Source organism: Janthinobacterium violaceinigrum (assembly GCF_009208555.1).
Classification (GTDB): domain Bacteria; phylum Pseudomonadota; class Gammaproteobacteria; order Burkholderiales; family Burkholderiaceae_D; genus Janthinobacterium; species Janthinobacterium violaceinigrum.
This window is the reverse complement of record NZ_WFLI01000002.1, coordinates 113,055-301,598: the sequence shown is the minus strand read 5'-3', so window position 1 is coordinate 301,598 and position 188,544 is coordinate 113,055. Positions and strand designations below refer to the sequence as shown.

Genomic DNA, 188,544 nt, shown 5'->3' with positions numbered 1-188,544 from the left:
GACATGGCCACGCAGATCGAAGCGGCACGGCAACTGATCCGCCACGCGGCGGCCAACGCGCGCTGGCGCGAAACTGCGCCACGGCTTGCTGCAGGGCCGCGCGCGAGCCGTCCAGGTGCTGGCGCAGCAGCGGTGTGCTGGCCGCGAACGCTTCCGTGTAGTCGCTGCCGATGCCGCCCATGGTGGCGTCCATGCGGCCTTCCAGGATCAGGAACTGGGTCTGCAGGCGCTGGCGCTGCGCGCCTTCGGCCGTCGCCAGCTGCAGCGCCAGGCCGCGCGTGCTGTTGATCACTTCCAGCAGTTCGGGAAAGCGCAGGATCACCAGCGACATGGTGTAGTAGCTGTCCAGGTCCGGGTCGAGGATCAGGTTGGACTGGTTGCCCACGCGCGTGAGCAGTTCGCGTCCCGCCACAAAGGCGGGCGAGGGCGCCATGCCGCCGTGTGCGGCGGGCGTGCCGCCGGCCTGGCGCAGCAGGGCGGCAAATTCCCCGCTCAATTCCGCGCTGCGCATGCCCGTGCCGAACTGGCGCTCGGCCTGTTCGATGGCGGCGGCCGACCTGGCTGACCTGGCCGCATCGGCGTGTTCGCGCGTCAGGGGCAGCAGCGCGTCGCGGATCGCGGCGATGTAGTCGTTGCCCGCCATCTCCTTGCGCGAGAAATCGATGGCGATGTATTTTTCGTTGATGAGGATGCCGGAAATGAAGATCACGGCAGAAAGATCGAGCAGATAGATCAGCGCCAGTTTGCGCCCTACCGTCAATTTTCCGATCATGCGCGAGATTCTGCCCACCATGCGTGCACCACCTTCTCGTCAGCCAAGTTTGTGTTTTCTTATGAGCAATTTCCATGCCCGAATTTACAAGCTTGCAAGGTGGATATCGGCAGTGCTTGCACCATGCGGGTGCGCGATTGGTCCCGGCGCACGCCAATAAAAAGGGCGGCCCGCAGGCCGCCCTTGTGCGCAATGCTACGACGCTCAGGCTTCGGCGACGCGCTTGGCGATGTGCGCCAGCGCTTCTTCCACCTGGTCGATCAGGATCAGGCACAGGTCGCCGTCGTTCAGGCGCGCCAGGGCCTTGTCGATGGCGACGAATTCGCCGTTGATCTCATCGATATGGCTGGTGCGCTTGGCGCCGTCCAGGCCCTGGCGCAGCAGCGCCACGACTTCGCCGTCCGCGCGGCCGCGCTGGCACTGGTCCTGGTACAGCAGCACGTCGTCGAACGCGGCGCCGAGGATTTCCGTCTGTTGGCGGATGTCTTCGTCGCGGCGGTCGCCGGCGCCGCTGATGACCACCGAACGGCGCTTGGCCGGCATGCTTTCCACGGCCTGCACCAGCGCCAGGATGGCGTCCGGATTGTGGCCGTAGTCGGCGATCAGCGTGGCGCCTTTGTAATCGAAGACGTTGAAGCGGCCCGGCGCATTGTCGGCTTCATTGGCAAAGGTTTTCAGGCCCAGCGCGATGGTTTTCCAGTCCAGGCCCACGGCCCAGGCGGCGGCCAGCGAAGCCATGACGTTGTCGACCTGGAAGCCGATGGTGCCGTTGCGCGTGATCGGCACCTGCGACAGGGCGATTTCGTGGCGTTCCGCGCCCTGCGCCGCGACCAGCTTGCCGTCTTCCACGTACACGACGCGGTTGCCCTGGGCGCGGTGCGTGGCCATCACGGGATGCGTCTTGTCGGCAGCGAAGAAGGTCACCGTGCCGCTGCAATTCTTGGCCATGCGCGCGACGGCGGGGTCGGTGGCGTTCAGCACGGCCACGCCGCTGTCGGCCACGTTCTGCACGATCACGCGTTTCAGTACCGCCAGGTCTTCCACGGTGGTGATGTAGTTCAGGCCCAGGTGGTCGCCCGCGCCGATGTTGGTCACCACGGCGACCTGGCAGCGGTCGAAGGCCAGGCCTTCGCGCAGCATGCCGCCGCGCGCCGTCTCGAACACGGCCGCGTCGACGTCGGGGTGCAGCAGCACGTTGCGCGCGCTGCGCGGGCCGCTGCAGTCGCCGCTGTCGATCTGGCGACCTTCGATGTACACGCCATCCGTATTCGTCATGCCCGTGCGCAGGCCGGAAGCCGTCAGCAGGTGGGCGATCAGGCGCACGGTGGTGGTCTTGCCGTTCGTGCCCGTGACGGCGACGACGGGAATGCGGCCATCGTCGCCTTCGGCGAACATGGCGGCGATGATGGCTTCGCCCACGGGACGGGGCTTGCCGAACGACGGCGCCAGGTGCATGCGCAGGCCCGGCGCGGCGTTCACTTCCACGATGCCGGCGTTCTGTTCTTCCAGCGGTTTCAGGATGCTGTCGGACACCACGTCCACGCCGCAGATGTCCAGGCCCACCATGTGCGCGGCAGCGACGGCGCGCGCCGCCACTTCCGGGTGCACGTCGACGGTGACGTCGGTGGCCGAGCCGCCCGTCGACAGGTTGGCGTTATTGCGCAAGATCACGCGCTGGCCCACGGGCGGCACGGATTCGGCCACGTAGCCCTGCTTGGCCAGGCTGGCCAGGGCGATGTCGTCGAAGCGGATCTTCGTCAGCGAGGTGGCGTGGCCGCTGCCGCGGCGCGGGTCCAGGTTGACCTGGTCGACCAGTTCGCGCACCGTGTGCTGGCCGTCGCCCACCACTTGCGGCGGGTCGCGGCGGGCCGCTGCCACCATCTTGTTGCCGATGACGAGCAGGCGGAAATCGTGGCCAGGCAGGTAGCGTTCGACGAGGATATCGTCGCGGAATTCCTGCGCCGCGATGAAGCCGGCCGTCAGCTGTTCGCGCGTGGTGACATTGACGGTGACGCCCTTGCCCTGGTTGCCGTCCTTCGGCTTGACGACGACGGGCAGGCCGATCTCGCAGGCGGCGGCCCAGGCGTCGTCCACATCGATGGCGACGCGGCCTTGCGGCACGGGCACGCCGGCCGAATCGAGCAGTTTCTTCGTCAGTTCCTTGTCTTGCGCGATGGCTTCGGCAATGGCGCTGGTGCCGTCCATTTCGGCGGCCTGGATCTTGCGCTGCTTGCTGCCCCAGCCGAACGTCACCAGGCTGCCTTCGGTCAGGCGGCGGAACGGGATGTTGCGGGCCACGGCGGCGTTGACGATGGCGCCCGTCGACGGACCGAGGCGCACGTCTTCATCGAGTTCCTGCAACTGGTGCAGGGCGCCGGCCAGGTCGAACGGCGCATCGTCCAGCGCGGCGCGGCACAGCTGCTGCGCCAGTTCCAGGGCCAGGCGGCCCACGGCTTCTTCCGAGTATTCGACGACGACCTGGAAGATGCCCGTTTCCAGGGTCGGCGTGGTGCGGCTGAAGGTGACGGGGCAGCCGGCTTGCGCCTGCAGGCCCAGCGCCGCCAGTTCCAGCACCTGCGCCATCGGCGCCGCGTTGTAGTTGCCCAGCGGTTGCAGCGGGCTCAGTTGCGGGAAGAGCGCGCGCAGGCGGGCTTCGAAGCCGGGCAGTTGGGCGATGTCGAGTTCCTGCGTGGTGCAGGAAACAATGGCTTCCACGGCGGTGTCGTGGCTCCAGAGGTTAGGGCCCCGCAAGGCCCGTACGCGAGATACTTCCATAATTAAACCGTAATCCTGTTGTGTTCTTGTGGGCCCGGCCGAAGCCGGGCTTTTACGTCAAATTAAACCGTAGCGAGCGGATGGGATTTGTGGCCGAGAAGCGGAGCTGTGCGGATGCACAGTGAGCATCGGAGGCCGCAAATCGCGACGCGCAGTAGGTCTGGTTTGACGTCTCTGGTTTTCAGTTCCCGATGCAGCCAGGGGCCGCGTCGAAGGTGCGCAGGCCGGCGCAAATCAGATCGACGGGCAGGTTCAGGGCCCAGGCGGCGGCCGCCACGGCCAGCACGCTGTCGACATTGCCGGCCGTGGCCGGTTTCAGCAGGTCCAGGCACAGCAGGACCGTTTCGATGCCGCCTTCGGCCAGCACGATGTGGTTGCCGCGCACGAATACGGCGCGCTGGCCTTTCGACAGCTGTTCCGCGATGGCGGCCAGGCTGCCATCCTGCGCGTACAGCGTCACGCTGCCGTCGCACAGCTCGGCCAGTTCCAGCACGTGCGCGTTGGCGGCGTTCAGCACGGCCACGCCCGTCGGCACCACTACGTCGACCTGGCTGCGCACGGCCTTGTACAGGCCCGCTTCGTCCAGCACGTCGAAATCCTTGACGCTATCGAGGCTGCCCATGTCCGTGACGACGCCGATCTGGCATTTGTCGTAGGCCAGGCCTTCGGCCAGGATCATGCGCGGATTACTCTCGAACAGGGCCGTCTGCACGGTGCGGTTGAGCAGCAGGCGCTGGCCCGCATCCCAGTTCACGCAATCGCTGCTGACGACGCGGCGCTGGTCCAGATACATGCCTTCGCTGCAGACGGCGCCCGTGTGCAGGCCCGACAAATTGAGCAGCTTGCACAGCATGCGCACGATCAGGCTGGCGCCGCGCGTGCCCGTCACGCCGATCAGCGGAATGCGGCCCGTTTCCTCGGGCGCGAACAGGTGGTCGACGATGGCCGCGCCCACGGGACGGGGCTGGCCTACGCCCGGCTTGATGTGCGCCAGCAGGCCGGGGCTGGCATTGACTTCGATGATGGCGCCGCGCTGCTCTTCCAGCGGACGGGTAATATCCTTCGTCACCAGGTCGATGCCGGCGATATCGAGGCCAACGACCCTGGCGGCCAGCAGGGCCGCATGCACGACGGATGGATGCACGTCGTCCGTGACGTCGATGGCCACGTTGCCGTTCGGCTGGATCAGCACTTTCTGGCCCGCCTGCGGCACGGACAAGGCGGTCATGCCCTGGCGCTGCAGTTCGAGCACGATCTCGCCCGATTCATGCGGCTTGACGGTGCCCAGCGGGAAGTCTTCGCCTTCGCCGCGGCGCGGGTCCGTATTGATCTGCGTGTTGACCAGTTCCAGCACGGTGGAGACGCCGTCGCCGTCGACCCACAGCGATTCGCCCTTGGCGGCCGCGATCAGCTTGTTGCCGACCACGAGCAGGCGGTGCTCGTCGCCCGTGATGAAGCTTTCCACCAGCACGGCCGAGCTGTCGCCTTTGCGCGCGGCCAGTTCGTAGGCTGCCTTGACGTCGCTTTCCGTCATCAGGTTCAGCGATACGCCGCGGCCATGGTTGCCGTCATACGGCTTGACGACGACGGGCACGCCGATGTCCTGCGCTTCTTCCCAGGCCGCTTCGGCGCTGCGCACCAGGCTGCCCTCGGGGACGCGCACGCCGCACGACTTGAGCAGGAACTTGGTCAGGTCCTTGTCGCTGGCGATGCCTTCGGCAATCGCGCTGGTGCGGTCCGTTTCGGCCGTCCAGATGCGGCGCTGCGCGGCGCCGTGGCCCAGTTGCACCAGGTTGCCGTCGTTTAGGCGCAGCGACGGGATGCGGCGCTCGGTGGCGGCATCGACGATGCTGGCCGTGCTCGGGCCCAGGCAGCGCGAATCGACCATGTCGCGCAGGGGCGCCAGGGCCGCTTCCAGGTCGTAGGCTTCATCGTTGATGGCGGCCATCAGCAGTTCGCGCGCGGCGGCCAGGGCGGCGCGGCCGACCTGTTCTTCCCGCGTGCGGAAGGCCATCTTGTAGACGCCGCGCTGGCTGGTCGAGCGCGTCTGGCCGAAGCCCGTGCGCATGCCTGCCAGGTTTTGCAGTTCCAGCACCACGTGCTCGAGGATGTGGGCCGACCACGTGCCTTCGCGCAGGCGCTCGAAAAAGCCGCCCCGTTCGCCTACGCCGCAGCGGTGCTCGATCATGCCGGGCAGCCACGCCACCAGGCGCTCATACAGGCCGGGCAGGGTGTTCGATGGGTAATCTTCCAGTTCGCCGATGTCGACCCAGGCTTCAATCACCGGGCGGTAAGTCCAGATGTTGGGGCCGCGCAAGTGGGTGACGCGGGCAAATTCGATGTTCTTCTTCTTGATCATGTAAGTGGTTTCTTGATAACAAGCCAGGCGTCTGGGCGCCAGATACTTTATGTTGGCTCTACAGAGTCTTTTCAGGCTCGTGCTTGGTTCTTTATCCCGGGTATGCGCAGTGTGCCACTTTTAGCGGTCTCTTGTCGCGTTTGCTTCTCGTATTCTGCTGGTGTTGTCATTCTAATTGTTACTAATTGTTGCCTTACTTGTTATAAAGATACCGACTCTGCTTAAAGCTGGAGCATTTGTGCAACAGCGAGCTGTTGTATACTTGCCCATGTACCGGCGCCCCGTTGCAAAAGCGCCGCGCCTGCCTGGCACTTGCTGCAACGGACGCTTATTTTTTGCGCCGTTTGGCCATCATTCCTTACCGGCAGGCATCCATTCGATACAATACAGGAAATTGCCACTGGTGCATCTACCTCGCATCGCGCAGTCCACAAACATTGATCGGGCGTCTGCCCCATCCCCCAAATCCCGCCCTGAAGGGCTTGGCCTCGAGCCGGAGTATGCTTTACGATGACAACTGAACTGAGTGTTCCTGCAACAACTATTCCCCTCACCTCGCTGCCGGAACACTGGCTGGCGGAGGTGGAGAGCAACCTTTCTCCAGGGGAGAACGTTTTAAGTAGCGTTGAGGTTGACCTCGATGCGCGATTACGTTTCACAAAAGGCATAATAGTTGTCACCGAGAAGCGTTTGCTGGCCCGTTCCCCGGGCGATACGGCCTGGAAAAGCTGGTCTTTCCGCCCTGGACTGCGCCTCACGCACCACGACCACGCGGGCGTGGGCCACCTGGAACTGTTCGACGACCACGGCCGCCTGGCCTCGTGGCGTTTTACCTTGGGCCAGAACCTGCACGCGATCCGCGTGCTCGAGCAATTCGTCGAACGCCTCGACAGCCACCTGACGGGCCAGCCCGTGCTGGAAGCGGAGCAGGAAGTGTGTCCCAGCTGCAAGGCCCCGCTGGAGCCGGAGCAGGAAGAATGCCCGATCTGCGCCAAGGTGCTGCACACGCCGCCGTCGACCTGGACCCTGTTCCGCCTGTGGCGCTTCGCCCACCCCTACCGCGGCCAGCTGGCCCTGGGCTTCCTGCTGATGCTGCTGAGCACTGCCGCGCACATGATTCCCCCGTACCTGACGGCGCCGCTGATGGACAATGTGCTGATCCCGTATCAGAACGGCAAGCATATCGACCCGTGGCTGGTGGTGTACTACATGAGCGGCTTGCTGGGGTCGGCCCTGCTGGCCTGGCTGCTGGGCTGGGGCAAGACCTATGTGCTGGCCCTCGTGTCCGAACGCATGGGCGCCGACCTGCGCTCGGCCACGTATGAACACCTGATGAAACTGTCGCTGGAATTCTTTGGCGGCAAGCGCACGGGCGACCTGATGGCGCGCATCGGCAGCGGCAGCGACCGCATCTGCGTCTTCCTTTCGCTGCATTTGCTCGATTTCGCGTCCGACGTGCTGATGATTATCATGACGGGCGTCATCCTGTGGTCGATGAATCCGTGGCTGGCCATCATGACCCTGGCGCCGCTGCCCTTCATCGCCTGGATGATCCACCTGGTGCGCGACCGTTTGCGCACGGGCTTTGAAAAGATCGACCGCGTGTGGAGCGAAGTGACCAACGTGCTGGCCGATACCATCCCCGGCATCCGCGTGGTGAAGGCGTTTGCGCAGGAAAAACGCGAAGCGGCCCGCTTCCGCGACGCCAACGCGCACAACCTGGCCGTCAACGACAAGTTGAACAAGGTCTGGTCGCTGTTTTCGCCCACCGTCTCGTTCCTGACGGAGATGGGCTTGCTGGTCATCTGGTGCTTCGGCATCTGGCAGCTGTCGCGCGGCGAAATCACCGTCGGCGTGCTGACCGCCTTCATCGCCTACAGCACGCGCTTCTATGGCCGCCTCGACTCGATGAGCCGCATCGTCTCCGTGACGCAGAAATCGGCGTCCGCCGCCAAGCGCATCTTCGACATCCTCGATCACGTGTCGAGCGTGCCGGAACCGGCGCAACCGGTCAAGCTGGACAAAATCGAAGGACGCATCGACTTGCGCGAAGTCGGCTTCCGCTACGGCAACCGGGCCGTCAACCGCGGCATCACCCTGAACATCAAGGCGGGCGAGATGATCGGCCTGGTGGGACACAGCGGTTCGGGCAAGAGCACGCTGGTCAACCTGATCTGCCGTTTCTATGACGTGTCGGAAGGCGCCATTTTGCTCGACGGCGTGGACATCCGCTCGTTTGCCGTCTCCGACTACCGCCGCAACATCGGCCTGGTGCTGCAGGAGCCGTTCCTGTTCTTCGGCACCATCGCGGAAAATATCGCCTACGGCAAGCCGAACGCGACGCGCCAGGAAATCATCGCCGCCGCGCGCGCCGCGCATGCGCATGAATTCATCCTGCGCCTGCCGCAAGGCTACGACTCGATGGTGGGCGAACGGGGCCAGGGCTTGTCCGGCGGCGAACGCCAGCGCATCTCGATCGCCCGCGCGCTGCTGATCGATCCGCGCATCCTGATCATGGATGAAGCGACATCGTCGGTGGACTCGGAAACGGAAAAAGAGATCCAGAAGGCGCTGGACAACCTGGTGCAGGGCCGCACGACGATCGCCATCGCGCACCGCCTGTCGACACTGCACCGGGCCGACCGCCTGGTGGTGCTGGACCGGGGCCAGGTCGTCGAAGTGGGCAGCCACGATGAGCTGATGGCGAAAGAGGGCGCCTATTTCCGCCTCTATGAAGCACAGGCGCGCAATAACGAACTCGCCCTGGATGACAAGGAATAAGCATGGCCAGTACAACTTTTACATTACACCGCGATACCTTCGGCAAGCTGGTGATGACGGACGCGGACGGCCAGGTCTTTGAAGGCGTGGCGCCCGTGCGCGCCTTTCCCATCCAGTCGCCCGACGAAGGCATTTCGCTGGTGCTGGGCAATGGCAAGGAAGTGGCGTGGATCGACCACGTCGACGCCTTGCCGGAGCCGGCGCGCAGCCTGCTGCAGGAAGAGCTGGAAGGGCGCGAATTCATGCCCGAAATCGCGCGCGTGAAAAGCGTTTCCAGCTTCGCCACGCCATGCACGTGGTACGTCGACACGGACCGGGGCGAGACGCAGTTCGTGCTCAAGGGCGAGGAAGACATCCGCCGCATCGGCGCCGCGTCACTCTTGATCGCCGACAACCACGGCATTCACTTCCTGATCCGCGACATGTTCAATATCGACAAGACGACGCGCAAGATACTCGACCGCTTCCTGTAGGCGTCGGACATGCCCGAAAGCCGCTGCCTGCAGCGGCTTTTTTTTCGCCTGCCGGACATGAAAAAAGCCGCATAAGAATGCGGCTTTCGAGGGCAGTGCCGGCAGCCCGTTTCAGGCTGTCGGCAATTGCGTGAGATTACATGAACTTGTAGCCTGCGCCGATGTAGAAGTAGCGGCCGCGCACGTTGTACAGCTGGGCAAAGCCCAGGGTGCCGTACTGGTTGCCCGCGCCCATGATGCTAAACGGCGGCATTCTGTCGAACAGGTTCTTGATGCCGGCCGTGAAGGTCAGGTTTTTCATCGCCACGTACTGGCCCGTCAGATCCACTTCGGTGTGCGAAGGAATGGTGCGGGTGCCAGGCTTGATTTCGTCGCGGCGCAAGTCCGAGTCGATCATGTCGCCCGTCGTGCGGACGACCAGGGAGCCGGACATATTGTCTTTTTCCAGGCTGGCCGTGAACGTGTTGCGGTACTTCGGATTCATGAACGTCTTGAGCGTGCTTTGCACCGGATCGGTTTCCGTATCCTGCGTTTCCATGCGGGTGTAGATGGTGGATGCATTGCGGATCGTGAACTTGCCGAACATGGTTTGCGGCGAAGTGTAGCGCAGGTCCGTATCGAAACCGCGCACTTCGGTGGTGGCCAGGTTCTGGTTGTTCAGCAGGATGCGGGCGTCGCCATTCTTGATTTCGACATTGCCGCGCTCGATGGCCTTCAGTTCCGACAGGGTGCCGATTTCGTTCTTCTTGTCGATCTTGAAGTAATCGATGCTGACCGTCAGCGAGTTCACTGGCGAGAACACCATGCCCAGGTTGTAGGTCTTGCCCGTTTCCGGTTTCAAGTCCTTGTTGGAGCCGGAGACCTGGTAGTAGGAGAAGTTGGTGCAGTTGCCCGCGATCGAAGGGAAGGCATCGCAGACTTGCTTGTCGTTCGTCGTGTAGGCGCCCGCATCGACGCCGCCGAACATCTGTTTCAGCGATGGCGCCAGGTAGCTGCCCGCATACGAGCCGCGGAACATCAGGTTGTTCAGCGGCTGGTAGCGCAAGGCCAGTTTCGGGCTGGTCTTGCTGCCGACATTCGAGATGTCGTCATAGCGCAGGGCCACTTGCGCTTCGACGTCTTTCAGGAATGGAATCGACAGTTCGCCGAAGATGCCCTTGGAATTGCGGTCTGCCTTGACGGCAGCCTGCTGGATGCTGCCGAAGACCACGCCATCGATCTGGTTCTGGTCGGGCTGGTCGCTCAGCGTTTCCTTGTTGTACGACACGCCGACGGCGTAAGCCATCGCGCCGCCTGCCAGGTCCATGATCGGCGCGGAAGCCTTGGCATTGAAGAAGGTCAGTTCCGACTTGCCGGCGCGCGTAGGCGTCAGGCGGATCTTGTCGACGGCTGCCTGCGAGTTGTCGGTACGGGTCGGGTCGATCGAGCCATTGGCGATTGCTTCGTTGAACAGGTCGTAGTGCGCGTAGTTCGAATCGCGGTTGGTGGCCTTGCTCACGCCCTTGCCGATGGCCACATCCCAGTCGATGCCGCGCGTCGTGCCTTCCAGGCCCGTCGAGAACTGGGTCATCGTGCCCTTGCGGTTGGTCTTGCGCGGACCCATTTGCATGAAGCGGCCGGCAACAGTCTTGCCGTTGACCTGGAAGTTGCCCGGTGCGGCCTGGGACTCGAAGTCATCCTTGCTCTCGGAATACGTAAATTCCGCAAACGCGCGGATGCTGTCGCTGATCTTCAGGCTGCCGATCAGCATGCCGCTGGTGCGGTCGGCGCCGTTGGTCGAGGTCAGCAAGGTCTTGTTGACGTCGAAACGGCAGGAGCCGGCGCTCAGATCGCCCGGTGGGCATGGCACCAGGGTGCCGCCGCCGGCGATATTGCCACTAGGATGGTAGCCGCTGCGGCCATCGGGGCCGCCAAAGCGGCGGAAGTCGGCCGAACTGGTCAGGTCGCGGTCCTTGCGGTAGATGGGATCGCGCTTGAACACGTCGACCGTGGCCAGCACGTTGAAGCCCTGGGTGTCATAGTCGCCAAAACCGTACACGAGGTTGGCGGTCTTTTCCTTGGCGTCCGAGCGCGAGCTCTGGCCGTAGCTGGTTTTCGCTTCCAGGCCCTGGTAATTCTTTTTGGTGATGAAGTTCATTACGCCGGCCACCGCATCGGCGCCGTAAATGGCCGAACCGCCGTCCTTCAGGATTTCAATGCGTTCCAGCGCGCTCAGCGGGATGGCGTTGACGTCGACTGCGGCACCCGCGCCCGAACCGTCAGCCAGCGCATTGGTCGGCAGGCGGCGGCCGTTCAACAGGATCAGCACGTTGCGTTCGCTCAAGCCGCGCATCTTGATGTTGGTGGTGCCGGAGCCCGATGGGGAGCTGGCGCTCAGTTCGCCCTGGTCGTTGATGTCGATGGAGGCCAGGTTGCGCACCAGTTCCGCGACGCTGGTAGCGCCCGTGCGCTCGATGTCTTTCTTGCTATAGATTTCCACTGGCGCGGCGGTCTCGGCATCCACGCGCTTGATGGCGGAGCCGGTCACGACCACGCGTTGCAGCTTCTCCTCGCCAGCCTTGGCTTCCTGCGCCTGGGCTGCCTGGTGCATGAAACCGGCGCCCATCATCAAGGTGCCTGCGAACATCATGCGCAAGGATTTGCTTAATTTCTTTTCAATCATTGTCTGTCCTCCAACTAGGAAACTTTAGTTTCCTTAGGGTTTTATTTAGCTATTTGAAATTATTTTCAAAATTATCATGTTTACAAATTTAATAGATTAAATTTGCAATTCATCAGACCATTTTTTGATCTTTCCTGTCAAGAACTGCCGGGGATTTGTGCCTGTGCATGGCAGCGCCCAGAATGGAAGCGGATGAATTTTATTTGCGATGAGCAGGAAAGTATTAAATTCCAATTGTTAAATAAATTAAATTTGCCAATTGGAAAAAATGTCGTTGAAAGTTTGGTGTTGGCGAGGCGCCTGTCTAGACAGCTGTTGTTTTTTTGTGACGATGCGGACGTCCGATACGGTGGCGCGAACGGCGTTGCCGGGGCGGGGCTTCGGGCAAAAAAAAGCCGCCCGGCAAGGGCGGCTGGCGTGGCGCATGAGGGGTATTACTGGAACGCCACTTCGGCAAAGCTGCGCAATTTCCGGCTGTGCAATCGGTCCACGCCCTGGCGGCGCAGCAGTTCCACGGCGCGGATGCCGATGCGCAAATGCTGGTCGACCCGTTCGCGGTAAAAGTGGTTGGCCATGCCGGGCAGCTTGATTTCGCCGTGCAGGGGCTTGTCGCTCACGCACAGCAGGGTGCCGTAGGGGACGCGGAAGCGGAAGCCGTTGGCGGCGATCGTCGCGCTTTCCATGTCCAGCGCGATGGCGCGGCTCTGGCTGAAGCGGCGTTCGGGCGTGCGCTGCGGCAGCAGCTCCCAGTTGCGGTTGTCCGTGCTGGCCACGGTCCCCGTGCGCATGATGTGTTTCAGATCATGCCCCGTCAGCTGGGTGATTTCCGCCACGGCCGTCTGCAGCGCCTGCTGGATTTCCGCCAGCGGCGGGATCGGCACCCACAGCGGCAAGTCTTCGTCGAGCACATGGTCTTCGCGCACATACGCGTGCGCCAGCACGTAGTCGCCCAGGCTTTGCGTGGTGCGCAAGCCCGCGCAGTGGCCCAGCATCAGCCAGGCGTGCGGACGCAGCACGGCGATATGGTCGGTGATGGTCTTCGCGTTGGCGGGGCCCACGCCGATATTGACCATGGTGATGCCGCTGCCGTCCGCGCGCAGCAGGTGATACGCGGGCATCTGCGGCAGGCGCGGCGGCGCGGCGCCCAGCGCATCCTCGCTTTCAACCGTCTGGCCGACCCTGCGCGTGACGACGTTGCCCGGTTCGACGAAAGCCACGTAGCCGTCGTCGTCCGATGGCGCTTGCGCGTCGGGCGCACGGTCCATCATGGCGTGGCCCAGGCGGATGAATTCGTCGATATAAAACTGATAATTGGTGAACAGGACGAAGTTCTGGAAGTGCTGCGGCGAGGTGCCGCTGTAGTGGCGCAGGCGCTGCAGCGAATAATCCACGCGTGGTCCCGTAAACAGCGACAGCGGCTGCGCTTCGCCGTGCGCCGGTTCGTGCGTGCCGTTGGCGATGCCGTCGTCCATGGCCGACAGGTCGGGCAGGTCGAACAGGTCGCGCATGGCCAGGCGGCGGCCCGCATCCATATTGCCTTCGATATGGTCATGCTCGGCGAACGAGAAATGCACGGGAATGGGCTGGGCGCTCACGCCCACTTCCAGGTGCACCTTCTGGCCGCTGTTATGGTTTTTCAGCAGCAGGGTGAACTGGTCGAGATAATAGTCGCCAAACAGGTCGGGACGCGTCAGGGTGGTCTCGAACACGCCGGGGCCGGCGACAAAGCCGTAGGCCAGCGGCGAGTCGGCGCGCGCCACGGTGTCCGTCTGGATGCGCACGAAAGGATAGCAGGCGCGCACTCTTTCGTGCATGTCTTCGCCGGCGACAAAGCGCTGCAGCGCATCGCGCAAGTGTTCGATGCTGCTGCGGTAGATGGCTTGCACTTGTTCCAGCGCCAGGCGTGGATCGTCGAAGCGGGAGGAGGCGATGAAGGGGGGCGTAAGCAAGCGGATTCTCCTTGTAGCGGTTCGTGCATACCATTGTAAGGCAGCGCCGCTTCTTCTGTCGGCTCTTGTTGCGCACGCCAGGAGGCATGCCGGGGCGCTTGACGGATTCAAATAGAATCTGTATTCTATTTGAATGGTCAGACTAGCCAAATTCAACGAAAACAACTTCATCGACAGCGCGATCGCCATCGCCGCCCAGTGCGGCGTGGCCGCCGTGTCGATGGCCGCCATCGCCGTCAAGGCGGGGGCACCCATCGGCTCCGTGTATCACCGCTTCGACTCGCGCAACGCCATCCTGGCGCGCGCCTGGCTGCGCGTGAAAAGCGACTTCCGCGAGGAAGTGGCCAGCCGCTGGCTGGGCGGCGATACCTGGGCCGGCGTGCACGGCTTGCTGGACTGGTGCCGGCGCAAGCCCGTGTACGCGCGCTTCCTGCTGCAATGCGCGGACAGTCCCGATTTCAACGGTGGCCTCAGCGAGGAGCTGGCCGCTGCCGTGGAAGAAGAGCAGGCGGCGCTCGATGCCTGCTTCGTGCGCTGCGCCGAAGCCATGCCCGCCGCCACGGAGCTGGACCTCGATCACATGCTGCTCAAATTCGTGCTGATCGACGCTCCCGTGGCCGTCGTCAAGCCTTACCTGACCCAGGAGCGGCCGATACCGGCCAGCGTCGACGCCATGCTGCGCGCCTCGCACGACGCCGTGCGCGGCTGGGCTGCCCACGCCACATCACACTAACCAAAAAGAAAACCATGCGCTATTCCACCCAGCTTGAACACGGCAAGAAAATCCCCCTGCACGACGAAGAAGGTTTCATCGGCATGCGCGCGGCCGGCCGCATCGCCGCCGACACGCTCGACTACATCACGCCCTTCGTCAAACCCGGCGTCTCGACGGCCAAGCTCGACGCCCTGTGCGAAGAATTCATGCGCGCCGCCGGCGCCATCCCCGGCACCATCGATTACCACGGCTACAAGCACGCCAGCTGCATCTCCGTCAATCACGTGGTCACGCACGGCATCCCGTCCGAGACCAAGATCCTGAAGGTGGGCGACATCCTCAACATCGACGTGACGCCGAAGTTCCAGGGCTGGTTCGGCGACACCAGCCGCACCTTCAAGGTGGGCGCCGTGTCCATCCTGGCCAACCGCCTCGTCAACACGGCGTACGACGCCATGATGGCCGGCATCCACACGGTGCGTCCGGGCGCCACCCTGGGCGACGTGGGCGCCGCCATCGAGGCGGTGGCCAAGGCGCAGGGCTTTTCCTCCGTGCGCGACTTCTGCGGCCACGGCGTGGGCCAGGTCTTCCACGACACGCCGCAGGTGCTGCACTACGGCCGCGCGGGCACGGGCATCGTGCTGGAGCCGGGCATGATTTTTACGATTGAACCGATGCTCAACGTGGGCAGCTACCAGGTCAAGGTCTTGCCGGACAAATGGACGACGGTGACGAAAGACCGTTCGCTGTCGGCGCAGTTCGAACACTCGCTGGCCGTGACGGAAACGGGCTTTGAAATCTTCACCCTGACCGGCTTGCCGGACCCGCTGGTCTAGCCATGGATGCGGCGCGCCGGCAGCAGCTCACCGATATCGTCGCCGCGAAAGCGGGCGTGGATGCGGCATGCGCGGCGCGCCACCTGGCGCTGCACGCATACGAGGTGGCGGCCGCCTTGCGCAGCATCGACGTCGAGCGCTACACGCTCACGCAGCGCCTGCTGATCAAGCACGGGCGCGACCCGGAAGACGCGCTGCAGCACGTGGCGCTGGCCGTGCTGCAGCATGAAGATATCCACAGCGACAGCGTGCTGCGCCTCGAACGCATCGCAGCCCTGGCGCCGCCCGTCGCCTGCGCTGTGACCCTGGCCGAGTGGCTGGCCTACGTGGACTGGGAAGGCTTCGACAGCGCGCTGCATGCGAATGTGGAAGCGATGGCGGCGCTGCTCGCCGGCGAACTGCAGCTGGCCGATGCCGGCGCCAACCTGCTGCAGGCGCGCGACGAAGCCGTGTTCGAGGCGCAGCGCCCCGCGCTGGCGCTGGCGGCGCTGGCGTACATCGAACGCCACATTACGCAGTTTCCCTGACGGCCGGCGCTTTGCCGGCGTCAGCCCAGGTCTTACAATAGGGGCAAGCACTGTTGCCCCATTTTGAAGACTTCCGCATGAGCGATTTTCCCGACGATATCTACACCGAGCCGTCCGCCGACGTGCACACACTGAACAACCTGGGTCCCCTGACCGGCATGGCCGGCATCTGGACGGGCACGCGGGGCCTGGACGTCAAGCCGAAAGCCGACGGCCCGCGCAAGCAGGCGTTTGTCGAGCGCATCGAACTGCAGCCGATCGATCCCGTCACCAACGGCCCGCAGCTGTTCTACGGCTTGCGCTACTACATCCACATCACCAAGCCGGATCAGGTCAAAACGTATCATGAACAGGTGGGCTACTGGCTGTGGGAGCCGGCCACGGGCGCCGTGATCCAGACCCTGGCCATCCCGCGCGGCCAGATCGCCATGGCGTCCGGCACGGCGACGGCCGACGCCACCAGTTTCGAGCTGGTGGCCAAGCGTGATTCGACGGCCTACGGCATCTGCTCGAACCCTTTCCTCGAACACGCGTTCACCACCGTCGAATACCGGATCAAGGTCGATATCCACGCCGACGGCACCTGGGGCTATGACGAGGACACGGTCATGCTGATCCGCGGCAAGGACGAACCGTTCCACCACACGGACCGCAACCTGCTGACGAAGGTGGGCGAGCCGACGCCGAATCCGATGGCGCTGCAGGCGCTGGCGGCGGTGTAGACATCAAAAAGCGGCGACTTTTGCCGCCGCTCTGCTGGAGCGCCTGAAAAATGCTCAGGGCTAGGCGCGTTGCCGCAGGCAGTACGAACGTACGGCCAGGCAACGTAACAACGCCGTGGGCTTTTTCTCAGGTGCTCCTTAAGGCTGTCCCTGCGCGACGGCCTTGATCGCGCGCTCCTCGCCCATGGCGGCGGCGATCTTCCAGCGCTGCATGGCGCTGGCGCGGTCCGGGCGCTTCAAGCCCGCGCCTTCCCAGTCCATCAGTCCGAGGTTGTAGATGTCGCCCGCGCTGCCCTTGTCGGCGGCCAGGGTGAACCATTTGCGCGCTTCCTTGTGGTTGACGGGCATCTGGTAGCCGCGCACGTTGTACAGGCCCAATAAGTGCATGGCTTGCGCATTGCCCTTGTTCGCGGCCTGTTTCAGCAGGTCCAGGCCGCGCGCCATGTTGCGCGGCTCTTGCCAGCCTTCGGCCAGCATCACGCCCTTCGCCGCCAGCGCGTAGCTGTCGCCCTTCACGAGGCCCTTGTTGACCAGGGGCTTGGCGGCCACCTGGCGCGCCTGCCGCTGCTGCGCCGTGGGCGCCGTGGCGGGGCCGTTCTGGCCTTCGCCCATCAGCAGCATCCAGCCATACAGGCCATACGCGCTGGCGTCGCCCTTGCCGACCAGGCTTTCCAGCATGGCCAGCGCCTGCACCTTGTCGCCATTTTCATACAGCTTGACGGCTTTCGGCGTGCTGGCATCCGGCGGCACGGCGGCCGGCGCATGGGGCGCCACGGGCGCTGACGCCATGGCCGCCTGCGGCGGCGCGGAAACCGGGCGCACGCGCGCGGGCAAGCCATAGCTGGCGGCCAGCACGGCCAGGCTGGCGGGGGCGAGGATCAGCACTTGCGCCAGCTGGTTGCGGCGGCCCTTGCCGGCGATCTGCATGGCGCGCAGCGCCTGCCGCTCGCCGCCCAGCGCTTCGCTGAGCACGGCCTTCACCTTGCGGTTGAACAGCCAGTAGCCGGCGCCCGTGACGAGCAGGCCGGCCACGGCGGCGGCTCCGCGTCCGGCAAAAAACCAGGTGGCGATGGCGGCGGCCAGGGCGGCCAGCGCGCTCTTCCACCAGAATTGCTTGGCCAGCCGCGTGTAGACCTGGCGCAGCGCGCCCAGCACGCAGGTGCGCACATTGTTGGCATAGTCGGCGGAGACGACATCGACGTGCGCGTGGTCCGCTTCGCCGCTGAGGACGGACTCGATCACGTCCGCATTCAGTTCCGACGCGGCCACGTCGCGCAGCGGCGTGAGCAAGCCTTGCACGTGGGCCGAGAACAGGCCGTCGTCGGCGCTGCCGGCCAGCGCGTCGCTGAGCGCCTTGAGGTCGCCGCGCAGCAGTTTTTCCACGATGTCGTCCAGGGTCAGCCAGCGCAAGTCCGTGCCATACGCCACCAGGTGATGTTTTTCTGCGTTGCACGCGGCGTCCAGGCGCACGATGCGCAGCCTGGCCGCATACAGGACGTCGACTTCCTGCGGCTCGTCTTCATTGTAAATGCTCACTTTCGCCAGGGCCAGGCTGCTGGCGATGGCGGCCAGTGAGTGCACGCTCTCCTTGTCGCGGATGCGGCGCGTGTCGTCGGGCGCCTGCTTGGGCAGGCTGACGCTGTAGCCGGGCGCCACGTGCACGTCGACCCACGCCGCCTTGCCCACCTTGCCGGAACCGTCGCAGGGGTTGCAGCGCAAGTCGCCCGCACCGCTGCAGGTGCGGCACGTGACCTGGCCGCTGGCGCGGCACGTGCCGCAATTGACGTTGCCGGAACCGTGGCAGGTGGTGCAGCTGACCTTGCCGTAGCTGCAATGGTAGCAGGAGCGGTATTCGGTGCGGTACTGCGTGCGCGTTTCGCTGTGGTAGCTGGTGTGCGAGCTGCCGTTGCTGTAGGTGGTAGTGGGCACTTGCACCGTCACGTAGTCGGTGACTTGCTCGGCCACCGTGCCGCTGCCGCTGCAATACGAGCACGACACCTTGCCGCTGCCGTAGCAGCCGTAGGCGTTGCAGCTGACGGTGCGCCCGCCGTGGCAGCTCCAGCACGTCTCCGTCGTCGCGCCGTGGCAGGTATGGCAGCCGATGCGGCCCTTCCCATGGCAGGTGCCGCAGGTGTCCAGGTGCCAGTACTTGACGGCGTGCGGCAGGTAGACGCCCGCCTCGACGCCGTTGTAGGCCTGGCCCGGTTGGCGCAAGGCATTGTCGAGCTTGCCCGCCGCGCGGCGCAGCCGCTCCTTTTCCTGCGCGTGAGCGAGCGCTCCCACTTCATGGGAACCGCAGCGGCAGTCATTGCCCGCTGGCGCGAAGTAGCCGTTGATGACGCGCTGTTCGAAGCGCGCTTCCAGCGCGTAATTGGCTTGCAGCGAAAAATCCTGCAGCACGTCTTCCTCGCCCATCGGCGTGATGTCGTGCGGCTCGAAACGCGTCTTGTCCTGCACCAGGGTGCGCAGCTTGCCCAGTACGGTGGGGATCTCTTCCTTGTCCAGGCGAATGGGTGCTGGCGCCGTCACGGCCGTCTCTGCTACCGGAGGCGCATCCTCGCTGCCTGGGGTTTCACGGGCCGTTTCAGTGCTGGCATTCATGCGCATCCTTTTGCTCTCTGGAAAGATGTTTGAATTTTAGCATCCCCATATGACAAGGCGGCTACCCCCCGGCCCCTTTTTCAGCGCAGGCCGCGGCGGAACTGGTCCGGCGTGCCGCCGCTCTGGCGGCGGAACATGGCGATGAAGGCGGAGGCCGTGCTGTAGCCCAGTTCCAGCGCAATCGCCTGCACGGTGTCTCCCCGTTCCAGCAGGGGCAGGGCGGCCAGGAAACGCTGGCGCTGGCGCCATTCGCCAAACGGCATGCCCAGCTCGCGCTGGCAGCGCCGGGCCAGGGTGCGTTCCGTTACGTGCAATTGCGCGGCCCACTCGGCCAGTGAGCGGTTACTGCCGGGGTCCGCCTGCAGGGCGGCCAGCAGCGCCGCGATGACGGGTTCGTCGCTGCCGGGCAGGTAGTTGCGGCTGCAGGGCGCCAGCTGCAGCTGGTCGACCAGCACCTGCGCCAGGCGCCGGTCGGCTTCGGTGGCGGGCGTGGTGACGCCCCGTCCGGCAAAGTCGCCGAGTATGGCTTTGAGCAGGGGACTCAGGACCAGCGCGCAGGGCCGGGCCGGCAACTGCGCGCACAGGCTGGCGTCGATGTAGGCCGAGTGAAAGGTCACGTCCTGGCGGATATAGCCGTCATGCAAGGTCTCGGGCGGTATCCACACGGCGTACTGGGGCGGCGACAGGTAGCGCTGGCCCGCCACCATGATTTCCATCACGCCCGTGGAGCAATACGTGAGCTGGCCCCACGGATGGCTCTGGTAATCGAACTGCTGGTGCGCGTGATAGTCGTCGAGGCGAAAGTACACGGGATAGGGCAGGGTGTCGGAAACGGCGGGGAAATGCTGGTTGCTGGCCATATTGTCCTGTTCTTTGCATCGTTTGTCCGATATGCATTATATCCATGGAATCGGACCGTGCGAAAATGGCGCTCACTGAATAATGGAGTACCGCATGCACACCAGGCATTATCTGTTTCCCGTGATCGCCGTCCTGATCTGGGCCATCAATACCATCGTCAGCAAGATGGCCGTGGGCGTGATCGATCCGGCCGCCATCTCGTTCTACCGCTGGCTGCTGGCCGGCGTGCTGCTGGCCCTGGTATTTGCCCGTCCCGTGTGGAAACAGCGGGACGTGGTGAAACCGTATCTGGGAAAATTGTTTGTGCTGGGCATGTTGGGCATGGTCATGTACCAGTGTCTCGCGTACATCGCCGCGCAGACGACGACGGCCACCAACATGGGCATCCTGGCATCGTTGATGCCGCTGCTGGCCGTGGGCCTGTCCGTGCTGCTGCTGGGTGAGGCGCCTACCGTGGGCGGCGTGTTTGGCGGTCTGGTGTCGCTGCTGGGACTCGGCTACTTGCTCAGCCATGGCAACCCGGCCGCGCTGATCGCCCATGGCGCGGCCGTGGGCGATGGCCTGATGCTGCTGGCCTGCCTGTCGTATGCGGGCTACGGCGTGCTGCTCAAGCGCTGGAAGATTCCCCTGAATAACTGGCACTCGCTGCTGATCCAGGTGTGGTGCGCCGTGCCCGTGCTGTTCGTGTATTACCTGAGCCAGTCCGCGCCGCCCGTCACGGGCGCCGGCTTGCCGCTGGTGCTGTTTGCGGGCATCCCCGCCTCCGTCATCGCGCCGTTCTTGTGGATGCATGGGCTGGCCAAGCTGGGACCCAGCCGCGCCACGACTCTGATGAACTTGCTGCCCGTGTTTACCGTCCTCATCGCCATGCTGTTCCTCGGTGAAACCTTGCACAGCTATGATGTGATCGGCGGCGGCGTGACCCTGCTGGGCGTGGTGATGGTGCAATATCTGAAGCGCCCCCTGCGCCGTGCCACGGCCTAGTTTTTTTGCTATGCTGATGCTTTGAACAAGGAGGCAGCATGCACGGCATCGATACCCTTGATACCCTATTAAGCGAACTCGAAGCATTCGGTAGCAGCAACGATGCGGCGCACACGGAGCGTGCCAGCCGCATGCTCAACATCACGCGCGATACGGGCGAATTGCTGGCCGTGCTCGTGCACGCGCACGGCGCGCGCCGGCTGCTGGAAATCGGCACCTCGAACGGCTACTCGACCCTGTGGCTGGCGCGCGCGGCGCGCTCGCTCGGCGGCAGCGTGGTGACGGTGGAAAAGGCGCAGGACAAGTTCGACATGGCGCATGCCAATTTTGCGCGCGCGCAATTGCAAGGCGTGATCGGGCAGCTGCTGGCGGACGCGGGCGACGTGCTGCGCGACGCGGCCGATGGCGCCTACGATTTCATCTTTCTCGATTCCGCGCGCCAGCAATACGCGCAGTGGTGGCCGCAGCTGGACCGCGTGCTGGCCGCCGGTGGCGTGCTGGTGGTTGACAACGCCAGCTCGCACTACGCGGACATGGCGGACTTCCTCGACGCCATCCGCGCCGACAGCCGCTACACGACGTGCCTGGCGACGGTGGGCAAGGGCGAATTCATCGCCGTCAAATCCGGCAACTGATTATTCGGCAACGATAGTTGCTTCCAGCACGCGCACCAGCGATTCGACGCCTTGCGCGTCGACATCGTCGAAACGGCCCGTCAAGGGGCTGTCGAGGTCGAACACGCCGATGATCTGGCCGTGCGCAAACACGGGCACCACCAGTTCCGAGCGGGAATTGACGTCGCAGGCGATGTGGCCAGGAAACGCGTGCACATCCTGCACGACGATGGACTTGCCTTCGACCACGGTGGTGCCGCACACGCCGCGGCCCTTCTTGATGCGGATGCAGGCGGGCTTGCCCTGGAACGGTCCCAGCACCAGTTCCTCACCCTTGAGGAAATAAAAGCCGGCCCAGTTGAGGCCAGGCATGGTGTTGAAGACCAGCGAGCTGAAGTTGGCCGTATTGGCGATGAAATCGCTTTCGCCCGCCAGCAAGCCCTGCAGTTGCGAGCGCAGGTCCGTATACATGGCTTGCTTGGCGGCGGGGGTATCGGTGCCGTAGGCGGCGTCGCTGATGGTAAACGTCATGGTCGTGGTGGTGGCTGAAATTGGGGAAGGCGCTATGGTAGCGCGTCTGGCCCGTCCGCGTGCGCCGTCCCCTTGCTTCATTCCTGCAGCATCTCTGCCGCCAGCCGGCGCAGCAGGGGCAGGGCCGCATGGCCGTGCTCTTCCCGCCAGGCCAGGCCGATGCCGGCCGCCAGTTCCTCTCCCTCCACCAGTTGCCGGTATGCCACGCCTGCGAGGCGCAGCGCGCGGAAGGAATCGGCCAGCAGGGCCATGCCCTTGCCGGCCGCCACGTCGCTGAGCAGCACATGGTGGTCGGGCGCCTCGCGCAAGAAAACGGGGGCAAAACCATGGCGGCGAAACACGTGCTGGCAATGGTCGAAAAAGGCGGGCTGGCGCGCCCGTTCGAACCAGTAGACGGATTCCTGGGCAATATCGGACAGGCCCAGCTTGCGCTTTTTCGCCAGGCGGTGCCCGGCCGGCAGGGCCAGCATCATGGGCTGGCGCGCCAGCGGCTGCACGGCCAGCTCGAAGGTGGCGCTGGGCAGGGCCAGCAGGGCCGCGTCCAGCTGGCCCTTGCGCACGGCAGCGACCAGGCGGGGCGAGGGCGCCGCCGTCAATTCCAGGCGCAGCGTGCCCAATTGCTTGCCCAGGGCATCGAGCAGGGGGCGGAACAGGCCCGCTTCCACCGAGCTGGTCAGGCCCAGGCGCAGGCGCGCGGGCGCGCTGTCCTGCTGCAGCGATGCTTGCGCCGTATCCAGCAAAGCGAGGATGTGCAGCGCCTGCGGCAGCAAGGTGCGGCCCGCCTGCGTCAAGGCCACGCCCTGCGTGTCGCGCTCGAACAAGCGCGTGCCCAGCCGGTCTTCCAGCAGCCTGATGGCGCGCGACAGGGGCGGCTGCGTCATGTGCAATTGCTCCGCCGCCTGGCGGAAGTTCAGGCAGCGGGCGACGGCGCAAAACAGGTGCAAGGCATGGGTATCGAGGGCTCTCATACCAGAAAGGTATCACGAAATCGCACATTCCCCCGGCGCCGGGCGCCGTGCAGACTGGCGGCATCGATATCGACACTTGAGGAGAACAGCATGCAACAACGACGCATCGGCAACAGCGGCTTGACCAGTTCGGCACTGGGCCTGGGCTGCATGGGCATGTCGGAATTCTATGGCGCCACCGACGAGGCGCAATCGCTGGCCACCCTGGAAGCGGCGCTGGCGGCGGGCGTGACCCTGTTCGACACGGCCGACGCCTACGGCTTTGGCCACAACGAGCAATTGCTGGGACGCTTTTTGCCAGGCCGGCGGGGGCAAGCGCTGGTGGCCACCAAGTGCGGCCTGGCGCGCGAGGCGGGCAGCTATGCGCGCCGCGTCGACAATACCCCCGCCACCATCCGCCAGGCGTGCGAAGCGTCGCTGGCGCGCCTGGGCGTGGACGCCATCGACCTGTTCTACCTGCACCGGCTGAACCTGGAGACGCCGCTGGAGGAATCAATGGGCGCGCTGGCGCAGCTGCTGCAAGCAGGAAAAATTCGCGCCGTGGGCCTGTGCGAAGTGAGCGCCGCCACCTTGCTGCGCGCGGCGGCGCTCTGCCCCGTGGCCGCCGTGCAGAGCGAATACTCGCTGTGGACGCGCGAGCCGGAGCAGGGCGTGCTGGCCGCCTGCCGCGCCGTGGGCGCCAGTTTCTTTGCCTACAGCCCCCTGGGACGCGGTTTTCTCACCGGCGCCGTCGCCGGCGAGGAGCGCCTGGAAACGGGCGACTTTCGCCGGTTCAATCCCCGCTTCGCGGCCGAAAACCGGGCGCACAACGGGGCCATCGTCGCGCGGGTGCGGGAGATGGCGCGCGACAAGGGCTGCACGCCGGCCCAGCTGGCGCTGGCCTGGCTGCTGGCCCAGGGCGACGACATCATCCCCATTCCCGGCACCAAGCGCATCGACTACCTGCACGACAACCTCGGTGCGCTGGCCGTGCGGCTGGACGGGGCGGAACTGGCGGCGATGAGCGCGGCCTTTCCCTTGGGCATGGCGGCGGGTGCGCGTTACACGCTGGAGGGCATGAAGGGCGTGGATGCGTGAAAAAGATGGCCGAGTGTACGCCAGCGTACCTAACTGATGCTTTTCCTGAGGGAAAATCGACGACGATCTGCTAGCATTCCGGCTGGCCCCATGCGCGCGCGAAGCGGCGCGGGGCCGGGAACGCAGCATGCATGGAAGGGTGGATGTCAAATTGCTAGATGATGATATTTTCGATATCGAATTGAAGTTATTGCTTGAAGGAATCTTGCTGAGATATCAGCACGATTTCCGCGATTACTCGGTGGCGTCGTTGCGCCGGCGCATGCGCCAGGCCATGGAACGCTTCGGCTGCGCCAGCCTGTCGCAGTTGCAGGACCGCATCTTGCACGAGCCGGCCATGTTTGCGCAGATGCTGCAATTTTTCACCGTGCAAGTGAGCGAAATGTTCCGCGATCCCGCGTATTTCCGCGCCTTGCGCGAAAAAGTCGTGCCCATCCTGCATACCTATCCCTCCATCAAGATCTGGGTGGCCGGCTGCAGCAGCGGGGAAGAGGTGTGGTCGCTGGCCATCTTGCTGGAAGAGGAAGGTTTGCTTGAACGCAGCATGATCTATGCGACCGATATCAACGTCGAGGCGCTGGCCGCTGCCGAAGCGGGCATCTATCCGATCGAGCGCATCGCCCAGTTCAGCGAAAATTACCAGCTGGCGGGCGGCAAGCGTTCGCTGTCCGACTATTACACGGCCGCCTACAAGGGCGCCATCTTTGACCGGCGTTTGCGGCGCCAGTTCGTCTTTGCCGACCACAGCCTGGCGACGGACAGCGTGTTTTCGGAGGTACACATGGTTTCCTGCCGTAATGTCATGATTTACTTCAATAAAGACTTGCAGGATCGCACCCTGGGCCTGTTCCACGAAGCGCTGGTGAACCGGGGCTTCCTGGGGCTGGGCATGAAGGAAAGCCTGCATTTCAGCCGCCATGCGGCCAGCTTCAACGAGCTGAGCCAGGCTGAACGCATCTTCCAGCGGGCCTAGGCCGATGCCGCACAGCGCACAGGCAGGCTTGCCCAGCTCGGAGGTGGCGCCGCCGCCTGCGGGCCTGCGCCTGATCGCCATCGGCGCCTCGGCCGGCGGCGTGGAAGCGCTGGGCATCGTGCTGCGCGCCTTGCCCGCCACCTGCCGCGCAGCCGTGGTGGTGGTGCTGCACCTGGCGCCGGGCCGCTCCAGCCAGTTGCCGCAGCTGTATGCGGAGCGCTGCCAGCTGCCCTTGCGCGAAGCGCAGGACAAGGAACCGCTGCAAGGCGGCACCGTCTACTTCGCTCCGCCCGATTACCACCTGCAAGTCGAACCCGATGGCTGCTTTTCCCTGTCGCAGGAAGAGCCCGTGTATTTTTCGCGCCCATCGATCGATGTCTTGCTGGAAACGGCCGCCTACGCCTACCGGCGCGCCATGCTGGCCATCATCCTGACGGGCGCCTCGGCCGACGGCGCGGCGGGCCTGGCGCGCGTGCGGCAGCTGGGCGGCAGCGCCTGGGTGCAGGAGCCAGCGGGGGCCAGTTGTGGCATCATGCCGGCCGCCGCACTCAAGCGGGCCGGCGCCGACCGCGTGCTCGATTTGCCGCAAATGGCCGCCAGCCTGGCCTTGCTCGATGATGGCGGAGACAAGTGAATGGGAGTGGAGCAGTGCGTGTAATATATGCAAAAACTGAAGCAATATTTATATCCATATCGAAACACGATGGCATCTTGCCGTTGCGATGCCTGAAGACTACTCCGTGACCGCACCTATCCATATCCTCGTCGTTGACGACATCGCGCAAAACCTGGTCGCCGCCGAAGCCGTGCTGGCACGGCCCGGCATAGTCATCCTCAAGGCAAATTCGGGCGCGCAAGCGCTGGAACTGCTGTTGACGCATGAGGTCGCACTCGCCCTGATCGACGTGCAAATGCCGCAGATGGATGGTTTCGAGCTGGCCGAACTGATACGCGGCAGCGAGCGCACACGCAGCATACCGCTGATTTTCCTCACGGCCGCGTCGCGCGAACCGAGCTACAGTTTCCGTGGCTACGAGGCGGGCGCCGTCGATTTCCTGTACAAGCCCATCGACGTGAAAGCCTTGCAAAGCAAGGTGGCGGTGCTGGTCCAGTTGTACCAGCAGAAACGCGAATTGTCGGCGCAGCTCGACGAGCTCAAGCATGCGCTGCACTTGAACGAACTGTTCACGGCCGTGCTGGGCCACGACTTGCGCACGCCCTTGTCGGTGGTGATGAACGGCGCCATGCTGTTGCCGATGATGAGCGACCACCCGAAGGTGGTGGTCACGGCGCAGCGCATCGAAAGCAGCGCCAAGCGCATGGCGCGCATGGTCGACCAGCTGCTGGACCTGGCGCGCATCCGCTCGGGCACGATGGAGTTGCGCAGCAGCACGCACGACTACCTGGCGCTGGCGCGCGCCATCGTCGAGGAATTCGAGACGGCCGGCCAGGCCCCGCTGGTCGAGGTCAGCAGCGTGGGCGAGCTGCACGGGCAGTGCGATGCAGGCTTGCTGTCGCAAGTGATCTCGAATCTCTTATCCAATGCCATCACGCATGGCGAGCCGGGCACTCCGGTGCAGCTGGCCCTCGACGGGCGCGCCGCCGACAGCATCGAGTTGCGCATCGTCAATCGCGGCGTGATTCCCGCCGCCTTGCTGCCCACCCTGTTCGAGCCGTTCCAGCAGGCGGGCGAGAAGCGCAAGACGGGACAGGGCCTGGGACTGGGCCTGTACACGGTGAATATGTTCGTCAAGGCCCATGGCGGCACGGTCGAACTCAGTTCGACGGCCACGCAGAGCACGGTGGCGACGGTGCGCATCCCGCGCCAGTGCCAGGTGTGCGTGCAAGCGGGACTGGCTCCATGAGCGCGCCAGCCTGGCCACGCGGCGGCGGCAGCATGGGCGAACTGGTGCGCCAGCACGACTGGTCCGCCACCAGCCTTGGCCCGCTGGACAGCTGGCCCGCCAATTTGCGCACCAGCGTCGACATCGTGCTCCATTCGCCGATGGCGATGGTGTTGATGTGGGGGCCGCAGCACGTCATGATTTACAACGACGACTACATCCAGATTGCCGGCGTGCGCCATCCGGCGGCACTGGGCGGCACGGTGCCGGCCATCTGGCCTGAAATCTGGGACTGGAACGCGCGCATCCTCGGGGCCGGCTTGCGCGGCGAGACGCAGGTGCACCGCGAGAGCTGCTTGCCGCTGCTGCGTGACGGAGTACCGACGGATGTCTGCTTCGACCTGTTCTATACGCCCGTGCATGGCGCCGACGGCCAGGTGGACGGCGTGCTGTGCACGGCGCTGGAATTGACGGCGCGCATGGAAGAGGGGCGCCAGCTGAAGCTGGCCACGGCGGAGCTGGGCGAACTCAACACCACCTTGCAGACGGAGAGCGAGGCCGTGCGCGCGGCCAACCGCCGCCTGGGCGAGGAACGCGCACTGCTGCGCGCCCTGTTCCAGCAGGCGCCCAGCTTCATGGCCATGCTGCGGGGGCCGCAGCATGTATTTGAGCTGGCGAACGAACACTATCTGCGCCTGGTGGGACGCCCCGAACTTGAATTGCTGGGCAAGACGGTCGAATCGGCCTTGCCCGAAGTCAAGGCGCAGGGCTTCATCGGCTTGCTGGACCAGGTCTACCGCAGCGGCGAACCTTATGAAGGGCGCCAGGTCAAAGTGGATTTGCAGACGGCCGATGGGCAGACGGGCCAGCGCCTGATCGACTTCGTCTACCAGCCCATCAAGGATGACGAGGGCGCGGTCACGGGCATCCTCGTCGAAGGCATCGACGTCACCGAGCGCATGGAAGGCGAGGAGCGCTTGCGCCTGGCCCAGCAGGCGGGCGGCATCGGCACCTTCGAATGGTTCCCCGAGACGGGCGCGATGGTCGTGTCGCCCACCTTCCGCCACCAGTGGGGCATTGCCGACGGCGAGGAAGTGACGGAACGTTTGCTGGTGAGCCTGGTCGATGCGCGCGACCAGCAAAAGGTCGGGCCCAGCAAGCTGGACCTGGCGCAAAATCCCCTGGAATATGTGGAGTACCGCGTGCGCCGCCCCGTCGATGGCGCGCTGCGCTGGATCGCGCGCCAGGGCGAGGTGGTGGCGGGCCGCGTGCCGGGCCAGCGCCGCTACGTGGGCGTGTCGTTCGACGTGACGGAACGGCGCCTGATCGAGGATGAACTGAACGCCAGCCAGGAGCGCATGGCGGCCATTTTCGGCCAGGCATCCGTGGGCTTGTCCGAGCTGGGCCTCGACGGCCGTTTCCAGCGCGTCAACGGTGCCCTGTGCCGCATGCTGGGGCGTTCCGCGGAAGAGCTGCTGAGTCTGAACATGAACGACATCATGCATCCGGCGGACGTGCCCGGCAACAACGTACTGTTCCAGCGTCTGGTGGAAACGGGAGAATCGTTCTCGCTGGAAAAGCGCTACCTGAAGCCCGACGGCTCGCAAGTGTGGGTGTCGAGCAATGTCAGCCGCCTGGTCGATGAGCAGGGACACACGCGTTCATTGATCGCCGTCAAGACGGATATCACGGACCGGCGCCGCGTGGAAAAAGCGCTGCATGAATTGAACGAAACGCTCGAGCACCGTGTCGAACAGGAAGTGAATGAACGCACCAAGGCCGAAGACGCCTTGCGCCAGGCGCAAAAGATGGAAGCCGTGGGCCAGTTGACGGGCGGCATCGCGCACGACTTCAATAATGTGTTGCAAATTATCTCCGGCAATTTGCATTTGCTGCACCACCTGACGGGCACGGATGGCCTCATGCGCCAGCGCCTGGAGACGGCGATTGCGGCCGTCGAGCGGGGCGCCAAGCTGTCGTCGCACCTGCTGGCCTTTGCGCGGCGCCAGCCATTGAAGCCCGTGGTGGCCGACCTGGCCCGCGTGGTGCGCAACATGGATGCGCTGCTGCGGCGCGCCCTGGGCGAAGCGATCGACATCACGCTGGTGGGCGGCGGCGGCCTGTGGAATACCCTGGTCGACCGCAGCCAGATCGAGAACGTCATCCTCAACCTGGCCATCAATGCGCGCGACGCCATGGATGGTGTGGGCAAGCTGACCATCGAGCTGGGCAATGTTGTGCTTGACGAACAGTATGTGCACAACCTGGTCGACGTGCCGGCCGGGCAATATGTGATGCTGTCCGTGACCGATACGGGCCGCGGCATGAGCGGCCCCGTGCTGCAGCGCGCGTTCGAGCCGTTCTTCACCACCAAGCCGGAAGGCGCGGGCACGGGCCTGGGCCTGTCGATGGCGTATGGTTTCGTCACGCAAAGCCGCGGCCATATCCGCATTTACAGTGAACCTGGCGTGGGCACGGGAGTCAAAATCTATTTGCCCCGCTCCCTGATGGCTGAAGCGGACGAGGAACTGGAATTGAGCGGCGTTGTCACGGGCGGCACGGAAACCGTGCTGGTGGTGGAAGACGACGTGGGCGTGCGCACCACCGTGGTCGACATGCTGGGCGCGCTTGGCTACACGGTGCTCAAGGCCGAAGATGGCGAAAGCGCGCTGGCCGTGCTGCACAGCGGCGCGCAGATCGACCTGCTGTTTACGGACGTGATCATGCCCGGCCCCGTCAGCAGCACGGAGATGGCGCGCCAGGCGCGCGAGCTGCAGCCCGATATCGCCGTCTTGTTTACCTCGGGCTATGCGCAAGACATCATCGTGCATGAGGGCAGGCTCGATGCGGGCGTGGAATTGCTCAGCAAGCCGTACCGGCGCGAAGAGCTGGCGCGCAAGCTGCGCCATGTGCTGGCCAACCGCCAGCAGCAATTGCGCGCGCGCCAGTTCGAGCGCTCCGGCGCGCCGCTGGCCGGCATGCAGGCGGCGGGCAGCCCGGCAGCCAGCGTGCTGGGGGGCGGCACGCCAGGGCTGGATTTGACGGGCCATGCCTTGGTACCGCAGGGGGACATGCCGACATCGATGAAAATTCTCGTGGTGGAAGACAATCTCGATTCCCAGCTGATGGTGTGCGAGCTGGTGGGCATGCTGGGCCATACGGTCAGCGGCGTGTCCGATGGCGAGGCGGCGTGGAAGTTGCTTAACGAGCAAGACTTCGATATCCTGTTTACCGATGTCAGCCTGCCCGGCATGTCCGGCATCGCGTTGGCACGCATGGTGCTGCGCGACAAGCCGGATATGCGCATCATCTTTTCCACGGGCTATGGCAAGGAATCGATGGATGAACTGGGCTTTTCCGCCAGCGTCTTGCGCAAGCCCTATGATTTGATGGAGTTGCAAGCAGCACTCGACCAACCCTGACGGGCACGCGCCAGCATGGCCAGCCCGTCTCACCCCGCAGAGGCGAACTGATGACTCCTGAACTGACCATGCTTGGCTGCACCCTCGTGCTGGCCCTGGTGCAAATCCTGCTGCCCGCGCTGTTCCGCACGCGCGAAACGGGTACGGCCTATAACGTGAGCGCGCGCGACGGCGACGGTCCGCCCGTGGGCAAGATCACGGGCCGCTTGCAGCGGGCCCAGGCGAACCTGTTTGAAACCCTGCCCCTGTTTGCTGTCGCCGTGCTGATCGCCCACGTCACGGCGCAGGAAAGTGCGCTGACCCTGTACGGCGCCGCCCTGTACCTGGCCGCGCGCGTGCTGTACCTGCCCCTGTACGCGTTTGGCGTGCCCGTCGTGCGCACGCTCGTGTGGTGCGTGTCGATTGCGGGCTTGCTGATGCTGTTCTGGGCCATCCTGTTCGCTTCCTGAAATCCTACGCTGGCTGGGGTCGCCGTCCTATGGCGGTGCGCCGGGCACGGCCGTAAAGTGGGGACAAGCTGGCGGCTGGCGCCGGCATGTCAGGGACCGGACCACGATGGCGACGAACACTTCTGCAGTGCAAGACCCGGGCAGCGCCCGCCGGCGCAAGATCCAGCGCCTGCTGCGCTCGGTATTTGGCGTGACGCGCTTGCGCGCGGGCCAGCAGGAAGTCATCGACAGCGTGCTGGCGGGGCGCGACACCCTGGCCATCATGCCCACCGGCAGCGGCAAGTCGCTGTGCTACCAGCTTCCCGCCGCCCTGTTGCCGGGCGCGACCCTGGTGGTGTCGCCGCTGATCTCGCTGATGCAGGACCAGCTGGAAAAGCTGCAGCAGCTGGGCATCACGGCCGTGCAGCTCAACAGCAGCCTGACGCGCGCCGAAGAAGACGAGGCCATCGCCCGCATCGCCGAGGGCGGCAAGCTCATCATCTTTTGCACGCCGGAACGCCTGGCCAGTCCCGCATTCCTGTCACTGCTGGGGGCCGCGCCGCCCAGCCTGGTCGTCATCGATGAAGCCCATTGCATTTCCCAGTGGGGCCACGATTTCCGTCCCGCCTTCCTGGAAATCGCCGCCGCCCTGCGCGCGCTGGGCCGTCCGCCCGTGCTGGCGCTGACGGCCACGGCTACCGAAGAGGTGATTGCCGATATCGACACGCAGCTGGAAGCGCGCAAGTTGCATATCATTAATACCGGCATCTACCGGGCCAATTTGCGCTACCGCGTGATCCAGGTGACCAACGCGGGCGAACAACAGGACGCCGTCCTGCGCCTGCTGCGCGAGACGGCCGGCGTGGGTATCGTGTATGCGGCCACCGTCAAGGCTGTCGAGGCATTGACGGCGCGCCTGCAAGCGCTGGGCGAAAGCGTCAGCTGCTATCACGGCAAGCTGGCAGCGCGCGAGCGCAAGCACAACCAGGACCTGTTCATGGGCGGCGAGCGCCGCATCATGGTCGCCACCAACGCCTTCGGCATGGGCATCGACAAGCCCGATACGCGCTTCGTGATCCATTTGCAAGTGCCCGCCAACCTGGAAGCGTACTACCAGGAATCGGGCCGGGCGGGCCGCGACGGCTTGCCCGCCGACTGCACCTTGCTGTACTTCCAGGAAGACAAGCGGGTACAGCAGTTTTTTCTCGCCAAGCATTACCCCACGGACGGGGAACTGGCGGCCATCGTTGCGGCAGCGCAGGAATTGCCCGCCACCTTCACTATCGATGCGCTGGCGTCCAGCCTGCCCGAGTATTCCTCCAGCCACCTGAAGGTTTGCCTGAAACTGTTGAAGGACGGCAAGTTGCTGCGCCAGGACCGCAAGCTGGGCTACAGCCTGAAAGCCCCGTTGGCCGCTTCGCCCACGTATGCGCAGCTGGCGCACATCTATGTCGGCAAGCAGGAGCGCGACAGGCAGGCGCTCGAACAGATGGTGGCGTATGCGCAAAGCGGCTTTTGCCGCTGGAAATTGCTGCTCGAGTACTTTGGCGATGCGGACGATTTTGAGCGTTGCTGCACCTGCGACAATTGCCAGTCGCCGCCTGCGCTGGCCGCGCCCATTTCCCTGGACGAGATACCGCAAGCGCCGGCCGTGGCGCCTGCGCCCGCCGGGCTGCCTACGCCCCAGCTGACAGTGGGCAGCCGCGTGCGCGTGCCCCGCTACCAGACGGGCACCGTGCTGTCGGTGGCGGGCGACCAGGTCACCATTGCGTTTCCGGAAAACACCACGCGCACCTTCATGGCCGAGTTTGTCGCACCGGCGTGACCCCATTGTGCGCTGTCGAACAAATGATCGCGCGTAAGAGCGCTAGAATCATTGCATTCCAACGCGGTTTCGCGCTTGTGCCAACGCAAGGAGCTGGGCATGGCAGACATGGTAGTGGTGCGCAAGGAGGGCTTGTACTGTGTGCCGGGTCAGTTCTACATCGACCCGTGGCGCCCCGTCGAGCGCGCCATCATCACGCATGCGCATGCCGACCATGCGCGCATCGGCCACCGGCATTACCTGTGCGCCGCTGACGGCGTGCCGGTGCTGCGCGCGCGCCTGGGCGCCGTGACCATCCAGGGCCTCGCATATGGCGACACCATCGCGCACCACGGCGTGCACGTCTCGCTGCATCCGACCGGCCACGTGCTCGGTTCCGCCCAGGTGCGCATGCAGCACGGCGGCCAGGTCTGGGTGGCGTCCGGCGACTACAAGCTGCAGCCCGATCCTACCTGCGCGCCGTTCGAGATCGTGCGCTGCGATACGTTCATCACGGAATCCACATTCGGCCTGCCCATCTACCGTTGGCAGGCGCCGCAGGAAATCTACGACGAGATCAACCGCTGGTGGCGCAGCAACGCGGCCGAAGGGCGCACCAGCGTGCTGTTCTGCTATGCCTTCGGCAAGGCGCAACGCATCCTGGCGGGACTCGACGCGTCCATCGGTCCCATTGTCTGCCATGGCGCGGCGCAGGCATTGACGCAGGTCTACCGCGAGTGCGGCGTGGCCTTGCCCGCCACCGTCATGGTGGGCGAGGTCACGGACAAGGCCGCCCTGAAGACGGCGCTGGTGATCGCGCCGCCGTCGGCCGCCGGCTCGCCGTGGATGAAGCGTTTCGGCGACTACAGCGATGCGTTTGCCAGCGGCTGGATGCTGCTGCGCGGCGCGCGCCGGCGGCGCGGCGTGGACCGCGGTTTCGTGCTGTCCGACCATGCCGACTGGCCGGGCCTGATGCAAGCCATCGCGGCCACGCAGGCCGAACGCATCATCGTCACGCACGGCTCGATTCCCGTGATGGTGCGCTGGCTGCAGCAAAACGGCTGGCAGGCAGGCGGCTTCGAGACGGAATATGGCGACGACGAGGCGGAAGACGGCGCCGATGCGGGCCAGGCCGCACCGCAGGAGGCAGCGCCCCATGCGTGAATTTGCCCAGTTGTACGGGGAACTCGACGAAACCACCTCCACCAGCCGCAAGCTGGCGGCGCTGCAAGCGTATTTCCAGCGGGCCGCGCCCGAGAACGCGGCCTGGGCCGTGTATTTCCTGGCCGGCGGCAAGCCGCGCCAGGCCGTGCCCACCAGATTGCTGCGCGAATATGCCACCGAACGGGCGGGCCTCGATGCCTGGCTGTTCGACGAGGCGTATCACGCCGTGGGCGACCTGGCCGAAACCATCGCCCTGATTCTGCCCGCACCCTCCCAGCGCAGCGACATCGGCCTGGCCGAATGGGTCGAGCAGCGCATCGCGCCCTTGCGCGGCGCGGCGCCCGACGCCGTCCGCGCCGCGCTGCTGGCCTACTGGGATGAGCTGGAAACGCGCGAACGGTTTTTATTGATCAAGCTGATCGGCGGCGGCTTTCGCGTGGGCGTCTCGAAATTGCTGGTGACGCGCGCGCTGGCGTCCATCGCCGCCGTCGACGGCAAGCTCATCGCCCAGCGCCTGATGGGCTGGACCGATGGCAAGGTCAGCCCCACGGGCGCGGGCTTTCTCAAGCTGATCGGCGCGCCGTCGGACGACGAACATGCGCTGCGCGGCGGCCAGCCGTATCCGTTTTTCCTCGCGCACCCCTTGCAGGCGGGACCGGAGACATTGGGCGACGTCGGCGGCTGGCTGGCCGAGTGGAAATACGACGGCATGCGGGCCCAGCTGCTGCGCCGCGACGGCGTGAACTGGCTGTGGTCGCGCGGCGAAGAATTGATCACGCAGCGCTTTCCCGAACTGGCGCAGCTGGCCTTGCCCGAGGGCACCGTGCTCGATGGGGAAATCCTCGTCTGGCAGCCGGGCGACGTGCCGGCGCCATTTGCCGATTTGCAGCAGCGCATGGGCCGCAAGACGGTATCGCCCAAGCTGCTGGCCGCATTGCCGGCCGTGCTGGTGGCCTATGACGTGCTGGAAATGGATGGCGTGGATGTCCGCCAGTTGCCCCAGCTGGAACGGCGCGCGCTGCTGGAAACCGTGGTGGCCGGCGTGAACGCGCCCGCGCTGCGTTTGTCGCCGCGCATCATGGCTGCCAGCTGGGATGCTCTGGCGGCCATCCGCAGCGAATCGCGGGCGCGCGGCGTGGAAGGCCTGATGCTCAAGGCCGTCACGGCCGCGTATGGCGTGGGCCGCACGAAGGACGGGGGCACCTGGTGGAAATGGAAGATCGACCCGTATGCCATCGACGCCGTACTGATCTATGCGCAGGCGGGCCACGGCCGGCGCGCTTCGCTGTACACGGACTACACATTTGCCGTGTGGGATGGCGAAGGGACGGGCGAGCCTGGGGAAGAGCGCAAGCTGGTGCCGTTCGCCAAGGCCTATTCGGGCTTGACGGATGCGGAAATCGCCCAGGTCGACGCGGCCATCCGCAAGACCACCATAGAAAAATTCGGCCCCGTGCGCAGCGTGCGGCCTACGATGGTGTTCGAGATCGGCTTCGAGGGCATTGCCGCGTCCAGCCGCCACAAGGCGGGCATCGCCGTGCGCTTTCCCCGCATCCTGCGCCGGCGCGAAGACAAGGCCATCGCCGACGCGGATACCCTGGCCACCCTGAAGGCCATGCTGGCGACCGCTGCATGAGCAAGCGATGAGCGCGCTGGCGCAGCGCATCGACGCATGGTTTGCCGGACGCGGCTGGAGCGTGTTTCCGTTCCAGCGCAGCGTCTGGCGCGCGGCCGCGCAGGGGCGATCCGGCTTGCTGCACGCCAGCACGGGTTCCGGCAAGACGTATGCGGTCTGGTTCGGCGCCTTGCTGCGCGCGCAACGGCTGCAGCGCAAGGACAGGAAGCAGGGCTTGCGCGTGCTGTGGATCACGCCCATGCGGGCGCTGGCGGCCGACACGGTGCGCGCGCTGCAAGCCTCGGGCGCGGACCTGGCTCCCGGATGGCGCATCGAGTCGCGCACGGGCGACACGAGCGCCGCGCAGCGGGCGCGCCAGGCAAAGGCCTGGCCCGAGGTGCTCGTCACCACGCCGGAAAGCCTGTCGCTGATGCTGAGCCAGGCGGATGCCCGGCAACGCTTCAGCTTGCTGGAAACGGTGATCGTCGACGAGTGGCATGAATTGATGGGCAGCAAGCGCGGCGTGCAGGTGCAACTGGCGCTGGCCCGCTTGCGCCGCTGGCAGGAACACCTGATGACGTGGGGCCTGTCGGCCACCCTGGGCAACCTGGTCCAGGCGCAGGACGTACTGCTGGGCGCGGAAAACGATGGCGTGCTGGTCGAAGGCAAGGTCAAAAAACGCATCCTGGTCGACAGTTTGATCCCCGCCAACCCCACGCGCTTTCCATGGGGCGGGCACCTGGGCATCCAGATGCTGCAGCCGCTGATCGCCGAGATCGAGGGCAGCGCCACCACCCTGGTGTTTACGAATACGCGTTCGCAGGCCGAGCTGTGGTACCAGCACCTGCTCGATGCGCGGCCCGACTGGGCGGGCCTGATCGCGCTGCACCACGGTTCGCTGGACCGCGAAGTGCGCGAGTGGGTCGAGCAGCATTTGAAAACGGGCGAACTGAAAGCCGTCGTGTGCACGTCCAGCCTGGACCTGGGCGTCGATTTCCTGCCCGTCGAACGGGTGCTGCAGGTGGGCAGCGCCAAGGGCATTGCGCGCCTGGTGCAGCGGGCAGGGCGCAGCGGCCACGCGCCGGGACGCATTTCGCGCGTCACGCTGGTGCCCACCAACAGCCTGGAATTGCTGGAAGCGGCCGGTGCCCGCGCCGCCCTGGCGCAGGGCCACCTGGAAGCGCGGCCCGTGCCCGACAAGCCGCTCGACGTGCTGGTGCAGCACCTGGTGACGATCGCCCTGGGCGGCGGTTTCGCGTCGCCGGAGCTGTACGGGGAAGTGCGCGGCGCCTGGTCCTACCGCCACCTGACCCTGGACGAGTGGCAATGGGCGCTCGATTTCGTCGCGCGCGGCGGGCAAAGCCTCGCCGTGTACCCGGAATACCGCAGAGTGCTGCCGGACGAGCAGGGCGTGTACCGCGTGCCGGACGCGGCCCTGGCGCGGCGCCACCGCATGAGCATCGGCACCATCGTGTCGGAAGCGGCGATCCAGGTCAAATTCCTCGGCGGCGGACGCATCGGCAGCATCGAGGAATCGTTCATCGCCCGCCTGAAACAAGGCGACCATTTCCTGTTCGGCGGGCGCATCCTGGAATTCGTGCGCGTGCACGAGATGACGGCGTACGTGCGGCGCGCCAGCGGCAGCCGCGGCGCCGTGCCGCGCTGGCAGGGCGGCAAGATGCCGCTGTCGTCGGAACTGGCGCATGCCGTGCTGGACCAGCTGCAGCTGGCGCAGGAGGGCCGGGCCAGCGGGCCCGAGATGCGGGCGCTGGCGCCGCTGCTGGCCATCCAGCAGAAATGGTCGAGCCTGCCCACGCGCTCGGCCCTGTTGCTGGAAACCTTGTCCAGCCGCGAGGGCCGGCATCTGTTCGTGTATCCGTTTGCGGGCCGCTCGGTACACCTGGGCCTGGCGTCGCTGCTCGCGTATCGCATCGCGCGCGTGCAGCCGGCCACCTTGTCGATCGCCGTCAACGATTACGGCTTTGAACTGCTGGGCGCGGACGATATCGCCTTTGCGCCGTTGCTGACGGGGGCCAGCGGCGCCGATGTGCCCCTGTTCAGCACGGACAATCTGCTCGAAGACGTGCTGGCCAGCCTGAATGCGACGGAACTGTCGCAGCGGCGCTTCCGCGAAATCGCCCGCATCGCCGGCCTCGTGTTCCAGGGATATCCGGGCCAGCCGAAAAGCGCGCGCCAGCTGCAAGCGTCGTCCTCGCTGTTTTTTGAAGTGTTCCGCAAGCACGATGCAGCCAATCTGCTGCTCACGCAGGCGCAGCGCGAAGTGCTGGAACAGGAACTGGAACTGACGCGCTTGCGCGCCACCTTGCGCGAGCTGCATGGCCGCCAGCTGGCGCTGCAGCCCCTGGCCCGCGCTTCGCCGTTTGCCTTCGGCCTCATGGTCGAGCGCTTCCGCGAACAGCTGACGACGGAAAAGCTGTCGGACCGGGTGGCGCGCCTGGTGAGCGCGCTGGAAAAGGCGGCCGCATGAACGGGCTGCGGCAAGCGCATTACGTGGTGGAACTGGCCGGCGAGACGCTATGGCTGCTGGCGCACAAGGCCGTGTACTGGCCGGCGCGCAAGATGCTGATTGTCGCGGACATCCATTTCGGCAAGGCGGCCGCGTTTCGCGCGCTGGGCGTACCCGTGCCGCGCGGCACCACCACGCAAAACCTGCTGGCGCTCGATGCCCTGCTGGCCAGTTACGCCTGCGAGGAAATCGTTTTTCTCGGCGACTTTCTGCACGCGCGTGCCGCGCATGCGGCTGCCACCGTGGCGGCCATGCTGGCCTGGCGCGCGCGCCATCCGCAGCTGCGCTTGACGGTGGTGCGCGGTAACCACGACGCGCATGCGGGCGACCCGGCCGCCGCGCTGGGCATCGCCATGGTGGAGGAACCGCACAGCGTGGGCCCGCTTTCGTTCTGCCATCACCCGGACACCGTCGCGCCCGGCTATGTGCTGGCGGGCCACGTGCATCCCGTGTTTCTTCTGCGCGCAACGGGGGGCGGCCTGCGCCTGCCGTGTTTCCTGCTGGGCAGGCAGCGCGCCATCCTGCCCTCGTTCGGCGCCTTTACGGGAGGGCATGCGGTGCGGCCAGCCGTTGGCGAGCGCGTGTACGTGACGGCGGACGCGGCGATTTTCCCCATTCCCGCTAACTGCTGAGTGTCTGGTACTGTTGGTGGAAAACTGAAAGTAACTATGCCACCGCGGGCGGGACTCATCCTACATGCGCTCTTGCCATCCTCCTATTTCTTGTGCCCCATGCGCGCACTAAGATGACGGTTCCCTTGCCATGCGAGGGGAAAGAATTGCATGGTTTGCACTGTTTTCTGATTCCATCGATCAAGGAGATCATCATGGCCACATCGAGCGACAATAAACAGCAAGGTAGTAAAACGAGCAGCGGCAGTAGCAGCGGCGGGAGCAAGCAAAGCGATACCAGCAAACGTGGCTTTGCTTCCATGGACCCCGCCCAGCAGCGCGAAATCGCCAGCGAAGGGGGACGCGCCGCCCATGAAAAGGGCACGGCCCATGAATTCACGTCGGAAGAAGCGCGCCGCGCAGGCAGCCAAAGCCACAAGAACGATGCTAACCGGCAAAGTGCCGCCAGCTCCGGCAGCTCCGGCGGCTCGCGTGACAATGCCAGCATGAACCAGGATGCCAACCGCGACAGTGGCAACAAGCAAAGCGGCGGTGCAGGTTCGGGCTCGGGATCGTCCGGCTCGCGCAACAAGTAAGCGCCCGTCGGCGGAAGCGGTCGCAGGCAGGCCTGGCCAGCGGGAATCGTGTATTTCCGCTGGCCACTTGCGGCGCTGTCGGCCGCGATAAAAATTTTGATGCATTGCAGCAGGCATGGACTATGATGAAATAGCTGCGCCGCCGCCGCGGCGCCGACGCCGCCAGGCCACGGCCCACGGCCCACGGCCCACGGCCACTACGCAATGACCTTGCAATGACCTCGCAATGACCTTGTAATCACCTTGCAATCACCTCGCAGTCAACTCGCACTCACGATCAGGGAGAAGATGATGGGAAACTCGAATACGCCGCAGCCCGGCAATAGCCAGGGCGGCACGCCGTCCTCGGCAGGCAGCAAGCAAAGCACGGCGGAGTCGGCCGAGAGCTTTGTGCTGGTCGATAGCGAGCAGGGGCTCGATATCGGCGACGACCTGTTTTCCATCGGCGAAGTGCGGCGTGCCGACCGCCTGCCGCACCACCAGTCCGGCTCCGCCGGGCAAAGCCGGCAGAGCGCTGATGACGCCCCTGATACCACGGGCAGCACGGGCGTCTGAGCTGTCGGCCTGCGCTTAGTCCCCGGACCATCCCCGCTGGGCCAGCTGCAAGACGTGTTCGCGCACGTCGGCTGGCCATTCCTGCACGCAGGCAAGAAACGCGGGTTGCTTGCCGGCGAACAGGGCGCGGCTGGCTTCCTCGAAGCCCGGCGCATCGCCGGCCAGCGCATTCATGACTTTATACGCCGCTTCGCGTGCCTGGCGCTGTTCGTCGTGCGCCTTGTTGCCCCGCTGCGCGTGCTCCACCAATTTGCGCAGGGCCACGGAGGCGCCGCCCGGCTGGGTCGCCAGCCATTCCCAGTGCCGGGGCAGCAAGGTGATTTCGCGCGCCACCACGCCCAGCTTCGGGCGGCCCGCCGTGCGCGGGGGTACGTCAGCCTGCACGGGCGCCGCTGCACGCGGCAGGCGCTGCAGCACGTCGGCCAGGCTGCCGTGCAGGTTCAGGTCGACCTGGCTGCCGCTGGCGTCGTCGAAAATCAGGATTTGCTCATCGGGATCGCGCGTCACCAGTTCTTTCAAGGTTTGTGCCACCGCGTGCAAGGGGCCGGCGGCCACCTTGCGTTTGCCCGCGAAAGCGGTGAGCTGGGCTGGTGCCTGGGGTTGCGTGTGCATGTTTGCCTCCATGGAGAATGCAGGCAATTTTACCCGGGTCAAATTAAAAGTCAATAACACCCGGGTAAAATATGTCGGTCCGGCTACAGATCGACCCTGCCATGCTCGCCCACGTCCTTCGGCGTCTCGCCCGTGATGGCGGCCTTGGCCATTTCAAAGAATTGCCGCATCTTGCTGGCGCTGCTATCCCAGTACTCGGCCGACTGGATGGTCACCTTGATCAGCGACAGCTTGGGATCGCCGGGTCCGCCCGGGAACCAGGCCTTGACGAGGGGATTCCATAATTCCTCGGCCTTGGCGCGGTCCTTCAGCAACTGTGCATGGCCGCAGACGGACACATACAGGCTGTCGCCCGTGTCGACAAAGCTGACGTTGACTTGCGGATTGTTCGCCAAATCGCGCGTATAGGCGGCCTCGTCCGAGACAAAGAACCAGATCTGCCCGGCATTGTCGACCTGCTGCTGCGTCAGGGGCCGGCTGGTGAGGGTGCGCATGTCGTCGCTGGTGGTCAACATGCCGAATTTGACGTTCTTGATCCTGGCTGCGAGGTTGGCCAGTTGTTCGCTGGAATATGATGGCATCGCTTGCTCCCTTGGTGGTTGTCCTGAACAACAGCATAGGCGAACGGGGCACACGGCTCTGTACGGCACCTTACGTAGCGGCACGCACGGCTGCTCTCTTGTCGCGCCATGTTTCAAAGCTGTTACAAAACGCCGGCCTGGCGGTGTGCCCCATGTATTGACTTAATAAATGATAATCATTATCATTTGTTTGAAACTATGGGCATGAACTTGGATTGAAGGATAGGAATGAAGCACACTGACTTGTCGCGCCATCTGGCGCGCTCCCTGCCGGGAGCGGACCATGGGTAACGCGGGCGCCGCAGACAAGGCCAAGAACAATGCCAGCCGCGCCGTCTGGCTGAAGAATTTGCACCAGTGGCACTGGATCAGCTCAGCACTTTGCCTGCTGGGCATGTTTCTGTTTGCCATCACCGGCATCACCCTGAATCACGCCAGCCAGATAGAGTCGAAGCCGTCCATTACGCGCCAGCAGGCGACCGTGCCGGCGTCCCTCGTCGCGGAACTGGCTGCCTATGCGGCCCAGCATGATGGCGCCAATGCGCCCATGCCCGCTGCCGCCGAGACCTGGCTCAAGCAGCAATGGTCGCTCAATGCGGGCGGCCGTCCCGCCGAATGGAGCGTCGACGAAGTCTACCTGCCGCTGCCCAAGGCGGGCGGCGACGCCTGGGTGCGCATCGGCCTGGAAGACGGGGCTGCCGAATACGAGCTGACGGACCGGGGCTGGGTGTCCTGGCTCAACGATGTCCACAAGGGCCGCAACACGGGCGTGGCCTGGAACTGGTTCATCGATATCTTTGCCGGTGCCTGCATCGTGTTTTGCCTGACGGGTTTATTGATTTTGAAGTTCCACGCGGCCAACCGGCCATTTACCTGGCCGATGGTTGGCCTCGGTATCTTGATACCTTGCGCGATCGCCTTGCTGTTTATTCACTGATCGTTTTTATTTTTCCTTTTTACAGGCACACCATGAAATTACGCTACTCCCTGGCGCTTGGCCTTCCCCTGATCGGCACTTCGGCGATGGCGGCCGACCTGGCCCTCAAGCTTGAAATCCCGCAACTGAACGTGGCGGAATATCACCGTCCCTACGTGGCGGCATGGCTGGAAACGGCCGATCAAAAGGTCGTCGGCAACCTGACGGTGCTGTATGACGTGAAAAAGAAGGACAAGGCAGGCGAGAAGTGGCTCAAGGACATGCGCCAGTGGTGGCGCAAGAGCGGCCGCGACCTGGCCATGCCCGTGGACGGTGTCAGCGGCGCCACGCGCGCGCCGGGCGAACATACCTTGACCTTCCCGGGCGCCAAGGCCTTGCTCGACAAGCTGCCGGCCGGCGAATACCAGGTGGTGGTGGAAGCGGCGCGCGAAGCGGGCGGACGCGAACTGGTGCGCGTACCGTTCCAGTGGCCGCTGAAATCGGCCCAGTCCGTTCCTGCCAAAGGCAAGGAAGAACTCGGCAATGTCGTCGTCCAACTCAAACCATAAAGGCGCACTCATCATGTTCAAGCAACTGAATAAACCGCTGATCGCGCTGGCCCTGGCTGGCCTGGCCATGAACGCCCATGCCCACCGGGGCTGGATGGTGCCATCGAGCACGATGGTGGAAAGCAAGGACGCCTGGGTCACGGTGGATGCCGCCGTGTCCGACGGCCTGTTCGAGATCGACCACCAGCCGCTGCGCCTGGATACGCTGCAAGTCTTTGGTCCGGACGGCGCAAAAGTCACGCCGGCCAATACGCTGACGGGCCGTCTGCGCAGCGTCTTCGACGTGAAGATGGAAAAGCCGGGCACCTACAAGGCCGCCATCGTGTCGCAAAACGTGATGGGCAGCTACACGCTCAACGGCGAGCAGAAGCGCTTCCGCGGCAACGAGGAAACCTTCAAGAAAGACGTGCCGGCCGATGCGAAAGACGTGAAAATCACCCGCACGGCAGCGCGCCTGGAAACCTTCTTCAGCAATGGCGAAACCAGCACGGAAGTGTTCAAGCCGACGGGCGTGGGCCTGGAATTCGTGCCCGTCACGCATCCGAACGACTTGCGCGCGGGCGAGAAAGCCACGTGGCGTTTCCTGATCGACGGCAAGCCGGCGGCAAACCAGGCGTTCAGCCTCGTGCCAGGCGGCGTGCGCTACCGTGGCGTGCTGGGCGAAATCCGCCAGAGCACCGATGCCAAGGGCGAGATCACGTTCACCGTGCCGGCCGCGGGCATGTATTACCTGAGCAGCACCTGGCCGGCGGCCGCGCCAGCCGTGGCCGGCCAGCCGCCCGTGATGCCGGAGCGCCGTGCCACCTACGCGGCGTCCGTGGAAGTGCTGCCGCAGTAAGCGGCGGCCTGTTCACCAGCTTGCCGATGCGCCGGGTCCTGCTGCCCCAGCATATTTCCGATGAGGTCGCGCCGCCTGGCGCCGCGATCCGGGATTTGCGCGGCTTGTCGATGGGCACCAGCTGGTCGGTGCGCCTGCTGGAGGCCGCCATGCCGGGACGCGCCGGCAGCGCCGACTTGCAGCAGGGCTTGCAGCAGCAGCTGGACCTGGTCGTGGCGCAAATGAGCCACTGGAGCGACGAGTCCGACCTGGGCCGCTTCAACCGGGCCGAAGCGGGGAGCTGGCACAGCCTGCCCGCCGCGTTTTGCGAAGTGCTGGGCTTTGCCATGCACGTGTCGCAGGCGTCCGGCGGCGCGTATGACCCGTGCGCGGGCGCCCTCGTCAACCTGTGGGGCTTCGGCCCCCGCAACCGCTACGATGAGGCCGGCTTCCTGCCGCCGAAAGACGATACCGTGGCCCTGCTGCTGTCGCAGCGGCAACGGCGCCGCCTGGAACTGGACTTGCCGGCCCGCCGCGCGCGCCAGCCGGGCGGCTTGCAGCTGGATCTGTCCGCCGTTGCCAAGGGCTATGGCGTGGACCGCCTGGCCCGCTACCTGGACAGCCAGGGCATCCATCATTATCTGGTGGAAGTGGGCGGCGAGCTGCGCGGCGCCGGCAGCAAGCCCGACGGCCAGCCGTGGTGGGTGATGCTGGAACAGGTCGATGGCGCCGCCGATAGTGCCGATAATGCCGAGAATGCACAGCATCCGCCGGAAATGCTGCTGGCGCTACACGGCCTGTCAGTGGCGACCTCGGGCGACTACCGGCGTTTCTTCAAGGACGGCACAGTTCGTTTCTCGCACACCATCGATCCGCGCAGCGGCATGCCGATTGCCAATCAACTCGCTTCCGTCACCGTCGTGCACGCCGAATGCATGGCGGCCGACGCCTGGTCGACGGCCCTGACGGTGCTGGGTTTGGATGCCGGCATGGCGCTGGCCGAAGAGCAGGGCCTGGCCGCGCGCTTCCTGCAGCGCGACGGCCATGGCTATCACGAAACGCTGAGCAGCCACATGCTGGCCATGCTCGACGAATGAATAGTTAATTCCATGATCTTTACGCACGATACGACGCGGCTGGCCTTGCTGGCCGCCCTGTCCCTCAGTTACGCGGGCGTATGCCTGGCGCCGTGGCTGCGCGCGCGCGCCAGGCGCCGTGCCGCCGCTGTGGCCAAGGCGGCGCTGGCCGACAGCCGTCCCTGGCTGGTGGCGTATGCGAGCCAGACGGGCAATGCCGAGGAACTGGCCACGCAAACGGCGCAGAGTCTGCAACTGGCCGGCATTCCCGTGCGCCTGTGCGCGCTGGCCGAATTGACGGCCGTGGATCTGCAGCAAGCGGAGCGGGCCCTGTTTTTGGTCAGCACCTATGGCGAAGGCGACGCGCCCGACAATGCGGCCGCCTTCATGGGGCGCCTGATGACGGGGGAACTGGCGCTGCCGCAATTGCACTACGCCGTGCTGGCCTTGGGCGACCGCAGCTATGGCCAGTTCTGCGGCTTCGGCCGCGCGCTGGACGCCTGGCTGGCGGCGCAGGGCGCGTCGCGCCTGTTCGAACGCATCGAGGTCGACCGCAGCGCCAGCTCCGCCATCGAACAGTGGTTCCAGCACCTGAGCCACCTGGCCGGCACCAGCGACGCGCCCGACTGGAGCGCGCCCGCTTTCGCCGACTGGCGTTTGACGCGCCGGCAGTTGCTCAATCCCGGCAGCGCCGGCGGCGCCATCTATCATGTGGAGCTGGCGCCCGTGGCAGGCAGCCTGCCGGAATGGCAGTCGGGCGACCTGGTGCAGGTGGCCGCGCCGGCCGATTCCACCCAGCCGCGCGAATATTCGATCGCCTCCATCCCGCGCGATGGCGGCGTGCACTTGCTGGTGCGCCAGCATGCGCATCCCGATGGCAGCCTGGGCCTGGCCTCGGGCTGGCTGACGGCGCAGGCGGCCGTCGGCGCCGTGGTGCAGCTGCGCCTGCGCCAGCACCGGCGTTTCCGCCTGGAAGACAATGCCCAGCGTCCCCTGATCTTGATCGGCAACGGCAGCGGCATCGCGGGCTTGCGCGGCCACCTGAAAAGCCGCGTGCTGGCGGGACAGCGGCGCAACTGGCTGATCTTTGGCGAACGCAATGCGGCCCACGATTTCCATTACCGCGAAGAGATCGAAGGCTGGCATGCCAGCGGCGACTTGCCGCGCCTGGACCTGGCGTTTTCGCGCGACCAGGCCGAGCGCACCTACGTGCAGGACCGCCTGCGCGGCAATGCCGACGAAGTCAGATTGTGGCTGGAGCAGGGCGCCGCCATCTACATCTGCGGCAGCCTGGCGGGCATGGCGGGCGGCGTCGACCAGGCCCTGCAAGACATGCTGGGCCGGCCCGCGCTCGACGCGCTGGCAGCCGAAGGACGCTACCGGCGCGACGTCTACTGACGTTTCCGGCCGCTGCCAGCGCGTTCGCGCGCGGGCAGCTATGATGGCTGTTTCATCCAAGGAGAGCCATCATGAGCGACAGTATTTACGACATTCCCTTGCGCCGCATCAATGGCGACCCTGCGAGCCTCGATGCATACCGCGGCAAGGTCGTGCTGGTGGTCAACGTGGCGTCCGCCTGCGGCCTGACGCCCCAGTACGAAGGACTGGAAAAACTCTACGCCGACAAGCAGGCCCAGGGCCTGGTGGTGGCCGGTTTTCCCGCGAATGAATTCGGCGCCCAGGAACCGGGCAGCAATGCCGAGATCGCGGACTTTTGCCGCGGCACCTTTGGCGTGCAATTTCCCATGTTTGAAAAAATCGTCGTCAAGGGCCCGGGCCAGCATCCGCTGTACCAGCGCCTGGTCGAGCAGCAGCCGCGGGCGCAGGAAAAGCCGGGCAGCGATTTCCGCGCCAAGCTGGCCGGTTACGGCATCACGCAGGAGCACCCGGACGACGTGCTGTGGAATTTCGAGAAGTTCTTGATCAGCAAGGAGGGCAAGGTGGTGGGACGCTTTGCGCCCGACACCACGGTCGACGATGCGGTCTTGCGCGAGGCCATCGAGCGCGAGTTGCAGGCCTAGTCAGAACCAGGCATAGGCAAGGGCGGCGCCTGCCGCCCACGCTTTATTCGGCGGCGTCCAGCGTCGCCGGTTCCATCTCGCCGCTCACTTCCTGCAAGCCGCGCGCCAGGCTGGAGATGCTGGGGTTGTCGATGAAGACGCAGCGCTTGCCCGTGCGCTTGCAGTAATCCTTGACGCGCCAGTAGGCGCTGTGGCTGATGCAGCCCGTCTGGCAAATCACCAGGTCGGCCGCCGCCAGGCTCGAATCGAGCAGGTTGGCATTGTCTTCCAGGCCCCCGTCGTGGTGGGCAAACTGCGCGCCCACCCGCTCGATCAGGGCGCGGTAGGTGGCGACATTGCCGCTGCGTCCACCCACGCACAGCACGCTTTGATCGACGAGGCGGATCGGCATCTTCAGCTTGCCGCCCGTCGGCACTTCCAGCTTGGCCGCCGGCGGCGGCACGGCGGCGCCCGGGCGGGGCTGCGCCTGTTTCAATTCCGCGATTTGCTGGCGCAATTCCTTTTCGCGCTCATCCATTTGCGCCAGGCGCTCGACCAGGCGCGTGCGCGATTCCAGCGCCGGGATGGCGGCCTGCAATTGCGCCAGTTCTGCGCGCAAGCCGTCGATGACACTGTCCTTGCCGATCGATTCGGCGCGCGTGCGCAGCAGCACGGCTTCCTGACGTTCCAGCTCGCCCGTTTTTTCCGTCAGCATGGCCTGGCCGCGCTGTTGCAGCTTGGCCAGTTCGTGCGTCAGGCGTACATTTTCTTCCTGCAAGGCCGTGAACTTGCCCATGTCGGCGCGCACGCAGGCGCCCGCCTGGTGCTGGATCATGTGCAAGTCTCTGCACATCTGTTCTTCCAGCTCCGCGTCGCAGCGCGGGTGCGTCAGGCCGGCCCAGAAGGCGCCCGACACGTCGCCGTTGGCGACGGCCGTGCGCCACAGTTGCGCTACCTGCTCGGTGGTCTTGGCGCCGCGAAAGCGCAGGATCACGGGAGCGTAGCGGCGTTCGAGTTCCTTTTGCAGCGCCTCGGACAGGCGGTTGCGCGCGCCGCATTCCGTCACGGCACCCACGTGCACTTCGTAGTCGTCTGCCAGCACGCGCCCGCCCGTCATCTTGCCCACCAGCTTGCGCAGGTAGCCCAATGGCAAGCCCACGCCGACCAGCGGGCAATGGCAGGTGTGCGACAGTTCCCACAGCCGCCGGCGGCGCGAAGCGAGCGCGGCCGTTTCGGCCTCGCCGCTGGAACAATTGCTGATCACGGGCAGGGACTTGTCTTTGTCACACATGGCGATATCCTGTTAGGCAGTAGGGTGTTGAAGAGAAATTATTGCGGCAGGGGCGAGGCAGGGCGCTTGGCGCTCAGCATGCGTGCCAGGCGCTCGAACAAGGTGGTCTTCGGCGGCATGGGCTGGTGCAGCGCCACCAGGGCGGCCCATTGCTGCGACAGTTGCTGGCAGGTCGCCTGCAGCACGGGGCCCAGGTCGGGCGAACCGGACAGCGCTTGCAAGTGGCGTTCGATGACGCCCGCCAGTTTCTCGCAGGGACTGCCCGCATGGTAATGCGACATCAGGTGCAGCACGGCCGACAGCAGCAATTCAGGCTGCTGGCCTTGCGGGGGAGGAAACATCGGGGAAGGTCGGTCATTCGCCATCAAACACTCCTGTGCGGTGGTTTGGCTGGCTGCGCGCACGGGGCGCGACTGGCTGGCGAGTGTGGTGACTGGCTGCCGTGCTGCTTCAGGCAGTCAGGATCAGCTTGTTCAATTGGGTAACGCGCAGGCGATAGATCTTGCCGCTGTGCTCAATCTCCACTTCGCGGCCCTGCTGCAGCAGCGCTTCGCTGGTGATGCGGCGCGCCGGCTGGGCCATGCTGACGGGAGGACGGACGTGGGCGGTAGCGGCATCCTGGATCAAGGCTGGTTTTGAGCTTTGCATGTTGGGCTTTCTTTGTCTCAGTTGAGAATGATTCGTATTTGCATTATTGTTGAATGTGGCCCGAAAAGCAAGGCTTATTTGTGCGGAATCCGCGCTTTTTTACGCGGGCACGGCACGCTCGATGAGAGGGCAGCCGCAGACGGGGCGCGCAGGGATGGGGCGGCAGCAAAAAAGACCCGGCAAGGCGTTTGCGCGCCTTGGCCGGGTCAAGCCTGTGCCAAGCTTGAAGAAATCGGAGTGGGGTTTATATGGTGGCCAGCAATTGCGCCGAGGCGGCCGTCGCGGTGGTGTCGGCCTTCAGCTTGGCGGCGGCCAGCTGCTTGGCGCGCGAGCGCGAGGGCGGCAGGCGGCGCAGGGTTTTCAGGGCGTCCGGGTCCTTGATGCCGATGGTGCGCTGGTCAACCGTGATCAGGCCGATTTCATTGAAGGCGGACAGGGTGCGGCTGACCGTTTCCAGGGTCAGGCCCAGGTAGCTGCCGATTTCATGGCGCGTCATGCGCAGGTTGAACAGCTTGCTCGAATAACCCATCTGCGCAAAGCGGTCGGCCAGCGAGACGAGGAAGCGGGCCACGCGGGCTTCGGCGCTGAGGGCGCCCAGCATGCCGATCATGGCCTGTTCGCGCACCAGTTCGCGGCTCATCACCCCGTACATGACGTTTTCCAGTTCCAGGTGGACACGGCCCAGCGCCGTCAGTTTCTTGAACGGCAGCAGGATCAGGTCGCAGTCGGACAGGGCCACCGCTTCGGACGAGTAATGGCGCGAGTGGATGCCGTCGACACCCAGCATGTCGCCCTTCATGGGAAAGCTGAGCACCTGTTCATTGCCGAATTCATCGATGAGCACGGTTTTCAGGAAGCCCGAATTGACGATGTACAGGGTATCGAACGGCTGGCCGATCGTGTGCACGCGCTGGCCCGTCTTGAACTGCACGTGCTGGAACAGTAGTTCGTCGGCGGCGATGGTGCAGGCACTGGAGATATGCAGCAGGTCGCACACCTCCTTCAGGTTCGACCAGAGCCGCCCCTGGCGCTGGCGTCCCGCTTCCATTGGAGAAGCGGGGGCCAGCGATGGTGCTGCGGGGCGGGTTTCAGGCGTTTGCGTGGACAGCATGTTCATCTCCTGGTGACAGGTAGTTCAGAGTTGAATGACGGAGTGCACAAGGCGGCGGGTGCGGCGAAGGGCCGGCGGCGCGCGTCCTGGCAGGTAATGCTCAATTCGCTGAAGACTTGCTGTGTGATGAAGTAACTTCCCAGCAACTTGATTACTGGTTTCAGTATGCCAACAAGCGTATGCAATTAATATCAGCAGTGGCTGAATATGGCAGTAGGAGCTGTGGTAGCTGAAGTAGGATTGTTCCTACGGCTGGCGCGCGGGCGCGCGCCGCCGGGATCACGTCTTGAAGGGGGAGAGCAGGCGGTGCGCTACGGCGTACTGGACCATTTCCGACAGCGAACTCATGCCCATCTTTTGCATGATGCGCGTCTTGTGCGTGCTCACCGTTTTCACGCTCAGGTGCAGGTTGTTGGCAATTTCCGTGATCGACTTGCCCGCCACCAGCAGGGAAAAGACTTCGAATTCGCGGTCCGACAGCTGTTTGTGCAACAGGCTTTCATTCGGCATCATGATGTTGAGCACGAGCTGCTCGGCCACCTCGGCGCTGATGTAGGGGCGTCCCGACGCCACCTTGTGGATGGCGCCCACCAGCTGGGTGCCCGCGCTTTCCTTGGTCAGATAGCCTTGCGCGCCCGCGCGGATGGCGCGCACCGCATATTGCTCTTCCTCGTGCATGGTGAGGATCAGGATGGCAAGCTTGGGCGCCTCGCTGCGGATTTGGCGGATCAGGTCGACGCCGCTGCGCCCCGGCATCGACAAGTCGAGCAGCAACAGGTCGAAGCCGCCCTGGCGCACGTGGTTGAGTACTTCAAAACCGTCGATGGCTTCGCCCACGATGTCGATGTCCGGCGCGCCGTCGAGGATGCGCTTCAATCCTTCCCGCATGATGGTGTGGTCGTCGGCAATCACAATACGTATCATAGGCGCGCAATCTGGAGGCGTGTAATCTGCTGTGTCCGTTACCGGACAATCAAATGTTAAGAAACGGGAAACGTTGTCATTTTAACTGAAATGGCCGCACGTTTGCCTTTTTACTGTACCTGCTGGTAACAGCGGCCCCCGTGGCCATGTGACCGTTTATTTCGGCGCGGGTTCCTTGATCAGCCTATGCACGAGCACCGGCAGTTTTGAGTGCGACAGCACCTTGTTGGTCACGCTGCCCAGCAGCAACTGCCCCCAGCCGCTGCGGCCATGCGAACCCATGAAGATCAGGTCGCATTGCTGCAATTGCGCCACTTCCACGATCTTCAGGGCCGGGCTGTCGGAGAAGGCCGTCAGGCCCGTCGCTTCCAGGCCCCGCTTGGCGGCCGCGTCGAGGATGGGCTGCCAGTGGTCGGCGCCCGCCTTGCGCATGGCGATGCGGTATTCCTCTTCGCTGGGATAGCTCGGCGGAATGATTTCAATGTAGACCGGGTACTGGTATTCGGGGGCCACGTACACGGCAAGGATGTCGGCGTGCATCTGTTCGGCAAAGGCAACGCCGGCACAGGCCGTCAAGTTGGAGACGGTGGAGCCGTCCGTGGCGATCAGAATTTTCTTATACATGGCAGGTCCTTTGACGGTGACTCAGCGCGCGCAACGCCTCTTATTGTAGACGGGGCGGCAGCATTGTATTCATGTAAAGACTTGATAATTATCAATACTACTGCACCTTCAGTATAGACAACATTGGCAGAAAGATCGTGTTTAGCTGCTGCCGGGTCCGCCTGGCACCGTTGCGCGGGCGCCCGGGGGCAGGATTTCTTGTGCGGCGCGTGGTCTTGCACGCACGCCAATGGTAGTATTTCAAAATACAACAGCAGGAACACTTATTTCCTGGTGGAAAAGCTCTTGTGGGCCTGCTTTGCACCAGGAAGCGCGTTTTGAGATTTACCAACAGGGCGGCGCCCTGCTACACTCGCACCATCGCAGCGGTATTGCCTCAAATCATCTTAATCGAGAAATTGTGGGTATCAGTCTGTAAAACGCACAGTTCAGGCGGAATTTTGACAAATTATGGAGAAGCAGGGATATGACCAACGCCGCTGATGATTTCGATGCATTATTCGATGAAGTATCTGCGCAAAGCGCGGCCGCTCCCAAGCCCGCGCCGGCCGCCGCGCCCGCAGCCGTGATCGCGGATGACGATTTTGACGCGCTGTTCGATTCGGTCTCGGCCAGCGCCGCCGTGCCGGCCGCCGCCGTGGCGCCAGCCGCTGCCGCGCCAGCCGCGCCGGAAGCAGCGCCCGCCGCCGCAGGCGAAGCGGCCGATCCCGTCGACCAGTCCGACAAGCCCATGTTCGAACGCCTGGGCGGCATCGTGCGCCTGCTGCACGATTCGCTGCGCGAACTGGGCTACGACAAGGCGCTGACGGAAGCGTCGTCGCAGATCGTCGACGCCCAGGACCGCCTGGAATATGTCGCCACCCTGACGGAACAGGCTGCCAACAAGGTCCTGAACACGCTCGACGAAGGCATGCCGGCGCAGGACGTGCTGTCGAAGAAGGCCAAGGACATGGACAGCCGCTGGACGGCGCTGTTCGATGGCAAGCTGAGCCTGGAAGAATTCAAGGCCCTGGCCGGCGATTCGCGCCAGTTCGCGCAAGCCGTTGCCGAAGCGACGGAAGCGGAAAAAGCGCGCTTGCTGGAAATCATGATGGCGCAGGACTTCCAGGACATCACGGGCCAGCTGATCAAAAAAGTGGTCAACATCACCAAGACAGTGGAGCACGAGCTTGCCCAGTTGCTGCGCGATAACGCGCCGGCCGAAGTGCGCGAGAAACTCGCACAGAAGCAGGACGCGCCGCTGATGCAGGGCCCGTCCGTGCCGTCGGTGGCGCTGGACCAGGATAATGTAGACGACCTTCTTGCGGATTTGGGATTCTAATGGACGATATGCTCAAGGATTTCGTCGTTGAGGCGATGGATCTTGCGGTTAATGTTGAAGAGCACTTATTGCGCCTCGAGCGTGATCCGGACAACAAGGAAACACTGAATGCCGTGTTTCGTTCCTTCCACACCATCAAGGGCGGCGCCGGCTTCATGGGCTTGCCCGCGCTGGTGGCGGCCTGCCATCTGACGGAAAACCTGTTCGACGCCTTGCGCACGGGCGCCGCGCCGGTAACCCCGATCGCCATCGAGGCGGCGCTGCAGGCATCCGGTTTCGTGGCCGACCAGCTGACGGAGCTGGCCAATGGCGCCGCGCCGGAAAGCTTGCCGGCTATGCCGGAAGAGCTGGAACACATCCTGACGAACGCCATCGAAGGCAAGGGCATGGATGCGCCTGCGCCTGCCGCCGCCGTGGCGGAAGTGGCCGTGGCCGTTGCCCAGGTGGTCGAAGCGCCTGCCGCCACCACTGCCGTCGCCACTGCCAGCGCCGACGGCCTGGACTGGGAAGGCATGTATAACGCTGTCGTGCCGGCCGGCAGCCAGGTCGCTGCCGCACCGGTGTCCGCCGTGGCCGCTGCCCCCGCCGCCGTGGCCGCCGTGCCTGTCGCTGCTGCCGCCAAGCCCGCTGCCAAGGCCTGGGATGGCGCGGAACGGCGTGAGGAACGCCCGGAAGTGCGCCATGCCGCGCCCGTCAAGGAAGACAGTATCCGCGTCGATGCCGTCAAGCTCGACGCGCTGCTGGAAGTGGCCGGTGAATCCGTGCAGGCCGCCAACCAGGCTGCCGTGCTGCTCGAGCGCTTGCTGCAATTCAAATTCGAAGGCCAGGCCGCCACGTTGATGGCGACCCTGGCGGAAACCCTGGAACGCGCGTCGCGCTACTCGACGGAACTGCAGCGGGCCACGCTGGCCACGCGCATGCAGCCCGTGGGCCGTTTGTTCCAGAAATTCCCGCGCCTGGTGCGCGAGCTGGCGAAAGACCTGGGCAAGGATGTCGAGCTGACCATCGAAGGCGCGGAGACGGAAGTCGACCGCGTGGTGGTCGACAGCCTGTACGATCCGCTCGTGCACATGCTGCGCAACTCGCTCGACCATGGCGTCGAATCGCCGGAAGCGCGCCTGGCTGCCGGCAAGCCCGCCAAATCGTATATTTCGCTCAAGGCATGGCAGGAAGCCAATAGCGTGATGATCGTGCTGCAGGATGACGGCAAGGGCATGGACCCGGTCTTCCTGCGCAGCAAGGCCCAGCAAAAAGGCCTGATCAGCGAAAACGCGCAGTTGAGCAACGACGAATGTTTCCAGCTGGTGTTCCTGCCGGGCTTCTCGACCAAGGAAGTGGCGTCCAGCGTTTCCGGACGCGGCGTGGGCATGGACGTGGTCAAGACGGCCGTGGAGAAAAACCGCGGCGCCATCCACATCGAGTCGGCGCTGGGCAAGGGCACCAAGTTCGCCATCCGCCTGCCGATCGAGCTGTCCATCGTGCCGACCATGCTGGTCTCCACCTCGGGTGCCGCGCTGGCGCTGCCGATGGCGGTGGTGCAGCGCGTCGTCGAATTGCCGGAAACCTTCATGGAAGTGGGCGGCGCGCCCGTGCTGAAAGACCAGGGCCGTCCATTGCCCGTACGGTCGCTGGCCGGCGCCCTGGGCTACGAGTCGTGCAGCGAGCGCGTGGGCATCGTGGTCGCCGCGCCGCAGCCGTACATCCTTGCCGTGGAAGCCGTCGATGGCACGGCCGACCTGGTGATCAAGCCAATGACGGCCATCACCGTGGAAGGCATCACGGGCACGGCCCGCTCGGCCGAAGGCGAGCTGGTGCTGGTCGTCGGCCTGTCGTTCCTGATGGATGGTTGCCGCAGCAGCGTCCGATTGGCGGCCTGAGGACGCCTGACAATATCGTTGTACTCATGAGAAAGCCCGCTAGGTGTAGCGGGCTTTTTTCATGGCGCCAGCGGCGTCAGATGTTATCCGGACGTAATGTGCCGCCTTCCAGCCAGCGCTGCACGCGCACGATTTCCTGGGCGCGCGCAGCCTCTTCCTTCGGCGGCGGCAAATAGATGTCGGGCATGATGCCGCCCAGATCCACCTGCAGCTGCGGCAAGCGGGCCGAGCGCGAGGTGGCGTATTGCAGTTGGCGCACGCCGGACGGCAGCGCGTGCAGGCGCAGGTTGGAATAGTCGAGTGCGCCATGGCTGTTACGGCCGATCAATTTCACGTGAAAACTTTGCCGCGCCGCCAGCAGGAATTCCTCGCAGGAACTGGCGCAGTCGCGGTCGATCAGCACGGCCACGCGCACGGGCCGGCGTGGCTCCGGCGTGTCCTGGCGCGCGTAGCTGACGAGGTCGGTGCCGTTCTGCGCCACATACTCGCCCGGCTTGACCGAGCGCATCTGTGTCACGGCCTGGGCCGCAAAGTCGGCGCACGCCTTGTCGCCCGGCGCCAGCAAGGCGCAGACGCTCTCTTGCCCCGCGATATTGGCCGGCGTGGACAGCCATTCGGCGCCCAGCCTGACCGTTTCGTCCGAGCTGATCCATTGCAGCAGCGGCGCATAGGTGCTGTCGCTGCCGCCGCCGTTGCGGCGCACGTCGAGGATCCAGTTGGGGCGCGCCGCCAGCGCCGCGCGGTGCGTGTCGAGCAGGGTCGCCACGGCGGCGCGGTAGCGGCCGTGAAAGCTGGGCAAGTTCAGCAGCACGGTATTCCCGGACAAGACTTGCAGCGACGGTTCCTTCGATGGCGCAGGCTGTCCCGGCGCGGCAGGCTGGGCGGGGGATGGCTTGGCCACGTCCTGCGCGCTGCCCGGTTTCACGTGCAGATGGCCTTTGCGCCACATGCCCACATAATTTTCCAGGATGGCATCGCAGGCCTTGGCGTCGGCGGCAGTGGCCGCCGCCGTGGTGGCCGTGGCCAGCGCCAGGTCGAAATACGCCTGCCCTTTTTGTTCCAGGTGGGCGCGTGCGCCCGTATCGTTTTCCAGCAGGAATGGCGGGATGGCGCGCAAATCCTGTACACACAGTTCGCCCGGCGTGGCCGCCGCCGCATGCGTGCTGGCCAGGGTGAGGGCGGCCAGCGCCCAGGAATGCAGTTTCATTCAGGTCCCCATCGGTGGTGGACGCGTGCAGGGGCGCGCGCCGCTGATTATTGTCGAAACACAATACACGAAAGATTGGGAAAAAAGTATCGGTTTCTGCCCTCGCCGTCAGTCCTTCGGCCGGCTGCGTGCGGATGGGCTTGTAATGTCGCCGGGGAGGTGATATCGGCAATTTCCAGCTCATATCCAACAAAGTGGCCAAACTTTGTATCGCCAATCCCGCGCTTTTGCCTGTTTCGGTTCTGTATTCCCCGATATATGGCATAATCCTTGTGGATCACCGTAGGACTTGGTATCACTTGATCACTTAAACAGGCTGTGGCAACGCTGCATATATCATGATGAAGACGCTTTACGACAAACTTTGGGAATCCCACGTTGTGCGGGCCGAAGATGATGGCACGACAATTCTGTACATCGACCGGCACTTGCTGCACGAAGTCACCAGCCCGCAAGCCTTCGACGGGCTAAGCGTGGCCGGCCGCCAGCCATGGCGCATTTCCGCCAACCTGGCCGTGGCCGACCATAACGTGCCCACCACCAGTCGGGTCGACGGCATTGCCGATCCCGTCTCGCGCCTGCAGGTGGAAACCCTGGACAAGAATGCCAGGAACTATGGCTTGACGTACTTCAACATGAACGACAAGCGCCAGGGTATCGTGCATGTGATCGGCCCCGAACAGGGCGCGACCCTTCCCGGCATGACGGTGGTCTGCGGCGATTCGCACACGTCCACGCACGGCGCGTTCGGCGCGCTGGCGCACGGCATCGGCACGTCCGAAGTCGAGCACGTGCTGGCCACGCAGACCCTGCTGCAAAAGAAATCCAAATCCATGCTGGTGCAGGTCGACGGCGCCTTGCCGGCCGGCGTGACGGCCAAGGATATCGTGCTGGCCATCATCGGCAAGATCGGCACGGCCGGCGGCACCGGCTACTGTATCGAGTTCGGCGGCTCGGCCATCCGCGCCCTGTCGATGGAAGGCCGCATGACGGTGTGCAACATGGCCATCGAGGCGGGCGCGCGCGCCGGCATCATCGGCGTGGACGACACCACGATCAACTACGTCAAGGGCCGTCCGTTTTCGCCGGCCGGTCCGCACTGGGAACGCGCCGTGGCCTACTGGCGCACCCTGCATTCGGACCCGGGCGCCCGTTTCGACCTGGTCGTCACCCTGAACGCGCAAGACATCGTGCCGCAAGTGACCTGGGGCACCTCGCCCGAAATGGTGATCGGCGTCGATGGCCGCGTGCCCGATCCCGACCAGGAAAAAGACAGCGTCAAGCGCGATGCGATGGAAAAGGCGCTCGTCTACATGGCTCTGAAACCGAACACGGCCATCGAAGACATCCGCATCGACAAGGTCTTCATCGGTTCCTGCACCAATTCGCGCATCGAGGACTTGCGCGCGGCCGCCGCCGTGGTGCGCGGCAAGTACCGCGCTTCCAACGTCACCCTGGCGCTGGTGGTGCCGGGCTCCGGCCTGGTGAAGGACCAGGCAGAACGCGAGGGCTTGGACCGCATCTTCAAGGATGCCGGTTTCGAATGGCGCGAGCCGGGCTGCTCCATGTGCCTGGCCATGAATGCGGACCGCCTGGAACCGGGCGAACGCTGCGCATCCACGTCGAACCGCAACTTCGAAGGCCGGCAAGGGCAGGGCGGCCGTACCCACCTGGTGTCGCCCGCGATGGCGGCGGCGGCGGGCATCGCCGGCCACTTTGTCGACGTGCGGGGATTGCGATGACGGCAGGGACTGGCGCCGCTGGTTTACACTAGCAGCTTCAGTCCCTTATTTGATTATCGAGAACTCAACATGAAAAAACTCTTCGCCCTCCTCATCGCCACCGTCATCTTGTCTGGCTGCAACACCGTCTCCGGCATCGGCCGCGATGTGCAGAAAGTCGGCCAGGTTGTCACTGGCGCCGGCGGAAAATAAACCGCGACGTGCCGGCGCCTGGCGCCGCGCGTCCTACCGAGTAGAAACAGCATGGATAAATTTACGATTTACGAAGGCCTGGTGGCGCCGCTGGACCGCGCCAACGTCGACACCGACGCGATTATCCCGAAGCAATTCCTGAAATCGATCCACCGCAGCGGCTTCGGCCCCAACCTGTTCGACGAATGGCGCTACCTCGACCATGGCGAGCCGGGCCAGGACAACAGCCGCCGCCCGCTGAATCCCGATTTCGTGCTCAACGAGCCCCGCTACCAGGGCGCCTCGATCTTGCTGACACGCAAGAATTTCGGCTGCGGCTCCTCGCGCGAACACGCGCCGTGGGCGCTCGATCAATATGGTTTCCGTGCCATCATCGCGCCGTCGTTTGCCGATATTTTCTTCAATAACTGCTACAAGAACGGCTTGCTGCCTATCGTGCTGTCGGAAAGCCAGGTCGACCACCTGATCAATGAAGTCAAGGCTTTCCCCGGCTACAAGCTGGTGGTGGACCTGGAACAGCAGTGCGTGCGCACCAGCAATGGTTCCGTGTCGTATGCGTTCGAGATCGACGCCTTCCGCAAGTATTGCCTGATGAATGGGCTCGACGATATCGGCCTGACCCTGCGCCACGCGGACGATATCCGCGCCTTCGAAGAGCGTCATTTGAACAATCAGCCTTGGCTCGCCAACGTCATCTAATCGATAAAAATATGAAAATTGCAATCTTACCCGGCGACGGCATCGGTCCTGAAATCGTCGCGCAAGCCGTCAAGGTCTTGAATGTGCTGGGCGAATCGTTCGAGCTGGAAAGCGCGCCCGTGGGCGGCGCCGGCTATGCTGCCCATGGCCACCCCTTGCCGGAAGGCACCCTGGCGCTGGCGAAAGCGGCCGATGCCGTGCTGTTCGGCGCCGTGGGCGACTACCAGTACGACAATCTGGAGCGCCAGTTCCGTCCCGAGCAGGCGATTTTGGGCCTGCGCAAGAACCTGGGCCTGTTCGCCAACCTGCGTCCGGCCATCCTGTATCCGGAACTGGCGGGCGCCTCGACCCTGAAGCCGGAAGTGGTGTCCGGCCTCGATATCCTGATCATCCGCGAATTGACGGGCGACATCTATTTCGGCCAGCCCCGCGGCGTGCGCGAGTGCCCGGACGGCCCGTTCAAGGGCCAGCGCGAAGGTTACGACACCATGCGCTATGCGGAAGGCGAAATCCGCCGCATCGCCCACGTGGCATTCCAGGCCGCGCAAAAGCGCGACAAGCGCTTGACCAGCGTGGACAAGGCAAACGTGCTGGAAACCTTCCAGTTCTGGAAAGACATCGTCATCGACGTGCACAAGGAATACCCGGACGTGGCGCTCGATCATATGTATGTCGATAACGCGGCCATGCAGCTGGTGCGGGCGCCGAAGAAATTCGACGTCATGGTGACCGGCAATATGTTCGGCGACATCTTGTCGGACGCGGCCGCCATGCTGACGGGTTCGATCGGCATGCTGCCGTCCGCTTCGCTGGACGCCAACAACAAGGGCCTGTACGAGCCGTCGCACGGTTCGGCGCCCGATATCGCAGGCAAGGGCATCGCCAATCCGCTGGCGACGATCCTGTCGGCGGCCATGATGCTGCGTTATTCGCTGAACCGCGAAGAGCAGGCAAACCGCATCGAGGGCGCCGTCAAGCAGGTGCTGGCGCAGGGCTTGCGCACGGCCGATATCCACGAAGCGGGCACGACTTTGGTCGGCACCGAGGCGATGGGTGATGCAGTTGTAAAAGCGCTGGGATAAAATAGTCTAATGACGGCAGTCGCCGTCTCATCTTGAGGAATGGTAATGAAATTAGTTGGCTTGGTAGGTTGGCGCGGTATGGTCGGTTCGGTCCTGATGCAGCGCATGCAGGAAGAGGGCGATTTCGCCCACATCGAACCGGTGTTTTTCACGACGTCGAACACGGGCGGCGCGGCGCCGGCCATGGCGAAGAATGAAACCATCCTCAAGGATGCCAGCAACATCGCCGAACTGTCCAAGTGCGACATCATCATTTCCTGCCAGGGCGGCGATTACACGAGCGCCGTCTTCCCGCAGCTGCGCGCAGCGGGCTGGAATGGCTACTGGATCGATGCGGCCTCGACCTTGCGCATGGAAAAAGATGCCGTCATCGTGCTCGACCCCGTCAACCTGCACGTCATCAAGGATGCGCTGGGCAAGGGCGTCAAGAACTACATCGGCGGCAATTGCACCGTGTCGTGCATGATGATGGGCCTGGGCGGCCTGTTCCAGCACGACCTGATCGACTGGATGACGTCGATGACGTACCAGGCGGCATCGGGCGGCGGCGCGCAGCACATGCGCGAACTGCTGACGCAATTCGGCACCATCAACGGTTCCGTCAAGGCGCTGCTGGACAACCCCGCTTCCGCCATCCTGGAAATCGACCGCCAGGTGCTGGCCACCCAGCACGGCTATTCCCCGGACGAGATCAAGCAATTCGGCGCGCCGCTGGCCGGCAACCTGATTCCGTGGATCGACAAGGACCTGGGCAATGGCCAGTCGAAGGAAGAGTGGAAGGCGGGCGCGGAAACGAACAAGATCCTGGGCCGCGGCATCGATTTCGGCACCAGGGAAATTCCCGTCGACGGCCTGTGCGTGCGCATCGGCGCCATGCGCTGCCATTCGCAAGCCTTGACCATCAAGCTGAAGAAAGACGTGCCGCTCGATGAAATCAACGACATCATCGCCAGCAACAATCAATGGGTGAAATTCGTGCCGAACACGCGCGAAGCGTCCGTGCGCGACCTGTCGCCGGCCGCCGTCACGGGCAGCCTGACGATTCCCGTCGGCCGCGTGCGCAAGATGAGCATGGGCGGCGAATACCTGTCCGCGTTCACCGTGGGCGACCAATTGCTGTGGGGCGCGGCCGAGCCGCTGCGCCGCATGCTGCGCATCCTGCTGGATGCGTAATGGCAATAATTTGCTGATTTAGATCAAGCCGGGGCTGTTTTCCCGGCTTTTTTTTCGTCCTGAGCCCGTCAAGGCTCAACCATGCGGAGCTTGCATAGCTCTGGGCATGATGATATGTTGATACCTCTGGAAAAGTAACAGTTTTCCCATGTCAACTAAGATGCCGCCAACTATGCCTGTACACACTCGTCCCCGGGTCGCCTCCCTTGCCATTAAAACACTGAGCAGCGCTGTCGCCTGTGCGGTGTTATTGTCACCGGCGGTATCCGCAGCCGAGCTGGGCAAGATCACGGTGCTGTCCGCCGCCGGCCAGCCGCTGCGCGCCGAGGTCGAATTATCGGCCGTCAAGCCAGGCGAGGCGGCCAGCCTGCTGGCCAAGCTGGCGCCGCCGGACGCCTACCGCCAGGCCAACGTGGAATTCAATCCCGCCCTGAACGCGCTGACGTTTGCCGTGGAAAACCGCAACGGCAAGTCCTTCATCCGCATCAGCTCGGCGCAGCCGGTGGCCGAACCCATGGTGGACCTGCTGCTGGAACTGAGCAGCAAGAGCGGTCGTCAGGTGCGCGAGTATGCATTCGTGCTCGACACGCCCGAAGCGCGCCAGACGCGCGGCGCGCAAGTCACGGCGCCAGTGGAGCCGGGCAAGGGCAAGCCCGCCGCCGCCGATGCCGCGCAGCCGAAAAAGCCGGCCGGCGAATACAAGGTCAGGCCGGGCGACACCCTGAGCCGCATCGCCAGCGAACTGAAACCGTCGGGCGTATCGCTCGACATGATGCTCGTCGCCCTGTACCGCGCCAATCCCGACGCCTTCAAGGGCGAGAACATGAACCGCATGCAGGCGGGGCGCATCCTGGCCGTGCCGGGCACGGAGGCCATCCGCGCCACCGATGCGGCCGAAGCGAAAGGCGTGGTGACGGCGCACGCCGTCGACTTCGAAGCCTACCGCAACAAGCTGGCGGGGCAGGTATCGCAAAGCAAGCCGGCCAAGGCGGCGCAAGCGGCGCAAAGCACGGCGGGCAAGATCGGCGCGACCAAGGTGCAGGAAAAGCCGACGGCCGTGAGCGAGTCGCAAGACAAGCTGAAGCTGTCGAAGGCGGAACCGGCGGCCAAGTCGGCCGGCAAGAGCGCCGTTGCCAGCGAAGAAGACAAGATCGCCAAGGCCAAGCAGGTCGATGAAGCGGCCGCCCGCGTCAAGGAGCTGGAAAAGAACGTCAGCGACCTGGAAAAGCTGATGGCCGTGAAGAGCAAGGCCATGGCCGACAAGAGTGCGCCATCGCCCGCCAAGCCGGCCGAGGCTCCCGCCAGTGCCTCGGCCAGCGCTGCGGCTAGTGCATCGGCCAGCGCCATTGCCAGTGCCCCGGCCGAAGCCCAGCCGCCCGTGCCGAAAGCGAAACCGGTGCCGCTGGTCAAGAAGCCATCGCCGCTGGAACCCACGTTTGCCGACAAGATCAGCGACCACCTGGGCGCCATCGGCATCGGCCTGGCCGCATTGCTGGCCGCTGTGGCCGCGCTGGTGATCGCGCGCCGCCGCAAGGAGACGCCGCCCGCCCAGGACGATATCGCCCCCGTGTTCGAGCCGGAAGCGCCCGTGGCGCCGCCGGCCGGCCTGGCGCCCGAAGACCAGCAGTCCGAAGCGAGCAACCACCTGTTCGGCACGGGCGCCGCTGCTGCCGGCGCGGCTGCCGCAGCGGGTGCCAGCTTGCTGGAAGGCAATGAAACCGACCCTGTCGCCGAAGCGGACGTGTATATCGCCTACGGCCGCGATGGCCAGGCGGAAGATATCCTCAAGGAAGCCTTGCGCATCCACCCCGAGCGCCATGCGGCCCGCCTGAAGTTGCTGGAAATCTATTCGGCCCGCAACGACGTGCGCGCGTTTGAAGACCAGGCCAGCGAGCTGTACAGCCTGACGCGCGGCCAGGGCGAAGAGTGGCCGCAGGCCGCTGCCCTGGGCCTGGCGCTCGATCCCACCAACCCGCTGTATGGCGATACGGAAGACGACGCCGTCGTCAGCCTGAGCAAGGGTGCCGGCGACGAGCTGCATGGCCAGAGCATGGACTTGCCCGACGACCTGGCTGCGCCGGCGCCGTCGTCCGAGCTGGCGCCTGCCGAGCCCGCGTCCTCCGTGGCGGCCCGCGATGCGCGCGATCCCCTCGATTTCGACCTCGACAGCCTCGATTTCGAGCCCGTCTCTACCAGCGACCCCATCGTCATGCCGGGGCCGGACAGCCAGCCGCAGTCGCCCGCGCACGATGCGCACTATGACGCCAGCATGGATTTCGGCCTGGACCTGGAGCCGCCAGCCGGTCCCGTGAACGGCGTGGGCGCGGGCTTGACGCCTTTGCCCGATCCGCTGAAGGATGTGGACCTGGCCCATTTCGACCTCGACGAACCGGTGGCCCCGGCGGCGGCACCCGTCGCGGCGGCCGAGCCTTCCATCGACAGCCTGTTTGACGACGCGCAAACGCCAGCCACCTTGCCGGAAGCCATACCGCCCGCGCAAGAGTTCGACCTGTCCGGCATCGACCTGGACCTCAACGATGGCAAGACGGCCAGCGTGGGCGTGGACGATCCGCTGTCGGCCATCCACATGGAAATGGATACCAAGCTGGACCTGGCGATCGCTTACCAGGAAATCGGCGACAAGGAAGGCGCGCGCGAGCTGATCGATGAGGTCATCAAGGGCGGCAGCGAAGAGCAGGTGAAGAAGGCCAATACCATGCGCGCACTGCTGAGCTAACCTAAGCACCGGATACGACGTCCATGGCGGCGTTGCACGGTCTCGCCGTACTATTCGTACTGTCTTCGACCGTGCGCCTTGCCCTGAACGCCGTCTCAGGCGCTTGTGTCGTTGGGAGGCGGGGGCGCCTGCGCGCCGGTATAATGCTTCGATGCAAAATATTACGACAGCAACGCCATTGAAGCGTATCGTCCTCGGTCTCCAGTACGACGGCACGGCCTGGCATGGATACCAGAAACAGGAAGATGGGCAGACGGTGCAGGACCAGCTGGAAAACGCGCTGGAACAGTTTGCCCGCGTGCGCCTGGCCACCACCTGCGCCGGCCGCACGGATACGGGCGTGCATGCGCTCGAACAAGTCGTGCATTTCGATACGGAGCTGAACCGCGACGTGCACTCATGGGTGCGCGGCGTCAATGCCTTCCTGCCGAAATCCATCGCCGTGCGCTGGGCCAGGGAACTTGAGGGCGATCCGACGGTCAATGATTTCTTCCACGCCCGTTTCAGCGCCCGCGCGCGCACCTATCATTATGTGTTGTATAACAACGCTACCCGTTCGCCGCTGATGGAAGGGCGCGCCGGCTTCTTTTTTCGTCCTCTGGACGTGGAACGGATGCAGCAAGCCGTGCAGCCGCTGCTGGGCTGGCACGATTTCACGGCCTTCCGCGCCGCGCAATGCCAGGCCAAGTCGCCCGTCAAGCTCATGCACGACATCCAGATCGAGCGCCGTGGCGAACTGATCGTCTTTACCATCACGGCCAACGCCTTCCTGCACCACATGGTGCGCAACCTGGTCGGCTCGCTCGTGTATGTGGGCTCGGGCCGGGAAAAGCCGGAATGGCTGGGGCAGTTGCTGGAGCGCAAAGATCGCCACGCGGCGGCGCCCACCTTCATGCCGGACGGGCTGTACTTGGCGAAGATCGATTACGATCCGAAATGGGCGTTGCCGCAGGACAGTAGCAGCGCATTGCCCTGGTTTTGATCTGCATCAAATCAAGTAAAGGATTGCCATGCCACGCACACGTATCAAAATCTGCGGCCTGACCCGCGTCGACGATATCCAGGCCGTCGTGGCGGCGGGCGCCGATGCCATCGGCTTCGTGTTTTATCCGAAAAGCCCCCGCCATGTCACGCCGGAACAGGCAGCGGGCCTGATCGCGGCCATACCGCCCTACGTGACGACGGTGGGGCTGTTCGTCAACGCCACGGTGGACGAGGTGCGCGCTACGAGGGCCGTGGCGCCCCTGTCCCTGCTGCAATTTCATGGCGACGAGACGCCCGAACACAGCGCCGCGCTGGCCGCCGCCGTGAATACGCCGTTTACGCAGGTGTTCCGCGTCAAACCCGACACCCGCTTTGAAGATTTGCTAGAATACGAACAGCGCTATCGCGCCGCCAGTCCCTTGTTTGCCAGCCTCTTGCTGGATACCTATGTGGATGCGTATGGCGGTGCAGGAAAGGTATTTGATTGGTCCCTCATTCCAAAAGAACTCGCGCCTCGGGTCGTTTTAAGTGGTGGCTTGAGCGTACAAAACGCGACTGACGCAGTGGTGCGCGTGCGCCCTTACGCCGTCGACATCAGCAGTGGTGTCGAAGCGTCCAAGGGTATCAAGGACGCGTCCCGTGTCCGCGCGTTTATCGCCGCGGTGCAGGATGCCGATGCCATCATTGCCAGAGGAAACAACCATGAATGACCACACCACAGCGCCCGGCGCAGCCGCCGCATTGTTCCACGCCACCGATTATCCTTTTCCCGACGTACGGGGCCACTTCGGCCCGTATGGCGGCTCCTTCGTTGCCGAAACGCTCACGCACGCGCTGGCCGAGCTGAAGGACGCCTATGCGCGCTACAGCGTTGACCCGGAGTTCCTGGAAGAATTCCGCTACGAGCTGAAACATTTCGTGGGACGCCCGTCGCCCATCTACCACGCCAAACGCTGGTCCGAAATGGCGGGCGGCGCGCAAATCTATTTCAAGCGCGAAGACTTGAACCACACGGGCGCGCACAAGATCAATAACGTGATCGGCCAGGCCCTGCTGGCCAAGCGCATGGGCAAGCCGCGCATCATTGCCGAGACGGGAGCGGGTCAGCACGGCGTGGCCACGGCCACCATCTGCGCCCGCTTCGGCCTCGAATGCGTGGTCTACATGGGCAGCGAAGACGTCAAGCGCCAGGCGCAGAACGTGTACCGCATGAAATTGCTGGGCGCTACCGTCGTGCCCGTGGAATCCGGTTCCAAGACCTTGAAGGATGCGCTGAACGAAGCCATGCGCGACTGGGTCACGAATATCGAAAACACCTTTTATATCATCGGCACCGTGGCCGGCCCCCATCCCTACCCGATGATGGTGCGCGACTTCCAGTCCGTGATCGGCGAGGAATGCCTGGTGCAGATGCCGGAAATGACGGGCCGCCAGCCCGACTACGTGCTGGCCTGCATCGGCGGCGGCTCGAACGCCATGGGCATCTTTTACCCGTATATCGACCAGAACGATGTCAAGCTGATCGGCGTGGAAGCGGCCGGCGAAGGGCTGGAGACGGGCAAGCACTCGGCCTCGCTGACGGCCGGTTTCCCGGGCGTGCTGCACGGCAACCGTACCTATCTGCTGCAGGATGAGAACGGCCAGATCATCGAGACGCATTCCGTCTCGGCCGGCCTCGACTACCCGGGCGTGGGGCCGGAACATGCATGGCTGAAGGATTCCGGCCGCGCACAGTATGTGTCGATCACGGATGAGGAAGCGCTGCAGGCGTTCCACGATTGCTGCCATATCGAAGGCATCATCCCGGCCCTGGAATCGTCGCACGCGCTGGCCTACGCGGCCAAGCTGGCGGCCACTTTGCCGAAAGATAAAATTGTACTGGCCAACCTGTCGGGCCGTGGCGACAAGGACATGCATACCGTGGCGGAACGCATGGGACTCAATTTCAACTAACAGCGTGTCAACGGGGTCAGACCCGCCGGGGGAGTGCGCGCCAGTGGTGCGCATTCCGATCCCGCAGGGACTGACCCCAGCCTTTGCTTTGGGTTGAAATCATTCCATCTATCCATCATTAAGAAAGCTTATCATGTCCCGTATCGCCACCACCTTTGCCAACTTAAAAGCCAACAACAAGACCGCCCTGGTCACCTTCATTACCGCCGGCGATCCCGGCCCCGACGCCACCGTGCCCCTGATGCATGCGCTCGTCGAGGGCGGCGCCGACGTGCTGGAACTGGGCGTGCCGTTTTCCGACCCCATGGCCGAAGGCCCCGTCATCCAGCGCGCCTGCGAGCGGGCCCTGAAATTCAACGTCGGCATCCACGATGTGTTCGGCTATGTGCGCCAGTTCCGCGAAACGAACCAGACGACGCCCGTGGTGCTGATGGGCTATGCCAATCCCATCGAGCGCATCGGCAGTGCCGCATTTATAGCTGCGGGGCAAGCGGCCGGTGCCGATGGCGCCATCGTCGTCGATTATCCGCCGGAAGAGTGCGAGGAATTTGCCGCCGCCATGCGCGCAGCGGGCCTGGACCTGATCTTCCTGCTGGCGCCCACCTCGACTGAAGAGCGCATCGCGCAAGTGGCCAAGGTTGGCGGCGGCTTCAGCTATTATGTGTCGCTCAAGGGCGTCACGGGCGCGGGCAACATTGATACGGAACAGGTGGCGGAACGCCTTGCAGCCATCCGCCAGCATGTAAAATTACCTATCGGCGTGGGCTTCGGCATCCGCGATGGCGCCACGGCCAAGGCCGTTGCCAAGGTGGCCGATGCCGTCGTGATCGGCAGCCGCATCATCCAGGAAATAGAAAATGCCCCGGCAGGGGGCGCTGTGGACGCCGTGCGCAGCTTTACGGCAGGCATCCGCGCCGCACTGGACGCCTGAGCAAGCTTGCTGTTTACGCAAGATGCGTTGGCGGCAAAGTTCGACAGCCCGGCGATAAACGGCTACACTTCGGCCACTGATTTGCCTGTTATTGTGCAATAGATAAAATTTTTGGTGACGCCCTACGGGGGTGTCGCCGTTGACCGTCTGCCGGGGGCGTCCACCGACGCTACCCCTACAAGGGCCCAAGGAGAAAATATGAGTTGGTTGGAAAAACTGCTGCCACCGCGCATACAGCGTTCTGATGCTGCCGCGCGCAAGACCATGCCGGAAGGCCTGTGGGTCAAGTGCCCGTCGTGCGAAGCCGTGCTGTACCGTACGGACCTGGAATCGAACCTGCACGTGTGCCCGAAATGCGACCACCACATGCGCATCCGCGCCCGTGAACGCCTCGACAGCCTGCTCGACGCGGGCGGCCGCTATGAAATCGGCCAGGAAATCCTGCCCGTCGATACCCTGAAGTTTAAAGATAGCAAGAAATACCCGGACCGCCTGAAGTCCGCCATGGAAGCGACGGGCGAGACGGATGCGATGGTCGTCATGGGCGGCGCCATCATGAGCCTGCCAGTGGTCGTGGCGTGCTTCGAATTCGAATTCATGGGCGGCTCCATGGGCTCCGTCGTGGGCGAGCGCTTCGTGCGCGGTGCGCAAATCGCGCTGGAACAGAAGGTGCCGTTCATTTGCATCACGGCCACCGGTGGCGCGCGCATGCAGGAAGGCTTGCTGTCGCTGATGCAGATGGCCAAGACCACGGCCATGCTGACCAAGCTGTCGGAAAAGAAATTGCCATTCATCAGCGTGCTGACCGACCCGACGATGGGCGGCGTGTCCGCCTCGTTCGCCTTCATGGGCGACGTGGTCATTGCCGAGCCGAAGGCGCTGATCGGCTTTGCCGGCCCCCGCGTGATTGAAAACACCGTGCGCGAAAAACTGCCGGAAGGCTTCCAGCGCGCCGAGTTCCTCGTCACCAAGGGCGCCGTCGACATGATCGTCGACCGCCGCAAGATGCGCGAAGAAATCGCCCGCCTGCTGGCCTTGTTGCAAAACCAGGCTGTTGAAGTGTTGGCGTAACTGCATTGAATGGAATAATGTCCATTTGCCCGAACCCATGAACTGCTGGGGTCGGACCCTGAGGGTCCGACCCCAGATGTTGTTTAGGGTTATCTGTTTTCTGCCTCGCGCATCCTTACATCAAGAAGTCTCCCATGCAAAACCTCCCCACCACCTTGCCGGACTGGCTCGCCATGCTGGAAACCCGCCATTCGGAAACCCAGATCAATATGGGCCTGGACCGCGTGCAAGCCGTCAAGGCGCGCATGCAGCTGGCGTTTACCTGCCCCGTGATCATGGTGGCGGGCACGAATGGCAAGGGTTCCACCTGCGCCATGCTGGAATCCGTGCTGTTGCGTGCCGGCTACAAAGTGGGGCTGTACATCAAGCCGCATTTTCTCGACTTCAATGAGCGCGCGCGCGTGCTGGGCGAGATGGCCAGCGACGAACAGATCGTCGCCAGCTTCCATGCCGTCGAAGCCGTGCGGGGCGATACGCCGCTCACGTATTTCGAATTCACCACCCTGGCCATCCTGCACCTGCTGTCGCAGGCCAATCTCGACGTGGCCATCCTGGAAGTGGGCCTGGGCGGGCGCCTTGACGCCGTCAACGTGATCGATGCCGACGTGGCCATCGTCACCAGCGTCGATATCGACCACACGGATTACCTGGGCGACACGCGCGAAGCGATCGGCTTTGAAAAGGCAGGCATCTTCCGCCCGGGCAAGGCAGCCATCTGCAGCGACCCCGTGCCGCCCCAGTCGCTGATCGACCATGCTGAAGCCATCGGCGCCGACCTGTGGCTGATGGGCCGCGATTTCAACTATTCGGGCGACAAGCAGCAGTGGAATTACGGCGGGCGCGAGCAGCGCCGCAATTCGCTCGCGTATCCGAGCTTGCGTGGCGCCAACCAGATCCTCAATGCGACGGCCGTGCTGGCCGCGCTGGAAGTGCTGAAGCTGAAGCTGCCCGTGGGCGCGCAGGAAGTGCGCACGGGCCTCGTGACGGTGGAGCTGCCGGGCCGCTTCCAGGTCTTGCCTGGCCGCCCCAGCGTGATCCTCGACGTGGCGCACAACCCCCATGCGGCGTCGGCGCTGAACCAGAACCTGGGCAATATGGGGTTCCACCCGTACACCTATGCCGTGTTCGGCTCCATGCTGGACAAGGATATCGATGGCGTACTGGCCGCGATGGGCGAACACGTCGACCACTGGTGCCTGACGGGCCTGCCTTCGCCGCGCGCGGCCACGGCTTCCGAGCTGGCCGCCAAGGTGCAGATCATGCTGGAAGATAAGCCCGACAGCGGCGAACATACTGTGTCTATTTTCGATGATCCGGCACAAGCTTTTGCAAATGCAATGAGCCGGGCCGGTGAGAATGATAGAATTGTGGTCTTTGGTTCTTTCCTCACCGTTGCCGGCGTGATGAAGGCCCGAAAATCCTCACTTCACTGAAACGCACTCGACTGAAAATCACGCATGGGCTTGTTCTCGAAACTGTTTAAAAACAAGCAAGAATCCTCTGGCGAAGACAGCGGCTTTTATGTCCCTGGCGAAGCACAGTCGCCGACCCGCAAGCGCGCCGCCAACACCTCCGGTGGCGGCGGATCGCGCCGTGGCGGCAAGGAAGCGCCGGACCCGGTCTTGCCTGAAAAAAAGCGCGCACGCCGCCGCCTGGTCGGGGCCATCGCTCTGGCCCTGGGCGTCGCCGTCGGCTTGCCGATGCTGCTCGATTCCGAGCCGAAGGCGCCTTTCAACGATATCGCCATCGACATTCCCTCGAAAGACAAGGCCGCTGCGCCCGCGCCCGTGCCAGCCGTCCCGGCCCAGGCCGCGGCGAACAATGGCCTGGACCAGTCCGAGGAAATCGTCGACGCGCCACTGCCGCCGGCGGCCAAGCCCGCGCCGGCACCCGCGCCCGTGCTGGCAGCCGTCCAGCCAGCGCCCGTCAAGCCGGCGTATGTGGAACCGAAACCCGAGCCGAAACCGGAATCCAAACCCGAGCCCAAGCCTGTCAAGGTGGAGACCAAGCCTGAGCCGAAACACGAGCCCAAGCCGGAGCCGAGGCACGAGGCCAAGGTGGAGCCGAAACCGGAACCCAAGCATGAGGTGAAGCCGGAAGCCAAGCCTGAAGCGAAACCTGCCAAGCCGGCGCAATCGGCCGACGATGCGGCGCGCGCCATGGCGATTCTGGAAGGCAAGCCACTGGACAAGCCGCAAGAGAAAGCCCATGACGCCGGCGGCGGCAAGTTCGTGGTGCAGGTGGCGGCGCTGGCGACGCAGGACAAGGTCGACGAATTGCAGGACAAGCTGCGTGAAGCGGGCATCAAGTCCTACACGCAGAAAGTCTCCAGCCCGGCGGGCGAGCGCATCCGCGTGCGCGTGGGCCCGTTCGGCAGCCGCGAAGACGCCGAAAAGACCCGCGCCAAGCTGCAAAAGCTGGGCCTGGGCGGCAGCCTGGTACCGGCGTGATCTTGCAAGGCTGAGCGCGCGTGACGATCTTCGATTACCTGGTGCTGTTCGTGCTGGTGACGTCCGTGCTGATCAGCATGATGCGTGGCCTGGTCAAGGAAATACTGTCACTGGTCAGCTGGATCGTGGCTTTCGTCATTGCCAACGCCTATGGCGCCACGCTGGCGAAATTCCTGCCGGAAGCCGTGCCGGGCGAAGCCGTCCGATTGTTGCTGGCCTTCGTGGTGCTGTTCATCGGCGTGCGCATTTTGATGGGATTGCTGTCCATGACGGTCGACGCGCTGGTCAAGGTGACGGGCCTGAGCCTGGCCGACCGCACCCTGGGCAGCCTGTTCGGCGTGGCGCGGGGCCTTGTGATCGTGCTGACCGCCGTCATCTTGTGCGGCATGACTTCCATACCGCAGCAGCCGTTCTGGAAAAACGCGCTGCTCAGCCCGCTCGCGGAACAGGGCGCGCGCGCCATCAAGCCTTATCTGCCTGCCGCTTACGCGCAGCATGTGAAATTTTGAATTTTTTTTAAAATCAGTAGCACAGTTTAGGAGCACACCATGTGTGGCATCGTCGGCGTCGTTTCCCATCAACCTGTCAATCAATTGCTCTATGACGCATTGTTGCTCCTGCAACATCGCGGTCAGGATGCGGCAGGGATTGCGACCAATCACAGCAGTATGTTTTCCATGCACAAGGCCAATGGCCTCGTGCGTGACGTCTTCCGTACGCGCAACATGCGTTCGCTGCAAGGCACGACGGGTATCGGCCACTGCCGCTACCCGACGGCCGGTTCGTCGAGCGAAGAGGAAGCACAGCCGTTTTATGTGAATGCGCCGTTCGGCATCACCCTGGCGCACAACGGCAACCTGACCAACTGGGAACAGTTGAAGCTGGAAATGTTCAAGAACGACCGCCGCCACATCAATACCGATTCCGACTCGGAAGTGCTGCTCAACGTGTTGGCGCATGAAATCCAGGAAGCGACGACGGGCCTGAACCTGGACCCGGAAGCCATCTTCAAGGCCGTTACCGTACTGAACCGCCGCGTCAAGGGCGGCTATGCTGCCGTGGCGCAAATCGCCGGCGTGGGCTTGCTGGCCTTCCGCGACCCGCACGGCATCCGTCCGCTGTGCCTGGGCATCAATGAAACGGAGCAAGGTCCTGAATACCTGATCGCTTCCGAATCCGTGGCCCTGGAAGGCATGGGCTTCCGCTTCGTGCGCGACATCGGTCCCGGCGAAGCCGTCTTCATCGACGCCGACAAGCAATTGCACAGCGCCCAGTGCGCCGACAATGCCAGCCTGAATCCCTGCGTGTTCGAATTCGTCTACCTGGCCCGTCCCGATTCCGTCATCGACGGCGCCTCCGTGTATGCCACGCGCCTGAAAATGGGCGAATACCTGGCCGAAAAGATCCGCGCCGAACTGCCTGGCGTGCATATCGACGTGGTCATGCCGATTCCCGATTCCTCGCGTCCGGCCGCCATCCAGCTGGCCATGGCGCTGAACATCGAGTACCGCGAAGGCTTCATCAAGAACCGCTACATCGGCCGTACCTTCATCATGCCGGGCCAGGCGGCGCGCAAGAAATCCGTGCGCCAGAAGCTCAACGCGATCCCGTCCGAATTCAAGGACAAGGTCGTGCTGCTGGTCGACGATTCCATCGTGCGCGGCACCACCAGCCGTGAAATCGTGCAGATGGCGCGTGAAGCGGGCGCGACGAAAGTCATTTTCGCTTCGGCTGCGCCACCGGTGATCTTCCCGAACGTGTACGGCATCGATATGCCGACGCGCGACGAACTGATCGCCTACGGCCGCACGACGGAAGAAGTGTGCCGCGAAATCACGGCCGACTACCTGGTGTACCAGGATATCGGCGCGCTCAAGCAGGCGATCGCCGACGTCAACCCGGCCCTGACCAACTTCGAGGCGTCGTGCTTCGACGGCGTGTATGTGACGGGCGACGTGTCGCAGGAATACCTGGACCGCCTGGAATATGCGCGCCACCATCCGAAGGCGGCAGCGCCCGAAGATACGCCCCGTTCCCAGCTGAACCTGAACCTGGCAACGACAGAAGCATAAGTAACCTGCCCGGCCGATGCCGGGCATTTTTTCGGGGGCGCACTTTCAGGTGCGACCCCAGCACTTGCCTTGGGTTAAGCGGCAAGGCGAGCATTTGGAACTTCCACCATGACCACCAATAAAACCTACGGCTTTACCACCACCATCCTGCATAACGACCGCCGCAAGGGCATCGAGCACGGCTCGCTGCACAAGCCCGTGCACACTTCCGTTGCCTTCGGCTACGCCGATGCGCGCCAGCTCGCTTCCGTGTTCCAGGGCAAGGAGCCAGGCTTCCGCTATGGCCGCCAGGGCAATCCGACCGTGTCCGCGCTGGAAGACAAGGTCAACAAGATGGAAGACGGCGTGGCGACCCTGTGCTTCGCCACGGGCATGGGCGCCATCGGCGCCGTGGTGCAATCGTTGCTGCGCGCGGGCGACCATGTCGTGTCGTCGGCCTTTTTGTTTGGTAATACCAACAGCCTGTGGCAAACGGTGACGGGGCAGGGCATCGCCGTGTCGTTCGTCGACGCCACCGACGTGGCCAATGTGGCGGCCGCCATCACGCCGGCCACGCGCATCGTGTTTGTCGAAACCATCGCCAATCCCCGCACGCAGATCGCCGACCTGAAAAAAATCGGCGACTTGTGCCGCGAAAAGGGCATCCTGTACATCGTCGACAACACCATGACGACGCCATATCTGTTCCGCCCGAAAGCCGTGGGCGCGGGCCTAGTGGTGAACGCCTTAACGAAATCCATCGGCGGTCACGGCAATGCGCTGGGCGGCAGCTTGACGGATACGGGCGTGTTCGACTGGACGCAGTACCCGAACATCTTTGAAAACTATAAAAAGGCGGCGCCGGCCCAGTGGGGCATCGCGCAGATCCGCGCCAAGGCCTTGCGCGACTTCGGTGCCTCGCTGGGTCCGGAAGCGGCGCACCATATCGCCGTCGGCGCGGAAACCATGGCCTTGCGCATGGACCGCACCTGCTCGAACGCGCTGGCGCTGGCCACCATGCTGGCCGCGGACCCGCGCGTGGCAGCCGTGCACTATCCGGGCTTGCCGTCGCACCCGCAGCATGCGCTGGCGACGGAATTGTTCCGCAGCTACGGTTCCCTGTTCAGCTTTGAATTGAAGGATGGCATCGACTGCTTCGATTTCCTCAATCGCCTGCATTTGGCCATTCCAGCGAGTAACCTGGGCGACACGCGCACCCTGGTCATTCCCGTCGCCCACACGATTTTCTATGAGATGGGTGCCGAGCGGCGCGCCAGCATGGGGATTGCCGAGTCCTTGATCCGCGTTTCCGTGGGCATCGAAGATGAGGCCGATCTGCTCGACGACTTCAAAAACGCACTGGACCTTTAAACAGCCGCGCGTCATGTGAAAAGGGTCGCAACAGTCATGCTGTTGCGGCCCTTTCCTTGCCTGCAGTGATTTAGTGCCAGCTGCGCATCAGGCCGACAGCCAGCCCTTCCAGGGCAAACTCATCTTCCGGCGAGACGGTGATCACCTTGAAGTCGGGGTTTTCCGGCAGCAATTCGATGACGGAGCCTGTCTTCTTGTAGCGCTTGACGGTGACTTCGTCGCCGATGCGGGCGACGACGATCTGGCCATTCTTGGCGCTGTCGACTTTCTTGACGGCCAATAAGTCGCCATCCATGATGCCGGCGTCGCGCATGGACCAGCCGCGCACCTTGAGCAGGAAGTCGGGCTTGGCCGAGAACAGGGCCGGATCCACGTTGTAGCTCGCTTCCAGGTTTTCCTGCGCCAGGATGGGCGAACCGGCCGCCACCCGGCCGATCAGGGGCAGCGACATCAGCAGTGCTGCCGGCACTTTCGACGGCAGCGCTTCGGCGGCGGCGCCGATCAGGCGGATGCCGCGCGAGGTGCCGGGCGAAATCTCGATGGCGCCCTTGCGGGCCAAGGCCTGCAAATGCTCTTCGGCCGCATTGGCCGACTTGAAACCCAGTTCATTGGCGATCTCGGCACGGGTGGGAGGGAACCCCGTATTTTCAATCGCGTCCTTGATCAGGTTCAGGATTTGTTCTTGTCGTGCTGTCAGCTTGATCATGAGCGGTGGGTGCATACTAAAATGCTGTCTATATGAACAGTCTGTATTTTTGTACAGTATCGCCCACTATGCAAGGGGATTTCCGTGTTTTGGGTGGATTTCGCAAGAAATAGTCGTCCACGGGCAAAAAACAGGGCGGCGCACGGGCTTTCCGGGCGCTTGTGGAAGGAATGATTGAAACGTTTGCAAAAGGCGGTTATAATCTTCGGCTGACCTTCCCACACCCGTCTTGACGCCGGGGTGGGCGATTATCAATCCGACCTGAAGGAGTTTGCATGCGTCATTATGAAATAGTCTTTATCGTCCATCCGGACCAAAGCGAGCAAGTGCCCGCGATGATCGAACGCTACAAAGCCAGCGTAACCACCCGCGGCGGTTCGGTTCACCGCGTGGAAGATTGGGGCCGCCGTCAAATGGCTTACTCGATCCAAAAGCTGCCTAAAGCACACTACATCTGCCTGAACATCGAATGCGACAACGAGACCCTGGTCGAGTTGGAAACAGCATTCAAATTCAATGATGCCGTGTTGCGTCACCTGACCGTTAAAATGAAGAAAGCTGAAACAGCTCCTTCGCCGATGATGAAATCGGTACAACGCGAAGACGCGGCCAAAAGCCACCGCACCGAAGCACCAGCAGCCGCTCCAGCCGCAGCCGCTTAATTTTTGACCAGGATCGTGCGCTGAACCAGCTACAAGTAACCGCCATCATTGCCGAGCGCGAAATATTGCGCTATACCCCGGCAGGGCTGCCGATTGTGAATGCAGTATTGCAGCACAGTTCGCAGCAGATGGAAGCAGGGATTGCCCGTTTGACCGAGTTTGATGTTGCCGCGCTAGCCGCTGGCGAAATCTCAGGCCGGTTCAGCCAGGCAAGCTTGGGCGGGGTCTATCAGTTCACGGGTTTCCTGGCCAGAAAGAGCCGCAACAGCAAGAGTTTGGTGTTTCACATCATTGATTTTAGTGCAGTCATTCCCGACTAGCGCATTTTAGATACAGGAGCCTGACATGGCATTCGGTAAAAAGTTCGACAAAAATAAGCTCAAGCTTAAAGAAAAACGCAAACAGCAAAACCCTTTGTTCAAACGTAAGAAGTTCTGCCGCTTCACGGCAGCGCACGTTGAGCAAGTCGACTACAAAGATGTCGACACGCTGAAAGACTTCGTCCAGGAAAACGGCAAGATCATGCCAGCACGCCTGACCGGTACCAAAGCGCACTACCAGCGCCAAGTCGACACCGCAATCAAGCGCGCTCGCTTCCTCGCGCTGCTGCCATACACCGATCTGCACCACGCTTAATCGGTCAGATATTCCTGGAGAAGAACTATGCAAATCATTCTGTTAGAAAAAGTTGTAAACGTCGGTAACCTCGGCGAAGTCGTCAAAGTCAAAGACGGTTACGCACGTAACTTCCTGATCCCGCAACGCCTGGCACGTCGTGCTACGGCAACCGCTGTGGCTGAATTCGAAGTCAAGCGCGCCGAACTGGAAAAAGCTGCAGCTGCCAAACTGGCCGCATCGCAAGCCCAAGGCGAAAAACTGAGCGGCCTGACCGTTCAAGTTGCTCAAAAAGCTGGCGTCGATGGCCGTCTGTTCGGTTCCGTCACCAACTTCGACATCGCTGAAGCGCTGACCAAGCAAGGTTTTGCTGTTGAAAAAGCACAAATCCGCATGCCTACCGGCCCGCTGAAGATCGTTGGCGAGCACAACGTTTCGGTTGCTCTGCACACCGACGTGGTTGTGGAAGTTGTTATCGCTGTCGTACCAGACGCAAACGCGTAATCGTCTGCGGGCCTGGCCCGCAAGCGCTACCGTACAGTAAAGCACTATGAAAAGCCGGGTTCGCCCGGCTTTTTTGTGGCCTTTTTTTCGCGCAATTTCAGCCCTTTATTTTTGCCAGTACGCCGAAGCAGGTATAATTCGCGCCATGAACGCCCCCTCTGATCCGCAACTGGATTCCCTCCGTATTCCGCCGCACTCGATCGAAGCAGAACAATCCGTTATCGGTGGTCTGCTGCGCGACAATGCAGCGTATGACCGCATCGCCGACTTCATGCATGCGGAGGATTTCTATCGCTATGATCATCGCATCATCTTCGAGCAAATCGTCAAGATGGTTAACGCTTCCAAGCCAGCCGATGTCATTACTGTTTTTGAAACCCTGACCCAGCTCGGCAAGGCCGATGATGTGGGCGGACTCGCTTACCTGAACGCCATGGCGCAAAACACGCCATCGGCCGCGAACATCCGGCGCTACGCCGAGATCGTGCGCGACCGCGGCGTGCTGCGCAAGCTCATCACCGTCGCCGACGATATCTCGGGTACGGCCTTCAGCCCGCAGGGCAAGGAAGTCAAGCAGATGCTTGACGAGGCCGAGTCGAAGATCTTCGCCATCGCCGAAGAAGGCGCGCGCGGCGCCCAGGGCTGGACCGCCATCCAGCCCCTGCTGACGCAAGTGGTCGAGCGCATCGACGAACTGTACAGCCGCGACAACCAGAGTGAAATCACGGGCGTGCCCACCGGTTTCATCGACCTCGACCGCATGACCTCGGGTCTGCAGCCGGGCGACCTGGTGATCGTGGCGGGCCGTCCATCGATGGGCAAGACGGCGTTTTCCGTCAACATCGGCGAAAACGTGGCCATCGACAGCGGCTTGCCCGTGGCCGTGTTCTCGATGGAGATGGGCGGCGCCCAGCTGGCCATGCGTATGCTGGGCTCCGTCGGCCAGCTGGACCAGCACCGTCTGCGCACGGGCCGCCTGAACGACGAAGACTGGCCGCGCCTGACGAATGCGATCCAGAAGATGAACGACGCCCAGTTGTACATCGATGAGACGCCGGCGCTCAACTCGATCGAATTGCGCGCCCGCTCGCGCCGCCTGTCGCGTCAATGCGGCAAGCTGGGCCTGATCATCGTCGATTACTTGCAACTGATGTCGGCCAATACGCCGGGCGACAATCGCGCCACGGAGATTTCCGAGATTTCGCGGGGCTTGAAAGGCCTGGCGAAAGAACTCGGTTGTCCCGTGATCGCCCTGTCCCAGCTGAACCGCTCGCTGGAACAACGCCCGAACAAGCGTCCCGTCATGTCCGACTTGCGCGAATCGGGCGCTATCGAGCAGGATGCCGACGTGATCCTGTTCATTTACCGCGACGAGGTGTATAACCCCGACTCGCCGGACAAGGGAACGGCCGAAATCATCATCGGTAAACAACGTAACGGTCCAATCGGCAGCATCCGCCTCACCTTCATGGGGCAGTACACCAAATTTGGCAATTACAGTGGTGGCCTGGCGCTTTACCAAGGCGACTAAGACTCAGCAGCACTGGCAATTCCATCGGCCGCCCCCGACAACGGGGCGGCTTTCTGTAGTAAATAACACGACTCAATGCTTAACGGAGAATGACATGTTTGGACGCTTGATGCCCACTGAGGGCAAGTTTTTTGAATTGTTTAACCAGCACGCGGAACTGTGCGTCAAGGGCGCCAAAGAGATGCTCGGCCTGATGACCAATTTCGACGACCTGGAAAACCGCGTACATGCGATCGAAAGCATCGAGAAACAGGCGGACAAAGTCACCTACGCCACCGTGGAAATGCTGCACAAGACCTTCATCACGCCGATCGACCGCGATGACATCCACCAGCTGATCACGCGCCAGGACGACATTCTGGACTTGCTGGAAGATGCGGCGCAAACCGTTTCGCTGTATGACCTGAAAGCCGTCACGCCGGAAGCCAAGCGCCTGGCCGAACTGGTGCTGGCCTGTACCGAGAAAGTACGCGACGCCGTCGCCATGCTGCACAACATGGACAACTCGCGCAAGATCGTCGCCATCTGCGAAGAGATCGACCGCCTGGAATCGGACGCCGACCACGTGATGCGCGCCGCCATGTCCAAACTGTTCCGCGACGAACCGGACGTGCGCAACCTGATCAAGCTGAAAGCGATCTACGAAATTCTGGAAACCGTGACCGACCGTTGCGAAGATGTGTCCAATATTATCGAAGGCATCATCGTCGAAAACGCGTAAGCGTTGGGCCTGTCCTGAACCAGAATCAGAAAAGAAACTACAATGACCATACAAATCAGCATCTACGTGCTAGGCCTGTTGATCGTCCTCGCGCTGCTGTTTGACTTCATGAACGGCTTCCACGATGCCGCCAACGCGATCGCCACGGTGGTCTCGACGGGCGTATTGAAACCGCAGACCGCGGTTGCCATGGCCGCCACTTTCAACTTCGTCGCCATTTTCGTGTTCCACCAGCTGACCGTGGCTGCCACGGTGGGCAAGGGCACCATCGACCCGGCGGTGATCGACCAGTACGTGATCTTCGGCGCGCTGATGGGCGCCATCTTCTGGAATTTGTTTACCTGGTACTACGGGATTCCTTCCTCGTCCTCGCACGCCCTGATCGGCGGCCTGGTGGGAGCTGCCGTCGCCAAGTCCGGTACGGGCGCGCTGGTCGCGGCCGGCCTGTGGAAAACGGTGGCCTTCATCGTCATCGCACCGGTGCTGGGCTTTGTGTTCGGTTCGATCATGATGCTGCTCGTGTCCTGGATCTTCGTGCGTTCGACGCCGCGCAAGGTCGACAAGTGGTTCCGCCGCCTGCAGCTGGTATCGGCAGCCGCCTACAGCCTGGGCCACGGCGGCAACGATGCGCAAAAAACCATCGGCATCATCTGGATGCTGCTGATCGCCGCCGGCTACTCGAGCGCGGCCGATGCCATGCCGCCGATGTGGGTCATCATCTCGTGCTACACGGCCATCAGCTTCGGCACCCTGTTCGGTGGCTGGCGCATCGTCAAGACCATGGGCCAGAAGATCACCAAGTTGAAACCGGTCGGCGGCTTCTGCGCCGAAACGGGCGGCGCCATCACCCTGTTCGTCTCGACGGCGCTGGGCATTCCCGTCTCGACCACGCACACCATCACGGGCGCCATCGTCGGCGTCGGCTCGTCGCAAAAAATGTCGGCCGTGCGCTGGGGCGTGGCAGGCAATATCGTGTGGGCCTGGATCTTCACGATCCCCGCTTCCGCGTTTGTCGCCGCAGTGGCATGGTGGATTGGCCACCACATCATGTAATGGATAGCCAACGCCAGTAAAAAGGGAGCCTTGCGGCTCCCTTTTTTTATGCGCGGGCCAGTTCCACCGTCAGCCCCTCGTAGGCGAGGAACACCTGCAGGCCGGCCAGGCGGTCCGCATAGCGGCCCATCACGTCGGCAAACACGGCTTCGAGCTGTTCGTCGCTGCGCGTCGGTTCGTGGTGGGTGCAGTACAGGCGCCGCGCGCCGCAGCGCAGGGCCAGGTCGAAGGCGGCGTCGAAGGTGCCGTGGCCCCAGCCCTGCTTGCCCGGGTATTCCTCGCGCGTGTACGAGCAATCCATGATCAGCGCTTCGACGCCGGCGATCAAGGCGTCGATGCCCGCCTGGCGTTGTGCATTGCGCGCGGCGCAGTCCGCGTGCTCGGCATGGCCGGGCGGATGCAGGTTGTAGAACGGCTCATGGTCGCCGCTGAAGAACAGCGAGGCGCCGCCGCAGTCGATGCGGTAGCCGAGGTTGACGACGGGGTGGTTCATCTCCGCGCCGCGCACGCGCGCGCCGCCCACCTCGACGGCTTCGCCGGGCGCCAGGGTGCGGTACTCGATGCTGGCCGCCATGGCCGCTTCGCTGACGGGAAAATAGCTGTTCTGTAGCTGCACCGCCATCACGTGCTCGATGCCGCGCCCGCTGATGGCGTCCAGGGCGCCATGCAGGCGCATGCGGTTGCCCGTTACGAACAGGGGGCTGAACATGGGCAGGCCGTGGATGTGGTCCCAGTGGCTGTGCGTGATGAAGACGTGCGCGTCGACGGGCTGGCCCGGCGGCAGTTGCTGCGCCAGCGAGAAAATGCCGCTGCCCGCGTCGAGGATGATCAGGCTGTCGTCGTCGGTGCGTACTTCGATGCACGTGGTGTTGCCGCCATAGCGCGCCGTGCGCGGGCCGGGGGAGGGGATGGAGCCGCGCACGCCCCTGAACGTGAATTTCATTCAGTACCTTGTTACAGTGTAATTATTGTTGATTCTATTCTAATTAATGAAATTGGCGGCAACATTTGTGTGTGTTGCGATACGGAAAGTTATTTCATTTTGTTGCAAGTAAGTAATGTACAGTGCGCAGGGCGGCCGTTACACTGGCGCTTGCCGATTTCCCCATCCTTACCTGATTGCCACCAACATGCCTCAGTTGCACCCTGAGAAAATCGCCCACAGACTGGAGCAATTGACCGAACTCAGTGTCGCGCTGGGCCACGGCCTGGGCGGCGAGGGGCACGATATCGGCGCGCTGCTGCAGCGCATCGTGCTGCTGGCAAAAAGCATGAGCGGGGCCGATGGCGCCACCCTGTACCGGCCCGCCCTTGAGGGCCGCCAGCTGGCGTTCGACATCAGCGTCAACGACAGCCTGGGCATCGCGCAGGGCGCCGACATGGGCTTGCCGGGCGTGCCCCTGTTCGACGAGGCGGGCCAGCCCAACCTGGCATCGGTGGCCGCGTATGCGGCGAACCTGCGCCACAGCGTGAATATCGCCGACGTGTACCGCGACGAGGACTTCAATTTTTCCGGCATGCGCGACTTCGACCGCCACCACGGCTACCACACGCAATCGATCCTGACGGTGCCCATGAGCGACCATGAGGGCGATCTGATCGGCGTGCTGCAGCTGGTCAATGCCAAGGATGGCGACACGGGCCAGGTGCGCGCCTTTTCCTCGACCGACCAGCGCTTCATCGAGGCGCTGGCCGCGCAGGCGGGCGTGGCGCTGACGAATCAGCTGCTCATATCGCAGCTGGAAGAGCTGCTCGAATCGCTGGTTACCCTGATCAATATCGGCATCGATGAAAAGTCGCCGTACACGGGGCGGCACTGCCAATTCGTGCCCGAGCTGACGATGCTGCTGGCCGACGCCGCGCATGCCACGCAAACGGGGCCGCTGGCCGATTTCCGCCTCAGCGACAACGAACGCAAGCAGCTGTGGCTGGCCGGCCTGCTGCACGATTGCGGCAAGATCACCACGCCCGTGCACGTGGTCGACAAGGCCACCAAGCTGGAGACGATTTTCGACCGCATCGCCCTGATCGACACGCGCTACGAAGTGCTGCTGCGCGACGCCGAGATTGCCGCTCTGCGCCAGCAGGCGGCGCAGCCGGAACGTCAGGACGCCATCGCGCAGGCGCTGGAATGGGAGCTGGCCGCGCTGCGCGCAGAGCGCGACTTCATCCGCAGGGTTAACATCGGCGGCGAGAGCATGGCGCAGGCCGACCAGGAAAGAGTGCGGCAGATCGCCAAGCGCCGCTGGCGCGCGGCGGACGGCCAGCTGCGCGATTTCCTCGACGCCGACGAGACGGAAAACCTGACCATCCGCGCCGGCACCCTGACGGCAGCCGAGCGGGCCATCGTCAACAACCATATCAGCGTGTCGATCCGCATGCTCGAGGCGCTGCCGTGGCCCAAGCACCTGCAGAAGGTGCCCGAATACGCAGGCGGCCACCACGAGCGCATGGATGGCAAGGGCTATCCGCGGGGCCTGACGAAGGAGCAGATGTCGGTGCCGGCGCGGCTGATGGCCATCGCCGATATTTTCGAAGCGCTGACGGCGCGCGACCGGCCGTACAAGAAGGGCAAGCCGCTGTCCGAATCCTTGCGCATCCTCGGCAATTTCAGCCTGAACGGGCATATCGACCCGGACCTGTTCGACGTTTTCATCCGCAGCAAGGTGTACCTGACCTTCGCTGAAAAGCACATGCATCCGAGCCAGATCGATGCCGTCGACGAGGCGGCCATTCCGGGCTACACGCCGTGATGCGGGCCTGGCGCGCGGCGCTGGCGCAGGCCTTGCGCAAGCATGGGGCGCGCTTTTTGCTGGGCGTGCTCCTGAGCGCGGCGGCCGCCATCGCGTGCCTGGCCGGCAATGACAATATCGCGCGGCTCGACGCCATGCTGGGCGACTGGCGCATGCGTGCCGAGACGCCGCAGCTGGACCGCCGCATCGTCATCGTCGACATCGACGAGCAAAGCCTGGCCCGGGTGGGCCGCTTCCCGTGGAGCCGCGATATCCAGGCGCGCCTGGTGCGCCAGCTCACCGCGCATTACGGCGTCGCCGCGCTGGGCTTCGATATCTCGTTTCCCGAAGCGGACACCAGTTCCGGCTACGCCGTGCTGCAAGGCCTGGCGCGGGGCGAACTGGCTGGCGTGGTCGGCTTGCCGGCGCAGCTGGAAAAACTGCGCTCGGCCATGGACTACGATGGCCTGTTTGCCGAGGCCATGCGCGGCCAGCCCGTGGTGCTCGGCTACAGTGTCTCGGAACAGCAAAGAAAGGGCGTGCTGCCCAAGCCGTCCTTCACCGTGGCCGATTTGAACGGGCGCGCCGTCACGGCCTACGTGGCGCGCGGCTACGAAGCCAATATCGCGCCCCTGCAGGCGGCCGCGCAGGGCGCCGGCATCTTCACGGCGCTCACCGATGCCGACGGCGTGGTGCGTTCCTCCACCCTGTTGCAGCGCATCGGCGACGGCTATTATCCGTCGCTGTCGCTGGCCACGGTGGCCGTCTATCTGCAGGCGCGCGCCATCGCTCCCCGTTTCACGGGCACGGCCGATACCCTGTCGGCGCGCGAGCTGGCCAACGGCGGGCTCGAACATCTCATGCTGTTCACGCCGCGCGGCGCGATGACGATCCCCGTGGGCGAAGCGCTGACCGCCACGGTGCAGTACCGCGGCGCGGGGGGGCCCGCCGGCGGCGCCTTCCGCTATGTGTCGGCGTCCGACGTGCTGGCCGGCACGGTTGCGCCCGCGCTGCTGAAAGGGGCCATCGTGCTGGTGGGTACCACGGCGCCGGGCTTGAACGATATCCGCGCCACGCCCGTGAATGCGGAATACCCGGGCGTGGAGGTGCACGCCAACCTGATCAAGTCCATGCTCGACGGGCGCTTCAAGGCGCGCCCCGACTATGCGCTGGCGTTCGAACTGGTGCAGATCGTGCTGTTTGGCCTGCTGCTGGCGGGTGCCCTGGCCGTGCTGCCGCCGGCCGGCGTGATGCTGGCCACCGTGGGCGCGCTGGCGGCCGCCATCGCCATCAACCTGTACCTGTACGCCGTGCACGACCTGGTGCTGGGCGGCGCCGTGCTGTTGCTGCTGATCGTCGCGCTGTTCATCGTCAACCTGGCGTGGGGCTACTTTTTCGAGGTGCGCAAGGGCCGCGCGCTGGTGGCGCGCTTCGGCGAATATGTGGCGCCCGAACTGGTGGCCGAGATGGCCGACGATCCGCAGCGCTACACCATGGAGGGCGAGAACCGCGAACTGACGGTGCTGTTTGCCGACGTGCGCGGTTTTACGGCCATTTCCGAGCAGCTGGCGCCGGCCGTGCTGCGCGAATACATCAATCTGTACCTGACGGCCATGTCGGAAGATATCCGCGACAGCCATGGCGGCACCCTCGACAAATACATCGGCGACGCCGTGATGGCATTCTGGGGCGCGCCCGTCGCCTTTGCCGACCACGCCAGCCGGGCCGTGGCCAGCGCCCTGCTGATGCAGCACAGCGCGGCGCGCCTGAACGGGGATTTCGCCGCGCGCGGCTGGCCGGCGCTGCGCATCGGCATCGGCATCAATACGGGCCCCATGCATGTGGGCGACATGGGCTCGCGCATCCGCCGCGCCTACACGGTGATGGGCGACAGCGTCAACCTGGCCGCGCGCCTGGAAGGGGCCAGCAAGCTGTATGGTGTGGGCATCGTCGTGGGCGCCGCCACGCGCGCCGCCGCCCCGGATTTCCTGTACCGCGAACTTGACCGCATAAAAGTGCTGGGCAAGCAGGAAGCGGTGGCCATCTTCGAGCCCCGCTGCCTGCTGGCCGACGCCGGCGAAGCGGAGCTGGCGCAGCTGGAGCGCTGGCACGGGGTGCTGGCCCTGCTGCGCGCGCGCGACTGGGCGGCCGCCGGCGCACAGCTGGCGCAGTTGCAGGCGGACTTCCCCGGCGATGGGCTGTACCGCCAGTACGCGGTGCGCCTGCAGCGCTATCGCAGCACGCCGCCGCCTGCCGACTGGGATGGCGTGACGGAATTGAGCAGCAAGTAAGCGTGCCCCTGCTGTCGAAAATATAAGGAATTGCGTCATTGTTCAGCATTGCGGCGCACCGTTTGTTGCGCTGCGATGAAAATCAGGGGAGTAATGTTAGAAATTTCTGACTGGAAACTAAAAGCCGTCTAAAATTTGTCTTCAATCCATTGCCGGACACGCTGGCGCCTGCGGGCGGCGCGCTGGTCCGGTTACACAAGAAATCCTTCACATGACATATCGTTTGGTGCACCTGCTTGCGGGTTCCGCGCTGCTGTTCGCCGTCGGCGCCGCCGGCGCTGCCGTTTCCATGGATGAAGCTGCTCCTGCCCTGCAGGAGGACGGCGTGCCGCGCTTCGAAATCCGCCGCTTCGATGTCCAGGGCAATACCCTGCTCACGCCCGCGCAGGTGCAGGCCTTGCTGGCGCCGTTTACGGGTGTACAGCGCAACTTTTCCGACATTGCCCGCGCCGTCGAGGCGCTGGAAGGGGCTTACCGCGCGCGTGGCTACAGCGCCGTGCAGGTACAGCTGCCCGAACAGGAACTGGAACGGGGTGTGGTGCGCCTGAACGTGCTGCAAACGCCGCTGGGCAAGGTGGCCATCAGCGGCAATACCCATGTCGACGAAGCCAACGTGCGGCGCGCCTTGCCCGCCCTGCGCGAAGGCGAGACGCCGAACTTGCCGGCCCTGTCGCAAAGCCTGAAGCTGGCCAATGAAAACCCGGCGCGCAAGATCGAAGTGCGCCTGCAGGCCGACGAACCGGCGGGCGCTATCGACGCCATCGTTGCGGTGGCCGATGAAAAGGCCTGGAAAGCCATGCTCAACGTGGACAACACGGGCAGTGCGCAGACGGGCAAGACGCATGTGGGTGTGGTGCTGCAGCACGCCAACCTGTTCGGCCGCGACCATGTCGCCAGCCTGCAATACACGAGCAGCCTGGAAAAGCCGGACAAGGTGGGCGTGTACGGCGCCGGCTACCACTTGCCGCTGTACGCGCTGGGCGACTCGATGGATTTCTTTGCCAGCTATTCGAACGTCGATTCGGGCAGCGTTTCGGCCGGCATCTTCGACCTGGCCGTCAGCGGCCAGGGCAGCATGGCCGGCATCCGCTACAACCAGAACTTTGCCCGCAGCGACGATTTCGAACCCAAGCTCGTGTACGGCATCGATTACAAGGCTTACCGCAACAGCGTGCAATTGTTCGGCATGGAACTGGGCGCCGACGTCACCGTGCATCCGCTCAGCGTCAGCTACATCGGCAACTGGACCTTGCCCACGGGCGAGACCAGCGTGGCCGTCACGTTCGCGCACAATATTCCCGGTGGCAAGCATGGCGCGCAAGCCGATTTCGACCGCGTGCGCGCGCATGCGAAGGCGGCCTACAACACCGTGCGCCTGAGCGCCAGTTCGGGCCGCGTGCTGGCCGGCGACTGGCAATGGCGCGCGCTGGTCAATGCGCAGGTCACGCCGGACGCGCTGGTGCCGGGCGAGCAGTTCGGCGCCGGCGGCGCCGCGTCCGTGCGGGGCTTTGCCGAACGCGAGGTGGCCAATGATTCGGGCGTCAACCTGAACCTGGAACTGTACACGCCGAACTGGTGCGGCCAGGCGCTGGGCTACCAATGCCGCGCGCTGGCTTTCTACGACACGGCCTGGCTGCGCCGCAACCATGCGCTGCCCGGCGAGAGCGCTTCGCAAGGCATCAGCAGCGGCGGACTCGGCTTGCGTTTGCTGCTGAGCCGCTACGCCAATCTGCAACTCGATTACGCCCATGTCGTCAATGGCGGCGACACGGGACAGCGGGGCGCCAACCGCCTGCATTTCCGCCTCGCCTTGGCCTACTAGCATCAGGATGAACACCATGCACACTCACGTCCAGCACGCTTCCGTTTTCATCCTGACGCCACCCTTTGCGCCGCCCTTGCGCCGCACGGCGCTGGCGCTGCTGCTCGCCGGCTGCTTCGGCGCGGCGCAGGCCAATCCCGCCTTGCCGCAGGTGGTCAATGGACATGCCACGTTCAACCAGCAGGGCAATGTGTTCTCGATCACGAACACGCCCAACACCATCATCAACTGGCAGAGCTTTTCCATCCATGCGGGCGAAATCACGCGCTTCATCCAGCAAAACGGCAATAGCGCAGTGCTCAACCGCATCACGGGACAAGACCCCAGCAAGATCCTGGGCAGCCTGGAATCGAACGGCAAGGTATTCCTGATCAATCCGAACGGCATCGTCTTTGGCCAGGGCGCGACAGTGAACGTGAACGGCCTGGTGGCATCCAGCCTGGGCCTGTCGAACGAGGACTTCCTGGCCGGCAAGCGCCAGTTCACGGCGGGCGGCGTGGCCGGCAGCGTCGGCAATGCGGGCACCATCAACGGGGGCAAGGGCGGGCAAGTGCTGCTGATCGCGCCGAACGTGGAAAACACGGGCATCATCACGGCGCCGAACGGCGAAGTGATCCTGGCGGCCGGGCGCAGCGTGCAGCTGGCCGACCCCGGCAATCCGCAATTGCGCGTGCTGGTTTCGGCGCCAGCCGACCAGGCGCTGAACCTGGGCCAGATCATCGCCCAGGGCGGCAGCATCGGCATGGCGGGCGCGCTGGTCAGCCAGCGCGGCGTGCTCAACGCGAACAGCGCCGTCGTCGGCGAGCATGGGCGCATCGTGCTCAAGGCCAGCGGCAAGGCGCTGCTCGAAGGGGGCAGCGTCACCAGCGCCACGGGCGCGGCGGGCAAGGGCGGCGAGATCCAGGTGCTGGGCGAGCAGGTGGGCTTGCTGGGCAATGCGAGCATCGATGCCAGCGGCGCCACGGGCGGCGGCACGGTCTTGCTGGGCGGCGACTACCAGGGCAAGAACGCGGCCGTGCAGAATGCGCGCCAGGTGCTCATCGGCAAGGACGCCACGGTGGCCGCCGATGCCACCGGCAACGGCAACGGCGGCAAGGTCATCGCCTGGGGCAATGAATCGGCGCAGGTGCACGGCAGCATTTCCGCGCGCGGCGGCGCACAGGGCGGCGACGGCGGCCTCGTGGAAACCTCGGGCCATTCCCTGGCCGTGGACGGCATCCGCGTCGATACGAGCGCGCGCCGCGGCAAGCGCGGCAGCTGGCTGCTCGATCCCTACGATATCGACGTGGTGCAGGGCGGCGGCGGCAGCCTCGGCGACGTGGACGAGTTTGCCGAAGGTCCGCCCTCCAGCAGCACCAGCATCGGCGCCGACGTGATTTCTCACGCCAACAGCAACGTGACCCTGCAGGCCCAGCACCGCATCAATTTCAGCAGCGCCGTCAATATGCTCAATCCCGGCATCGGCCTGAGCGCCACGGCGGGCGAGACGATCAATGTGTATGCGGCCATCAGCACCAACGGCGGCAATGTGACCTTGTCGGCCAACGACGCCAGCAGCGGCGGCGCGTATGGTCCCGGTTCGAATATCCACCTGAACGCGCCGATCACGACGAACGGCGGCAATGTGTCGCTGTCCGGCGCCAGCGTGGCGGGCAGCGGCGTGGTCAGCGTCGGCAGCGGCAACCTGTCCCTGCGCGCCAATTTCTCGGGCGGCGAAATCAACCTGACGGGCGGCGGCGCAAGGCTGACGGGCAGCGGCGCCGCCGGCCAGACGGTGACCTTGCAGGCAGACAGCATCAGCCTCGGCGGCACGCTGGATTTCGGCGGCACCGGCGGGCGCGCCAGCGTGGCGATCAAGCCCCTGAGCAGTTCGCGCCTCATCGACCTGGGCAGCAAGTCCGGCGGCGCCCTGGGCCTGGACGCGGCCGAGCTGGCCGGCATCTCGGCATCCTCGCTGAGCATCGGCGACGGCAGCAACACGGGCGGCATGCGCATCTCGAATGCGATCAATCTGGCGGGCGACCTGCGCCTCAATTCAGCTTCCCCCATCACGGCCACGGGCGCCGTCACGGTCGGCGGCCTGTTTGCCCTCGACGGCGGCGCGTGGACGCAAAATGCGTCCGGCCTGGCCGCTTTCTCGGCCAGCCGCTTCGCCATCGCGCCGGGCGCCAGCTTCCTGCGCGTGAGCGGCGGCGACGGCAGCACGGCCGCGCCTTACCAGATCGTCGATATCTACGGCCTGCAAGGCATCGGCAGCCTGGGGCTGGGCAACAACTACCGGCTGATGGGCAATATCGACGCCAGCGGCACTGCCAGCTGGAACCAGGGCGCCGGTTTTGCGCCCATCGCCGGCGGCGACGGCGCAGGGTATGCGGGCATGTTCGACGGCGGCGGTTTTGCCATCAACGGCCTGTACATCAATGCCCTGAATCCGACCGTCAGCTCCGGCGTGGGCCTGTTCGGCAAGGTGCAGGGGGGGACGGTGCGCAAGCTGGACCTGCAGAATGGCAGCGTGGCGGGGGTGAACAATGTCGGCGCGCTGGTCGGCCTGAATGTGGGCGGAACGCTGGACACCGTGCGCAGCAGCGCCGCGGTCAGCGGTGCCAGCGCCGTCGGCGGCCTGGTCGGCAGCAACGGCGGCACGCTGCGCAATGCCAGCGCCAGCGGCAACGTCGCGGGCATCAATGCGGTCGATGGCGGCAGCATCGGCGGGCTGGTGGGGACAAACCTGGCCGGCGCCAGTATCGATGCCGCCTACGCCACGGGCGACGTGACAGGCGCGCGCGACAAGGTCGGTGGCCTGGTGGGGAACAATGACGGCGCCATTGCGCAGTCCTACGCCACGGGCAGCGCCCGCGGCGCGGCCAATATCGGTGGCCTGGCGGGACGCAATGGCGGCAGCATCAGCGACGCCTACGCCACCGGCGCCGTCGGCGTGTCGGCCGATGGCGACCCGGCGGTGCCGCGCGCAAACTTGGGCGGGCTGATCGGCTGGAGCGTGGCGGGCAGCAGCGCCAGCCACGTCTACAGCAGTGGCGCCGTGGCTGGCAGCGGCTTTGCGGGCGGCACGGTGGGCGGGCTGGTGGGCCGCGCCGATGTGGGCGCGGGCATCGCATTCGGTTTCTGGAACTATGAGACGGCCGGCATCCAGATGGACCAGGGCGGCGCCAGCGGCCGCACCACGGCGCAGATGCAGCAGCAGGGCAGCTTCAACGATTTCAATTTCAGCAGCGTCTGGCGCATCTACGATGGCTATACGACGCCGATGCTGAAGGCGCTCCTGAAGCCGCTGCAAGTGAACGTGTCGGACAATGCCAGCGGCAAGGTCTACGATGGCCAGCTGGCCGCCTTCCTGGGCACGATAGGCTACGTGGGATTGCTCGATGGCGACACGGGCGTCAATGGCAGCCTCGGCTATGGGAGCAATGCACGCAATGTGGGCACCTACGGTCTGTCGGGGCTGTGGTCGACCAAGTACGACATCACCCTGGGCGGCACGACCACCTATGCCATCACGCCGCGCATCCTGACGGTGGGCATCGGCGGCAATGGCAAGGTGTATGACGGCAACCTGGGCTATGACGGTGCTACCTTTGTGCTGGGCAATGTGGTCGCGGGCGATAACATCAGCATCAGCGGCAGCGCCGCCTTCCTCGACAAGAACGCGGGCAGCGGCAAGGCCGTGCATGCCAGTGGCCTGGTCCTGGGCGGCAATGAACTGGGCAACTACAGCCTGGCCGCAAGCACCCAGGACGGCACGGCGGACATCACGGCGCGCGTGCTCAACTATGGCGTCACGGGCGCGCAAAGCCGCGTCTACGACGGCACGCTGCGAGCGGCCCTGGAGGGCTATTTTGAAGATCTGGTGGCGGGCGACCAGGTCGGCATGGCCGGTTTGCTGGGCAGCTTCCGCGACAAGAACGTGGGCAGCGGCAAGAGCGTCGACTACCAGGTGGCGACGGGCCACCTGACGGGCGCCGATGCGGGCAACTATGTGCTCAACGACTACACGGGCAGCACGACGGCCGATATCACGGCACGCGTCCTGAACGTGAGCTTTAACGGCATCAACAAGACGTATGACGGCACGACGGCCGCGCAAGTCGGCTTCGGCGACGACCGGGTCCAGGGCGACGCCTTGAGCGTGAGCGGCAATGGCGCGTTTGGCAACAAGAATGCGGGAACCGGCAAGGCCGTGAGTGTGACGAACGTGGCGTTGAGCGGTGGCGATGCGGGCAACTATGTGTTGAGCAGCAATGCGGGCAGCACGACGGCCGATATCACGGCGCGCACCTTGCACGTGAGCTTCAACGGCGTCAACAAGACCTATGACGGCACGACGGGTGCGCAAGTCGGCTTCGGCGACGACCGGGTCAGCGGCGACAGCCTGACGGTGGCGGGCAGCGCCGCGTTTGGCGACAAGAACGCGGGGGCGGGAAAAACCGTTGCCGTGACGAATGTGGGACTCGATGGCGCCGATGCGGGCAATTATGTGTTGAGCGCTCATTCCGGCAGCACCACGGCCGACATCGGCGCGCGCACCTTGCACGTGAGCTTTAACGGCGTCAACAAGACCTATGACGGCACGACGGCCGCGCAGGTCGGCTTCGGCGACGACCGCATCCAGGGCGACGCCTTGAACGTGAGCGGCAATGGCGCGTTTGGCAACAAGAATGCGGGAAGCGGCAAGGCCGTGAGTGTGACGAACGTGGCGTTGAGCGGCGGCGATGCAGGCAACTATGTGTTGAGTAGCAATGCGGGCAGCACGACGGCCGATATCACGGCGCGCACCTTGCACGTGAGCTTTAACGGCGTCAACAAGACGTATGACGGCACGACGGCCGCGCAGGTCGGCTTCGGCGACGACCGGATCAGCGGCGACAGCCTGACGGTGGCGGGCAGCGCCGCGTTTGGCGACAAGAACGCGGGGGCAGGAAAAACCGTCGCCGTGACGAATGTGGGCCTCGATGGCGCCGATGCGGGCAACTATGTGCTGGGCGCCTATTCCGGCAGCACCACGGCCGACATCGGCGCGCGCACCTTGCACGTGAGCTTTAGCGGCGTCAACAAGACATATGACGGCACGACGGCCGCGCAGGTCGGCTTCGGCGACGACCGCATCCAAGGCGACAGCCTGACGGTGGCGGGCAGCGCCGCGTTTGGCAACAAGAACGCGGGCACGGGCAAAACCGTCGCCGTGACGAATGTGGGCCTCGATGGCGCCGATGCGGGCAACTATGTGCTGAGCGCCCGCTCCGGCAGCACCACGGCCGACATCGGCGCGCGTGCGCTGAACCTGTCCGGCGTGGCGGGCAACAAGGTCTACGATGGCACGACGGGTGCCAGCCTGGTCCTCGGCGATGACCGTCTTGCCGGCGACAGCTTGACGGCTTCGGCGGTGGCCAACTTTGCGGACAAGAACGTGGGCGCGGCCAAGGCCGTGCAGCTGAGCGGCGCGGCCTTGGCGGGCGCCGATGCGGGCAATTACTTTATCGTCTTGCCCACAGGCTTGCTGGCCAGCATTACGCCCGCCAGCCTGACCCTGGCCGGCCTGAGCGCGGCCGGCAAGGTGTATGACGGTACGGTTTCCGCGACGGTCAGCGCGTCGGCAAACGGCGTGCTGGGCCAGGATGTGGTCAGCGTGGTGGGCGGCAGCGGCAGTTTTGCCGACAAGAACGCGGGTGCGGGCAAGCTGGTGACGGCCAGCGGCTTCCGCCTGGCGGGCGCCGACGCGGGCAACTATACCCTGGAAACGACGGGCGGCACGACGCAGGCAGCGATCGCCCAGAAGCAGATGTCCACGTGGATCGGCAGCGGCAACGGCTTGTGGAGCGACGCCGCCAACTGGGACGGCGGCGTGGTGCCGGAAGGCGCGAACGTGCTGGCTGTCGACTTCAGCAACAGCAAGGGCATCGTGACCTACAACGCGGCGGCCGGCAATACCGTCCTGAAAAACCTGAATTCGGCATCGGGCTTGCTGTTGACGGGCGGCAGCCTGACTCTCGGTGAAAGCGCGCTGGACCGCTCCGTGCTGGGCGGCCTGGCCGGCCTGGAAATCAACGGCGGCAGCCTGCTGCTGAACGGCAGCCTGTCGGCCGACCGTTATGCGCAAGGCGGCGGGGTGTTGAGCGGCAACGGTAACTTGCTCGTCGCCAACAGCTTCCGCCAGACGGCCGGCGCCATCCGGCTGGCGGGCCAGCTGGCCATCACGCAGGCGAGCGGCGATTTGCGCTTTGCCAGCCTGGCGGCCAACGAGGTGAAATTGAGTGCCCTGAACGGCGCCATCGGCCAGGACGGTGTGCTGCTTGCCGGCAGCCTGGCTGCGCAGGCGCAAAACGGCATCGTGCTGGGCAATGCGGGCAACCAGGTGGGCAGTTTTACCGCCAGCAACAGCGCTGGGGGCGGCATTGCGCTGAACAATACTTCGGCGCCGGGCAGCCTGGTCCTGGGAACCTTGGTCACGGGGGCGGGCAATATCGCCATCGACAACACGGGCGCCATCGCCGCTGGCAATATCAATGCGAACGGCGGCAACGTGAGCGTGACGGCGCATAGCCCCGTCACCGTCAACGGCAAGATCCAGGGCAACGATATTGCGCTCAATGCCAGCACGGACGTGGTGCTGGGCAATGGCGCGCAGCTGGCAGCGGCGCGCGACATCAGCCTGGCGGCCGGCGGCGACGTCCGCCTCGAAGGCAATGCCCAGGTTCTCGGCGGCGGCAATTTCAGCGCCAGCGCGGGCGCCAATGTGCGCTTTGCGGACACGGCAAGTGTCACCTTGCCGGCAGCGGCCGGCATGAGCGTGCTTGCGAAAGCGGGCAGCATCACGGGCGCGCCGGGCGTGCGCATCAACCGCCAGCGCACCGGCGTGACCTTGCTGGCGCCGAATGGTGCGGTGAACATGGCGGACGCCATCTTCCTGCCGGCGACCACCGTCGACAAGCCTGTCATCGATGCCAGCGCCAGCGCCGCCATCGTTGACGCCTTGCGCATCATCAAGCAGGCCGACCGTACCGACGACCCGCTCGCTTCCGCGTCGCCAGCCAAGGATGATGACAAGAAGAAAGACGGCAAGGATGTTGCCGACGCCACAGATAAACCCACAGGATACAAATACGATGATGCCGCTAAAAAAATGTACTGCAATTAAGGCCTTGTTGTGGCTGGCCCTGATGTGCGCGGGCGCGCACGCCTGGGCGGGACAGGTGGCGGGCACGGTGATGCAGCTGAGTGGTCCGCTGATGGCCAAGAAGGCCGATGGCAAGGTGAAAATCCTGGCCATCAAGTCCGAAGTCGAGCAGGGCGACACCTTGCTGACAGAAAAGGAGACCTATGCCTTGATCAAGCTGATCGACAATAGCGAAATCACCCTGAAGCCGAATACCAGTTTCGTGATCGAGCAATTCAGCTATGTGGCCGAACAGCCCGATGGCGACCACGCTATCTTCAGCCTGCTCAAGGGGGGCTTGCGTTCCGTCACGGGCTTGCTGGGCAAGCGCAACAAGGAGCGTTTCGAGATGAAGACGCCGGCCGCCACCATCGGCATCCGCGGCACGACGTTTGTTGCCACCTATGTGCCGGCCTCGGCACCTGCACCGGCATCGTCGGTGCCCACTGTGCCGCTGCCGGGAGGGGGGACGAGGGCGCCGGGCCTGTATGTCCAGGTGCTCGATGGCCTGATTCATGTGACCAATCCGGGCGGGACGCAAAATTTTGCTGCCGGGCAATTTGGTTTCACGCCAAGCTTCAAGCAGCCGCCCGTGATCCTGCCTGCCAATCCCGGCATCCCGTTCACGCCGCCGCCGGCGTTTTCGGCATCGCCGCTATCGAGCACGGGCGCTGCCAGCGGCAAGCCGGCCGCCATCGATTGCGTCGTGCGTTAAACATCGTCAAACAAGCCCGGCACACCGTGCAAATAGGGCTTGACCTTCCCATCATGGGATAGCAGATCCTGACCCTATTCGTTACTCTTTCGTACAGGATCTGCCATGCACCAGACCACACTCGCTCCCGCCAATTCCAGTCCTCCTCCGCCTTCTGCCGGTGCCGCGCATGCGCAGGCGCTGGCCATCGAAGGCATGAGCTGCGCCTCGTGCGTGGGCCGCGTGGAAAAGGCCCTGGCCGCCGTGCCCGGCGTGACCCAGGCCAGCGTCAACCTGGCCACGGAAATGGCCAAAGTCACGTCCAGCACGCCGATTCCCCTGGCCACCTTGCAGGCGGCCGTGGAAAAGGCCGGCTACACGGTGGCGCAGCGCGAGATCGACCTCGATATCGCCGGCATGACGTGCGCCTCTTGCGTGGGCCGGGTGGAAAAAGCCCTGCTGAAGGTGCCGGGCGTGCTGGCCGCCAGCGTCAACCTGGCCACGGAAAGCGCGCGCATCACGGTGACGGGCGGCCTGGAGGCGGGTACTCTGATCGCCGCCATCGGCAAGGCCGGCTATGACGCCACGGCGCCCGCCGCCAGCCAGGCCAGCGCGCCCGCCGTGCTGCCCAACCGCGACGGTCTGAAAGTGGCGCTGGCCGCCATCCTCGCTTTTCCCCTCATGCTGCCCATGCTGCTCGAATGGGCCGGCATCCATCTGATGCTGCCCGGTGCTCTGCAATTCGCGCTGGCCACGCCCGTGCAATTCTATTTTGGCGCGCGCTTCTACAAGGCGGGCTGGAAGGCGGCGCGCGCGGGCAGCGGCAATATGGACTTGCTGGTGGCGCTGGGCACGAGCGCCGCGTACGGCTTGTCCGTCTACCAGTGGCTGACGGCCGGTGAAATATTGCCGCACCTGTACTTTGAAGCGTCGGCCGTCGTCATCACCCTGGTGTTGCTGGGCAAATGGCTGGAAAGCCGCGCCAAGCGCCAGACGGCCTCGGCCATTCGCGCTCTGCAAGTCTTGCGCCCGGAATCGGCCCGCGTGCGCCGCGATGGCATCGAGCTGGACTTGCCCGTGGAACAGGTCAAGGTGGGCGACCTGGTGGTGATCCGTCCCGGCGAACGGGTGGCCGTCGATGGCGTGGTGGTGGAAGGCGCCAGCCAGATCAACGAGTCGCTGATCACGGGTGAAAGCTTGCCTGTCGATAAGCATGTGGGCGACAAGGTCACGGGCGGTGCCATCAATGCGGACGGCTTGCTGCTGGTGCGCACGCAAGCCGTGGGCGGCGAGACGACCTTGTCGCGCATCATCCGCCTGGTGGAAGATGCGCAGGCGGCCAAGGCGCCCATCCAGCACCTGGTCGACAAGGTCAGCGCGATTTTTGTTCCCGTGGTGCTGGTGCTGGCGCTGCTGACCATGCTGGGCTGGTGGTTCGCCACGGGCGAGCTGGAAAACGCCATCATCAATGCCGTGGCCGTGCTCGTCATTGCCTGCCCCTGCGCGCTGGGCCTGGCCACGCCGACGGCCATCATGGCGGGCACGGGCGTTGCTGCCCGTTACGGCATCCTGATCAAGGATGCGGAAGCGCTGGAAGTGGCGCACGCCGTCAATACCGTCGTGTTCGACAAGACGGGCACCTTGACGGTGGGAAAACCTGCTCTGGCGGCCCTGCATGCGCACGGCATCGAGGAAACGCGGCTGCTGCAACTGGCGGCCAGCATTCAGCGCGGCAGCGAACACAGCCTGGCTACGGCCGTGCTCGATGCTGCTGCCCTGCGCCACATCGCCCCCTTGCCCGCCACGGCCCTGTCGGCCTTGCCGGGCCGGGGATTGGCGGCCAGTGTGGATGGCCTGGAATTGAAACTGGGCAGCACGCGGCTGATGCAGGAGTTACAGGTGGACATGACGCCGCTGGCGGCCCAGGCCTTGTCGCTGGAAGCCACGGGCAACACGATCTCGTGGCTGGCGATGGGCACGCAATTGCTGGGCCTGTTCGCCTTTTCCGACCAGGTCAAGCCCAACGCGCAGCAGGCGATTGCCCATCTGCACAGCCTGGGCATCCGCACGGTGATGCTGACGGGGGATAATCAGGGCAGCGCGGACGCCGTCGGCAAGGCCCTGGGCATCGACACGGTGGCGGCGAAAATGCTGCCGGCCGATAAAACCGCTAAAATCATCGCCTTGAAAGGCGAGGGCGCGAAGGTGGCCATGGTGGGCGACGGCATCAACGATGCGCCCGCGCTGGCGGCCGCCGACGTGGGCATCGCCATGTCGACGGGCACGGACGTGGCCATGCATGCGGCCGGCATCACGTTGATGCGCGGCGATCCGGCCCTGGTAGCGGACGCCATCGATATCTCGCGCCGCACGTACAGCAAGATACGGCAGAATCTGTTCTGGGCTTTCATTTATAACCTGATCGGCATTCCGCTGGCCGCGTTCGGCTTGCTCAACCCCATGGTGGCGGGCGCGGCGATGGCCTTCAGTTCCGTCAGCGTGATCAGCAATGCCCTGTTGCTGCGCCGCTGGAAAGCGCGCAGTCATGCAGGTAGCGCGCAAACCAAGGAGTCATAGGATGAATATCGGCCAGGCAGCCAGCGAAACGGGCGTATCGGCGAAAATGATACGCTACTACGAGAGCATTTCCTTATTAAAACCCAGCGCCCGCAGCGACGCGGGTTACCGCATCTACACACCGAACGACTTGCACGCCTTGCGTTTCATCAAGCGCGCGCGGGGCTTGGGGTTTTCGCTGGAACAGATCCGCGAGCTGCTGTCGCTGTGGCAAAACGACCAGCGCGCCAGCGCGGACGTGAAAGGCATTGCCCTGGCCCATGTGGCCGATTTGAATCAGCGCATCGCCGAACTGACGGAAATGCGCGATACCCTGGCCCACCTGGCGCAATCGTGCCACGGCGACGACAAGCCCGATTGTCCCATCCTGCAAAGCCTGGGCCTGGCCGGTGAAGCGGACGCGAAAGCATGTTGCCATTGATGTAAATCAACGGAGGTGTGTATGGCCTATGAACTGTACTACTGGCCCACGATCCAGGGACGCGGAGAATTCATCCGCCTGGCGATGGAAGAGGCGGGCGCCGACTACCGCGACGTCGCCCGCTTGCCCGCGCGCCAGGGGCAGGGCGTGCCCGCCATGCTGGCCTGCCTCGATGGCGCCAGCGTGCCCCATGCCGCCTACGCGCCGCCCGTGCTGCGCGACGGCGACTTGCTGATCGGCCAGACGCCGAACATCCTGCTGTACCTGGGCCGGCGCCTGGGCCTGGCGCCGCGCGCGGAAAGCGGCTGGCTGTGGCTGAACCAGCTGCAGCTGACGATGGCCGACTGGCTGACGGAAGTGCACGACACGCACCACCCGCTGTCGATGAATCAATATTACGCAGAGCAAAAGCAGGCGGCGCTGCTGCGCAGCGCGGATTTCCGCGAAACACGTTTGCCCAAATTCCTCGATTACTTCACCCAAGTCCTGTTGAACAGCCGCGGCCAGTATCTGGTGGGTTCAAAACTCACGTATGGTGACCTGTCGCTGTTCCAGATGCTGGCGGGCCTGCGCTATGCGTTTCCGCAAGCCATGGCGCGCCTGGCGCCCCGGTATCCGGCCCTGTGCGCGCTGCACGACGCCGTGGCGGCGCGGCCGAATATCGCCCGCTACCTGCGGTCGAAGCGCCGCATCCCGTTCAATGAGGACGGCATCTTCCGCCATTACCCTGAACTGGACGGGTAAACAAAAACAGCCGGCGCATCGGCCGGCTGTCGTGTCCTTGCTGTTTTATTGCGCGCTGGTGACGGGATAACCGGCATCGACGATGGCGGCGCTGATGGCGCCCAGTTCGGCCGGCGATTCCACCGTGACGCGCTTGCTGGCCAGGTCGATCTGCACCTGGGCTTGCGGATCGATGTTGTGCACCGCTTTCGTGACCGAGCCGACGCAATGGCCGCAGCTCATGTTTTCAACTTGTAACTGATACATGGCAAGCACTCCTTCAATGGTTAAGTGCTTCCACTGTAATCCTTGCCCCGGTGGTAAGGTCAAGCGGAAGCGGGATCGCGTTTCTTCGCGCACGTCAATCGCGCAGGCCGTTAATGAAGCAGATAGTCGTGTGCTTGCATGGGCGGCGGCAGGTTGTCGTCCTGCACGGATTCGCGCAAGCTGATCTCGATGGCGCGGCACATGGCCGACAGGGGCAGGTCGTTGGCGTCTTCGCCGAACGGTTCCTCGATCTCGTCGCCCAGCGCATCGAGGCCAAAGAAAGTGTAGGCGACGATGGCGACGACGAAAGGCGTCATGAATCCCAGCGAATCGACCAGGCCGAAGGGCAGCAGGAAGCAGTACAGATACGCCGTGCGGTGCAGCAGCAGCGAGTACGAGAACGGAATCGGCGTGCTGCGGATGCGTTCGCACGAGGCGCCCGCCGCCACCATGGCCGAGACCGTGTTATCGATCTGCGTGGCGAGGATGCTGTCGATACGGCCCTGCTGTATGCAGCCGGCCAGGTCGTGGCCCATCTGCAGCATCAGATAGTCGGACGGATTGGCGGCCTTGCAAGCGGCTTCCCATTCGACCGGGCGCAGCAGCGGCTGCAATTCGTCCGGCCCGCGCGTGTCGCGCAGCTGGTGGCGCAGCGCGTGGCAAAAGGCGATGGTGCGGTAAATCATGCGCACGCGGACATCGTCCAGGCCCAGCCTGGCGTGGGCCGGCGTGTCGCTGCGTATCATGGTCTGGCACTGGCGCGAGAAATTTCGGCTGCGCAACACCAGTTCGCCCCACAGCTTGCGCGCTTCCCAGTAGCGGTCGTAGGCGGCCGTGTTGCGAAAGCCCAGGAAGATGGCCAGGGGCAAGCCGATCAGGGTGAACGGGATGGTGGTCAGGATGACCTTGTGGTCGAACAGGGTGCCGTGGCACCAGGTGACGAGGGTGGCGATCAGCGTGTTGACGATGAGGGTGGTGCGGATGCGCGGCAGGACGGAGCCGCGCACCACGAGGAACAGCCTTAGCGCCGATGGACGCTCGCGCACGATCATGATGGGCTCCCTGTCGGGTGCTGGGGTGGCGGGAGAAACCGCGCCCTGTTCTTGTTATGGAAAAACCATTGTGTGGAATGGCAGAGTGGCAAGTGCCGGGAACAAAAAGCCCGCAGTGTGTGCGGGCTGAGCTGGGTGTGCATGGGACGCAGTGTAGGGGAGACGGCATGAGTATAGGCCGCCGTTCCGCTTCCGGCCAATTCACAGTGATAATGGGTCTTATTCATTTCATGAATGAATATTTCATTTGTAAGTTAATGTGTGAATTCAGTGGCCGGCATCCCGTCCTTGGCGCAGCTTCTTGCGGTGTTCTTCCTGCTGCCGTTTCAATGCGGCACTGGCTGCATAGTCGTTGCGGAACCACGTCCGGTGCTTGCTGCGGCCTGGCCAGCTGCAGTTGAGCACATTTGCCACGTCCGCGCAGTCGCAGGCACAGTCGAGCAAGGGCACGTCGCAGTCGCAGTACCCCGCCTGAGCCTGGCGGCGCGCACTGCGGCGTGCCGGTGGCGGCAGCGCCAGGTGCTGGCGGTGCCGTTCTCCGCAGGCGCGCAGGCGCCGTTGCAGCAAGGGTAAACCTGTGCGCAAGCCATGGCGGGCGATGACCCGGTAGCCGTAGGCGGAACAGCTGTCGCGCCCCGTCAGCACGCGGTAGGCGCAGGAAAAACCTTTCCATGGCGACAGGTAGCGCCGGTAGGCGCGAATGGCCCACAGGGCCAGGTGCTTGCCGCAGGTATCGAGCGTGAGAATGATGCATCCTTTGCGATGGCCGTCAGGCAATGCTTCGAGCATACGACAGCTATGCCGAAATGCATAGCGCTGGGCCAGCATGAATTATCAATGTGACAAATGGATAGAATTGCTCAGGTTGCCTCTGTTAGGCTGAATGAGCGATTTGGAAATATTTCCTAAAGCAAATACGCCATCCCGATAGCCGCCGCCAGGGGAGCGACCAAGCCTGTTTATCCTTCCTGTGAAAGTGATCTGCATGTTTAAAGTTTCCAGCATCTGTCTCGCCACCCTGATCCTGTTGCAAGCGCCTGCCGGCTGGGCCGGCCAGCCGGCGCCCCTGAGCCAGCAGCAGCAAGCGCTGGCCGCGCAAATCGACGCTAGCATCGCGCCGTATTACAAGGCTGGCGATCCCGGCGCCATCGTCATCGTCGTCAAGGATGGCCAGCCGCTGCTGCGCAAGGCGTATGGCCTGGCCAGCGTGCAGGAAGGCACGCCCCTGACGCCGGACATGACGTTGCGCCTGGGGTCGATTTCCAAGCAATTCACGGCCGTCGCCATCCTGCTGCTGGCCGACCAGGGCAAGCTGGCCATCACCGATGACATCACGACATACCTGCCGGATTACCCGACCCACGGCAAGAAAATCACGATCGGGCAGCTGCTCGCGCACACGTCCGGCATCCACGATTACACGCGCAAGCCGGAATTCGTGCCCAACAGCACGAAAGACTTGAGCGTGGCGCAGATGATCGACTTCTTCAAGAACGATCCGCCCGACTTTGAACCGGGCACGCGGTGGAATTACAGCAGCTCGGGCTATTTCCTGCTGGGCGCGATCATTGAAAAAGCGTCGGGCCAGCCGTATGCCACGTTTGTGGAACAGCAGATCTTCGTGCCGCTGGGCATGAACGATACGGCCTATGAAGGCCACGAGCGCCAGCCTGCCACGCGCGCGGCCGGGCATAGCCGTTCGGGCGAGGCCTATGTGCCGAACTTGCACCTGAGCATGACGCAGCCGTATGCGGCCGGCGCCCTCGTTTCCACCGTGGACGACCTAGCGCGCTGGGATGCGGCCATTTCGGATGGCAAGCTGCTCAAGGCCGCCACTTGGCAGCTGGCGTTCACGCCGGCCAGGCTGAACGATGACAAGGCGACCCGTAACGGCCTGGGCTGGAAGGTGGGCACCTGGCAAAACACCCCCGTCATCCACCATAGCGGCGGCATCAATGGGTTTGCCACGTATGCGATGCGCTTGCCGAAGGAAAAAGTCTACGTGGCCGTGCTGGAAAACTCGGACACGGGCCTGGTCGATCCGGACGTGGTGGCCCGCAAGGCGGCCGCCATCGCCGTGGGCCGGCCTTATCCGGAGATCAAGGTCATCACGCTCAAGCCCGCCATCCTCGATGCATATGCGGGCGTGTACGCCATCAATGACAAGGCCGGCTACACGATCCGCAACTTCGAGGGCACCTTGCTGCTGCAGCGCACAGGACGCCCGGCGCAGCGCATGCTGGCCTACTCGCCCAATGGTTTTCTGATTGAAAACACGCTCACCACTGCCGAGTTCGAGCGGGGGCCGAAAGGCGAAGCCCAGCTGATCCTCAACGATGGCGGCGAGTCGAAGTCCGTGCATGAGCGGGCCAGCGCCGTCAAGCCGGCCCGGGCCGTGGTTGCCATGACGCCCGCGCAATTCGACGCCTACGTGGGCCGCTATGCGCTGGCGCCCGAGGTGTACCTGGAAGTGACGCGCGAAGGCGACAAGTTCTTTGCCCAGGTAACGGGTTTCCGCAAGCTGTCCATGCTGCCCATGAGCGAGATGGCCTTCTTCTCGAACGAAGTCGATGCGGAAGTGCGTTTCAGCAAGGGTGCCGACGGCAAGACCGAGCAACTGGTACTGCGCCAGGAAGGGCAGGACATGCCGGCCAAGCGGGTGAATTAAGCGTCTTTTGCACTCCAGCCTGCCGGTCAGCGCATGCTGCCGGCAGGTACTGGTTGCGCGGTGGCAATCAGGCTGCCATTGCTTTCAAACCATACCAGCCGAACGCCACCAGCCACGCCAGCAAGATCGCCAGCCCCGGCAGCAAAAGCCACTTCGTCACGGACTCTTCCCACGCCACGTACGGCTGGCCGCCGCGGGCGATGGCCAGCAGCGCCTGGCCGCCATTCAGGCCGGCAAACGGCAGCAGGTTGAACGCACACAGTTTGAGCGACAGCAGGGCGAATACCGCGGCAAAGCCGTGGGTACGGGCAAACGCATCACCTTCGCCCAGCAGTTCCTGTGCCGTGCTCATGGGCGCCAGCGCCCCATGCACGATCTGGCCGAACGCTGCCGTAAAGCTGTTCCAGCCCTGCATTCCCAGGATGCCCAGCGCCAGGGCCAGCAGCACGGCCACGCCGCTCAGCGGCAGCAGCACCTGCTTCCACAGGGGCTGGAAGTTGTAGGCGTCAAGACAGGGATCGTCGTCATACAAGGTTTCTTCGCGCGTATCTTTCAGTGCCACATTGCCGGCCAGCGGCAGCAGCTTGAGCTGGACTTTCCCCACCGCCAGCAGCGTTGGCCCCACGCCATAGCTGACCGTGCGCACGCTGATGCCAAAGGCGCGGGCGCACGCGGCCATGACGGAAATGTGGATGACCATGAAGAGGACTAGGCAGAACAGCAACTGGAGGGCGGGATGCATCGGATACGGTGTCCTGAAAGAAAGGAGCGGTATTAGACCATGCCGCGGGGAAAACTCGCGCACATGAAAAAAGCCCCGTCCGCATCGCTGCGGCCGGGGCTTTTCAATGACTGAAGCGGCTGGTGCCGCCCGTTACAACTTACAGCACTTCGCTGGCGTGGTCGGCCAGGCGCGAACGCTCGCCGCGGGCCAGGGTGACGTGGCCGCTGTGGGTCCAGCCCTTGAAGCGGTCGACCACGTAGGTCAGGCCGCTCGAGCCTTCCGTCAGGTACGGCGTGTCGATCTGGGCGATGTTGCCCAGGCACAGGATCTTCGTGCCGGGACCGGCGCGCGTGACCAGGGTCTTGACCTGTTTCGGCGTCAGGTTTTGCGCTTCGTCGATGATCAGGAACTTGTTGACGAAGGTGCGGCCGCGCATGAAGTTGAGCGACTTGATCTTGATGCGCGAGCGGATCAGGTCTTGCGTTGCCGCACGGCCCCATTCGCCGCCATCGGAGTCGGACTTGTTCAGCACTTCCAGGTTGTCGTCGAAGGCCCCCATCCATGGCGACATTTTTTCTTCTTCCGTGCCTGGCAGGAAACCGATGTCTTCGCCGACGGGCACCGTGACGCGGGTCACGATGATTTCATTGTAGAGCTTGGTTTCCAGCACTTGCGCCAGGCCCGCGGCCAGGGCCAGCAGGGTCTTGCCGGTACCGGCCTGACCCAGCAGGGTGACGAAGTCGCATTCCGGGTTCATCAGCAGGTTCAGCGCGAAGTTCTGCTCGCGGTTGCGCGCCGTCACGCCCCACACATTGTTCTTCGTGTGGCTGAAGTCGCGCAGGGTTTGCAGCACGGCCGTCTTGCCGTTGATCTGCTTTACCTGGCCGTAGAACGGCGTTTCGCCGTTTTTCGGTTCCAGGTAGATGAACTGGTTGACCAGCAACGATGGAATGAACGGTCCCGTCACGCGGTAGAACGTGGAGCTGTAGCCGTTCTTGCTTTCCTGCCACGATTCCATGTCCTTGCCATGCTTGTTCCAGAAATCGTCCGGCAATTGCACGATGCCCGAGTACAGCAAGTCCGTGTCTTCCAGCACATGGTCGTTGAAGTAGTCTTCGGCCGGCAAGCCCAGGGCGCGCGCCTTGATGCGCATGTTGATGTCCTTCGACACCAGCACGACGGGGCGGCCATCCTGTTCCGACTCGAGCGAGCGCACGACGGCCAGGATCTGGTTGTCGGCCTTGCCAACTGGCAAGCCAGCCGGCAGGTCGGCGCTTTGCAGGCGGGTCTGGAAGAACAAGCGGCCCTTGGCATCCTTGTTGCCCAGCTTGGACAGCGGGATGCCATGCTCGATGGCGTCGTCATCCGTATTGCTGATCAGGGCATCGAGGGTACGCGAGACCTGGCGTGCATTGCGCGCCACTTCCGTCATGCCCTTCTTATGGTTGTCCAGCTCCTCCAGGGTCATCATCGGCAGGTACACATCGTGTTCCTCGAAGCGGAACAGCGACGATGGATCGTGCATCAGCACGTTGGTGTCGAGCACGAACAGCTTGCTGATGCCGCGCTGGTCGGCGGCGCGGCTGGCGGACGACTTGAGCTGCACTTCCACGGCCTTGTGCTTGGCCGGATGCGGCTGCTCGGCCTGCTTGACGGACTTGATCGGCGTGACCTTGCCTTTTGCGGCCGGCGAGGCTTTTGCAGGGGCAGCAGGCGCGGCAGCGGGGGGGGCCGCAGCCGGCGCTGGCTTGGCGACCATCAGGGCCGCCACTTGCTTGATCTTCGTGGCCGCATTGCGGACCGGCTTGGCAACTTCGGCGATCGCCGCTTCAATAATCGGTGCAGCCACTTTCTTGGCTGCCGGGGTTTTGGTGGCCGGGCGCGCTGCGCCTGCGGTTGGGTAATCTTGGGTGGCCAGGATGGTGGCTGGCTTGCTCGGTAATTTTGGCAGTGGCATCAGGATCTCAATCAAAAAATTTCTGGAATGAATCGCCCATGGGCAGCCAGCTTCTGGCGGCACTTCTCATGGGGTGGATGCGGGGGAACAACAATGCTACAGGACGAGAAACTGCCGGAAGGCCGGCAGCATGGCCGGTCATGGACGCCATCGGCGGGCTGCAGGCCCGCCTGGCGGAGTGGGTGGAGGCGCTTCGTTGACTCAAAATGGCGATAGGTACCGTGAACTGGACTGCGGTTGAACTAAGCTCGCTGTAAGCCGGCAACGCGCATGTGATCAAAAAAGCCGATCAATTCAGACGCGCCACGAATTCCAGCACTTCTTCCACGTGAGTTGCGACCTTCACGCCTCTCCATTCTTTCACCAATCGGCCCTGGGCGTCAATCACAAACGTGCTGCGTTCGACGCCGCGGACCGTCTTGCCGTACATCTGTTTCATCTTCATGACGTTAAACAGCAGGCAAACGGCTTCGTCCGGGTCGGAAATGAGCTCGAACGGCAGGTCCAGCTTGGCTTTGAAGCTTTCGTGCGAGCGCAGGGAATCGCGGCTGATGCCGTAGATTTCCACGCCGGCGGCGGTAAATTGCGGATAGGCGTCACGGAAGGCGATGTTTTCAGTGGTGCAACCAGGAGTGTTGTCCTTCGGATAGAAAAACAGCACCGTGGCTTTGGCCGGGCGGCCCAGCAATTGAAAGGTCTTGCCGCTGGTCATGGCGGCGCTAAAGTCGGGTATGCTAACGAGGGATTGGCTATCAGCCACAGGTTCTCTCCTGAACGGTGATCATCAGCGCTGTTTTTTTATCTGGCAACGCATCCAGGTGCAACAATACAGCATTCAAGCCGCTTTGCCCTGCACAATCAGGCGTCCGGAACGCCCAGGCAACTCATCCCAGGTAACGGGGCAAACGGGCAAATCCGTATCTTTTATCTTTTCATAATAATCGCCCATCGCTGCAAACTGGTAGCCCTGGGCTTTCCAGCCAGCCAGCAGTTGTTCGAAAATGGGGGCGAGTTTCTGTCCTTCAAGTTCCGCATGCAAGGTATATACGTGATCGCGCGGGTTTTCCGCCGTCAGCGACAGGATATGCGCGGCGACATTGCCGGTCGTGATCAGTTTGCCGTCGATTTCGCAGCCCAGCAGCTCATCGAGGGTGGGCAGGGTGGTGGGCAATTGCACGCAGTTGAGTATCGTGTTGCCATTGCGCACGCGGTGCGGGCCATTCGTCGGATGCAGCATGGCGCCGCGCGCGTCGAGCATGGCGCGGCCATCGGAGGCAAAGCGGTAGCCGGCCGTGTCGTGCTCGACAAAGGCGCTGACATTCATTTGCCAGCCGGCCGCGCCGTGCGTGTGCGGCGCCACGCCAAACACCTGCTCGTAGCGGTTGGCGGCCTTGCGCATCATGTTGATGGTCCAGGCAGCGTTGCGCCTGGCCACATTGTCTTGCCACAGGGTGTGATCCCAGGTGTGGATGCCGCACTCGAAACCGGCATCGCGCACGGCGCGCATTTGCGCCGCGCAGAGCTTGCCGATATCGGGTCCCGGCAACAGGGTGCCGTACATCAATGTTTTCAAGCCATAGTGCTCGACCACCGAAGTGCGCGACACCTTGCTGAAAAAACCGGGCTTCAAGGCGCGCCGCAAGGCCCACCCCGTGTGGTCGGGGCCCAGCGAGAACAGAAAGGTGGCCTTGGCCTGGTGCGCGGCCAGCATGCGCACCAGATTGCCCATGCCTTCGCGGGTGCCGCGATAGGTATCGACGTCGATCTTCAGGGTCAGGAACGGCTTGCTCAACATTAATCCATCAAGGCTTTGGCTTGGGCTACCTGGCTGCGGTAGGCGTCAAAGATATTGCGCAGGGAATCGGCCATGGTGGTGGTCGGCGCCCAGCCCAGTTCTTCGCAGGTATTCGTGATTTTCGGCACGCGGTTCTGCACGTCCTGGTAGCCGGCGCCATAGTAGGCACCCGACGTCGTTTCCACGATTTTCACGTGTTTCGCGCCTTCGGCGTATTCCGGGTACTCGGCAGCCAGGGTCAGCATCATGCCGGCCAGGTCGCGGATCGAGTAATTGTTGATCGGATTGCCAATGTTGTAGATTTTGCCGCTGGCGATGCCATTCTTGTTCGCAATGATGCGGATCAATGCATCGATGCCGTCGTCGATATAGGTGAACGCGCGTTTCTGCGCGCCGCCGTCGACCAGCGAGATGTTCTCGCCGCGCACGATGTGGCCGAAGAATTGCGTCACCACGCGCGAGGAACCTTCTTTCGGCGTGTGGATCGAATCCAGGCCGGCGCCGATCCAGTTGAATGGACGGAACAGGGTGAAGTTCAAGCCTTCCATGCCGTAGCCCCAGATCACGCGGTCCATCAGCTGCTTGGCGTTCGAATAGATCCAGCGCGGCTTGTTGATCGGGCCGCAGATCAGTTCCGAATTTTCCGGATCGAATTCTTCGTCGTGGCACATGCCATACACTTCCGAAGTCGACGGGAAGACCAGGTGCTTGCCGTACTTGGCGGCCGAGCGGACGATAGGCAGGTTGGCTTCAAAGTCCAGTTCGAACACGCGCAGCGGCTGCTTGACGTAGGTCGATGGCGTGGCGATGGCCACCAGCGGCAGGATCACATCGCATTTCTTGATGTGGTACTCGACCCATTCCTTGTTGATCGTGATGTCGCCTTCGAAGAAGTGCATGCGCGACTTGTAGTTGTCATCTTCCAGCAATTCCGTGATGCGGTCCGTGTTCATGTCCATGCCATACACATGCCAGTCGGTGGTTTCCAGAATGCGCTTGGACAGGTGGTGGCCGATGAAGCCGTTGACGCCTAAGATGAGGACTTTTTTCATATGAGATTCTCTTGTGTGATATCAGTGTGTGCTGACGCGGGCGGTCAGACTTGCTTGCAATTGCTGAGCCGAAACCGGCTCCCCGGCAGCCCTCAGCGCGGAAATGGCCAGCATGCGGCCGTCTCCGCAGACGCCAAAGATGCAATTATCCACTACCGCCAAGCCCGGTGGCAAACTTCCTGCGGAACGCTTGCTCAAACGGGCTTTTTCGATGATGTAAATGACATTATTGACTTCGGTAAAGGCACCGGGATAGGGAGGCGCCACGGCCCGGTGCAGGTTGTACACCTGCTGCGCGGGTAACTTCCAGTCGACCCGGCCATCTTCCGGCTTGCGGCCGCCAAAATAGCCGCCCTGGCGCAAATCGTTCAACAGCCGTGGCGCCGTGCCGTCCAGCAAGGCCGGCAGCACGCCCCACAGCGTTTGTTCCGCTGCCACGGTGACCTTGCCGAAGACTTCGAAAGCCGTGTCGTCGGGCAGGATGGGCACGGCCGTCTGCGCCACGATGGCGCCGGCGTCGGGCTTGACCGTCATTTCATGCAGGGTGGCGCCCGTCTCCGTGGCGCCATGCAGCACGGCCCAGTTGACGGGCGCGCGGCCGCGGAACTGCGGCAGCAGCGAGCCATGCATATTGTAGGCAGGAGCGACTTCCAAGATGCTAGCTGGCAACATGTGGCGGTAGTAAAAACTGAACAGCATGTCCGGTGTTGCCGCCTGTACCTGCGCCAGCAGCTCGGGCGCGCGCGCGTCCGATGGCGTGATGTAGGGGATGCCTTCTTCGCGGCACAGGCTGGCGACGGATTCGAACCACAGGTTTTCCGTGGGGCTGTCCTCATGCGTAACGACCAGGGCGATGTCGACGCCGCCGGCCAGCAGCACCTTGATGCAGCGCACGCCCACATTGTGGTAGCCGAAGACGACGGCGCGCGGGGCGCCCATCAGCGGCCCACCTGGCGCTTTTCCAGGCGCACATACGACGGCGCCTCGGCTTCCGCCTGGGTCATGCCGTCTTGCAAGATGGTTTGCACCACATAGCGGGGACGGGCACGCACTTGCTGGAAGATGCGTCCCACGTATTCGCCCACCAGGCCGATGCCGAACAGGATCACGCCCATGAAGAAGAAGGCGATGGCAAACAGGGTGAACACGCCTTCGGCTTCCGCGCCCAGCAGGAAGCGGCGTACCAGCAGGAAGATCACCAGCAATGCCGAACCCAGCGACATCGCCATGCCCAGCATGGAAAAGATTTGCAGGGGAATCAGCGAAAAGCCCGTGACGAGGTCGAAATTGAGACGAATCAGGCTGTACAGCGAGTATTTCGACTCGCCGGCCGAGCGTTCCTCGTGCTCGACGGTAATTTCCGTAGGCTTGCGGGCAAACGTGTAGGCCAGGGCGGGTACGAAGGTATTGACTTCGGCGCACTGGTTGACGAGGTCGATGACATTGCGGCCATACGCGCGCAACATATTGCCCTGGTCGGTAATCTTGATGTTGGTGATGCGCTCGCGCAAGCGGTTCATCATTTTCGATGCCAGGGTGCGCCAGGCGGAATCCTGGCGCTTGCGGCGGATCGAACCCACGTAATCGTAGCCTTCGCGCATCTTCGCCACGAGGTTGCCGATTTCTTCGGGCGGATTCTGCAGGTCGGCGTCGAGCGTGATCATGATCTGCCCGCGCGAAGCTTCAAAACCGGCCAGGATGGCCATGTGCTGGCCATAATTGCCGTTGAATAAGATCACGCGCGTGACGTCGGGGCGCTGGCGGAACTGTTCCGCCAGGATGGCCACCGAATTGTCGCGGCTGCCGTCATTGACGAAGAGGATCTCGTAGCTGGTCTGCAAGGCGTCCAGGGCCGGGTACAGGCGCGCGAACAGGCTGGCCAGGCCATCCTGCTCGTTGTAGATGGGAATAATAATGGACAGTTCAGGTTTCATCGGCGCGCTGCTCACTTGATGAGGATGGATTTGACGGTGGCGACGGCCCGCTCCACGTCCTGTGTCGTCATGGCGTAGAACATCGGCAAGGTCACGGTCAGGCGGCCGATTTTTTCCGAGACGGGGAACATGCCCTCGGTAAAGCCGCGTTCGCGGTACATGGTAAACAAGTGGATCGGTGCGTAATGATAGCCCGTTCCCACGTTTTGCTGCGCCATTTGCTGCATGAACGCGGCACGCGTGCCGGGGCCATTGTCGGGCAGGATGATCTGGAACAAATGCCAGTTGCTGTTCTCAAAATCCTGCACGGGCAGCTGGGCGCCGCTCTGCGCTTCGAAATCGCTGCCGAATTGCGCGAAATAGTGGCGTGCCAGTGCGCGGCGGTGGGCCGTGATCGCTTCGATATTGGCAAACTGGCCCAGGCCGATGGCAGCCATGATGTCGCTCATGTTGTATTTGCCGCCGAGCACATCGACATCGATGCCGTCGACGCCGCTGCGCGTGACGCCCTGCAGCCGGTATTTCTCGGCCAGCTTTGCTTCTTCCAGGTTGTTCAGGACCAGCGCGCCGCCTTCGCCCGTGGTGATGTTCTTGTTGGCCTGGAAGCTGAACGAGACGAAGTCGCCAAATGAACCGATGCGCTTGCCTTTCCAGGTGGAGCCGAACGCTTGCGCCGCGTCTTCCACGACTCTCAATTTGTACTTGTCCGCAATTGCGTACAGGCGGTCCATGTCGACGGGCAGGCCCGACAGGTAGACGGGAATGATGGCTTTCGTGCGGGGCGTGATGGCCGCCTCCAGCTTGTCGAGGTCGATATTGCGCGTGACGGGGTCGATATCGGCAAACACGGGCGTGGCGCCCACTTCGATGATGACGTTGGCCGTCGCTACCCACGACACGGGCGTGGTGATGACTTCGTCGCCGGGGCCGATGCCGGCGATGCGCAGCGCGATTTCCATGGTGCAGGTACCCGAATTGAAGGTGCGCACGGGGCGTCCGCCGAAATATTCGGACAGCTGGGCTTCGAAGGCTTGCACTTTCGGGCCGCTGGTGATCCAGCCCGAGCGCAGCACCTCGCCGACGGCGGCGATGGTCGCTTCATCGATGGTGGGTTTGGAAAAAGGCAAAAAGGGCAGGGTAGAGGTCATGGGCGCGGTTCTTGGATCTGTATTTTGTCAGGGTATCGGTATCGCCAAGGCTGCCAGTACGGTCAGGGCCGCCGGCAGGCATGGCTATTTTATATCGTTAGTATGGTGGCGCAGCCCATTCAGCGGTGAAAAATCCTGCTGGTGCGGGGGCGGGGCAAAGCTGGCCGTGGGGCGCGAGCCGTACTGCCTCGCGCCCCAGTTAACTATTTATTTGTTGGCAATGACCATGCGGCGCGCATCTTCGGCAATGACACGCATGGGCACGCCACGTTGCTGCAAATCCTTGTAACGGTTCAGGCTGATAATGGCCATGTCGTGCACGCCGGCATTGGCATCGCTGGTCCACTGCGTAATGAACGGCTCGATGGTCGGCATGGACAATTCGGGCTGCTGTTTCAGGCCAAACGTGAACTCATCCCAGTAATCGACGAGGATCACGGGCCGCTGCAGATAATAGGTCAGCGACTGTTCATAGATGCCTACCGAGTACAGCTTGGTATCGGCCGTCAGTTCGGCCTGGATCTGCGGCAGCATGTCCGTGCCGGCGCGGTTCTGGCCATACAGTTCGGAGCCGGCCAGGATGCAGTGCGTGGCCAGGAAGCCGGCGCCGGCGATCGTCAGCACGGTCATGTCGCGGCGCAATTGGCGCGCATGCAGCAGGGCCAGGGCGCCGCCGGCCAGGGCGAAGAAGCCGGCCGCCATCAGCCAAGGCTGGTAGCCCTTGAGCGCGATCAGGGCTTGCGCGTCGCGTGCGCTGGCCTTGCCGAACGCGATCGGCCCGCCGATCAGGATGGCCGCGCCCAGCACGCACAGCAGGCCGGCGGCCAGCATGCGCTGGCGGCGCGAGGCCGATTCCAGGTACAGCGCCACCATCAGCGCCAGCGCGGGGAAGATGGGCACGATGTAGCCGGGCAGCTTCGAGGTCGAATAGCTGAAGAAGAAGAAAATGAAGACGGCCCAGACCAGCAGCATCAAACGGGGCTGGAAAGCGCCATCCTGGCGCTGGAAGGCGGCGGCCAGGCTTTGCGGCAGCACGCCTATCCATGGCAGGATGCCGGGAATGAGCAGGACCAGGAAGTAGTACCAGGCGCCTTCGCGCTTGTGTCCCTTCATCAGGAAGCGCTGGAAGTGCTCGTGGATGAAGAAGAAATGCGGCTGTTCCGGATTGCGCAGGGCGACCAGCACGAACCATGGCGTGGCGATGGCAAAGAAGACGAGCAAGCCCTTGACCAGGTGCAAGCGCGTCCAGATGCGCCAGTCGCGTGCGCACAGCGAATACAGCACCAGCACGGCGCCCGGCAGCACGATGCCGATCAGCCCTTTTGCCAGCACGGCCAGCGCCATGCTGGCCCAGCAGGCCAGCATCCAGTTGCGCCGCTCGCGCGCCGTGGCCTCGTCGCGCTGGGCCACCAGCAGGCTGCCCAGGGTGAGCGTCATCATGCCCGACAGGCCCATGTCCAGCGAATTGATCTGGCCGGAAGCGAGCCAGAACAGGCTCGACGCCAGCACCAGGCCCGCATACAGGCCCACGCGGGGACCGAACACTTTCTTGCCCGCATACGCCGTCATGCACACGCCGATGATGCCGCACAGGCCAGTCCACAGGCGTGCCTGCCATTCGCCCAGGCCGAAGGCGGCGAAGGTCAGCGCATTCATCCACGTTTGCAGCGGCGGTTTTTCAAAGTATTTGATGCCGTTCAGGCGCGTGGTGATCCAGTCGCCCGTGATGAACATTTCGCGCGCCATCTCCGCGTAGCGGCCCTCGTCGGGCGGTACCAGGGTACGCACGCCCAGCGCATACAGGGTGACGACGATGAAGATGCCCAGCAGGGACCACATCAGCACCCGCGACGAGTGCAGTTCGTTAATATTGAGCTTCATGCAGCGCTGCCCGCGCCCGGGGCCAGGATCAGGGCCAGGGTGACCTTGCGGCCTTCGCCCATCAGGATGTTGTATGTGCGGCAAGCTGCCTGGCTATCCATGCATTCGACGCCGATGCGGCGCATGGTCAGCGCGGCCGTCAGCTTCGGATGCACGAAACGCTGGCGTTCGCCCGTGCCGAGGATGACCACGTCGGGTGCGTCGGCCAGGATCTGCGCGAAATGCGCCTCGTTCAGCTGCTCGAAACTGGCCACTTCCCACGCGCGTGGCGGCGTTTCCGGCATGACGATCAGGCTGTAGTTGTACGGCTGGGCATTGATCTCGACGCCGTTTTCGTCATAGCCGGTGACAGTCTGGTATTGTTGGGTGCTGCTGGCATGGAGTTTCATGGCGATATCGGGGGGCTGGTCGTGTCGGTTGATCGGTACGCGCGGGGCCAAACTGGGGGCCGCGGCCAAGGGCGTAAGCATGCCATAAATGACAGAAAAGAGCGACTAAAAAGCAACATCCTTTCCAAATCGCAATGTTCGGCGCCACAGCGGCAGTGCGTGCTTGTACCATGGTAATGGGGCAAGATTAAGGGAAGATGAAGAGGGCGCCCGCCCGCTTGCCGTTCAAATGGCCCGGCGTGGCAGAATCGGCGTCAAATGCGGCCGTTCACCATGTTTAATTTGATAAAATGCCCTGTTTTCGGCGAGAATGGTTGTTTTCGCCTTGCAGTCTTTCGCATTGCAGTTTCACGGGTTCACAGTTCTGGCGCGGCTACCATGCTGCAAGCTTGGTTCTCCGCGCCGCATCACGACAGGGATTTATTTTGCGACCGATTCAGAAATCGAATAAATTGGCGGACGTCTGCTATGACATCCGCGGCCCGGTCCTGGAAAAATCCAGGCAAATGGAAGAAGAAGGCCACAAGATCACCAAGCTCAATATCGGCAACCTGGCCGTATTCGGCTTCGATCCGCCCGACGAGATCGTGCGCGACATGATGCTCAACCTGCAGAATGCGGCCGGCTATACGGATTCGAAAGGCATGTTCGCGCCGCGCAAGGCCGTCATGCACTACACGCAGAGCAAGAATATCGCCGGCGTGACCATCGATGACATCTACCTGGGCAACGGCGCCTCGGAACTGATCGTCATGTCGATGAACGCGCTGCTCAACAGCGGCGACGAAGTGCTGGTGCCGGCGCCCGATTACCCGCTGTGGACGGCCGCCGTCAGCCTGTCGGGCGGCAATCCCGTGCATTATGTGTGCGACGAGCAGAACGAGTGGTATCCCGACATCGAGGACATGCGCCGCAAGATCACGCCGCACACCAAGGCCATCGTCGTCATCAACCCGAACAACCCGACTGGCGCGCTGTACCCGGTGTCCGTGCTGCTGCAGATCGTCGAGCTGGCGCGCCAGCACCAATTGATCATTTTCGCCGACGAGATCTACGACAAGGTGCTGTACGACGAAGCCGAGCACGTGTCGATCGCCTCGCTGGCCGACGACGTGCTGTTCATCACCATGAACGGCCTGTCGAAGAATTACCGCTCCTGCGGCTACCGCTCCGGCTGGATGGTGGTCTCGGGCGAAAAGCGCCACGCCAAGGATTACATCGAAGGCTTGAACATGCTGGCCTCGATGCGGCTGTGCGCCAATGCGCCGGGGCAGTTTGCCATCCAGACGGCGCTGGGCGGCTACCAGAGCATACAAGACCTGGTGGGGCCGGGCGGGCGCCTGTTGAAACAGCGCGACCTGGCGCACAAGCTGCTGACCGATATTCCGGGCGTCACCTGTGTCAAGCCGAAGGCCGCGCTGTACATGTTCCCGCGCCTGGACCCGGAGATCTACCCGATTGCCGACGACCAGCAGTTTGCCTATGAATTGCTGGCCGAAGCGAAGGTCCTGATCGTGCAGGGCACGGGCTTCAACTGGATCGCGCCCGACCATTTCCGCGTCGTCTTCCTGCCCAATTCCGATGACCTGACCGAGGCCATGGGCCGCATTGCGCGCTTCCTCGAAGGTTACCGCAAGCGTCACAGCCGGGGCTGAGCCGGCCAGTAGCAATATCGATCAACCTGGCGCCGCCCAACGGGGCGCCACTTATGAGCAGTCAAGCACACTATGAAATCCATCAAGATCGGCCTGCTGGGCCTGGGCAATGTTGGTTACGGCACGTTCAGCGTCCTGAAGCGCAACCAGGAAGAAATCAAGCGCCGCGCGGGCCGCGGCATCGAAGTCGTCGCCGTCGCCGTGCGCGACGTGGCGCGTGCCGAAGCGCTGGTCGCGGGCGCCTGCAAGGTCGTCAACGACCCGCACCTGATCGTCAACGATCCCGAGATCGACATCGTCGTCGAACTGATCGGCGGCTACGACCTGTCGAAAACCCTGGTGATGCAGGCGATCGCCAATGGCAAGCATGTGGTCACGGCCAACAAGGCGCTGCTGGCCGTGCATGGCAATGAAATTTTCGCCGCCGCCCAGGACAAGGGCGTGATGGTGGCCTTCGAAGCGGCCGTTGCCGGCGGCATCCCCATCATCAAGGCGCTGCGCGAAGGCTTGACGGCCAACCGCATCGAATGGATCGCCGGCATCATCAACGGCACCACCAATTTCATCCTGTCCGAGATGCGCGACAAGGGCCTCGATTTCGCCACCGTGTTGAAACAGGCGCAGGAACTGGGCTACGCGGAAGCCGACCCCACCTTCGACATCGAAGGCGTCGATGCCGCGCACAAGGCCACCATCATGTCGGCCATCGCCTTCGGCATCCCGGTGCAGTTCGACAAGGCCTATGTGGAAGGCATCAGCAACCTCAATGCCGTCGACATCCGCTACGCCGAGCAGCTGGGCTACCGCATCAAGCTGCTGGGCATCACCAAGCGCGCCACCGTCAATGGCGTGGAAGGCATCGAGCTGCGCGTGCATCCGACCCTGATCCCGGCCAAGCGCCTGATCGCCAATGTGGAAGGCGCCATGAATGCGGTGCTGGTGCATGGTGACGCCGTCGGCGCCAGCCTGTACTCGGGCCGCGGCGCGGGCGCCGAGCCGACCGCCTCGTCGGTGATTGCCGACCTGGTCGACATCACGCGCCTGGCCACGGCCGACCCGGAACACCGCGTGCCGCACCTGGCGTTCCAGCCGAACGCGATGACCGACATCGCCATCCTGCCGATGTCGGAAATCACGACCAGCTACTACCTGCGCATGCACGTGGCCGACCAGCCGGGCGTGCTGGCCGACCTGACGCGCATCCTGGCCGAGCGCAGCATCTCGATCGACGCCATGCTGCAAAAAGAGCCGGCCGAAGGCGAGACGCACACGGACATCATCATGCTGACGCACCAGACGCAGGAAAAGAACGTCACGGCCGCCATCGAAAAGATGGAAGCGCTCAACAGCGTGGTGGGCACGGTCACCAAGATCCGCCTGGAAAACCTCAGCTGACCGTTTGCGGCGATCCATGCAAAACGGCGCCCGTGGGCGCCGTTTTTTCATCCGATGACTGCCTTACAGCTGCGGCGCGGCGGGCGCGCCGACGGGGCCCACATCCATACCGTCATAGCTGGCCAGCTGGTTTTCCTGGGCAAACGCCATCAGTTCGCCATTGCGCGCGTGCAGGCTGTCGACGCCATGCACTTCGGCTTTTTCCACGTGCAGTACCCACACGGGCGGTGCCGCCGGATCGTCGAGTTCGGGCTGGTACAGTTCCACGGGGCGGTAGCCCTGGATGGCCAGCAGGGAGGCGGCCTGCTCCAGCGGTTCGGACGTGGGATTGGTGAAGTAATAGCCCCACAGCAGCGGCTGGGTCAAGTCCCAGGGCGCGTTCTCGGCGATATTGGCAAACAGTTCGCTTACGTCTTCTTTGGTCATCATGGCAGTCTGCCTTCATTAAAATCTCAGGGCGCGATCTTAACATCGGCGCCCATGGCGCGCCATGCGCCCATAAAAAAACCGGCTTTGCAGCCGGTTTTTTTATCCGCCATTCAACTGGCCGGACATTCATTCACGCAAGCGCGAATCAGAACTTGTAGCGCAGGCCGATCGACAGCAGGTCCGCTTTCAGATTGCCGCCATCTACGTCCAGGATTTTGCCGAAGTTTTCGTATTCCGCCACCAGCGACAGCTTTTTGTCGAAGTGGTAAGCGGCGCCGATGCCAAACATGGCCGCAGTCTTGTTTTTGGAGCCGCTGAAATCAAAGTAGTCATTGTTGAAGCTGATTTTGGCGCGATTTTGCGTTACGCCGGCTTTGCCGAACAGCGAAAATTGCTCGTTCAATGGCAGGGTGCCGGTGGCTGCCACGTAAAACGCGCTGCTTTTCAGGTGAGCCGATGCGTCTTCTGCATACAGTTTCACTTTTCCAAAATTAACGTAGCCGGCTTCCGCGCCGAAGTTGGGCGTGAAATCGTAGCCGGCGTAGGCTTTGTAGCCGGTTTTGTTTTCTTTTTCCGAACCTTGGCCATCGACGCTCGCTTTGAATTCCGAACGGCCGACGTTTGCGCCTGCGTAGAAACCTTCAGCTTGGGCGAACAATGGGAATGCCAGGGCGGCGCCTGCGACTACTGCAAACAATTGCTTTTTCATATTGATCCTAGGTAATTAATGCGGAGAGACTGTCTCGCCGCTTAATGGGAGCCGAATTGTATAGGGATGAATATGTTTATGTAAGGCAATTATTTAAAAAATATTAGAAATAAATCACGCGTTGTTTTTGGGCAACACTTGGTATCGAAGAACTATCTGTGCCGGCCATCATGCGGCGCCGCCGAAATGCACGCTGACCTTCAATCCGTGGCCATTCGCCGCCGTCGCCAGCACCAGGCGGGCGCCGTGCAGGGCGGCGATGTCGCGCACGATGGCCAGGCCCAGTCCGGCGCCGCCGGGGTTGCTCTCGAGCGCCGCGCCCACGCGGTAGAACGGCGTGAATACGCGCTCGCGTTCGGCCGGCGGGATGCCGGCGCCGCTGTCTTCCACTTCCAGCACCGTTTCGGCGCCGGCGCCATCCGTTTCCAGCACGCGCACGCGCAGGGTCACGTTGCCGCCGTGCGGCGTGTAGCGCAGCGCATTGTCGACCAGGTTGGCCACCAGTTCGTGCAGCAGCAGGGCCTGGCCATGCACGGGCGCTTCGTCGGGCGCTTCCAGCGACAGGTCGATATGCTTGCCGACGGCGGCCATGGCCATTTCCAGCCCTACCTGCTGCGCCACGTCGCGCAGCGACACGGTATCCATCGCCAGGCTGTCGCCGCCATGCTCGATGCGGGCCAGGGTCAGCAGGCGGTTGGCCAGCAGCACGGTCGAATCGGTGGTGGCCGCGATCGAGCGCACGATGTCGCGCAGGGCGGCCATGTCGGCCGGCGCACCCGCTTGGCGGTCGCATGCGCGCATGGCCAGTTCGGCCTGGGTTTTCAGCACCGTCAGCGGCGTGCGCAGCTGGTGCGAGGCGTCCGCGATGAAGCGGCGCTGGCTGGCGATCAGCTGCTGCAGGCGCGACATGGAGCCGTTCATGGCGCTCACCAGAGGGCGCATTTCCCGGTGCACCAGTGCGGGATCGACGTCGGACAGGTCGGACAGGGTGCGCGTCTCGACTTCCGTTTTCAGGCGCATCAGCGGCTGCAGCACCAGGCGCACGGCAAACCACACGAGGGCGCCCATCACCAGTATCATCGCTGCCTGCCAGCTCAGGGTATCGAACAGGATCTGGTTCGACAGGCCGCGCCGCGCGTCCAGCGTCTCGGCCACCTGGATCAGGGCGATGCCGCGCATCGAATCGTCATACACGGGTTGCAGCAGCGCCGCGATGCGGATCGGTTTGCCGTGGTAGTCGGCGTGGTAGAAGCGCACCAGGGCCGGATAGTTCTGCGAGCGGGGCACGTTCTTCGGCACGGGCGGCAGGTCGCCGTAGCCCGAGACCAGTTCGCCGTTGATGCCCGTGACCTTGTAGTAGATGCGGCCCAGGGTGTCGGTCTCGAAGCTGTCGAGCGCCACGTAGGGCACTTCGGCCACCACCTTGCCGCCCACGATGGAGACGCGCTCGGCCAGCGCCCGCGTCGACGCCAGCAGGGAGCGGTCGTAGGCCATGTCGGCCGCGTCGAGCGCGTTGCGGTAGACGAACACGGCATCGAGCAGCACCAGCATCACCAGCGGGATGAGCAGCCAGCGCAGCAACTGGCTGCGCAGGCTGCCCAGCGGCCGGCCCTGCGTCCAGCGTCGGCGCAGGCGCTCGAGCAGGGGCGGGCGCGGGTGCTGCATGGCGGCGCTCATTTCGGCGCGGCCGGCGCCATGGCGCTGCGCGGTTGCAGCAGGTAGCCGATGCCGCGCAGCGTGGTGATGACGGCGCCGTCGGGCGAGCCGCTTTCCACGCCGTTTTCGAGCTTCTTGCGCACGCGGTGGATGTACAGTTCGATGGCGTCCAGGTTGGCGTCGTCGGCCAGCGCGAAGACTTCGTCGAACAGTTTTTCCTTCGACACGGCGCGCCCGGAGCGCGTGATCAGCGCTTCGAGCACCGCGTGTTCGCGCGGCGTGAGCGCCAGCGCCGCGCCGCCATAGCTGAACATGCGCGTGACGGTATCGAAACTGAGGGCGCCGCAGGTGTGCACGAGCGCTTCGTTGCCCTGGCTGCGGCGCAGCAGGGCTTTCACGCGCGCTTCCAGTTCGGCCAGCTCGAACGGCTTGGCCATGTAGTCGTCGGCGCCCAGGTTCAGGCCCTGTACTTTTTCATCGAGGCCGCCGCGCGCCGTCAGTATCATGACGGGAGTCTTGCCGCGCGTGCCGCCGCGCGCGCGCAGACGGCGCAGCACGTCCAGGCCGTCCATCTTCGGCAGGGTCAGGTCGAGCAGCACCAATGAGTATTCCTGCGTGTGCAGCAGGGCGTCGGCATCGGCGCCGTTGTGGGCGGTCTCCACCGTCAGGTGCGCGTCGCGCAGGGCCTTTGCCAGCCAGTGCGACAGCTCCAGATGATCTTCCACTAATAATATGCGCATGGTCTCCGCCATTCGTTTGAATGGGTGCAGTGTAAGCCTGCCGGCGCTGCGCCGACAGGGGCGGCAATGAATTTGTTGGTATTGCTTGTGGCTGGCCGGCGACACCTGTCAGTCTGAAAGCGAATTGAAAGGATCGCGCTCATATAGTGTGATCCTGATTCATGAAATTGATCAGGCATATCACTAATAACTATATCTAAGGGAGACACTCTACATGAAGAAAACTGCATTCTCGCTGGCCGCCATGGCGGTCCTCGCCGCTGCCGGCAGCGCCCAGGCCGAATCGAACGTCACCCTGTACGGCCGCCTGGACGCGGGCGTCAGCACCACCAGCAACGCCGGTCCGAACAAAAGCTCGATGACGCAAGTGAGCTCGGGCGGCATGAACACCTCGCGCTGGGGCATCCTGGGCAGCGAAGACCTGGGCGGCGGCCTGAAAGCCGTGTTCAATCTGGAAGGCGGCATCCTGGTCGACACGGGCGCTGCCGACGGCGCGCTGTTCAAGCGCCAGGCCAACGTGGGCCTGGAAGGCGCATTCGGCCGCGTCGTGCTGGGCCGCTCGTTCACCACCGTGTATGACTTCGTGCTGCCGTTCGATCCGATGGCGTATGCGCCGTACTACTCGTGGGCCACTTCGGGCAACGCGACGGGCCCGAGCAAGTACGGCATGACGACCGCCTTCGACAATATGGTCAAGTACTCGGGCAAGACGGGCGATTTCAGCTACGGCGCATCGTACGGCTTCGGCGAACAGACGACGGGCGCCTCGGACAGCGCCAAGCTGTCGACCGCCGTCACCTACAAGACGGGACCTGTCAGCCTGCTGGCCACGTATGAACAAGTCAACGGCAACGCCATCGCCGGCGGCGCGCGCGACAAGACCACCGTGTACCACCTGGGCGCCATGTATGACGACGGCCCATGGAAAGTGCAGGCAGCGGCGCGCGACTACAAGCTCGATCCCGCTGCCGCAGGCAAGGCCGACGTGCGCGGCACCCTGTACTGGGGCGGCGTCAGCTACAAGACCACGCCGGTCATCACCCTGACGGGCGTGATCTACTACCAGGACGTGAAAAACGTGGCCGCCAACCTCGATGCCGATCCGATCATGTACGTGGCGCGCCTGCGCTATGCCCTGTCCAAGCGCACCGACCTGTATGTGGCCGGCGCCTACGCCAAGGCCAAGCACAACCAGCTGGTCAGCCTGTCGCGCGACGATGCCGGTTTCGGCGACACGCAGCGCGGCCTGATCGCCGGCATCCAGCACCGCTTCTAAGCCATGACGATGCTGCGCTCCCTGTTCCTGTCCTTGCTGTGCCTGCTGCCTGCCGTGGCGGGGGCGCAGGCGTCCGCACCGGCCGAGTGCGTGGTGCCGTCCAAACCGGGCGGCGCCATGGACCTGACCTGCAAGCTGGCGAAAAAAGGCCTGGCGCAGGAGGGCGCGGCAGCCGCCCTGGCGCCGATGCGCATCAGCTATCTGCCCGGCGGCATCGGCGCCGTGGCCTGGCATTCGATGGCCTCGCAACGGCGCCGCGCGGAGCCGAACACCCTGGTGGCGTTTTCGGGCGGTTCGCTGCTCAACCTGGCGCAAGGCAAGTTCGGCAATGCGAAGGCGGGCGACGTGCGCTGGGTGGCGGCGCTGGGCGCCGACTACGGCATGATCGCCGTGCGCAGCGATTCGCCCTACAAGACGCTGGCGGACCTGATCGCCGCGCTGCGCCAGCATCCGGACAAGGTGCTGATCGGCGTCTCCGGCACCATCGGCAGCCAGGACTGGCTGAAGATGGCGCTGGTGGCGCGCCATGCGGGCATCGATCCGAAAGTACTGCGCTTCGTCGCACTGGAAGGCGGCGGCGAAGTGTTCACGGCGATGCAGGCCGATTACGTGCAGGTGGTCTCGGGCGACACGTCCGAAGCCACCCTGAACGCCAGCGCCAACCATGCGCGCGTGTTGGCCGTGCTGTCGGAAAAGCGCCTGCCGGGCGTGCTGGCCGGCGTGCCGACGGCGCGCGAGCAGGGCGTCGACGTGGTCTGGCCCATCATCCGCGGCGTGTGGATGGGGCCGCAGGTGCCCGAGGCGGACTACCAGCGCTGGGTCGCCACGTTCGACCGCGCGATGGCCACGCCGCAGTTCGCCGAATGGCGCGCGCAGGCCGGCCTGTATCCGTTCGCCCTGACGGGACCGAAGCTGACCGCGTATGTCAGGAAGGCCGTCGACGAATATGCGCGGCAGGCCACGGAACTTGGGCTCATGCGCTGAACGGCATCCCATTTTAAAAAAATCTATTTCACAGACGGAGACAACCCCATGCAAACCAAGACCCTGCTTCAAGCCGCCCTTGCCACTGCGTTTGCCAGCCTGGCCGGCGCCGCTTTCGCGCAAGTGCCGGCCGGCTATCCGGCCGACTACCAGAAGATCATCGATGCGGCCAAGAAGGAAGGCAAGGTCGTGATCTACAGCGCCACCGACAGCAAGGCCGCCGCGCCGCTGATCAAGGATTTCAGCGCCCTGTACCCGGGCATCACGGTCGAATACAACGACATGAATTCCACCGAAGTGTACAACCGCTTCATTTCCGAAGTGGCCGCCGGCGGCAACACGGCCGACGTGATGTGGTCGTCGGCGATGGACTTGCAGATGCGCCTGGCCTCCGATGGCTATGCACTGAAATACAAATCCGTGGAAGCGGCCAAGATTCCCGGCTGGGCCATGTGGGACGACCAGGCGTACGGCACCACGTTCGAGCCGGCCGCCATCGTCTACAACAAGCGACTGCTCGATCCGAAGGAAGTGCCGAAGAACCACGATGATTTCGTCAAGCTGATCGCCACGCCGAAATTCAAGGACAAGGTCACCACCTACGACATCGAGAAATCGGGCGTGGGCTTCATGTTCATGGCGCAGGATGCCAAGGAATACCCGCAATTCCTGGCGCTGCAAAACGCGTTCGGCACGGCCAAGGTGCGCGTGCAGTCGTCGACGGGCACCATGATGGAGCGCATCTCGTCCGGTGAAAACCTGATCGGCTACAACGTGCTGGGCTCCTATGCGCTGGTGCGCGCCAAGACCGATCCGTCGATCGGCGTGGTGCTGCCCAAGGATTACACCCTGATCCTGTCGCGCGTGCAGTTCATCAACAAGAATGCGAAGAACGTCAACGCCAGCAAGCTGTGGCTCGATTACGTGCTGTCGCACCGCGGCCAGACCATCATCGCCAACGGCGCCAAGCTGTTCGCCATCCGCGCCGATGTCACGGGTGAAACGACGTCGGCTGAACTGATCAAGGAAATCGGCGCGGCCAACGTCAAGCCGATTCCCGTGCATCCGATCATCCTGCAATTCTTGGGACCTGCCAAGCGCATGGCCTTCCTGAAGCAATGGAAAGAAACAGCCGGCAAAAAATAACGCCGACTTAGCCGCCCGCGAGCCTGGCTTGCGGGCGCACGCCGCACCCTTCATTCATTGGATTCATCATGCAAACTGCCATCTTGCCGCTGCCTGCACGGTCGCGCTCTCCCTTGTCGCGCCTGAACTGGCCGCGCGGCGTGGTCGTGACGATCACGCTGATCGCCATCTTCCTGCCGCTCTTCCTGATTTTTTACCAGAGCTTTTTGAACGCGCCGTTCTTCATGCCCGTGCGCGAATTCGGCTTTGATTCCTACCGTTTCATCTTCGATGATCCCGATTTCTCCATGGCCTTCAAGAATGGCCTGATGCTGGCCTTCGGCCTCACCGTCATCGCCGTGCCGCTGGGCGGCATGCTGGCCTTCCTGATGGTGCGCACCGACTTGCCTGGCCGCGGCTGGGTGGCGCCCATGCTGCTGGTCCCGATCTTCGTCTCGCCGATGGTGATGGGCTTCGGCTACGTCGTCTCGATGGGCCCCGTGGGCTTTTATTCGATCTGGGCCAAGGAGCTGCTTGGCTTCGTGCCCTGGAATATCTATTCGTTCACCAGCATCGTCATCATCGCCGGCCTGACGCACGTGCCGCACGTCTACCTGTATGCCTCGTCGGCGCTGAAAAGCCTGGGCTCTGACGTGGAAGAAGCGGCCCGCGTGGCCGGCGCCTCGCCCGTCCAGGTGATGCTCAATGTGTCGCTGCCGATGATCATGCCGGCGCTCGCGTATGCGGGCGTGCTGGTGTTCTTCCTCGGTTTCGAAGTGTTCGGCCTGGTGCTGGTGCTGGGCGACCCGGAAGGCCACCTGGTGCTGCCGACCTATCTGTACAAATTGACGAACAAGCTGGGCACGCCGTCGTACCACCTGATGGCAGCCGTCGCCGTCTGCCTGGTGATGGTGACCATGCCGCTGGTGATGATACAGCGCTGGCTGCTCAAGTCCGCCAACAAATACGTGTCGATCAAGGGCAAGGGCGCGCGCAGCAAGGCCATGCCCCTGGGCCGCTGGAAGTGGCTGGCGTTCGCCTTGCTGGCGGGCTGGCTGATCTTCACCATCATCCTGCCGTTGACGGGCATCGTGCTGCGCTCCTTCGTGCAGTACTGGGGCGAGGGCGTGCACCTGGCCGACGTGCTGACCTTGCAGCATTTCCGCGATATCTTCGACCAGCCCTCGCTGGTGCGCGGCATCGTCAACACCATCCTGATCGGCGTCGTCGGCGGCGCCCTGGCCGTGGGCTGCTACAGCTTCATCGCGCTGGCCATGCACCGCAAGCAGGACGGCATCACGCGCCTGCTCGACTACAGCGTGCTGGTGCCGCGCGCCGTGCCGGGCCTGCTGGCCGGCCTGTCCTTCCTGTGGGTGTTCCTGTTCGTGCCGGCCTGGCTCGACGGCATGCTCAAGGGCATGGACAACGGCGTGGCCTTGTGGCTCAGCGGCCATGTGATCCCCGTGCTGCGCGAACTGCGCTCGACGATCTTCGCCCTGTGGCTCGCGTATTCGGTGGTGTGGATGGCCTACGGCATGCGCCTGATTTCCACCGCGCTGCTGCAGGTGGGGCCGGAGCTGGAAGAGGCGGCGCGCGCCGTCGGCGCCAGCCGCGGCCAGGTGACGCGCGACGTGACCCTGCCGCTGATCAAGTACGGCTTGCTGGGCGCCTGGCTGATGGTCTTCCTGATCTTCGAGCGCGAATATTCGACGGGCGTGTACCTGCTCTCGCCGGGCACGGAAGTGATCGGCGCCATGCTGGTGTCGCTGTGGGCGGGCGGTTCGACCGACCTGGTGGCGGCGCTGTCCTTCATCAACATCACCCTGGTGGCCATCGGCCTGGGCATCGCGCTGCGCTTTGGCGTCAAGTTACACAACTGAGTTGCATAACTAAATACAAGAACTGAGACCACATCATGAATGAACTGACCGTCAATGAGCTGTACCTGGACTACGGCACCGGCGCTTCCGCCAACCAGATCCTGAAGGGTGTCTCGATGCACCTGAAAAAGGGCGAAGTGGTTGCCTTGCTGGGGCCTTCGGGCAGCGGCAAGACCACCTTGCTGCGCGCCGTCGCGGGGCTGGAAAGCCCGAAGGCGGGCACCATCCAGATCGGCGAGCGCAATGTCTACGATGGCGCGAAACACTTCGAGATGCCGGCCGAGCACCGCAACCTGGGCCTGGTGTTCCAGTCGTACGCGCTGTGGCCGCACAAGACCGTGTTCGACAACGTCGCCTACGGCCTCAAATTGCGCAAGATGGGCAGCACGGAAATCGCCGCGCGCATCAAGGAAGTGCTGACGCAGCTGGGTCTGGGGCACTTGGGCGAACGCTATCCGCACCAGTTGTCCGGCGGCCAGCAGCAGCGCGTGGCGATCGCCAGGGCGCTGGTGTACAACCCGCCCGTGATCCTGCTCGACGAACCGCTGTCGAACCTCGACGCCAAGCTGCGCGAGGAAGCGCGCGCCTTCCTGCGCGAACTGATCGTGCGCCTGGGCCTGTCGGCCCTGATGGTCACGCATGACCAGGGCGAGGCGATGGCCATTTCCGACCGCATTTTGCTGCTCAATAACGGCAAGATCGAGCAGCAGGGCACGCCGCAAAGCATGTATGAGACGCCGGACACGCTGTTTACGGCCGAATTCATGGGCAGTAACAACCGCCTGCCCGGCAAGGTGGTGCAGCGCGAAGGCAGCGCCGTGCGGCTGCTCGTCGACGGCGCCTCCATGCAGGGCGTGGCGCGCGGCGCCAACGTGGGCACGGAGGTGACGACCATGATACGCGTCGAGGAAGTGAAGATCAGTGCCACGCAGGTGGACAACGCCATCGAGCTGCCGCTGCTGACCTGCATGTACCTGGGCGACCGCTGGGAATGCCTGTTCGAGCGCGGCGGCGCCGAGAACATCAGCCTGCGCGCCTATTCGCGCCACAAGCTCGAAGCGGGCAAGTACTGGCTGCATATGCCGGCCGACAAGCTCTGGGTGTTTTAACGGTGCCGTGGTGGCCACGCTGGCGCGCCGTCGGCGCCGCGCTGGCCGCCGGCCTGGCGGGCGTCGCCATCTGCCTGTGGCTGCACACGCCGCTGCCGTGGATGATCGGCCCCCTGTTTGCCACGGCGGGGCTGCGCCTGGCGGGGCGCGAACTGGCTTGCCCCGTGCGCGTGCGCGAGGCGGGCCAGTGGGCCATCGGCACGGCGCTGGGCCTGTATTTCACGGCGCCCGTGCTGGCCGTGCTGCTCGACTACACGCCGTGGATCGCCGGCGCCGTGCTGTTTGCGCTGGCGCTGGGCGCTGCGGGCGCCATGCTGCTGCGGCGCCTGTCCGGCGTCGACCACGCCACCGCCTTCTTTGCCATGGCTGTCGGCGGTGCGTCCGAGATGGCGGTGCAGAGCGAGCGCCATGGCGCCGACGTGGGCAAGGTGGCCGCCGCGCACAGCCTGCGCATGATGCTGGTGGTGGCGACCATCCCGTTCGGCGTGCGCTACTGGGGCAGCCACGGGCTGGAAGCGGGGCATGAAAGCTTCGTGCCCGGCGCCGCGCTGGTCGATTATGGCGGGCTGGCGCTGCTGATACTCGTCACCGTATCGGGCGCTCTCGCATGCAAACGGGGCCGGCTGCCCAATGCCTGGGTCATCGGCCCGCTGCTGGCCGCGCTGCTGCTGACGGCCTGCGGCATCCATCTGTCGCGCCTGCCCGAGTGGATGATACGCGCGGGCCAGCTGTTCATCGGCATCGCGCTGGGCACGCGCTTCAGCCCCGCCTTCCTGCATGCGGCCCCCCGCTACCTGGTCAGCGTGGCCTTGTGCGCCATGCTCATGCTGTTGCTGGCGGCCGCCTTCGGACTGGGCCTGTCGTACTGGCTGGCCATCCATCCCGGCACGGCCATCCTGGCCACTTCGCCCGGCGGCATCGCCGAGATGTCGCTGACGGCCAAGACCCTGCACCTGGGCGTGCCCATCGTCACGGCCTTTCACGTGGCGCGCATGGTGGTGCTGGTATTGCTGATCGGCCCATTCTTTTCCATGCTGGCGCGCCGGCCAGGCCGGAATTGAATCCGGCGATGCCAGATGTCATAAAGCAAGCGCTCTATATCGCCGCTGTCGTCCCCTGACTTAATGCCTCTTTTTCGCTGGCAGACGGTATCCCGGACGGCATCGTCCGATTATGTCCGTGAATAACTATTTCGGCTTTGCCGGCGTCCGCCCCACTCCCCGGTAGCAGCATGGCGGCGTATCGCGGCAGGTATTAGCTAAAAACAACGCTCTCAAGTCGTGTCCAGGTTCCACTTTTTACTCGTGTACAAAAGTCATTGTTTTCAAAAATGCCGCTGTTTGCATGCGGATGCCATTTTTTTATCTGTAGATAATAGGCAAGATGTTACAAATAGTAACTTGCGCCGCGGTTGATTGAATGGCTGTTTTTCCAAGCTTGATTTAAAAAGTTTCCCCAGAGCTATTTATTTTGGTTATTTTAACTTCCTTCGTTTATAATTTGGAAAGAACGCCGGCGGGGCTTTTTGCGTGGTTTTGACGTGAGTTCGACCTTTCTTGAACTCAGGGAACTAGCTATGCGCACCGATGGTGTCCGTTTTTCGATAGTCAAACATGCTGCCTGGGCACCAGGGCTGGAAACGCCGCAGCAGTGGCAGGCCTGGGCCCATGCGGACTTGCCTGTGGCGCCGATAGCGGCCGGCGGCGAGCCTGGCGTGCGCATGATGGCGCCGCTGTTGCGGCGCCGTGCGGGCCAGCTGGGCAAGATGGCGCTCGAGGTGGCCTACGCCTGCCTGGGCGAGCAGCGCGATATTTCCCTGGTCTTCTGTTCCCGTCACGGCGAAGTGGCGCGCGCCGTCGAACTGCTGTCGGCGCTGGTGCAGGGCGAACCCCTGTCGCCGACGGCTTTCGGCATGGCCGTGCACAACGCCAGCGCGGGCCTGTTCTCCATCGCCCGCGCCGATACTGCCCAGCAGGTGGCCATGGCCGCCGGCGCCGCCAGTCTCGAGGCGGCCGTGATCGAAGCGTGCGCCTTGCTGGCCGATGGCGCGGCGCAGGTATTGCTGGTGGTGGCCGATTGCCCTCTGCCGGCGCCATTCGAAGCGTTTGAAGATTGCCTGGAGCAGCCGCATGCGTTTGCCTGGCTGTTGCAGGCCGGGGACATTCCCGGCGCCGCTTTCGGCCTGTCCTGGCGCGCGCGCGGCAGCGCCGATGCGCCGCCGCAGGCCGATGCCATGCCAGGCAGCCTGGCGGTGCAGCGTTTCATGCTGGGCAGTGGCGGCACATTGGAGCATGCCGCGAACCGCCAGCACTGGCGCTGGAGCCGCCATGCATAGGGTGGAAAACAAGGTGGGAAATAAGCTGGCCCTGTGGCGTGCCGGCGCCTCCGTGGCCTGGCGGACCGTCGCCACCGCGTTCAGTTTTGCCGCTTTCGGCCTGGGCGGCCTGGTGCTGCGCGTGCTGGTGTTCCCCTTGCTGCATCTGCTGGTGTGGCGGCGCGAGGCGCGCACCGCAGGCGCGCGTGCCATCATCCGCTGGAGTTTTCGCTTCTACATCGGCTTGATGCGCTGCGTGGGCGTGCTGCGCTACGACCTGCGCGGCCTGGAAAAGCTGGAGCGGGGCGGCTTGCTGATCCTGGCGAACCATCCGACCCTGATCGATACGATTTTCCTGATGGCCTATGTGAAGCAGGCCGATTGCATCGTCAAGTCCGATTTATGGAACAACCCGTTTACGCGCGGTCCCGTGCGCGCGGCAGGCTACATCAACAACACGGGCGGCGCCGAACTGGTGGACGCCTGCCTGGTGTCGCTGGCGCGCGGCAATAACCTGATCATTTTCCCGGAAGGCACGCGCACGCCGTGCAGCGGCGAAATCGTGCTCAAGCGGGGCGCCGCCAATATTGCCGTGCGTGGCCAGCGCGACGTGACGCCGGTGCTGATACGTTGTCTGCCCAAGACCCTGGGCAAGGGCGAACCGTGGTGGCGCGTGCCTGCCCGCCGCGCGCATTTCGAGATCACGGTGCAGGACGACCTGGCGATCGGCGAGTTTACCGGTGGCGGTGCCAGCGACGTGATGGCGGCGCGCACTTTGACCAATCATCTGCAACATTACTTTAGCGGGAAACAGGAACAACATGCTTGAACAAGAAGTGAAGGAACTGATCATCGAGGCGCTGCAACTGGAAGACATGAGCGCCGCCGATATCGATACGGATGCGCCCCTGTTTGTCGAGGGACTGGGTCTCGATTCCATCGATGCGCTGGAACTGGGCGTCGCCCTGCAGAAAAAATACGGTATTTCGCTGTCGGCCGATTCGGCCGACACGCGCCGCCATTTCGCTTCGGTACGGGCGCTGGCGGCCATGGTTGACACTCACAGAAAGAAGTAAGGGAGCAGCAAAATGGTAGATATGAGCGAAATGAGCCGCGATGAACTGTACGCGTGGGTGGTGCAACTGCTGGCCGAAATGTTCGAGCTGGATCCGGCGGCGCTGACGCCGCAGTCGAATCTGTACGCCGAACTCGATATCGACAGCATCGACGCGGTCGACCTGGCGGTCAAGCTGAAACAGTTGACGGGCAAGCGCCTGCAGCCGGAAGTGTTCAAGACCATCCGCACGATCGACGACGTGGTCGAGGCGCTGCGCGCGATGTCCGTATCGGAACAGGCGGCATAGGCAGTGCTGCTCAATGCCGTTGCGTTGCTGCTGACCGTGCTGTATCCGCTGGCGATCTGGTACGGCCAGGGGCAGTTCGAACCGCGCTGGCTGGCGCTGCTGCTGGTGCTGGCCGTGGCGTGCCGCCTGCCCGCGCTGAAGCTGCAGCGCGCCGCGCGCTGGTCGGTGGCCGCGGCACTGCTGCTGGCGGCCGTTGCCCTGTGGAGCAATCTGCTGCTGCCGCTGAAACTGTATCCGGTGCTGGTGAACGCCGTGCTGCTGGCCACCTTCGGCTACAGCCTGTGGACGCCGCAGTCCATGGTGGAACGCCTGGCGCGCCTGCGCGAGCCGGATTTCCCGCCGGCGGCCGTGCGCTACACGCGCCGCGTGACGCAGGTCTGGTGCGGTTTTTTCATCGTCAACGGCGGCATCGCGCTGGTCACGGCGGTGTGGGCCAGCGAAGCCGTCTGGTCGCTGTACACGGGCGTGATCGCCTACATCCTGATGGCCCTGTTATTTGGCGGCGAGTACCTTGTCCGCCTGCGTTTTAAGCGTCTGCACCATGTTTGAAGTCTTCCTGCCGCAAGCACCTGCTCCGATTTCTCCACTGGCGCGCCTTGCGCTGTCCGTGCTCGGCCGGCCAGCGGCCCAGCCGGTGGGCTGGCGCCATGGCGCCGCGCTCGATCATGCGTATTTTGCCGCGCGGATGGCGGCGTGGGCCGGTATGCTGGAGCGCCAGGCTGGCCATGATTTTGCCTTGTACCTGGACGACGGCCTCGAATTCGGCGCCGCCTTGCTGGGCGCCTGGCAGGCGGGCAAGACCATCTGGCTGACGGCCGATACCCTGCCGGCCAGCTGTGCCTCGCTGGCCGCATCCGTTGACGGTTTCCTGGGCGAGTTCCCGGCGGCGCAGGCGCCGCTGCCCGTGCCGGCCGGCGGCGCGCCGCTGCAGGCATGGAAGGCGCTCGACGACGATTTCCCCGCCCTGGTGGTGTACACCTCCGGCAGCACGGGAGCGGCACAGGCGATTCCGAAAAAACTCTCGCAGCTGGGGAGCGAAGTGGCGACCTTGCAGCAGCTGTTTGGCTGCCATGCCGAAGGCGCGGCCGTCGTCGCCACCGTCTCGCACCAGCATATCTATGGCCTGCTGTTCAAGGTCCTGTGGCCGTTGTGCGCAGCACGCGCCGTGCATGCGCACAGCGTGGACTTTCCCGAGCCGCTGGCCGTCTTGCTGGGGCAGGGACCGTGCGTGCTCGCTGCCAGCCCTGCGCACCTGAAACGCCTGCCCGATCATCTGGACTGGTCCGGAGCGCGCGCGCAGCTGCGTGCCGTGTTTTCCTCGGGCGGTCCGCTGGCCCTCGACAGCGCGCTGGCGGCAGGGCATCTGCTCGGCAGCGTGCCGCGCGAGATCTATGGCAGCTCGGAGACGGGCGGCGTGGCCTGGCGCCAGCGCGCGCAGGCGCGGCCGGACGACGAAAGCTGGCAAGCTTTTCCCGGCGTGGACTGGCGCCTGCAGGACGACGGCGCGCTGGAAGTGCGTTCGGCCCACCTGGCCGATACGGGCTGGCTGCGCCTGGCGGACCGCGTGCGGCAAATGGAAGCCGCCCGCTTCCAGTTGCTGGGGCGCAGCGACCGCATCGTCAAGATCGAGGAAAAACGCATTTCCCTGAGCGCCATCGAGGCGGCCTTGCTGGCCACGCCGCTGGTGACGGATGCACGGGTGCTGCTGTGCGATGGCGCAGCAGGCGAGCGCCAGAAGGTAGCGGCCTTTATCGTCTGCAGCGCCGCCGGCCGCGCGCTGCTGGCGGCGGAGGGCAAGCTGGCCCTGAACCGCCAGCTGCAGCTGGCGCTGGCCGGCCAGGTCGAGGCGCTTGCCGTGCCGCGCCGCTGGCGCTACCTGGAGCAGATGCCCATCAATGCGCAGGGCAAGACGCCGCAGGCGCTGCTGCTGGCCCTGCTGGCGCCGGCGGACAAGCCGCGCCTGCCGCATGCGCAGCTGCTCGAAAGCGATACGGCGGCAGCCATGCCGCGGCTGCTGTTCGAGCTGCGCGTGCCTGCCAATCTGTTTTATTTCGATGGCCATTTCACGGATGCGCCCTTGCTGCCCGGCGTGGTGCAGGTGGAGTGGGCGCTGCATTTCGCGCGCCAGCACCTGGACTTGCCCGCGCAGTTCCGTGCCATGCATGCCTTGAAATTCCAGCAGCCGGTGCTGCCCGGGCGGTCCGTGCAATTGGCGCTGGAATACGACGCGCTCAAGGCCAGCCTGCAGTTTCGCTATTTGTCGGACGCCGGCCAGCATGCCAGCGGCCGCATCCTGTTTCACCCGCATGCCGTTGCCGTTCCCGGTGACGGCGCCGATACACCCACTCCAGCAGCGAGCGCATGTTAGATAAAAAATTTTCACCCGAACGCCAGACCGCCTTTGCCGCCCGTTTCGAGGCGCAAAAAATCGCTTTCGGACCCGTTGTCTTTCAATGCGTGCGCTATGCCTGGAAGCGCGGCATGCTGCAGGCCCTGGCCGATACGGGCCACAGCGGCTTGAGCGTGGCCGACATGGCCGCCACCGGCCGCTGGACGGAATATGCGCTGAAGGTGGCGCTCGAATCGTGCCTGTCGGCCGGCGTCGTCTCGCTGCGCGATGGCGCGTATGTGCTCGACAAGGTCGGCTTTTGCATGCTGACGGACAGCATCACCCAGGTCAACCTGGACTTCATGCATGACGTCTGCTACCAGGGCTTGTTCGACCTGGACCGCTCGCTCGACGCCGAGCAGCCTTTGGGCCTGGCCGCGCTGGGCGACTGGCCCACCCTGTACCAGGGCCTGTCGGCGCTGTCGGAACCTGCCAAGGGCAGCTGGTTCGCCTTCGACCACCATTATTCGGATACGTCGTTTCCCGAGATTTTCCCCGACGTCTTCGCCACGGCGCCGCGCCGCATCATGGATATCGGCGCCAACACGGGCAAGTTCGCCAGCGCGGCGCTGGCCTATCGCGCGGGCGTCGAGCTGCACCTGGTCGACCTGGAGCGCCAGCTGGCGGTGGCCGACCGCACCCTGACCGATGCGGGCGTGCGCGAGCGGGCCCATTTGCATGCGTGCGACCTGCTCGACGACGCGGTGCCGCTGCCGTCCGGCATGGACCTGATCTGGATGAGCCAATTTCTCAGCTGCTTTTCCGAGCCGGCCATCGCCAGCATCCTGCGCCGCGTGGCGCAGGCGCTGGGGCCGAACGGACAAGTGCTGATCATGGATACGTTCTGGGACCGCCAGCAGTACGATATCGCCGCCTACTGCCTGATCAACACCTCGCCCTACTTCACGGCCATGGCCAGCGGCAACAGCAAGATTTACCAGAGCGCCGACTATGTGCGCCTGGCCAGGGCGGCCGGCCTGGAGCTGCTGACCACGCGCGACGGCATCGGCTATTGCCACTCGCTGCTGCGCTTTGGCCGCGCCGGAGCGCACGGTGACTGACCTGCGTTTCCACCCCTGCATCGTCATCCCCGTGTTCAACCATGAACACGCGATCGGCGCCGTGGTGCAGCGCCTGCTGGCGCACGGCGTGCCGCTGATCCTCGTCGATGACGGCAGCGCCGCCGCCGGCGCGCGCACGCTCGATGCGCTGGCGGCCACGCATCCGTCGCAGGTGACCCTGCTGCGCCATGCGCGCAACCAGGGCAAGGGCGGCGCCGTGCTGACGGGCTGCCGCCACGCGCATGCGCAGGGCTACAGCCATGCCTTGCAGATCGATGCCGATGGCCAGCACGAAACGGACGATGTGCCGCGCTTCCTGACGCAGGCGCGGACCACGCCGGCGGAGGTGGTGGTCGGCTATCCCGTGTATGACGCGTCGGTGCCGGCGGTGCGTTTCTATGCCCGCTATGCCACGCATGTCTGGGTCTGGATCAATACCCTGTCGCTGCAGATCCGCGATTCCATGTGCGGTTTTCGCGTCTATCCGCTGGCGCCCCTGGTCGCCTTGGCGCAGCGCGGCGCCCTGGGTCAGCGCATGAATTTCGACACCGACGTGCTGGTACGCCTGTACTGGGACGGCCTGCGCATGGCGAACCTGCCGACCAAGGTGGGCTACCCCAGCGACGGCGTCTCGCACTTCCAGCTGTGGCGCGACAACGTGCTGATTTCGCGCATGCACGCGCGCCTGTTTTTCGGCATGCTGTGGCGCGCACCGCGCCTGCTGGCGCGCCACTGGCGCGCGCGATGACGGCGTCGCAGCCGCAGCGCGGGCACTGGGCCGGCTTCAACGAAGTGAGCTTCGTGGCCGGCATGCGCCTGCTGTTCTGGATCTGCCGCGTGTTTGGCCGCTGGCCGTTCCGCATCGTGCTCTATCCTGTGCTGGCCTGGTACGTGCTGACGAACGCGCGTGCGCGCCGCGTCTCGCGCGCCTACCTGGCGCGGGTCGCGGCCTGCGGCGGACCTGCGAAGCTGGGCGTGTTGCGCCATTTCGCCGCGTTTGCCGAAACCATCCTCGACAAGATGCTGCTGTGGGGCGGCCTGTATGACACGCGCGGCGTGAGCCTGCACGGCGCCGATGGCGTCAACCGCTGCCTGGACGAAGGGCGGGGCGCCTTGCTGATCTGCGCCCACCTGGGCAACCTGGAACTGTGCCGCGTCCTGTCGCAGCGCAATACGCGTCTGAAGCTCACGGTGCTCGTGCATACGCGCCATGCGCACGCATTCAACCGCATGCTGGCGCGCCTCAATCCCGACAGCCAGCTCAATCTGCTGCAGGTGACGGAGATGACGCCCGCCACGGCCATGCTGCTGGCGGAAAAAGTGGCGCAGGGCGAGTTCGTGGTGATCGCCGGCGACCGCATTCCCGTCTCGCCGCAGCCGCGGGTGGCCGTCGCGCCGTTCCTGGGCCAGCCAGCCGCGTTTCCGGTCGGCCCGTATGTGCTGGCCAGCGTGCTGCAATGTCCCGTGTACCTGCTGTTTTCGATGCGCATCGGCCAGCGCTCGGAAGTGCATTTCGAACTGTTCCGCGAATCCCTGCATTTGCCGCGCAAATCGCGCGAGGCGATGCTGTCAGAGCTGGCCGCCGCATATGCCGCGCGCCTGCAGCACCACTGCCTGCGCGCGCCGCTCGAATGGTTCAATTTCTACGATTTTTGGCAACACCCCGATACTTCAAGACTGGATACTCCCGATGCATCTCGCTGACCTGAAAAACACCCGGCGCGCCGTTCGCTTCGACCGCGAGCGCTTGCGCATCGAAGACATTACCGATATCGCGCATGGCCGGGCCAGCGCCGAACTGTCCGTCGACCCGGTCTTTCGCGCGGCGATCGCGCGCGGCGCCGACTTCCTCGACCGCCTGCTGCGCGAGGATGGCACCATCTATGGCGTGACCACGGGTTACGGCGATTCGTGCACGGTGACCGTGCCGCCGGAACTGGTGGCCGAGCTGCCGCATCACCTGTACACCTATCACGGCTGCGGCCTGGGCGAATTCTTCACGCCGGCGCAGACGCGCGCCATCATGGCCACGCGCCTGGCGTCGCTGAGCAAAGGATTTTCCGGCGTCAGCGTGGAACTGCTGGCGCAGATCGCGCGCCTGCTCGACGCGGGCCTGCTGCCGCTGATTCCTTCGGAAGGCTCGGTCGGCGCCAGCGGCGACCTGACGCCGCTGTCCTACCTGGCGGCAGTGCTGTGCGGCGAACGCGAAGTGTGGCGCGACGGCGTGCAGGTGCCGGCGGAACAGGCGCTGCGCGAAGCGGGCATCGCGCCGCTGCGCCTGCGTCCGAAGGAAGGCCTGGCGATCATGAACGGCACGGCCGTCATGACGGCGCTGGCCTGCCTGGCGTACGAGCGCGCCGAATACCTGACACGCCTGACGACGCGCATCACGGCCATGGCCTCGTTCGCGCTGGACGGCAATGCGCACCATTTCGACGAAACCCTGTTCTCCGTCAAGCCCCATCCCGGCATGCAGCAGGTGGCAGCGTGGCTGCGCGAGGACTTGCCCACCGATAGCTGGGAGCGCAATGGCAAGCGCCTGCAGGACCGCTATTCGATCCGCTGCGCGCCGCACGTGATCGGCGTGCTGGCCGACGCCTTGCCGTGGCTGCGCTCGTCCATCGAGAATGAACTCAATAGCGCCAACGACAATCCCATCATCGACGCCGAAGGCGAGCGCGTGCTGCATGGCGGCCATTTCTATGGCGGCCATATCGCTTTCGCCATGGACAGCATGAAAAACACGGTGGCCAACCTGGCCGACCTGCTGGACCGGCAGATGGCCTTGCTGGTCGACAGCCGCTACAACCAGGGCTTGCCGGCCAACCTGTCGGGCGCCACGGGGCCGCGCGCGGCCATCAACCACGGCTTGAAGGCGCTGCAGATCAGCGCTTCCGCCTGGACGGCCGAAGCGCTGAAACTGACCATGCCGGCCTCCGTGTTTTCGCGCTCGACGGAATGCCACAACCAGGACAAGGTCAGCATGGGCACCATCGCCGCGCGCGACTGCCTGCGCGTGCTGGAACTGTGCGAGCAGGTGGCCGCGGCCCTGCTGATCACGGTGCGCCAGGGCGTCTGGCTGCGCTGCAAGGTCAACCCCGACGTGCTGCCGCAAGCGGCGCTGACGGCCATGCTGGAAGCGCTGGCTGCCGATATCGCACCCGTGGAAGAAGACCGCCGCCTCGATCCGGAACTGCGCGTGCTGCTCGAACGCATGCGCGCCCAGGCATGGCCGCTGTACGGAGCCGAACATGGCTGATACGCAGGCACCGACGCACAAGGTACGCGGCAGGAAGGCCGCGCCCAGCCGCTGGCATGCGGAAGTGGAGATGCAGGTGCAGTTCTTCGACCTCGACCCCATGGAAATCGTCTGGCATGGCCGCTACGTGAAATACCTGGAAGTGGTGCGCTGCGCGCTGCTCGACAGCATCGGCTACAACTACGTCGACATGAAGGCGTCCGGCTATGCCTGGCCCGTGATCGACATGCATTTGCGCTACGTGGCGCCGGCGACCTTTGGCCAGCGCCTGACCCTGCGCGCCGACCTGGTGGAGTGGGAAGACCGCCTGAAGATCGAATACCTGGTCAGCGACAGCGCGACGGGCAAGCGCCTGAACCGCGCCAGCACGACGCAGGTCGCCGTCGATATCGCCAGCGGCGAGATGTGCTTTGCCTCGCCGCCCGTACTGTTTGAAAAACTGGGATTGAAGTCCGCATGAAAAACCATATCAAAATCCTGCTGGCGGGCTTGTGCCTGGTGGCGATGGCGCCCCTGCACGCGGCCGCGCCGGTGGCGAAGATCGAGGCCATGCTGGCCAAGCCGCAGCAGCTGTGCGGCCGTTTCGACCAGAGCAAGCAGCTGGCGGGCATGAAGAAGGCGCTGGCGTCGAATGGCCGCTTCTGCGTGGTGGCGGGCAAGGGCGTCTTGTGGCGCACCTTGCAGCCGTTTCCCAATACATTGCGGCTGACGCGCGACGAGATCGTCCATTTCCAGGGCGAGCGCGTGGCCATGCGCCTGGACGCGAAGACGGAACCGGTGGTCAAGATGATCAACAGCGTGCTGTTTTCGCTGCTGGCCGGCGACCTGGCGCAGCTCGATACCTTGTTTGAAGTCGACGGCAGCATCGACGGCGCGACCTGGCAGGTGGCGCTGAAGGCGCGCCAGCCGGCGCTGGCCAAGGCCATCGGCAACATCCGCCTCGACGGCGGCGCCTTCGTGAAGAACATCAGCATCAGCGAAGCGAGCGGCGACCGCACCAGCATCGTGTTTTCCGCGATTGAAACGGGACCGTCCGCCATCACGCCACAAGAGGCGGCGCTGTTTTGAACGCGCTGACGAAGCGCAGCCGCAACGCCGGGCGCATGCTTGCCATCGCCTGGGCGCTGGTGGTGGCCCTGCTGCTCGCGCATAACGCCTACCTGTGGCTGGGCAAGCGCATCGCGCCGGAAACGGACATCCTGGCCCTGCTGCCGGTGCAGGAACGGGACCCCGTGCTGCAGGCGTCGTTTGCGCACATGGTCGACGCGGCGCAGCAGCGCCTGGTGGTGCTGGTCGGCGCGTCCGACTGGGCCGATGCCAGGCGCGCGGCCGACGCCTACAGCGCCGTGCTGGCGCGCCATGCGGGCCTGTTCCAGTCCACGCCGCTCGACGAGCAGACGCAGAACGACTGGCTGGCCCTGTTCCAGCAGCATCGATTGACCCTGCTGGCGGCGCCGCAGGAAACGCAGCTGCGCCAGGAAGCGCCCGCGTTCTGGCGCGACGCCGCATTGAGCCAGCTCTACAGCCCATTCGGCGGGCCGAAGCTGGGCGCCTGGCAGGACGATCCGTTCGGCCTGTTCAGCGGCTGGGTGCAGGAACGGGCGCAGGAAACGCCCGTGCGTCCGCGCGACGGCCATCTGTTTGTCGCCGACGGCGACCGCCAGTACGTGCTGCTGCCCATGACCTTGACCTTGCCCGCCTTTTCGCTGGGCGCGCAGGAAAGCGTGCTACCCGTGCTGGCGCAAGCCGAGGCGGCGGCGCGGCAAGCCGTGGCCGGCGTGGACATCATCAGCGCAGGCGTGATCCTGCATGCGGCGGCCGCCAGCAGCCAGGCGGCGGGCGAAATGTCGACCATCGGCCTGGGCTCGCTGGCCGGCATCATCCTGCTGACGTGGCTGACCTTCCGCTCGGTCAAGCCGATCACGCTGATCCTGCTGTCGATCGGCATCGGCTGCCTCGGTTCCCTGTCCGTGTGCTGGCTGCTGTTCGGTAAGGTCCACCTGATGACCTTGGTCTTTGGCGCCAGCCTGATCGGCGTGGCGCAGGACTATGGCATCTATTTTCTGTGCAACCGCCTGGGCGCCGATCCCGCGCTGGACTCGCGCGCCTTGCTGCGCCGGCTGCTGCCCGGCCTGTGCCTGACCTTGCTGGCGGCCGTCATCGGCTACCTGGGCCTGGGCCTGACGCCATTTCCGGGCCTGCGCCACATGGCCGTGTTTTCCGCCCTGGGCCTGGTGTTTGCCTGGCTGACCGTGGTGTTCTGGTTCCCCGCGCTGATCGACGGCGGTACCTTAAAGAGCGGCGCCCTGGTGGAACGCTACGGCGCGGCGCGCGCGTGCTGGCCCCTGCTGCGGGCCAACCGCGCCACCCTGATCTGCGGCGTGCTGTTCGTCCTGTTCGCGGCAGCGGGCATCAGCCGCCTCGGCGTCAACGACGATATCCGCCTGCTGCAGACGCCGCCCGCGCACCTGCTGCGCGACCAGATCAAATTGAGCAAGCTGCTCGATGCGCCCACGCCCGTGCAGTTCTACCTGGTGCGCGGCGACAGCGCGGAAATGGTGCTGCAGCGCGAGGAAACCTTGAAGCAGCGCCTGCTGCCGCTGATCGCGCAAAAGCACATCAGCGGCTACCAGGCCATGTCGAACTGGGTGCCGTCGCAGCAGACGCAGTCGGCGCGCCGGGCCCTGCTCGACACGGCCATCCTGCGGCCAGGCGCCGCGCTCGACCTGCTGGCGCAGTCCGTCGACGAAGGCCCGCAGTGGGCCGGCAAGGTGCGCGCGCAGCTGGAACAGGCGGGCGCGCCGCTGTCCATCGACGCTTTCCTGCAGGTGCCGGCCAGCGAGCCGTGGCGCCATCTGTGGCTGGGCAAGGTGGAAGGCGGCTATGCCTCCATCGTCGCCTTGCGCGGCATGCAGTATGCGGCCATTCCCCAACTGGCGAAGGCGGGCGAGGGCATGCCCGGCGTGCAGTGGGTCGACAAGGTGAGCGAGATTTCCTCGGTGCTGGGGCGCTACCGCGTCTACATGGGCGCCGTGGTGCTGGGCGCCTATGTGGTGGTCTTCGGCCTGCTGCTGCCCCGTTACCGCCGCCGTACCTGGCGCGTGCTGGCGCCGACGGCGCTGGCCAGCGTGGCGGCCCTGGCCCTGCTGGGCTATTTGAACCTGCCGCTGCAGCTGTTCCACGTGCTGGCGCTGATGCTGCTGCTGGGCGTGGGCGTCGACTACGGCATCTTCATGCAGGAACACCCGGACCGCCGCAACAACACGCCATGGCTGGCCGTGGGCCTGTCGGCGGCCAACACCATTCTGTCCTTCGGCTTGCTAGCCCTGAGCAAGACGGCCGCCTTGCAGGCATTTGGCCTGACCATGCTGATCGGCACGGCGCTCGTGTGGCTGCTGTCGCCGTGCTTTGCCGAAGCCGACCATCGTAGCGCGGCCGCTGCCGCAGGAGAAATCTGATGTTTTTGTACTGTCAACGATGGGCGCCGGCGCTGCTGCTGGCACTGGCCGGCTGCGCCAGCACGCCGCCCCAGGCGCCGGCGCGCCTGGGCCTGAAGCTGGCGCCGCAGGCGCTTGGCGCTTCGGTCAGCGTGCAGCAGCACCTGGTGGCCGAACGGGCAGGGCGCATCGACGAACTCGATGCGGCGCTGGAACTGGAGCCGTCGCACCTGGACCTGGTGGGCCTGGCATTCGGCCAGCGCGTGCTGTCGCTGCACTATGACGGCAAGGAGATGACGTCGTGGCGCCACCTGATGCTGCCGGCGCAGGTGCGCGCGGAAGACGTGCTGGAAGACATGCAGCTGACCCTGTGGCCGCGCGAGGCGATCGAACTGGCCTTGCCGGCCGGCTGGCGCATCGAGGACAGCGGCTTGCGCCGCACCCTGTTCCTGCACGACGAGGCGGTGACGGTGATCGGTTACAGCGCCATGCCGCGCTGGAGCGGCACGGTGGTGCTCGACAACCTGCGCTACCGCTATCGCCTGACGATACAGAACGCACCGGAAGGAAGCTGAATGAGTGGCTTGACCGTGTATTTGAATGACTGCGGCATCGTCTGCGCGCTGGGCGCCAGCCGCGAGGAAGTGCGCGCGCGCCTGTTCGCCGCGGACAGCGGCGTGCTGCCCACCGACCGCCACACGCCGGGCCGCGTGCTGCCGCTGGGCGTGGTCGATGCGGTCCTGCCGCCGGTGGCAGGGCACGGCGTCGCGGCGCGCAGCCGCAACAACCAGATGGCGCTGGCGGCGCTGGCGCAGATCCGTCCTGCCGTGGAACAGGCCATCGCGCGCTACGGCGCGCATCGCGTTGCCGTGGTGATCGGCACGAGTACCTCGGGCATCGCTGAAACGCAGGACGCGATTCGCCAGCAGGTGGCCGGCGACGGCTTGCCCGATGCGTTTCACTACGGCCAGCAGGAAATGGCGTCGCCGGCGTTGATGCTGGCCGAGGAGCTGGGCATCGATGGCCCGGCGATGGTGCATTCGAGCGCCTGTTCGTCGAGCGCCAAGGCCATGGCCAGCGCGGCGCGCCTGATCCGCATGGGCCTGTGCGACGCCGTGCTGACGGGCGGCGTCGATACCCTGTGCGGCTTTACCGTGGCCGGTTTTTCCGCGCTGGCGTCCGTCAGCGAACGGCGCTGCAATCCGCTCGGTGCTAGCCGCGACGGCATCAATATCGGCGAGGGCGCGGCCCTGTTCCTGATGACGGCGCAGCCGGCCGCCGTGGCCCTGCGCGGCTGGGGCGAATCGTCCGACGGCCACCACATGTCGGCGCCCGATCCCGAGGGCGGCGGCGCGCGGCTGGCCATCGCCCAGGCCCTGGCGCGCGCGGGCATCGCGGCGTCGCAGGTCGATTACGTGAATTTGCACGGCACGGCCACGCCGCAAAACGATGCGATGGAAGCGCGCGTGGTGTCCGAGCTGTTCGGCGGCACGGTGATGGCCAGTTCCACCAAGCCGCTGACGGGCCACGCGCTGGGTGCGGCGGCGGCCATCGAGGCGGCGCTGTGCTGGCTGGCGATGCAGGACGATAACGCCGAGGGATTGCTGCCGCCGCACCTGTGGGATGGCGTGGCCGATACGGCCTTGCCGTCGCTGCGCCTGGCTCTGCCCGGCGCGCGGCTGGGGCGTCCGCTCGACTGGGCGCTGAGCAATTCGTTTGCCTTCGGCGGTTCGAACGCCGCCCTGCTGTTCAGGAGGGGGACATGAGTTTTCCTCCCGTCCGTGAACTGGTGCCCCATTCCGGCGCCATGGTGTTGCTCGACCGCGTGCTGTCGGCCGATGCGGAAAACCTGTGCGCCGAGGTGGTCATCCACGCGGGCAGCGTGTTTTACGACGCGCCGTCGGCCGGGGTGGGCAGCTGGGTCGGCATCGAATACATGGCGCAGGCGATCGCCGCGCATGCGGGCTACCGGGCACGCCAGGCCGGCGCGCCCGTGAAGATCGGTTTCCTGCTGGGCGCGCGGCGCTATGAAGCGCAGCTGCCCCTGTTTGCCGTGGGCAGCGTGCTGCAGGTGCATGTGCAGCAAGCCTTGCAGGGCGAGAATGGACTGGGCGCGTTCGAATGCCGGATCGAGATGGCGGGCGCCGTGCTGGCGCAGGCGACGATCACGGTATTCCAGCCCGAGGATGCAAAGCAATTTCTGCAGGAGAGTATGAATGGAGCGCAGCATGAGTAAAAGTGTATTGGTAACGGGATCGTCGCGCGGCATCGGCAAGGCGATCGCCTTGCGCCTGGCGCGCGATGGTTTTGACGTGGTGCTGCATTGCCGCAGCGCGCGCGCCGAAGCCGAGGCGGTGGCGCAGCAGGTGGCGGCGCTGGGACGCGCGGCGCGCGTGCTGCAGTTCGACATCGGCGACCGCGCCGCGGCCGCTGCCGCGCTGGAAGCGGACATCGCCGAACATGGCTGCTATTACGGCGTCGTCTGCAACGCGGGCGTGGCGCGCGACAATGCGTTTCCCGCCATGTCGGGCGAGGACTGGGACATCGTCCTGCAGACCAATCTCGATGGTTTCTACAATGTGCTCAACCCCCTCGTGATGCCGATGGTCCAGCGCCGCAAGCCGGGCCGCATCGTCACCATGGCTTCCGTCTCCGGCCTGATCGGCAACCGCGGGCAAGTCAATTACAGCGCCGCCAAGGCGGGCATCATCGGCGCCACCAAGGCGCTGGCGCTGGAACTGGCCAAGCGCGCCATCACGGTCAATTGCGTGGCGCCAGGCCTGATCGAGACGGACATGATCAGCGAAGTGCCCCTCGACGAAGCGCTGAAGATGATTCCCGCGCGCCGCGTCGGCACGCCGGAAGAAGTGGCCGCCGCCGTCAGTTTCCTCGTCGGCGAGGAAGCGGGCTACATCACGCGCCAGGTTATATCCGTCAACGGAGGCATGGCATGAGCCGCCGGGTCGCAGTGACCGGCATGGCCGGCATCAGCCCGATCGGCAACGACTGGCCGGCCATCCGCCAGCGCCTGGGCGAGTACCGCAACGCCATCGTGCGCATGGGCGAGTGGGCCGACTACGAAGGCTTGAACACGCAGCTGGGCGCGCCGGCCGCGCCGTTCGCGCTGACGGACCGCTATAACCGCAAGGCCGTGCGCAGCATGGGACGCATCGCCCTGATGGCCACGCGCGCCAGCGAACTGGCGCTCGAACACGCGGGCCTGGCGGAACACCCCGTGCTCAAGAGTGGACAGATGGGTATTTCCTTCGGTTCGTCGGCCGGCACGCCCAGCGCCATCGGCGACTTTGGCCGCATGATGGAAGAACGCACCACCAAGGGCATCAACGCCACCACCTACATCAAGATGATGGCGCACACGGCGCCCGTGAACATCGGCGTGTTCTTCGGCGTCACGGGCCGCGTCATCACCACATCGAGCGCCTGCACCTCGGGCAGCCAGGGCATCGGCTACGCCTACGAGGCGATCGCCGGCGGCAAGCAGCTGGCGATGATCGCGGGCGGCGCCGAGGAACTGTGCGCCACCGAGGCGGCCGTCTTCGACACCCTGTTCGCCACCAGCACGCGCAACGATGCGGGCCACACGACGCCGCGTCCATTCGACGCCAGCCGCGATGGACTGGTCATCGGCGAGGGTGCCGGCTGCCTGATCCTGGAAGAATTCGAACATGCGCAGGCGCGCGGCGCCACCATCCATGCGGAACTGGTGGGCTTCGGCACGAACAGCGACGGCTGCCATGTGACCCAGCCGAACGCCGCCACCATGCGCCAGGCGATGCTGCTGGCGCTGGCCGACGCGGGCCTGCAGCCGTCCGACATCGGCTACATCAACGCGCACGGCACGGGCACGCAGCAGGGCGACATCGCCGAATCGCAAGCCACGTTCGAGGTGTTTGGCGACCGCACGCCTATCAGTTCGCTGAAAAGCTACATGGGACACACCCTGGGCGCGTGCGGCGCGCTGGAAGCGTGGATCAGCATCGAGATGATGCGCGAAGGCTGGTTTGCTCCCACCATCAATCTGCAGCAGGTGGACCCGCAATGCGCGCCGCTCGACTACATCGCCGGCGAAGGGCGGGCCATCGAATGCGAGTATGTGATGTCGAATAATTTTGCCTTTGGCGGCATCAACACGTCGCTGATTTTCAAGCGTTACCGGCCATCGTGCTGATGCAAGCGGCGGGCATGGCTCCTTTTGTACTATGACTTTATCTTTCAAGGAAAACAGCATGAAAAAAATGATGATCCTGGCGGCAATGGGTGCAGCGCTGGCAGTTGTCTTGCCGGCACAGGCAGGCGACACCCGGCACATGATGTCGATCGCCAATGCGATGAGCGCCAACGATGCCCAGGCGCGCCTTGGCGACACCGTCAAATTCTATTTTGGCGACCAGCCGACGCCGCCGGTTGCCACGCGCATCAGCAGCGACAAGACCAGCCAGAAGACCAATGGCGTCGGCAAGTCGGCGGAAACGTCGTGCAACTGGGCCTTCCTGTCGGCCATGCTGGCGCTGCAAAAGCGCGCGCAATCGGTGGGCGCCGATGCCGTCGTCAATATCGTCAGCAATTACAAAAATGTCGAAAATTCCAGCGCCACGGAATTCGAGTGTCATGAAGGCACGATGATGACGGGCGTGGCCTTGAAGGGCGAGTTCGTGAAGTTGAAACCAGGCAAGTAAGTAGCAAGCAGGTAGTACGTAGGCAAGTAGCAAGGAAGCTGTTCAAACAGGTCAAGGGCGCCATTGGCAAGTTCAAGGCGCCTGGAAGCCACTCCAATAAAAAATAGAAAGAGAATATGCACAAAGTATCAAAAACCACCATCCTGGCTGGTGCACTGCTGACAGTATCCATGTTGCAGGGCTGCGCCACGGCGATCAAGGCATCGTCGACGCAGAATCCGGCACCGAGCGAGGCGTTTTCGTCGTTTGGCCGCATCGAAGTCAAGCCGACGGTGTTTGCCCAAGGCTACGCGGGCAACCAGGCGGGCATGGCGAAAATCGATGAAAACATCCGCAAGGACCTGGCCGAATCGTTGACGACCTGGAACGCGGCGCCGGCCAATGGCCGCGTGCTGATCATCGAGCCTATCGTGGAAGAAATCCAGTTCAAGAGCGGCGCCAAGCGCGTCTTCCTGGGTCCATTGGCCGGCAGCTCGGGCGTGCGCATGCGCGTCATGATCCGCGATAACAAGGGTGCGCTGGTAGCGACGCCGGAGTTCTTCCAGCGTGCCGATGCCATGGCAGCCGGTTTCACGTTTGGCGTGCATGACAACCTGATGCTGACGCGCATTGCCAACCTGACCAGTGCGTACATCAAGGCCAACTACGTACGTGCCGAAGGCGGCCCGACAGGCGCCGATGACAAAGCCGTCGCGGCACCCATGACGAACTAGGACGGACGCGGCGCGCAAGCGTCGGCGAGCTTGTTCAAATGGCAGCGACGGGCAACCGCGCTGTCATTTTTTTTGCCGCGGCCTGTTATCGGCCTTCGTGCCGCCGATCTTTATTCCGCCGATTTGTGGCAGACTGCGCCTTTGCCTATCGACGCACTGCCATGTCCACAATCCTGCCCGGCGCCGCCATCTGGCTGCTCGATTCCCGCTGCATTGATCCCGCGCAGCAGACCCAGTATGAAGCGTGGCTGGGCGCGGGGGAAGCGGCCCGCCACGCGCGCTTCGTGCGGCCGCAGCGCCAGCGCCAGTTCCTGCTGGGGCGCGCCTTGCTGCGCGTGGCGATGGGGAAGTTGCTGGGCGTGGCGCCGGCCGCCATCGCGCTGGAAGAGCGGCCGGGGCAGGCGCCGCGCCTGTTGTCGCCGGCCGATGGTCCCCATTTCAGCATTGCGCACAGCGGCCATTGGGTCGCATGCGCGCTCAGCGTCACGACGCCGCTGGGACTCGATATCGAAATGCGCGATCCGCGGCGCGACGTGCTGGCGCTGGCGCGCCAGGCGTTTGGCCCGGCCGTGGCGGCGGAGCTGGAACAGCTGCCGCTGGAGCAGGGGCGGGCGGCGTTCTACCGGCGCTGGAGCGAGGCGGAGGCGCGCTACAAGCTGGGTAGGGAGGCGGCCAGCTGCGTGGCGCTGGACCATGCCGAACTGGCCATCGTGCTGTGCTGCGCGGCGCCGCTGGCGCAGGCGCCCGCCTTGGTCCTGTCCGGCATGGCTCCGGACTAATTTCCCCGCACCACGATTTCCTGTATCTGCGGCTCGCGCTGGCGCATGAAGCGCACGATGGAGTCCACCGTGACGACGTCGATCTGGCGCGTCATGCGGCGCTCGAACGGATGGTCGTCGAAGGCGATATTGGCGCGGAACATGCGCGCGCCCAGGCGCGTGGCGGCGGGTATGCTGAGCGTTTGCGGCGCATAGCTGGCGCTGCGCAGCCAGCCTTGCGCTTCGGCCCGCGTTTCGATCTTGCCCGGCTCGTTGCTGGCGGCAGCCAGGGTTTCCAGCACCCACTGGTTCGAGTTCTGGTACTTGGTGGAAAACGGGTAGGCCAGCATATTGTAGTGCGGCTCATGCAGGCGCTTTGGCGTGTTGCTGGTCAGCAGGCGCACCAGTTGCTGCTGCGTATCCTGGCCCGGGACCAGGATCAGCGTTTCATACATGAACACGTCATCCATGAAGAAATTGCCCAAGCCTTCGTTGTACAGCGACGATTGCGCCGTGCCGCATTCATTGAGTTCATGCACGACCAGCCAGCGCCCTTTCGGGTGGTCGCGCCAGGCCAGCGCCATGTGCGAATAGCGCAGATTGTATTTCGACAGGTCCTGCCCGGCGCGCGCCACCAGCGCCACCTGCGCGCCCGAGCCATCGAGCGCTTGCAGGGTCTTTTGCGCCAGGTCCATCGACTTGACGAGGGTGGACGCATCCGTTTGCTTTTCCTCGCACGAGCGTCCCGCATGGGCGGCGCCGGCCAGGGCCAGGCTGATGACAATCACGGTCAGGCGTTTCATGGGGTTCACGCTTTCGAATGGTGGAGGATGGCCTGGCCGGCTGCATTCGGCACATAGGCGATGGTCTTGCCCGACAGCACCAGCATGTGGCCCGTGGAGACGGCCACCACGTTGACGACGGTGCCGGCCGCCAGCGACAGGCCTTGCATGGCCTTCTGGCTCAGCTTGACGGAAGCCGTGGCGGCGGAGGACGCGCCCCTGGCTGCGCTCTTCAGCACCAGCACGCTGCCGTCGGCCACATCTTCCACCTTGTCGACGACGACTTCACCGGCGGCGGCCAGCACCGACATGGAACCGACCAGCACGATGGCCGAGGCCATGCTGGCGTTGTCGGACGCATTGGTGGTGTCGGAGTTGGCGGCCTGGGCCAGCGGCGCCAGGGTGGTGGCGCACAGCACGGCGGTGGCGAGCAGATGTTTCATGGGATGTCTATTCTTCATTGTTGATGGTTACACTTTCGAGTGGTGCAGCAGCGCCTTGCCCAGTTCGTTCGGGATGAAGGCGATGGCCTTGCCGGACAGCACCAGCATATGGCCGGTGGACAGCGCCACCACATTGACCACCGTGCCAGCGGCCAGCGACAGGCCCTTGGCCGCTTGCGTGCTCATCTGGATGGAAGCGCCGCCCGCTTCGGAAGCACCCTTGAGCACGATGACGATGCCTTCGCCCACCGTCTCCACGCTGGCGACCACCACCTGGCCGGACGCGACCAGCATCGACATGGAACCGGCGACAACGATGGCGGAACCCTGGCTCAGGTTTTGCGAGCCGTTCGACAGGTTCTCGGACGCGGCAGCGTGCGCCAGGCCGGGGGCGGCCACGGAGAACGTCAGCAGCGACAGGGACAGGCAGAGGGGCAGCAGGCGTTTCATGTGTTTCTCCTTCAAGTGTGCCAAGTGGCAACGCCATCATTGTAGACTGTGGGCAATTGGTCAATGAAAACGCTACTCGTAGCGGGAAGGCATACCGCAGGTAGCGTATTGCGCTACTTTTTTGCCGCTTGAACCGATGCTATTTTTATAAAGGAAGTGCATGCCGCAAACCCACGCCCTGATCGAAGCCTTGAAACGCCTGCTGAAGGCGCGCGCCGTCACCTATGCCGAGCTGGCCCAGCGCATCGGCGTCTCCGAAGCCAGCGTCAAGCGGATGTTTTCGCAGAAGCAATTTACGCTGCAGCGCCTGGACCAGATCCTGGTGGCCATCGGCAGCGATTTCCAGCAGTTGGCGCAGGCCGTGCAGACGGCGCAGGCCGCGCCCACCCTGATCACGGGGCTGACGTATGCGCAGGAAAAGGAAATCATCGAAGACACCCGGCTGTTCGTGGTGGCCGTCTCCGCCCTGAACTTGCTGCCGCTGGAACAGATCGTCGCCATTTACGACATCAGCGAAGCGCAAGCTGTCAAATATCTGCTGCGCCTCGACAAGATCGGTTTTCTGGAACTGCTGCCGAATAACCGGGTCAAATTGCTGGTGGCGCGCACGTTTGCGTGGATACCGAACGGCCCCATCCACACGTATTTCAAGCAGGAGGCGTATGGCGACTATTTGAATTCCCAATTCGATGGCGAGACGGAATTGCTGCGCCTGGTGAACGTGATGCTGTCGAAGAAATCCACGGCGGCCTTGCTGGAGCGCTTGAAGCAAGTGGCGGTGGAGTTTTCGCAGCAACACCAGGAAGACGCGCGCCTGCCCGGCGATGAGCGCCTGGCCATCAGCTTCATGCTGGCGGCGCGTCCTTGGATGCCGCGGACGTTCAAGGCGCTGCTGCGGCACACGGCTGCGCCAGTCGGCCAGTCGGCCAGTAGGCCAGTTAGTCAGTCAGCCTAGTCGGCCAGTAAGCTAGTCAGCCAGCAAACAAGCCAGTTAGCCAGCACATCACGCCAGCCAGCAAGCCAGTAAGCCGGCGCTTCCTGGCCGCTAGCCGCGCTGCGTGCCGCCGTCCGTTTTCTCCTGGTCGGCGTGTTCCTGGCCCGCTTGTTCCGGATCCGTTTGCTCCTGTTTCATCTGGGTCAGCAAGCGCCAGGCAAAAAAGCCCAGCACGCCCACGCCCAGCAGCAGGGCGCCCCACAGCGCGGCCAGGCGCCATGGTGCTGCATCCTGGCTGGCGGCGGGCGCGGGTGCCTTGTTTCCGTTGGCTTGGAGCGGGCCCGTGCTGGCGGTTTTGAGGGCCAGCAATTCATCGGCCTGGAAGCCGGGCGCCACCTGCGACAGCGGTTGCGCCACGGCTGCCGCATTGCTCTTGCCGAATGCCAGTTGATAGGGCGGCTTGCCGCTGGCCAGCAATACCATGGTGGCCGGTGTCCAGCCCAGGCGCAAGGCGGGCGCATTACCGGCAGAGAGCGGGTGTTCGGTCGGCGTCTGCATGACCCACAGTGCCGTCTGCGTCACGGGCATGGCCAGGTCGCCCGAGATCCTTTCCTTGCCATCGAGGCCGATGCGGTAAAACGTGGTGCTCAGCAAGGCATCAAAATACGGGCCTTGTACCGGTTGCGTCTGCTGGCGCAGGTGTAGGCGGTGCCGGGGAACGTAGCTGTTCTGGCGATACACGCCCAGGGTCACGGGCAAGACCACGTTGCTTTGCGTAAATTGCAGGGCGATGCTGTCGGCGGGAATGGCGATGGGCGCGGGATAGCGCCATTCATGGTCCTGCTGACCGGGCACGCCTTGCAGCACGATGGCGGCGCGCGGTGCGGCGACTTCCGTTTCGCTGACGGCTTGCGCCGCGATCGCCGCAAAGGCCCGCGGTTCGCCCGCTTGCCAGCTCAGGCGTGCATAGCGGAACGGGCGCGGCGCGAAGGCGATGCTGTCGTTGGCCAGGGTTTGCGTGTCGTTGTTGCTGAGCCAATTCAGGGTGGTGGTGCCGATGGCGTCCCATTGCTTCAGGTCGTCGCTTACTTCCAGCAGCACTTGCGCACTGTAATTGTCCGTGCGGGCCGGTGCCGTGAAGCGCAGGGCGGCGATGTGGCTGCCTTGCGCCTGCTTGCCCAGGTCAAGGATCAGCGCCTGCAGCGCGGCCGTGCCGGCCGTCGTGCCGGCCCGCGTGCTGACCGACAGCAGCCGGCCATCGTCCGCCGTGCGGATATCGATGCCCTGCACGCCAAGGCTGGACGTGCCCGTCACGGGAAAGATACGCGCGGCAATATCTGTCCGCTGCATGGCCGATTGCGCGGAAGGCGCGACCATGGCATAGGCCAGGCGCTTGCCGTCGCCATCGAACAGGCGCACGTCGGCCAGGCTGGCCGAGCTGGCGTGCAGGTAGACTTCCCGGGGCAGGGGCAGCTGGACGATGCCTGCGCCAGCGGGCACATGCACGGGCATGCTCCAGCCGTAGTCGTGTGGCCGGTCCGGCACCTGGCCCGTTGGCGCGGCCAGCGCGGCACCCATGACCAGCATGCTGCAAAAGAGGAGTGACGATTTCATGCGGCTCCTTGCTGTGGTGCGGCCGGCGCGGCAGCCTTGGGGAAAGGCGCCAGGTAGCCGATCAACACCATCAGCAAGCCTACGCCCACGAAGGACACGATGCGTTCGATGCCGCCCACGTTCGACAGGTCGATGGCGAACAGTTTCAGTACGACCAGCCCCAGCAGCACGGCGCCCAGGCTCCACTGCTGGCGCCGCTGCTGGCGGGCCGCGTGGCGCATCAGCAGCAGGGCCGTGACGCTCCACACCAGCGACAGCATCGCTTGCACAAACTGCGAGGCCAGCATGGCATCGAAGGTGTACGGCACGCCCAGGTAGTGCGAGACCGTACGCAGCAGCATCAGGTTGAACCAGACATACACACAGCAGGCGGCCACGGCGGGCAAACGTGCTTGCCACAGGGCGGGCAGGGGGACCTGGCTTGCTGGCAACAAACGGTAGCTGGCCATGGCCAGCAGGATGGCAAAGCCCGTGCTCAGGTCCAGCGGATTGAGCAGCGGCAAATAGGGCAGGGGCGCCATGGCGCCGTCGTCGACGATATTCCACGCGGCGATCAGCAGCAGCGACCACAGCGCGCCCAGCGGTATCAGGGGGCGCTGGTACCACGCCGCAATCGGCGCCACGGGCCAGGCGCCCGCGCGGCAGCGGCGGATCAGCCAGGCCAGGGCCAGCATCATGGCCCAGGCCGGCAAGTAGCGGGCCCAGGCGGGGCTGACGTTGCCGGCATGGCCCGCCAGCCAGGCGTTGACGAGTATGGCGCCCACGGGCCACAGCATCAGCCATGGCGCTGCCGTGCGCAGCGTATGCAGCAGGCGCAGCGCGCGCGCGTCGAGTTGCCAGCCCGCTTGAGGCCAGACCATCAGCAGGTATTCGCCGGCCGCCAGGGCACTGGCCAGGGCCAGCCAGCTCCAGCCGCCGGGCAGGTAGTCGCGCAGGTACAGCGCCAGCAGCAGGTTGGCGCTCCACAGGCCCAGGCCGAGCCAGGCGGCCACGCTGAACCAGCGCAGCTGCGGCCAGTCCAGGCGCCGCGCCAGGATGGCGAACACGGGTGTCGTGACGCACACGGCAATCAGGTACAGCGCCAGCCAGTGCTCGCCCGCGTGCGGCTGCAGGGACAGGTCGCCGTCGATCAGGCGCAGCAGCCAGCTGACGAGCGGCACGAGGATGGCGGCAAACCACAGCAAGCCGCTCCAGGCCAGCAGGGGGCGCGCGACCAGGGCCAGCAGCTCGTCGCCGCCGCGCGCGCGCAGCGCAAGGAAGCGGGCGCTGGCAAAGGCGGCGGCGCCAAGCAGCAGTGCGCTGAGGAAGGAGCCGCCGAACAGGCTGGCCGGATGCTGGTCCCAGACCCAGCTGGCGCGGCTGAGCATGATCATGCCCGCCAGTACCTGCACGGCCAGCAGCAGCGCGCGCGGCGCATGCCATTGCTCGCGCCGCGCCAGCCACGCCAGCAGCGCGGCCACGGCCAGCGCGCTGACGGTGAGCAGGTTCAGCTGCGTGGCTGCTTCCGTGCGCAGCAGGATTTCGTTCCAGATGCCGCCCAGCAGCCAGACGGTGGAGGCCGTCAGGAACAGCACGGACAGGCCGCTCATGAACTCGGGATGCAAGTGGCTGCCGTGGCGGCGGAAATTGTAGGCCATCACCAGCGCGGCGGCGGCCAGCAGCGCGCAGCCCAGCCAGATGTTGGCGTGCAGGGCCGCTGCCGTATCGAGTTCCAGCATGGCGCCGAGGAAGGCAAGCCAGGCGGCTCCCTGCACCAGCAGGCCGAAAGCCCAGGCCAGGGTCTGGCGCTGGCGCAAGCCGACCCAGACGATGCCCGCGCCTTCCAGCGCCCAGGCGGCCGACGTCCAGCGGCCGTCGAGGGCGAACGGGATGGCCAGGGTGCCGAAGACGATGCCCAGCGCGAGGAAGGCTTCGGCCAGCAGCTTGAAGCCATTCCTGCGCCACAGCGCCACGGCCAGTCCCGTGTAGCACAGGCCGGCAATCAGTGCGGAAAACGCCAGGCCGAAGTCAAAGTGCCGCACCAGGCCGTATTGCAGGCCCATGGCCGCCAGCGGCGTGCCGAAGACGAGGGTGCCATCCACGTAGTGCTTGAGGCGCGGCGCCTGGCGCGCGCAGTAGGCGATGGCGATGCCGACATAGAACAGCACGAACAGGATCAGGAACAGCTGCGTCGACAGGTAGTGCTCGGGCGTGTAGCGCAGCAGGCCCCAGGTGGTGGCGACGACAAAGGTGAAGCCAAAGCTCAGCACATTCAGGACGCGCCAGGCGCGTCGCAGGGCGATGGCAAAGACGCCCGCGTTGAGCAGCGCGTAATAGCTGAACAGGCCGATATGGTTGCCGCTGCCCGTCGACACGAGCAAGGGCACGGCAAAGCCGCCCACGATGCCGAAGACGGCCAGCCAGACGGCGTTCTGCAGCACGGCCAGCAGGCACGTGAACGCCGTCAGCACGAACAGCATGGCAAACGCCAGGCCGGCCGGGATCAGCTCATACAGGCGGAAGGCGCCAAACGTCACCAGCATCAATATCGCCAGCGCCGTGCCCTGCAGCGGCAGGCTGATGCCGGGGCGTTTCAGACGGATGCGCCAGGCCCAGGCCAGCAGGGCGATGTCGGCCAGCGCAATGCCGGCCAGGCGCAGTTCGATGGGCACGGTCACCTGCGCCGACACATACTTGAGCAGGAAGCTGACGCCGAGGAAGAGGATCAGCAAGCCCAGCTTGGCTACCAGATTGCCCGTAAACAGCCAGTTCTTCGCCTTGGCAACGAGGCCATCGGGGCGGGCGATCCAGGACGGGGTATTCGGCGCGGCAGGGGCGGGCCTGGCGGGGGGCGGCGGCGCCGATGGTGCCGGGGCGGATGGGGCGGCTGGCGCGGTCTTTGCCAGTGCGACGGGCTCGCTCGCGGCCGCTTGCGGCACGGGGGCGGCTGGCGGCGCCGGCGCAGGCACCGGCGGGGCAACCGCAACAGGCGCCGGGACTGGTATTGGTACCGGCAGCGGCGCCGCGCTCTCTACGACGGGAACGGCAGCGGGCGCTTCGCCCTGGCCTTCCAGCGCCCGCAGGCGCTGCTGGATGCCGTCGACTTCCTTGCGCAGGCGCGCCGTCAGCAATTCCAGATCCGCCACCTTGCGGCGGTACTGCAGCACCAGCACGAAGGCGGTAATGAGCAAGCCTAGGATGAACAGCGTGATCAATCCAAACATGGGGCAGCTTTCCTGAAAGGGCAGGGCGAAGGCGCCCGATGTATGCGCACATTACCTTATTATCAAGAAACAAGCGATTTCTGTCGTGTCGGGGCAAGTGCCAGGAAGTGTGTTTGGCGGCAAGGCAGGCATGGGACCGGAGCGGGCTTTTCATATTGATGCCAAGCAAGATGACGACATTCAGATTGTCGTGCGCAGGATAGTGCTGTATTTTAGCAATTCCTTAATAGCCAGTCCCCATGCCATGAGTCAAAGCAGCCAGTTTTCCTTATTGTCGCAGCGCCGTTTCGGGCCCTTCTTCTGGACCCAGTTCTTTGGCGCCTTCAACGACAATCTGTTCAAGACGGCCCTGATGGTGATCCTCGCCTACGATGCGCTGAGCTGGACCACGCTCGATCCGTCCACCATCACCAACCTGATCCCCGGCCTGTTCATCCTGCCCTACGTCGTGTTTTCGGCCACGGCGGGCCAGCTGGCCGACAAGTTTGAAAAGGCGGGCCTGGCCCGTTTCGTCAAATGGATGGAACTGGCCATCATGGCAGTGGCGGCCGCCGGCTGGATGACGCATACGCTGTGGCTGCTGGTGGCTGCCGTGGTGGGCATGGGCGTGCACTCGACCCTGTTCGGCCCCGTCAAGTATGCCTACCTGCCGCAGCAGCTCAAGCCTGAAGAATTGGTTGGCGGCAATGGCCTGATCGAGATGGGCACGTTTGTCGGCATTTTATTGGGCGAAATCCTCGGCGCCGTCCTGATCGTGCACAAGCCGCTGGGCGTGGAACTGGTGGCGGGCGCGACGATTGCCGTGGCCGTGTTCGGCCTGATCGCCAGCTACCGCGTGCCGCGCACGCCCGCGCCCGAGCCAGACTTGAAGGTGAGCCTGAACTTCGTGGCCGAATCGTTCCGCAACCTGAATTTCTCGCGCAAGAACCGCCCCGTCTTCCTGGCCATGCTGGGCAACTCCTGGTTCTGGTTCTACGGCGCCCTGATCCTGGCCCAGTTCCCCGTGTATTCGAAGGATTTCCTGCATGGCGACCACAGCGTGTTCGTGCTGCTGCTGACCGTGTTTTCCGTCGGCATCGGCACGGGTTCCCTGCTGTGCGAACGCCTGTCCGGCCACAAGATCGAAATCGGCCTGGTGCCGTTCGGCTCCATCGGCCTGTCGCTGTTCGGCATCGACCTGTATTTCGCCAGCAATGCGTATGCGAATACGCAAGTGGTCGACGCGCTGGCCTTTGTCAGCCAGGCGGGCGTGCCGCGTATCCTGCTCGACATCGTCATGATCGGCGTGTTCGGCGGCTTCTTCATCGTGCCCCTGTTCGCCCTGATCCAGACGCGCTGCGACCCGAAACACATTTCGCGCACGATTGCCGGCATGAATATCCTGAACGCCCTGTTCATGGTGGCGGCGGCCGGCGTGGCCATCGTGCTGCTGGGCCAGGGGTTTACGATTCCCCAGCTGTTCCTCGTCACGGCCATCCTGAATGCGCTGGTGGCCGCCTACATCTTCTCGCTGGTGCCGGAATTCCTCATGCGCTTCCTCGCGTGGATCCTGATCCAGACCGTGCACCGGGTCAAGGTGGTCGATGGCGAGCGCATCCCCGCGGAAGGCGCGGCGGTGCTGGTGTGCAATCACGTGAGCTATGTGGACGCCATCGTCATCATGGCGGCCAGCCCCCGGCCCATCCGCTTCGTCATGGACCACCGCATCTTCAAGATGCCGCTGATGGGCTGGATTTTCCGCACGGCCAAGGCCATTCCCATCGCGCCGGCCAAGGAAGATCCTTTCCTGATGGAAAAGGCCTTCATCGATATCGCGCAAGCGCTGCATGAAGGTGAACTGGTCTGCATCTTCCCCGAAGGCAAGCTGACACGCACGGGCCAGATCAGCGAATTCAAGGGCGGCATCGCCAAGATCGTCGAGCGCAGCAAGGTGCCCGTGATTCCGCTGGCGCTGCGCGGCCTGTGGGGCCATCTGTTGAGCCACCGCAATGGCCATTTGTTCGAGCGCGCCTTCAAGGCGGGCTTGCGCTCCCGTCTGTCGCTGGCCGTGGGCATGCCCGTGCCGCCCGAGGCCGCCACGCCGGAATTGCTGCAGCAAAAGGTGCAGGAATTGCGGGGCAAGTGGAAGTAACGCTTACTGTGGCCGTCCCGCCGCCGCCCGCTGCGCCAGGTGCGTACTGAGCAGGGCGACGATGGCGGCGAACTCCACGGGCTTCGTCAGGTGATGGTCGAAACCCGCCTGCTCCGTGCGCGAGCGCGCCTCGCCCTGGCCCCAGCCCGTCAAGGCGATCATCAGCACGTCGCGTCCCTGCGCCTTGCGGCGCATGCGGCGTGCCGTTTCATAGCCATCCATGTCCGGCATGCCCAGATCCATCACGACCAGTTGCGGCCACGCCATATCCACGGCGGCCAGCGCCTGCGCGCCGTCATAGGCGACGCGGGCGGCATAACCTTCCAGCTGGAACAGGCTTTGCAGGGAATCGGCCGCGTCGCGGTTGTCGTCCACCACCAGCACTTGCAACGGCGGACTCGCGCCGGCGGGTGACGCGTTGCCGGCGGCGGCCGTGGTGCCCGGCGCGTCGCTGGCGCTGGCGGGCAGGGTGACGATAAAGCGGCTGCCGCGGCCGGGGCCGTCGCTATGGGCCTCGATGCTGCCGCCATGCATTTCGGCAAATTGGCGCGCCAGGCTGAGACCGATACCGAGGCCGCTGGCCATCTGGCCCGCCACTGTAGGGCCTTGTTCGAACATGGAAAAGAGGCGGGGGATGGCCTTCGGCTCGATGCCGATGCCATCGTCTTCGACGGCCACCTGCAGCCGGCCCTGCGCCAGGCGCGCCGTAATGTGGATGTGGCCGCCGTCCGGCGTGAATTTCACGGCATTCGACACGATATTGGCGAAGATCTGCACCACCCGTGCATAGTCGGCGTGCAAGGTCACGGCCTGCGGCGGCACGGCGAGCGCAATGCTGATGTGCCGGCTGCTGGCGGCCGGCTGGCACAGCTCGGTCACATGGTCGAGTACTTGCTGCAGCTGGAAATCCTTGAGCTGCAACGACACCTTGCCGCTGGTAATGCGCGCCACGTCGAGCAAGTCATCGACCAGGCGCGTCAGGTGCGTCACCTGCCGTTCGATCACGTCGCTCACCTTGCCCACCTGCTCCGAGGCCGGGTACAGATGCCTGAGCAGGGCCACGGAAGACTTGATGGGCGCCAGCGGATTGCGCAGTTCGTGCCCGAGGCTAGCCAGAAATTCATCCTTGCGCCGCTGCGTTTCGCGCACCTGGTACTGGCGCTGGCGCGCGCGCAGCATGGCGTGGGCCGACGTGATCAGGGTCAGGATGTGCACGGGGCGTTCCAGCAGGGTCAGGTTGCCCAGGGTGGCAATGGCTTGCCGCAAGGGCAGGGTATCGAGTCCCGCGTGCGTGAGCACGGTGATGGGCAAGTCAGACCAGTCCGGTTGCTGGCGGGCGTAGGCATCGAGCACGGCGTAGACGCCCGCATGCAGCGCCTCGTCCACCGTCAGCACGCCGCCGGCGCCCAGCGCCAGCTGCTCGGCCAGATCGCCGGGGGAGCGGCAGGCATGGCTGGCGATGGCGCTGCCCGCCAGTACCGTGCCGGTCAGGCTGGCGTCCTGGCCGGCCGGCGCGTAGATCAGGATGCGCTGCTCCATGACGGTTCCTAGGGGAAGGGCGTGCCGCCGATGGTAGGCAAGCCCGACAGGATGCCATGAAAGCCGGCCAGGGCCGGGCCGATGCGGATGCCCTGCGGGCTGATCTCGAAGCGGCGGATGCTGCGTTCGTGCGCGCTGCCGCGCTTCTTGAAGACGGAAATGGCTTGCCGCACCTCGCCCTCCGTTTCGTAGTAGCGCAGCATGATGACGCCGTCGGCCAGGTAGCTGGCGTCGGCCGAGGTGGTCATCGCCGTGCCCAGCATGTTTTGCTGCACGCCGACGAGCAGGGTGGCCACGCCGCGCTGGCCCAGGTAATTGAGCAGTTCGTGCAGGTAGGTGCTCTGGAAGCGCTCGTCGGGCACGGCATGCATGTAGCCGTTCAAGCTATCGATGACGATCACCCGGGCGCCCCGCTCCGCCGCGTCGACGATGGCCTGGGCGAATTCGCCCGGGGTCAGCTCGGCCGGGTCGACCTGCTGCACGCTCAGCAGGCCCGCGTCGAGCGCTGCCTGCAGGTGCATGCCCACGTTGCCGGCCCGGTTCAGCAGCTTGCTGCGCGCTTCCTCGAACAGGAACATGGCGCACGGTTCGCCCCGCTCGGTGGCCGCGTGCACGAATTGCGCCGCCAGGGTGGACTTGCCGCTGCCGGCGGGGCCGGAAATGAGGGTGCTCATGCCTTCTTCCAGGCCGCCGCCTATCATGAGGTCGAGTTCGGGGATGCCGCTCGACAGGCGCCGGTGGTCGCCGTCGCGGCGCGTGTCGGCGGCCACAAGGCGGGGATAGACGACCAGGCCGTCATGGGAAATCTTGTAGTCGTGCGTGCCGCTGCGAAACGGCACGCCCCGGTATTTCACCACGCGCACGCGGCGCCGGTCATTGCCATATGCCTGGTTCTGCCGTTCCAGCGAGATCACGCAATGGGCCACGCTACGCACTTGCAAGCCGTCGTCCAGCGCGGAACGGTCATCGATCAGGACGGTGGTGCAGTGCCGGCTGGCCAGGTATTGCTTTAAAGCTACTACCTGGCGCCGGTAGCGCAGCGGGTTTTCCGCCAGCAGCTGCAGTTCGGACAGCGAGTCGAGCACGAGGCGGGCCGGGCGGTGTTTTTCGATGGCGGCCAGGATGCGCTGGTTGGTCGAGGCCAGTTCGATTTCCGACGGGTGGAAGATGGTGTATTGGCGCCCGGGGTCGAGCATGTCGTCGCTGGGCGCCACTTCCTCGATGGCGATGCCGGCCAGGTCCCAGCCGTGCGACAGGGCGGCGCCGCGCAGTTCGATTTCCGATTCGGCCAGGGCGATATACAGTGCGGGCGCGCCGCTGCGCGCCCCTTCGGCCAGGAATTGCAGCGCCAGGGTGGTCTTGCCCGTGCCCGGTTCGCCTTCGACCAGGTACAGGCGGTCGGCCAGCAAGCCGCCCGTGAGTATGGTGTCGAGGCCGGCAACGCCCGTCGACAGCAGCGGCGGCGCACCCGGGCCGCCCGCGCCATCGTCCTGCGTGCTGTGTTGCGCCTGTGCCGTCATCGCTGCGCCCCCGCTGTGCCACACCGTGAACACCATATTAGCGCGTCTGGCGAGGGATGTCTTTTCGATACCATTGGTAAATAATTACTGCGCCTCCCTTGCCGTGACGGACAGTGTTGCGTCCGTGTCGGCTAGTTCAGCAAAGAAATCTTGACCCTGCTAAAGTAATCACTCAATCCACCTTTTCCGCTTTGCCGTTTTTGCATCGCCCGCCTCGTTTCTGCTCCACTTTGCTGGCGTGCCGCCGCTGTCGCTGTCCTCAATTCATTGCTTCATTGATAATTTAATTCGCTTGATGGTTACTATGTTTCAATTGTAACGATGCTTGACGATTTTAGAATGATCGTTCATTCTTTGATCTGCGTTAATAAATTTAGTCATTTCTAACGACACTAGCCAGCTTCTTTTTCAGAAAGTCCAAGATGCAACCAACCTTTTCCTTGACGTCGCCGCGTACGAGCGGCGCTATTGCCGTTATGTGCGCCACTGTAATCATGGCCGGCTGCAGTAAAAAACAGGAAGCACCTCACGCGCAGCAAGCGCCACAGGTGGTCGTGTTTACTGTTAATCCGGCCGCGTTGCCGATGAGCGCCGAATTGCCCGGCCGCACGAATGCCTACCAGGTCGCCGATGTGCGTCCGCAAGTGGGCGGCTTGATCCAGAAGCGCCTGTTCATCGAAGGCAGCGATGTGAAAGCGGGCACGGCCCTGTACCAGATCGATCCGGCCACTTACCAGGCTGCCTACAATTCGGCCAAGGCGGCGTTGTCGAAAGCCAAGGCCAACTTGCTGACGGCCGGCCCGAAAGCCACACGCTACAAGGAACTGGTTGCCATCGAAGGCGTGAGCCGCCAGGAATACGACGATGCCGTGGCCGCGTTCGAGCAAGCGAAGGCTGACGTCGAGTCCGCCACCGCGGCGCTGGAAACGGCAAACATCAACCTGAAATACAGCACCGTGACGGCACCGATCAGCGGCCGCACCAGCCGCTCGACCGTGACGGCCGGCGCGCTGGTCACGGCGGGCCAGGCCGATGCGCTGACCACCGTGCAGCAGCTCGATCCCATCTATGTCGACGTGACCCAGTCGAGCACGGACCTGCTGCGCCTGAAGCGCCAGATGGCCGACGGCTCGCTGAAAAAAGTGGGCGAAGGCCAGGCCAAGGTCGATCTGATCTTGCCGGATGGCAGCAAGTACAGCGAATCGGGCAAGCTGCAGTTCGCCGGCGTGACGGTCGATCCGACCACCGGCAACGTGATCCTGCGCGCACTGTTCCCGAACCCGAAAGGCGAATTGCTGCCAGGTATGTACGTACGTGCGCAGCTGGAAACGGGCGTGGATGAAAAAGCCATTACCGTACCGCAAGTGGGCGTGACGCGTAACCAGAAGGGCCAGGCCACCGCCATGATCCTGAACAAGGAAAACAAGGTCGAGCAGCGCGTACTGACCACCAGCGGCACGGTCGGCACCAACTGGCTGGTGACGTCCGGTCTGGCTGCAGGCGACCGCGTGATCGTGGAAGGCTTGCAAAAAATCAAGCCAGGCGCCCCGGCCGTTGCCGTGCCGGCCAAGGCCGAAGCTGCTCCTGCGCCCGCCGCTGCCGCTTCTGCCGCAGCATCGGCTGCCAGCGCCCACTAATTCAGGAGAATATTAATGGCCCGTTTTTTCATTGACCGCCCGATTTTTGCCTGGGTGGTCGCGATCGTCATCATGCTTGCCGGCGTGATTTCGATCCTCAGCCTGCCGATCGCGCAGTACCCGAGCATTGCTCCGCCGTCGATTTCGATCAGCGGCTCCTATCCTGGCGCCTCCGCCAAGACCGTGGAAGACGCCGTCACCCAGGTCATCGAACAAAAGATGAAGGGTATCGACGGCTTGCGCTACATGGCTTCGTCGAGCGATGCGACTGGCGGCATCAGCATCACCCTGACGTTCACCAGCGGCACCAATCCTGACATCGCCCAGGTGCAAGTGCAGAACAAGCTGCAGCTGGCCACGCCACTGCTGCCGACGGCTGTCACGCAACAGGGTCTCGTCGTGTCGAAAGCCACGAAGAACTTCCTGATGGTGTTCGGCTTCATTTCCGAAAACGGCAAGATGGACCAGACCGACTTGAGCGACTATGTGGCCGCCAACGTCGTCGATCCGCTCAGCCGCGTTGCGGGCGTGGGCGACGTGACCCTGTTCGGTTCGCAGTACGCGATGCGTATCTGGCTCGACCCGGCCAAGCTGCAAAGCTTCAACCTGACCCCGGCGGACGTGATCACGGCCGTGCAGGCGCAGAATGCGGAAGTGTCGGCCGGTGAACTGGGCGGCACGCCGTCCGTCAAGGGCCAGCAGCTGAACGCCACCGTGTCGGCGCAAAGCCGCTTGCAAACGGCCGAGCAGTTCGGCGCGATCTTGCTGAAAACCACGACCAACGGCGCCATGGTGTACCTGAAGGACGTGGCCAGCATGGAACTGGGCCGCGAGAACTACAATACCGTGGCCCGCTACAACGGCCATGCGGCCACCGGCGTGGCGATCAAGCTGGCGACGGGCGCCAATGCGCTCGATACGGCCAACGCGGCGAAAGCCATGCTGGGTAACCTGAGCAAGCAATTCCCTGAAGGCATGAGCTACCAGGTGGCGTTCGACACCACCCCGTTCGTGAAACTGTCGATCGAGGAAGTGGTCAAGACCCTGGTCGAAGCGGTCATCCTGGTGTTCCTGGTGATGTACCTGTTCCTGCAGAACTTCCGCGCCACCCTGATCCCGACCATGGCCGTGCCCGTCGTGCTGCTCGGTACCTTCGGCATCCTGAATGCGTTCGGCTACTCGATCAACACCTTGACCATGTTCGCCATGGTGCTGGCCATCGGCCTCCTGGTCGATGATGCGATCGTGGTGGTGGAAAACGTCGAGCGCGTGATGAGCGAAGAGGGCTTGTCGCCGCTGGAAGCGACGCGCAAGTCCATGACGCAGATCACGGGCGCGCTGGTCGGTATCGCCATGGTGCTGTCGGCCGTGTTCGTGCCGATGGCCTTCTTCGGCGGTTCGACGGGCGTGATTTACCGCCAGTTCTCGATCACGATCGTGTCGTCGATGGTGCTGTCCGTCGTCGTCGCGCTGGTATTTACGCCAGCGCTGTGCGCCACCTTGCTCAAGCCGGTCGAAAAAGGCCATCACGCGACGAACAAGGGATTCTTCGGCTGGTTCAACCGCAGCTTCGACAGCAGCAGCAACAAGTACCAGGGCCTGGTCGGCGCCATGATTACGCACCGCGCCCGCTCGATGCTGCTGTACGTGCTGCTGCTGGCCGGCCTCGTGTTCATCTTCATGCGCTTGCCGACGTCCTTCCTGCCGGAAGAAGACCAGGGCATCCTGTTTACGCAGATTCAATTGCCGACGGGCGCCACGCAGGAGCGCACCCTGAAAGTGATCGAGCAGGTCGAAGACCACTTCATGAACAGCGAGAAAGACAACGTCGCTTCCGTGTTTGCCGTCGCCGGTTTCAGCTTCGGCGGTAACGGCCAGAACACGGGTATCGCCTTCGTGCGCCTGAAAGACTGGGCACTGCGCAAGGACGTGGCGCAAAAAGCGCCGGCAGTAGCCGGCCGCGCCATGGGCAAGCTGTTGCAGATCAAGGACGCGATGGTGTTTACGTTCGCCCCGCCTGCCGTGCTGGAACTGGGTAACGCCACCGGTTTCGACATGCAGCTGCAGGATATCGGCGGCGTCGGCCATGACGCCCTGATGGCGGCGCGTAACCAGTTGCTGGGCATGGCCTCGCAAAATCCCACCATGGTGGGCGTGCGCCCGAACGGCCAGGAAGATACGCCGCAGTACAAGATCGACATCGACCAGCAGAAGGCAACGGCGCTGGGCTTGCAGATTGCGGAAATCAACCGCGTGCTGAGCGTGGGCTGGGGTAGTTCCTATGTAAACGACTTCCTCGACCGTGGCCGCGTGAAGAAAGTGTTCATGCAAGGCAATGCCGAATCGCGCATGCAGCCGGAAGACTTGAACAAGTGGTTCGTGCGCAACAGCGCTGGCCAGATGGTGCCGTTCTCGGCCTTTGCCACGGGCAAGTGGATTTACGCTTCGCCGCGCCTGGAACGCTACAACGGCTTGCCGTCGGTAGAGATCCTGGGTACGCCGGCACCGGGCCAGAGCACGGGCGCCGCCATGAATGCGATGGAAGCGATGGTGGCGCAGCTGCCGCCTGGCATCGGCTTCAGCTGGACCGGCGTGTCGCTGGAAGAGCGCGAGTCCGGTTCGCAGACGCCGCAGCTGTACGCGCTGTCCTTGCTGATCGTGTTCCTGTGCCTGGCTGCGCTGTATGAAAGCTGGTCGATTCCATTCTCCGTGCTGCTGGTCGTGCCGCTGGGCGTCATCGGCGCCGTGCTGGGCACGTGGATGTTCGGCCTGTCGAACGACGTGTACTTCCAGGTGGGCTTGCTCACGGTGGTGGGCCTGTCGGCGAAGAATGCGATTCTGATCGTCGAGTTCGCCAAGGAAATGCAGGAATCGGGCATGTCGCTGCTGGACGCGACCTTGCATGCGGTGCGTCTGCGTCTGCGTCCGATTCTGATGACCTCGATTGCCTTCGGCCTGGGCGTGTTGCCACTGGCTATCTCCAGCGGCGCCGGTTCCGGCAGCCAGAACGCCATCGGTATCGGCGTGCTGGGCGGCATGTTGACGGCCACGTTCCTCGGTATCTTCTTCGTGCCGGTGTTCTTCGTGCTGGTGCGCGGCTTCTTCTCGAAGTCGGACGCGCCAACCACGCCGGCGACGCCTGGCGCGCCAGCCGTCACGCTTTCCAAGGATGCACATTAATATGAAAAAATCGCTACTCTCCATGGCGGCACTGGCCTTGCTGGCCGGTTGCAGCCTGGCCCCTACGTACGAGCGTCCGGCAGCGCCGGCGCCCACGGCGTGGCCGACGGGTCCTTCCTACAAGGCCGACACGGCCGCCGCCGACGCCAAGCCGGTGGCGGACATCGCCTGGCGCGAGTTCTTTGCCGATGCGCGCCTGCGCCAGGTACTGGAACTGGCGCTGGCCAACAACCGCGACCTGCGCGTCTCGATCCTCAACATCGAGAAGGCGCGCGCCACCTACGGCATCGAACGCGCCGCCCTGATCCCGACCCTGTCGGCGTCGGGCGGCCAGACGGCCACGCGCGTGCCGAAGAACGCCAGCGCCACCGGCGAAGCGTCCATCAACCGCCAGTACACGGCGAACCTGGGCGTGTCGGCTTACGAGCTGGACTTCTTCGGCCGCGTGCGCAGCCTGTCCGACAGCGCGCTCGAGCAATACCTGGGCACGGAAGAAGCACGTCGTGCGCAGCAGATCAGTCTGGTGGCCGAAGTGGCCAGCACCTATCTGAACCTGGTGGCCGACCAGCAGCGCCTGCGCGTGGCGCAGGACACCCTGAAGAGCCAGCAGTCGTCGTATGACCTGGCCGTGCGCCGCTTCAGTGCCGGCGCCACGTCGGGCCTGGACAAGTATGATGCGCAGACCAGCGTCGAGTCGGCCCGTTCCGACGTGGCCGTCTACACGAGCCAGGTTGCGCTGGATCAAAACGCGCTGGTCCTGCTGGTGGGCGGCCCCGTGCCGGCCGACTTGCTGCCGCAAGGCGAGTTCGGCACGGTGACGGCCCTGGCGGACATTCCGTCCGGCTTGCCGTCGGACGTGCTGCAACGCCGTCCCGACGTGCTGGCGGCCGAGCGCACCCTGCGCGCGGCCAACGCCAACATCGGCGCGGCGCGCGCGGCCTTCTTCCCGCGCATTTCGCTGACGGCGACGGCCGGTTCGCTGAGCGACAATCTGTCGGGCCTGTTCAAGGCGGGCAGCGGCACGTGGAGTTTCATTCCGCAGATCAGCTTGCCGATCTTCGATGGCGGCGTGAACCGCGCCAACCTCGATATCGCCAAGGTGCAGCGTGAAATCTCCGTGGCGCAATACGAAAAGGCGATCCAGGTCGCCTTCCGCGAAGTGTCCGATGCGCTGGCCCAGCGCGGCACCATCGACGAGCGTCTGCAATCGCAGGTCTCGCTGGTGGAGGCGTCGACGAAGAGCTACACTATCCACGACGCGCGCTACAAGCAGGGCGCCGAGTCCTACCTGAACGCCCTGGTGGCCCAGCGCGCGCTGTACACGGCGCAGCAAAGCCTGATCACGGCGCGTTTGGCCAAGTCGACCAACCTGGTGACCCTGTACAAGGTGCTGGGCGGCGGTTGGCAGCCTGAGCAGACAGCCGTCGCGGCGGCTGGCGGCGTCCAATAATCACGGGGACGCCGACGCCGGCCTTGCCCGCAAGGGCAGGGCCGGCGCGCTACTGGAAAAGTCATGAACCAAGTTGAAAAGAAGCATCCGGATCCCGAGCGCGCCAACACGCGGCGCAAGCAGGTGCTCGATGCGGCGGAGAGCTGTTTCAGCCGCCGCGGCTTCCACGGCGCCAGCATGGCCGAGATCTCGAAAGCGGCCGGCATGAGCGCGGGCCACATCTATAATTATTTCGACAGCAAGGATGCGATCATCGCCGCCTTCGTCATGCAGAATACGGAGCGGGTGTCGAACCTGATGCAGGACCTGGCGCAGCGCGAAGATCCGCTGCAGGCCGTGATCGACAATGCGGGCGAGCATGTGCTCGAAGCGCTGGACCCGAAAACGTGGATGATGCCGCTGGAAATTTTTGCCGAAGCGTCGCGCAATCCGGCAATCGCCGAAATGCTGCAATGCTCGGACCAGCGTTCGCGTCAGTTATTTCTCTCCATCATCCGCGACGCGCGCATCAAGCGGGGCTTGCCGGCCGACGAGGAAATGCTGCAAGGGCGCCTGAACGCCCTGGTCGCCATGTACCAGGGATTGCCGGTGCGTTTCATTCATAACCCGGACGTCAAGGTCGAGCCTCTGATCGCCGGTTTTCGCATCATCCTGACGGCCTTATTGCTGAACGAATAGGGCGCTTGCCACGGACATGCAAAAAAGTTTGCGCAGTTCGATATGAATCATGCGCAAAGCATGGCAAAAACCTAAAAGCGTCTGCTATAATTCCCACCTCGTCGGGGCGTAGCGCAGCCTGGTAGCGTACATGCATGGGGTGCATGGGGTCGGAAGTTCGAATCTTCTCGCCCCGACCATTAGATTCAAGGACTTAGGCCACTCTTCGGAGTGGCCTTTTTCTTTGGGCGCCCTGTGCAGCACGCCGTCGCCATGACGGCATGCATCATGTGCCGTGCGCTTCATCCCTCGTTTCCCCCTCCTGTTCCCCGATTTCCGTCCCCTGTCGCGTAGTCAACCTGGCAATACGGCTTTGGTCTATGATTTGCTGGCACATGCACGTGTGATGTTTTTCCTTCATTCATCAACCATGAGGTGTCCATGATTCGCCATGTCCTGCCTGTCCTGTTGTTCGCCAGCGTACTGCCGGCGCATGCCCAAGCTCCTGTCAATGACGCGCCGCTGATCGAGCGGGCGAAGATCTTTGGCAATCCCAGCAAGTCCGGCGGGCGCATCAGCCCGGATGGCAAGTGGCTGTCGTGGATCGCGCCGCGCGACGGCGTGCTCAATGTGTGGGTGGCGCCGGCCGGCAATCCGGCGCAGGCGCGTCCGCTGACGGAAGAAAAGGTACGTCCCATCCGCAGCAGCTTCTGGTCGCCCGATTCGAAAACCCTGCTGTTTATCCAGGACAAGGGCGGTGATGAAAATTTCCTGCTGTATGGCGTCAATGTCGTGAGCGGCAAGCAGGCCAGTTACACGCCGTTCGAGAAGACCCGCGTGCGGATCGTCCAGATCAGCAGCAAGGTGAAGGACCGCATCCTGGTGGGCGTCAACAACCGCGATGCGCGCTGGCACGATGTGTACAGCCTGGACCTGGCCAGCGGCAAGCTGACCCTGGTGCAGCAGAATGATGGCTATGGCGGCTACGTGGCCGACGAGCTGCTCAACGTGCGCATCGCCAGCAAGGCGCGCGCCGATGGCGGCATGCAGTACTTCCGCATAACGGACGGCAAGGCCGAGAGCACGCCGCTGGCCGAAGTGGGCCTGGAAGATGCGCAGACCACGGCGCCGCTGGCCTTCACGGCCGATGGCAAGACCTTGTACTGGACCGATTCGCGCGGCCGCAATACCTCGGCGCTGCTGGCGCAGGACGTGGCCAGCGGCAAGACCACGCTGGTGGCGCAAGACCCGCGCGCCGACATTTCCGACGCCCTGTACGACACGCGCACAGGCAAGGTGCAGGCGTATTCCGTCGACTATCTGCAGCACGAATACCTGCCGCTGACGAACGACCTGAAGGCCGACCTGGCCTTCCTGAAGAAGCATGCCAAGGGCCAGTTCAACGTGACGTCGCGCACGGAGGCCGATGACAAATGGCTGGTGGGCGTCGATGCCGTCACGGCACCGGCTTCGAGCTGGCTGTACGACCGCAAGAGCAAGAAGCTCACGCAGCTGTACGTGACGCGGCCGGAGCTGGAAGGCGCGCCATTGTTGCCCATGTATCCGCAGCAGATCAAGGCGCGCGACGGCCTGACCCTGGTCTCCTATCTCACCTTGCCGCAGGCCTCGAAGGCGGGCGCCGGCGGCGTGCCGTCGCAGGCGGTGCCGATGGTCCTGCTGGTGCATGGCGGCCCGTGGGCGCGCGATACCTATGGCTATAACAGCTACCATCAATGGCTGGCCAACCGCGGCTATGCGGTGCTGTCCGTGAATTACCGGGGCTCGACGGGCTTCGGCAAGCAGTTCATTTCGGCCGGCGACCTGCAGTGGGGCCGCAAGATGCACGACGACCTGCTCGATGCCGTGCAATGGGCGGTGAAGAGCGGCGTGACCACGGCCGACAAGGTGGCCATCATGGGCGGCTCCTACGGCGGCTACGCCACCCTGGCCGGCATGGCGTTCACGCCCACCACGTTTGCCTGCGGCGTCGACATCGTCGGTCCGTCGAACCTGTTCACCTTGCTGCAAACCATTCCGCCGTACTGGGAAGCGGGCAAGCAGCAGTTCTACAAGCGCATGGGCGACCCGACCACGGAAGAGGGCAAGGCGCTGCTGAAGGAGCGTTCGCCGCTGAACTTTGCGCAGAACATCCAGCGCCCGCTGCTGATCGGCCAGGGCGCGAACGACCCGCGCGTCAACGTGGCTGAATCGGACCAGATCGTGGCGGCCATGGCGGCGAAGAATATCCCCGTCACCTACGTGCTGTTCCCCGACGAGGGCCATGGGTTTGCCCGGCCCGTGAACAATATCGCCTTCAATGCGGTGACGGAAAACTTCCTGGGCCAGTGCCTGGCGGGCCGCGCCGAGCCGATCGGCGCCACCCTGAAGGCGTCCACCGCGCAGGTCAAGCACGGTGCCGGGTTTGCGCCGGGGCTGGAGGAGGCGATGCGCTAGGCGGAGAACGCGGCATCGTAGGCACTGCACGGGCGGCCGGGGCGGATGACCCTGGCTGCCGGGTGCAGAGGTGAAGACTTTCCTCTCAAAAACTGTGTAAAAGCGGCAATGCTTCCATTAGAATAAATCATTGTTTCAATCACACAGCCCATGAAATGGAATGCCTGCAATGATGAATGTATTGACCCTGGAACACTTTGCCGCACGCGTCAACGACACGTTTATCTCGGTCGGCGACGGGAATGCCGCTTTCATCCTGAAGGAGGCGCGCCCGTTGCCATCGGCCACACTGGAAGGCCTGTTGCGGGCGCCGTTCAGCCTGTTATTCCATAACAGTTCCCCCATCCTCTTCAGCCAGAAAATCTTTCAGCTGCAGCACGATGCGTTTGGCGAGGTGGGTATCTTCCTGGTGCCGGTGGCGCGCGACAACCACGGCTTTTTGTATCAGGCCGTGTTCAACTGAGAAGGCCGCGGCGGCGGGGGGGCAGGCAGGGCAGGCGGAGCCTGATGGCGCCGCCTGCCCGGAGTTTCAAGTCTTAATCAAACGCGGGAAACTCGCCCTGCAGGGCGATGCAGAAATTTACCGCCAGCAAGGGCTGGCGGTTTTCATGCGCCTGGCCGCCACCCGCGCTGCCGATGGTCAGTGGCGACAAGGTGGTGTTCGGCGTTGCCGCGGGCACGAACGCGTTCGTGCCCGTGATGCTGGTCAGGCCATCGCCATTTTGCGGCACGTTGCGCTGCAGGGTGGCATTGGTCTGGCGGCTCAAGGTCAGTTGATGGGTGTGGTTGGGAATCTGCGTGAGATTCAGCTGGACGGTATTGCTGCCGAACGTTTCGCCCATCACACGCTGCGTCAAGCCTGGCCCCTGGCCCTGGCTGCAGGGCGCGCGTCCTGTGAAGTTGGGCAACTGGAAGGTGTTGACTCCATCGCCGCCATATTGCGTGCCGATTAATGAAAACAGGGCGCTGAATTGCCTTATCTGCAGGGTGGCGCCATTACAGCTTGCCCACCCGGCAGGGGTGAAATTGAAGCCAAAGACTTGTATTTCGCCAAGATATGGTGATGTCACGGTAGGTTCTCCTGATCGATTTTATGGGCTGCGCTTGCGTGCTGGCTGTTATTGTTGGGATGGGTAAATGCCTGCCCATGCGATGCAAAACGATGCGGTCAGGGTGGGCATGGTGTTGTCATGCGGCAAGCTGCTGCCGGCAGTACCCGTTGCTGCGGGCGCCATGTCATAGGTCGTGAGGCCAGCCAGGCTGCTCGTGTACATCTTGTCGTTATTGACCGGGGCCGCCAGCTGTGCGCTGGTCCCTGGCGTGTTGATCGTCGCCAGTGTGCTGATCGCACTGAATACGTGCGTATGCGCGGGCATCTGGGTCGGCAGCAAGGTCACCGTTTCGCTGCCCCCCTTTTGCCCCATGACCCGGGGTGTCAGGCTGGGGCCGGTGCCCTGATGCAGGGGCACCTGGCCGCGCAGGTCGGGTACACCGAATGTATTGACGCCGTCGCCGCCATAGGTGGTGCCCAGCAGGGTATATAGCACCTCGTTATTGGCGATGGGCTTCAGGCTGCCATCGCAGGCAAACCAGCCTTGCGGTATGCGAGGAAAGGAAAACAGGCGGATCTCGCCGACGTAAGGTGTAGTCATGACTATGCTCCGTGGGAAGTGGCTGGCACGTTAGTTGCGCGATGGGAAGACGCCGTTCAGGGCGATATTAAAATTGAGTACCTGAAATGGCTGCATATTGCTATGCGGCAAGCTGCCGCCTGCCGGGGCCAGGACCAGGTTGTTCAAGGGCACTTGCGGGCCTGCCGTGCCATAGATGGCTTCCGTGCCGCTGCCGCCATACAGGGTGTTGGTGGGATTCTTGGTGGTGCCTGGCGTGGTCATCGCATTGGCCGCGTGCGTATGCGGCGGAATCTGACTCAGTGTCAAAGTGATAGCTTCCGCGCCGTTACGAGCACCGACCTGGTAGGGGACGGGTTGCCAGGAAGCGTCCACCGAACTGCCTGAACCGACAGGGGTGCTGCCTTGCAAGTTTGGCAAGGCAAAGTTGGTCGTGCCGTTCCCCCCGTAAAAGGTACCCAACAGGGCAAACAGCGCCTGATTCTGCGTAATTGGCAGCAATTGCCCGTTACATGCTGCAAATCCACGCGGCGCAAACGCAAATCCGCTCATCATGATTTGTCCCAAATACACTTCAGCCATCATCGTTCTCCCGCTGTTGGAATGTCATTAAATGCTAAATGAATAATATTTTCCATTTGCAATCAATATTGTTTTTTGAAAAACCCTTTTTGTTATAGTTACTTTATTGAAATCTCGAGGTAGCATACGTTGTCGTATGGCAAGCGTCAACATCTGTTGGCCCTCTGGAAGAGCTCGGAATGGGGACCGCTTGCAGCTTGAATCCACGGTTCTTTTTGTCTAAAAAACTCTGTATTGGAGAAATCATGTTGCGTATTTGCAACGATATCGTCGCCCGTCCGGCACATTTTTTGTTCCTTGCTTTTGTCGCAGGAACGCGAGGGCGGGCAGCGGCTCGCCGGGTTGGCCTGGCGCCAGCGTTTTGCCGTTTCCTGCATGGCTGCGTTACGCTGTGCCTGCTGATGCTGGCGCTTGGCGCAGGCCCGGCGCAGGCAGCCAACGGCGATCCGAGCACGAAATGTATTCCCAATCAGCGGAGTTTTACCGTCGCATCAGGCGGTTCCTATGTCGTCGATTTGTCGCTGTGTAGCTCATTTGGCCTGACGGATAATGGCGCAACGGCCTTGCACGGCACGATTACCGGTCTTGTCAATAACGGTACCGGTATTGCGACCTACATCAATAATGGCGACGGGGCACTGTCCGACAGCTTTGTCCTGTGGGATGAAGACAGCAAGGCGGTGACTTTTACGGTGACCGTCCAGCCGCCTGCGGCTGCCTTCACCGTGTCGCCGGGCAGCATATCGGCGCCCGTGATCGGCGTGCCGTACAGCCAGGCGATGTCGTCGACCGGCGGTGTCGCGCCTTACAACTACGCGCTCGTATCTGGTGCTTTGCCACCAGGCATCACCGTGTCGTCGACCGGCGTGATTTCCGGCACCGTGACGGCGACCGGCGCCTATGTGTTCGGCATCAAGGTGACCGACTCGACCTCAGGCACGCCGCTGACCGTCACCAAGAATTACTCCGTGTCGATCGCCGTGCCTACGCTGAGCATCACGCCCACCGTGCTGCCGGCCGGCGGGTTGTCGGTGCCGTACAGCCAACAGATGTCGACCGCCAATGGCACCGGGCCCTTTACGTATGTGGTGGAGTCGGGCAGCCTGCCGGCGGGCATCACCCTGTCGGGCAGCGGCTTGCTCTCGGGCACGCCCGGTGCCTTGGGCACCTATAACTTTGTGATGAAATCGACGGACAGCACGGGCGGTAACGGACCATACAACACGTCCAGAAGCTATTCCCTGGTGATCAACGCCCAGCCGCCGCCGACGATCACGGGTGTGTCGCCAGCGCTCGGTCCGGTCAGCGGCGGCACCGCCGTCACCATTACCGGTACCGGCTTTACCGGCGCAACGGCACTCAAATTCGGCAGCAACAATGGCCTCAGTGTTACCGTGCTCAATTCCACGACAATCACCGCCACGTCGCCAGCCGGCACTGGTGTCGTGAACGTATTTGTCACTACGCCAGGCGGCACCAACGCCGCCGATCCGTCAAACCAGTTCACCTATGTTCCGGCACCAGCGATCACCAGCATTTCGCCGACGGCGGGCCCAGGCGGTGGCGGCACCACGGTCACCATCAACGGCTCGAACTTTACCGGCGCGACGGCGGTGACCTTCGGCGCCACGGCGGCAACGGGCTTTACGGTCAATAGCGCCACGCAGATCACGGCGACGGCGCCAGCCGGTACGGGCACGGTGGACGTGCGCGTCACGACGGCCGGCGGCACCAGCGCCACCAGCGCGAACGATCAGTACACCTTTGTGGCGTTACCGACAGTGACGAGCATTTCACCCACTGCGGGGCCGGCCGGCGGCGGCGCCACGGTCGTCATCAGTGGCACGAACTTTTCCACCACGACGGCGGTGACCTTCGGCGCCACAGCGGCGACGGGCTTTACCGTCAACAGCGCCACGCAGATCACGGCCACGGCGCCTGCCGGCACGGGTACGGTGGACGTGCGCGTCACGACGGTCGGCGGCACCAGCGCCACCAGCGCGGCGGATCAATTTACGTATGTGGCGGCACCGGTGGTGAGCAGCATTTCGCCCACGGCCGGCCCCGCTACAGGCGGCACCACGGTCACCATCAGCGGCACGAATTTCAGTGGCGCGACGGCGGTGAGGTTCGGCGCCACGGCGGCGACGGGCTTTACGGTCAACAGCGCCACGCAGATTACGGCGACGGCACCCCCGGGCATTGCAGGCACGGTGGACGTGACGGTCACCACGTCGGGTGGCACCAGCGCCACTGGCGCGGCCGATCAATTTACCTACGTGGCGGTGCCGACGGTGACGAGCCTGTCGCCGACGGCAGGCCCCATCGCCGGCGGCAGCACGGTGACCGTCAGCGGCACGAATTTCAGCGGCGCGACGGCGGTGACCTTCGGCGGCACGGCAGCCATCGGCTTTACCGTCAACAGCGCCACGCAGATCACGGCCACGGCGCCAGCCGGTTCCGGCACGGTGGACGTGCGCGTGACGACGGTCGGCGGCACCAGCGCCACCAGCGCGGCGGACCAATTTACCTACGTGGCAGTACCGGTGGTGAGCAGCATTTCGCCTGCGGCCGGCCCGGCTGCAGGCGGCACCACGGTCACCATCAGCGGCACGAATTTCAGTGGCGCGACGGCGGTGACCTTCGGGGGCACGGCAGCGACGGGCTTTACGGTCAACAGCGCCACGCAGATCACGGCGACGGCGCCAGCCGGCGCGGGCACGGTGGACGTGCGCATCACCACCATCGGCGGCACCAGCGCCACCAGCGCGGCCGACCAATTTACGTACGTGGCAGCACCGGTGGTGAGCAGCATTTCGCCCACCTCCGGCCCGGCTGCTGGCGGCACCACGGTCACCATCAGCGGCACGAATTTCAGTGGCGCGACGGCGGTGAGGTTCGGCGCCACGGCGGCGACGGGCTTTACGGTCAATAGCGCCACGCAGATCACGGCAACGGCACCAGCCGGTACGGGCACGGTGGACGTGCGCGTCACGACAGCCGGCGGCACCAGCGCCACTGGCGCGGCCGATCAATTTACCTACGTGGCGGTGCCGACGGTGACGAGCTTGTCGCCGACGGCAGGCCCCATCGCCGGCGGCAGCACGGTGACCGTCAGCGGCACGAATTTCAGTGGCGCGACGGCGGTGACGTTCGGTGGCACGGCAGCCATCGGCTTTACCGTCAACAGCGCCACGCAGATCACGGCCACGGCGCCAGCCGGTTCCGGCACGGTGGACGTGCGCGTGACGACGGTCGGCGGCACCAGCGCCACCAGCGCGGCGGACCAATTTACGTATGTGGCAGTACCGGTGGTGAGCAGCATTTCGCCCACGGCTGGTCCGGCTGCTGGCGGCGCCACGGTCACCATCAGCGGCACGAATTTCAGTGGCGCGACGGCGGTGACCTTCGGGGGTACGGCAGCGACGGGCTTTACGGTCAACAGCGCCACGCAGATCACGGCGACGGCGCCGGCTGGTTCCGGTACGGTGGACGTGAGCATCACCACCATCGGCGGCACCAGCGCCACCAGCGCGGCCGATCAATTTACGTACGTGGCAGCACCGGTGGTGAGCAGCATTTCGCCCACATCGGGCCCGGCTGCTGGCGGCAGCACCGTCACCATCAGCGGCACGAATTTCAGTGGCGCGACGGCAGTGACGTTCGGTGGCGCGGCCGCCTCCGGCTTTACGGTTAACAGCGCCACGCAGATCACGGCAACAGCACCACCTGGTGTGGGTACGGTGGATGTGCGCGTGACAACGGCCGGCGGCACCAGCGCCACCGGTGCGGCGGATCAATTTACCTATATAGCTGCACCGGTGGTGAGCAGTATTTCGCCCACCTCGGGCCCGGCTACCGGCGGCACCACGGTCACCATCAGCGGCACGAATTTCAGTGGCTTGATGGCGGTGACGTTCGGCGGCACGGCAGCGACGGCCTTTACCTTCAACAGCGCCACGCAGATCACGGCGACGGCGCCAGCCGGCACGGGCACGGTGGACGTGCGCGTGACGACGTCGGGCGGCACCAGCGCCACTGGTGCAGCGGATCAATTTACCTATGTGGGCGCACCGGTGGTGAGCAGCATTTCGCCCACGGCCGGTCCGGCTGCCGGCGGCACCACGGTCACCATCAGCGGCACGAATTTCAGTGGCGCGACGGCGGTGACCTTTGGCGGCACGGCAGCGACGGGCTTTACGGTCAACAACGCTACGCAGATTACGGCCACGGCGCCAGCCGGCACGGGTACGGTGGACGTGCGCATCACGACCATCGGCGGCACCAGCGCCACCAGCGCGGCCGACCAATTTACGTACGTGGCAGCACCGGTGGTGAGCAGCATTTCGCCCACATCGGGCCCGGCTGCTGGCGGCGCCACGGTCACCATCAGCGGCACGAATTTCAGTGGCGCGACGGCAGTGACGTTCGGCGGCGCGGCCGCCTCCGGCTTTACGGTCAACAGCGCCACGCAGATCACGGCAACAGCACCACCTGGTGCCGGTACGGTGGATGTGCGCGTGACAACGGCCGGCGGCACCAGCGCCACCGGTGCGGCGGATCAATTTACCTATATAGCTGCACCGGTGGTGAGCAGTATTTCGCCCACCTCGGGCCCGGCTACCGGCGGCACCACGGTCACCATCAGCGGCACGAATTTCAGTGGCGTGACGGCGGTGACGTTCGGCGGCACGGCAGCGACGGGCTTTACCTTCAACAGCGCCACGCAGATCACGGCGACGGCGCCAGCCGGCACGGGCACGGTGGATGTGCGCGTCACGACCATCGGCGGCACCAGCGCCGCCAGTGCGAACGACCAGTTCACCTATGTGGGCGCACCGGTAGTGAGCAGCATTTCGCCCACGTCCGGCCCGATTGCTGGCGGCAGCACGGTCACCATCAGCGGCACGAATTTCAGTGGCGCGACGGCGGTGACCTTCGGCGGCACGGCGGCGACGGCCTTTAACGTCAACAGCGCCACGCAGATCACGGCGACGGCGCCAGCCGGCACGGGCACGGTGGACGTGCGCATCACCACCATCGGCGGCACCAGCGCCACCAGCGCGAACGACCAGTTCACTTATGTGGGCATACCGGTGGTGAGCAGCATTTCGCCCACGGCCGGTCCGACTGTTGGCGGCAGCACGGTCACCATCAGCGGCACGAATTTCAGTGGCGCGACGGCAGTGACCTTCGGTGGCGCTGCAGCGGCGGGCTTTACCGTCAATAGCGCCACGCAGATCACGGCAACGGCGCCAGCTGGTGCCGGCACGGTGGACGTGCGCGTGACAACGGCCGGCGGCACCAGCGCCGCAGTTGCGGCGGACCAATTTACCTATGTAGTTGCACCGGCGGTGAGCAGCATTTCGCCTACTACCGGTCCGGCTACCGGCGGCAGCACGGTCACCATCAGCGGCACGAATTTCAGTGGCGCGACGGCAGTGACGTTCGGCGGCACGGCAGCGACGGGCTTCACGATCAACAGCGCCACGCAGATCACGGCGACGGCGCCAGCCGGTGCTGGCACGGTGGACGTGCGTGTCACCACCATCGGTGGCACCAGCGCCACCAGCGCGAACGACCAGTTCACGTATGTGGGCGCACCGGTGGTGAGCAGTATTTCGCCCACCTCCGGTCCGGCTACTGGCGGCGCCACGGTCACCATCAGCGGCACGGGCTTTGGCGGCGCGACGGCGGTGATGTTCGGCAGCACGGCGGCGACGGGCTTTACCGTCAACAGTGCCACGCAGATCACGGCCACGGCGCCAGCCGGCACGGGCACGGTGGACGTGCGCATCACCACCATCGGCGGCACCAGCGCCACCAGCGCGAACGACCAGTTTAGCTATGTGGGCGTGCCGGTGGTGAGCGGTATTTCCCCGGCCTCCGGTCCAACGACGGGCGGCAGCAGTGTCGTTATCACCGGCGCGGGCCTTGGCGGCGCGACGGCAGTGACGTTTGGCGGCACGGCGGCGACGAGTTTCACCGTCAACAGCGCCACGCAGATCACGGCCACGGCTCCAGCTGGCGCCGGCACGGTAGACGTGCGCGTCGTCACCATCGGTGGCACGAGCGCCGCCAGCGCGTCGGACCAGTTCACCTACGTGTTGGCGCCGGCAGTCAGCGGCATTGCACCTGCCTCCGGCCCCATCGCCGGCGGCACCAGCGTGGTCATCACCGGTACCGGCTTTAGCGGTGCCACGGCAGTGCGATTCGGCAGCGCCAATGCCGGCAGCTTTGTCGTCAACGGCGCCACGCAGATCACGGCCACGAGTCCATCGGGCAGCCTGGGCGTGGTGGATGTGAAGGTGACCACGGTTGGCGGCACCAGCGCCAGCGGTGCGGCGGACCAATTTACGTATATTCCGACCGGCGTGATCACGTTTGCGACACCGACCGCGGCATCTGTTCCATTGGGCAATAACTTCAGCAATGCAGCGACATCGAGCCTGGCGGGCGGCAGCTATGGCGCCTTGAGCTATGCCAGCTCGAATACGGGCGTGGCGACCGTCAGCGGCACCGGCGTCATCACTGCCGTCAGCGCCGGCACCAGCACCATCACCGCGACGCAGGCCGCGGTCGCCGGGGTCAATGCCCAGGCGACGCAAACGTACACCGTGACCGTGACCTCGGCCATCGGCGTCACCCCGGCAACCTTGCCGGCGGCAACCGTTGCCACCGCGTACAGCCAGCAACTGACGGCCAGCGGCGGTGTCGGCCCGTACACGTTCGCGATAACGGGCAGCCTGCCTGCCGGCATGAGCTCGAACGCCAGCGGCGTCTTGAGCGGCACGCCCACGGCGGCCGGCGATTTTGCGCTGGTAGTGCAAGTGACGGATTCGCGTCAATTCACTGGGGCGAAGAGCTACACGCTGTCCGTCGCTTCGGCGGTACTCACGCTGAACCCGGCCAGCTTGCCCAATCCGACGGCGGAAGCGGCTTACAGCACGACCGTCTCGGGTACGGGCGGAACGGCGCCTTACAGCTATGCCGTGGTGGGCACCTTGCCCGTGGGCCTGAGCCTGAATACGGCGACGGGCGTGCTGTCCGGCACGACGAATGTGGCAGGCAGCTTCCCGTTCAGCATCAAGGTCACCGACAGCAGCACGGGCGTGGGTGCGCCGTTCAGCGCCAGCAAGAACTACACGCTGGCGGTAGCGGCTCCTACCCTGACCCTGACGCCGGCCAGCCTGGCGGCGATCCGCGCCGGCGATGCCTACAGCCAGCCATTCACGGCTGCCGGCGGTATTGCGCCCTATGCGTATTCCCTCAGCAGCGGCACCTTGCCGAGCGGCCTGGTACTCGATGGGGCCACCGGCATCGTCAGCGGCACGCCGACGGTGGCGGGCAGCTTTGCCTTCACCCTGCAAGCGAAGGATACGCACCAGTTCACGGTGCAGCAGGCGCTGACCTTGCAGGTGAACCAGGCGCCGCCACCGGTGAACAATGAAACCACCACCACCTCGGCCAACCAGGAAGTGAGCCTGACCATCGCGTCCACCGATGGCAGTCCGATCACCGACGTCACCATCGTCACGCCGCCGCAGCATGGGCGCGTCACGGTGGTGTCGACGGGCGCCTCGGCACGGATGGCACGCGCCGTCGGCGCGAGTTTTAAAGTGACGTATGTGCCGAATGCCGATTACTTCGGTCCGGACAGCTTCAGCTACACGGCGACGGGACCAGGCGGCACCTCCGCGCCTGCCACCATCAGCGTGACTGTGGCGCCGCAGCCGGTGCCCGTGCCCGTCGCCAAGACGGCCACGGTACTGGCTGGCACGCCGGTGACCCTGCACGTGACGGAAGGCGCCACGGGCGGCCCGTTCACGGCGGTGGCCATCACCACGCAGCCGGCCAGCGGCACGGCGGTGGTCAGCGGCATGGACATCGTCTACACGCCTGGCGTCAGCACGAGCGGCGACATCAGCATCGGCTACACCGTGTCGAACGTGTTCGGCACCTCGATACCGGTGAAAGCGACCATCAGCGTCAATCCGATGCCGCAGGTGGTCAGCCAGAGCGCCACCGTGGTGGCCGGCCTGACGGTCACGGTCGACCTGACGGCAGGCGCCACGGGCGGTCCGTTCACGGCGGCCAATGTACTGAGCGTGGCGCCGGAAAACGCGGGCAAGGCCGTGGTGCGCGACGTGGGCACGGCCGGCAAGCCGTCGTACCAGCTGAGCTTTACGGCCTCGGGCAAGTTTGCCGGCGCCGCCGTGGTCAGCTACACCCTGAGCAATGCCTTTGCCACCTCGAAACCGGGCGTGGTCAACGTGACCGTGACGGCGCGCCGCGACCCGTCGACAGATCCGGAAGTGATCGGTCTGCAGGCAGCGCAAGCCGACGCGGCGCGGCGTTTCGCCAGCGCACAGCTGTCGAACTTCACGCAGCGCCTGGAAAGCCTGCATGGCGATGGCTGGGGACGTTCCAGCTTTGGCCTGAGCCTGACGTCGCCTGGCGACAGCGGCAATCCGACGGCAGCGCTGGCGCGCTGGCAGGAGCAGGAAGCGGACCGCGTGTTCGGCACGGCCGTGAAACCGTTCATGCGCAAGACGGCCTTGCGCCAGCCTGATAGCGGTTTCAGCAGCGAACGGCAACAGGTGGATGTCAGCGAGGCCACGAATGGCTTGCCGGACATGCCGCAAAGGCCGGACACGCAGAAACAAGCGCTGGCGTTGTGGCTCGGTGGCGCGGTGGATTTCGGCCAGCACTATGTGAATGGCCGCGATACGGGCTTCCGCTTCCGCACCAACGGCATCAGCGTCGGTGGCGATTACCGCATCAGCGACCTGGCGACCCTGGGCGTGGGTGCCGGTTTCAGCCATGACCGCAGCGATGTGGGCCAGAACGGCAGCCGCAGCACGGCTGACAGTGCCGTGGCGGCCGTGTATGGCAGCTTGCGCCCAAGCAAAGGCGTCTTCCTCGACGGTGTGCTCGGTTACGGCACCTTGCAGTACGACGCGTCGCGCTACCTGACCGACGGCAGCGGTTTCGCCACCGGTGAGCGCGACGGCAAACAAGTGTTCGGCGCCGTCGTCGGCGGTATCGAGATGCGCCATGACACCTGGATGTGGTCGCCATATGGCCGCGTGGAACTGATGTCGGCCAAGCTCGATCCGTACACGGAGAAGGCGACGGGCATCAATGCCTTGAGCTACTTCAAGCAAACCGTGCGTTCGCGCATCGGCGCGCTAGGCGTGCGGGCCGAGGGCTTGTACGTGGGCGGCCTGGGCACGTGGTTCCCCCGTGCGCGCCTCGAGTATCGCCACCAGTTCCAGGGTGCCGATGATGCGCGCCTGGCATATGCCGACCTGGTGGCCGACGGCCCCGTGTACGTGATCCGCACCTTGCCGCAAGAGACGGGCAACTGGACGGCGGGACTGGGCGTGAAGCTGCTGCTGTCGAACGGCATGACCATCACGGTGGACTACAACAGCAATCTGAATATGGATAGCGGGCGTACCCAGTCGGTGATGTTCGGCATCGCCATGCCGCTGAAGTAATCACGTAGTCAGGCCAGCCCTGATCGCCGGACCGGAATCACTTCCGGTCCGGCGATTTTTTTTGGACTATGTCAGAGTGCCCACGGGTGTTCTTCGGCGCCGGCGACGATGCCGCCCAGCACGGCTTGGTCGCGTTCCGCGTGGCTCTGGCGCAGGAACACGGGCAGGTCGGCTGCCAGGCGCGCGAAGCGCGCATCGCGGCACAGGGGGCCGGCGCCCAGCGCCCGTGTCGCCAGGTGCAGGACCAGGGTGGCGGCATCTTCCACCGCCAGGCGCAGGCGCAGCGCCAGTTCCATGGCATCGCGCTGCGGCTGGGCGTCGATCTCGGCGGCGCCTTCGCGCAGCAGGGCGCAGGCGGCGCGCAGCGCACAGTCGATCTGGCCCAGTTGCGCCAGGCGCACGGGATCGGGAGCGGCGTGCTGCGCGCGCGCATGCAGGTGGCTGGCGACGGCGCAGGCCGCGCCATACCACGCGGCCGCGATGCCGGCGGCGCCATGCCAGTAGCCGGGACGGGCCAGATAGGCGCCCGGCGCGCCCACGGGAATGGCGCGCGCGTGGGAAAAGGTCACGTCGACGCTGACGCAGGCCTGCATGCCGACGGCTTGCCAGCCTTCGTTGGTGACGTGCACGCCGGGCTGCGCCAGTGCCACGCAGGCCAGGCATGCCTGGCCTTTTGCATTCCAGCAGCTGATCAAGGCATGGCTGAGGCCATGCGCCCCGGCACACGAGGCCTTGCGCCCGTCGAGCACATGGCGGCCGTCGGCCGTCTGTTGCAGCTTGACGCGCGCGCCCGGCATTTCCGCACACCACACGCCCCAGCTGCTGCCGGCCGGCACGCCGGGGTCGCCGATTTCCGCCAGGATGGCCAGCGCATCGGTATGGCTTTCGTACAGCTTGAGCAGGGAAAGGTCGATGGCGGCGATGGCGGCCAGCATTTGCCAGCGCAGCAGGGTGGCGCCGTGGCCGGGCAGGGGCAATTGGTCCAGCCCGGCATCGCACAGGCGCCGCAAGCCGTCGATGGGGAGGACAGCGCCGTCCTGCGGCTGCAGCAGGGCAGTCAATGCAGCATTGGACGGCAGCGAGAAGGTATTGGACGGCATGGCAAGCTCCTGTTTTTCAACAGAACAGCTTTTTGTTTTTGCAATGTAGGTTCGATTCTACACCTGCACTGCTCAACGGCCACGCGTCCATGCCACGGCGGGCCAATGGCGCCGCCGCGGCAGATCATTGCTTATTTTTTCACGTAGTGCATGTCCAGGACATACGCACCCTTGTCCAGCATCACCGTGTACAGTTCATTGCCGCGCAGGGACAGGCCGCCGGGGATGCTTTGTGCCGCCTGCATGCCTTCGTCCCACATGCACGATTCGCCATTGTCCACCTCGACGCACCACTGTTGCACGTTACTTCTCAGCACATATTTCACGGTGGGACCGGTCCTCTGGAATGTATAGGCGGGGGTCGACGAGGTGATCTTGTCGACGCGCAAGCTCGTTGCCGCGGCATTGTCCGACAGCTTGATCAGCATGTCGGCGGTGCCGTCCGGCTTGCCGGTGATCCTGGTGCTCATGCCGTCCGTCGCCACCACGGGGCCGGAGCAATCGGCCTTGAAGTAGGTTTCGCCCGTCGGCGTCATTTCCAGTGTACCGCTGCCGTCGTTCTTGAACGCGATGACGAGCAATTGGCGGTCGTGATTGTCGCAGGCCGACTGCCAGGTGCCGATATATGCGGCCAGCGCCGAGGTGCTGCCGGAATCGCCGGCAATCTGCTGCGTCGAACCGCTGCCACCGCCACCGCAACCGGTCAGGAGTGCCGCGGCCGAGCCGGCCAATACCGCTAATAATTTTTTCATGCATAATCCTTTCATCCGGCAGCGGTGCGTGCCGTAAGCGCGGATTGATTATAGGATTATTAATAGCTGGTAATTCTCACGGAATCTATCGCTGACTTGATTTGGATCATGTCGCTGAGATGCGTTGAAATGGAGAGCGGGACTGACGGAATGCTGGCGCAATGGCTATCTTCTCGACTCCGTTATTGTTTTATATCGTGCATATCCAGCACGGAAGTACCGTATTTTTCATCGTGGTTTCCATGAACTGCACGGGCCACTGCAATCGGGAGCGCTAAAGGCCTCGTCGTAGACCGATACCAGCGCAGCCAGTCAATGCCACTGTGCCCGATACCATTAATACAGCCCATCCCTTTTTCATGCGTCATTCCTATCCGTATGCGCGCGATATTATAAAGGGCATGCCTGTTTTATTATTCTGAAATCTGTAATTGGCTGCAATGCCTGTATTGAGCCTGGCCATCGGATATTTTATGGCCGGAGCTGTGGATAATTATCCCGTCCGAATGGGACGGGACAGCGATGAATATCATCGCATGGCGCAGAAGAAAAACAGGCGGGGTGCCCCGCATAAAGATACGCGGGCATGTATTGAGATGGGCGCTTGTCAGGAACGTTATTGTCGTGCGAATGGATCAGGTGAAGCGCGTGCCGGCGCCTGACAAGGGCGCCGGCCACGGCCACAGAGGGCCGGCTTAAAACTCTTCCCAGTCGTCGCCAGCCGGCGCCTTCGCAGGCGCGTGCTGTGCCGCTGGGGGCTTGGCGACGCTCAGGCGCTTGGCTGGCACGGGTGTCTTGGGCGTCGCGGCGCGCGGCGTTGCCACGGCTGCTGCCGGCGCCGCCTGGCGCGCCTGCTCGCCCAGCTTGAACACGCTGACCACGTCCGCCAGGTGGCTGGCCTGGTCTTGCAGGCTTTCGGCGGCGGCTGCCGCTTCCTCGACGAGGGCCGCATTCTGCTGCGTCACGCCATCCATCTGCGCCAGGGCCTGGTTGACCTGGGCGATGCCGTCGCTTTGTTCGGTGGTGGCGACGCTGATGTCGGCCATGATGGCGGTGACCTTGCGCACGCTGTCGACCACCTGTTCCATGGTGGCGCCCGCTTCATCGACAAGTTTGCTGCCGGCCGCTACCTTGCCCACGGAATCGTCGATCAGCAGCTTGATTTCCTTGGCGGCGGCGGCCGAGCGCTGCGCCAGGTTGCGCACTTCCGTGGCGACGACGGCGAAGCCGCGGCCCTGTTCGCCCGCGCGCGCCGCTTCCACGGCTGCGTTCAGGGCCAGGATATTCGTTTGGAAGGCGATGCCGTCGATGACGCTGATGATGTCGACGATCTTGTTCGACGAGTCGTTGATCGAGGTCATGGTCTCGATGACCTTGCCGACCACTTCGCCGCTCTTCTGCGCCACGCTTGAGGCGGACGCGGCCAGCTGGTTGGCCTGGCGCGCATGGTCGGCGTTTTCCTTGACCGTGCCCGTCAGTTCTTCCACCGAGGCGGCCGTTTCTTCCAGCGAACTGGCTTGCTGTTCCGTGCGGGCCGACAGGTCGTTATTGCCTTGCGCAATTTCCGCGCTGGCCCGCGCCACGTTGTCGGCACTGGCTTGCACCTGCAGCAGCACGGCGTGGATTTTTTCCACGAAGTCGTTGAAACCCTTGCCGATCACGGCCAGCTCGTCGGTGCCCTTGACTTCCAGCTTGACGCGCAGGTCGGCGTCGCCGCTGGACAAGTCCGTCATGGTGCGGCCCAGGGTGCGCAAAGGACGCGTCAGCTGATTGACGACAAGGATCAGGATGCCGGCCGTGGCCGCCGCGCACAGCAGGGCGACGATCAGGGTGTAGGTCATCAGGTCGCGCGCCGAGGCGGTGGCCACGCTTTTCGGGAAGTTCAGTTCCACGCTCCACGGCGCGATATCGGGGTGGATCTGCAGCGGCTGCAGCAAGTGGATGTAGCCCTTGTCGTCCTCGTATTCATACGGCTGGCCCTGGCGCACTTTTTCCAGGCCGGCGGCCGGCACGTCGTCCGCCTTCTTGCCCAGGCGCTCGGGCACGGGGTGGCTGGCGTACAGGCCGCCGTTCGAGATCAGGGCCAGCTTGCCGCCCTCGATCACTTTCAGGTCGGCCAGGATTTTCGTCAGGCGCGTGAGCATGAAGTCGGCGCTGGCCGTGCCCTTGAAGCTGCCGTCGATCATGATGGGCGCGACCAGCGAGGCCATCAGCACATTCTTGCCGTCGACGGGGTAGATATACGGTTCCGTAAAGTAAGTCTTGCCCGTGCGCTTGGGTACGTCATACCAGTCGTTGGCGCCTGCTTTCGGATCGAAGACGATGGGTTCGACTTGCAGCTTGCCGCCGGCGCCCCGCGTCCAGTAGGGCATGAAGCGGCCGGTGGCGTCGTAGTTCGGCTTCTGGTTGGCGAATTCCGCATCCTTGCCGTCGAGCGCGTTCGGTTCCCACGTCACGGCCGAGCCCAGCAAGTCTTCCGAGCTGGTCAGGGTAGCCTTGGTCAGTTCGTTGATTTGTTCGCGCTGCATGGGCAAGTTCGCGCTTTTGGTGCCGCGCATGGCGCCGGCCAGGCTGGACACGCTGGACAGGTTGCTGGCGATGCGCGCCTGCAGGGCGCCCGCCACTTCGCGCGCCGAGGTGCGCGCCAGGTCCAGCGCGGCCGCTTCGGCGCTGGCGCTGCTCTTGTAGCCGATCACGGCCGCCGTGACGCCCAGGCTGAGGACGGCGAGCGCGGTGGCGGCGACGCAGATTTTACTGTTCAGTGATAGTTGCATGATGCTGTTCCTTGATGGGGAGGGATATCGGTGTCATGGGCGTCGCGGGTAGCGCGCCTAGAAAGTCTTGCTGACGGCCAGCACGAAGGTGGCCGCGGCAGGGTTCGAGGTGTCGAACTGGCCGGCCGCATTCGGGATGCCCAGCGTGTAATGGTCGTAGGCGTCGGTGGCGCCCCAGGCGCGCGTGACGGCGCCGCTCAGGCTCCAGCCGCCGTCGAAGGCCCGCGTGACGCCCACCTTGGCGTCGCGCCAGTTCCAGATGGCATTGCCGCTGCCCGCCACCCGGCCATTGCCGGCGTGCAGGTTCAAGGTCCAGGCATTGCCCAGGTCGACATTTGCGCCCACGTCCAGGTAGCCCGTGCCGCGCGCATTGCTGATGCCGAAAAAATCGCGCGTGACGGTATGGTTGTATTTAGCGTACAGCATCTTGTAGCTGAGACCCAGCGACAGTTCGCCGTAGTCGTACTTGACGCCCGTGGCGCGGTAGACGGCGCCCGGGTATTTGTAATAGTAGGCCAGAACGCTGTAGCCCAGCTCGCCCACCGTGCCGCCGTAGCCGCCGTAGACATCCCATTCGACGGTGGCGTCCTGGATGTAGCGGTCGCTGACGGTGGAAGCCCAGGTGCCCAGCGACCAGCCGCTCGGGTGCGCATAGTCGGCGCCCGCCTGCAGCGCGGGCTTGCCCCAGGTCTGGCGAAAGCCCCGCGAAATGTATTGCGAGGCGAGGCTGGCGTTGGCGCTGAAGGTGGCGGCAGGATAGTCTGTGGCCTGGGCCTGCGCGGGCATGGCGGGCAGCAGGAAGATGCAGCCCAGCAAGGATATTGCGGGGAAATTCAGGTTCGATGGCATGGCAGTCGGCTCCGTATTTGCTGGCAGCGGCCGTCCAGGCACGTTGCCCTGATGGTTGCGATAAAAATGCGGAATGGACTTTTGCGGAAGCAAGGCGACGCCGTCTGCACGTTCGCATGAACATGCACACATTCTCACCAAACGTAACCGAAAGGATAGGGGCTAGGGCTAGTGCAAGTCAATAATGTTGCGATGCGGAAATCGTAAGTTGTTGTTTAGCGGCACTTTTTCATGCTGTTGTCACAATTGGCGGCGCGCCGCGGCTGGCTGCCAGGCGCAAGGCGGACAGCAAGCCGGGCAGGACCGCGTGCAGGGCAGGCAGGGTGGCATCCGCCAACTGGGCCTGCGCTTCCACGGCGCCCGAGGGCTGGCCCCAGACGACCTGTGCGCTCAGCTGCGCGCTGGCGGCGAGCCCTGTGACGCTGACCAGCAGGGCGACTTCTTCCGGCGCATCCTCGGGCACGTCCTCGAGCAGGCAGGAAATGCCGAAGTGATAATCCTGGAAAGCGCTGGCCGTGCCGCTGGAAAAGGCGAAGACGGAGGCGAGCGCCTGTGGCGCAGCAAGCGCAAGGGGCGGCAGCGCGGCGCGGAACAGGGGCAGCAAGTCGTTTTCCAGCTGGAGCACGAGCGGATGCGTGTGGCTAAGGACGGTCATGTGAGGCTGGCAGAAGTGGCGGCGCGCGATGGTAGCAGTTTTTTGCGCCGCCGTGGCCATGGAACTGGTCCTACCAGTCGCTTCAATCGTCGTCGCTGGTGACGCGCGTGCGCACGAAATCGATATGGCTTTGCATGGCCGTGCGCGCTTCTTCGGGCTGGCTGGCGCAGATGGCCTCGCACAGGGTGCGGTGCTGCGACAGCAACTGCAGCGAGGTGGCGTCGTCCTGCTGCCGCAAACCCGTGCCATTGATGGTGATGTGTTCGCGCAGCATGCCGATGATGCTGGTGTGCAGGTGCAGGAACATGGTGTTGTGCGACGCTTGCGCGATGACTTCATGCAGCCGCGCATCGGCCTGCGCCTCGCCGTGCTTGTCGTCGTCCGCACGCGCCTGTTCCAGCTCGGCCAGCAGCGCCATGATCTGCGCGCGCTCGCCCGTGCTGGCCCGCTGCGCGGCAAAGTAGGCCGTCGCCCCTTCCAGCACGCGGCGAAATTCCAGGATGTCGTCGCGCAGGGCAGGGTGGTCGGCCACCAGCTGGCTCCACGGCGAGGCCATGCCTGTACGCAACTGATCCGTCACGAACACGCCGGCGCCGCGCCGGCTGCGCACGAGGCCCCGCGCCGCCAGCCGCTGCACCGCTTCGCGCACGGTATTGCGCGAGACCCCATATTGCTGCGCCAGCAGGCGCTCGGCCGGCAGCTGCGCGCCTGCCGGCAAGCTGCCGTCCAGCAAGGCTGTTTCCAGCCGGCGCATCACCGTTTCGACCCTGCCCCGCGTTTGCATGCCTGTCGCCATTGCTGTCTTCCGGTGTTGTTTTAAAGTGGTCCGAGCAATTTGAAGCGGCTCGCGGAAGCTGGAATTATGCGTGAACCGCTCATTCTTAACAACACACAGCGGCGCCGCAGCAACGTACAGAGCGCCGGGGAGACACACTCATGCAGCCAGATCCGCAGCCAGATCCGCACCCAGACCCGCAGCCAGACCCGCGCCAGCCACGCCACATTCCACGCCGCTATCCGCCCGCGCCGCTCCAGGTGTATCTGTTCGCCACCTGCCTGGTCGACCTGTTCGTGCCGCAGGCGGGACTCGACGCGGTGCGCCTGCTGGAACGGGAAGGCTTGCTGGTGCACTATCCGCGGGGCCAGAGCTGCTGCGGCCAGCCTGCCTACAGCAGCGGCAACCCGGAACAGGCGCGCGCCGTGGCCCGCGCCCAGCTGGACCTGTTCGCCCAGCCCTGGCCCGTGATCGTGCCGTCCGGCTCCTGTGCCGGCATGATGCGCCACCACTGGCCGCAGCTGTTCCAGGACGACCCCGTGGCCGGTCCCCAGGCGCGGGAGCTGGCCGAGCGCGTGTATGAACTGAGCGAATTTCTCTTCTGCGTGCTGCAGCTCGACCTGGCGGGCCTGGCCCTGGCCGACCCGGGGCAGGCCGATGAAAGCGTGGTGCTGCATACCTCGTGCGGCGCGCGCCGCGAGATGGGCACGCGCACCCACGGCGTGGCCCTGCTCGACGCCTTGCCCGGCGTGACGCGCATCGAGCACCAGCGCGAATCGGAATGCTGCGGCTTCGGCGGCACGTTTTCGCTGAAACATCCGGACATTTCCGGCGCCATGGTCAGCGACAAGATCGCCTCAGCCTGCGCCACGGGCTGCGACCGGCTCGTCTCGGCCGACTGCGGCTGCCTGCTCAATATCGGCCACGCCGCGCAGCACCAGGGCGCGCCGCTGCCCGTCGAGCACCTGGCCAGCTTTTTGTGGCGCCGCACGGGAGGCGAAGCATGAGCGCCGCCCTGACAGCCCGCGAACGCATGCTGGGACGCCTGCGCGCAGCAAAGCCCTCCGCGCCCGCGGCGGTGGAGGCCATCGATGCCGCCATCGACAGCCACTATCAGGCGCGCCGCGCTGCCGCGCCGCTGCCGGCGCGGGACAGGATAGCCGCCATGCAGGCAGCCTTGCGCGCCGCGCATGCGCAGGTCGATGGTGTCAGCACGGACGGCTGGCCGGCCCTGCTGGCGCAGCGCCTCGGCGCGCACGGCGTGCGCCGCCTGCTGCTCGATACCGGCAGCGCCGAAGGGCAGGCCTTGCGGGCCGCCTTGCCGGAAAGCGTCGAGGCGCTGTCGTTCGAGCGTCCGCTGGGGCAGTGGAAGGGTGAGTTGTTCGACACCGTCGACGCGGGTTTCACTGTGGCCCGTTCCGGCATCGCCGCCAGCGGCACCCTCGTCATCGCGCCCGACGCGGCCGCGCCGCGCACGGTGTCCTTGGCGCCGCCCCTGCATATCTGCCTCGTATATGCGAGCACCCTGCACGTGGACTTGCACGCGGCGGCGTGCGCCGAGCGCTGGGCGGACGGCATGCCGTCCAACCTGGTGCTGGTGTCGGGCCCCTCGAAAACCTCCGATATCCAGCAAACCCTCGCGTATGGCGCGCACGGCCCCCGCTGGCTGTGGGTGCTGATCGTCGATGACTTGCCAGCCCAGGAAGGAGGCCAGCCATGAACGCCAAGCCCATGCAGTTCGTCAAGCCGGCGGACTTCCACGCGCGCGCGCGCGCCGCGCTGGACGACCCGAAGCTGCGCCAGAGCTTTCGCGGCGCCATGGATTTTTTGCAGGACAAGCGCAGCGCCCAGTTCCCCGACGGCGACGAGCTGGAACGCTTGCGCGACATCGGCGAAGCAGTGCGCCAGCATGCGCTGGCGCGCCTGCCTGATCTGCTGGTGCAGCTGGAAGACAGGCTGACGGCGGCCGGCGTGCAGGTGCACTGGGCCGAGGATGGCGAGCAGGCCAACGCCATCATCCACGCCATCGCGCAGCGCAATGGGGCTTCGCGCTTCATCAAGGGCAAGTCGATGGCCAGCGAGGAAATCGAGCTCAATCACTACCTGGAAGCGCGCGGCATGACCTGCCTGGAATCG

154 protein-coding genes, 1 tRNA gene and 1 pseudogene (1 of these 156 cut by a window edge) are annotated in these 188,544 nt (G+C 64.4%); 103 read left to right on the top strand and 53 right to left on the bottom strand.

Translation table 11 applies throughout. From position 1 onward, the window contains the following. From GCN75_RS02935 to GCN75_RS02925, 3 genes and pseudogenes are all read right to left on the bottom strand, one after another. Positions 1 to 772 (bottom strand): annotated as a pseudogene (locus GCN75_RS02935) (sensor domain-containing diguanylate cyclase); the annotation flags it as partial. A 204-nt stretch (positions 773 to 976) separates the two neighbouring features. Beyond that, entirely contained in the window at positions 977 to 3,547 is a 2,571-nt protein-coding gene (gene cphA / locus GCN75_RS02930) for a cyanophycin synthetase (RefSeq protein ID WP_152281254.1), read from the bottom strand. A 181-nt stretch (positions 3,548 to 3,728) separates the two neighbouring features. Then, complete coding sequence (locus GCN75_RS02925; RefSeq protein ID WP_152281253.1) at positions 3,729 to 5,906, bottom strand: cyanophycin synthetase; 2,178 nt, start codon at positions 5,904 to 5,906, stop codon at positions 3,729 to 3,731. A gap of 510 nt (positions 5,907 to 6,416) precedes the next feature. Here GCN75_RS02925 and GCN75_RS02920 point away from each other — a divergent pair. After that, complete coding sequence (locus GCN75_RS02920; protein WP_152281252.1) at positions 6,417 to 8,687, top strand: cyanophycin metabolism-associated ABC transporter; 2,271 nt, start codon at positions 6,417 to 6,419, stop codon at positions 8,685 to 8,687. Positions 8,688 to 8,689: 2 nt separating this feature from the next. Then, positions 8,690 to 9,160, top strand: coding sequence for a cyanophycin metabolism-associated DUF1854 family protein (locus tag GCN75_RS02915; protein ID WP_077407600.1), 471 nt, complete (start codon positions 8,690 to 8,692; stop codon positions 9,158 to 9,160). Positions 9,161 to 9,296: 136 nt separating this feature from the next. On the opposite strand, the gene GCN75_RS02910 is transcribed toward GCN75_RS02915, so the two are convergent. Together GCN75_RS02910 and GCN75_RS02905 are read right to left on the bottom strand one after the other, a co-directional pair. After that, positions 9,297 to 11,822, bottom strand: a complete 2,526-nt coding sequence (locus GCN75_RS02910) for a TonB-dependent receptor (RefSeq protein WP_152281251.1) — start codon at positions 11,820 to 11,822, stop codon at positions 9,297 to 9,299. Between the two features lie 434 nt (positions 11,823 to 12,256). After that, complete coding sequence (locus GCN75_RS02905) at positions 12,257 to 13,771, bottom strand: AMP nucleosidase (protein WP_152281250.1); 1,515 nt, start codon at positions 13,769 to 13,771, stop codon at positions 12,257 to 12,259. Between the two features lie 133 nt (positions 13,772 to 13,904). Here GCN75_RS02905 and GCN75_RS02900 point away from each other — a divergent pair, with 133 nt between their 5' ends. The 4 genes from GCN75_RS02900 (at position 13,905) to GCN75_RS02885 (ending at position 16,571) form a co-directional block, all read left to right on the top strand. Further along, positions 13,905 to 14,504, top strand: a complete 600-nt coding sequence (locus tag GCN75_RS02900) for a TetR/AcrR family transcriptional regulator (RefSeq protein ID WP_152281249.1) — start codon at positions 13,905 to 13,907, stop codon at positions 14,502 to 14,504. 14 nt (positions 14,505 to 14,518) lie between these two features. After that, positions 14,519 to 15,322, top strand: a complete 804-nt coding sequence (gene map / locus GCN75_RS02895; RefSeq protein ID WP_152281248.1) for a type I methionyl aminopeptidase — start codon at positions 14,519 to 14,521, stop codon at positions 15,320 to 15,322. Positions 15,323 to 15,324: 2 nt separating this feature from the next. Continuing rightward, the gene (locus tag GCN75_RS02890; protein WP_152281247.1) at positions 15,325 to 15,849 is read left to right on the top strand and encodes a hypothetical protein; all 525 of its coding nucleotides are present in this window, start codon (positions 15,325 to 15,327) and stop codon (positions 15,847 to 15,849) included. Positions 15,850 to 15,926: 77 nt separating this feature from the next. Continuing rightward, on the top strand, positions 15,927 to 16,571 hold the full coding sequence (locus tag GCN75_RS02885; RefSeq protein WP_152281246.1) for an FABP family protein: 645 nt from the start codon (positions 15,927 to 15,929) through the stop codon (positions 16,569 to 16,571). Between the two features lie 138 nt (positions 16,572 to 16,709). Here GCN75_RS02885 and GCN75_RS02880 read toward each other — a convergent pair whose 3' ends face one another. Both GCN75_RS02880 and GCN75_RS02875 read right to left on the bottom strand, forming a co-directional pair. Further along, positions 16,710 to 19,172, bottom strand: coding sequence for a tetratricopeptide repeat protein (locus GCN75_RS02880; protein ID WP_152281245.1), 2,463 nt, complete (start codon positions 19,170 to 19,172; stop codon positions 16,710 to 16,712). 80 nt (positions 19,173 to 19,252) lie between these two features. After that, a complete protein-coding gene (locus GCN75_RS02875; RefSeq protein ID WP_152281244.1) occupies positions 19,253 to 20,032 on the bottom strand; it encodes an AraC family transcriptional regulator in 780 nt (259 codons plus the stop codon). A gap of 94 nt (positions 20,033 to 20,126) precedes the next feature. Here GCN75_RS02875 and GCN75_RS02870 point away from each other — a divergent pair, with 94 nt between their 5' ends. Both GCN75_RS02870 and GCN75_RS02865 read left to right on the top strand, forming a co-directional pair. Then, the gene (locus GCN75_RS02870) at positions 20,127 to 21,017 is read left to right on the top strand and encodes a DMT family transporter (RefSeq protein ID WP_152281243.1); all 891 of its coding nucleotides are present in this window, start codon (positions 20,127 to 20,129) and stop codon (positions 21,015 to 21,017) included. A 38-nt stretch (positions 21,018 to 21,055) separates the two neighbouring features. Further along, the gene (locus GCN75_RS02865; RefSeq protein WP_193317356.1) at positions 21,056 to 21,652 is read left to right on the top strand and encodes an O-methyltransferase; all 597 of its coding nucleotides are present in this window, start codon (positions 21,056 to 21,058) and stop codon (positions 21,650 to 21,652) included. Here the strand turns inward: GCN75_RS02865 and GCN75_RS02860 are convergent, their stop codons facing one another. Then, positions 21,653 to 22,162 (bottom strand): GAF domain-containing protein, encoded by a 510-nt coding sequence (locus tag GCN75_RS02860; RefSeq protein ID WP_152281242.1) that lies wholly within the window; start codon positions 22,160 to 22,162, stop codon positions 21,653 to 21,655. It abuts the gene before it with no gap. Positions 22,163 to 22,239: 77 nt separating this feature from the next. After that, the gene (locus GCN75_RS02855) at positions 22,240 to 23,130 is read right to left on the bottom strand and encodes a LysR family transcriptional regulator (RefSeq protein WP_226941031.1); all 891 of its coding nucleotides are present in this window, start codon (positions 23,128 to 23,130) and stop codon (positions 22,240 to 22,242) included. A 90-nt stretch (positions 23,131 to 23,220) separates the two neighbouring features. Between GCN75_RS02855 and GCN75_RS02850 the strand changes: the two genes are divergently transcribed. From GCN75_RS02850 to GCN75_RS02790, 13 genes are all read left to right on the top strand, one after another. Further along, positions 23,221 to 24,207 carry an aldo/keto reductase gene (locus tag GCN75_RS02850; RefSeq protein WP_152281241.1) on the top strand — a complete coding sequence of 329 codons (987 nt, stop codon included), beginning with the start codon at positions 23,221 to 23,223 and terminating at the stop codon, positions 24,205 to 24,207. Positions 24,208 to 24,334: 127 nt separating this feature from the next. After that, positions 24,335 to 25,180, top strand: coding sequence for a CheR family methyltransferase (locus GCN75_RS02845; RefSeq protein WP_193317355.1), 846 nt, complete (start codon positions 24,335 to 24,337; stop codon positions 25,178 to 25,180). 4 nt (positions 25,181 to 25,184) lie between these two features. Further along, entirely contained in the window at positions 25,185 to 25,814 is a 630-nt protein-coding gene (locus GCN75_RS02840; RefSeq protein WP_152281240.1) for a chemotaxis protein CheB, read from the top strand. A 106-nt stretch (positions 25,815 to 25,920) separates the two neighbouring features. Continuing rightward, on the top strand, positions 25,921 to 27,045 hold the full coding sequence (locus tag GCN75_RS02835) for a hybrid sensor histidine kinase/response regulator (protein ID WP_152281239.1): 1,125 nt from the start codon (positions 25,921 to 25,923) through the stop codon (positions 27,043 to 27,045). After that, a complete protein-coding gene (locus GCN75_RS02830; RefSeq protein ID WP_152281238.1) occupies positions 27,042 to 30,446 on the top strand; it encodes a hybrid sensor histidine kinase/response regulator in 3,405 nt (1,134 codons plus the stop codon). The genes GCN75_RS02835 and GCN75_RS02830 overlap by 4 nt, the downstream gene beginning before the upstream one ends. 50 nt (positions 30,447 to 30,496) lie before the next feature. Then, on the top strand, positions 30,497 to 30,895 hold the full coding sequence (locus GCN75_RS02825) for an MAPEG family protein (protein WP_116745213.1): 399 nt from the start codon (positions 30,497 to 30,499) through the stop codon (positions 30,893 to 30,895). 106 nt (positions 30,896 to 31,001) lie between these two features. After that, complete coding sequence (locus GCN75_RS02820; RefSeq protein ID WP_152281237.1) at positions 31,002 to 32,699, top strand: RecQ family ATP-dependent DNA helicase; 1,698 nt, start codon at positions 31,002 to 31,004, stop codon at positions 32,697 to 32,699. A gap of 99 nt (positions 32,700 to 32,798) precedes the next feature. After that, on the top strand, positions 32,799 to 33,842 hold the full coding sequence (locus GCN75_RS02815; RefSeq protein WP_152281236.1) for a ligase-associated DNA damage response exonuclease: 1,044 nt from the start codon (positions 32,799 to 32,801) through the stop codon (positions 33,840 to 33,842). After that, positions 33,835 to 35,478 (top strand): ATP-dependent DNA ligase, encoded by a 1,644-nt coding sequence (locus GCN75_RS02810; RefSeq protein ID WP_152281235.1) that lies wholly within the window; start codon positions 33,835 to 33,837, stop codon positions 35,476 to 35,478. Before GCN75_RS02815 ends, GCN75_RS02810 begins: the two co-directional genes overlap by 8 nt. Positions 35,479 to 35,485: 7 nt before the next feature. Continuing rightward, positions 35,486 to 37,945, top strand: a complete 2,460-nt coding sequence (locus GCN75_RS02805) for a ligase-associated DNA damage response DEXH box helicase (RefSeq protein WP_152281234.1) — start codon at positions 35,486 to 35,488, stop codon at positions 37,943 to 37,945. Next, entirely contained in the window at positions 37,942 to 38,616 is a 675-nt protein-coding gene (gene pdeM / locus GCN75_RS02800) for a ligase-associated DNA damage response endonuclease PdeM (protein WP_152281233.1), read from the top strand. Before GCN75_RS02805 ends, pdeM begins: the two co-directional genes overlap by 4 nt. Before the next feature lie 194 nt (positions 38,617 to 38,810). Continuing rightward, on the top strand, positions 38,811 to 39,191 hold the full coding sequence (locus GCN75_RS02795) for a KGG domain-containing protein (protein WP_152281232.1): 381 nt from the start codon (positions 38,811 to 38,813) through the stop codon (positions 39,189 to 39,191). A gap of 291 nt (positions 39,192 to 39,482) precedes the next feature. Continuing rightward, complete coding sequence (locus GCN75_RS02790) at positions 39,483 to 39,746, top strand: hypothetical protein (protein WP_152281231.1); 264 nt, start codon at positions 39,483 to 39,485, stop codon at positions 39,744 to 39,746. A 15-nt stretch (positions 39,747 to 39,761) separates the two neighbouring features. On the opposite strand, the gene GCN75_RS02785 is transcribed toward GCN75_RS02790, so the two are convergent. Both GCN75_RS02785 and GCN75_RS02780 read right to left on the bottom strand, forming a co-directional pair. Then, positions 39,762 to 40,358, bottom strand: coding sequence for a DUF2239 family protein (locus GCN75_RS02785; protein ID WP_152281230.1), 597 nt, complete (start codon positions 40,356 to 40,358; stop codon positions 39,762 to 39,764). An 83-nt stretch (positions 40,359 to 40,441) separates the two neighbouring features. Then, the gene (locus GCN75_RS02780; protein WP_152281229.1) at positions 40,442 to 40,939 is read right to left on the bottom strand and encodes a pyridoxamine 5'-phosphate oxidase family protein; all 498 of its coding nucleotides are present in this window, start codon (positions 40,937 to 40,939) and stop codon (positions 40,442 to 40,444) included. 283 nt (positions 40,940 to 41,222) lie between these two features. On the opposite strand from GCN75_RS02780, the gene GCN75_RS02775 reads away from it, so the two are divergent. The 6 genes from GCN75_RS02775 to GCN75_RS02750 all read left to right on the top strand — a co-directional run bounded on the left by GCN75_RS02775 (position 41,223) and on the right by GCN75_RS02750 (position 46,338). Beyond that, complete coding sequence (locus GCN75_RS02775; protein ID WP_152281228.1) at positions 41,223 to 41,876, top strand: PepSY-associated TM helix domain-containing protein; 654 nt, start codon at positions 41,223 to 41,225, stop codon at positions 41,874 to 41,876. Positions 41,877 to 41,908: 32 nt separating this feature from the next. Beyond that, positions 41,909 to 42,424 carry a DUF2271 domain-containing protein gene (locus GCN75_RS02770; RefSeq protein WP_099403641.1) on the top strand — a complete coding sequence of 172 codons (516 nt, stop codon included), beginning with the start codon at positions 41,909 to 41,911 and terminating at the stop codon, positions 42,422 to 42,424. Positions 42,425 to 42,437: 13 nt separating this feature from the next. After that, positions 42,438 to 43,262: a DUF4198 domain-containing protein gene (locus GCN75_RS02765; protein ID WP_152281227.1), complete on the top strand. Its 825-nt coding sequence runs from the start codon at positions 42,438 to 42,440 to the stop codon at positions 43,260 to 43,262. 26 nt (positions 43,263 to 43,288) lie between these two features. Beyond that, positions 43,289 to 44,338 (top strand): FAD:protein FMN transferase, encoded by a 1,050-nt coding sequence (locus tag GCN75_RS02760; protein WP_152281226.1) that lies wholly within the window; start codon positions 43,289 to 43,291, stop codon positions 44,336 to 44,338. A gap of 12 nt (positions 44,339 to 44,350) precedes the next feature. Continuing rightward, a complete protein-coding gene (locus GCN75_RS02755; protein WP_152281225.1) occupies positions 44,351 to 45,715 on the top strand; it encodes a sulfite reductase subunit alpha in 1,365 nt (454 codons plus the stop codon). Between the two features lie 71 nt (positions 45,716 to 45,786). Further along, positions 45,787 to 46,338 (top strand): glutathione peroxidase, encoded by a 552-nt coding sequence (locus tag GCN75_RS02750; RefSeq protein WP_152281224.1) that lies wholly within the window; start codon positions 45,787 to 45,789, stop codon positions 46,336 to 46,338. 43 nt (positions 46,339 to 46,381) lie between these two features. Here GCN75_RS02750 and GCN75_RS02745 read toward each other — a convergent pair whose 3' ends face one another. The 6 genes from GCN75_RS02745 to GCN75_RS02720 form a co-directional block, all read right to left on the bottom strand. Beyond that, on the bottom strand, positions 46,382 to 47,608 hold the full coding sequence (locus tag GCN75_RS02745; RefSeq protein ID WP_152281223.1) for a DUF2325 domain-containing protein: 1,227 nt from the start codon (positions 47,606 to 47,608) through the stop codon (positions 46,382 to 46,384). A 38-nt stretch (positions 47,609 to 47,646) separates the two neighbouring features. Then, positions 47,647 to 47,973, bottom strand: coding sequence for a hypothetical protein (locus GCN75_RS02740; protein WP_152281222.1), 327 nt, complete (start codon positions 47,971 to 47,973; stop codon positions 47,647 to 47,649). Between the two features lie 85 nt (positions 47,974 to 48,058). Then, complete coding sequence (gene hemP, locus GCN75_RS02735; RefSeq protein WP_034750559.1) at positions 48,059 to 48,256, bottom strand: hemin uptake protein HemP; 198 nt, start codon at positions 48,254 to 48,256, stop codon at positions 48,059 to 48,061. Between the two features lie 244 nt (positions 48,257 to 48,500). Beyond that, positions 48,501 to 49,304: a Crp/Fnr family transcriptional regulator gene (locus GCN75_RS02730; protein WP_152281279.1), complete on the bottom strand. Its 804-nt coding sequence runs from the start codon at positions 49,302 to 49,304 to the stop codon at positions 48,501 to 48,503. A 342-nt stretch (positions 49,305 to 49,646) separates the two neighbouring features. Beyond that, on the bottom strand, positions 49,647 to 50,291 hold the full coding sequence (locus GCN75_RS02725; RefSeq protein ID WP_034750556.1) for a response regulator: 645 nt from the start codon (positions 50,289 to 50,291) through the stop codon (positions 49,647 to 49,649). 156 nt (positions 50,292 to 50,447) lie between these two features. Continuing rightward, the gene (locus tag GCN75_RS02720; protein WP_152281221.1) at positions 50,448 to 50,915 is read right to left on the bottom strand and encodes a universal stress protein; all 468 of its coding nucleotides are present in this window, start codon (positions 50,913 to 50,915) and stop codon (positions 50,448 to 50,450) included. 466 nt (positions 50,916 to 51,381) lie between these two features. Here GCN75_RS02720 and GCN75_RS02715 point away from each other — a divergent pair, with 466 nt between their 5' ends. Both GCN75_RS02715 and GCN75_RS02710 read left to right on the top strand, forming a co-directional pair. Continuing rightward, the gene (locus tag GCN75_RS02715; RefSeq protein ID WP_152281220.1) at positions 51,382 to 52,236 is read left to right on the top strand and encodes a protein phosphatase CheZ; all 855 of its coding nucleotides are present in this window, start codon (positions 51,382 to 51,384) and stop codon (positions 52,234 to 52,236) included. Next, the gene (locus GCN75_RS02710) at positions 52,236 to 54,113 is read left to right on the top strand and encodes a chemotaxis protein CheA (protein WP_152281219.1); all 1,878 of its coding nucleotides are present in this window, start codon (positions 52,236 to 52,238) and stop codon (positions 54,111 to 54,113) included. The genes GCN75_RS02715 and GCN75_RS02710 overlap by 1 nt, the downstream gene beginning before the upstream one ends. A gap of 76 nt (positions 54,114 to 54,189) precedes the next feature. Here the strand turns inward: GCN75_RS02710 and GCN75_RS02705 are convergent, their stop codons facing one another. After that, positions 54,190 to 55,320, bottom strand: coding sequence for a S41 family peptidase (locus GCN75_RS02705; RefSeq protein WP_152281218.1), 1,131 nt, complete (start codon positions 55,318 to 55,320; stop codon positions 54,190 to 54,192). Positions 55,321 to 55,658: 338 nt separating this feature from the next. On the opposite strand from GCN75_RS02705, the gene leuC reads away from it, so the two are divergent. The 16 genes from leuC (at position 55,659) to GCN75_RS02625 (ending at position 73,756) form a co-directional block, all read left to right on the top strand. Then, positions 55,659 to 57,062, top strand: a complete 1,404-nt coding sequence (gene leuC, locus GCN75_RS02700) for a 3-isopropylmalate dehydratase large subunit (RefSeq protein WP_152281217.1) — start codon at positions 55,659 to 55,661, stop codon at positions 57,060 to 57,062. A 69-nt stretch (positions 57,063 to 57,131) separates the two neighbouring features. After that, positions 57,132 to 57,254: a lipoprotein gene (locus tag GCN75_RS02695; protein WP_010400408.1), complete on the top strand. Its 123-nt coding sequence runs from the start codon at positions 57,132 to 57,134 to the stop codon at positions 57,252 to 57,254. 51 nt (positions 57,255 to 57,305) lie between these two features. After that, positions 57,306 to 57,953 carry a 3-isopropylmalate dehydratase small subunit gene (gene leuD, locus GCN75_RS02690; protein ID WP_152256915.1) on the top strand — a complete coding sequence of 216 codons (648 nt, stop codon included), beginning with the start codon at positions 57,306 to 57,308 and terminating at the stop codon, positions 57,951 to 57,953. 11 nt (positions 57,954 to 57,964) lie between these two features. Then, on the top strand, positions 57,965 to 59,035 hold the full coding sequence (gene leuB, locus GCN75_RS02685) for a 3-isopropylmalate dehydrogenase (RefSeq protein ID WP_152281216.1): 1,071 nt from the start codon (positions 57,965 to 57,967) through the stop codon (positions 59,033 to 59,035). 45 nt (positions 59,036 to 59,080) lie between these two features. Beyond that, positions 59,081 to 60,208 (top strand): aspartate-semialdehyde dehydrogenase, encoded by a 1,128-nt coding sequence (gene asd / locus GCN75_RS02680; RefSeq protein WP_152281215.1) that lies wholly within the window; start codon positions 59,081 to 59,083, stop codon positions 60,206 to 60,208. A 250-nt stretch (positions 60,209 to 60,458) separates the two neighbouring features. Next, positions 60,459 to 62,945: a FimV/HubP family polar landmark protein gene (locus tag GCN75_RS02675; RefSeq protein ID WP_405002775.1), complete on the top strand. Its 2,487-nt coding sequence runs from the start codon at positions 60,459 to 60,461 to the stop codon at positions 62,943 to 62,945. Between the two features lie 178 nt (positions 62,946 to 63,123). Continuing rightward, positions 63,124 to 63,927, top strand: coding sequence for a tRNA pseudouridine(38-40) synthase TruA (truA, locus tag GCN75_RS02670; protein ID WP_152281213.1), 804 nt, complete (start codon positions 63,124 to 63,126; stop codon positions 63,925 to 63,927). A 28-nt stretch (positions 63,928 to 63,955) separates the two neighbouring features. Then, positions 63,956 to 64,639 carry a phosphoribosylanthranilate isomerase gene (locus GCN75_RS02665; protein ID WP_152281212.1) on the top strand — a complete coding sequence of 228 codons (684 nt, stop codon included), beginning with the start codon at positions 63,956 to 63,958 and terminating at the stop codon, positions 64,637 to 64,639. Next, positions 64,632 to 65,882: a tryptophan synthase subunit beta gene (gene trpB, locus GCN75_RS02660; protein WP_152281211.1), complete on the top strand. Its 1,251-nt coding sequence runs from the start codon at positions 64,632 to 64,634 to the stop codon at positions 65,880 to 65,882. The genes GCN75_RS02665 and trpB overlap by 8 nt, the downstream gene beginning before the upstream one ends. A 133-nt stretch (positions 65,883 to 66,015) precedes the next feature. Then, on the top strand, positions 66,016 to 66,813 hold the full coding sequence (trpA, locus tag GCN75_RS02655; RefSeq protein WP_152281210.1) for a tryptophan synthase subunit alpha: 798 nt from the start codon (positions 66,016 to 66,018) through the stop codon (positions 66,811 to 66,813). Positions 66,814 to 67,011: 198 nt separating this feature from the next. Further along, positions 67,012 to 67,884 (top strand): acetyl-CoA carboxylase, carboxyltransferase subunit beta, encoded by an 873-nt coding sequence (gene accD, locus GCN75_RS02650; protein WP_010400390.1) that lies wholly within the window; start codon positions 67,012 to 67,014, stop codon positions 67,882 to 67,884. A gap of 134 nt (positions 67,885 to 68,018) precedes the next feature. Next, complete coding sequence (gene folC / locus GCN75_RS02645) at positions 68,019 to 69,317, top strand: bifunctional tetrahydrofolate synthase/dihydrofolate synthase (protein WP_152281209.1); 1,299 nt, start codon at positions 68,019 to 68,021, stop codon at positions 69,315 to 69,317. Positions 69,318 to 69,341: 24 nt separating this feature from the next. Further along, the gene (locus tag GCN75_RS02640; protein ID WP_152281208.1) at positions 69,342 to 70,334 is read left to right on the top strand and encodes an SPOR domain-containing protein; all 993 of its coding nucleotides are present in this window, start codon (positions 69,342 to 69,344) and stop codon (positions 70,332 to 70,334) included. A gap of 20 nt (positions 70,335 to 70,354) precedes the next feature. Continuing rightward, complete coding sequence (locus tag GCN75_RS02635; RefSeq protein WP_092795381.1) at positions 70,355 to 70,843, top strand: CvpA family protein; 489 nt, start codon at positions 70,355 to 70,357, stop codon at positions 70,841 to 70,843. Between the two features lie 39 nt (positions 70,844 to 70,882). Continuing rightward, positions 70,883 to 72,406 (top strand): amidophosphoribosyltransferase, encoded by a 1,524-nt coding sequence (gene purF, locus GCN75_RS02630; protein WP_152256904.1) that lies wholly within the window; start codon positions 70,883 to 70,885, stop codon positions 72,404 to 72,406. Between the two features lie 108 nt (positions 72,407 to 72,514). After that, positions 72,515 to 73,756: a cystathionine gamma-synthase family protein gene (locus tag GCN75_RS02625; RefSeq protein ID WP_152281207.1), complete on the top strand. Its 1,242-nt coding sequence runs from the start codon at positions 72,515 to 72,517 to the stop codon at positions 73,754 to 73,756. A gap of 70 nt (positions 73,757 to 73,826) precedes the next feature. On the opposite strand, the gene lexA is transcribed toward GCN75_RS02625, so the two are convergent. Beyond that, positions 73,827 to 74,462, bottom strand: a complete 636-nt coding sequence (lexA, locus tag GCN75_RS02620) for a transcriptional repressor LexA (protein ID WP_034783454.1) — start codon at positions 74,460 to 74,462, stop codon at positions 73,827 to 73,829. A gap of 275 nt (positions 74,463 to 74,737) precedes the next feature. On the opposite strand from lexA, the gene rpsF reads away from it, so the two are divergent. From rpsF to GCN75_RS02585, 7 genes are all read left to right on the top strand, one after another. Then, on the top strand, positions 74,738 to 75,124 hold the full coding sequence (gene rpsF, locus GCN75_RS02615) for a 30S ribosomal protein S6 (RefSeq protein WP_010400028.1): 387 nt from the start codon (positions 74,738 to 74,740) through the stop codon (positions 75,122 to 75,124). 20 nt (positions 75,125 to 75,144) lie between these two features. After that, positions 75,145 to 75,444: a primosomal replication protein N gene (gene priB, locus GCN75_RS02610; RefSeq protein WP_086144118.1), complete on the top strand. Its 300-nt coding sequence runs from the start codon at positions 75,145 to 75,147 to the stop codon at positions 75,442 to 75,444. 25 nt (positions 75,445 to 75,469) lie between these two features. Continuing rightward, a complete protein-coding gene (gene rpsR / locus GCN75_RS02605; RefSeq protein WP_010400024.1) occupies positions 75,470 to 75,760 on the top strand; it encodes a 30S ribosomal protein S18 in 291 nt (96 codons plus the stop codon). Positions 75,761 to 75,787: 27 nt separating this feature from the next. Next, complete coding sequence (rplI, locus tag GCN75_RS02600) at positions 75,788 to 76,243, top strand: 50S ribosomal protein L9 (protein ID WP_034783456.1); 456 nt, start codon at positions 75,788 to 75,790, stop codon at positions 76,241 to 76,243. 145 nt (positions 76,244 to 76,388) lie between these two features. Beyond that, positions 76,389 to 77,774, top strand: coding sequence for a replicative DNA helicase (locus tag GCN75_RS02595; RefSeq protein ID WP_034750488.1), 1,386 nt, complete (start codon positions 76,389 to 76,391; stop codon positions 77,772 to 77,774). 94 nt (positions 77,775 to 77,868) lie between these two features. Continuing rightward, complete coding sequence (locus GCN75_RS02590; protein WP_010400015.1) at positions 77,869 to 78,495, top strand: DUF47 domain-containing protein; 627 nt, start codon at positions 77,869 to 77,871, stop codon at positions 78,493 to 78,495. A 42-nt stretch (positions 78,496 to 78,537) separates the two neighbouring features. Continuing rightward, positions 78,538 to 79,548 (top strand): inorganic phosphate transporter, encoded by a 1,011-nt coding sequence (locus GCN75_RS02585; protein ID WP_034783457.1) that lies wholly within the window; start codon positions 78,538 to 78,540, stop codon positions 79,546 to 79,548. Between the two features lie 46 nt (positions 79,549 to 79,594). Here GCN75_RS02585 and GCN75_RS02580 read toward each other — a convergent pair whose 3' ends face one another. After that, positions 79,595 to 80,491 carry an MBL fold metallo-hydrolase gene (locus GCN75_RS02580; protein ID WP_152281206.1) on the bottom strand — a complete coding sequence of 299 codons (897 nt, stop codon included), beginning with the start codon at positions 80,489 to 80,491 and terminating at the stop codon, positions 79,595 to 79,597. Between the two features lie 187 nt (positions 80,492 to 80,678). On the opposite strand from GCN75_RS02580, the gene GCN75_RS02575 reads away from it, so the two are divergent. The 8 genes from GCN75_RS02575 to GCN75_RS02540 all read left to right on the top strand — a co-directional run bounded on the left by GCN75_RS02575 (position 80,679) and on the right by GCN75_RS02540 (position 97,997). Continuing rightward, positions 80,679 to 82,301, top strand: a complete 1,623-nt coding sequence (locus tag GCN75_RS02575; RefSeq protein ID WP_152281205.1) for a GAF and HD-GYP domain-containing protein — start codon at positions 80,679 to 80,681, stop codon at positions 82,299 to 82,301. After that, positions 82,301 to 84,571, top strand: coding sequence for a CHASE2 domain-containing protein (locus GCN75_RS02570; protein WP_152281278.1), 2,271 nt, complete (start codon positions 82,301 to 82,303; stop codon positions 84,569 to 84,571). The genes GCN75_RS02575 and GCN75_RS02570 overlap by 1 nt, the downstream gene beginning before the upstream one ends. Before the next feature lie 211 nt (positions 84,572 to 84,782). Next, positions 84,783 to 86,393, top strand: a complete 1,611-nt coding sequence (locus GCN75_RS02565) for a ShlB/FhaC/HecB family hemolysin secretion/activation protein (protein WP_152281204.1) — start codon at positions 84,783 to 84,785, stop codon at positions 86,391 to 86,393. A gap of 16 nt (positions 86,394 to 86,409) precedes the next feature. Next, positions 86,410 to 93,543, top strand: a complete 7,134-nt coding sequence (locus tag GCN75_RS02560; RefSeq protein ID WP_152281203.1) for a YDG domain-containing protein — start codon at positions 86,410 to 86,412, stop codon at positions 93,541 to 93,543. Between the two features lie 4 nt (positions 93,544 to 93,547). Then, positions 93,548 to 94,276 carry a FecR family protein gene (locus GCN75_RS02555; RefSeq protein ID WP_319633279.1) on the top strand — a complete coding sequence of 243 codons (729 nt, stop codon included), beginning with the start codon at positions 93,548 to 93,550 and terminating at the stop codon, positions 94,274 to 94,276. A 105-nt stretch (positions 94,277 to 94,381) separates the two neighbouring features. Continuing rightward, positions 94,382 to 96,832 carry a heavy metal translocating P-type ATPase gene (locus GCN75_RS02550; protein ID WP_152281202.1) on the top strand — a complete coding sequence of 817 codons (2,451 nt, stop codon included), beginning with the start codon at positions 94,382 to 94,384 and terminating at the stop codon, positions 96,830 to 96,832. A 1-nt stretch (position 96,833) separates the two neighbouring features. Continuing rightward, the gene (gene cueR / locus GCN75_RS02545) at positions 96,834 to 97,253 is read left to right on the top strand and encodes a Cu(I)-responsive transcriptional regulator (protein ID WP_152281201.1); all 420 of its coding nucleotides are present in this window, start codon (positions 96,834 to 96,836) and stop codon (positions 97,251 to 97,253) included. Between the two features lie 21 nt (positions 97,254 to 97,274). Next, the gene (locus tag GCN75_RS02540; protein ID WP_193317353.1) at positions 97,275 to 97,997 is read left to right on the top strand and encodes a glutathione S-transferase; all 723 of its coding nucleotides are present in this window, start codon (positions 97,275 to 97,277) and stop codon (positions 97,995 to 97,997) included. A gap of 45 nt (positions 97,998 to 98,042) precedes the next feature. Here the strand turns inward: GCN75_RS02540 and GCN75_RS02535 are convergent, their stop codons facing one another. The 3 genes from GCN75_RS02535 to yidD all read right to left on the bottom strand — a co-directional run bounded on the left by GCN75_RS02535 (position 98,043) and on the right by yidD (position 100,084). After that, positions 98,043 to 98,243, bottom strand: coding sequence for a heavy-metal-associated domain-containing protein (locus tag GCN75_RS02535; protein ID WP_152281199.1), 201 nt, complete (start codon positions 98,241 to 98,243; stop codon positions 98,043 to 98,045). Positions 98,244 to 98,353: 110 nt separating this feature from the next. Next, positions 98,354 to 99,295, bottom strand: coding sequence for a bestrophin family protein (locus tag GCN75_RS02530; protein ID WP_152281198.1), 942 nt, complete (start codon positions 99,293 to 99,295; stop codon positions 98,354 to 98,356). 267 nt (positions 99,296 to 99,562) lie between these two features. Then, positions 99,563 to 100,084, bottom strand: coding sequence for a membrane protein insertion efficiency factor YidD (gene yidD, locus GCN75_RS02525; protein ID WP_152281197.1), 522 nt, complete (start codon positions 100,082 to 100,084; stop codon positions 99,563 to 99,565). Between the two features lie 196 nt (positions 100,085 to 100,280). Here yidD and GCN75_RS02520 point away from each other — a divergent pair, with 196 nt between their 5' ends. Continuing rightward, entirely contained in the window at positions 100,281 to 101,963 is a 1,683-nt protein-coding gene (locus tag GCN75_RS02520) for a serine hydrolase (RefSeq protein WP_152281196.1), read from the top strand. A gap of 67 nt (positions 101,964 to 102,030) precedes the next feature. Here the strand turns inward: GCN75_RS02520 and GCN75_RS02515 are convergent, their stop codons facing one another. The 10 genes from GCN75_RS02515 to GCN75_RS02470 all read right to left on the bottom strand — a co-directional run bounded on the left by GCN75_RS02515 (position 102,031) and on the right by GCN75_RS02470 (position 112,843). Continuing rightward, positions 102,031 to 102,705, bottom strand: a complete 675-nt coding sequence (locus GCN75_RS02515; RefSeq protein WP_152281195.1) for a site-2 protease family protein — start codon at positions 102,703 to 102,705, stop codon at positions 102,031 to 102,033. A gap of 139 nt (positions 102,706 to 102,844) precedes the next feature. Next, a complete protein-coding gene (locus tag GCN75_RS02510) occupies positions 102,845 to 104,644 on the bottom strand; it encodes a PhoH family protein (RefSeq protein ID WP_152281194.1) in 1,800 nt (599 codons plus the stop codon). 289 nt (positions 104,645 to 104,933) lie between these two features. Further along, positions 104,934 to 105,404 (bottom strand): peroxiredoxin, encoded by a 471-nt coding sequence (locus tag GCN75_RS02505; protein WP_152256888.1) that lies wholly within the window; start codon positions 105,402 to 105,404, stop codon positions 104,934 to 104,936. A 75-nt stretch (positions 105,405 to 105,479) separates the two neighbouring features. After that, on the bottom strand, positions 105,480 to 106,439 hold the full coding sequence (locus tag GCN75_RS02500) for a polysaccharide deacetylase family protein (RefSeq protein ID WP_152281193.1): 960 nt from the start codon (positions 106,437 to 106,439) through the stop codon (positions 105,480 to 105,482). Then, entirely contained in the window at positions 106,439 to 107,491 is a 1,053-nt protein-coding gene (locus GCN75_RS02495) for a bifunctional UDP-4-keto-pentose/UDP-xylose synthase (protein ID WP_152281192.1), read from the bottom strand. The genes GCN75_RS02500 and GCN75_RS02495 overlap by 1 nt, the downstream gene beginning before the upstream one ends. 21 nt (positions 107,492 to 107,512) lie before the next feature. Beyond that, on the bottom strand, positions 107,513 to 108,430 hold the full coding sequence (locus GCN75_RS02490) for a formyltransferase (protein ID WP_152281191.1): 918 nt from the start codon (positions 108,428 to 108,430) through the stop codon (positions 107,513 to 107,515). Then, on the bottom strand, positions 108,430 to 109,425 hold the full coding sequence (locus GCN75_RS02485) for a glycosyltransferase (RefSeq protein WP_152281190.1): 996 nt from the start codon (positions 109,423 to 109,425) through the stop codon (positions 108,430 to 108,432). Before GCN75_RS02485 ends, GCN75_RS02490 begins: the two co-directional genes overlap by 1 nt. Before the next feature lie 11 nt (positions 109,426 to 109,436). Beyond that, positions 109,437 to 110,573: a DegT/DnrJ/EryC1/StrS family aminotransferase gene (locus GCN75_RS02480; protein WP_152281189.1), complete on the bottom strand. Its 1,137-nt coding sequence runs from the start codon at positions 110,571 to 110,573 to the stop codon at positions 109,437 to 109,439. Positions 110,574 to 110,780: 207 nt separating this feature from the next. Then, positions 110,781 to 112,454, bottom strand: a complete 1,674-nt coding sequence (locus GCN75_RS02475) for a glycosyltransferase family 39 protein (protein ID WP_226941027.1) — start codon at positions 112,452 to 112,454, stop codon at positions 110,781 to 110,783. After that, complete coding sequence (locus GCN75_RS02470) at positions 112,451 to 112,843, bottom strand: Mth938-like domain-containing protein (RefSeq protein ID WP_152256882.1); 393 nt, start codon at positions 112,841 to 112,843, stop codon at positions 112,451 to 112,453. The genes GCN75_RS02475 and GCN75_RS02470 overlap by 4 nt, the downstream gene beginning before the upstream one ends. Before the next feature lie 425 nt (positions 112,844 to 113,268). Between GCN75_RS02470 and GCN75_RS02465 the strand changes: the two genes are divergently transcribed. Both GCN75_RS02465 and GCN75_RS02460 read left to right on the top strand, forming a co-directional pair. Beyond that, a complete protein-coding gene (locus GCN75_RS02465) occupies positions 113,269 to 114,498 on the top strand; it encodes a pyridoxal phosphate-dependent aminotransferase (protein ID WP_152281188.1) in 1,230 nt (409 codons plus the stop codon). Between the two features lie 72 nt (positions 114,499 to 114,570). After that, positions 114,571 to 115,893, top strand: coding sequence for a homoserine dehydrogenase (locus tag GCN75_RS02460; RefSeq protein WP_152281187.1), 1,323 nt, complete (start codon positions 114,571 to 114,573; stop codon positions 115,891 to 115,893). Between the two features lie 63 nt (positions 115,894 to 115,956). Here GCN75_RS02460 and GCN75_RS02455 read toward each other — a convergent pair whose 3' ends face one another. The 4 genes from GCN75_RS02455 to GCN75_RS02440 all read right to left on the bottom strand — a co-directional run bounded on the left by GCN75_RS02455 (position 115,957) and on the right by GCN75_RS02440 (position 119,427). After that, positions 115,957 to 116,322: a ribonuclease E inhibitor RraB gene (locus GCN75_RS02455; protein WP_152281186.1), complete on the bottom strand. Its 366-nt coding sequence runs from the start codon at positions 116,320 to 116,322 to the stop codon at positions 115,957 to 115,959. 145 nt (positions 116,323 to 116,467) lie between these two features. Next, positions 116,468 to 117,031 (bottom strand): porin, encoded by a 564-nt coding sequence (locus tag GCN75_RS02450; RefSeq protein ID WP_152281185.1) that lies wholly within the window; start codon positions 117,029 to 117,031, stop codon positions 116,468 to 116,470. Between the two features lie 168 nt (positions 117,032 to 117,199). Continuing rightward, positions 117,200 to 118,696 (bottom strand): sensor histidine kinase, encoded by a 1,497-nt coding sequence (locus GCN75_RS02445; protein ID WP_152281184.1) that lies wholly within the window; start codon positions 118,694 to 118,696, stop codon positions 117,200 to 117,202. Positions 118,697 to 118,704: 8 nt separating this feature from the next. Next, complete coding sequence (locus GCN75_RS02440; protein WP_035827948.1) at positions 118,705 to 119,427, bottom strand: response regulator; 723 nt, start codon at positions 119,425 to 119,427, stop codon at positions 118,705 to 118,707. 214 nt (positions 119,428 to 119,641) lie between these two features. Here GCN75_RS02440 and GCN75_RS02435 point away from each other — a divergent pair, with 214 nt between their 5' ends. From GCN75_RS02435 to GCN75_RS02305, 27 genes are all read left to right on the top strand, one after another. Continuing rightward, a complete protein-coding gene (locus tag GCN75_RS02435; RefSeq protein ID WP_152256876.1) occupies positions 119,642 to 120,703 on the top strand; it encodes a porin in 1,062 nt (353 codons plus the stop codon). Between the two features lie 3 nt (positions 120,704 to 120,706). Further along, positions 120,707 to 121,687, top strand: a complete 981-nt coding sequence (locus GCN75_RS02430) for a Bug family tripartite tricarboxylate transporter substrate binding protein (RefSeq protein WP_193317352.1) — start codon at positions 120,707 to 120,709, stop codon at positions 121,685 to 121,687. A 48-nt stretch (positions 121,688 to 121,735) separates the two neighbouring features. After that, positions 121,736 to 122,833 carry an ABC transporter substrate-binding protein gene (locus GCN75_RS02425; protein WP_152281183.1) on the top strand — a complete coding sequence of 366 codons (1,098 nt, stop codon included), beginning with the start codon at positions 121,736 to 121,738 and terminating at the stop codon, positions 122,831 to 122,833. A gap of 68 nt (positions 122,834 to 122,901) precedes the next feature. Beyond that, positions 122,902 to 124,692: an ABC transporter permease gene (locus GCN75_RS02420; RefSeq protein ID WP_152281182.1), complete on the top strand. Its 1,791-nt coding sequence runs from the start codon at positions 122,902 to 122,904 to the stop codon at positions 124,690 to 124,692. A gap of 35 nt (positions 124,693 to 124,727) precedes the next feature. Then, positions 124,728 to 125,801 (top strand): ABC transporter ATP-binding protein, encoded by a 1,074-nt coding sequence (locus GCN75_RS02415; RefSeq protein WP_152281181.1) that lies wholly within the window; start codon positions 124,728 to 124,730, stop codon positions 125,799 to 125,801. A gap of 2 nt (positions 125,802 to 125,803) precedes the next feature. Continuing rightward, positions 125,804 to 126,862 (top strand): AbrB family transcriptional regulator, encoded by a 1,059-nt coding sequence (locus GCN75_RS02410; protein ID WP_226941025.1) that lies wholly within the window; start codon positions 125,804 to 125,806, stop codon positions 126,860 to 126,862. 515 nt (positions 126,863 to 127,377) lie between these two features. Then, positions 127,378 to 128,136, top strand: coding sequence for a beta-ketoacyl synthase chain length factor (locus GCN75_RS02405; protein ID WP_152281179.1), 759 nt, complete (start codon positions 127,378 to 127,380; stop codon positions 128,134 to 128,136). Further along, positions 128,129 to 128,944, top strand: a complete 816-nt coding sequence (locus GCN75_RS02400) for a lysophospholipid acyltransferase family protein (protein ID WP_152281178.1) — start codon at positions 128,129 to 128,131, stop codon at positions 128,942 to 128,944. Before GCN75_RS02405 ends, GCN75_RS02400 begins: the two co-directional genes overlap by 8 nt. Continuing rightward, positions 128,937 to 129,191, top strand: coding sequence for a phosphopantetheine-binding protein (locus GCN75_RS02395; protein WP_071322591.1), 255 nt, complete (start codon positions 128,937 to 128,939; stop codon positions 129,189 to 129,191). The genes GCN75_RS02400 and GCN75_RS02395 overlap by 8 nt, the downstream gene beginning before the upstream one ends. Before the next feature lie 21 nt (positions 129,192 to 129,212). Then, positions 129,213 to 129,479, top strand: a complete 267-nt coding sequence (locus GCN75_RS02390; RefSeq protein WP_405002776.1) for an acyl carrier protein — start codon at positions 129,213 to 129,215, stop codon at positions 129,477 to 129,479. 3 nt (positions 129,480 to 129,482) lie between these two features. Beyond that, complete coding sequence (locus tag GCN75_RS02385) at positions 129,483 to 130,028, top strand: COG4648 family protein (protein ID WP_152281177.1); 546 nt, start codon at positions 129,483 to 129,485, stop codon at positions 130,026 to 130,028. After that, on the top strand, positions 130,021 to 131,847 hold the full coding sequence (locus GCN75_RS02380; protein WP_152281176.1) for an AMP-binding protein: 1,827 nt from the start codon (positions 130,021 to 130,023) through the stop codon (positions 131,845 to 131,847). The genes GCN75_RS02385 and GCN75_RS02380 overlap by 8 nt, the downstream gene beginning before the upstream one ends. Beyond that, positions 131,841 to 132,929: a class I SAM-dependent methyltransferase gene (locus tag GCN75_RS02375; protein WP_152281175.1), complete on the top strand. Its 1,089-nt coding sequence runs from the start codon at positions 131,841 to 131,843 to the stop codon at positions 132,927 to 132,929. The genes GCN75_RS02380 and GCN75_RS02375 overlap by 7 nt, the downstream gene beginning before the upstream one ends. Beyond that, entirely contained in the window at positions 132,922 to 133,677 is a 756-nt protein-coding gene (locus GCN75_RS02370; RefSeq protein ID WP_152281174.1) for a glycosyltransferase family 2 protein, read from the top strand. The genes GCN75_RS02375 and GCN75_RS02370 overlap by 8 nt, the downstream gene beginning before the upstream one ends. Further along, the gene (locus tag GCN75_RS02365) at positions 133,674 to 134,633 is read left to right on the top strand and encodes an LpxL/LpxP family acyltransferase (protein ID WP_152281173.1); all 960 of its coding nucleotides are present in this window, start codon (positions 133,674 to 133,676) and stop codon (positions 134,631 to 134,633) included. Before GCN75_RS02370 ends, GCN75_RS02365 begins: the two co-directional genes overlap by 4 nt. After that, a complete protein-coding gene (locus tag GCN75_RS02360; RefSeq protein WP_152281172.1) occupies positions 134,620 to 136,188 on the top strand; it encodes an HAL/PAL/TAL family ammonia-lyase in 1,569 nt (522 codons plus the stop codon). Before GCN75_RS02365 ends, GCN75_RS02360 begins: the two co-directional genes overlap by 14 nt. Continuing rightward, positions 136,181 to 136,648 carry an acyl-CoA thioesterase gene (locus tag GCN75_RS02355; protein ID WP_152281171.1) on the top strand — a complete coding sequence of 156 codons (468 nt, stop codon included), beginning with the start codon at positions 136,181 to 136,183 and terminating at the stop codon, positions 136,646 to 136,648. Before GCN75_RS02360 ends, GCN75_RS02355 begins: the two co-directional genes overlap by 8 nt. After that, entirely contained in the window at positions 136,645 to 137,256 is a 612-nt protein-coding gene (locus GCN75_RS02350) for a LolA family protein (RefSeq protein WP_152281170.1), read from the top strand. The genes GCN75_RS02355 and GCN75_RS02350 overlap by 4 nt, the downstream gene beginning before the upstream one ends. Before the next feature lie 35 nt (positions 137,257 to 137,291). Beyond that, positions 137,292 to 139,646 carry an MMPL family transporter gene (locus GCN75_RS02345; protein WP_152281274.1) on the top strand — a complete coding sequence of 785 codons (2,355 nt, stop codon included), beginning with the start codon at positions 137,292 to 137,294 and terminating at the stop codon, positions 139,644 to 139,646. Next, positions 139,646 to 140,200: a DUF3261 domain-containing protein gene (locus tag GCN75_RS02340; RefSeq protein ID WP_152281169.1), complete on the top strand. Its 555-nt coding sequence runs from the start codon at positions 139,646 to 139,648 to the stop codon at positions 140,198 to 140,200. The genes GCN75_RS02345 and GCN75_RS02340 overlap by 1 nt, the downstream gene beginning before the upstream one ends. Then, the gene (locus GCN75_RS02335) at positions 140,201 to 141,391 is read left to right on the top strand and encodes a beta-ketoacyl-ACP synthase (protein ID WP_193317351.1); all 1,191 of its coding nucleotides are present in this window, start codon (positions 140,201 to 140,203) and stop codon (positions 141,389 to 141,391) included. Further along, the gene (locus GCN75_RS02330) at positions 141,388 to 141,861 is read left to right on the top strand and encodes an ApeP family dehydratase (protein WP_152281168.1); all 474 of its coding nucleotides are present in this window, start codon (positions 141,388 to 141,390) and stop codon (positions 141,859 to 141,861) included. The genes GCN75_RS02335 and GCN75_RS02330 overlap by 4 nt, the downstream gene beginning before the upstream one ends. After that, a complete protein-coding gene (gene fabG, locus GCN75_RS02325) occupies positions 141,854 to 142,579 on the top strand; it encodes a 3-oxoacyl-ACP reductase FabG (protein WP_405002774.1) in 726 nt (241 codons plus the stop codon). The genes GCN75_RS02330 and fabG overlap by 8 nt, the downstream gene beginning before the upstream one ends. Next, the gene (locus tag GCN75_RS02320; protein WP_152281166.1) at positions 142,576 to 143,814 is read left to right on the top strand and encodes a beta-ketoacyl-ACP synthase; all 1,239 of its coding nucleotides are present in this window, start codon (positions 142,576 to 142,578) and stop codon (positions 143,812 to 143,814) included. The genes fabG and GCN75_RS02320 overlap by 4 nt, the downstream gene beginning before the upstream one ends. Before the next feature lie 58 nt (positions 143,815 to 143,872). After that, positions 143,873 to 144,322, top strand: coding sequence for an excinuclease ATPase subunit (locus GCN75_RS02315; protein ID WP_152281165.1), 450 nt, complete (start codon positions 143,873 to 143,875; stop codon positions 144,320 to 144,322). A gap of 116 nt (positions 144,323 to 144,438) precedes the next feature. Next, complete coding sequence (locus GCN75_RS02310; RefSeq protein ID WP_152281164.1) at positions 144,439 to 145,035, top strand: hypothetical protein; 597 nt, start codon at positions 144,439 to 144,441, stop codon at positions 145,033 to 145,035. 161 nt (positions 145,036 to 145,196) lie between these two features. Further along, positions 145,197 to 145,814 carry a 4'-phosphopantetheinyl transferase family protein gene (locus GCN75_RS02305; protein ID WP_152281163.1) on the top strand — a complete coding sequence of 206 codons (618 nt, stop codon included), beginning with the start codon at positions 145,197 to 145,199 and terminating at the stop codon, positions 145,812 to 145,814. Here the strand turns inward: GCN75_RS02305 and GCN75_RS02300 are convergent. The 3 genes from GCN75_RS02300 to GCN75_RS02290 are packed head-to-tail and all read right to left on the bottom strand — an operon-like array spanning position 145,811 to position 147,468. Next, a complete protein-coding gene (locus GCN75_RS02300; protein WP_152281162.1) occupies positions 145,811 to 146,596 on the bottom strand; it encodes a DUF2145 domain-containing protein in 786 nt (261 codons plus the stop codon). The genes GCN75_RS02305 and GCN75_RS02300 overlap by 4 nt on opposite strands. Positions 146,597 to 146,601: 5 nt before the next feature. Continuing rightward, complete coding sequence (locus tag GCN75_RS02295) at positions 146,602 to 147,018, bottom strand: hypothetical protein (RefSeq protein WP_152281161.1); 417 nt, start codon at positions 147,016 to 147,018, stop codon at positions 146,602 to 146,604. A gap of 27 nt (positions 147,019 to 147,045) precedes the next feature. Next, positions 147,046 to 147,468 carry a hypothetical protein gene (locus GCN75_RS02290; protein ID WP_152281160.1) on the bottom strand — a complete coding sequence of 141 codons (423 nt, stop codon included), beginning with the start codon at positions 147,466 to 147,468 and terminating at the stop codon, positions 147,046 to 147,048. A gap of 160 nt (positions 147,469 to 147,628) precedes the next feature. Here GCN75_RS02290 and GCN75_RS02285 point away from each other — a divergent pair, with 160 nt between their 5' ends. Next, positions 147,629 to 148,423, top strand: coding sequence for a helix-turn-helix domain-containing protein (locus GCN75_RS02285; protein ID WP_226941021.1), 795 nt, complete (start codon positions 147,629 to 147,631; stop codon positions 148,421 to 148,423). Positions 148,424 to 148,513: 90 nt separating this feature from the next. Here GCN75_RS02285 and GCN75_RS02280 read toward each other — a convergent pair whose 3' ends face one another. Further along, positions 148,514 to 150,016 carry a DUF3999 family protein gene (locus GCN75_RS02280; protein ID WP_152281159.1) on the bottom strand — a complete coding sequence of 501 codons (1,503 nt, stop codon included), beginning with the start codon at positions 150,014 to 150,016 and terminating at the stop codon, positions 148,514 to 148,516. Continuing rightward, positions 150,013 to 153,219, bottom strand: a complete 3,207-nt coding sequence (locus GCN75_RS02275; protein ID WP_152281158.1) for a DUF2339 domain-containing protein — start codon at positions 153,217 to 153,219, stop codon at positions 150,013 to 150,015. Before GCN75_RS02275 ends, GCN75_RS02280 begins: the two co-directional genes overlap by 4 nt. A 244-nt stretch (positions 153,220 to 153,463) precedes the next feature. On the opposite strand from GCN75_RS02275, the gene GCN75_RS02270 reads away from it, so the two are divergent. Then, positions 153,464 to 155,350, top strand: coding sequence for an MFS transporter (locus GCN75_RS02270; RefSeq protein WP_152281157.1), 1,887 nt, complete (start codon positions 153,464 to 153,466; stop codon positions 155,348 to 155,350). Between the two features lie 3 nt (positions 155,351 to 155,353). On the opposite strand, the gene GCN75_RS02265 is transcribed toward GCN75_RS02270, so the two are convergent. Both GCN75_RS02265 and GCN75_RS02260 read right to left on the bottom strand, forming a co-directional pair. Continuing rightward, a complete protein-coding gene (locus GCN75_RS02265; RefSeq protein ID WP_152281156.1) occupies positions 155,354 to 156,889 on the bottom strand; it encodes a hybrid sensor histidine kinase/response regulator in 1,536 nt (511 codons plus the stop codon). An 8-nt stretch (positions 156,890 to 156,897) separates the two neighbouring features. Further along, the gene (locus GCN75_RS02260) at positions 156,898 to 158,445 is read right to left on the bottom strand and encodes an ATPase domain-containing protein (RefSeq protein ID WP_226941019.1); all 1,548 of its coding nucleotides are present in this window, start codon (positions 158,443 to 158,445) and stop codon (positions 156,898 to 156,900) included. A gap of 386 nt (positions 158,446 to 158,831) precedes the next feature. Between GCN75_RS02260 and GCN75_RS02255 the strand changes: the two genes are divergently transcribed. From GCN75_RS02255 to GCN75_RS02225, 7 genes are all read left to right on the top strand, one after another. Then, complete coding sequence (locus GCN75_RS02255; protein WP_319633278.1) at positions 158,832 to 160,046, top strand: efflux RND transporter periplasmic adaptor subunit; 1,215 nt, start codon at positions 158,832 to 158,834, stop codon at positions 160,044 to 160,046. A gap of 15 nt (positions 160,047 to 160,061) precedes the next feature. Continuing rightward, positions 160,062 to 163,226, top strand: a complete 3,165-nt coding sequence (locus GCN75_RS02250) for an efflux RND transporter permease subunit (RefSeq protein WP_152281154.1) — start codon at positions 160,062 to 160,064, stop codon at positions 163,224 to 163,226. Position 163,227: 1 nt separating this feature from the next. Beyond that, positions 163,228 to 164,676, top strand: a complete 1,449-nt coding sequence (gene adeC, locus GCN75_RS02245; protein ID WP_152281153.1) for an AdeC/AdeK/OprM family multidrug efflux complex outer membrane factor — start codon at positions 163,228 to 163,230, stop codon at positions 164,674 to 164,676. A gap of 63 nt (positions 164,677 to 164,739) precedes the next feature. Continuing rightward, the gene (locus GCN75_RS02240; protein WP_152281152.1) at positions 164,740 to 165,354 is read left to right on the top strand and encodes a TetR/AcrR family transcriptional regulator; all 615 of its coding nucleotides are present in this window, start codon (positions 164,740 to 164,742) and stop codon (positions 165,352 to 165,354) included. Between the two features lie 102 nt (positions 165,355 to 165,456). After that, positions 165,457 to 165,533: transfer RNA gene (locus GCN75_RS02235), tRNA-Pro, on the top strand. A 241-nt stretch (positions 165,534 to 165,774) separates the two neighbouring features. Further along, entirely contained in the window at positions 165,775 to 167,787 is a 2,013-nt protein-coding gene (locus tag GCN75_RS02230) for a S9 family peptidase (protein WP_152281151.1), read from the top strand. Between the two features lie 169 nt (positions 167,788 to 167,956). Then, positions 167,957 to 168,250, top strand: coding sequence for a DUF6916 family protein (locus GCN75_RS02225; protein WP_226941017.1), 294 nt, complete (start codon positions 167,957 to 167,959; stop codon positions 168,248 to 168,250). 73 nt (positions 168,251 to 168,323) lie between these two features. Here the strand turns inward: GCN75_RS02225 and GCN75_RS02220 are convergent, their stop codons facing one another. Genes GCN75_RS02220 through GCN75_RS02210 form a run of 3 tightly spaced genes read right to left on the bottom strand, consistent with a single transcriptional unit; the run spans position 168,324 to position 170,003 of the window. After that, positions 168,324 to 168,857: a phage tail protein gene (locus GCN75_RS02220; RefSeq protein WP_152281150.1), complete on the bottom strand. Its 534-nt coding sequence runs from the start codon at positions 168,855 to 168,857 to the stop codon at positions 168,324 to 168,326. Positions 168,858 to 168,905: 48 nt separating this feature from the next. Continuing rightward, the gene (locus tag GCN75_RS02215; RefSeq protein WP_152281149.1) at positions 168,906 to 169,439 is read right to left on the bottom strand and encodes a phage tail protein; all 534 of its coding nucleotides are present in this window, start codon (positions 169,437 to 169,439) and stop codon (positions 168,906 to 168,908) included. 30 nt (positions 169,440 to 169,469) lie between these two features. Further along, the gene (locus GCN75_RS02210; protein WP_319633277.1) at positions 169,470 to 170,003 is read right to left on the bottom strand and encodes a phage tail protein; all 534 of its coding nucleotides are present in this window, start codon (positions 170,001 to 170,003) and stop codon (positions 169,470 to 169,472) included. A 560-nt stretch (positions 170,004 to 170,563) separates the two neighbouring features. On the opposite strand from GCN75_RS02210, the gene GCN75_RS29485 reads away from it, so the two are divergent. Continuing rightward, a complete protein-coding gene (locus GCN75_RS29485) occupies positions 170,564 to 179,503 on the top strand; it encodes an IPT/TIG domain-containing protein (RefSeq protein ID WP_152281148.1) in 8,940 nt (2,979 codons plus the stop codon). 71 nt (positions 179,504 to 179,574) lie between these two features. On the opposite strand, the gene GCN75_RS02200 is transcribed toward GCN75_RS29485, so the two are convergent. From GCN75_RS02200 to GCN75_RS02175, 6 genes are all read right to left on the bottom strand, one after another. Next, positions 179,575 to 180,603, bottom strand: a complete 1,029-nt coding sequence (locus GCN75_RS02200) for an acyl-CoA dehydrogenase family protein (RefSeq protein ID WP_226941015.1) — start codon at positions 180,601 to 180,603, stop codon at positions 179,575 to 179,577. A 131-nt stretch (positions 180,604 to 180,734) separates the two neighbouring features. Next, entirely contained in the window at positions 180,735 to 181,355 is a 621-nt protein-coding gene (locus GCN75_RS02195) for a hypothetical protein (protein WP_152281147.1), read from the bottom strand. Between the two features lie 695 nt (positions 181,356 to 182,050). Then, positions 182,051 to 184,129: a methyl-accepting chemotaxis protein gene (locus GCN75_RS02190; protein ID WP_152281146.1), complete on the bottom strand. Its 2,079-nt coding sequence runs from the start codon at positions 184,127 to 184,129 to the stop codon at positions 182,051 to 182,053. A 57-nt stretch (positions 184,130 to 184,186) separates the two neighbouring features. Continuing rightward, a complete protein-coding gene (locus GCN75_RS02185) occupies positions 184,187 to 184,978 on the bottom strand; it encodes a TorF family putative porin (protein ID WP_193317350.1) in 792 nt (263 codons plus the stop codon). 229 nt (positions 184,979 to 185,207) lie between these two features. Beyond that, on the bottom strand, positions 185,208 to 185,633 hold the full coding sequence (locus GCN75_RS02180) for a hypothetical protein (RefSeq protein WP_152281145.1): 426 nt from the start codon (positions 185,631 to 185,633) through the stop codon (positions 185,208 to 185,210). Between the two features lie 82 nt (positions 185,634 to 185,715). Next, positions 185,716 to 186,429, bottom strand: a complete 714-nt coding sequence (locus GCN75_RS02175) for a FadR/GntR family transcriptional regulator (RefSeq protein ID WP_152281144.1) — start codon at positions 186,427 to 186,429, stop codon at positions 185,716 to 185,718. 140 nt (positions 186,430 to 186,569) lie between these two features. Here GCN75_RS02175 and GCN75_RS02170 point away from each other — a divergent pair, with 140 nt between their 5' ends. The 3 genes in view from GCN75_RS02170 to GCN75_RS02160 are tightly spaced (each overlapping or abutting the next) and all read left to right on the top strand, a layout consistent with a single transcriptional unit that may run on beyond the window. After that, on the top strand, positions 186,570 to 187,415 hold the full coding sequence (locus GCN75_RS02170) for a (Fe-S)-binding protein (protein ID WP_152281143.1): 846 nt from the start codon (positions 186,570 to 186,572) through the stop codon (positions 187,413 to 187,415). Then, positions 187,412 to 188,128, top strand: coding sequence for a LutC/YkgG family protein (locus tag GCN75_RS02165; RefSeq protein ID WP_152281142.1), 717 nt, complete (start codon positions 187,412 to 187,414; stop codon positions 188,126 to 188,128). The genes GCN75_RS02170 and GCN75_RS02165 overlap by 4 nt, the downstream gene beginning before the upstream one ends. Continuing rightward, positions 188,125 to 188,544: the 5' end (the start) of a LutB/LldF family L-lactate oxidation iron-sulfur protein gene (locus GCN75_RS02160; protein ID WP_152281141.1), read on the top strand. 1,026 nt of this gene lie beyond the right edge of the window; the window shows 420 of its 1,446 coding nt (coding positions 1-420); the start codon lies at positions 188,125 to 188,127; the stop codon falls past the right edge of the window. Before GCN75_RS02165 ends, GCN75_RS02160 begins: the two co-directional genes overlap by 4 nt.

Excerpts from the sequence above, each read along its gene's own strand:
- GCN75_RS02750 (WP_152281224.1), top strand. The coding sequence starts at position 45,787 with ATGAGCGACAGTATTTACGACATTCCCTTGCGCCGCATCAATGGCGAC.
- GCN75_RS02830 (WP_152281238.1), top strand. The coding sequence starts at position 27,042 with ATGAGCGCGCCAGCCTGGCCACGCGGCGGCGGCAGCATGGGCGAACTG.
- GCN75_RS02840 (WP_152281240.1), top strand. The coding sequence starts at position 25,185 with ATGCCGCACAGCGCACAGGCAGGCTTGCCCAGCTCGGAGGTGGCGCCG.
- GCN75_RS02765 (WP_152281227.1), top strand. The coding sequence starts at position 42,438 with ATGTTCAAGCAACTGAATAAACCGCTGATCGCGCTGGCCCTGGCTGGC.
- GCN75_RS02585 (WP_034783457.1), top strand. The coding sequence starts at position 78,538 with ATGACCATACAAATCAGCATCTACGTGCTAGGCCTGTTGATCGTCCTC.
- GCN75_RS02730 (WP_152281279.1), bottom strand. The coding sequence starts at position 49,304 with ATGGAAGCGGGACGCCAGCGCCAGGGGCGGCTCTGGTCGAACCTGAAG.
- purF (WP_152256904.1), top strand. The coding sequence starts at position 70,883 with ATGTGTGGCATCGTCGGCGTCGTTTCCCATCAACCTGTCAATCAATTG.
- adeC (WP_152281153.1), top strand. The coding sequence starts at position 163,228 with ATGAAAAAATCGCTACTCTCCATGGCGGCACTGGCCTTGCTGGCCGGT.
- GCN75_RS02785 (WP_152281230.1), bottom strand. The coding sequence starts at position 40,358 with ATGCACACGCAACCCCAGGCACCAGCCCAGCTCACCGCTTTCGCGGGC.
- GCN75_RS02900 (WP_152281249.1), top strand. The coding sequence starts at position 13,905 with ATGGTCAGACTAGCCAAATTCAACGAAAACAACTTCATCGACAGCGCG.
- GCN75_RS02510 (WP_152281194.1), bottom strand. The coding sequence starts at position 104,644 with ATGCCACTGCCAAAATTACCGAGCAAGCCAGCCACCATCCTGGCCACC.
- GCN75_RS02175 (WP_152281144.1), bottom strand. The coding sequence starts at position 186,429 with ATGGCGACAGGCATGCAAACGCGGGGCAGGGTCGAAACGGTGATGCGC.
- GCN75_RS02860 (WP_152281242.1), bottom strand. The coding sequence starts at position 22,162 with ATGACGTTTACCATCAGCGACGCCGCCTACGGCACCGATACCCCCGCC.
- GCN75_RS02825 (WP_116745213.1), top strand. The coding sequence starts at position 30,497 with ATGACTCCTGAACTGACCATGCTTGGCTGCACCCTCGTGCTGGCCCTG.
- GCN75_RS02290 (WP_152281160.1), bottom strand. The coding sequence starts at position 147,468 with ATGAAACGCCTGCTGCCCCTCTGCCTGTCCCTGTCGCTGCTGACGTTC.
- GCN75_RS02790 (WP_152281231.1), top strand. The coding sequence starts at position 39,483 with ATGGGAAACTCGAATACGCCGCAGCCCGGCAATAGCCAGGGCGGCACG.
- yidD (WP_152281197.1), bottom strand. The coding sequence starts at position 100,084 with ATGCTCGAAGCATTGCCTGACGGCCATCGCAAAGGATGCATCATTCTC.
- GCN75_RS02195 (WP_152281147.1), bottom strand. The coding sequence starts at position 181,355 with ATGAAAAAATTATTAGCGGTATTGGCCGGCTCGGCCGCGGCACTCCTG.
- GCN75_RS02215 (WP_152281149.1), bottom strand. The coding sequence starts at position 169,439 with ATGACTACACCTTACGTCGGCGAGATCCGCCTGTTTTCCTTTCCTCGC.
- GCN75_RS02255 (WP_319633278.1), top strand. The coding sequence starts at position 158,832 with ATGCAACCAACCTTTTCCTTGACGTCGCCGCGTACGAGCGGCGCTATT.
- GCN75_RS02820 (WP_152281237.1), top strand. The coding sequence starts at position 31,002 with ATGGCGACGAACACTTCTGCAGTGCAAGACCCGGGCAGCGCCCGCCGG.
- GCN75_RS02760 (WP_152281226.1), top strand. The coding sequence starts at position 43,289 with ATGCGCCGGGTCCTGCTGCCCCAGCATATTTCCGATGAGGTCGCGCCG.
- GCN75_RS02665 (WP_152281212.1), top strand. The coding sequence starts at position 63,956 with ATGCCACGCACACGTATCAAAATCTGCGGCCTGACCCGCGTCGACGAT.
- GCN75_RS02480 (WP_152281189.1), bottom strand. The coding sequence starts at position 110,573 with ATGACCTCTACCCTGCCCTTTTTGCCTTTTTCCAAACCCACCATCGAT.
- GCN75_RS02185 (WP_193317350.1), bottom strand. The coding sequence starts at position 184,978 with ATGCCATCGAACCTGAATTTCCCCGCAATATCCTTGCTGGGCTGCATC.
- GCN75_RS02520 (WP_152281196.1), top strand. The coding sequence starts at position 100,281 with ATGTTTAAAGTTTCCAGCATCTGTCTCGCCACCCTGATCCTGTTGCAA.
- GCN75_RS02440 (WP_035827948.1), bottom strand. The coding sequence starts at position 119,427 with ATGCGCATATTATTAGTGGAAGATCATCTGGAGCTGTCGCACTGGCTG.
- GCN75_RS02200 (WP_226941015.1), bottom strand. The coding sequence starts at position 180,603 with ATGCCGTCCAATACCTTCTCGCTGCCGTCCAATGCTGCATTGACTGCC.
- GCN75_RS02470 (WP_152256882.1), bottom strand. The coding sequence starts at position 112,843 with ATGAAACTCCATGCCAGCAGCACCCAACAATACCAGACTGTCACCGGC.
- GCN75_RS02710 (WP_152281219.1), top strand. The coding sequence starts at position 52,236 with ATGGACGATATGCTCAAGGATTTCGTCGTTGAGGCGATGGATCTTGCG.
- GCN75_RS02560 (WP_152281203.1), top strand. The coding sequence starts at position 86,410 with ATGCACACTCACGTCCAGCACGCTTCCGTTTTCATCCTGACGCCACCC.
- GCN75_RS02565 (WP_152281204.1), top strand. The coding sequence starts at position 84,783 with ATGACATATCGTTTGGTGCACCTGCTTGCGGGTTCCGCGCTGCTGTTC.
- GCN75_RS02190 (WP_152281146.1), bottom strand. The coding sequence starts at position 184,129 with ATGCAACTATCACTGAACAGTAAAATCTGCGTCGCCGCCACCGCGCTC.
- fabG (WP_405002774.1), top strand. The coding sequence starts at position 141,854 with ATGAGTAAAAGTGTATTGGTAACGGGATCGTCGCGCGGCATCGGCAAG.
- hemP (WP_034750559.1), bottom strand. The coding sequence starts at position 48,256 with ATGCAAAGCTCAAAACCAGCCTTGATCCAGGATGCCGCTACCGCCCAC.
- GCN75_RS02920 (WP_152281252.1), top strand. The coding sequence starts at position 6,417 with ATGACAACTGAACTGAGTGTTCCTGCAACAACTATTCCCCTCACCTCG.
- GCN75_RS02455 (WP_152281186.1), bottom strand. The coding sequence starts at position 116,322 with ATGATGACCAAAGAAGACGTAAGCGAACTGTTTGCCAATATCGCCGAG.
- GCN75_RS02810 (WP_152281235.1), top strand. The coding sequence starts at position 33,835 with ATGCGTGAATTTGCCCAGTTGTACGGGGAACTCGACGAAACCACCTCC.
- GCN75_RS02400 (WP_152281178.1), top strand. The coding sequence starts at position 128,129 with ATGCATAGGGTGGAAAACAAGGTGGGAAATAAGCTGGCCCTGTGGCGT.
- GCN75_RS02275 (WP_152281158.1), bottom strand. The coding sequence starts at position 153,219 with ATGTTTGGATTGATCACGCTGTTCATCCTAGGCTTGCTCATTACCGCC.
- GCN75_RS02590 (WP_010400015.1), top strand. The coding sequence starts at position 77,869 with ATGTTTGGACGCTTGATGCCCACTGAGGGCAAGTTTTTTGAATTGTTT.
- GCN75_RS02495 (WP_152281192.1), bottom strand. The coding sequence starts at position 107,491 with ATGAAAAAAGTCCTCATCTTAGGCGTCAACGGCTTCATCGGCCACCAC.
- rpsR (WP_010400024.1), top strand. The coding sequence starts at position 75,470 with ATGGCATTCGGTAAAAAGTTCGACAAAAATAAGCTCAAGCTTAAAGAA.
- GCN75_RS02340 (WP_152281169.1), top strand. The coding sequence starts at position 139,646 with ATGTTTTTGTACTGTCAACGATGGGCGCCGGCGCTGCTGCTGGCACTG.
- trpB (WP_152281211.1), top strand. The coding sequence starts at position 64,632 with ATGAATGACCACACCACAGCGCCCGGCGCAGCCGCCGCATTGTTCCAC.
- GCN75_RS02170 (WP_152281143.1), top strand. The coding sequence starts at position 186,570 with ATGCAGCCAGATCCGCAGCCAGATCCGCACCCAGACCCGCAGCCAGAC.
- GCN75_RS02875 (WP_152281244.1), bottom strand. The coding sequence starts at position 20,032 with ATGGCCAGCAACCAGCATTTCCCCGCCGTTTCCGACACCCTGCCCTAT.
- GCN75_RS02240 (WP_152281152.1), top strand. The coding sequence starts at position 164,740 with ATGAACCAAGTTGAAAAGAAGCATCCGGATCCCGAGCGCGCCAACACG.
- GCN75_RS02490 (WP_152281191.1), bottom strand. The coding sequence starts at position 108,430 with ATGGGCGCCCCGCGCGCCGTCGTCTTCGGCTACCACAATGTGGGCGTG.
- GCN75_RS02725 (WP_034750556.1), bottom strand. The coding sequence starts at position 50,291 with ATGATACGTATTGTGATTGCCGACGACCACACCATCATGCGGGAAGGA.
- GCN75_RS02580 (WP_152281206.1), bottom strand. The coding sequence starts at position 80,491 with ATGAAATTCACGTTCAGGGGCGTGCGCGGCTCCATCCCCTCCCCCGGC.
- GCN75_RS02720 (WP_152281221.1), bottom strand. The coding sequence starts at position 50,915 with ATGTATAAGAAAATTCTGATCGCCACGGACGGCTCCACCGTCTCCAAC.
- GCN75_RS02180 (WP_152281145.1), bottom strand. The coding sequence starts at position 185,633 with ATGACCGTCCTTAGCCACACGCATCCGCTCGTGCTCCAGCTGGAAAAC.
- map (WP_152281248.1), top strand. The coding sequence starts at position 14,519 with ATGCGCTATTCCACCCAGCTTGAACACGGCAAGAAAATCCCCCTGCAC.
- GCN75_RS02915 (WP_077407600.1), top strand. The coding sequence starts at position 8,690 with ATGGCCAGTACAACTTTTACATTACACCGCGATACCTTCGGCAAGCTG.
- GCN75_RS02355 (WP_152281171.1), top strand. The coding sequence starts at position 136,181 with ATGGCTGATACGCAGGCACCGACGCACAAGGTACGCGGCAGGAAGGCC.
- rpsF (WP_010400028.1), top strand. The coding sequence starts at position 74,738 with ATGCGTCATTATGAAATAGTCTTTATCGTCCATCCGGACCAAAGCGAG.
- GCN75_RS02460 (WP_152281187.1), top strand. The coding sequence starts at position 114,571 with ATGAAATCCATCAAGATCGGCCTGCTGGGCCTGGGCAATGTTGGTTAC.
- GCN75_RS02850 (WP_152281241.1), top strand. The coding sequence starts at position 23,221 with ATGCAACAACGACGCATCGGCAACAGCGGCTTGACCAGTTCGGCACTG.
- GCN75_RS02300 (WP_152281162.1), bottom strand. The coding sequence starts at position 146,596 with ATGAAACGCCTGACCGTGATTGTCATCAGCCTGGCCCTGGCCGGCGCC.
- GCN75_RS02880 (WP_152281245.1), bottom strand. The coding sequence starts at position 19,172 with ATGAATGCCAGCACTGAAACGGCCCGTGAAACCCCAGGCAGCGAGGAT.
- GCN75_RS02475 (WP_226941027.1), bottom strand. The coding sequence starts at position 112,454 with ATGAAGCTCAATATTAACGAACTGCACTCGTCGCGGGTGCTGATGTGG.
- GCN75_RS02230 (WP_152281151.1), top strand. The coding sequence starts at position 165,775 with ATGATTCGCCATGTCCTGCCTGTCCTGTTGTTCGCCAGCGTACTGCCG.
- GCN75_RS02260 (WP_226941019.1), bottom strand. The coding sequence starts at position 158,445 with ATGGTGTTCACGGTGTGGCACAGCGGGGGCGCAGCGATGACGGCACAG.
- cphA (WP_152281254.1), bottom strand. The coding sequence starts at position 3,547 with ATGGAAGTATCTCGCGTACGGGCCTTGCGGGGCCCTAACCTCTGGAGC.
- GCN75_RS02360 (WP_152281172.1), top strand. The coding sequence starts at position 134,620 with ATGCATCTCGCTGACCTGAAAAACACCCGGCGCGCCGTTCGCTTCGAC.
- GCN75_RS02450 (WP_152281185.1), bottom strand. The coding sequence starts at position 117,031 with ATGAAAAAGCAATTGTTTGCAGTAGTCGCAGGCGCCGCCCTGGCATTC.
- GCN75_RS02280 (WP_152281159.1), bottom strand. The coding sequence starts at position 150,016 with ATGAAATCGTCACTCCTCTTTTGCAGCATGCTGGTCATGGGTGCCGCG.
- GCN75_RS02345 (WP_152281274.1), top strand. The coding sequence starts at position 137,292 with ATGCTTGCCATCGCCTGGGCGCTGGTGGTGGCCCTGCTGCTCGCGCAT.
- GCN75_RS02770 (WP_099403641.1), top strand. The coding sequence starts at position 41,909 with ATGAAATTACGCTACTCCCTGGCGCTTGGCCTTCCCCTGATCGGCACT.
- GCN75_RS02165 (WP_152281142.1), top strand. The coding sequence starts at position 187,412 with ATGAGCGCCGCCCTGACAGCCCGCGAACGCATGCTGGGACGCCTGCGC.
- GCN75_RS02870 (WP_152281243.1), top strand. The coding sequence starts at position 20,127 with ATGCACACCAGGCATTATCTGTTTCCCGTGATCGCCGTCCTGATCTGG.
- lexA (WP_034783454.1), bottom strand. The coding sequence starts at position 74,462 with ATGATCAAGCTGACAGCACGACAAGAACAAATCCTGAACCTGATCAAG.
- GCN75_RS02315 (WP_152281165.1), top strand. The coding sequence starts at position 143,873 with ATGAAAAAAATGATGATCCTGGCGGCAATGGGTGCAGCGCTGGCAGTT.
- GCN75_RS02540 (WP_193317353.1), top strand. The coding sequence starts at position 97,275 with ATGGCCTATGAACTGTACTACTGGCCCACGATCCAGGGACGCGGAGAA.
- GCN75_RS02795 (WP_152281232.1), top strand. The coding sequence starts at position 38,811 with ATGGCCACATCGAGCGACAATAAACAGCAAGGTAGTAAAACGAGCAGC.
- rplI (WP_034783456.1), top strand. The coding sequence starts at position 75,788 with ATGCAAATCATTCTGTTAGAAAAAGTTGTAAACGTCGGTAACCTCGGC.
- GCN75_RS02310 (WP_152281164.1), top strand. The coding sequence starts at position 144,439 with ATGCACAAAGTATCAAAAACCACCATCCTGGCTGGTGCACTGCTGACA.
- GCN75_RS02375 (WP_152281175.1), top strand. The coding sequence starts at position 131,841 with ATGTTAGATAAAAAATTTTCACCCGAACGCCAGACCGCCTTTGCCGCC.
- GCN75_RS02755 (WP_152281225.1), top strand. The coding sequence starts at position 44,351 with ATGATCTTTACGCACGATACGACGCGGCTGGCCTTGCTGGCCGCCCTG.
- GCN75_RS02425 (WP_152281183.1), top strand. The coding sequence starts at position 121,736 with ATGCAAACCAAGACCCTGCTTCAAGCCGCCCTTGCCACTGCGTTTGCC.
- GCN75_RS02420 (WP_152281182.1), top strand. The coding sequence starts at position 122,902 with ATGCAAACTGCCATCTTGCCGCTGCCTGCACGGTCGCGCTCTCCCTTG.
- GCN75_RS02890 (WP_152281247.1), top strand. The coding sequence starts at position 15,325 with ATGGATGCGGCGCGCCGGCAGCAGCTCACCGATATCGTCGCCGCGAAA.
- GCN75_RS02330 (WP_152281168.1), top strand. The coding sequence starts at position 141,388 with ATGAGTTTTCCTCCCGTCCGTGAACTGGTGCCCCATTCCGGCGCCATG.
- GCN75_RS02445 (WP_152281184.1), bottom strand. The coding sequence starts at position 118,696 with ATGCAGCACCCGCGCCCGCCCCTGCTCGAGCGCCTGCGCCGACGCTGG.
- trpA (WP_152281210.1), top strand. The coding sequence starts at position 66,016 with ATGTCCCGTATCGCCACCACCTTTGCCAACTTAAAAGCCAACAACAAG.
- GCN75_RS02595 (WP_034750488.1), top strand. The coding sequence starts at position 76,389 with ATGAACGCCCCCTCTGATCCGCAACTGGATTCCCTCCGTATTCCGCCG.
- GCN75_RS02395 (WP_071322591.1), top strand. The coding sequence starts at position 128,937 with ATGCTTGAACAAGAAGTGAAGGAACTGATCATCGAGGCGCTGCAACTG.
- GCN75_RS02775 (WP_152281228.1), top strand. The coding sequence starts at position 41,223 with ATGGGTAACGCGGGCGCCGCAGACAAGGCCAAGAACAATGCCAGCCGC.
- GCN75_RS02415 (WP_152281181.1), top strand. The coding sequence starts at position 124,728 with ATGAATGAACTGACCGTCAATGAGCTGTACCTGGACTACGGCACCGGC.
- GCN75_RS02705 (WP_152281218.1), bottom strand. The coding sequence starts at position 55,320 with ATGAAACTGCATTCCTGGGCGCTGGCCGCCCTCACCCTGGCCAGCACG.
- GCN75_RS02805 (WP_152281234.1), top strand. The coding sequence starts at position 35,486 with ATGAGCGCGCTGGCGCAGCGCATCGACGCATGGTTTGCCGGACGCGGC.
- accD (WP_010400390.1), top strand. The coding sequence starts at position 67,012 with ATGAGTTGGTTGGAAAAACTGCTGCCACCGCGCATACAGCGTTCTGAT.
- GCN75_RS02485 (WP_152281190.1), bottom strand. The coding sequence starts at position 109,425 with ATGAAACCTGAACTGTCCATTATTATTCCCATCTACAACGAGCAGGAT.
- leuB (WP_152281216.1), top strand. The coding sequence starts at position 57,965 with ATGAAAATTGCAATCTTACCCGGCGACGGCATCGGTCCTGAAATCGTC.
- GCN75_RS02535 (WP_152281199.1), bottom strand. The coding sequence starts at position 98,243 with ATGTATCAGTTACAAGTTGAAAACATGAGCTGCGGCCATTGCGTCGGC.
- GCN75_RS02625 (WP_152281207.1), top strand. The coding sequence starts at position 72,515 with ATGACCACCAATAAAACCTACGGCTTTACCACCACCATCCTGCATAAC.
- GCN75_RS02435 (WP_152256876.1), top strand. The coding sequence starts at position 119,642 with ATGAAGAAAACTGCATTCTCGCTGGCCGCCATGGCGGTCCTCGCCGCT.
- GCN75_RS02640 (WP_152281208.1), top strand. The coding sequence starts at position 69,342 with ATGGGCTTGTTCTCGAAACTGTTTAAAAACAAGCAAGAATCCTCTGGC.
- GCN75_RS02365 (WP_152281173.1), top strand. The coding sequence starts at position 133,674 with ATGACGGCGTCGCAGCCGCAGCGCGGGCACTGGGCCGGCTTCAACGAA.
- GCN75_RS02430 (WP_193317352.1), top strand. The coding sequence starts at position 120,707 with ATGACGATGCTGCGCTCCCTGTTCCTGTCCTTGCTGTGCCTGCTGCCT.
- GCN75_RS02405 (WP_152281179.1), top strand. The coding sequence starts at position 127,378 with ATGCGCACCGATGGTGTCCGTTTTTCGATAGTCAAACATGCTGCCTGG.
- GCN75_RS02250 (WP_152281154.1), top strand. The coding sequence starts at position 160,062 with ATGGCCCGTTTTTTCATTGACCGCCCGATTTTTGCCTGGGTGGTCGCG.
- GCN75_RS02715 (WP_152281220.1), top strand. The coding sequence starts at position 51,382 with ATGACCAACGCCGCTGATGATTTCGATGCATTATTCGATGAAGTATCT.
- GCN75_RS02550 (WP_152281202.1), top strand. The coding sequence starts at position 94,382 with ATGCACCAGACCACACTCGCTCCCGCCAATTCCAGTCCTCCTCCGCCT.
- GCN75_RS02745 (WP_152281223.1), bottom strand. The coding sequence starts at position 47,608 with ATGTGTGACAAAGACAAGTCCCTGCCCGTGATCAGCAATTGTTCCAGC.
- GCN75_RS02210 (WP_319633277.1), bottom strand. The coding sequence starts at position 170,003 with ATGATGGCTGAAGTGTATTTGGGACAAATCATGATGAGCGGATTTGCG.
- GCN75_RS02380 (WP_152281176.1), top strand. The coding sequence starts at position 130,021 with ATGTTTGAAGTCTTCCTGCCGCAAGCACCTGCTCCGATTTCTCCACTG.
- GCN75_RS02695 (WP_010400408.1), top strand. The coding sequence starts at position 57,132 with ATGAAAAAACTCTTCGCCCTCCTCATCGCCACCGTCATCTTGTCTGGC.
- leuC (WP_152281217.1), top strand. The coding sequence starts at position 55,659 with ATGATGAAGACGCTTTACGACAAACTTTGGGAATCCCACGTTGTGCGG.
- leuD (WP_152256915.1), top strand. The coding sequence starts at position 57,306 with ATGGATAAATTTACGATTTACGAAGGCCTGGTGGCGCCGCTGGACCGC.
- GCN75_RS02225 (WP_226941017.1), top strand. The coding sequence starts at position 167,957 with ATGATGAATGTATTGACCCTGGAACACTTTGCCGCACGCGTCAACGAC.
- GCN75_RS02515 (WP_152281195.1), bottom strand. The coding sequence starts at position 102,705 with ATGCATCCCGCCCTCCAGTTGCTGTTCTGCCTAGTCCTCTTCATGGTC.
- GCN75_RS02570 (WP_152281278.1), top strand. The coding sequence starts at position 82,301 with ATGCGGGCCTGGCGCGCGGCGCTGGCGCAGGCCTTGCGCAAGCATGGG.
- GCN75_RS02390 (WP_405002776.1), top strand. The coding sequence starts at position 129,213 with ATGAGCGAAATGAGCCGCGATGAACTGTACGCGTGGGTGGTGCAACTG.
- GCN75_RS02815 (WP_152281236.1), top strand. The coding sequence starts at position 32,799 with ATGGCAGACATGGTAGTGGTGCGCAAGGAGGGCTTGTACTGTGTGCCG.
- GCN75_RS02295 (WP_152281161.1), bottom strand. The coding sequence starts at position 147,018 with ATGAAACATCTGCTCGCCACCGCCGTGCTGTGCGCCACCACCCTGGCG.
- GCN75_RS02500 (WP_152281193.1), bottom strand. The coding sequence starts at position 106,439 with ATGTTGAGCAAGCCGTTCCTGACCCTGAAGATCGACGTCGATACCTAT.
- GCN75_RS02925 (WP_152281253.1), bottom strand. The coding sequence starts at position 5,906 with ATGATCAAGAAGAAGAACATCGAATTTGCCCGCGTCACCCACTTGCGC.
- GCN75_RS02780 (WP_152281229.1), bottom strand. The coding sequence starts at position 40,939 with ATGCCATCATATTCCAGCGAACAACTGGCCAACCTCGCAGCCAGGATC.
- GCN75_RS02285 (WP_226941021.1), top strand. The coding sequence starts at position 147,629 with ATGCCGCAAACCCACGCCCTGATCGAAGCCTTGAAACGCCTGCTGAAG.
- GCN75_RS02320 (WP_152281166.1), top strand. The coding sequence starts at position 142,576 with ATGAGCCGCCGGGTCGCAGTGACCGGCATGGCCGGCATCAGCCCGATC.
- cueR (WP_152281201.1), top strand. The coding sequence starts at position 96,834 with ATGAATATCGGCCAGGCAGCCAGCGAAACGGGCGTATCGGCGAAAATG.
- GCN75_RS02845 (WP_193317355.1), top strand. The coding sequence starts at position 24,335 with ATGCATGGAAGGGTGGATGTCAAATTGCTAGATGATGATATTTTCGAT.
- GCN75_RS02910 (WP_152281251.1), bottom strand. The coding sequence starts at position 11,822 with ATGATTGAAAAGAAATTAAGCAAATCCTTGCGCATGATGTTCGCAGGC.
- pdeM (WP_152281233.1), top strand. The coding sequence starts at position 37,942 with ATGAACGGGCTGCGGCAAGCGCATTACGTGGTGGAACTGGCCGGCGAG.
- GCN75_RS02885 (WP_152281246.1), top strand. The coding sequence starts at position 15,927 with ATGAGCGATTTTCCCGACGATATCTACACCGAGCCGTCCGCCGACGTG.
- GCN75_RS02865 (WP_193317356.1), top strand. The coding sequence starts at position 21,056 with ATGCACGGCATCGATACCCTTGATACCCTATTAAGCGAACTCGAAGCA.
- folC (WP_152281209.1), top strand. The coding sequence starts at position 68,019 with ATGCAAAACCTCCCCACCACCTTGCCGGACTGGCTCGCCATGCTGGAA.
- GCN75_RS02265 (WP_152281156.1), bottom strand. The coding sequence starts at position 156,889 with ATGGAGCAGCGCATCCTGATCTACGCGCCGGCCGGCCAGGACGCCAGC.
- GCN75_RS02855 (WP_226941031.1), bottom strand. The coding sequence starts at position 23,130 with ATGAGAGCCCTCGATACCCATGCCTTGCACCTGTTTTGCGCCGTCGCC.
- GCN75_RS02305 (WP_152281163.1), top strand. The coding sequence starts at position 145,197 with ATGTCCACAATCCTGCCCGGCGCCGCCATCTGGCTGCTCGATTCCCGC.
- asd (WP_152281215.1), top strand. The coding sequence starts at position 59,081 with ATGAAATTAGTTGGCTTGGTAGGTTGGCGCGGTATGGTCGGTTCGGTC.
- GCN75_RS02575 (WP_152281205.1), top strand. The coding sequence starts at position 80,679 with ATGCCTCAGTTGCACCCTGAGAAAATCGCCCACAGACTGGAGCAATTG.
- GCN75_RS02530 (WP_152281198.1), bottom strand. The coding sequence starts at position 99,295 with ATGATCGTGCGCGAGCGTCCATCGGCGCTAAGGCTGTTCCTCGTGGTG.
- GCN75_RS02350 (WP_152281170.1), top strand. The coding sequence starts at position 136,645 with ATGAAAAACCATATCAAAATCCTGCTGGCGGGCTTGTGCCTGGTGGCG.
- GCN75_RS02740 (WP_152281222.1), bottom strand. The coding sequence starts at position 47,973 with ATGGCGAATGACCGACCTTCCCCGATGTTTCCTCCCCCGCAAGGCCAG.
- GCN75_RS02270 (WP_152281157.1), top strand. The coding sequence starts at position 153,464 with ATGAGTCAAAGCAGCCAGTTTTCCTTATTGTCGCAGCGCCGTTTCGGG.
- GCN75_RS02335 (WP_193317351.1), top strand. The coding sequence starts at position 140,201 with ATGAGTGGCTTGACCGTGTATTTGAATGACTGCGGCATCGTCTGCGCG.